We start from the raw sequence: 230686 nt of genomic DNA on the forward strand, positions 1-230686 counted from the left end.
AACCAGATCGCCCAGGGCTTTGTATCAGACGGCGTGGATCTGATCTGTGCCATCGCAACACCCAGTGCCCAGAGCGCATACAACGCAGCGATGAATGCTGATATCCCGGTGATCTACACCGCCATCACCGATCCGGTGGCAGCGGAGCTGGCCAAAGAGGATAAGACTTCCGTAGGAAATGTGACCGGAACCAGCGATAAGCTGCCGGTAGAGAAGCAGCTGGAAATGATCCGTGAGATTTTACCGGATGCCAAGACCATTGGCATCATGTATACCACCAGCGAGGCAAATTCCGAGTCCACCATCGCAGAGTACGAGGCAGCAGTGGAGAAATACGGCTTCACCCTGGAGACTGTTGGCATTTCCACCATCTCCGATGTACCCACCGCAGCAGACACCCTGATTTCCAAGGTTGACTGTCTGAATAACCTGACAGACAACACCGTCGTACAGGCACTGCCCACCATTCTGGAGAAAGCCAATGCCAAGGGCATCCCGGTATTTGGCAGTGAGATCGAGCAGGTAAAGATCGGTTGCCTGGCTGCAGAGGGTTTGGATTATGTAGAACTTGGAAAAACCACCGGTAAGATGGCAGCAAAGGTGTTAAAGGGCGAGGCAAAGGCATCTGATATCCCTTACGAGATGATCGAGGACAGCAGCCTGTACCTGAACACCAAAGTGGCAGAAAACCTGAATCTGGAAGTACCGCAGGCAGCTGTTGACCGTGCAGTAGAGACTTTCACAGAAATTTCCGCAGAATAAAGGGCGGACACTCTCTTCGGAGGGCGAAAGGAGAACAACATGACTTTGTTTATCGGCATATTGGAACAGGGCTTCATTTACGGCATTATGGCGCTGGGAGCCTACATTACCTACAAAATACTGGATTTTCCGGATCTGACGGTGGACGGCAGTTTCCCCCTGGGGGCAGCGGTGACCGTGGCACTCATCAGCCGTGGCGTGAATCCGTACCTTACATTCCCCATTGCGGCGCTCTGCGGCGCCCTGGCAGGGATGTGCACCGGTCTGATCCACGTAAAGGGCAAGGTGAGAGATCTTCTGTCCGGCATCATCATGATGACCGCCCTTTACACCATCAATTACCGGATCGCAGGCAAATCCAATGTGCCGATGTTCAGTATGAAAACGGCATTTGACAATGATTTCATCAACAGCCTTCCGGCAGGTCTGACGCCGGTACGCTCCCTACTCGTGATCCTCATCGTGTCCCTGGCATGTAAGTTCCTTCTGGACGCTTACCTGTGCACCCGCTCCGGATTTCTGCTGCGGGCCGTGGGTGACAACGATATGCTGGTCACCTCTCTGGCAAAAAATAACGGCACGGTGAAAATCATCGGTCTGGCCATCGCCAACGGTCTGGTGGCACTGGGCGGCAGCGTGATGTGCCAGCAGCAGCGGTTTTTTGATCTGTCCATGGGCACGGGTACTGTGGTCATCTGTCTGGCCAGTGTTATCATTGGCACCAGCGTTTTTAAAAATGTGACCTTTTTAAAACCTACTACAGCGGTGCTTCTGGGCTCCATTTTTTACAAAGCGTGCGTTGCCATCGCCATGAACGTGGGCTTCCAGGCAACGGATATGAAACTCATTATGGCAGTGCTGTTCCTGGTGATTTTGATCGTGAACAGAGACCGGAAAAGGAAGGTGAAGGGCCATGCTTGAACTGCAGCACATTGATAAATATTACAACCCGGGCACAGTCAATGAAATGTGCCTGTTCAAAGATTTCTCCCTGACGGTGCAGGACGGCGAGTTTGTCTCCATCGTGGGCAGCAATGGCTCCGGCAAAACCTCCCTGCTGAACATCATCTGCGGCAGCATTCCGGTGGATGCCGGGAAGATCATCATGCACGGCACGGACATCACCAACATGAGCGAGTACCGCCGTCATGAAAATATCGGCCGCGTGTTCCAGAACCCGTCCGCAGGCACCAGCCCGGGCATGACCATTCTGGAAAACATGTCCCTGGCGGACAACAAGGGCAAGAGCTATAACCTGGGCCGGGGCATCAACAAAAAACGTATTCCTTTTTATAAGGAAGAACTGGCGCAGCTGGGGCTGGGACTGGAAGATAAACTGGATGTGCAGGTGGGAGCGCTCTCCGGCGGACAGCGACAGGCCATCGCCCTGCTCATGGCGACCATGACACCCATCGAGTTTCTCATCCTGGATGAGCACACGGCGGCGCTGGACCCGAAAACTGCGGACATCATCATGCGTCTCACGGATAAAGTGGTGAAGGAAAAGAAGCTCACCACTATGATGGTTACCCACAATCTGCGCTATGCCGTGGAATACGGCAACCGGCTGGTGATGATGCATGAAGGGCATGCGGTCATCGACGCGGCAGGGGGAAGCGAAAGCAAAGCTTTCCGTGGACGATGTGCTGGATGAATTTAACCAGATCAGCATTGAATGTGGAAACTGATCCCAAACCGAAAAAAACAGCGGAAATATGATATAAAAAAGGGAACATGCGCCCGGCCGGGATGGAAAATTCTGTCCGGGCGTTTCTTTGGGTGCTTCTTTAATACAATAAAGTGCTATTTCGTTGACAATAAAGTATCATGTACGGTATAATTATAATTTATAAATGGTAAATTTCAGGAGGAATACAAGTTATGGTTCGTTATTTTGCAAAACGGCTGGGCATGATGTTCATCGCCCTGTTTTTGATACTCCTGCTTACTTTTACACTGATGCACTCCATTCCGGGCGGCCCCTTTACCAGCGACCGCAAGGTGAGTGAAGAGGTGGAAGCGGCGCTGAATGAGAAGTATCATCTGGATCGACCGCTGCCGGAACAGTTTCTGGAATATGTGAGCGGGATTCTGCACGGGGATCTGGGCCCCTCTTACCGGTATACCGGCAAGCAGGTCAATGATTTTATCGCCAACGGTTTCCCGGTGTCTGCCAAGCTGGGCTTTATCACCATCATTTTCGTGCTGCTAGCGGCCATTCCCATGGGCATCCTGGCCGCGGTGAAGAACGGCAAATGGCAGGACATGATCGTGATGGCGGTGGCCACCATCGGGGTGACGATCCCGTCCTTTGTCATTGCGTCCGGCCTCATTTACATATTTGCATTCAAGTTTAATTTTCTGCCCAGCTTCGGCGTGGAGAGCTGGAAGGGCTATATTCTGCCGGTGATCGCCCTGGGCGGCTACTCGGTGAGCTACATGGCAAGACTCATGCGCTCCAGCCTGCTGGAGGTCATGGGACAGGATTATATCCGGACAGCCCGGGCCAAGGGATTGAGTGAGACGAAGGTCATTCTCAAGCATGCTATGCGAAATGCCCTGATTCCGGTCATTACCGTGCTGGGCCCCACCATCGCCAACCTGCTGACGGGCAGTTTTGTGGTGGAGAAGATTTTCGCCATTCCGGGACTGGGTGTACATTTTGTCAACAGTGTTTCCCAGCGGGATTATACGACGATCATGGGCGTGACGATTTTCTATGCCAGCTTCCTGATGGCAATGATCTTCCTGGTAGATATTTTCTACTGCCTCATCGACCCGAGAATCAAATATGAATAGGACGGATAAGGATATGGATAATAAATGGGATATGCTCGAGTCCTCCAACGAGGATCGGGAGAAAATATGGGCGAAGAACCGAACCTTCGCCGGGGACGTGTGGTTCCGGTTCCGGCATAAGCCGACGGCCATCGCAGGTCTTGTCATCATCGTGGTGCTCATCCTGTTTGCACTGGTGGGTCCCATGTTTACCAGCTACAGCTATTCGGCGCAGAATCTGGACGTGGTCAACATTCCGCCGCGGATGAAGGTGTTCGAGACGCCGGACGGAGACGGCTACCTGTACATTACCCAGGCGCTGAAGATTCTGCATGTGAATGCGGACGGCACGCTGGGAGAGCAGCTTCGCAAGGTGAAGGACGACAAGAGCCAGTCCATGCTGATCTACGATTACAACGGCAAAGAGGTGGGCCTCTACTATGGCGTGAAGCCTTACGTGGTGGCTGACCCGCAGGCCAGAACGATCTATCCTTCCACAAAAGTGTGGAACAAGTCATATATTCTGGGCACGGATAATCTGGGAAGAGACATCCTCACCCGTCTGATGTACGGCACCCGGGTATCCTTGCTGGTGGCTTTCGTGGCCGCAGCGGTAAACATGGTCATCGGCATTCTGTTCGGCGGCATTTCCGGTTATGCGGGCGGCATGGTGGATACGGTGATGATGCGTATTGTGGACATCATCAGCACGATCCCGCTGACGCTGTACGTGATCCTCATCATGGTGGTGATGGGCTCCGGCCTGAAAAGCATCATCGTGGCGCTGGGTACGGTGTACTGGGTGGATATGGCCCGGGTGGTCCGCGGCCAGGTACTGAGCTTAAAAGGGCAGGAATTCGTCATGGCGGCCAAGACCATCGGTTCCTCCACGAAAACCATTTTGCTGGAGCATCTGATCCCCAACGCCATGGGTTCTATTCTCGTGACAGTGACCATGCTCATTCCTTCCGCCATTTTCATGGAGGCATTTCTGGGCTATGTGGGCATCGGCTTACAGCCGCCGCTGGCCAGCCTGGGAACCATGTGCAACGATGCCACAGAGAACTTAAGAAGCTGTCCGCATCAGCTGTTCCTTCCGGCCCTCGTCATCTGTCTGATCATGTTCGGATTCAATTTCGTCGGTGACGGCCTGCGGGATGCGCTGGATCCGAAGCTGAAGAAATAGGAGGGGCAGAATGGACGAAATATTAACAGTAGATAATCTGAAAACGTCATTTATGACGAGCAACGGGGAAGTGCAGGCCGTCCGCGGCGTCAGCTTTTCCGTGAAAAAAAGGAGAGATTCTGGGTATTGTAGGCGAGTCGGGAAGCGGCAAGAGCGTGACCTCCATGTCGATCCTGCGGCTGCTGGCAGACACGGCCCGGATCAAAGAGGGAAAAATTGTTTTTGACGGCACAGATCTTCTGGGCCTTTCGAAAAAAGAGCTGCGGCAGATCCGGGGCGAAAAGATCTCCATGATTTTCCAGGATCCCATGTCCTCCCTGAACCCGCTCATTCCGGTGGGCAAGCAGGTGGCGGAGATGATCCGGGAGCATCATCCCGGCCGGAGCAAGGAAGAGATTAGAAAAGAAGTGCTGGCGCTTTTTGAAAAAGTGCGGATCCCGGAGCCGGAGCGCCGGTATAAATGCTATCCCCATGAGTTTTCCGGCGGTATGCGGCAGCGTGTCATGATCGCCATGGCACTGGCCAACAAGCCGGAACTGCTGATCGCCGATGAGCCCACCACAGCGCTGGACGTGACGATCCAGGATCAGATCTTAAAACAGCTGCGGGAGCTGGAAAAAGAATACGGTACCAGCATCATTTTCATCACCCACGATCTGGGGGTAGTGGCGGAGCTGTGTGACCGGGTTATTGTCATGTACGGCGGTCTGGTCATGGAGGAAGCCTCTATTTTCGATATTTTTGAACAGCCGAAGCACCCGTACACCATGGGCCTTCTGGCATCCATTCCGGATCTGCATCAGGATAAAAGCGTGCGGCTCATGCCGATCCCGGGCTCCCCGCCGGATATGACCAATCCGCCCAAGGGATGTCCCTTCGCGCCCCGCTGTCCCTATGCGAGAAACATCTGTGCGGCGGAGCTTCCGGAATTTACCGAGGTGGGAGAGAACCATCACTCCCGGTGCTTCCTGCTCTATCCGGACGCACCGGCCGACGAGAATAACCCATTTCGCAGTAAGGAGTAAGTCATGAGTGAATATATTTTGGAGGTCAGAGACCTCACGAAGCATTTTAAAGCGGGGGGCAAGCAGATCGTCCACGCGGTGGACGGCGTCAGCTTTTCGCTGGAGAAGGGAAAAACGCTGGGCATCGTGGGAGAGTCCGGCTGCGGCAAATCCAGCTGCGCCAGAACCATTATCCGCATGTATGATCCCACGGCGGGCCAGATCATCCTGGACGGCGACGACATCACGAACCTGCATCAGAAGCAGTTAAAGCCCTACCGGCGGAAAATGCAGATGATCTTCCAGGATCCGTATGCGTCCCTCAATGCCAGAATGACTGTGCGGGACATCATCGCCGAGCCGCTCATCGCCCACGGCGTGGTCAGCAGCAAGGAACAGGCCAACGACATCGTCTATCCCATGCTGGAGCGGGTGGGCCTGACCAAGGAGCATGCCAACCGGTACGCCCATGAGTTTTCCGGCGGCCAGCGGCAGCGTGTCGGCATCGCCCGGGCACTGGTGCTGGAGCCCCAGCTGGTCATCTGTGACGAGCCCATTTCCGCACTGGATGTGTCCATCCAGGCCCAGGTCATCAACCTGCTGAAGGATTTCCAGGAGGAAAAGAAGGTTTCCTACCTGTTCATCGCCCATGATCTTTCCATGGTGCGCTATGTGTCAGACGATGTGGGCGTCATGTATCTGGGACAGATGGTGGAGCTGTGCGAGGCGGACGAGATCTATGCCCATCCGCTGCACCCGTACACCAAGGGACTGCTGGGCAGTATCCCCATCGCCAATCCCCGTCTGGCCAGACAGAAAGAGAAGAGCAGTATCGAGGGCGACATTCCCAGTCCCATCAACCCGCCTGCCGGGTGCCGGTTCCACACACGCTGTCCGTATGCGAAGCCGGAGTGTGCACAGGAAAAGCCCCAGATGAAGGATGTGGGCGGCGGCCATATGGTGGCGTGCCATTTGTTCTGATTAATACCATGAGCATAAAAGTGAAGCGTATGCTTCGTGATATGCGAATGTTGTGGATGGATTGTGGGAGCGCGAAGCACGGAGCAATCCATGTGATGTGTTTACGAGTTTGAGGGAATACAAGCGTTCCCTGAAACATAAATTTTCCAAAAGGAGGAGAAGTGTAGTTATGAAAAAGAAGTTAAGCCTGCTTCTGACAGCTGCTCTGGCAGCATCCGCAGTGATGACCGGCTGCGGCGGAAGCGACAACAGCGCAAGCGAGCCTCAGACCATCGATGATATCCAGTCTGAGGAAGCAGACGGCGAAGAGAGCACAGCAGCGGGGGAGCTGGCTGATGCACAGGAACTCACCTTCGTTCTGAACAATGAGCCAGATGGAATCGACCCGAACGTGACCAACAATTCCTTTGCGGTACCGTTCCTGGTGAACTGCTTCGAAGGTCTGGTGACCTACAACGAGAAGGGCGAGGTTGTGGCAGGTAATGCGGAGAGCTGGGAGTCCAACGATGACCTGACTGTATACACCTTCCACTTGAGAGATGGACTGAAGTGGAGCGATGGCAGCGATCTGACCGCCAATGACTATGTATATTCCGCACTGCGTGTCCTGACACCGGCAACTGCCGGCCAGTATGTGAACATGATTTCTGATTATGTGGTAAATGCAGAAGAATTTTACAACGGAACTGCAAAGGCAGAGGATGTGGGAATCAAGGCTGTGGATGAAAAAACACTGGAGTTCACCCTGAAATCTCCCTGCCCGTACTTCGTTGACCTGGTAAGCATGTGGGTATATTTCCCGGTACAGGAAGCAACCATCGAGGCAAACGGTGACAAATGGACCAACCAGGCTGACACCTACATCTGCAACGGCCCCTTCAAGATTACGGAGATGAAGATGGGTGAGAGTGTTGTCCTTGAGAAGAACGAGAACTACTGGGATGCAGCGAATGTAACGCTGGAGAAGCTGACTTACCGTTATATTCTGGATACTTCCACCGCACTGACGGCTTATGAAAACGGTGAGGTAGACGGTGTCCGCACCATTCCTGCCAGCGATGTTGCCCGTTTGCAGGCTGACAACGCCGGTGTGGTAACCGCACCCAGCTATGGTACGGTATACTATAACATCAACTGCAGCGCAGCACCGTATGACAATCCACTGGTAAGAAAAGCACTTTGCCTGGCTGTTGACCGGGATTCTCTCATCAACAACGTGGCGCAGCTGGATGCAGAGCCTGCTTACAGCTTCCTGGCACCGGGCTATGTGGTAGACGGCAAGGACATTACTGAAGGTCGTTCTGACTTCGGTCTTTCTGAAAAAGCAGATCCGGAAGCTGCCAAGGCAGCACTGGCCGAGGCCGGATATCCGGATGGAGAGGGCTTCCCGACAGTGAAGCTGACGTTCTATTCTGATGACAACGTAAAGAAGATTGCAGAAGCAATCAAGGAAATGTGGGAGCAGAATCTGGGTATTACGGTTGAAGTAAGCTCCGCTGACTGGGCAGTATATTATGATTCCATTCAGAGTGGAAACTATGAGATCGGAGCGATGGGATGGAGTGCAGACTATGTCAATCCCATGAGTTTCCTGCCGCTTCTGTATACAGATGATGTGACCAATAACGCATTCTACAGCAACCCGGACTACGATGCCATCGTAGATCAGATCAAGGTAGAGAAGGATCCCGCCAAGTTCGCAGAGCTGGTAAAACAGGCTGACGAGCTGGTATCCGCAACCTACCCGGTTGTTCCGCTGTACTACAAGTCTAACAACTACCTTTTAAAAGACTACGTACAGGGCGTTTACATGACATCCTCCTCCAACCTGTACTTCAAGAACGCATCCGTTCTTGCAAAGTAAGAGGCGAAAGGTGAAATGCACGATCACGACGGAAGGCTTCGGGGATATGGTCTTTGAACTGTACCCCGACCTTGCGCCGATCACGGTAAAAAACTTTGTGGACACGGCCAGAAGCGGTTTCTATGACGGCCTGGCCTGGTGCCGCATTGTGAAAGACTATGTGATCCAGGGCGGATCCCCCGACAATGACATCATGACAGACAGTGACTGGCATATTAAAGGGGAATTCGAGGAAAACGGCATCGCCAATCCCATCCCCCACAAGCGGGGCGCCATCTCCATGGCAAGGGATGACGGCTACGATACCGCCGGTACCCAGTTTTTTGTCGTCCATCAGGACGCCCATAAGCTGGACGGCCGCTATGCCGCCTTCGGGGAAATGATCTCCGGCTTCGAAGTGCTGGATCAGATCGCCGCACTGCCCACCTCCGGGTCTGAGACCTGGAACAAGCCGGATGTCATGCCGGTCATGAGCAGGGTCAGGATAGAGGAATAAAAGAAAATAAAAGGACTGCAAAGCGCAGCGTGGGACAGGATATCGTGAGAGCGGTATCCTGTTTTTCTGTTTGCACCAGGTAAACTTTTCGGGTATACTGGAAACAGATGGAGATAGATGGGACGGAATGAAAATGTCAAAGAAGAATGAAAAAGATTATCTTTACCTGATCTGGAAAGCAGAAAAAAACGGTAAGCGATATATTGTGGGACAGCTGGCAAAAAATGGCGAATATGAGTTTCGATATTATGAGAAAGAAATCAGAGAGGCAATAAAGGAAGGATTTGAACCGTTTTTTTGCTTTAGAGAGCTGGACAAAGTATATACAGATACGGTGCTTTTTCCTGTTTTTGCAAGTCGCCTGCCGGATCGAAAACGAAAAGACATTGATAAAATTCTGCAAAAATACGGGTTGAAAGAATTTGACGAATATGAGTTGTTGAAAAAGAGTGGGGCCAGATTGCCAATAGATAATCTGGAATTTATTGTTCCGCACATGGCAAAGGAACCTGCTTTTGCTTTGGGAGGGGAAAACAGAGATGAATGAAGCTTTTGTAGAATTTATGGAAGATATGAAATTATGGTGTATAGCAGAGCAGCGAGACGGTACGAAGACAATGGATTTCGAAGATTTTGTAAAACAGGAAGGTTTTTCTATGGAGGAACTGAAAAAATTAGCTGAAAGCATAGAACTTGAATAAAGATGGAAAAGGAAATCCGCCTCAGGATCGAACGGGTGATGATATCACCGGGGATTCTGGTGCGGATTTTTGTATAAATTTTTATTTAATGCAGAGCAATACAATAAAAGCGACGACAAAAATAATGATTGTTGGAAGCCAGATAAAAAAGCGTTTCCGTGATTGACCGACAAGATTCTTCTCTGCCAGATCGTCTAAAATGGTGGTGCGAAGCAGTGTGAGAAGAAAACTGATGCCACCGACGGTGATCAGATTGTATCCTACAAAACTGCGCAGAGTAGATTCGTTTTCCAACAACTTTACATTAGTAGAAATCAAGCTGAAGATTGCTACGAAAACAGCAAGAATAGCCAGTACATTTGCATAGATAGATTTCTCAATTCCTTTGATATCATCTGCTTTTTCTTCTAACTGTCGAATCTGTTTTTCATAACTTTTCTTGTAGCCACTTAAACCTGTATACGTTCCAATCTCATCCTTGAACGTACCGTTGTAGGGATGATCAGCAGAACTGCTTAACTGTTCAAAAATAATCATAGCATGGCTTTCGCCGGATGTAAGGCTGATCTCATTGGAAGAAATATTGGTCAGGCGAAAAAATACCCGTGTAACATGCCCCGGCTGATAGACAGGTGCTGTCACGGAAAGTCCCTGACGAATCCGGCTATTTCGTCCCTGTACGATAGCTGCCATATTATCAGGCATGTGAATGATCTCCTCGGCGGAAACCATGACGGATTCTCCGGGTGTTAAAATCTTTGTATGCTGTTCGCCGTTCTCATCAAAAAATGCTTTTGATCTTAAATCATATCCAATATTTGTCACGCAGTCTGGATCATAGGTATCATTCTGAATCAGATCATGATTTGCAATCAAATCTGAAAGATCGTGGTCTGTTAAAATCATAGGTCTGCCTCCGTTCTTTCTTTGCTTAAATTATAACGCAGGTCTGAAAATTTGCAATACTTAAAACATCAATCTGTCAGATTTTTGAGGAATGATAAAAGTAAAAATGACGAGGATTTAGCTTACATATCAGAATGCGCTGTTTTACAGACAGTCTCTTCTTTCCGGGCGACGAGCCCTTCCGCAATGACAGTCAGTGACTCAAGCTGTCTGTCATCCAAATGTTTCAGATACTGGATCAGGGTGTGAAGCTTCTCTGGATTAGTGGTTTCTGTATCAAAGAAATCCTGAGGCGTAATAGAGAGAAATTCACAGATATAGAAAAAATTCGTCATAGTAGGGAATGCTTTGCCATTTTCAATGGTGTTGATATATCCGGGGTTTTGGCCGATAGACAGACTCATGTCTCTGGCTGAAACTCCTTTTTTTATGCGAAGCTGGGTGAGACGTCGGGCGAAATCTTCTTCATACATGTGCAATCACCGTCCTTTCGTCATATTGTATCGAATAAAGTTGTCAAAAGTGATGGGATATATCTGTTATTATCGTTGAAATATCGTATTATATGTGATACAATCAGAAATAACGAGTGAAAGAATACAATATTTTACAGAAAATGTAAAAAAAAGAAAAAATGTTGAAGTTTGTTAAGAAGACTCTGTTTTGAGAAAAGATAGGATGCAGTGATGGAATTAACAAATGAGATGATGTTTTATGGAGGGATGATTCTTGCGGCAGTGAGTGCAGTGGGAATCGTTGTATATGCACTGATCGCGCGTATGCGGAAGATGCGTCTGGATATGCAGTTTGATCAGGAATATGGGGAGATAAAGAAGGATCATTCATGACACAGGTAATCGCCGGAACATATGAGATTATCGGCAAGATTGGTTCTGGAGGCGGCGGTGATGTTTATCTGGCACATCATCTTCGCCTGAATAAGAAGGTGGTCTTGAAAGCCGATAAGAGAAAAATATCCACACCGCCGGAACTTTTGCGGGTAGAGGTAGATGTGCTGAAGCATCTGAGCCACACGTATATTCCACAAGTGTATGATTTCTTCACGGAAAACGACACTGTCTATACGGCGATGGATTATATCGAGGGAGAGAGTTTTGATAAAGCTTTAAAGGAAGGGAAGACTTTCACGCAGGCGCAGGTGATCCGATGGGGGAGACAGCTGCTGGAGGCTCTTTCCTATTTGCACAGGCCGATTCACGGGGATCCGCCCCACGGTTACACCCACAGTGATATCAAACCGGCAAACCTGATGCTGACACCGCAGGGGGATATCCGGCTGATTGATTTCAATATTTCTCTTGCACTTGGCGAAGAGACGATCATCGGGCGAAGCGAAGGCTATGCATCGCCGGAGCACTATGGTCTGGATTTTTCCAACGATGAAGCGTATTCGGGAAAAGGAAGCACTGCGACTGCCCGTTCTGACAGGAATCGAGGCACTTCGGCGCTTCGAAGAGCAGTTTCCACCGTTTCCGGCAGAAGCTCTTCCGGGGCGTACCGTGGAACAACAGGTTCCCATTATCAGCTGATCCGGCCGGATGTGCGTTCGGACATTTACAGTACAGGGGCGACCCTTTATCACCTGCTCAGTGGAAGACGCCCTGCTTCCCATGCGAAAAAGGTGATCCCGCTGTCTGAAAAAGAATTCAGCCCGCAGCTGGTGCACATCATCAGTAAAGCGATGGAGCCCAATCCCAACCTGCGCTACCAGACGGCGGATGAGATGCTGGAAGCCTTTAATCGGATCCGGGAAGATGATATCCGGGCAGTACATATGCGACTTCAGAACCGGATCGTCTATGCATTGCTGACAACATGCTGTGTTCTGGGAGCAGGGGTTTCCTTCCTGGGACTGAAAAAGATGGAGACGATAGAGAGCTGGAAAAAGCTGTCCGAGTATTCCAGAACTGCATTGCAGGAAGGCGATTCGATAATAGCTCTACAGGATGCGCTGGATGCATTGCCCCAGGATTCCTCTGTTTTGCACCCGGGATATATCGCGGAAGCGCAGAAGGCTTTGACGGACGCACTGGGGATTTATGATCTGTCGGACGGGTATCGCCCGCAGGGAACATTGGAGTTGCCCTCGGCTCCTTTTTTCATGGAGATATCGCCGGATGGCAGAACAGCAGCGTTTGTCTGTGCCGTCGGTGTGCAGGTGTATAATCTTGCTTCCAGGTCTTTGCTGGAGGAGCTGCCTGCTGCGGATTCAGCACTGGCAGAGGTTGCTTATCTGGATACGGATACTCTCATATATGCGGGGCAGCAGGGACTGACCCGGTATGGCATTTCAGAGGAAAAGACAGTATGGACAGGACAGAAGGCCACAGCAATCGGCATTTCACAGGATGGAAAAACCGTTGCTTCTATATATAAGGATGACACGCAGGTCAATATCACGGATGCGGACAGCGGGAAAGTCCGGGCGGTGATCAATCTGCAGGGCAGACATCCATCGGTGACAGCCAATGATGTGTTTGCAAATCCCAACGACAATCTGCTGGCGCTGAACCAGGACGGCACTTTAGCTGCCGTCAGTATGTCAGACGGTTCGCTGGAAATCTTTGATCTCAGAAATGGAGAGAAAGATGTCGTTATTTATGAGTCTGGCTCTGGTTACACCCATTTTGAGGGTGGTTTTTACGATCATTACTTTGCATGCGCAGCGTCCAACACAGACAGCTCTGTGTTTCTGGTGGTGGACATGAACACCCTGCGGCAGACAGGCGGCTTTGCTTCCGACAGCCGTTTCAGTGTGCAGACCGATGCCAGCGGTATCTATGTGCAGACAGACAATCTGCTGGTGCAGATCGATCCGGCCACAGGAGAGCAGCGACCTCTTGTGACGACAACAGAGAATATCCTTGCCTATGCCACAGGCGGGGAGCATACGCTGATCGCTTCCCAAGACCGGTTGTCTTTCTATGATAAAAATGCACTGGAGATCGATGCCTGTGCGCAGACGGAAGAGGCCGATTTTGTGGGGCTGTCCAATGGTACGGCGGTGATTGGCAGCAGGAGCACGCCGACCATTCGCCTGATGGCCTATGAAAATCATCAGGAGGCGGAGATTTTTTCCTATGATCCGTCTTATCAGCACAGCGAGGCAAGGGTCAGCGCAGACGGAGAGAGGATCATGCTTTTCTCCTGGAAAAATTTTCGGATTTATGACAGAAACGGCAATCTGATCCATGAGGCAGACATCCCGGACGCAGATCAGATTTTCGATCAGCAGTTTCGAAGACAGGGAGAGGATTCCTGGCTGGAAGTGATTTATAACGACGGCAGGTCGCTGTTATACCGGGTGTCGGACGGCACGCTGGAAAAAGAGACCAGAAGCACAGCGCCGGATCGCAGTCTGTATGAAGAGTTCACGGTCAATGGCCTGAAAATCACTTCGCCGTTGCACGGTGCACCGACGGCCTATGATGCCAAAACCGGCAAACGGGTGGGTGTCCTTTCCGAGGAAGATTATCTTACCTATGTGACGTCGGTGGGAGAAAACTTTGTGGCACAGTTTACGACGGCAGACGGATATTTTTATGGCCAGCTGCTGAATGCGGACTGCGAGGTGCTGGCGGAATTTCCGTATCTGTGTGATGTGATCAATAATGTGTTGATTTTCGATTATCCGACGGGTGATTTGCGACAATCACGCATTTATGATACAGAGCAGCTGATCTCGGCTGCCCATACTGTTCTTGGAAAGGAACAATAAAAACTATTACTTTATGACAGGAGGACGAGAAAGTGAGATTCATGAAGAAGGTAGTGGCATTCACCATGGCTGTGATGCTGCTCATTCCGTCTGTGGCAGTCAATGCAGAAGAACCTCAGGTTCTTGGTGTGCAGGCTGCAGAACAGCTAGGCCAGGAGCCGACGGCTGCCGATACGAATACTGGCACAGATGAGAAAAAAGACAATGAGACACCTGCTGTCGGTGATACCGCGGATGAAAATGCGGCACAGCCGGAGGAAAAGCAGGGAAATGCTTCTGAAGAGGGAAAAGATGCGCCGGAAGCAGAAGCACAGGAAGAAGAGAAGCTTCCTGAGGAAGAGCAAGTGCAGAAAGAGGAAGAAGCGCTTCCTAAAAACGGAGCTTCCGAGGAAGGAAAGCCGCAGGATATTGAGAATGTTCAGTTCAACACAGGGGATTATGTGTGGACGATTGTAAATGAGGACGATTTCAACACCTACGAGTACGGCGACGGATATTTCGAGGAAGATGGCAGCTATACCATCAATATCCCTGAGCTGAATCCGTTCTTCCCCTATGAGGTACAGTTCACCAGCAACGGAAAGACGGAAAACAAGTGGTTCCAGTCCCCGGACGACACCGTGGAAGTGGGCGGACATATTTTCAAGGTAGCTGCAAACTTTGACGGAACCGGCATCACACAGATGAGCATGGAAGTGGCCGGGGATACCGTTGTGGTATATCCGGAGGAGAAAACCTTCACCAATGATGGAGACGGGGTACAGGAGATGTCACTGATTCCGTTGGAAAAGAGAAATCTGCGTGTTGACCTGCAGGGGTATACACCCGTTGAGTTGACGAAGGTTAAGGTAAAGACGATTGTAGAAAGCCTGAATTTGTCAGATGATGTAAAAATTGCCTGGAAAAATGAGCGGTACAATGAATATAGTCTGAAAAATCTTGAAGATGAAGTGGATTTAAGCTACAGCGCATTGAGTGGTGGAAAAATCTGGGAGATGATTGTTGGTGACGGTGACCAGTTAAACAGCAATAATGTTCGGTACAAGCTGAATGTTTTGGCAACAAACAGTTCTCAATGGTTAGGCGCAACAGTCTATGTGGAAGATGCGAATCATGTTAGAAAAGAAAAAAGTATACATCAGATTACGAGCAGTGGAAGTTTTGCATCTTATTGGTCTTCAAGCAAGGGAAATGAACAATATACAGAAAATTATTTGAGAATCAATCTTGATGAAGATTGCGCTGGGGAAGATACATTTTTTAACATTACTTTAAGCAAGGACGCTTATAGTAAAACTCAAATTGATCATGTAAGTATATTAGAAGGAAATTTTACTACTCAAAACGAAGAATTTATAAAAAATTATGGTAAAGATGATGATATCACATCTCAAATCATGGGTGTAGATATGTCTCAAAGTATGGCCGGATATAAAAAGAATAACAGCAGTTATTTTACGATAGTTGCTTATGATGGAACCGGAAAGATCATAGGAATTTTACCGGTAGAGTTCTATATAAGTGGGCCTAATATTAAACAGAGGTTTCTCGTGCGGGGATATTTACCAGACTCATCTTTAGATGCTTCGTATGTTGCAGGTGGAAACTGGTATGGAGAAACGAGAATGTGGATTTCACTTGATCGTGAATATCCACTTGATACAAAACTTGCAATGGTCATGCAGAGTGATTATTTCGATGCGATTGCTGTCTATGTTGGAAGATATAGTAGTATAGAGGAAGCAAAGCAGGCAGGAGCAGAAGAAATTAAAGATAGAATTTGGGGAAAATGGAAGGATAATATAGGGGGCTATTTGGCGGATTATAGTAAAGGCGTATGGCTTACTGTATTCAGCAAAAGTGATAAAGATCCCAATCGTATAATAGGAACTAGCATTGTATTGCAGACAAGACATCCGAATCAATATAGTGATACTGAGATTGCATTTACAGGATTGAAAAATGCTGATGGACAGGATATTCCTTCTTACGTTATAAACAAATCGGACGATTCTTATGGAGAAAATAATTATGTTACGATTTTAGTGGCCGAGGATACAGATCTGAGCAAACAATATGCTCCTGTTTTTTATGAGGGCAGTTATGCAAGCGTGTATACAGGCGGTGGAACTTCAAAAGAAGAAAGTGGAAAAACATTGCATTCCTTTGCCAATGGTCCAGTTCAGTATACGGTATATGCAGAGGATGAACAGCATTCAAAAAATTATTGGGTACAGGTAAAGAAAGCTGACAGTTCACTGGGACAGCTGTACATCAGCAGTCTTGCAGACAAGGATGCCAATACCCATGTGGAAAATGGCGTTACTTATTCCACGAGAGAAGTAATGCTGGATAGCTATCATGATCATTACCATGATATTTGCCTGGCAAATATTGGAAAGGAAGCATTTCCAAATCTGTCCGTAGAGTTGACATCGGATGTTGTGGAATTGGATGATTACTGGACTTTAACGGGCAATCAGCCGTTGGCCGGTATGCTGACAGTGGAAACTCCTTCCTGGAGTTCAGGAAAAGAAGGAGAATTGCCGAACCTGGCAAAGCTTCGTCTGAAAGCAAAAAACGGCGTCAAAGATGGTACAGATGTGTCTGGCACGTTGACGATTAAATCTGGCAACAAAGTATTGATGGTACTTACTTTAACTGGCGTGGTGGGTGATCCCTGTATTACGACAGAGAGCATTCCAGATGCAGTAAAGTATGTCCCCTATGGAACGCCGATCCAGAACAGCAATAAGTACAGTTGGATTCAGGTTACCTACAAAGTAGACGCGGGTGAATTGCCAGAAGGCATGGTATTAAAAGAAAACGGTGAACTGTATGGCACACCGCAAAATGCAGGAACATACAATTTTACAGTAAGAGCAAGTTTTACAAGTACGAAAGAGAATTATTCTTTTTGGGATAGTACAGTTCCCTTCACCTTAACCGTCAAGGACAACACAAACGACAACGTATACAACGAGTCTGATATCGCAGACGGTTACATCCTGGAGACTTCCATCGGTAATGAGACCTCCGCGGGAAGTCACGACTTCTATCTGCCGGAGATTACGGATTCTCTGTTTGTATCCAAGGGTATTTATCCGAATTTCGTGGATCTGTGGTTAAATGGTGAGAAGCTGGTGAGAGGCGTGGATTATGATGCTGCTTCCGGCAGTACGAGAATCACCATCAGCGCCCAGACACTGCAGAACAAGGCATTGAAGACCGGCGTGAATACCATCGCAGCAGAGTTCCGTGACGGCGGTGCTGCTAACTTTGCGAAAGACAATGACCCGAAGAATGCACTGAAGAGAACAGCCCAGAATTTCCGTCTGGACAAGACAGATGCAGACGGCGGAAACGGAGGCGGCGGACATTCCCATGGCTCTTCGGATGACGGGGATGATGCAGGAAGCGGCGCAGGCAAGGGCGTTACCATCAGCGGTTATCTGGTAGATGGCAGTGGCAATCCGATCTCCGGCATGACTGTGGAGCTGCATTCCACACCGAGAACGACTGTGACCGCACAGAACGGTTTCTTCCAGTTCACCAACGTGGAGTTCGGACAGCATGAGCTGTTTGCCAAGGATAGTGATGGAAATATTCTTGCTTCAAAGAAATTTGAGCTTCGCAGCGGAAAGACAGTCGGTTTCTCCGGAAATGTTCTGTCTGCACCGGCGGGCTCTGCTGTGGTGATGACTGTAAAGGTTGCAAATGGCAATATGACATTTTCCAATGTCCGCCGGGGAAACCCGCAGACAGGGGATCATGCGAATACAGCAATGTGGCTGCTTCTGATGGCAGGCTCCTGTGCCGTTCTGGCAGGGCTTGCAGCTTACCGGAAGAGACGCAGTGCGAGATAAAAGACAGACAGGAGGAGCAGAAATGAAAATCAGAAAGAAAATTGCCGGACTGATGGCAATGATGCTCCTGGCTGTGGCGACCGTGATGCCTGTACAGGCATCACAGGTCAGCACGGCCGGAAGTGAAGCAGTCAATGATGCCAGAAATGGCGTTCTGCAGGTAAACCTGGCGTATGTGGATCAGAATTCCCAGAGCCATGTGCTGCAGGGAGGAACCGGTTTTCTGATCGGAGACGAGACCGGCGCCGAGTACATGATCACCAATGCCCATGTGGTAAACCTGCGGGATGATGTGCGTTCCGCTGCCGGAGAGGCATTTGGGGTTGATTTCAGCAATGCCAATAATGTGAACTTACAGATTCAGGTCGTGGTAAAGCGTGATGTGTTTATCAATGCTTCTATCGTGAACCAGAGTGAGGATATGGATTTTGCCATCCTGAAGCTGGAACAGACAATTTATGACCGTTCCCCGCTGAGCATTGATGACAACGACGCAGATCTGGTGGAGACCATGCCGGTATATGCACTGGGCTTCCCGTCCGCTATTGAACTGGTGGAGGATACGCCGTTTTATGTGAGCTCTGATGTCAACATCATCAACGGTATTGTTTCTACCAAGACAAGTATTGACGGTATCAAATACATCCGCCACAGTGCAACGATGACGGAAGGCAATTCCGGCGGCCCGCTGCTGAACAGTGACGGTGCGGTTGTGGGTGTGAATACCCTTGGTGTGGATGACACTTACTTTTATTCTTTACAGATTTCTGAGGTGACTGCAATCCTGAATGCTCTGGGCATCAATTATACTTCCGCAGAAGAGGGCAGTGCCCCGGCAGAACAGCCTGCCGCAGAAGCTACACCGGGTGCAGCAGAGACAGTATTGCCGGAACCCGCGCAGACAGAACAGCTTGACAAGACCGCATTATCCTCTCTTATTTCTGAGGTGGGGGCAATGGATTTGAGCAAGTATGACAAGACTTCTTCCGATGCACTGAACAGCGCACTGGCAGATGGACAGCTGGCGCTGAACAATGCGTCCGCCTCCCAGGAGGATATTGATGCGGCTGTGGCTGCCATCAATACGGCGAAGGATGGACTGGTAGAGAAGAGTGGCATATCCATGCCGCTGATCCTTGCAATTGCTGCAGTGATCGTGATCATTGTGATCGTTGTGATCGTAGCTTCTTCCAAAAAGAAGGGCAAAACCGCAGCCAGAGAGTCTGCACCGGCTATGAGCGGCAATCCGGGATATGCTGCCGGTCAGCCGTCCAGAAGTACCGCGCCCATGTCTCATTCGGCAAGCCAGCCGTTGTCTCACAGCGCATCCGGCATGGCCGGAAGCGGGCAGACTAGTGTCCTGAATGAGGGAAGCGGAGAAACCTCTATTCTCGGAAGCGGGGAGACGAGCATTCTCGGCGCAGAGGCACCGGCAGTTGCGGCAACTCTTGTTCGCACAAAGAATGGTGAGCAGATTCAGATCAGAAAACAGATCTTCAAAGTGGGAAAGGAGCGCGTGAAGGTGGATTACTGTATTTCAGACAATAACACCATCAGCAGAACCCATGCGCAGATTACCTATAAGAACGGCGAGTACTATATCACCGATCTGAAATCGACGAACTATACATATGTCAACGGCAATAAGGTTGCCGCAGATCAGGAAATGAAACTGAGAAATGGTGACAAGATCAAGCTGTCTGATGAAGAATTTGAATTCAGATGCTGATAAAAAAGTGTGAGGGGAAGCGGCATGAAAATGCCGCTTCTCTGAAATTCTCAAAAATTTGCGGGGGAAAGATTTCATGAATTTTTTGACAGCGGCACATACCGATGTGGGAATCCGAAAGAAAACCAACCAGGATTCGCTCATGGTACGGGTGGCGGATACGGAATACGGGCAGGTGTGCATGGCAGTGATGTGTGACGGCATGGGCGGCCTGTCTAAGGGAGAACTGGCCAGTGCAACGCTGATCCGCCTGTTTTCCAGCTGGTTTGATCAGGAATTTCCGGAAATCCTGTACAGGGGGATTTCACCGGAATATCTGAGAAGAAACTGGGAGCAGCTGCTGTATGAGACCAATTACCGACTGGGTTCTTACAGCAATCAGCATCAGGTAGTTATGGGTACGACGGTGGCGGCGCTGCTGATCTGTGCCAATATGTATTATATCATCAATGTGGGAGATTCCAGAGTATACGAAATCACAGACCGGGTCTGCTGTCTGACCAAGGATCAGACGGTGGTACAGCGGGAAATTGACCTGGGGAACCTGACACCGGAGCAGGCCGAGCGGGATCCCAGAAGGAACGTGCTGCTGCAGTGTATCGGTGCGTCCAGTGTGATCGACCCGGAGTTTGTATTTGGTGAAGTGAGAAGGAACAGTCATTTTCTTCTGTGCAGTGACGGTTTTCGGCATGTGATCAGCAATGAGGAGATTGGTCAGGCGCTGGGGCCGACGGCGGTCGTTTCCGAACAGCAGATGGAAGAAAATTTGAAATATATGGTTGAGTTGGACAAGTATCGCCGGGAAGAGGATAACATTTCGGGCATCCTCATCCGGGTGCTGTAGGAGGAACTCTATGCTTGGAACAGGAGAACTGGTAAACGGACGATATAGGATTTTACATAAAATAGGACAGGGCGGCATGAGCGTGGTCTATCTGGCCGAGGATGAACGGGACAAAAGCAGATGGGCGATCAAGGAAGTCCGTAGAGAGGGCGTGCAGGATTTTCGTGTGGTGGAGCAGGGCCTGATTACAGAGACCAATATGCTCAAAAGGCTGAACCATCCCCATCTGCCGCGGATCGTGGATGTCATCGAGGACGAAGACTGTTTTCTCATTGTAATGGATTATATCGATGGGATTTCACTGGAAAAACGGCTGAAGCAGAACGGCCCGTTCCCGGAGGCGGATGTGATTCGCTGGGGAAAGCAGCTGTGCGATGTGCTGGGTTATCTGCACCGGCAGCAGCCGCCCATCATTTACCGGGATATGAAGCCATCCAATGTGATGCTACAGCCCGATGGAAATGTGATGCTCATTGATTTTGGAACTGCCCGGGAATATAAGACGGGCAACCAGGAGGATACGATCAACATCGGAACGATCGGGTATGCAGCCCCGGAGCAGTATGGCGGTATGGGGCAGTCAGATGCGAGAACGGATATTTTCTGTCTCGGCGTGACGCTGTACCAGCTGGTGACGGGGCAGAATCCCTGCGAACCGCCATATCTGCTTTCTCCGATCCGGTACTGGAATGAATCTCTTTCCCCGGAACTGGAGGAGATTATCATGAAGTGTACGCAGCCGGATGCGGAGGATCGCTATCAGAGCTGTGAGGAGCTTCTGGATGCGCTTTCCTTTGGCGAGCGGCATGGGTACCCGGAGCGAAGACGGAAGAAGCCGGGGCTTCTGGAGAAGCTTTTTCGCAGGAAGACTTCACCGAAGGGAAGCAGACAGAGGCCGGGAAATGACAGATGAGCAGGCTGCTTTTTCACAGGAGATGGCAGCGTCGGAGCTGGCATATGTGCCGGAGGACGGGGCAGACACGGAACTGCTGGCACCGCTGGCGTCTGCGGGCGTGGGTCGATTTGTCATTGTGAAAAGCATTACAGAAATTCATACGGAAGAAATGATATAAGCAAAGCAGGTGGCGGCAGGAATGATAAAAGTAGGCGGTGTGCTGGACGGCAGATACCGGGTGCTGCGGGAGCTGGGACAGGGCGGCGGCGGTATTATTTTTCAGGCCTATCATATGACGCTTCAAAAGTATGTGGTCATTAAGAAAATAAAAGATGAAAAAGTGAAGGCACTGGATGTTCGGAAAGAAGCGGATATTCTGAAAAAGCTTCACCATCCGTATCTGCCGCAGGTGTATGATTTTCTGATCGTAGACAGGGAAGTGTTTACGGTCATGGATTTCATAGACGGACATGATCTGCGCTGGTATATGGACAGCGGCATCCTTTTCTCTGAACAGCAGCTGCTTCGGATGCTGCTGGAGCTGTGCGATGTGCTGGAATATCTGCACGGGCAGCGGCCGCCCATCATCCATCGGGATATCAAGCCCGGGAATATCATGATTCGGGAAAATGGAGAGATCTGTCTCATTGATTTTAATATTTCTTTTTCGGAAAATGGCGGCCGGGTAGGGGGATACAGCTATTACTTCGCACCGCCGGAGCAGCTGTCAGGCAGTGGTTATGTCCCGGATGTGCGGGGCGATGTCTACAGTCTGGGTGCCACTTTTTTCTATGTGATGACCGGCGTTCGGCCCCGGGAGAGCAGTCTGAAGAGCACGGTGGTAGAAAATGCCTATTCTAAGGGGCTGTTTCGCATCATTCGAAAAGCGATGGAGAAGCAGCCGGAAAAACGATACCAGAACATCGGACAGATGAGACGGGCGCTGGAGCGGCAGGCGGAAGGAGCCTATCGGCTGGTGAAGCCGCTGGCGGGAGCTGCAGGGCTGCTGGTGGTACTGCTTCTTGGCATGGCGCTGGTGCTTTGGCGGCGTGAAAAGCAGGAAGCATTGTTTGCCCAGCAGTACAGTGCCTATGTGCTGGCAGCGTCATCGGAAGATGGCGCAGAACGGGTGACAGACGGGCTTGAAATTCTCAACACGGAAGGTTTCGCGAGGATTCTGAAGCAGCGGCCGAAGCAAAAAGCCGTGATACTGGAAGAAATTGCAGATGGATATTTTGCAGAGGAAAATTACAGCTCTGCGGCATCTTATTATGCGGAAGCAGCGCAGATCCAGCCCGACAGTATCGGTCAGATGGCAGACGTAAGAGATCAGATTCTGGCACTGATCCGCAGTGGCAATCTGGAGGAGGCAGGGCACTGTGTGGAGGAAGATGGCCGAGGGCTGTCGAATGAGACATTGCAATATATAGAAGCGGAATTTCTTGTGGCAGAGGATGAGAAAGAGGCTGCCTTAAAGCAGATGGATCAGCTGCTGGAGAGCGGGCAGGAACGGGATCTTTTGCTGCGGTGCTGTCTGTACGGTGCCCAGTATAGCCGGGAAACAGAAGGCTACGACAGGGAACTGGTCTATTTGAAACGGGCAGAGGCATATGCGGACACCCTGGAATATCACCGGAAGATCGGGGATCTGTTTCTGGATATCTGGCAGAGCGATAACAAAAAGGAACGAAAAAAGGAAGCGCTTGCCGGGGCAGAGCGGTGTTATCAGAAGGTATGCCGGGATCAGAATGCCGGGTATGTGGACAGGCTGAATCTGGCAATGATTTTGGAGATAAAGGGAAGCTACAGGGATGCGCTGGAACTGCTGAAAGCTCTGGTGCAGACAGCCCCGGAGGATTACCGGGCATACCGGGAGGCGGCGTTTGTCCTATATGGACAGGAACAGCAGAAGCCTTTGAAGAACCGGGCGAAAGAGCCAATTTTATATTATGGCAGGCTGGCACAGCAGTATTACGGAGATCGTACAGATGATGAACAGATGGAGCAGCTGAAGGCGATGCTGGAGCGGCTGCAGGGAAAATAGGGGAGAACAGGATGAGCACACAGAACCGTTATCAGGACAATCTGGAAAAGGAAAGAGAACAAAACAGAAGAAAGAAGCGCCGCTTGGCCCTTGGACTTGGCGCGGGAATGCTTGTGCTGGCCGCAGCAGGCTGGTTCCTTTTATCCGGGACGATCTCTGAGAAGCGCTACGCCCAGCGGATGCGGGAGGGCAATCAGTATCTGATCGCTATGGATTATGACGCTGCGGAGATCGCCTATCAGCGGGCACTGGAAGAACAGCCGGAGGAACCGGAAGCCTATGAGAAGCTTGCCAGTATCTATATTGCTCAGAACCGCTATGAAGAGGCCGGGGAGCTGCTGGTATCCGGTATCCGCAAAACCAATGCGCAGTCTCTGATCAAAACCTACGAGCGGGTTTCTCTTGTGTTGGATACGATGGGAGAAGAGGATCTGGCAGCGGGCAGCCTGTCTGCAGATGATCTGCTTCGGATTTCTCAGAATCTGACGGCAGACGCAGCAGTGTATGATGTGGTTGCTTCTTATACATATCAGGATTATGTGCGGGCTTATGGAAAGCCTGTGACGGCAGAGGCCAATGCCTACCGGGGAAAGGATGTAAGGTTTGACGGATTCCCAGGAACTGTGTGTTTTCGGCATGCCTCGTACGGGTATGACCGGGCAGATGCGGTGACCTTTGAAAATCTGTCGGATGTGATCGGCAATTACAGAGGCGCTGCCAGCGGCGCCAGCCTGGAAGTTCTGTTCGGATGCAGCCGTCAGATCACGGCAGCTGATCGAAATGGGGAAAAACAGTATTATGTATCTTTTGTTTACCATGGCTGTACGCTGACTGTAGAAAGTGATGCCAATGGGGATATTTATGGCAATGCGGCCAATGTGCTCTATCCCAATGCTACAGATGAGGACGAGAAAGACACGAAAGCGCAGCGGACGGCAGCAGGATATATCATCAATGCGGTAGATGGCGGTGGTGTGCAGGCATCCCTCCGTTTTATCAGCGGAGGACGCTATGGAAAGACGGCAGCCGAAGGCTCTGCCAGCGGAGATGGCAGTTTTTCCATACAGGTGGCGCCGGGACAGTACACGGTGGAAATCCGGGCGGCAGGATTTATCACTGCTTATGAAGAAATCAGTGTGCCTGAGGGGACAGATGCAAGAGGGTTTAATTTTACCATCTCCCCGGAACTGGAGGAAGGAGAGATCCGTATCGTCTTGACCTGGAGCGCAAGGCCGGTGGATCTGGATGCCCATCTGGAGGGAACCGGCTCCGGCGGACAGAGTGTGGACATATCTTTTGCACATATGAGTGCGACGAATGTGGCAGATCTGGATATTGATGACCGGTCAGGATATGGACCGGAAACGGTGACGATCCATGATGTGGGCGGCAATTATACGTTTCGGGTTCATAACTATTCGTCTGATTATGACAGTGTGCCCATGTCTCAGTCCGGTGCAGTGGTGAAGATATACCGCTCTGACGACAGCACACCGGTGACTTATACGCTTCCTGCCGGTGACGGAATCTGGTGGAATGTATGCCGGATCAGCGGCGGCACCATCACGCCGGTGAATACACTGCAATAGGTTTGCTTGCATAGGGGGAATCAATGAAAACTGTAATTATCGCATGGGCCAAATATGGCATGCAGGAATTCTTTTTGCCGGGAATCCACAATGCTGACCATCGGATCCATTTTGAAAAAGAGATGTTTCGGCTGGAGGAAGATCTGGATGTAAAGCTGGAAATTTATGACGAGGAATGGCGCATTTTCCCGGATGAGACATATGTGGTAAAAAATGAGCGGGAACCGCAGAGCAATCGACTGGAGGACGGGAGCCTGTATACACTGGCGCCTGTGCGGGGACATGTGAAGCTGTCCCTGCTCGTAGTCCAGAAGGAGAATCTGCAGGTGGGTTGCCGGAAATACGATGTCTTCAGGCTGAGCCGTTTTCGTGTGGGGAGCAGTGAAAATAACCAGCTCCGGTATATTTTCCAGAACTACATATCACGGGAGCACGCCCTGTTCGTCAGACAGAACGATTCCTGGACCATCTATGACCAAAGCGGCAACGGGACGTTCGTCAATGGGCGTCGGGTGAAGGAGAGCCAGCGGCTGCGGTTTGGTGACAGCGTGGTGCTTTTCGGCCTGAAGCTCATCTGCCTGGGGGATCTGTTTGCCTGTTCGGTGGTAGGCGGTTCCCTGGAAGCAGAACTGCTGCCGGTTGTGGAAATACCGCAGGAGAGAGGGATCGGAGAACCGGAAAAAGAGAAAAAGAAGCGATATTACAAGAGCGCGCCCCGGACGATAGAACCGCTGTTTACGGATGCCATCGAGATTGAAGGGCCGCCCGCGAAAAAACAGAGGAAGCGAAAGCCGCTGCTTCTGACCATCGGGCCTTCTTTTACCATGGTGATTCCCATGGCACTTGGCAGCGTGCTGGCGATTGTCGCTTCCCGTTCAGGGAGTGCTGGCAGCAGCGCGTTTATGTATACAGGACTTGTGACGGCCATGGGCTCTGCCGGGTTTGGGGTTCTGTGGGCAGTGAAAAATATGCGGTATGCGGCGGAGGAAGCAAAAGAGGAGGAGGCACTTCGCTGCGAAACGTATGGGCAGTATATTGCCGGTAAGACAGAAGAGATCCGACGGGTATATGAGGAAAATCGGAGGGGCATGTTTTTCAATCATCCATCTGGCGAGGAGTGCTGTCAGGTGTCTGATGCGGAAGGTTTGCTCTGGAACCGCAACCCGCTGCAGGAGGATTTCCTGACAGTCCGTCTGGGGCAGGGAACGGTGCCTTTTCAGGGAAAAATCGAGGTTCCGAAACCGAAGTTTGAAATGTTTTATGACGAGCTGACAGAGAAACCGGCCATGGTGAAAGATCATTTTACCATGCTGTATCAGGTGCCGATCTGTTTGAATCTTCTGCAGTATCCCATGGTGGGGGTGATCGGGGGAAGCCGGAAGATCGGGGCCTATATTGTCATCAGAAATATCATCGCGCAGCTTGCCGCAAATACTTCCTATACGGATGTCAAAATGATCTTTATTTATGATGGTAGCCGCGGGGTGGAGAGAAAGCGCTGGGAATTTGTGAAATGGCTGCCGCATGTCTGGTCGGAGGATATGAAGACCCGGTATATCGCCCAGACGAAGGCAGATGTGGGCGATATCAGCTTTTCCCTGGGAACGGTGCTCAGAAGCCGGGCGGAGGAAGCTGTGCAGACGGTGGAGAAACAGAATATCCCCAGGCCCTGGTATGTGTTGTTTCTGATCAGCCCGGAAATGTTGGAAGGAGAACTGATCAGCCGTTATGTGACAAAGCCCCGGTCTGCATACGGACTGACCACCTTCTGGCTGGGGGAACGGTATGAAGATCTGCCCAACAACTGTGAGGAGATCATTCAGCGGGACGGCGCCGGAACGGGGATGTTCCATGTCTATGAGGGCCGGGATCGTTTCACGCAGATCAGCTTTGATACGGTGAGCAGCGATTCTCTGCGGACGCTGGCACAGCGTGTGTGCGGCCTGCGGGTGGCAGAGGAAGACCGCAGCGGCGGCATCCCTACAGACATTGACTTTCTGGAAATGTACCATGTGTCCTCTGTGGAGGAGCTGCACATCCTGCAGCGCTGGAAGAAGAACAAAGTGTATGAGAGCATGCGGGTGCTGGTGGGACAGAAGAACGGTGCCCAGGGCTGTTATCTGGATATCCACGAGAAATATCATGGCCCCCATGGACTGGTGGCGGGCACCACCGGTTCCGGTAAAAGTGAATCGCTGCAGACGTATATCCTTTCCCTGGCTGTGAATTTCAGCCCGGACGACGTGGCCTTTTTCATCATTGATTTCAAGGGCGGCGGTATGGCGAACCTGTTTACGGATCTGCCGCATCTGGCAGGGCAGATTTCCAATCTGTCGGGCAATCAGGTGCATCGTGCCATGGTATCTATCAAAAGTGAAAACCGGAGGCGGCAGAAGATTTTCAATGACCACAGTGTGAACAACATCAACAGCTATACCCGGCTGTATAAAAACGGAGAAGCGGCAGTGCCCATTCCCCATCTGCTCATCATCATTGATGAGTTTGCGGAGCTGAAACGGGAAGAGCCGGATTTCATGAAAGAGCTGATCAGTGTGGCGCAGGTGGGACGAAGCCTTGGGGTACATCTGATCCTGGCGACACAGAAACCGGAGGGAACTGTGGATGATAACATCTGGAGCAACACAAAATTCAGATGGTGTCTGCGGGTACAGGATAAAAAGGACAGTATGGGCATGCTGCACCGGCCGGATGCGGCATATATCACCCAGGCGGGCCGTGGGTATCTGCAGGTGGGCAATGATGAAATTTTTGAATTGTTCCAGTCGGGCTACAGCGGCGCGGTATATGAGAAAGGAACCGGTGCCGGGGAGAACATCGCGGAGATGATCACCATTACCGGTAAGAAGGTCATGACAGGAAGCCGCACGAAGCGGGAACACAGAGAAGCACAGAAAAGAAAATGGTATGAGGATCTGGGAAGGATTCTGGAAGAGACGGCAGGAAAATACCAGGTGCAGCTAGAGCAGCTGGCAGAAATCATGGGAGAGGACAGTCAGTGCCTGGAAGATATCTATGAGAGCATTGCAAAAGCCGGATATGTTTATGAGAAGAAGCCTTACAATACAGCGAATCTGAAATCTTTTGTGAAATATATGCATGTGGGAACAGATGCGCTTCTGCTGCTGACTGCGGGAGCCGGTGTCAGGCTGCCGGAGTGTGAGGAGATCACGCAGCTGCAGGCGGTCATCGACCATGTGACGGAGGTCGCCGCGCACAACCATTATCATAGCCCACAGAAATTATGGCTTCCGGTATTGCCGCGGGTGGAATATCTGCAGCTTCCCGGCCAGTATCAGGACTGGCATACGGTTTTTGAATTAAAGGCGCCGGTGGGTACCTATGATGATCCGGCCAATCAGGAGCAGGGGATACTGGAGATTAATTTCGGGGAGAACGGACATCAGGTGGTATACGGCAGTGTCGCTTCCGGTAAGAGTACCTTTTTGCAGACGGCAGTCTGCTCTCTCATGAGAAAATATGCACCGGATCAGCTGCAGTTCTATTTTGTGGATTATGGAAGCAAGCTGCTGACCTGTTTTGCGGATGCCCCGCATACCGGCGGTATTGTGACGGATGGAGAGCCGGACCGGCTGCGGATCTTATGTGCTATGTTGTCCAGAATGCTGGATGAGCGAAAAGCCATGCTGGAGGGCGGCAGCTACAGCCAGTATGTCAGGATCAGAGGGCCTGTGCTGCCAGCTGTGGTGGTGGTTCTGGACAATTACGGGAATTTTCGGGAGAAGACTCAGGATGCATACGAGCCTGTGTTGCTTCGGCTGCTGAAAGAGGGAATCAGCTGTGGCATCTACTGCCTGTTCAGCGCTGCAGGTGTGGGGATGCATGAATTGCCTTTAAAGCTGGCGGAAAATATGCAGCATATATTTGCACTGGAAATGGGAGATTCCTATAAGTATGGAGAGGTGCTTCGGGTATTGCGGCCGGAGGTGCTTCCGGAGGCTGGTATCAAGGGAAGAGGTCTTTCCAGTGTGAACGGGGAAATCCTGGAATTTCAGACGGCATTGGCGATAGACGCGGCTGACGATTTTGAACGGGGACGAAAGCTGGCAGACATGTGTCAGCAAATGAAGCTGCAATGGCGCGGCTGTGCTGCCATGCGAATACCGGAAATCCCGACAGAACCGGAATTTTCCAGATTTCTGGAAGAACCAGGAGTGAAAAAGGCGCTGACAGATGACCGGTCGCTTCCCGTTGGGTATCGAAAGGCAGATGCCTCTATTTACTGCCTGGATCTTGGCAAAATTTATACATATGTCATTTCCGGAAAAGGAGATACCGGAAAGAAAAATCTGCTGAAGCTTCTGATGCTGATGGGAACGAGAAAATCTGCACAGATCGTGGTGATCGAAGAAGGCACAGAAGAATTAAAGGAAATCGCCGGGCGATGTAAAGGTACCTATGTCCATACCCAGGAAGAGGTTTTCTGGTATTTTCAGAATCTGCTGCCGGAATTTATCCGCAGAAACAAGATCAAACGGCAGTGTCTGGAACAGGGAATGGAGGACGCACAGATTTTCGAAAGGATGCAGAAGGAGCCGCCGATTTTCATTTGCATTGCGGATCTGAATCTGTTTCTGGAGGATGTATACCGCAAGCTGCCAAATGGCGCGGATATGTATCGCTTTGTGGAAAATATCGCGGAAAGGGGAAAAAATCATCATATTTACCTTTTTGGCTGTATGCGGTCGGAGGACGAGGCTTCTCTGGCGGGCAGGAAGATTTATCAGTGTTTTGCAGATAACCGGACAGGGATCCACCTGGGCGGCAATCTGGCAGCGCAGAGAATATTTAACTTTACAAATGTTTCTTTTGTCCAGCAAAATAAGGCGCAAAATCCTGGAAGCGGCATGGTGCCTTCCAGAGAGGACAGTGCCCTGGCAGAGACGGTGATCCTGCCGCTGGTGCGGGGAAATGACGGATGATTCATATGTTGATTGTGGACGGGCAGGCAGATGAGCTTTGGCTGATCCAGCGGGAAGCGCATGAGCAGGCGGCGCTGCTGACGGATGAACGATGGGAAATTCGCGGCATGTTGCACCTGGAGGTGCAGGAAATCAGCGAAAGTGAGGTGCTGGATATTGTATATCTGGATGTGACGGATGCGCAGGGGCTGGCAGCTGCCATGACTGTCCGAAAATGGTGGAAAAATGTATATATGGTGCTGATCGTATCGGAGAGTCTGTCGCCGGTGCAATATCTGCGGCCGTCGATCATGGCGGCTTCCGTGCTGCTGCGCCCGGTGGAACAGATGCAGGCGGCAGAGAGTATCCGGGAGGCGATTCACTGGCTTCCAGGAAAAGCAGATGACGAGGATGTGTTTGTATTCGCTGACCGGGATGGAAAACTGAGGATTCCTTATGGACAGATTTTATATTTTGAGGCGCGGGCCAAGAAGATTTATATTGCTCTGCAAAATGAGGAATACGGGTTTTATGATTCCATGGATCACCTGGTACAGAATCTGCCAGACTATTTTTTTCGATGTCACAGAAGTTATATTGTGAATATGCATCACCTGCGGCGGTACCAGGCTTCTCAGGCGCTCTGTATTCTGACGGACGACGTGGAGATTCCGGTGTCCCGCAGCTATCGACCACTGATGAAGGAGAAGTTTTCAGTATGGAAAACGGAATGATCATAAAAAAACAGGAATTGTGTTTTCTTCTTTTCTGCAAAGGCGTGAAAAAATGCCCGGGGATATTTGCGGTGGATGGGAAGCAGGATGCGGCACAGATTCTGAAGGCGCTTTTTCAAAAAGGGTGGCTGGAAAACACCGGTGAACATTTCCGGGTCAGGGAGCCGCTGGCGAAGCTGCTGGGGCAGATGGCGAAGGCAGAAACTCTGGTGGCGCTTTATCCGGGAAATCCAGCGAGAGAGTGGACTTATCTGTATCCGGGGGAAGAAATCGTCGCGGTGCAGGAGGTACAGCAGCGAAAAGAGGCCGTTCGTCTTTTTTTCATAGAAAAAGACCAGTTTCAGGATTTCCTGCGGGAGCAGGGGCTGACGGGAGAAGACGACAGCTGGGAGGCACTGCCCTATCGGGATATGGAAGAAATACTGCCGCAAACGCTGGATAACAGAAAGGAACTGCAGGCGTATCCGTGGATTTCCCTGCTGGCGGTACAGATGGATGCAAAAAACCGGGAAAAAGCAGGGCAAACAGGGGTTGCGCGCCTGGGTATTCACAGAATGCTGGTGGAAGAGGATGCCATGGATGAGACGAGAAAGACTGGGCCGTACCGGGAAAGCTTCCTTGTGTCCTGGCTGGAAGAGGCTTTAAGCGGTGGAAGATAAGAGGTGACAAACTATAAACAGTCAAGTGTTTTTTTGGAATTTTATGGTTTATAAAAAAGGGTAACCTTAATAAACCATCTGAAAATAGCGTATTTCAGATGGAGGGTGTTAACTTATGAACATGAGCTCATCGAAGTTTCTTTGGGTCAAAGTCGATATCTTGACTCTCCAATGCATAGATGACTCTGACAAGCTTCTTAGCTACATGAGTGATAGCAACCCGGTGAGGCTTGTTCTCTGAACGTTTTCTGGCATAGTATGTAGCAAATGTCACATCAAACCGTATCAACGGCAGACAGCAGTTGATAAGCACATATCGTAGCTGTGAGGAACCGTGTTTTACCATCTTGCCATTATATGCTTCAGTTCCTGACTCATGTACGCTGGGTTCTATTCCGGCAAAAGCAAGCATCTGGTTAGGACTGGAGAAGTTTGAAATATCACCATATTCAGCGTAAATGATAGCAGCGGATATAGGACCGATACCTGGAATGGACATATAGTGTGGATGCACTTCATCTACCAGTCTGTTGATTTCGCTTTCTAATGTTTTGATTTCATCTACAAGGGACTTGTATAAGGTCAGCAGACTATTAAGTTCTACATCGAAGATAGAGTTGTTTACACCGACTGTATTAGCGGCAAGTTCTTTCAAGCGAATAAACTGCTGGGGGAGAAAATTTTCCTCTGGAAATGGATCGAAGTTTCTCATAGGATGCGGAATTCATTCTTGCTATCTTTTCAGCGGAGCCGTAGTTTTCAAGGAGGTATAAGGCAGTTTTAGATAAACGCTCATGGAAGAACGGTTTGAACTCTGGAAAGGTGTGGTCAAGAACGTTTGTAATTTTAACAAGATAAAAAGAACGCTGGCGAACCAGCCTGTCCCGTAAACGAGTTAATGACTTTAAGGAATAAGCGTGGTAAAATCCTTTTGAATGGGGTTTGTATTCAACAGTCATTAACCAACGGGCTATTAACTCGCAGTCGATAGAATCGGTTTTGGTGCGTCGGAGAGTCTGAGACTTCTTGAAATCCTTGATTAAAACTGGATTAATTTCCATGAAGCTGTGGTTGGCATTTTCAAGGAAGAGTTCAAGATTGAGGGCATAATGGGCAGTTGATTCAAACCCTATTTTTATATCCTCAGGAGTGGAGAGTGAATTTAAGATAAGATTTAGTTGTTCAAAACCGGACTTATCATTTTTGAAAGTAAACTTTGAAACAACTTTCTGGTTGGCTGCTGATATGATGCAACAGTCGTGCTTGTACTTGGAAATATCGATTCCAACAAAGTACATGGTCATAGAAATAAGCCTCCTTATAAGATATTTAGCACTGCTGTCTTCCACAGAGAATTCGGCTGCGTAATCACGTAAATACAAACGTCATGCGTTAACAAACTAATTACCAGTAGTAGACGAAAAGCTGTGGTCTGAGTCACCTCGGAACAGTCAAAGCCGTAATGAAATAGGTACAGATCCACAGTGCTGTAATTATTATAATGGAGTATTCAATAAAGCCCAAGAGATTGGGAGAAAGGGGAATAATCCATTACCCTCAAAAGAGGATAATTGGATTATACGTGGCAGAAATGATTCTGGTGAACGTATATGTGCCTGCGGTGGAGCATACGTATGATTTTCGATTGAATGAAAGCTTTGCACCGGGGGTGATCGTCAATGAATTGTGTGAAATGGTGGAACAGAAGGAACAGCTGTCCCCGGGAAACGGCAGGGAGAGGCTGATGCTGTTTGATGCGTCTCTGCAAAGAATGCTGCCATTTGACCGGTCGCTCCGGGAAAGTGGCGTAGTGGATGGACATTTGCTGATTCTGGTTTGAAAAATCAGCTATTCGTCAGATAAAAGCGGTTGTCTGTCAGCTTTTTTCTTATCCGGCAGCAGGGCTGTGGTAATCTACAGATACAGGGAGGACATACTGATGCTTCAGGTTTCGTTGGGACAAATGCATCTTTGCGGTGAGGAACTTTCCGCTTTCCGGGAAAAGCTGGGATCTTTGGAAGGCTGCCTGGGGGATTTGATTTCGAAGTTAAAAACCATGGAATCCTTTGCAGACGTTTCCCAGTGGCTGGAAAGAGAAGAAGAAAATCTGGATATGCAGAGGCGAAAGGCAGCGGAACTGGAGGAAGCGCTGACGATGATCTGCCGTTTTTATGAAAAAAGCGAGACGGAAATTGTGGACTGTCTGGAAAACGGGAAGCCCCAGACCATGGATACCCCACTGACATTCACATCCACGGGAAGTGACGAAAAGTGGGCATCACTGATCACGTTTTAGAGGAGAAATCAAATGGAAAACAGGTACATGGAAGTGCAGTCTGACAGACTCACACAGGACACGGAAGTCCTTCGCGGAGACATTGAGAAAGCCAGACAGGAGATGGAAGCGCTGACAGAGCTTGTGGCATCGCTGCACGTACACTGGGAGGGCGCCGCTGCAGGGGTGTTTGGCCAGCGATTCGCAGAAGGAATGACTGCTTTTGGTGACAGTCTGAAGGAACTGGCATCCTTTGCAGAAAGTCTCGGCTTTGCATCAGAGAAATATGTGGAATGTGAAAATTCCGTGGCGGACATTATTGCTGCCGTCAGAATGTGAGGTGACAACTGTGGCAGAGGAACTGCACGTCAGCATTGCTACAGAGCAGCTGCGGGAGACTGCGCGGGATATTGCAGTAAAGGTATCCGCTCTGAAAGCGGTGTTTGAGGATATGGATATGGCCGTGAAACGGACAGAAGGATACTGGATCGGCGAAGCAGCGGAAGCGCATCGGGAAGCCTATCGCCGGATGTCGCCGGAGCGGGGAAGCAATTCTCGCCTATCTTTTCGGACAGGCGGACGATCTGGCCGCCATTGCGGGGATCTGGGAAGGAAAGGAAGAAGAGGTAAAGGAGCTGGCGCAAAGCCTTCCTGGCGATGTGATTGTATAGGAGGAACGAAAGAATGGGCAATGACAGGATAGAGATTGATTTTCATGCTGCTATGGAAAGTGCGGATGCTCTGGATCAGATCGCAGCAGATCTGGAAAATGCACTGAACAACAGCTACGGAGAGGCGATGATGCGTCTGTCAGAGAGCTGGAAGGGGACAAATGCCAGCTTCTATCAGGAAAAAGCGGCAGCGCTCAAGGAACAGATCCAGAGCTCTGTCAAACAGATTCGTTCGGGGGCGGAGGAAGTGAGAAGAACCGCAAACCGGATCCACAAGGCGGAATTGCTGGCGAGAACGCTGGCTGAGGCAAGAAATTATTGAAAAACAGGAGGAATGAAAGATGGCACAGATCACAGTAACCATGTCACAGTTAAAGACACAGGCGGAACAGCTGGAGAGTTTGAATGAGCAGTTCAAATCACAGGTGGCGGAGCTGGAAGCACTGGAACAGCAGCTTGGCACCATGTGGGAGGGCGAGGCACACACAGCTTTTCACAATGCATTTTCCAGTGATAAGGTACAGATGGATAATTTTTACAATACCATTCGCGTCTATGTGCAGGCGCTTCTGGCAAATGCGGATAAGTACAGTCAGGCAGAGATCGCAAGTTATAATCTGGCAGCAGAGAGAACATATCGGTAGAGCGGGAAAGGAGCAGCGTTATGGATGGATTATTAAGAGTAGTACCGGAAGAGTTAGTTGCAGCGTCAAATGAATTTTCAACAAAGGCAGGAACCGTGGGAAATTTAACTTCTGAGATGATGAATCTGGTTGTCAGCTTGTCGGGCGGCTGGGAAGGCGAGGGTTCTACCGCCTATATTGGGAAGTTCAAAAATCTGGAAGAGGATATTCAGAAAATTGTGCGGATGATCCAGGAGCATTCTTCTGATCTGAATGAAATGGCAAACCGCTATAAGGGTGGCGAGGCAGAAGTGGTGGAGCTGGCCCAGTCTTTACCCGGGGATGTGATTGTCTAATAGGGAGCGTGTATGAGCAGAGAAGATGGTGTGATCTGCTATATGGAAAAACGATATGGGAAAACTTTCACCTGTGAGGGCGAAGTCCATGGGATGTTTGGCTCTAAGTCGATTACTGTCCGTCTGAACTGTCAAGATCATCCAGAAATGCCGGTGCTGGCATCTTATCTGGAAAAGGACGGAGCAGTGTATTACGGGGATAACTTTCCGGCGGTATATTTTCATAAGGAAGCCTGTGGACAGCTTCAGCAGGCAGTAGATGCAGTATTTGCAAATGTCCGGCTGTACTTTAAAGTACCGGATGTGGTGCTGCCGGTGGAGGATCCGAAACGATATACGCTCAGAGACTATATGGCAGATCCGCTGGCTTTCAAATCCGTCCGTATTCTCGCGAAAGAAGCATTGGATGAAAACAGCTTTCAGGCGCTGATGGAGACTTTTGGCCGTGCCGGGATCGCGGTAAAAGGAATCGCGGCGGTTCCGGCGGACTGGAATGCAGTATCTGCCCTTACGGAAAAAACAGTGGATGATTTTCTGGCAAATGCAGATAACGTGCAGACACAGGTCATTTTCAAATATGAAAAAGGAACCATCGTCACGGAAAGATGGAGGAAGTCATAATGGGAAGTGCGGCAGATTCCAGAAAAACACAGATCGCAGCGATGCTGAACATGTTTGAGTATCTGGATTATCATATGGGCGAACCGGGAACAGATCTGCGGACGCTGGTCAGTGAGGCCGAGCAGTATTTTGCCAGCAATCCATCCCAGGCGGACGGGAGCAAGGAAACCATGCTTCGGATCTTGAAAGATGCCATTGATCATGTGGATGGTCTGGGGGATCTTCGACTGGCGATGTCAGACCATGGTGGCGCGATCGAGGCGGATGCCTTTTTCAGTGACAGCAAAAATCAGGAGGCCTATGTGGTGTACCGGGGAACTGGCGATGGAAAGTGGCTGGATAATGGAAGAGGCATGACAGAGGAACTGACAAAGTCTCAGCAGGCGGCCAGCACATTCTGCGACCGGTTTGTTCAGAACTGTGGGATCGACGAAGATGCAGATCTCACGGTCACAGGACATTCCAAAGGGGGAAACAATGCCCAGGCTGCGACGCTGAATGCGGACAACCGAAGATATATTGACCGATGTATTTCCTTTGACGGACAGGGCATGTCCAATGCGGCGGTGGAACGGTATCAAAGAATGCCGGGGTATGAAGAGCAGCGGCAGAAAATGTATGCGGTCAACGGGGAAAATGATGTGGTCAATGAATTGGGAAATGAGGTCATTCCAAAAGAAAATACGACTTACATAGAAACGAATACCGGGATTTCGGATATACTGGAAACCCATATGCTGGAATATCTTTTTCACAGAGAGGACGGAAGCTACGGGTATACGCTGAATGAGGAGACCGATCAGAAAAGCCTGGGAGAATATGCACACCGTCTGTCGGCACTTCTGATGAATATGCCGGAGGAAATACGGGCACACTGTGCCATGACGCTGATGCAGCTTCTGGAGCTGAGCGAGGAAATGAAAATAGGATATGACGGCGACCATGCTTCCTATGCAGATATTTCCGGCTTTATCAAAATCGGGATTCCAACGATTATTTACAGTCTGGTGGACACCCCGGAAGGGAGAGAGGCCATGGCAGATATTCTGCGGGATATGCTGGTTTCCTACGAGGCTGAAAACTGTGCAGTGAAAACCGTGGCGCTGGTAACCGCTTCTGTTTTGTTAATTCCGGTGATTTTTCCGGTAACCGTGACAATCACGGCGGTTGCTTTGGCGGGTGTTGCCTTTGTTATGGATATCTGTGCTTCATTGGAGGCATTGAGAGCAAAGATGGAAGAGCTTCGGGGATATGTGCAGCAGTGTATGGAGATGCTTCAGCAATACTGGAATCATGCCGGTGATCTGATCCAGCATGTGGTTTCCGGCCGTCCCATCATCAAAAACGTAGACTTTTCTGTGGATACAGGAAGTCTGTATGCTAGCGCTTCCGGGCTGTACGATATGCAGCAATCCATGCAGCATGCGGTGGACAGACTTGGTCAGATCCGGCGGACGCTGCCCATGCAGGGTGTCTCAGCAAGTGCGCTGAAAGTATACCTTGCTTTTTCAATGAGCAGTGTCAATCAGACTTCAGGAGCGGTCAGTCGTCTGGGGCAGGCGCTGGAGCAGACGGCCAGGGCTTATGCACGGTATGAAAAAGAGATTGCAGCACATGCTGCATTATATGAATAAAATCGTGGTACAAGCGTTGTCATACGTTCAGGGGGGAAGGTGTTGTCATGATTCCTTTTCCCTGTTATCATTATATGTTTTTAGGCGTTCCACTTCTACAGCATAACTGGATCTCAGTTCAAGCAAAGATCTCACAAGGTTATGCATATCAATATCTTTGAAAAGGTCGGAAGAATCATCCCGGTTAATATCCTCCTGGAGAAAACGGAACCAGTGGCTGTCATCACTGTTGTCAACTGTCATTACCCCATTTTTGGTCTGGAGAGACAATTCAGCTATGAGCTGCATGGAATTTGTGTTAAAAGGTTTTTTGTCTGTTTCTGAATTGGTGATATGTTCCAGGCCCATTTTGAAAGCTGCAATATCTCTGCCGCGGCGACCGTCATTGGTATCTACAACCAGTGCGGATCCACCGATATAGGATTCCCGTTTTATTTCATTTACAATGCGAATATTCCAGAACATGGTACAGCGGCATGGATCGTCTTCTATGGATGTAAAATGGATACGGATACAATTATTGGTGAAAAGGATATCCTCATGCTCAGCGATATATAAATTGAGAGATTCCAGTTTTTTATTGCTGATAAAGCTTGTGTGTTCATGTGCGAAAGCTTTTTTCAAATTTTCGGGTGTGTCGAAGTTATTCAGAATGGCTTTTACTTGTGGCAGTTCAAAGTCCTTGATGCCGAGAATCATGCATGCATAGTACTTGCCTTTGGTTTCGAATAATTTGAAATACCCTGTGTATGCGTGGTAAGCCGAGTGGGATACCATATAATAGCAGCGAAAAAGCTGGTTGGTAAATAAAGTGATATTATCAAAAGAATGGTACGTGTATGTTTGTGTAAAGTATTCTTTTGGAAACTTACGTTTGAAATCACTTGTCGGCAAATACAGATCTTCTGCTGCGAGGCTGTTTTTTGTTGAATCAGATAAATAGTGGCAAAAGCTGTCAGCAATCTGTCGTGCTGTTTTTACAGACAAATTTTCTCCATAGAGTGCTTTTTTCAATGTGGAAAGACTGATATTTAAGTTGTAGAATGTCTGTTTTGGAACATATTTTGACAAAGTAAATGCAGGGCTGACGCAATCAATCAAGTATTTGATATTGTTTCCGTATGTTTCTGAATTCTTTTTAGGCATAAAATAATACCATCCCTTCTGTAAAATATAATAAGATATATATCTTATTATAACATATCATACAGAAAAGTAAATATGATAAATATCTTGAATTGGCTATTATAGGAGGATAAAATAAAAGAAAATAAATTGATAGTAATGAAGGGAGAATGAAAAATGATTCATGAAACAAAGAAACCCGTAATTGTAATTTCCGGCCCGTCTGGGGTGGGAAAGTCAACAGTCATTCATCATTTTGTTGCCCTGCACCCGGAGTTTGCGCTTGTTCGTTCGGTGACGACAAGAAAGAAAAGAAATGACGATGACTGTTACCTTTATGTAGACGAAAGTACGTTTGATAGCATGGAACTGGCTGGCGAATTCCTGGAGACAGACCGGTATCTGGGGTATCCTATGGGACACCTCGCCAGGAATTAGACCGGCTCTATGAAGAAAACAAGATTCCCATCTTGGATATCATTTATTCTGGCATGAAAAATCTGAAAGCAAATAAGGAATTTGACATGAAAACCATCTTCCTCTGGGCATCCCCGCATGTATTGTTAAAGCGTATTCGTGAGCGTGAGGGAGAAGACAAAAATAGGTACAAGCATGCTTCCAAACTTTCATCTGCTATTGCCGCTATCGAGGTAAGTAGTGAGTACGATTTTTTGGTAAATACAGAAAATGACATCGATGATACGACAGACAAATTAGAAAAAATCATACTGGGAGATGGTACTACATATAGCAGTGCTCGCAAAAAAATTGATATAGCTGAGTATATTTACAAAACAAAGCTGGCAATAGCCATTTATTTCGAGAGGGAGAAACGGAAAAAATGAAAAGAAGAATAGTGAGTGCAGGACTTCTTGTGGTGGTTATGATGTGTGCCCTTTGGTGGGCACTGCATCTGTACCACCCTAGGAGGAAAGAGGTTGTAAATGTTTTGAAAGCTTCAGAGGATGAGACCATGAGGGCAAATGAAAATGAAATACAATCCGATTTGCCTATGAAATATATGGTAATGTTAGACAGCTGTTGTGAGATGAAATCATCCTTCAAAGGATACGGAAGCGGTGCGTATTTGAGAGAAGCCTTTCTTCTTTTTGGAAGCATTCTTGCAGAAGAAGATGAGATCCAGATATTTCCAGGTACTACAGCATCCGAAACAAAGTCATCTTATGGCATATCTGGTGGTATGGATCTGCAAGAGATAAAAGCTGTCGTGGATCAGATACCTTATATAACAGAAAATCCGTCTTCCTCTTTGGTTGACGAATGGGAAAGAAAAGTGATGGACGCGGCGGAAGCGGCAAAAGGAAAGGCAAATGTCAGGATTCTGACCATTTGCTGCCATAACCATAAAAAACAGCTGAGTCAAAACGATTTTTCTGCATTTCCCATGGAGCTTATTTCAGATGCACTGGAATTTTCGGAAGAGTATGCGGCTGATGATTGCATCATCGAAGCGAAAGACTTTCCGCAGGCTATGTTTCGGGCAACCCCGTATCTGATGCTGCAGGAGAGTGATTTGATGACAGATCACTTCACCCTGTCCTTTCCGACACCTACGGATCAGTTTTCTATTGTCCTGCAATCGACGTTTCCGGAGGTGATTTTTACTGATCAGGAGTATACATACAAGGGATTGATTTTGTCAAGCGGGAGAATATTATATCAGGTGCATATGGACAGCCCAACGGGAAGCGTGGAGATATTTCTGAACAAGAAAGAGAATCAACAGATCCAGATCATATATCCGATGAATGATGCTGCCTCGGACAAATGGCTTATTTTAAGGGAGGAATGATGGAAATGAAAGAATGGAAAGGGTTTTGTGATCTACATGTACACACCACAAATTCAGACGGGAAGTACACACCGTATGAATTAGCAAGACTATGCATGGATAAGGGGATTCAGACTATTGCTTTTACGGATCACAACGTGATGTTGACGAAGAAGGAAATGAATGCGTTGCGAGAAAAATTCCCCGAGATGCATTTGATTGATGGTTCCGAAATTTCTGCAGCACACCAGTTGCTTTCAGGAAAAATGAAAGAAATCCATATCCTTGGATTATTTTTTAAAACCAACGGATAGATTGGAGAAGTTTCTCCTACAGAATAAAAACCGTGTAGAAGGCGAAACAAAGACACAGATTAAGGAAATGATTGCATTGCTCAATGGGCTGGGAATGAATTTTACATATGAAAACGTCGCAGAGATGTTTCCTGAAAAAATAATTGGTCGTATGGAACTTGCCCGGTTCCTGACAGAAAAAGGAATGGTACGAACAGAAGAAGAGGCATTTGACACGTATATTGGAGATTCGGGAGAAAAACGCGCTTATGTTGAAAGAAGCGTACACTGTGCCAGTATGAAAAAAGTCATTGCCGAGATTCTGGAGGCAGATGGAGTCCCTGTGCTTGCGCATGTTTTTAATTATAGTTTTCCACCGCATGAGAGAAACTATGAGAGAAATTATTTGATAAAAACCTTTGTGCAGGAAGGTGGTCTGGCGATAGAAGCCTTTTATAGTCCTTACATGGAGGCGTTACAGCAATATCTTTATCTTTTTTGTGCAAGGAAAAGAGGGCTGGGAGTCAGCGCCGGATCCGATTTTCATGGTTTTTTTGAACATGATTCACTGGAATGCAGATATCCTGCAGCAATCGCCTGTCTGTTGGGGCAGATGGCCAGGGAGAAAAGAGGGATCGTGTGGGATGATGAGCGTGGGGGAGAGTGAGTATGAAACAGGAGTATATTGAGGTTCTGGAAGAAAGGTTAAAAACGAAAGGATATGTTTTTGATAAGAGATGCAAAGAAGGAAAGGTGACGTTTGTGATCTATATGCAGACGGTAAGCCAGAGTGCCTTGTGCATGGAACTGGAACTGAACGAGAATGGTGTTGGACGACTGTTTTGCACTGTCATCCCTACTTTTCCGGGGAAAAATCGTGACGCTGTGGAAAAGGAGCTGAATCGACTCTTTTTCCTTTCTGAGATGGTTAAATTCGATATCGAAGAAGAGAGCATTGTGGCTGTTTCAGAGTTTGATATGAGAAAAGTTGAAAGAGCAGATGATACTATGCTAATACTATTTTCAAGGCTGCATACGTTTAAAAACCAAATTGAAGCAGCGCTTCCAGGGATTCAGTACGCAATATACAGAAGTGATATTGAAAATATGAGGAGTTCAATATGATAAATATGCGACTTATTTTTGTATGCTTGTTCTATTTCCTGTTTTCACTGTTGCCAGCATGGTTGTTTCTGCTTTTTATTTTTTGCATAACGAAAAAGAGAGGAAAGTTCCCTAAGAAGCGAACATTTTATAAGGCGTTCGTGTGTGCGCTGTCGGCTGCGCTGGTGATTCCATCTCTATATATAGCTGGAGTGATTATTTTTCACGTACCGAAGAAACAGGAGAAAACAACAGAAGAAAGTACGTCTGTTTTTGATGACTATACACTCCTGCAATATGATGAAGATGCAGCCTACAAAGAGTATGAAAATCAAAATCTATTTGGGAGGCTCAGGCAGTCGCACTGGGAGTTATGTGATACAGAACGAAAAATAGAGCTTCTTCAGGAGCTGGCTGACTTCGAGACACGGGAAAATTTACATATTCCAGAAGTGAAAGTGTATGGAGAAACATTACCGGAAACGATAGGTGGGCGCTACCGCGATGGAAAAAATGAGATCCAGATCAATGAACAATATTTGGAAAATGCATCTGAAGCTATCAGAATTTTGCTGCACGAGCTGTTTCATAGAGAACAGGATTATTTGCTGACACACTTGAACATTGATGTAGATACAGCGAGAAATTATTATTTTAAACATATTAGACAGTGGAAGAAGGAAACGCTCAATTATATTGGTTCTAACGGAGAATATGAACGTTACAGCGAGCAAACCCTGGAAAGAGACGCTGAATCATTCGCAGAGGAAGAATGGGAGAAGATTGAACCGTATATAAAATAGCGGCACATTCTTAATTTTATTTGCGTGCGAGTCATTTTTCCGCTATACTGAGATGATAGACTTATGTATACCATATGGCGCGCGGCTGGCTGGTGAACCGACTGGCTGTTGAAAATCAGCTGGGTGTATATGCAAAAGCAGAAGAAGAAATTGAATTTGAATGATGAGGAGAGACAACATGAAACAGACCATCAGGATAAAATATTTCACCGACAAGATTGACAAGCTTGCCTATATCGGCGGAAAATCCGACTGGATCGACCTGCGTGCGGCAGAGCGGGTGGAATTGAAAAAAGGCGAATTCAAGCTGATCCCCCTTGGTGTGGCGCTGGCGCTGCCCAAGGGCTATGAGGCCCATGTGGTGCCTCGAAGCAGTACCTTCAAGACTTACGGTGTGATCCAGGCCAATTCCATGGGGATTATAGATAACTCCTACTGTGGCCCCAATGATCAGTGGAAGTTCCCGGCGCTGGCAGTACGGGATACGGTGATCGAGGTAAATGACCGGATCTGCCAGTTCCGCATTATGGAGAATCAGCCGGAACTGGTCTTTGAGGAGGACAGCCTGGAAGGAAATGCAGACCGGGGCGGCTACGGCACCACCGGGCGGCAGTAAACTGGATTGGGAGAGGCAGAGACATTCGTGGCTGACGGAAGTGATATCCGGTAAGAGATGTGAATACGTGACACCCATGGGCGATGTGGAAAAGCTGCATGGATAATACGGAAAGGGAGGAGTAAATAATGAAAGAACCAAAGCTTCATGAGAGTGTTTTTATCGCGGACGGCGCGAAAGTGCTGGGCGATGTGGTGATGGGGGAGGATTCCTCGGTGTGGTACAATGCGGTGATCCGGGCGGATAATGCGCGGGTGACCATTGGAAAACAGACGAATATCCAGGACGGGGCGATCATTCATGTGGATCCGGACAGTCCGGTGAACATCGGAGATGGCGTGGTGGTGGGCCATGGAGCCATCATCCATGCATGCACGGTGGGAGATCATTCCCCTAGTGGGCATGGGAGCCATCATCCTCAATGATGCTGTGATCGGAAAAGACTGCCTCATCGGCGCCGGGGCGCTGGTGACCGGCGGTACGGTGATCCCGGATGGCATGCTGGTGCTGGGAAGCCCGGCAAAGGCGATCCGACCGGTAACGGAGGCGGAAAAAGCAGATATCCGGGAAAGTGCCGAAGGGTATGCCGCAGAGGCAAGACAGATGAAAGCGGAGCAGAAGAACTGAAAATAGATTCTATTGAAAAGAAAATGCCCGAAAAAATAAAACAAATACAAAAAAGAACAGCGACATCGGACAAACTGATGAAAATATGCCAGATGATATTGCTGTTCTTTTTTGTTGCAATCTATTTCGAAGAAATTATTCACAGAGGCTTTACGCTTCAGCAGTTTCCTCCGCCTGGCAGGGACAGACCTTCCCGGCAGCCTCTTCTCTTGGCAGCAGTTGATCGAAGAATTCATAGGCCTGGAATGCGGAGCGGATGTCCAGACATTTCTGTTCCAGGGCAGCAGCTTCCGGTGCGCGGTTGGGCAGGATGACATCCACCAGCTCTTCATAAGTGACCTTAATGCCGCTGGCCCGCAGAGCTTCTGTGGCAGGAATACTTATGATTTCTGCAAAGAGTTCCCGGATACCTCCGTAACAAAGAAGCAGTGCGTCGGCGCGGCCGATGCGGTGGGCGGCTGCAACGGTGCCGGACAGGCTGTTTTTGTCTTCGCGCAGCTTGTTCAGCAGCAGGCCGGTGTGGTAATCGGCTTCTTCCCAGGTGGAATTCACCCCCATGGCGACGAAGGTCAGTTCTTTGGTTTTGAGCTCATTTTTTGCATTTTCGATGGTGTTCATAGTCATAGCCCCTCTCTTGGTGAAAATAGAATAGATAAGATTAATAATTTTTTAACGAAATTGCTTTCCACATTTTATATCTTGCGTTTGCGAATAAATTCGTGTAAAATGTGTTTAAAACAAATCCTTATGTAATATATTAAACCACCTTTTAAAAGTAAAATCAATACCTTTCAGGTGGAAAAATGTTAAAATATTAACATTGGCGTGAGTGAACGGAAATTGTACCACTGACCAGACAGACATCCAAGGAGAACAAAGAATCATATGATAAGCAATGACGCGACAATTTTGAATATCAAACATGAAGTGCTGTATGAGGTGGCGAAGCTGGCCTTTGCCGGGACGCTGGAGGAGCGAAAGGAGGAGCTTCCTTTTGAGATGATCCCGGGGCCGAAGGCGCGGTTTCGCTGCTGTGTGTATAAGGAGCGGGAGGTGATCCGGCAGCGGATCGCGCTGGCGGAAGGAAAGCCGCCGCTGGGTAAGCAGTCGGACAATATTGTACAGGTCATTGACGCGGCCTGCGAGGACTGTCCGATCTCCCGGTTTGTGGTGACGGATAACTGCCAGAAATGTATGGGAAAGGCCTGCCAGCAGTCGTGCCGCTTTGATGCCATCGAGATGGGGCGGGAGCGGGCGCACATCGATCCAGCCAAATGTAAGGAGTGTGGCAAATGTGCCCAGGCGTGCCCGTATAATGCCATTGCCGATCTGATCCGGCCCTGCCGCAGGAGCTGTCCGGTGGATGCCATCAAGATCCACCCGGAGACGGGGCTGGCGACCATCGACGAGAGCCGTTGCATCAACTGCGGGGCCTGCATCCACCGGTGCCCCTTTGGCGCCATCAGTTCCCGGTCGTTTATCGTGGACGTGATCCGAGCAATCACCGGCGGTAAGCGGGTGATCGCACTGGTGGCACCTGCCACGGAAGGGCAGTTCGGCCCGGGGATCACGATGCAGAGCTGGCGCACGGCCCTGCAAAAGGCAGGTTTTACGGATATGGTAGAGGTGGCCCTGGGGGCGGATCTGACGGCGGCGTCGGAGGCGGAAGAGTGGGCGGAGGCCTATGCGAAAGGGGGAGGAAGAAGACCACCTCCTGCTGTCCGGCCTTTGTGAGCATGGTGCGCAAGCTTTACCCGCAGCTGGCGGGGCATTTGTCGGAGACTGTTTCTCCCATGTGTGCGGTTTCCCGACTGGTGAAGGCCAAGGATCCGGAGGCGGTGACGGTGTTTATCGGCCCCTGTGTGGCCAAGAAGCAGGAAGCGGCAGAGGGAAAAGAGGGAACGGCGGATTTCGCCCTGACTTACGGGGAGATCCGGGTGATTTTGAAAGCCAAGAATGTGGAGCTGCAGCCGGAGGAAAATCAGGAGCAGCAGGCCAGCGTTTACGGCAAACGGTTTGCCAATGCAGGCGGCGTGACAAAAGCGGTGCTGCGATGCATGGAAGAGATGGGACAGCCCACGGACAAGCTGCAGGTGATGGAGTGCAACGGCGCGGCGGACTGCAAGAAAGCGCTGATGCTGTTGAAGATGGGACGGCTCCCGGCAGATTTCATCGAGGGTATGGCCTGCGAGGGCGGCTGTGTGGGCGGCCCCAGCAGTCATATGGCCATTGCCGGATTCCAGAAGGAGCGCAACGCCCAGATCGCCCAGGCGGATGACCGGGGCATTCATGAAAATCTGGCACACTACGATTCTGTTGTGATGCATTGAGGATGGAATATACAAAATGCAGGAACATGCGACGTCGGATCTGGCAGAAGAAACAGAAGATCAGGACACACAAAAAACCTCTCGGAGACTCTTTTCACAGAATCCCCGGGAGGTTTTTTGCTCATACAGAGCGGGTTCCAGCGCCTTTCTTCTACGGATGAGCAAGCCCATGTGGAGACAGATGCCGGAACCCTGATATATTTGTTTTTTCAGGAAGGATTTATTTCTCTTTGTTAGCCTCTGCGACAGCGGCCATTTTCATGGCACGAACCTTTAACGGCAGGCCGAACAGGTTGATGAAGCCTTCTGCGTCGTGGTGGTCGTACAGATCGCCGGTGGTGAAGCTTGCCAGGCTCTCATTGTACAGGGAGTACGGAGAGGTGGTGCCAGCTTTGATGATGTTGCCTTTGTAGAGCTTGAATTTTACTTCGCCGGTGACATACTGCTGGGTGGACTCTACGAAAGCCTGTACAGCCTCGCGGAGCGGTGTGAACCATTTTCCTTCATATACGATGCTGGCAAATTTGCTGCCCATGTCTTTCTTTACGGCGTAGGTGTCGCGGTCAAGGATAAGCTCTTCCAGCTGCTGATGCGCCTCCATGAGGATGGTTCCGCCAGGGGTCTCATAGACACCGCGGGATTTCATGCCGACCACACGGTTTTCTACGATATCTACGATGCCGATGCCGTGCTTACCGCCCAGCTCGTTTAATTTCCTGATGATATCGGAAAGCTTCATTTTTTCGCCGTTGATGGCGGTAGCCACACCTTTTTCAAAGGAAAGGGTCACATATTCGCCCTCATCGGGTGCTTTTTCCGGGGTCACACCCAGAACTAACAGGTGATCGTAGTTGGGCTCGTTGGCCGGATCCTCCAGCTCCAGACCCTCATGGCTGATGTGCCACAGGTTGCGGTCACGGCTGTAGCTGGAATCTGCGGAGAACGGAAGATGAATGCCGTGCTGGTGGCAGTACTCGATCTCATCTTCACGGGACTGCATTTTCCATGTCTCGTTGCAGCGCCAGGGAGCGATGATCTTCAGATCGGGAGCCAGTGCCTTGATGCCCAGCTCGAAACGTACCTGGTCGTTTCCTTTACCGGTAGCGCCGTGGCAGATGGCAACAGCACCTTCTTTGCGGGCGATCTCCACCAGCTTCTTGGCGATCAGCGGACGTGCCATGGAAGTACCCAGCAGGTATTTGTTTTCGTAGATGGCGTTGGCCTGTACGCAGGGAGCGATGTACTCGTCAGCGAACTCGTCGATGACATCTAAGATGTAGCATTTGCAGGCACCTGTGGAGAGCGCACGCTCTTCCAGGCCTTCGGTCTCTTTGCCCTGTCCCACGTCGATACAGCAGCAAACCACATCATAGTCATAATTTTCTTTTAACCACGGGATGATGGCGGTGGTGTCCAGTCCGCCGGAATATGCGAGAATAACTTTTTCTTTCATAATAATGAGCCTCCTGAAATATATTTTTTTCTTTTGTTTTTGGATTTGTTTTTCAAGCGATGTCATTACTATACACCCTGATTAATAAATATGCAAGTATAAATTTGCATAAAATACAAATTATTTTTCAGCTATACTTAAGAAAATAAAATTAATGGTTGCATATTATTCTGATTAATTGTATAATTATGCAAACGAACAACGAGAAAGATGTATAAAGAGAAGAAAGGAGTATTCATGATGATAAAAGCAGGCATCATCGGTGCCACCGGTTATGCGGGCGGCGAGATCGTACGGATTCTGGCAAACCATCCGGATGTGGAGGTTGTCTGGTACGGTTCCAGAAGCTATATAGATAAGAAATATGCGGATGTATTTTCCAATATGTTCCAGATCGTGGAGGGCAAGTGCCTGGATGATAACATGGAAGAGCTGGCAGAGCAGGCGGATGTGATCTTCACCGCCACACCCCAGGGACTGTGCGCTTCCTTATTAACAGAGGATATTTTGAAAAAAACGAAGGTCATCGACCTGAGCGCGGATTTCCGTATCAAGGACGTGGCTACCTATGAAAAATGGTACAAGATCCAGCACGCCAGCCCCCAGTTTATCGGTGAAGCGGTTTACGGGCTGTGCGAGATCAACCGGGAGCAGGTAAAACAGGCGCGCCTTGTGGCGAACCCGGGCTGTTATCCCACCTGTTCCACCCTTTCTATTTATCCTTTATTAAAGGAAGGGATGATCGATCCGTCTACCATCATCATTGATGCAAAGTCGGGGACATCCGGCGCGGGAAGAGGCGCCAAGGTGGATAACCTGTTCTGCGAGGTGAACGAGAACATCAAGGCTTACGGCGTGGCGGGACACCGGCACACCCCGGAGATCGAGGAGCAGCTGTCCTATGCGGCGGGAAAACCGGTGCTGATCAATTTTACGCCGCATCTGGTGCCCATGAACCGTGGCATCCTCATCACGGCTTACGCTTCCCTGACTGGCGATTTTTCCTATGAAGAGGTAAAAGCAGCCTATGACAAATATTATCAGGATGAGTTTTTTGTCCGGGTGCTGGATAAGGACGTGTGCCCCCAGACGAAATGGGTGGAGGGCAGCAACTATGTGGATGTGAATTTTAAAATCGATCCGCGGACTCATCGGGTGATCATGATGGGTGCCATGGATAATCTGGTAAAAGGAGCGGCCGGGCAGGCGGTGCAGAATATGAATCTGATGTTTGGGCTGGAGGAGACGAAGGGACTGAAACTGGTTCCCATGTTCCCGTAGCAGCCGGAAAAAAGAGGTGACCGAAATGATACGACCAATGACAATGGAGGATTTTGAGGAAGTACATGCCCTGTGGATGGGCATTCACGGATTTGGTATCCGCAGCATCGACGATGCCAGAGAGGGTGTGGAGCGTTTTTTGCGAAGAAATCCTGACACCAGCGTGGTGGCGGTGGAGGACGGCAAAATCGTGGGAAGCATTTTGTGCGGTCATGACGGTCGAAGAGGATGTTTTTACCACGTGTGTGTGGCGGAACAGTACCGGAAACAGGGCATCGGAAAGGCCATGGCCATCGCCGCCATGGAAGCGCTCCGCCGGGAAAAAATCAGCAGCGTGACGCTCATCGCCTTCAAGGACAACGAGGTGGGCAATTCCTTCTGGAAGGGCGTGGGCTGGACATTCCGGGATGATCTGAACTATTATGATTTTATCTTAAATGAAGAAAACATTACGGCGTTTAATAAGTAGAATGGATTACAGAGTCAAAAGATCAGAACCTATTGTGCTTGTACCATTGTGGGGGAAAGATTTTGAGACAAGTTTCGACATGAGCATAAAATGATTTGGATTGCTCTGTATCCGAAAGAAACTGCCAGTGGCAGATTCTGCAGGTAATTCATGAAAAGAGTAGGAGGAGAAAATAATGAAAAAAATCGAAGGCAGTGTGACCGCAGCAAAAGGCTTTCTGGCAGCAGGAACCGAGGCCGGTATCAAATATCAGAACCGCAAGGATATGGCAATGATCTACAGTGAGGTGCCTTGTATTCTGGCAGGCACGTTTACCACCAATCTGGTGAAGGCAGCGCCGGTGCTGTGGGATAAAAAGATCGTAAAGGAGTCCCCTTACGGACAGGCAGTGGTGATCAATTCCGGCATTGCCAATGCCTGCACGGGCAAGGAGGGATTTGCTTACTGTGAAAAAACGGCCCAGGTGGCTTCGGAGGTGTTGCATATTCCCGAATCTTCCGTTCTCTGTGCTTCCACCGGCGTCATCGGTATGCAGATTCCCTTTGATAAATTAGAGGCAGGCATCCGTGATCTGTCCACCAAGCTGGGCGGCGGCCAGGAGAAGGCCCACGATGCGGCCTGCGCCATCATGACCACGGACACCATGGCAAAAGAGGTAGCGCTGCAGGTGGAGATCGGCGGCAAGACCGTGACCATCGGCGGCATGAGCAAGGGCTCCGGCATGATCCATCCGAATATGTGCACCATGCTGGCCTTTGTCACCACGGATGTGGATATTTCCAAGGAGCTGCTGCAGGAGGCAGTCAGCGACAGCGTGAAAGATTCCTTCAATATGATTTCCGTGGACGGCGACACCTCCACCAACGACACCCTGCTGGTGATGGCCAACGGCCAGGCAGGCAACCCGAAAATCAATAAAAAGGGCGCGGACTATGACACCTTCAAGGAAGCACTGGATTATGTGAATATGACGCTGGCGAAGATGATGGCCGGAGACGGAGAGGGCGCCACCGCCCTGTTTGAGGTAAAAGTTGTGCACGCGGACACGAAGGAACATGCGGCAGTCATCGCCAAATCCGTCATCACCTCTTCTCTGACGAAGGCGGCCATTTTTTGGACATGACGCCAACTGGGGCAGGATTCTGTGCGCTATGGGGTATTCCGGTGCCCAGTTCGATCCCGAGGCCGTGGAACTCTGGTTTGAGAGCAAGGCTGGCAAGATCCTCATTTACAAGGATGGTGTGGCTGCGGATTACAGCGAGGAGGAAGCAACAAAGATTCTCTCCGAGCCTGAGGTGACGGTCATCGCAGACCTGAAAATGGGCGAGGCAGAGGCGACGGCCTGGGGCTGTGACCTGACCTACGATTACGTGAAGATCAATGCGGATTATCGTTCTTAAGAGGAGGATGAAAAAATGGAAAACGGCATGCACGAATGGATGCAGAAAGCGGAGGTGCTCATCGAGGCGCTCCCCTATATTCAGCGGTTTAACCGGAAGATCATTGTGGTAAAATACGGCGGCAGCGCCATGGTGGATGAAAATATCAAGAAAAACGTCATCAAGGATGTAACCCTGTTGAAACTGGTTGGATTTAAGCCCATCATTGTCCACGGCGGCGGCAAGGAGATCAGCCGGTGGGTGGGCAAGGTAGGCATGGAAGCCCAGTTTGTCAACGGCCTGCGGGTGACGGATGCGGACACCATGGAAATCGCGGAGATGGTGCTGAACAAGGTAAACAAAGGTCTGGTACAGATGGTGGAAGAGCTGGGTGTCCGGGCAGTCGGCATCAGCGGAAAGGACGGCGGCCTTCTGCATGTACAGAAGCGCTATTCTGACGGCAAAGACATCGGCTATGTGGGCGAGATCACCCAGGTGCACCCGGAGGTGCTCTATGACCTGCTGGAAAAAGATTTCCTGCCCATCGTGTGCCCCATCGGTATGGACGACAACTACGATACATACAACATCAATGCGGACGACGCAGCCTGCGCCATTGCCCGGGCGGTGAAAGCCGAGAAGCTGGCTTTCCTCACCGATATCGAGGGCGTTTACAAGGATCCGGCGGACAAGAGCACGCTGATCTCCGAGCTGCATGTGTCGGAGGCCAAGGAGCTCATCGGTCAGGGCTACATTGGTGGCGGCATGCTGCCCAAGCTGAACAACTGCATTGATGCCATCGAAAACGGTGTTTCCCGGGTACATATCCTGGACGGACGGATTTTACACTGTCTGCTTCTGGAAATCTTCACAAACAAAGGAATCGGCACCGCCATTTTAGGCGAAGGGGAGGGAAAATACTATCATGAAGAGCAGTGAATATCAAAGCCGGGCGGAGCAGGTGGTGCTCCACACGTATAATCGTTTCCCTGTGGTGCTGGATCACGGCAAGGGCGTGCGGCTGTATGATGTAGACGGCAACGAATATCTGGATTTCGGCGCAGGCATTGCGGTGTGTGCGCTGGGGTACGGCGATCTGGATTATGAGGAAGCACTGAAAAATCAGATCGGCAAACTGCTGCATACGTCCAATCTCTATTACAATGTGCCTGCCATGGAAGCCGGGGAAAAGCTGGTGAAGGCCAGCGGCCTGAGCAAGGTATTTTTCACCAACAGCGGCACGGAAGCCATTGAGGGCGCCATCAAGGCAGCCCGGAAATATGCCTACAACAAGGACGGCTGCACCGATCATGAGATCATTGCCATGAACCAGTCCTTCCACGGAAGAACCATGGGCGCCCTGTCTGTCACCGGCAATCCCCATTATCAGGAGCCTTTCAAGCCTCTCATCGGTGGCATCAAATTCGCAGATTTCAACGATTTTGACAGTGTGAAGGCCCAGGTGACGGACAAAACCTGCGCCATCCTGCTGGAAACCGTCCAGGGCGAGGGCGGCATTTACCCGGCAGAACCGGCATTTTTAAAGGCGGTGGGCGACCTCTGCGCAGAAAAAGATATCCTGCTGATCCTGGACGAGATCCAGTGCGGCATGGGCAGAATCGGCGCCATGTTTGCCTGGCAGGACTACGGCGTGAAGCCGGACATCATGACCTGCGCTAAGGCGCTGGGCTGCGGCGTGCCGGTGGGGGCGTTTGTGCTGGGAGAAAAGGCGGCGGCTTCCTCTCTGGAGCCCGGCGATCACGGCACCACCTACGGCGGCAACCCTTTTGTGTGCGCAGCCGTCAGCAAGGTGTTTGATTTATTCGAAGAGAAAAAACTGGTGGATCATGTGAAAGCGCTGACTCCGTATCTGGAGCAGAAGCTGGACGAGCTGGTGACATCCCACGATTGTCTTGCCGCCCGTCGGGGCAAGGGCTTCATGCAGGGCCTGGTGGTGACCGGCAAACCGGTGGGCCAGGTGGTGAAAAAAGCACTGGACAATGGTCTCATCGTCATGTCTGCCGGGGCAGATGTGATCCGGCTGGTGCCGCCGCTTGTCATTGAAAAGAGCGATATCGACGAGATGGCGGAAAAATTAGGGAAAGCGCTGGAAGACTAACCCAAAGGCGAGGGCTTGTCATTCCCTGTTTTATATGGTAAAATTGCTTGTAATATTTTTGTAATAATTTGGAAATGTTTACAGGAGAATACCATATGAAACGAGGAGTGACAGGTCTTTTTTTGCTATTGGCGACTGCCTGTGTGGTGGGCGGCTGCGGCGCAAAGAAGGATGCCCAGATAGATGCGTCTGCCCAGGCGGCAGAAGGTGACGCCGCAGAGGAAACGGCGGATACGCAGACAGATACAGAAAGTACGGACGGTGAGGGCACAGACAGTGCCGGGAGCGGCCAGGATGCCCAGACCGGAAATGCCGGAGACGGGGCAGGCGGCAGCTCTGCGGACGGAACGACGGGGGAAGAGGCCCAGCCGGTGTCGCTGACGCTTTGGTACACCCAGCCGGAGCTGGAGGCGTATTTTACCCAGGCGGCAGCAGACTACGAGGCCCAGACCGGCAATTCGGTGACGGCGGTGCAGGTGCCTGCTTTGGATTACATTGAGGCCATCAACGATGCCAGCGTGAAAGACGGGGATTACCCGGATCTTTTTGTGGCAACGCCGGATCTTCTGGAGAAGGCCAAGCTGGCCGGGCTGACCCAGCGGGCCAACGGGGACATCTGTTCGGCAGACAATTTCAGTGAGAAAGCGCTGACGGCAGTCACCTATAAGGATGAAAAAATCGCCTATCCTTTTTATGCGGACACCAGTGTGCTCGTCTACAATGAGAATTATGTGAGCGAGGCGCCGGGCAGCATCGAGGATATCCAGAATTTCTCGGAGAATTTCGAGGGAGACGGCCAGATCCAGGATATTTTTGTGTGGAACGTCAATGATATTTTCGTGGACTTTTTCACCATTGGCAATTATGTGAATCTGGGCGGTACCGCCGGTGACCGGGTGCAGGAAATGACGCTGAACAGCGAGGAGATCCGCAACTGTCTGACGGTTTATCAGGAGCTGAGCCAGTTCTTTGCCATCGACCGGTCGGCGGTGAGCGAAAATCAGATCGTACAGGATTTTGCAGACGGCAAGATCGTGTATGCCATCGTCCGGGACGACTCCATTCAGAAGCTGGACGAGTTGCTGGCGGACGGCCAGTTTTCCTACGGGGTGGCGCCGGTGCCGGATCTGAATAGCGAGCTTGTGGTGCGGCCGCTGTCTATCACCCATTCTTTGGTGGTAAACGGTTATACGAAGCATCCGGCGGCAGCAGATGCCCTGGCAGGGTATCTTACCGTCACGGCAGCGGACAGTCTGTACGAGCAGACAGGGAACATTCCGGTGAAAAATAATGTGACCTTTGCCAACGAAAAGCTGCCTGTGGTGCGTGCCCAGTATGAGGAGGCCGTGGAGGTGCCGAAGATCATGCAGATGAGCAGCTACTGGCTGCTGATGGAGTCAGTATTTTCTGACATCTGGACCGGTGCGGACGTAACAGAGCGCATGGCTGAGGCGGAGAGCTCCATGCTGACGGCACTGGGGCAGTAATAGAGAGAATAAGAAAGCGCCTATTGGAAATACTAAGTACTATAGTAAAATCCAGGAGGCGGCTTTATGTGGGGCATTGTGACAGCACTGATTTCCGGTGCACTGATGAGCATTCAGGGCGTATTTAATACAGAAGTGACAGATCATACAAGCATATGGGTATCCAGCAGCTGGGTACAGGCTACGGCGCTGATCGTCTGTCTTGCGGCATGGTGTTTTACCGGTCGGCAGTCCTTTGGAGGGCTGTGGACGGTAAGACCCTGGTATATGCTGCTGGGCGGCGCGATCGGCGCTTTTATCACGTATACGGTCATCCGCAGCATGGACACCCTGGGGCCTGCCCGGGCGGTGATGCTCATTGTCATTGCCCAGCTTCTTGTGGCGTATGTCATCGAGCTTCTGGGGCTTTTCGGTGTGGAAAAACAGCCGCTGGAATGGCGGAAGGTCATCGGCATGGGCATGGCCATCGTTGGCGTGATTATTTTCAAATGGAACTAAAATCGCTATTGTAAACAGGGCGGATATCCGATACAATAGAAGACAGCATAACAGAGGAATCCGGCGGTCTGCCGCGGGAGATTATGCGGGAAAAGAAAAACAACAGAAAAACGAGCCGGAGAGGGCAAAGAAAAGCTGCATGGACGTATTTTTGTGTGATAGCCATGCTGCTTTTGTGCGCCTGCGGGAAAAAGAGCGAGGTCTGGGAGACGGACGGTGCCGGGCTGTTGCAGATGGAAACGCCGGAGGACGGTGAGAAAATCGTGGAAAAAGGCAGGGAAGTTGTGGCAAACGGTGAAAAAGTCACGAAGGACAGCGGAGCATCTGCGGAAGTATCCGAAAGAGATTCGGAAGGCCTAGAGGCGGATCAGACTACGGAAAGTGATAAAGAATATTCGACGGTGATTGCAGATAGTGAGAATGATCAGCAGTCAACAAGAAATGCCGATGGTGCAAAGCACTCAGAGCAGGTGGACAGTTCATCTTCTGAAATAGAAAATTCCGTGTCGATTTCACAGATTTACGTCTATATCTGCGGTGCGGTCGTTACCCCGGATGTCTATGCCCTGCCGGAGGGCAGCCGGGTGTACGAGGCGGTGCAGCTGGCCGGAGGGCTCGCAGACGATGCGGACGCCGACCAGGTGAATCTGGCGGTGGTGTTATCCGATGGGCAGAAGGTGCGCATCCCCCGAAAAGGGGAGAAGCTTTCCGCAGCGCAGATGCTGTCGGATGGAAGTGCTGGGATCTATGGCGGTTCCTATGGAGCAGAATCTTGGGACACAGGGGTGTCTGATGGCGGATCTGACGGAATGGGAAGCACAGTCAGAGGCGCTGGAAGCGGTGTGGCCGGAAGCGGCGGCCTGGTGAACATCAATACCGCCGGAAAGGAAGCGCTGATGACGTTGAGTGGTATCGGCAGTACCCGGGCGGAGGCGATCATTCGGTACCGGGAAATCCACGGGGCGTTTCAGAGTCCCCGGGATCTTTTGAAAGTAAGTGGCATTAAAGAGAAGACCTATGAGAAGATCAAAGGTCAGATTTCGATAGAATAATGAGGTGGAGATATGGCAAAGAAAGTGCTGGTTGTCGATGATGAGAAGCTGATCGTAAAAGGACTGCGGTTCAGCCTGGAACAGGAAGGAATGGAAGTGGACTGCGCTTACGACGGAGAGGAAGCGCTGGACAAAGCGAAAGAGAAGGAGTACGACATCATCCTTCTGGATGTGATGCTGCCGAAGCAGGACGGTTTTGCCGTGTGCCAGCAGATCCGGGAGTTTTCTTCCGTGCCCATCATTATGCTGACCGCCCGGGGAGAGGATATGGATAAGATCCTGGGACTGGAATACGGCGCCGACGACTACATAACGAAGCCATTCAACATTCTGGAAGTGAAAGCCCGGATCAAGGCGATCATGCGCCGGATGGCAGTGAAACAGCAGAAGGAAGAGCACAACAGCAAGGTGCTGGTGACCGGCGATCTGAAGCTGGATCTGGAGAGCCGCCGGGTTTACATTGCGGGCAAAGAGATCAATCTCACCGCCAAGGAATTCGATGTGCTGGAGCTGCTGCTGACCAACCCCAACAAGGTGTACAGCCGGGAAAATCTGCTGAATCTTGTGTGGGGCTACGAGTATCCCGGCGATGTGCGTACGGTAGATGTTCATATCCGAAGACTGCGGGAGAAGATCGAGAGCAATCCCAGCGAACCGAAGTACGTGCATACCAAGTGGGGAGTAGGGTACTATTTCCAGGTTTAAGGGCGGCAGGGGCCTTCTCGCCAGAAACTATCTGAAGAACAGCTATTTTCAGAGTCTTCGGTTCCGGCTGCTTCTCTGTTTTCTGGTGATCGGCATTGTACCGCTCATTCTTTTAAAAACAATCATGCTGAATGTGTATGAATCCCGGGCAGTGGAGCTGCGCCAGATGGAGCTCCAGGAGCAGTGCCGGATCATCAACAATCAGCTGACGGCCTGTGGCTATATGGACAATCCGGGTTCGGAAGTGATGGACGCGGAGCTTTTGCAGTTCTCCAATATTTATGATGGCCGGGTGCTGATCATCGACAGCAGTCTGCAGATCATCAAGGACACCTATCTGCTGGAAGAGGGGAAAACCGTCGTTTCCGCTGAGGTGATCCGTGGTTTTCAGGGGATGGGCACCACCAATTATTCCAGACGGCATAAATACGTGGAGGTGACGGCACCGGTGAAGGAAGCGGACGGCACCATTTCCGGCGTGATCCTCGTGAGTGCGTCAGTGGACAGCCTGCTGCGCATCCGGGACACCCTGCAGACCAAGGGCATGCTCATCCAGCTGGCGCTGGCGGCGGTGATCGTCGTGCTGTCGGTGGCGGCTTCTGTGGTTCTCGTGAAACCGCTGGGAAAAATCACCCATTCCATGGAAGATCTGTCGAAAGGGGATGTGGAGGAGATCGTTTCGGTTTCCGATTACACGGAGACCAAGGCCATTTCCGATGCCTATAACAATATGATCCGCCGGATCCGCAAGCAGGAGGACAGCCGTCAGGAATTTGTTTCCAACGTGTCCCATGAGCTGAAAACGCCGCTGACATCCATGAAGGTGCTGGCGGATTCCCTCACCATGCAGGGCGACCAGGTGCCGGTGGAGCTGTACCGGGAGTTTATGGAGGACATTGCGGCGGAGATCGACCGGGAAAATAAGATCATCAACGATCTGCTTTCTCTGGTAAAAATGGACAAGAAAAATGCGGACCTGAATATTCAGTCTATCAACATCAATGATTTGCTGGAGCTGATCCTGAAACGGCTGCGGCCCATCGCGGCAAAATCCGATATCGAGCTGGTGTTTGAGAGCTTCCGGCCGGTGGTGGCGGAGGTGGACGAAGTGAAACTGACGCTGGCGCTGAGCAATCTGATTGAAAATGCCATCAAATACAATGTGGAGAGCGGATGGGTGCATGTGTCGCTGAACGCGGATCACAAGTTTTTCTATGTGAAGGTGGCGGACTCCGGCATCGGTATCCCGGAGGAAGACCAGGAGCGGATCTTCGAGCGTTTTTATCGGGTGGACAAATCCCATTCCCGGGAGATCGGCGGCACAGGCCTGGGGCTTGCCATCACGAGAAATGCTATCCTCATGCACCGGGGCGCCATCAAGGTGTACAGTAAGCCCGGCGAGGGGACGACTTTCACCGTGCGGGTGCCGCTGGCGTATATCCGTTAAAACAGGCACACCCCGGATTTGAAGGGAAGGCATGATGGGAAGATGTGTTACAGTTGGTTTTGAAAGGAAAAAAATGAGACGATATTTGGCATTGTTGCTGGCGGCGCTGTTGCTTCTGGTTTCCTGCGGGAAAACGGAAGAAGCAGACCAGGGCGGCTATCAGATTTATTATGTGAATAAAGAGGGCACGGCGCTGGCCCATGAGGGGTACGAACCCCAGGCGACGGACACGGATGCCCTCATCGGGGAACTGCTGGAGCAGATGAACACGGCGCCGAAGGATGCGTCCATGAGGATCGCCAAGCCGGACGGGGTGACCATCAACGGCTACAGCGTGGAGGCGGAATTCATTTATATGGATTTCGGGCCGGAGTATCTCACCATGAACGTGGTGACGGAGGTGCTTTACCGCGCCGCGGTTGTGAAGACGCTGACCCAGATCGCGGGCATTGAGGGGGTGTCCTTCCAGGTGGCGGGCACACCGCTTTCTGACCAGAAGGGCAATGCGGTGGGCGTTATGACCGATGACAGCTTTGTGGAAAATACCGGTGAGACCATCAACGCCTACAGCCGGGATACGCTGACGCTGTATTTTGCATCGGAGGATGGCACCCATCTGCGGCAGGAGCGGGTGAACGTGGTGTACAACAGCAACATGTCCATGGAGAAGCTGATCATGGAGCAGCTCATCGCAGGCCCCCAGGCGGAAGGTTATCGGGCTGTGCTGCCCGCGGATGTGACGGTGCTGAGCATCAGCGTAACGGATGGCACCTGCTACGTGAATTTCGACGGAAAACTGCAGAACATCGAGGCCGACATCACAGAGGATGTGGCACTGTATGCCATTGTGGATTCCCTGACCGAACTGACTTCCATTCAGCGGGTGCAGATCGCCGTCAACGGGGAGACCCAGACGGCGCTGCGGGAAAGCAGAAGACTGGATCAGTCCTATGTGCGGAATCTGGATCTGGTAGAAGAGTGAGGAGGAAAAATAGAATAGGAAGAGAGAACAATACCCGCTGGCGGTGCAGGCGGCCGCTGTGGGGGTGCAGTATCTTTCTGCTGGGCGTCTGCTTTCTTTTCCTGCTGTGGCAGGATCAAAGGGAGCGCGCGCCCGGCTGGGAGGAACGCCTGATCCCATTTACCGGCAGACAGACTGCCGTGGGAGAAATCTATTACCGGGAAACCGGATCGGAACATACCATTCTTTATGTGAAAAATGTGCATCTTGCAGATGCACCCGCAGAGGGCGGACCAAAACGGCTGCTGATCTATGCGGACAACGATTCTGTCATTTCTTATCCTGCCTTTGAAAAAGGCAGTTCTGACCAATCATCCGGTCAGCTATCCATTGGTTCTGTCGTACGGACAGAGGGGAAAATCAAATATATGGAGCACGAGACAAATCCGGGGCAGTTTGATGAGCGGACTTTTTATCGTGCCCGAGGAATTTTGTGGAAGCAGTATGCCGACGATGTACGGATCGTGGGACACACCGGCAGCTTTGATGCCTGGTTCGGAGAAGGGCTGGCTCTTTTTCGGGAAAATGCCTGCGGGCGGTTGGAAAAGCTCTTTGATTCTGACACCGCCGGGCTTTTTGCAAGCCATGCTTTTTGGTGTGAAAAATAATCTGCCTGTGGAACTGGCGGATGGTTTTTCACGGATGGGCACGGGACATCTGCTCAGTATCTCCGGTCTGCATTTTACCCTGCTCATGGGGACGCTGCACCAGGTGCTGCGAAAGCTGGCGGTGCCCATCGGGCCGGAGTTGGTGAGCGGAGAACGGAAGCTGTGCCGTAAGGAACCAGACAGAGGGCAAAGAGAGATATGTCGGAAAGTGCCGGTCAGATGTCAAAAGAGGATGCGTTGGAAGGTGTTAGTCAGAAGTCAAAGGAAGATGCACCGCGAAAAGTCGATGAGAAAGGGGTTACGCAGGTGGGCTTGCTTGTTGTTGGTATTTGGGGCAATTTTCGCGTACATACAGATGCTGGGCGTGCGGGTATCCAGTCTGCGTGCCGGGATCATGCTTGTTCTGTTGCTGCTGGCGGAAGGACTGGGCCGCAGTTGTGACCGGGTGACAGCCTGGGGCTTCGCCGGTCTGGTGGTGCTGGTGGCGCAGCCCTGGGCGCTGCTCACCAGTGGTTTCTGGCTGTCTTTTGGCGCCACCGGTGCGGTGATCATGGCGCTGGAATGGCAGGAGGAGCAGAAACGGCGGGAAAAAGAGGCGGAACTGCTGGAACGGCGAAGACCACTGCCGAAGGAAGGAGAAATCCTGGGTTCGAAAGATCCGTTACCAAAAGAAAGTGGGATAGCAGAGCGGAGAAAGCTGTTGCGTTCGATGAAGAAGGTGTTGGGAGAACGACAAGCGGCTCTGGTAAAAGATCGGATGTGGGTAGGAAACCCGGACGTAAAGCCAGATAAGACAAGAAAGGCCTGGCGCAGCAGTCTGGGCATTCCCCTTTTCATTCAACTTGCCCTTTTGCCGCTGCAGCTGTGGTTTTTCTATGAAGTGCCTGTGTATGCGCTTGTTTGGAATGTGCTGCTGGTGCCAATGGCAGGAATTTTGCTGGGCGCAGGGGTGCTGGCATTGCTTGTCAGTGGACTTCTGGATCTGGCAGGACATTTCATCGTGACTTTCAGTGTGTTTTGTCTGGGACGGTTGTTTGGAATCAGAGTGCCTGGTTTTCTGCGCATGGTTGATTTGACGTTTCAGGAATTTGGAAAAATCATGGGTGTTTTTCTCGGCGGCCCGGCAGCGACGGTGAGTGAAGTTTATCAGCTGTCCTGCAAGGTACAGCGGCTGCTTCCTGGCAGTGTATACGTGTGCGGGAAGCCGGCGCTGTGGCAGGTATTGTTCTATTATGGTGTTTTTCTGGGGGTGCTGTTGGCTGGAAGTGCGGAAAACGAAGAAGCCTTCGGAAATATGGAAAATGCGACATGGGGACAAGGCGGTTTCAGGCGTAAAAGATTGTTGAAAATATGCCTGCCCTTGTATATGGCAGCTTTTCTGTGCCTGCTTTTCTACCGGAACCGTCCGCCCTGGCAGGTGGCTTTCCTTGATGTGGGCCAGGGGGATTGTGCCGTTCTGCAGGAAGAGAGCGGCAGAACCGTGGTGATCGATTGCGGCAGCAGCGACGAGAAAGGCGTGGGGACGTATCGACTGCTGCCTTATCTGAAATATATGGGGGTGCAAAAGGTGGACGCTGTGTTTGTGTCTCATGCGGATGAAGACCATATTTCCGGTATCCGGGAACTGCTGGAGCAGACAGAGCTCCCGGTAGAACATCTGGTCTGCTATGCGGAGGCGGGAGAGAAAATGGAGCCGCTTTTGTGCCTGGCAGAAGAAAGAGAAGTGCCGGTGCTGGGGATGGCAGCGGGCAATTCCCTGCACATCGGTCAGATGCAAATGACCTGTCTGGCACCGAGTATGGGGGATATTTCATCCGATGAAAACAACCGTTCCCTGGTGCTTCTGGAAGAGCAGGAGAGCGTGCGGATGCTGTTTACCGGTGATATGGGAGAGGAGGAAGAAGGACGGCTGTTGGAGCAAATTTATCCTCTTACTGCGCAGATATTAAAGGTGGGCCATCACGGCTCTGCCACTTCCACATCGGTGCCTTTTTTGCAGGAAGTCTCTCCGGGGCTGGCGGTGATTTCCTGCGGGGAAAACAACCGTTACGGCCATCCGGCACCCGAGACAGTGGAGCGCCTTATGGAGGCAGATGTCCGCATTTATAAGACGCCGGAAAACGGGGCGGTGATCCTGCAAATAAAGCGAGGAAAGATCCGCGTGAATTGTTGGAGAAAATAAAAATTTATTGACAATATAGGATATATCCTATATTATGGAGAGGAGGAAGTATAATGCCAGTTATTGCGAGATTTTGTGGAATTGTAATCAAGATGTATTTGCGGCAAAAGGAGCATAATCCACCGCATATCCATGCCATAGCAGGAGAGTATGTGGGGATGTTTTCCTTGAAAGATGCAGAAATGTTTGAGGGAGATCTGCCGCTTCGATATCAGGTGTATGTCAGACAGTTTATTGCAGAATATAGAGATGCGTTGTACAGAATGTGGGAGAACCAGGAGTTCAGAAAGTTGCCGTTTATGGAATAATCAGATCAGGAGGGACTTGTGTATGTCGAACAGAATAGAATGTGTACAGGCGATGGAAAATATGACGTTACGGGTGATTTTTCGGGATGGAACGGAAAAAAGCTATGATGTTCGGCAGATGTATGCGTCTTTTCCGCAGTTCCGGCAACTAGAGGATGATTTTTCGTTATACCAGTCTGTTCAGGTGGATACCGGAGGCTATGGTGTGTCCTGGAATGATGATTTGGATCTGGATGCGGAGGAACTATGGGACAATGGAGTGTGTACAGGCAGACGGTATGAGCTGGATCTGGAGCACAGACTTGCCGCTGCACTGGTAAAAGCAAGAGAGGCAGCCGGTATTACCCAGAAGGAGCTGGCAAGACTCACAGGCATTGCCCAGGGGGATATCAGCAAGATTGAGAATGCCACTGCAAATCCCTCCCTTCGTACACTGAAACGTTTGGCGGCGGGCATGGGAATGCGGGTACAGCTTACGTTTGACAGCCGTGCGGCCACCCCGTATAATGAAGGGCGGAGGAATGAGCATGCAGACCATCAATGAAGATATCAAAAACGGCACGTTTCGCCGGGTATATCTCCTATACGGAGACGAGGATTATCTGAAATTACAATATAAGAACAAGCTGCTCCGGGCGCTGGTGACGGAGGGTGACACCATGAATTTTTCCAGATTTGAGGGGAAGGAGGCCCAGGTGCCCGCCCTCATCGATCTGGCGGAGACCATGCCCTTTTTTGCTGAGCATCGGGTGATTCTGGTGGAGGATTCCGGCTTTTTCAAAAATGCAGCGCCCCAGCTGGCGGAATATCTGCCGGATATGCCGGAGACCACCTGCATGATTTTTATAGAAAAAGAGGTTGACAAGAGAAGCAAGACGTACAAATCTCTGAAGGATATCGGGCGGATGGTGGAATTTAAGACGCCGGATGAGAAAATGCTGACCCGCTGGGTGCTGACAGTGCTGCAGAAGAATGGCAAGAAACTGACCCAGCCCACCATGCAGCTGTTTCTGGAAAAGGCCGGGAATTCCATGGGAAACATTGACCGGGAGCTGGAAAAACTCATCTGCTACGTGGGCGATCGGGAGATCATCCAGATGGACGATGTGGAGGAGATCTGCACCGGCCAGACGGAAAACCGGATTTTCGACATGATCCATATGATGGCGGAGAAGCGGCAGAAGGAAGCGCTGGAGCTGTACTATGATCTGCTGGCATTGAAAGAGCCGCCCATGCGGATCCTGTTTTTGCTGGTGCGCCAGTTCAACATCCTGCTGCAGGTGAAGACCATGGTGGCAGCAGGGATGGAGCAGAACCAGATCGCTGACCGGGCGGGGCTTCGCAGCTTTACCATTCGAAGATACCGCTCCGAGGCAGGGCATTTTTCCGTACAGAAGCTGAAAGAAGCGCTGCGGGACTGTGCCCGGGCGGAAGAGGATGTGAAGACCGGACGGCTGGACGACCGGCTGAGCGTGGAGCTGATCCTTGTAAAATACAGTGCGTAAAATAAAAAGAAGCATCCGGCTGACGGGACCGAATGCTTCTCTTTTATGTTACTCTTTATATCATTCCGAACAACTTATGCGATAGCGTTTACAGCTTTGGTTAAGCGGGAAACCTTTCTGGAAGCTGTGTTCTTGTGATAAACGCCCTTTGTGCAGGCCTTATCGATCTCGGAAATGCAAGCAAGTAAAGCTGCATTAGCTGCCTCTTTATCCTTTGCTGCAACACAAGCCTCAACCTTCTTCACATAGGTCTTCACCTTGGATCTGATTGCTTTATTTCTTGCTGCTTTTGTTTCGTTAACTAAAATTCTCTTCTTCGCGGATTTAATGTTAGCCAATCCTGACACCTCCAAATATTCTTGTAAAAAGTATTTCAATCTCCCTGTTCCATTAAACGAGACACGAAAAAGTCTAATGTAAACATACTCATATAGTATATCGGATGCCCCCGGGAATGTCAATACATATTTGCCGGTATTTTTGAGAAAAATAAAGTTACAGTTCACTCGTATATTCTTGCGGATAGATTCCATGCTTGCATGAAAATCTGTTTGCGAAACTGAGTAGTATACAGGAGGAATTAGGAGGGATCAGCGATGGAAAAATTTCAGGTGCGGACGGATCTGGCGCTGGAAGCCAGGGAACGGTTTGAGGAAGATCATGTGGAGGTGCCGGGGGTGAAGATTGAGGAGCGCTACCGGCAGGAGACGGATATCCGGATCACCCGGGTGGTCATTGAAACGGAAAATGGTTCCAAAATCATGGGAAAACCGAGGGGCGTCTATGTGACGCTGGAAGCGCCGGGCATGTCGGTGCCGGATGAGGGCTATCACCGGGAAATTTCCGAGGAGCTGGCCCGCCAGCTAAAGCAGCTTCTGGATGACGGGCAGGAGCAGCTGTCGGTGCTGGTGGTGGGGCTTGGCAACCGGGAGGTGACGCCGGACGCGCTGGGCCCGGAGGTGGCGGGAAACCTGTGCATTACCAGGCATATCATCAACGAGTACGGGGAGGCTGCCTTTGACGGAGAGCAGGTGAACCGGATCAGCGCCATCGTGCCGGGGGTCATGGCCCAGACTGGCATGGAGACGCTGGAGATCATCCGGGGCATTGTGGAGCAGACCCATCCCACGGCTCTTGTGGTGGTGGATGCCCTGGCGGCCCGGAATACGAAGCGGCTGAACCGGACGATCCAGATTTCGGATGCGGGCATTCATCCGGGTTCCGGGGTAGGCAACCACCGGCAGGCACTGACGAAGGAAACGCTGGGTGTGCCGGTCATCGCCATTGGTGTGCCCACGGTGGTGGATGCGGCCACCATTGCAGCTGATACGATGGAAACGCTGGTGGAGGCCATGAGCCAGGCGGAAAGTCTGAAAAATCTGGGTTATACGTTAAGCCAGCTGGATTCCGCGGAAAAATATCAGCTGATTCGGGAGCTGATCTCGCCCCAGCTTAACGGTATGTTTGTGACGCCCAAGGATATCGACGAGACGGTCAAACGGATCAGTTTTACCATTTCAGAGGGCATCAACCTGGCGCTGAAAGCAGGATGAGATCATAAAATCTGACGCGGTAGTTTGTCAGGAAGCATCGGCAGAAAAAAGAATAAAAATAGAACAGGCATCATATATATACAACACCCGGGAGCAGGGAAAAGCTGTGCCCGGATATAAAGGTGGTGCCTGTGGATGAGACCCGGTTTTTATAAGGGATTGCATAGAGTGCTGCGGCTGGCCTGCGGGGCGGCCGGGGTTTATCTGGTATTGAAAAGTTATGCGGTGCTGGGAAAAGGGGAAAATGCCAGCCATGTGAATGCGTTTTTGCAGCAGTTAGAATATGAGGCCCAGACGGCGGCGGTGCGGCAGGTGCTGCCGGGACTTTTATACCCGGCACAAGCCGGAAAAACCAGTGAGAGCCTGACGGAGGGCATTGTGCGGGAGGCGTTCCGGCTTATGCCCCTGTACCGGTATGCGGAGCAGGCGCTACTGTATGAGGACGGACAGGAGGAAGAATTTTCCCTAGCCGGGGCAGAAGCGCTGGGGACGGATGGAAGTCCGCCATCACATAACAGCCAGTCAGGTGCAGATGGTAACGGCCAATCCGACCAGGTGACAGACAACATAGAGAGTGAAGGACAGATCATGAACAGAAGCAGTGAAGAGTCTGACAATCTGGAAACAAATGGAAGTGATGACGCAATGAATGGACAGTCAACCAACAGTGACGGAACAAGAAGCGCCGGTACAGGAGAAAACGGGCAGCTGCCCCAGACCCGGGTGGAGCTGGCGGACAGTGGCCTGCCTTCCACAGATGCCGGAACAGACGGGGAAGCGGCGGTGGAGACTTCCGTGCAGCCTGCGCCCGGCGGCATCGTGTACAGCGCCGCACAGCTGGCGGATTTTGATTTTCTGCTGGATCATTTTTATACGGTGGATGCTTCCACCGCCATCAGCGGTGCCCTGCTGGACGGTGAGGATCTGCTTTCCAGGGATATGACGGTGGATCATTCCGTGGATGGCCCGGAGATTCTGATCTATCATTCCCATTCCCAGGAGGGCTTTGTGGATTCTGAGGAGGGCAATCTGGACACGACCATTGTGGGAGTGGGGGATTATCTGACGGAGCTTCTGGAAAAAAGGTACGGCTACCGGGTGCTGCACAACCGGGAGGTGTTCGATCTGGTGGACGGGGAGGAAGACCGGAACCGGGCATTTACGCTGTCGGGCAACCGGGTGAAGGAGCTGATGGAACAATATCCCTCCATTCAGGTCATTCTGGATCTGCACCGGGACGGTTTAAGCGAGGACACCCATCTGGTGACGGACATCAATGGAAAGCCCACGGCCCGGTTCATGTTTTTCAACGGGTTGTCTTATTCCCGGAAAAACGGGGAGATTTCCTATCTGCCAAATCCCTATATTGCGGATAATCTGGCGCTGACCCTGCAGCTGCAGTTAAAAGCCCAGGAATATTACCCGGGGGTGACGCGGAAGATTTATCTGAAAACGTACCGCTACAACCTGCACCTGTGCCCGAAGGCCATGCTGGTGGAGTGCGGCGCCCAGACGAACACGCTGGAGGAGGAGAAAAATGCCTGTGAGCCGCTGGCGTCGATTTTACATATGGTATTGCAATAGTATGAAAATCATCCTTGAAGCGAGTTGGCTCCTTTGTTATATTTGAAGTAAGAGCCGGATATCGAATGGCATGGTGCGCCCTGCTTTTTTGAGCAGCTACGGGGAGGTGAAGATTTTGGGGGGCGGAAATAGATATCCGGGACAAAGGAGGAAAACGGTATGGGGTCTATTTTATACTATGAAGAAAGCGGATCGGGATTTCCACTGATTCTGCTGCACGGCAACGGGGAGAGCTGTGAATATTTCGTGCATCAGGTGGCACATTATGAGAAATTTTTTCATGTGATTGCCCTGGATACACGGGGACAGGGAAAATCACCCCGGGGAATGACGGAATATACCATCAACCAGTTTGCGGAGGATGTGCACGAGTTTATGGAAGAGCATCAGATTGCAAAAGCGCATGTGCTGGGATTTTCTGATGGCGGCAACATTGCGGTGACCTTTGCGCTGAAATATCCGCAGATGGTGGAAAAGCTGATCCTGGACGGGGCGAACATTTTCCCAGAGGGCGTGGAGCAGGATTTCCTGGATCGGGTGGAATTTGCCTATGCCAGAGAGTGTCGGAAAGCGAAGGAAGGGCCGGACGAGGAGAGCCGGGCGAGGGCAAAAGCTTATGCGGAGCGGCTGCGGCTCATGATCCGGGAGCCACAGATCCAGCCGGAGGAGCTTGCCGTGCTCACCATGCCGGTGCTGGTCATTGCCGGAACCGAGGACATCATTCTGGAGGATCACACGAAGCTCATCGCGGACAGCCTGCCGGATGGGAAGCTGGTGTGGATCAAGGGGGATCATTTCATCGCCCGGGACAACCCGGATGATTTCAATGCGGCGGTAGACGAATTTTTAGGTATAAAAAAATGATGCTCTATCTGTTGTTTTTACTATGCGTCATCCTTTATTTTGGAAAAATGATGTATAGAAATTATCAAAAAGAAGTCACCACGGCAAAGCGGTGTATATGCATAGGCACAGGCGTTGTTGCAGTTGCTTTCTTTTTGGTCAGTGAACTGTAACGGACAGATGCTGGACATTCCGTGGACAATTATGCTATACTTTAACGTGCATTATCATGCATGGCGGCGGGAGCCGCAGCATAGTTCAGGAGGAATGTGAAATGGCAGAGTACGATCAGAGCAAAATTCGTAATTTCTGTATCATCGCCCATATTGACCACGGCAAATCCACGCTGGCAGACCGGATCATTGAGATGACGGGAACACTTACCAGCCGGGAGATGCAGGCACAGGTGCTGGACAATATGGAACTGGAGCGGGAGCGGGGAATTACCATTAAAGCGCAGACCGTGCGTAACATATATAAAGCAAAAGACGGGGAGGAGTACGTGTTCAACCTCATCGATACGCCCGGGCATGTGGACTTCAACTACGAGGTGTCCAGAAGCTTGGCAGCCTGTGACGGCGCGGTGCTGGTGGTGGATGCGGCCCAGGGCATTGAGGCCCAGACGCTGGCCAATGTGTATCTGGCGCTGGATCACGATCTGGACATCATTCCGGTGATCAACAAGATCGACCTTCCCAGTGCAGAGCCTCAGCGGGTCATTGACGAGATCGAGGACGTGATCGGACTGGAAGCCCAGGATGCACCGCTGATTTCCGCGAAAAACGGCATCAACATCGAGGCGGTGCTGGAAGCCATTGTGGAAAAGATCCCGGCGCCTACCGGAGACCCGGACGCGCCGCTGCAGGCGCTGATCTTCGACTCCCTGTATGATTCCTACAAGGGCGTCATCATTTTCTGCCGGATCAAAGAGGGCCGTGTGCGAAAAGGTACCCGGATCCGGATGATGGCCACCGGCGCGGTGGAGGAAGTGGTGGAAGTCGGCTATTTCGGCGCAGGGCAGTTTATCCCCTGCGAGGAGCTGGCGGCAGGCATGGTTGGTTACATCACTGCCAGCCTGAAAAATGTAAAACAGACCCGGGTGGGCGATACGGTGACGGATGAGGACCGTCCCTGTGCAGAGCCACTGCCGGGCTATAAGAAGGTACAGCCCATGGTGTACTGCGGCCTGTATCCGGCGGACGGCGCCAAGTACCCGGATCTGCGGGATGCGCTGGAGAAGCTGCAGCTCAACGATGCTTCTTTGCAGTTCGAGCCGGAGACATCCATTGCGCTGGGCTTTGGTTTCCGTTGCGGTTTTCTGGGCCTGCTGCATCTGGAGATCATCCAGGAGCGGCTGGAGCGGGAGTACAACCTGGATCTGGTGACGACGGCGCCGGGCGTTGTGTACCGGGTATACAAGACCAACGGCGACATGATCGAGCTGACGAACCCGTCCAACCTGCCGGATCCGTCGGAGATCGACCACATGGAGGAGCCCATGGTGGATGCGGAGATCATGGTGACCAAGGAATTCATCGGTTCCATCATGGATCTTTGTCAGGAGCGCCGCGGCACCTACGTGAGCATGGAATATATGGAAGAAAACCGTGCGCTGTTAAAATACGAGCTGCCGCTGAACGAGATCATCTATGATTTCTTTGATGCGCTGAAATCCCGTTCCCGGGGCTATGCGTCCTTCGACTATGAGATCAAGGGCTACAAGACGTCCCAGCTGGTGAAGCTGGACATCCTCATCAACAAGGAAGAGGTGGATGCCCTGTCCTTCATCGTGTTTGAGGGCACGGCCTACGAGCGGGCGAGAAAAATGTGCGAGAAGCTGAAGGAGGAGATTCCCCGTCAGCTGTTTGAAATTCCGATCCAGGCAGCCGTGGGCAGCAAGATCATTGCCCGTGAAACAGTAAAAGCCATGCGCAAAGATGTGCTGGCCAAGTGCTATGGCGGTGATATCAGCCGTAAGAGAAAGCTTCTGGAAAAACAGAAGGAAGGCAAGAAGCGGATGCGCCAGGTGGGCAATGTGGAGATCCCGCAGAAGGCGTTCATGGCAGTGCTGAAGCTGGATGACGAGTAAATAGAAGAATTGTGAGAGTGCGAAGCACGGAACAATGCGTTGGTATCATAAATAATGACAGATGCGATACAGATACAATAGAGAAAATCAGAGAGAAGGAAGCAATATGCAGCAGGAGAGAATCAACAGAGTTTGCGAGGAAATGAAAAAGGACGGGATCAGTCAGCTGCTTGTGACAGATCCGATGGCTATTTTTTATCTGACAGATAAGTGGCTGGTGCCGGGAGAGCGGATGTACGGCCTGTACCTTAACGTGGAGGGCGGCCGCTGCCTGATCATCAATGAGCTGTTCCCGGTGCACGAGGATCTGGGCATGGATATCCTCTGCTATAAAGATACGGATGATTCCATGGCACTGCTGGCGAAGCGTCTGCTGCCCGGTACCCTGGGCGTGGACAAGAATATGGCTGCCCATTTTCTGCTGGAGCTGATGGCTCAGTGGAAGGGCCAGGTGGTCAACGGTTCTCTCATTGTTGACCGGGTGCGCCGGTGCAAGGATGCGGAGGAAATCCGCCGGATGCGCCAGGTGTCTCTCATCAACGATGCGGTGATGGAAGACCTGTGGGGCCATGTGGACGAGCATACCTCCGAGGCAGAACTGGCAAAAATCTGTGAGCAGCTGCAGATCGCCCACGGCTGCGAGACGGTTTCCTTTGAGGCCATCACGGCATTTGGTGCCAACTGCGCAGACCCACATCATGCCAACGACGGCACACTGGGGAAACCGGGAGACAGTGTGGTGCTGGACATTGGCGGCCGGAAGGATTCCTACTGCTCCGACATGACACGTACCGTTTTCCTGGGGGAGGCAAGTCCCAAGGCCAGAGAGGTGTATGAGATCGTAAAGGAGGCCAATCTGCGGGGCATCCAGGCGGCAAAGCCGGGGGCCAGATTCTGTGATGTGGATGCGGCAGCCAGAGATTATATCACCTCCAGGGGCTATGGTCCGTATTTCACCCACCGGACCGGCCACTGCATTGGCTTGGACTGCCACGAGGCCGGGGACGTATCCGGGGCCAACGAGGAAGTGTTAAAGCCGGGCATGTGCTTTTCTGTGGAGCCGGGCATCTATCTGCCGGGCGAGTTTGGCGTGCGCATCGAGGATCTGGTGCTCATCACCGAGGATGGCTGCGAGGTGTTAAACCACCTGAGCAAGGATCTGAAAATCATTCCGTTGAAAAGATAAGGATGCATGGTACAGTCCTGAAAAGTGGAAGAAGGAATATGTGATGGAATCTGGGAAAAAGATGCAGGAAAACAGAAAACCGGGAGAAGCAGGCGAAACGAAAGCCGAGCTTGGCATCTACATCCATATTCCGTTTTGTGTCAGAAAATGTGCTTACTGTGATTTCCTGTCGGCTCCTGCATCGGAAGCGGTGCGGGAGCAGTATGTCCAGGCGCTGCTTTCGGAGATCGAAAGCAAAAATGCCGGCAAAAAAGACCGGATCGTGACGAGTATCTTTTTTGGCGGCGGCACCCCTTCCCTGCTGGATGTTACCCAGACAGAACGGATCCTTTCTGCCCTGCGGCGGGAATTTGTCCTGTCGCCGGAGGCGGAGATCACCACAGAGGCCAATCCGGGCACGCTGGATCTGGAAAAACTCGCCGCCTATCGCCGGATGGGCTTCAACCGTTTAAGCATCGGGGCTCAGAGCTTTGACGATGAGCTTCTGCGTACCCTGGGCCGGATCCACACAGCGGCGGATTTCCGGGCATGTTATGCCTGGGCCAGACAGGCCGGATTTAAGAATATTAATATAGATCTGATGGCAGCCCTGCCGGGACAGACCCGGGAGGGCTTTTGTGCTGCGCTGAAAGAAGCGGTGGCGCTGGCCCCGGAGCATCTGTCGGTGTACAGCCTGATTGTGGAGGAAGGGACGCCTTTTTACGACCGGTATGAGGACGATGTACTGCTGCGGGAGCAGGGAAAGTTGCCGGTGTATCTGCCGGACGAGGAAGCTGAGCGGGGCATGTACGCGGATGCGGAAGCGCTGCTTGGGGCTGCCGGGTATGGGCACTATGAGATTTCCAACTATGCGAAGCCGGGCTTTGTGTGCCGCCACAACGACAACTGCTGGCTGAGGAAGGAGTATGTGGGCTTTGGCATCGGCGCAGCCTCCCTTTATGAGGAATGTCGGTTCACCAATCACCGAAATCTGGAACGGTATGTGCAGGGAGATTTCACACCGGAGAGCCGGGAAGTGTTGTCCCTGCGGGAGCAGATGGAGGAAACCATGTTTCTGGGGCTGCGGCGGACAACTGGCGTGTCGGCGGCAGATTTTGCCCGGACGTTCGGTGTGGATATGCGGGAAATTTATGGACGGCAGCTGGAAAAGTACGAGACAGAAGGGCTGCTGATGATCTGCGACGGGCAGATTTTTTCTCACAGAACGGGGCCGGGATCTGGCCAATTACGTGATGGAGGGATTCCTGGAAGAATAACGATCATAAATGGATCAGGGATGTGCAATGCATGACGATATACAAGATGAAAGATGTGATCGGTGGCAGGTAATGCTTTCGGGCTGGCAGTGTTATTGCGATGAATCACAATGACAGAGCTTATAGTAATGGCAGATACAGATTGTGGCATCGAGATAGGAAATGCTTCGGGATAGGCGAGGGCAAGGAAGTGGCAATGGGGAAAATGTGTAGAACAGGAGTGGGGAGAATACAATGAATTATATAGAAGAAATCCGAAATTTTGTTCCGGGCTGTGAACAGGAGGAGAAGGACCGGGCGCTGATGCTGGCGGCCTGGAAAACTTATGGGGATGCGATCCTGGAGCGCTCCTGTGAGCTGTTTCATCTTACCGCGTCGTCCATGATCTTCAACCGGGAGCGGACGAAGGTGCTCATGGCGTACCACAATATTTTTCAGTCCTGGGCCTGGACCGGCGGACATGCCGACGGAGAGCCGGACGGGCTGGTGACTGCGCTGAAAGAGGCAAGGGAAGAGACGGGCATCCAGACCATCCGTCCGTTGCAGAAGGAATTGGCTGCGGTGGACATCCTGGAGGTGCGGCGGCATATCAAGCGGGGCAAATTTGTCAACGCTCATCTGCATTTCAATCTGACATATCTGTGCGAAGCGGACGAGACGGAAGCCCTGCAGGTGTGCGAAGGGGAGAACAGTCAGGTGGGCTGGCTGCCCATAGAGCAGTTAAGGCAGCAGGTGAGTGAGGCCCACATGCTGCCTGTGTATGAGAAGCTAATCAGGCGCGGACTGACACTTTGATCATTCAGCCCCTAACTTTACAAAGATCGGCTCATGATGCACAGCCGGGAGAAATTTTTCCAGAATATCGTTGGTTTTCATTTTCAGGCTGGATGTGTTGATGCACGGGTGACAGCCGAAACACTCGTCCTTCACTACATCCTCGTCGATGAGCAGCTGCACGCGATTGTCCGTGTCATTCATAAGCCCCAGGACAGTGACGGAGCCGGGGGTCAGGTCAAGAAACTGCTCCATGTATTCTTCTGAGGCGAAGGAAAGTCTGGCGGAACCGATCTGGGCGGACAGCTCTTTCGTGCGGAAGGGCTTGCTGCCGGGCATGAGCAGCAGGTAGAACTGGGTCTTTTGCCGGTTGCACAGGAATAGATTTTTACAGATCTCCATGCCCAGGAGCGCATCGACGCCCTGGCAGGCTTCGATGGTCATGGCCGCCTCGTGGTCTACCCGGACGAACGGAATGGAAAGCCTGTCCAGCAGGTCATAGGTGTGGATTTCTTTTGGCAGGCGTCCGGTCTCGTCGGCGGGACGTCCCTCATAAACGGTGGTATCTATGTGTAAGTCACTCATGGTTCAAACCTCCTGAATTTTTAAATGATATACGAAAAAACTTCCGATGATCTTTTTGTTAAGAATAGCAAACTCCCACGTTGGATGCAAGAAAATTTTCAGGCGGCTTAAGAATTCAGTAAGGATTTCTCCTTCTGTTTTGTGTTAGAATTAGAATGAGTACAGATAAAAGGAAAAAATGAAAGATAAGAGATTCCCATACACTGGCCGTATCCTGTGTGATTTGTTGATAGATTGGTTGTGTTATGGGATATTGTGGAATGATATAGTTAAGAGAGGCAGGAAAATGATATGCAGGAAACGAAGATTCTTGTGGTAGATGATGAGAAGGAGATCGCGGATCTGATCGAGATTTATCTGGTCAGTGACGGCTACAAAGTATATAAGGCGTACAACGCGGCGGACGGCTTGGATATTCTGGCAAAAGAGGACATCAAGCTGGTGCTGCTGGACATCATGATGCCGGGGATGGACGGGCTTGCCATGTGCCGGAAGATCCGGGAGACGAGCAACATACCCATTATTATTTTAAGTGCCAAGTCCACCGACCTGGACAAGATCCTGGGGCTGGGCACAGGTGCCGACGATTATGTGACGAAGCCCTTCAACCCGCTGGAACTGACCGCCCGGGTGAAATCCCAGCTGCGTCGGTTTACCCAGCTGAATCCCGGCAGTGACAAGGGAAAGCCGGAGACGGAGATCCAGATCCGGGGGCTGGTGATCAACAAGGAGAATCACAAGGTGGTCGTGTACGGCGAAGAAGTGAAGCTGACACCCATCGAGTTCAACATTCTGTACCTGCTGGCGTCCAACCCGGGGCGGGTGTTCAGCACCGATGAGATTTTTGAGCGGGTGTGGAACGAGAAGGTCTATGAAGCAAACAACACGGTGATGGTGCACATCCGGCGACTGCGCGGCAAGATGAAGGAGGATACCAGAACCGAGAAGATTATCACGACGGTATGGGGAGTGGGATACAAAATTGAGCGATGAATTGTTCAAATCCTTTCGGAGACGGATTTTTTTCAGTGCCCTGGCCAGCATTCTCATCACCTGCGGCGCGGAGCTGATCGTTATTTTCAATCTGCAGGTGATCGTGGAATTCCTGCGCCGGAACGGGTATCGCAATGCCATTCTTGGAAGAGACGGCCTGAATCCCACCGTGCAGATGATTATTCTCTTTGCGGTGGGCGGTGCGGTGTTTCTCATAAGCTTTGCCATGTGTATGGACGGTGTGGTGCGTTATGTCCGGGAGATTTCCAATGGCATCACCCGGATTGCCTGCGGTGACCTGAATACGGAGATCAGTGTCCGGGGACAGGATGAGTTTGCATCCATTGCCCGGAGCCTGAACAAGATGACCGGGGAGGTTCGGGTACTCATGGACAAGGAGCGGGAAGCGGAGCGATCGAAGAATGATCTGATCACCAACGTGGCCCACGATCTGCGCACGCCGCTGACGTCGGTCATCGGATATCTGGAGCTTCTGAAGACACGGCCTGATCTGGAACCGGAAGTGCGTCAGAACTTTGTGGACATTGCCTATAAGAAATCCAAGCGGCTGGAGAAGCTGATCGAGGATCTGTTTGGCTTTACGAAACTGAATTATGGAAAAATTACGATGAAGCCGGGGATGTTGGACATTGTCAAGCTGCTGGAACAGATGCTGGATGAGTTTTATCCGAATTTTCAGGAGGCGGGGCTTACCTATGAGTTTACCAGCTCCCAGAACAGTCTCCAGATCGAGGCGGACGGCAACCTGCTGGCGCGGCTGTTTGACAACCTGATCAACAACGCCATCAAGTACGGCGCGGACGGGAAGAAGATCGTGGTCAGCGTGGAGCGGGAGGATCCCATGGTGGTCATCCGTGTGCTGAACTATGGGAAGATCATCCCGCCGGAGGAGCTGGATCATATTTTTGAAAAATTCTACCGTGTGGAGCATTCCCGTTCCATGAATACCGGGGGCACCGGACTGGGGCTGGCCATTGCGAAGGGTGTGGTGGAGCTTCACGGCGGAACGATCCATGCAACCAGCAATATCCGGGGAACGGTTTTTGAGGTGCGCCTGTATCAGTCGCTGAAGGACCGGCCGGAGCATTTTGATTCTTGCGGTTAGATATATGAGGAGAGGGTATATGCAAACATACAGAAAACAAAGAGTCTGGCGTGTGGCCGGCGTCTGTCTTCTGGCAGTGCTTCTGCTGCTTGGTGCAGGGCGGAGGACAGAAGCGGCAGCGCCTGTGGCGGATACCTTTGATATTTCGCTGACCTATGGGTATGATAATTCGGTAAAATATAACCGGGATGCCGCTTTTCATGTACAGGTAACGAGTAAGGACGCAGATTTTTCCGGAAAGGTGCATCTTCTGACTTCTGCTTACAGACAGGATGTATACTATGGCTCCGGTTCGTTGATGAGCCTGCCTTTTGGCCACAGGGCCTATGCACTCAGCTATGACAATTATGGGGTTTCCAAAGTGCTGGAGCTGGAACCGGGACAGAGCAAGACAGTGACATTTACACTGCCCATGACCGGATGTTCCCCTTTTGTAAAAATTCAGCTCATCGGGGCGGACGGACAGATACAGGCGGAGAAGGACTTTTCCCTGTCAGTGCGCACCTCCTCCGGAGAGTTTCTGGCGGGGGTGCTGACAGATGATCCGACAGGCATGCAGTATCTGGACGGCCTGCGCACGTCGGCCTATTCTTCTGTCAGTCTGGCAGCGGTGCTGTTGGATGAGACCACACTGGAGGATACCCGGGCCGGGCTGGATATGCTGGATCTGCTCCTGGTGCAGGATTTTGATACAGACAGGCTGCGCACGGAACAGAAGGAAGCCATCAAGCGCTGGGTGAGAGACGGCGGTGTGCTGGTGCAGGGCGGCGGACAGAAGGCTGCAGACATGGCAGACCTGACACCGGAGATCGAACCTTACGGAGAGGGACGGATCGTGACCTACCCCCAGCGGCTGACCATGGGAGAGGACGAGGTAGCCGGTACCGATCTGATGGGACAGATGCTTTTGGAGGACTGCTTTTCCAGGCAGCAGCTGGAGGAAGCGGATCCCACGGTAACGCACACCGGGGACGATTACTGGGTCGTTTCCAGTGAGCTGGAGGGCGTCAGCATGGAACATATCCCGAAGACCGGCAGATATGCGGTAGTGCTGGCCGTCTATGTGATCCTGGCAGGGCCGGTGGTTTACCTTGTATTGAAAAAATTTCACGGAAGAAAATATATCTGGGGCTGTGTGGGTGTTCTGGCGATCCTGTTTTCCGGGATCGTGTTTGTCATGGGCAGCCGCACCCGGTTTAATGCGCCCTTTGTCAATTATGTGCGGAAGATCAATCTGATGCCGGGCGTGAAGGATGAGAAGGTAGATTTTTCTGTCCGGGCGCCTTATAACACGGCGTACAGCATTTATGTGAATCAGGACTATGATCTCATGCCGGTGTGCGATACGGCTTATTATGGCGCCGCCTATATGGATGCGGTGCCTGATTTTTCCAGAGAAAGCATGCAGATCGCCTATGGGGAGACGGAAAATGTGCTGTCCATGGAGAGTGACCGGGCGTTTACGGCCAAATATGTGCAGGCCTCCCGGACGGAAAAGACGGATGCGGATTTTGGCGTGCAGGGAGAGCTTTGCTATTTTGATGGCGCACTGACCGGGACGCTGGTCAACCGGACATCTTACAATCTGACGGATGTGTTCCTGATATTTCAGAATCATCTGGTGTATGTGGAACAGTTCCCGGCCGGTGGATCCCTGGATGTGGGAACATGCAGTCTGTATTCCTTTGTTCCGGGAGAGGGATATGAGATTGTGCAAAAATGCCTGGATTATGAAGCGGGATATCACAGGGAAGTGAATGCGGATTTTCTGGATGCCTGCTGGAAGACATCGATCCTTTCCAATCAGTTGGAGGAGGGCTATGAGAAGGAGCCGAAGGGCTGTCGTCTGGTGGGGTTTGTGGACGGTGTGCCACTGGATTTGCTGAAGGACAGTGCCTATCAGACGGAAGGGCAGACACTTGTGAATACAGACATTTCACTTTCTTATGAGAAAGAAGAAAATGGGAAAATCTGGAAATATTTCCCGTTTATCACCAGTACGGTGCGGGTGGTGTCCGGCGATTACGTTACCTATAATAATACCGCTTACGGCAATGATGTGGTGCTGGAATACCAGGTGCCGGAGGATGTGCAGGATCTGTCCCTGATGTTTGGCCGTGAGGATTACTATGATGCGGATGCTTACCAGGAATTTGCCGGGACGATAGAAATTTATAATTACAGGGCCGGTCGGTATGAGAAGGTGTCTGAGGAGGACGAGCTGACGGGTGACCGGCTGGAGCAGTGCATTTCGCTGGATCACCGGCTGCTGTTGCGTTATCGGGATACGACCGTGGGATCAGACAAATCAGACAAGCTGCCGATTTTGATCATGAAGGGGAGGATCTGACCATGCTGAAAATCAGAAATCTGACGAAACGTTATGGCAGATATACAGCGCTGGACAGTCTGGATCTGCAGATTGACAGAGGGGAGATCTTCGGTTTCGTAGGACCAAACGGTGCGGGAAAGACCACAACCATGAAAATCATGGCAGGCCTTCTCAAGGCAGATGCGGGAGAGATTTACATTGATGATATCAAGCTTTTTGAGGATTATAACCGGCTGAAAGAGGTTATCGGTTATATGCCGGATTTTTTTGGCGTTTATAACAATCTGCAGGTAATGGAATATCTGGAATTTTATGCCAGTGCTTATGGCATGGAGACGAGGCAGGCCCGCAGGCTGGGTGGACATCTTCTGGAAATGGTGCATCTGGAGGGCAAGGAAGAGTGCTATGTGGATGAACTTTCCCGGGGAATGAAGCAGCGGCTCTGCCTGGCCCGGGCGCTGATCCATGATCCTCAGTTTCTTATTCTGGATGAGCCGGCATCAGGTCTGGATCCCAGAAGCCGGTTTGAATTTAAGGAGATCCTGAAAGAACTCCGGGATGACGGCAAGACGATCATCATCAGTTCCCACATTCTTATGGAGCTGGCAGAGATGTGTACAAGCATTGGTGTCATCGAGCGGGGTAAGATGATCCTCCAGGGAAGTATCGAAGACATTCTGGAGACAGTGGATACGTCTAATCCGCTGATCATCCGGGTGTATGACCAGGTGGATACAGCAGTGCTGCTGTTGAAGAAGGAGGAGAAGATTGAGAGCCTTACCATCCAGGGCAACAGTATTTTCGCTTCTTTTTCCGGAAACCGGGAGGAGGAAGCAAGACTGTTGAAAACGCTCATCGATAATGGTGTTCTTGTCCAGTCCTATTCCAGAGAGCAGGGCAGCCTGGAATCCCTGTTCCTGAAGATTACAGAACACAGTGAGGAGGCAGGATAAGTGAAGCTGAATCCGGTATTTAAAAATGAGATCAAATTAAGCAGCCGAACGATGAAAAGCAGTTGGATGGTATTTGGCTATAATGCCGTGCTTATCGTGGTGAGCATGATGGTGCTGTACAGTATGATGAATTCGGTACATTATGGATACAGCATGGATTATTCTGAGACGGTGAGCCTGTATGTGGTCATGGCTTATATAGAATTTGGTATGATCCTGCTCATCATCCCGGCCATTACGGCGGGCAGCATCGCCGGGGAGCGGGAACGGCAGACGCTGGACATGCTGCTGGCGACGAAGATGAAGCCCTGGTCTATCGTGCTGGGCAAGCTGGAATCGTCCCTGAGTTCGGTGCTCATGCTGGCCGTCTCCAGTCTGCCGGTGCTGTCCATTGTGTTCATCTTTGGCGGTGTGGGCATTCTGGAGCTGGTGGGATTTGTGGTGATCCTGGGCGTATCGGCAATTTTTGTCGGCAGTGTGGGTATTTTCTTTTCGGCCTACACAAGAAGGGTGACCACTGCCACGGTGCTGACCTATCTGGCGGTGCTGTTCCTGCTGGGCGGCACACTGGTCATCGAAAGCGGCGTTTACAGTCTGGTACAGATGCAGATGTCGGCAGTGGGACAGACGGAGGGCATCACCGTGGGCAACGTCATCGGCCTTCTTCTGGTCAATCCGGCGGTGACCTTCTATGGCATGGTCAGCAGCCAGGTGGGAGACCCGGGAGCCATCGTAGCGCTCTGTACCCGGTTCGGGCTGAACGGGGCGGAAGGCATCCTCACCCACTGGATCGCCGTCAGCGAGGTGGTGCAGCTGCTGCTGTCCGGCGTGCTGCTGTATCTGGCGGGGAGAAAGATCAATCCATTAAAATAGAGGGAAAATCGTGGAAACAGCACAGAACGGTGTAAACATGGAAGCCGGGAAAATAGCTGGAATATGAGAAAAATATGGCGATGAAAAAAGAAAGTTCTGTCAAGATCTTCGATAACAGAAGACCATGACAGAACTTTTTTGTTGCAAACTTTGTGTCAGGCGTAACCTATGGTTTATGCCTGCTTTTTATTTACCGAATGCTGATGCAGCACCACCAGAGCCACCACCAGACACACAATGGCGGAGGCCAGCGTCAGCACCACATTGCCGCCGCTGAACCCGGCCACCACATAGCCGACAAAACAGCAGGAGGCTACGGTGAGTGCGTAGGGCAGCTGGGTAGATACGTGTTCAATATGCTGGCATCCCGCACCGGTGGAGGACAGGATGGTGGTATCAGAAATCGGGGAGCAGTGATCGCCGAATACACTGCCTGCCAGAGTGGCGGACAGAGAGACGATGATCAGCTGCGGCGCGATGGCAGAGCATACCGGTACGATGATGGGAATCAGGATACCGAAGGTGCCCCAGGCTGTGCCCATGGAGAAGGACAAAAATGCCGCAATGACAAAGATCAGGGCCGGAATGATGGCCGGGGGAAGGCTGGAGCTCTCCACAATGCCGCGGACATATTCGCCGGTCATGAGAAGGTCACGGCACACGCCGCTGATGGTCCACGCCATGATCAGGATCAGGTAAGCGGGCACCATGTTTTTCACGCCGCTCTCAATACCGGACATGAAATCATGGAAGGTTACCAGTTTGCGCGGAATGAACAGAATAAAAGCTACGATCAGGGCACCGAAGCCGCCCAGCACCAGCGCATCAGAGGCGCTGCAGTTACCGAAGGCTGCCATAATGGTGTGATAAGCCGGATCGTCTCCCCAGAGGCCGCCGTTCTGCAGCATGGCCAGAATGGAGAAAATGATCAGGGCGATGACCGGGATGAGCATGTCCGATACCCGGCCACGCTCGGAAATGTGCACGGATTCTTCGATGGGCGCATCAAAATCACCCAGGTCGCCTGCCTGTGCAGCCTCTTCCTTTTCTTCCATGGGGCCGAAGTCCAGATCCTTCAGACAGAGAAGCAGTACCATTAATATAGAAAGAATGGCATATAAGTTGTAAGGGATCGTTGCCATAAAGGCTGCGATATCACTGGTAAATTCACCGGTGGCTGCCAGAGAAGAGCCGACAGCGGCTGCCCAGCTGGAAACCGGGGCAATGATACATACCGGGGCAGCGGTGGCATCGATGATGTAAGCCAGCTTGGCCCGGGGAATGTTATGCTTGTCTGTCAGCGGTTTCATAACGGTGCCGACGGTCAGGCAGTTGAAATAGTCGTCAATAAAGATCAGGATGCCCAGGGCGGCGGTTGCCAGCTGTGCCATGTGGCGGTTTTTGATCTTATCGGATACCCAGCGGCCGTAAGCCCGGGAACCGCCTGCCATGGTTACGACAACGACCAGAGCGCCTAAAAGACCCAGGAATATCAGAATCTTCATATCTACCCGGGATGCCATCAGGTCAAAGGTGGTGGTCAGGGTACCCATAAACGGGTTCAGGCCGGAGGCACAGGCATAGATCAGAGATCCTGACAGAATACCGATGAGCAGGGAGGACATAACCTCCTTGGTGATCAGCGCAAGTGAAATTGCAAGAAGCGGAGGCAGTAAAGACAGCCAGCCGACAAAAATTGGTTCCATATCGTTTTCCCCTCTCAAATTCAAGAAATTTTTAATTCTATCTTATTGTAATCGGTGAATCCGGTTCCGTCAATGAGACTTTACATAAACTTTACATTTGCTTCGTACAGACTTTACAGGAATTTCATATTGTTGAGAAGTAGGTAGATGAATATTCAGAAAAGAAGCAATAACGAGGAGAGAGTAGGAGGACAAAAGAGATGGAGCATATGAAAATGCTGTTTATGTTTATCGGGGGCCTGGGGATGTTCCTGTATGGCATGAACGTCATGGCGGACGGCCTGCAGAAATCTGCAGGAAACCGGATGCGCAAATTATTACAGTTTTTAACGAGCAACCGGCTCATGGGTGTACTGGTAGGACTGGGAGTTACCGCCATCATCCAGAGCTCATCCGCCACAACCGTTATGGTGGTCGGTTTTGTGAATGCAGGCATTCTGAACCTGACCCAGGCTGTGGGCGTGATCATGGGTGCCAATATCGGAACAACAGTGACTGCATGGATCGTGTCCATGAGCGAGTGGGGCAGTATGTTAAAGCCGGAGACGTTTGCACCGCTGCTCATCGGCATTGGCGCTTTTATGCTGTTATTCTGCAAAAAAGAACGGCAGAAGGAAATTGCCCAGATTCTGGTGGGATTTGGTGTACTGTTCGTGGGCTTAAGTTACATGTCCGGTTCCATTGCACCGTATAAGAGTGCGCCGATTTTTTCCACAGCCTTTTCCGTGCTGGGGAACAACCCCATCCTTGGCATCCTGACCGGTGCGGTGGTGACGGGCGTCATCCAGAGCTCTTCCGCTTCTGTAGGTATTCTGCAGACGCTGGCCATGAACGGGATCGTGACATGGAATTCTGCCGTGTTCATCACTCTTGGCCAGAATATCGGTACCTGTGTAACGGCGCTGCTGTCCAGTATCGGCGCTCAGAAAAATGCCAAGCGGGCAGCGGTGATCCACCTTTTATTTAATGTGATCGGTGCGGTAGTCTTTGGTATTGTCATGGTTATCGTGTTTGGCCTGCGCCCGGCTTTCGGCACATCGACCATCAGCAGCGTACAGATTTCCATTTTCCACACGGTATTCAATGTGACCAATACAATCCTGCTGTTCCCCTTTGCCAGAGTACTGGTGAAATTATCGGAAAAAATTGTCCGGGATGAAAAAGAGACCGGCGAGGCAGAGGAGATGGCAGACATCGCTCTGCCGCAGCTGGATGCCCGTGTGCTGGAAACCCCTGCTTTCGCTGTGGAAAATACGATCCAGGAGCTGCTTCGGATGAGTGAGATCACGGTCTGTCATCTGCGCACTGCCATGGATGCAGTGCTGACAGGCAGCCACCGGAAAATCGAGAAGGGGCGGAAACTGGAAGAAACCGTGAATGAATTCGAAAAACTGATCATGGAATATCTGGCGAAGCTGGACCACACTTCCCTGACAGACAAACAGCGGGAGATCGTGGGTGATCTCATGTATACCGTAAAGGATGTGGAGCGGATTTCCGACCACTGTGACAATATCGTAGATCTGGCTGAGGAAATGTCGGATACTTCCATGGAGTTTTCTATGGATGCCAAGGAAGGGTTGCGGGAAATGACGGAGCTGTCTGTGGAGACCATTGAGGGCGCCATTGCGGCCAGAAGAAGCGAGAAGCCGGAGCAGTGCCGGGAAAATGTGCAGAAGGTCAAAGATTTGGAGGACGAGATTGACGGACTGAGAAAGGAACTGCGGAAATCCCATATGGAGCGGATCGCCCGGAACGAGTGCTCTGCCTCCAAGGGCATCATCTTCCTGGATATCATCAGTAATATGGAGCGGGTTTCTGACCATGCCAGAAACATTGTGGAGTATATTTCTTCGGAAATGGCCCACTGATGCTTTTACAAAGACTTAACAAAAAGCAAATATTTCTTTTATACACCGGGTATAGGATGGTTTCAACAGATGAGGAAAACAATCTGAAAGATAAGTTTTAGGAGGAGTATGAGAGAAATGAAAAAAGCAATCGTAATTGGCATGATCGCAGCAATGACAGTAGGCATGACTGCCTGCGGTAACAGCAGCAGTGACAGCGCACCGGCAACAACAGCACCGGCAGCGACAGAGAATACACAGCAGGAGAAGACAGCAGATGCCACAGCAGCAGATACTGCAGCTTCAGACCTTTCCGGTACCGTCGTGATCACAGGTTCTACTTCCGTTGAGAAGATCCTGAATGACATGAAGGATGAGTTCACCGCACAGAACCCCAACGTGACCATCGAGTACACCGGCAGCGGTTCTTCCGCAGGCATCAAGGACACCAAGGCAAAGACCAACAACATCGGCGCTTCTTCCAGAGAGATCAAGGATGATGAAAAGGATGCTGATCTGAAGCAGGAAGTATTTGCTTATGACGGAATCGCAGTCATCGTAAACCCGGCAAATGAGGCAGTGAAAAATATCACCACCGAGCAGCTGGCAGATATTTATTCCGGTAAGATCACAAACTGGAAAGAGGTTGGCGGTGATGATGCAGAGATTTTTGTGGTGTCCCGTGAGGAGAGCTCCGGGACCAGAAGCGCTTTTGAAGAGCTGATTGCCTTAGAGGATGCAGGCGGACTGACCGGTGCAGCTTCTGTATCGGAAGGAAATGGTCCGGTACAGGCAGCAGTGGCAGAGAATGCCAACGCTATCGGCTATGTATCCTTCTCCTTCATCGATGACACGGTAAAAGCGCTGACCGTCAATGATGTGGAGCCTACGGCTGAGCTTGCAAAGACCGGCGAGTATCCGCTGTCCAGACCGTTCATCTTCGTATACTACGATGACACCGTAACAGATGCAGGAAAAGCATTTCTTGACTTTGCCCTGACAGAAGACGGACAGGCGTGCGTAGATAACCACGGCGGAATCCGTGTGAAATAAATTTTCCGGAGAACGAAAAAGAAAAAGAAAGCTGCCCCAAAACAAAGACTGGATATCCGGAGCCTGTTTTGGGGCATTTTTAAAGGGGAAAATATGAACAGAGAAAAATTAGGAGAAAAAAGCATAGAGACATTGTTTCTGCTCTGTGCGCTGGTGGGTGTGGTGTCGGTAACGGCCATCATCGTCTTTGTATTCTACAAAGGGCTACACCCGTTTTTCGGCCCGGATGCTTACAGCTTTCTCGATTTTATCACGGGAACCCGGTGGGCGCCCGGAGAAAACATATATGGTATTTTCTATATGATCGTGGCTTCCGTGCTGGCTACTGTGGGTGCCATTGTCATCGGCGTGCCGGTGGGACTTTTGACTGCAGTCTTTATCTCGGAGCTGGCGCCTGACCGGTTCGTCAGGATCATCAAACCGGCGGTGGAGCTGCTGGCCGGGATCCCGTCGGTGCTGTATGGTGCCTTTGGCCTTGGCATCATCGTACCGCTGATCAAAAAGGTATCGCCCATGGTACAGGGCCAGTCGCTGCTGGCGGTGATCATCGTGCTTACCATTATGATCCTGCCCACCATCGTATCCCTGTCAGAGACATCCCTGCGGGCCGTACCGAAATCTTACCGGGAGGCATCCTATGGGCTGGGGGCTTCCGAGATCCAGACGATTTTTAAAGTGACGATCCCGGCAGCCAAATCCGGTATCCTCTCCGCAGCAGTGCTGGGCATTGGCCGGGCCATCGGAGAAACCATGGCGGTGATGATGATCGCGGGAAATCCCACCTCAGGCCTTCCTAAGAGTATCTGGTCCATGGTACGTCCGCTGACGACGAACATTGCCATGGAAATGAGCTATGCCTCCGGCAGACAGTCAGAAATGCTGTTTGCCACTGGTGTGATCCTTTTTATTTTTATCATGATCGTCAATACGACACTGATCGTACTGACCCATAAGGCAGGTGAGTCGAAGAAATGAGCAGAAAACAGAAAGATGGCATCCTTCGGGGATGTATTTACGGGTGTGCGGGGGTTACCGTGTTGATCCTGGTGGTGATCATCGGTTTTATCCTGATCAAGGGTATGCCTGGTATCACACCGGCATTCCTGACCCACGCCTATGAAGATAAGACCACCTATGTGACCTGTGGCCGGTACGTGGATCCCCAGCCGGACAGCGGCGACTATTATGTGAACACGGTGGGTATCCACCTGGGAATCCGGGACGGCCAGGTAGTGGTGACTGATATGGACAGTTATTCTCCGGTGCGCAGTGCCGTGGATGGCACAGGAGCTACTTATGCGGTGAAAAAAGGGGATATCCTGACCAAGTTCGGCGCCTATGATGTGGAGGCCGCTTATAAAGAAGAGGTAACCGGCGGAAAACTTTCCGAGGAAGCCTTCCTGGCGGAAGCGGTACAGCAGATGGAAGCCCAGACGGACGCGGCCCTTCGGCTGAAGGTGGTGCGGCCCGGTGGTGGTATCGTACCTATGGTGGTGACGACGATTTACATGATTCTTCTTTCTATCGGCATTGCGGCGCCCATTGGTATCCTGGCAGCAGTGTATCTGATCGAATATGCCAAACCGGGCAAGCTGCTGACGATGATCCATTTTGCCATTGAGAATCTGGCCGGTATCCCGTCCATCATATATGGCCTGTTTGGTTCCCTGTTCTTCGTGCAGATTATGCGTTTACAGTATTCCATCCTGGCCGGTGCCCTGACAGTGAGTATCATTTTGCTGCCCACCATCATCACCACTACGGAGGAAGCACTGAAGGCCATTCCAAAAGGTTACCGGGAATCCTCCCTGGGCCTGGGAGCCACCAAGCTGCAGACCATCGGCCATGTGGTGCTGCCCAACGCCATCCCCGGCATTCTGACTGCTGTGCTTTTAAGCATCGGCCGTGTGGTGGGAGAGTCGGCGGCCCTGCTTCTGACAGCGGGAACGGTGGCCCAGATCCCGAAAGCGCTGTTCGGCAATTCTGCCAGCGGCGCCACCCTGACCATCAAGGCCTATACGCTCATGAAGGAAGAGAACGACCTGACGACGGCCTGCGCCATCGGTATCATTTTGCTTATGATTATCATCGGCATCAACGCCCTGTCCAAATGGATCACCAGACGGATGCTGCGTCGGCAGGGAAGATAAAGGAGAATACATATGGAACAGACAAAATCCAAGTTTTCCGTAAAAGACTTAAGCCTGTATTACGGGGACTTTAAAGCATTGAAAAATATCAATATGGAGATTCAGGAAAACGAGATCACCGCGTTCATCGGGCCTTCCGGTTGTGGCAAATCCACCTTCCTGAAAACCGTCAACCGGATGAATGATCTGGTTGACGGCGTGCGGATCGAAGGCAATATCTATCTGGACGGCGTGGATATTTACAGGGATATCGATGTCATCGACCTGCGCCGCCGCGTAGGCATGGTATTCCAGCAGCCCAATCCTTTCCCCATGACCATTTATGACAATGTGGCTTACGGTCCCCGGATTCATGGCATCAAGAAAAAAAGCCAGCTGGATGACATTGTAGAGCGAAGCCTGAGACAGGCGGCCATCTGGGATGAGGTCAAAGATCGGTTAAAGAAAAATGCGCTGGGCGTGTCCGGCGGACAGCAGCAGAGAATCTGTATTGCCCGGGCGCTGGCAGTGGAGCCGGAGGTGCTGCTCATGGATGAACCCACCTCCGCCCTGGATCCCATTTCCACCATGAAGATCGAGGATCTGGCGCTGGAATTAAAGAAAAATTATACGATCATCATTGTGACCCATAACATGCAGCAGGCCAGCCGTATTTCTGATAAGACCGCTTTCTTCCTCACCGGAGAAGTGGTGGAGTACGGCCCGACCCTGCAGATCTTCAATAACCCTGTGGAAAAGAAGACAGAGGAATACATTACCGGCCGGTTTGGCTGATGGAGGAGGAAAACATGACAAGACAGGTATATCTGGATGAATTGGATAAACTTCACAAAAAAGTGGTGGAGATGGGGACGCTGATCGAGGAATCCCTGGATCAGGTGGAGGAAGCCCTCTATAAAATGAACCGGGAAAAGGCCCGGGAAATCATCGCCGGGGACGACCGGGTGGACGCCATGGAGCGGGAGATCGAGCGGGCCTGCATCGACATGATCGCCACCCAGCAGCCGGTGGCCACCGACCTTCGCCGGGTGACCTCCATCATGCGCATCATTTCTGATCTGGAGCGGATCGCGGACCACTGCAGCGACATTTCCGAATACATTCTCCTGCTCTCCGACGAGAAGGAAATTCCCATGCCCGACTGCGTGCCGGACATGATCCGCAGCGTCAAAGACATGATCCACCGCACCGTAGAAGCTTTCGTCAGCGACGACAAGGCAGAGGCAGAGCAGGTGGAAGCCTCCGACGACATCGTGGATGATTACTTTGTAAAAATCAGGGACGAGATTGCCATCGCCATGAAACATAATCCTGACCGGATCAAACAGTATATTGACTATTTGATGATAATCAAGTATCTTGAACGTATGGCAGACCATTCCACCAACATCGCCGGGTGGATCACCTTCGTGGTGACCGGGGAGTTAGACAACCTAAAATAAATAACAGTTCAGTCAAGGGTTTATGGAGCCAGACGTCATGCTTGCATGTAAGGCGGGCTTCGTGAAGCCTTGGACGGAGCGCCCGCTTATGAGCAAAAAATAGCTGCGTAGCAGCGGAGAGCGTGGTACACGCGGTTTTGCGAATGGGTGCGTCTGAACTGTTATAGGGCAGCTGGACGCGAATGGCGCATCTGAACTGTTATGGTGAAGTCAGCAGAAAGGAGAATGCAGGAGCGATGCGGAAGCGACTGTTATTTACATATATAGCACTTGTATTTGTGACGCTGATGGCTTCCCAGATCTCCTTCTGGAGCAGCGGCCAGCGTTTTTTGCAGCAACAAAGTGAGGCGCAGTATACAGATCAGGCAGAACTGATCCGGGATGTGTTTGAGCAGACGGACTTTGCCGGAACGGCAGATTATGATGCCTTTGCAAAAAAATATGCTAGACGGCAGGAAGTCCGTATCACCATTATCGACATGGATGGCACCGTGCTGGGGGAATCTGAGGAAAGCCCGTCTGACATGGAAAATCATAAGGACCGGGAGGAAGTAAAAAAAGCCATGACAGGGGAATCTGCCAGCATTGTCCGGCGTTCCAGCACCCTTGGCATGGATTATTGTTATTGCGCCGTTCCTGTTCGGACAGACAGCTTTGAGGGGGTACTGCGGGTGTCGGTGCCGCTGGAAGAGCTGCACGCCCTGCGGCTGGAATATATGAGATCCACTATTTTTATGCTGGCCATCGGTGTTTTGCTGATCGCCGGGCTGGTGATCGCTTTTACCAGGTTCATTGCAGACCCCATTGATGAGGTCATCGAGGCGGCCGGGAAGATTGCCGAGGGCAGTTACGGAATCCGGCTGAAAACCAGACAGAACAGTCAGATCGGTAAGCTGGCGGACTCTTTCAACTGGATGTCCGGTCGGCTGGAAGCGGCTGTGAAAGAGCTGAAGGACCGTAACAACGAGCTGGAAGCCATTCTGCGCAGTATGCGGAACGGCGTGCTGGCCATCAACGGCAGGGACGAGATTTTGTTTTACAATGATGCTCTTATGAATCTCATCGGCCACCGGGGAGATTTCCTTGGGGAATCCGTATACCATCTGGTACGCAGCTCCCTGATCTTCGATGTCATTGAAAAAGTGCGGGAGTCCCGGGATGTGATCTGCGAGGAGGGGCAGTCCCGGATCATGGGTGAGCAATATCTGCGGATTACAGGCACGGTGCTGAACCGGGAAAAAGAACAGTCCCGCAGCGTCCTTCTCATCATTGAGGACATCACCGATGTGAAAAAACTGGAAAACATGCGGTCAGATTTCGTGTCCAACGTCACCCATGAGCTGAAAACGCCCCTGACATCCATTCGGGGCTTCGTGGATACGCTAAAGCAGGGCGCCATCAAGGATGAGCAGTATGCCCGCAAATTCCTGGACATCATCGACATTGAGGCAGAGCGGCTGTATACCCTCATTCAGGACATTCTGCTGCTATCCGAGATCGAGTCCGGCAGCGACTACAACATCCAGGACTGCGATGTGAACGGTATCATCGATGAGACGTTGAACCTTCTGCAGCCCAAGATCGAGCAGAAACCGGAGGTGGATGTGATCTTCCAGCCGGAGCCCTACATCCGTCCCTTCCCCTGTAACCCGGACCGGATGAAGCAGCTGTTCATCAATCTCATAGATAATGCGGTAAAAAATACAGAAAAAGGCAGCGTCACCGTGACCTGCCGGGTGCATAACGATCACCTGATGATTTCCGTCAAAGACACCGGCATCGGCATTCCCAAGGAACATTTAAGCCGCATTTTCGAACGGTTCTATCGGGTGGACAAGGGACGTTCCCGGAAAATGGGCGGCACAGGCCTTGGCTTATCCATTGTCAAACACATTGTGGAAATGTACGAGGGAGACATTTTTGTGTCCAGCGAAGTGGGCGAGGGCACGGAATTTATCATAAAGCTGCCCTATGACAGAAAACATACAGGCACCAACGTGGTGCGCGTACAGGGCAGAAAGAGAGGAATCGGGCAGGTATGAAAAAAGTAATCTTAACCGTAGACGATGAGGAACACATTCTGGAACTCATCAGTTACAATCTGGAACGCAACGGCTACGAGGTATTAAAGGCGCTGACCGGCGAGGAAGCGCTGGAAATCCTCGATCAGCACCAGGTGGATCTGGTACTTCTGGACCGGATGCTGCCGGGCATCGATGGGATTGAGGTGCTGAAGCAGATCCGTGGGGACAAAAACAAAAAAGATCTGCCGGTCATTCTGCTGACTGCCAAATCCGAGGAATTTGACAAGGTTGTGGGACTGGAGATTGGTGCAGACGATTACATTTGCAAACCCTTTGGGGTCCATGAACTCATTGCCCGGATCAAGGCCGTACTGCGCCGCTCCGGAGACGGCGGCCTTGCGGCGGAAGAGGATGGCGAAGAAGACAAAGACCGGATCTGCATCGATAATCTGGTCATCAACTACACCACCCGGGTTGTTACTGTGGACGGCAGGGAAGTCGATCTCTCTCTGAAAGAATTCGAGCTTCTTTATCTGTTGGCCTCCAACCGCAACCGTGTCTACTCCCGGGACACCCTCCTGGAGAAAATCTGGGGCTACGACTACATGGGCGAGACGCGCACCATCGATGTCCATATCCGGAACCTCCGCAAAAAAATCGAGCAGGATCCCGACCACCCCGAGCATGTCAAGACCGTGAGAGGCGTTGGGTATAAGTTTGTCTGAAAAATGAACATTGTTATAGAAAAAGTTTTATAAGAATCTAGTCATTTAGATTCATTCTATTCAGAGCTTTGAGTTGATCACGCTTTGCATAGATCACATTTAGAATATATACCTTACCTGATGAATCATCTGGTCGATAATAGATATAAAAATTCTTTGCAATAATCTTTCGCACACCTCTGGAATGCCAGGGTTCCTGTTTTACGGGAACAATACTTGAAGCCATATATGTCAGCTTTTGTATTTCGCTGCGAATTGCTCGAATGTAATTTAGTGCCACGTCCGGGACTGACAAAGTGTATGCAATGTAGTCACGGATTTCAAAGAGATCAGCTTCTGCATCCGGTGTGATGATGATTTCATAGGCGTCCATTTATTTAAGACCCCTTTCCAGATCGTCAAACACTGCATCCATTGATCGTCCTTCACCGGCAAGTGACTGTGCATAGCTACGTTGAAGTTTGGCGTCGAGTTCAGCATCAGACATTGCATCGCTGGTTTGTGGTTCAGAAGGAATTGTTAATGAGAATGGAACCCCATGATGATAAATGATCTGACGATAGAGGGAATTGATTACAACAGAGACAGGAATTCCCAGCTTCTGAAGAATATCTTCTGCTTCAAGCTTTATATTATTTTCGACGCGAGCGCTTACAGTTGAATCTTTCATTATAAACACCTCCTGTTGCTTTTATTGTAATTTACTGTCTTGCAGATTGCAAGACATATTGTGCGAAACATTTTAAGAAAAATGGACATTGAGACTGAAAAGTGGACATTCAACGTCAAAAAGTGGATATTCACAACCAAAAGTGGACATGGAAAGGCATGCCAGAATATTTTCATTCTGGCCTGCCTTTTTTTCGTCATAATGAAACTTGTTTTCCCGGGAATTCGATGATAGAATAGATGATGGGTAAATTTTTATAAAATAACAGACAATAATCAATAAACGCAAACCAAAGGAGCAGACTAACTATGAGAAAAACAAAAATCGTATGTACACTGGGACCTGCAAGTGAGAGCGAGGAGATGATCCGTCAGCTGATGCTGGAGGGCATGAACGTTGCCCGCTTTAATTTTTCCCACGGCGATCATGAAGAGCAGCTGCGAAGGCTGCAGATCGTGAAAAAGGTGCGGGAAGAGCTGAATCTCCCGGTGGCAGCCATGCTGGATACCAAGGGACCGGAGATCCGCCTGCGAAATTTCAAGGATCACAAGAAGGTGCTTCTGAAAGAGGGCCAGACGTTTACACTGACTACAGATGAGATCGAGGGAGACGAAACCAGGGTTTCCATTTCCTATAAAGAACTGGTGCATGATATCAAGCCGGGCGGCCGGGTACTGATCGATGATGGCCTGGTGGAGCTGACGGTGCTGAGCGTTACCGATACAGACATTGTATGCCGGGTGCTCAACGAGGGCACGGTGTCCGACCACAAGGGTGTGAATGTGCCGGGGACAGAGCTTTCCATGCCGTTCATCAGTGAACAGGACTACAGCGATATCTGCTTTGGTATCGAACAGGGCTTTGATTTTATCGCCGCATCCTTCGTGCGTAATGCAGAGGATGTACTGGAGATCCGCCGGATCTTCCAGGAGAAAGGCTGCAATTCCATCAATATCATTTCCAAGATTGAGAATATGCAGGGTGTGAAAAATATTGACGAGATCATCCGGGTATCGGACGGCATCATGGTAGCCAGAGGCGACATGGGCGTGGAGGTACCGCTGGAGGATGTGCCGATCATCCAGAAGATGATCATTCATAAAGTATACAATGCGGGCAAGCAGGTCATCACGGCGACCCAGATGCTGGATTCCATGATCCGCAATCCCCGTCCCACCAGAGCAGAGGCTGCTGACGTGGCCAACGCCATTTACGACGGCACCAGCGCTATCATGCTGTCCGGCGAGACCGCTGCGGGCGAGTACCCCATCGAGGCTGTCCGCACCATGGTGAAGATTGCCGAGCGCACAGAGGAAGATATTGACTATACCGATATTTTGAGAAAACGCGTGATCCCGGATAATCCGGATGTGACCAACGCCATTTCTCATGCCACCTGTACCACAGCCAGTGACCTGAAGGCTGCCGCAGTCATTACGGTGACCAAGAGCGGCAAGACGGCAAGAATGCTGTCCAAGTACCGCCCGGCATGCCCCATTGTGGGCTGTACGCCTTATGAAAATGTATGCCGACAGATGAACCTTTCCTGGGGTGTTTATCCGTTCCTGGTACCGGAGAAGACGACCACAGACGAGCTGTTTGAGTGTGCGGTGGAGGCTGCAGAGAAGGGCGGCATTGTAAAAGCAGGCGAGCTGACGGTTATCACCGCCGGGATCCCGCTGGGCATTTCCGGCACCACCAATATGATCAAGGTGCATGTGGTGGGCCACATTCTGGTGACCGGCAAGGGCCTGTCCCACAAGAAAGCATGCGCAGGCCTGTGTGTATGCGAGACGGCAGAGGAGCTGGCCGCACATTATAAGACAGGAGATATCATCGTGGTTCCGGCCACCAACAACTGCATGCTTCCGCAGATCCGTACCTGTTCCGGCCTGATCGTGGAGGAGGGAGGCATCAACTCCCACGCAGCCATTGTGGGCCTGAGCCTGGACATTCCTGTCATCCTGGAAGCAAAGCATGCAACAAAGATTCTGAAATCCGGCGCGATCGTGACGATCGACGGCGAGAAGGGAATTGTCAGCTGCAACTAGCAGTTTGCAATAGATAAGCAGCTGCCTGTTTTTCGGGCAGATAAAAAGAGGAGGAGCATCATGGAATTGTTATCCATCGAGAAGGAACTGAAAAAAAATGCATACCCGGGAAGAGGAATCATCATCGGGCGTTCGAAAGACGGAACGAAGGCAGTCACTGCCTACTTCATCATGGGAAGAAGCGAGAACAGCCGCAACCGTGTATTTGTGGAAGACGGAGACGGCATCCGCACCCAGGCATTTGACCCATCCAAGCTTACCGATCCCAGTCTGATCATTTACGCACCTGTGCGTGTGTTGGGCAACAAGACGATCGTCACCAACGGAGACCAGACAGATACGATCTATGAGCTGATGGATCGTCAGCATACCTTTGAGCAGGCTCTTCGGACGAGAGAGTTCGAGCCGGATGCTCCCAACTATACCCCCCGTATTTCCGGTATCCTGCATATCGAGAACGGAACCTACAATTTTGCCATGTCTATTCTGAAGAGCGACAACGGCAATCCGGCATCCTGTAACCGCTACACTTTTGCCTACAACAACTGTCCTGCAGGCGAGGGCCGTTTCATCCATACCTACCGCTGTGACGGCAACCCGCTGCCCAGCTTTGAGGGTGAGCCGAAGCGGATCGCTATTCCCGATGACTGTGATGCCTTTGCAGACCTGCTCTGGGAGAGCTTAAATGCAGACAACAAGGTGTCCCTGTTTGTGCGGTACATTGACATTGCCACCGGCGCGGTACAGTCGAAGATCATCAACAAGAATAAATAGGAGGAGTACGCAAGATGAAGGAACTGGAATTAAAATACGGATGTAACCCTAACCAGAAGCCGTCCCGGATTTTCATGGAGGAGGGTGAGCTGCCCATTCAGGTGCTGTGCGGCAGACCGGGATATATTAACTTTCTGGACGCTTTCAACGGCTGGCAGCTGGTCAAGGAATTAAAGGAGGCCACCGGTCTTCCGGCAGCTACCTCTTTCAAACACGTTTCTCCGGCAGGGGCAGCAGTAGGCCTGCCCTTAAGCCCGGTGGAGGCGAAGATTTACTGGGTGGATGATCTGGGAGAGCTTTCGCCCCTGGCAAGCGCCTATGCCAGAGCCAGAGGTGCAGACCGCATGTCCTCCTTCGGAGATTTCATTTCTCTGTCGGATGTCTGTGACGTGTCCACCGCGAAGCTGATCAAGAGAGAGGTGTCCGACGGTGTCATCGCACCGGGCTATGAGCCGGAGGCACTGGAGATTTTAAAGGGCAAGAAAAAGGGCAATTACAACATCATCCAGATCGACCCGGACTATGTACCGGCACCGCTGGAGCGCAAGCAGGTATACGGCATCACCTTTGAGCAGGGCAGAAACGAACTGCATATCGGCAAGGATTTCTTTGACAATATCGTCACCGAGAACAAGGAGCTGCCGGATACGGCAAAGATCGACCTGACCATTGCCATGATCACCCTGAAATACACCCAGTCCAACTCCGTCTGCTATGTAAAGGATGGACAGGCCATCGGTATCGGGGCAGGACAGCAGTCCCGGATCCACTGTACCCGTCTGGCCGGCAGCAAGGCAGACAACTGGTTCCTGCGGCAGTCTCCTCAGGTGCTGAACCTGCAGTTTGCAGATAAGATTGGCAGGGCAGACCGGGACAACGCCATCGATCTGTACATCGGAGAGGACTATATGGATGTGCTGGCAGAGGGTGCATGGCAGAAGATTTTCAAAGAGAAGCCGCCGGTATTTACCCGGGAGGAGAAGCGGGCATGGCTGGATCAGATGCAAAACGTGGCGCTGGGTTCCGATGCATTCTTCCCCTTCGGCGACAATATCGAGCGTGCCCACAAGAGCGGCGTGAAATATGTGGCACAGCCGGGCGGCTCCATCCGTGACGACAATGTCATTGAGACCTGCAACAAATACGGCATGGTCATGAGCTTCACAGGCATCCGTCTGTTCCATCACTAAGAAGAAGGGACGGCAGGAGGAGAAAACATGGACGCAGAGGAAAGACGCGGACAGATCATTACGCTTCTGAAGGACAGCAGCAAGCCGATTTCCGGTACGGAGCTGGCAAAAAGGCTGTCTGTGAGCAGGCAGGTGATCGTGCAGGACATTGCCCTGCTTCGGGCAGGTAACAAGAATATCCTTTCCACCAACAAGGGGTATCTGCTGTATGACGATCATGCGCCGGAGAAAACTTACCGGAGAACGGTGCGGGTGCGGCACACTAACGACCAGATCCTGGACGAGCTGTATACCATCGTGGATTACGGCGGCCGCGTGCGGGATGTGGTGGTAGAGCATGATATTTACGGGCAGATCACGGTAGATCTGATCATCAACAACCGGCAGGATGCGGATGAGTTCGTCCGCCGTCTGCAGGCCAATCAGACCCGCCCGCTGAATGAACTGACCTACGGCTATCATTACCATACCATTGAGGCCGAAAAGGAAGCGTATCTGGATCGGATCGAAGAAAAATTAAATGAAAAAGGGTACTTGATAAAATAGATCATTTGTGGTATCTTCTTTCTAGTGACAAGACAGTGGGCTATACAGCTGATAATCACGGTTGTATAGTCCACTTTTGTAAAAAGGAGATATCAGGTTATGGAAAAAGTAAAGAAAGCGTTGAATCACGTATTTATCGACGGTTTGAGCGGCATGGCGCTGGGATTGTTCGCCACACTGATCATCGGAACGATCATTCAGCAGATCGGCAACCTCATCGGTGGCACGGTGGGAGACACCCTTTATCTGTTTGGAAAGGCAGCCTCTGTCATGACCAGTGCGGGCATCGGTGTGGGCGTGGCCTATAAGTTTAAGGAGCCGGTGTATGTGACCCTGTCGGCAGCCACCGCAGGCATGATCGGCGGCTATGCTTCCAAGATCCTGGCAGGCACCCTCATCGGAGAGGGCGGCGTGGTGGTGCTGGCAGGTCCGGGAGAGCCGCTGGGAGCCTTTATTGCAGCAATTGTCGGTATTGAACTGGGTCACCTGGTGGCGGGCAAGACGAAGATCGACCTGCTGGTGACACCGTTTGTTACCATTGTCACCGGTTCCACAGTGGGACTGCTGGTAGGGCCGCCCATTACCCGGTTTATGACCGGGCTTGGCGCCATCATCAACTGGGGTACTGAGCAGCAGCCCTTCCTTATGGGTATTGTAGTATCGGTACTCATGGGCATGATCCTGACGCTGCCCATCAGCTCTGCAGCGCTGGGCATCATCCTGAACCTGTCCGGTCTGGCAGCCGGCGCTGCTGTAGTGGGCTGCTGCTGCAACATGGTTGGTTTTGCGGTGGCCAGCTATCGGGAAAATAAGATCGGTGGTCTGCTGGCTCAGGGCGTGGGAACGTCCATGCTCCAGGTGCCCAACATTGTGCGAAAACCGGTGATCTGGCTGCCTGCTATTATTTCCAGTGCGATTCTGGGACCGGTGAGTACCCTGGTGTTCCATATGACCAGCAATGCCACGGGTTCCGGTATGGGAACAGCAGGTCTGGTGGGACAGATCATGACCTATCAGGTAATGACAGAGACACTGCCGGCGGTTGTCGTGCTGGCAGAAATCGCTCTCATGCATTTCCTTCTGCCGGCTGCTATTTCTCTTGCTGTTTCTGAGGTGATGAGAAAGAAAGCCTGGATCAAGTTCGGGGATATGAAGCTGGATGTAGCATAGACAGATAGACAGAAACGGAGGCCTGTATCAGGAAAATACAGACCTCCGTTTTTTATGGTTATGTGCCGGGTTTTATTCCAGGTTCAGGTGTTTGCTGATGAGCCAGGTGCAGCCGAAGAAGTACAGGCCGCCAAGTACCAGATCCTGGATCAGCTCCACCAGAAAACTGGTGTGCAGGAACTGGCCGCGCAGTACCGTGGTCAGTGCGCCGTTGTTGCTGGGCAGATAGTCCATGGCGCCCATGATGCTTGTGGCCGCCAGGGACAGCACGCTGGTCAGGATGACATAGGCGATGAAAGCGGCCAGCACCCGGTGCTTGTTGAACCGCTGTCCCACACAGATGCAGAAGAACGCAGCCAGCCCTCTGCGCAGCAGCTGTACCGCAAAGGTGACGATAAAGATCACGATCAGGCTACCCTGGTTGACCCGCAGATCTGTTGCCAGGGAAGTGGTGAACACGCTGACATAATAGGGGATATCCCGGACAAAGGTGGCATCCACCGTGGACAGGATGAACATGCACAGCAGGATAATGGCGCCGTCGATGACCTGCCAGAAAAACAGGCCGGTCAGCTTGGAAGCCACCAGCTGCCAGGGCTTCACCGGCAGCGTATGCATCAGGTATCCCTCATCCGTAAACAGATTTTTATAAAACCAGTAAATGAAATAGAAGGAGCTGATGACGCCAACGACAATGACCATCATAACGTAAAAGATGACAAGCAGGGCGAAGATTTCATCCGGCATCTGCATCAGAAAATCCGACCCTAGCGTGATCCGCCCGAGAATGGTGAAGATCAGCAGCGCAATGTGCAGCGGCACCAGCAGCCTGGCGGAATTTTTCAGATCAAAAGCAATCAAATTGGTCAGCATCGGAACACCTCCCTGAATAAAGCATCGACAGATTTCCCCTCCGAAGCACGCACCTCTTCCACGGTGGTGTGCATGCGGACTTCGCCGTTCTGGAGGAAGATCACCTCGTCCAGGATGTTCTCAATGTCCGAGATCAGATGGGTGGCAATGAGAACGGAGGCGTTGGGATTGTAGTTGGTAAGGATCGTGCGCAGGATATAATCCCGGGCCGCCGGGTCTACGCCGCCAATGGGCTCATCCAGAACGTACAGCTTTGCATCCCGGCTCATGACCAGAATGAGCTGTACCTTTTCCTTGGTGCCCTTGGACATGGTTTTCAGCCGGTCATTTACAGAAATGTGCAGCGCTTCCAGCATTTCCAGAGCGCGTTTGCGGTTGAAATTCCGGTAAAAAGAAGAAAAGAAATCCAACAGATCCTTTACCTTCATCCAGCTGTTCAGATAAGTCCGCTCCGGCAGATAGGCAACTTCCGCCTTGGTCTGTACGCCCGGGGCGATGCCCTCGATGAGCACTTCCCCTTCTGTGGGCACCAGAAGGCCGTTGATCAGCTTGATCAGTGTGGATTTGCCGCTTCCGTTGGGCCCCAGAAGGCCGATGATGCGGCCGGATGAAATGGTCAGATTCACGTCTGTCAGCGCATACTTGGAATCGTATCGTTTGCACAGATTCCGGCATGTCAGCAGTTCACTCATAAGGTTCCCTCCTCGATGATTTTCTGGGCCAGTGCCAGCGCCTGCTCCCTCTCGTAGCCAAGGCGGCGGATATTGGAAAGATAGCTCTGGGTGCATTCCCGGGCCAGTTCCTCCCGCACTCGGGAGATGCGTTCCTGATCCTCGGTAATGTACCGTCCGTTCGTCCGTTGGGTGTACACAAGCCCGCTTCGCTCCAGTTCTGTAAAAGCTTTCTGCATGGTATTGGGATTCACGGCAGCGTCCGCCGCCAGCTCCCGCACAGAGGGGAGCTTGTCCCCGGCATGATATACGCCGGATACGATATCCATCTGGATCCGCTCCACGAGCTGAAGATAGATGGGTCTGTTGTTATCCAGGTTCCATGGCATACAGGCATCCACTTCCTTTCTGTATTGCTGTACTAGTCTATTAATACAATAACAAAACCTGTAAAATTTGTCAACTAAATTATTTATTCGCAGTGTTGACTCTGTGCTGTGGATTAGCGGTCAATCAGATATGCACCTGCAATGACTACGGCGACAGCAGGAGGACAAATATTTATCCGAGCGATGTGCAGGAGATCATACGCCTGCTATGATGCTTTACTGTCCACTGCAGATTTTATCAAGTAATTCCGAATCAAATTTCCCTTCCCGCAGCATGGCGATCTCATACTGATAGGGCGGGTATTTTTTCTTGTCCTCCCCCGGCGCGGCCACGTAGGGTGTCTCCAGAATTTTCGGGATCGCCGCAAAATCGGGATGGTGGGCGATGGCGTTCAGCGTGTCAAAACCGATCTGGCCGAAGCCGATGTTTTCGTGGCGGTCTTTTCCGGCGCCCCGCCCGTTTTTGCTGTCATTGAGATGGAAAACTGCGATCTGGTCTTTACCCAGAATGCGGTCAAACTGGTCGATCACCCCGTCGAAATCCTGCACGATGTCATAACCGGCATCGTGGACGTGGCAGGTGTCAAAGCAGACCCGCAGCTTGTCGTTGCAGACAACGCCGTCGTAGATGGCAGCCAGTTCCTCAAAGCTGCGGCCCAGCTCGGAGCCTTTTCCGGCCATGGTTTCCAGCGCCACACAGACAGGTGTCTCCGGGGTCAGCACCTCGTTGAGTCCTTTGACGATCTGCGCGATGCCGGCCTCCACACCGGCGCCCACGTGAGATCCGGGATGCAGCACCAGCACCGGGCTTCCCATAGCTGCCGTCCGGGTCAGCTCCAGCGCCAGAAATTCCACCGCAAGCTCAAAGGTGCGGGGTGTGGTGGTGTTGGCCAGATTGATGATGTAGGGCGCGTGGACAACGAACGTTTCAATGCCGTGTTCCTTCATATATGCCTGCCCGGCGGGAATGTTCAGCTCCGGGATTTCCTTCCGGCGCGTGTTCTGGGGCGCACCGGTATATACCATAAACGTATTCGCACCATAAGATACGGCTTCCTTTACGGAATTCAAAAACATATCCTTGCCGCTCATACTCACATGAGAACCAATGATCATAGGAAAAATCCTCCGTTTTTTATTTCATTATAGGGATAAAAGATCAATTTTTCAATTCCTCTTTCCCAAACTGTTTCAGGATGTTATAATAAACTTTACAGTTCACTCCATGAATAGACGAATGGCGCGCCTCGTTATGAGCAAAAGGGAGCTGCGCTCGTGAACTGTAACGAATACCATAAGGAGCGAATCAGATAAATGAAGAAGATACTGGATTTGATTTCGGAACAGGTGACGGCGGCGTTTGTGCAGGCCGGATACGAAGAAAAATATGGAAAGGTGACGGTGTCCAACCGCCCCGATCTGTGTGAATATCAGTGCAACGGCGCATTGGCGGCTGCCAAGCAGTACCACAAAGCGCCCATCATGATCGCCAGGGACGTGGCTGCCATCCTGGAGACAGAGGACATGTTTTCTCAGGTGGATGCAGTGGCACCGGGATTCCTGAACCTGAAAGTGAAGGAGGCTTTTGTCGGCGATTACTTAAATGAGATGCGTGGCAGTGAGAAGTTCGGCCTGGAACCGGTGGCACATCCCAAGACCATCATGATCGACTACGGCGGCCCCAACGTGGCAAAACCGCTGCATGTGGGACATCTGCGTTCTGCCATCATCGGCGAGAGCATCAAGCGGATGGGCCGTTATGTGGGCCATACGATGATCGGCGACGTGCATCTGGGCGACTGGGGCCTGCAGATGGGCCTCATCATCACCGAGCTGCACAAGAGAAAACCGGAGCTGGTTTATTTTGATGAGGCATATGAAGGAGAATACCCGGAAGAGGCGCCTTTTACCATCTCCGAGCTGGAAGAAATTTACCCGGCGGCCAGTGCTTATTCCAAGGAGCATGCGGACTACAAGGAAGCTGCCATGCAGGCTACCTATGAGCTGCAGCACGGCAGACGGGGCTATCGGGCGCTGCTGGCACATATTTTAAACGTGTCTGTCACCGACCTGAAGAAGAATTATAAGAACTTAAATGTGGATTTTGACCTGTGGAAGGGTGAATCTGATGCCCAGCCCTATATCCCGCAGATGGTGCAGGATATGAAGGATAAGGGCTTTGCCCATATGAGTGACGGCGCACTGGTGGTGGATGTAAAAGAGGATACGGACACCAAAGAGATTCCACCGTGCATGATCCTCAAATCCGACGGAGCTTCCCTGTACAATACCACGGATTTGGCAACCATCGTGTGGAGAATGCAGGATTATCATCCGGATCAGCTGATCTACGTGGTGGACAAGCGGCAGGAGCTGTATTTCACCCAGGTGTTCCGCTGCGCCAGAAAGACCGGGCTGGTAAAACCGGAGACAGAGCTGACGTTCTTAGGGTTCGGCACCATGAATGGCAAGGACGGCAAGCCCTTCAAGACGAGAGAGGGCGGCGTTATGCGTCTGGAGAAGCTGATTTCCGGCATCAATGAGGAAATGTACCGGAAGATTATGGATAATCATGAGGCAGACCCGGAGGAGGCAAAGGAGACGGCAAAGATCGTGGGCCTTTCCGCCATCAAATACGGTGATCTGTCCAACCAGGCGTCCAAGGATTATATTTTTGATATTGACAGATTTACCTCCTTTGAGGGGAATACCGGCCCGTATATCCTGTATACCATTGTCCGGATCAAGTCTATTTTGAATAAATACAGGGACAACGGCGGTACCCTGGAAGGGCTGTCCATCCGTCCGGCCGGCAGTGCCAGCGAGAAAGCACTCATGCTGGAATTGGCAAGATTCAACAGCGTGATGGAGAATGCCTTTGAGGAGATCGCGCCCCACAAGATCTGTTCCTACATTTATGATCTGGCCAACGAGTTCAACCATTTCTACCATGAGACGAAGATCCTGGCTGAGACGGATGCGGAGAAGCAGAAGGGCTACATCGCGCTGCTGCTGCTGACCAGAGGCATTCTGGAGGACTGCATCGACGTACTTGGCTTCTCCGCACCGGAGCGTATGTAAAAAAGCGGGCAGCAGGAACAAAGGAGTAGAAAACATTGACGGAAAAATTATATAACACGGACAGCCATATGCACACCTTCACGGCTCAGGTGCTTTCCTGCGGCATGGAAGGGGAGCACTTTGGCCTGGTACTGGATCGTACCGCCTTCTTCCCGGAGGGTGGCGGCCAGTGCGCGGACACGGGTGTGCTCATCTGTCCGGACGGCGCCCAGGTACAGGTGCTGGACGTGCAGGAAAAAGACGGCCGCATTGTTCATGTGACCGATCAGGCCGTGGAGTCCGGTACGGCTGTGGAAGGACAGCCGGACTGGGCACAGCGGTTTTCCAATATGCAGCAGCACACAGGAGAGCATATCGTCTCCGGTCTGGTGCATGCCGCCTACGGCTATGACAATGTGGGCTTTCATCTGGGAAGAGAGATCGTTACCATGGATTTTAACGGCGCGATCCCGGCAGAGGATGTGCCGGAGCTGGAACGCCGGGCCAATGCAGTGGTGTTTGCCAACCTGCCGGTGCAGGTGACATATCCTTCTCCGGAGGAGTTGAAAACACTGGAATACCGGAGCAAGCTGGAACTGAAAGACAATGTGCGCATTGTGACCATTCCCGGTGTAGATGTGTGTGCCTGCTGCGCACCCCATGTGTCGTACACCGGAGAGATTGGCCTCATCAAGATCGTGCATCTGCAGAAGTATAAGGGCGGCGTGCGCATGACGATCCGGTGCGGCAATCGTGCACTGGCAGATTACCAGACGAAACAGGACAATATTGCGGCGATTTCCAAGGCACTTTCTGCCAGGCAGGAGGAAACTGCGGCTGCGGTGGAGCGGCAGAAGGCAGAGCTGGCAGCCATGGAAGGAAAAATGTGCGGCCATTCAGGGAGAACTGACCATGCTGCGGGCAGAGACAATCCCGGCTACAGAGAGCAGCATCTGTCTGGTGGAGGCGGATATGGATGCCAAAGCCATGCGCACCCTGGTCAATCTGCTGACGGAGAAGGCCGGCCGGGTGGCCGCCGTGTTTGCAGGCAATGACCGGGACGGTTACCGCTATATCATTGGCAGCAAACAAGTAGATCTGCGGGCTCTTTCCAAAGAACTGAATGTGGTGCTGAACGGCCGGGGCGGCGGATCTGCTGCCATGATCCAGGGCAGCGCACAGACAGACGAGACAACGATCAGGGAGTATATCAATGGCATTTAAGACGATTTTATTTGATTTGGACGGTACGCTGACAGATCCGAAGGTAGGCATCACCACCTGCTGTCAGTACGGCCTGCGGGCAGTGGGTGTGGATGTGCCGGACTTAAAAGAACTGGAGCAGTTTATCGGCCCGCCGCTGATTCCTGCTTTTCAGGAGGTATATGGCATCACGGAAGATCAGGCCAGAATGGCGCTGGAAAAATACCGGGAGCGTTTTACGGATATCGGCATTTATGAGAATGAGCTGCTGCCCGGTGTACCGCAGATGCTGGAAGCGCTGAAAGCAGCAGGAAAAGTGGTGGCGACTGCTTCTTCCAAACCGGAGCCTTTTGTAAAACGGATCCTGGAGCATTTTTCCATCGACCGTTACTTTGACGAAATTGCCGGCAGTACCATGGATGAGAAGCATGCGGGAAAGGCAGAGGTGGTGGCAGATGTGCTGCGCCGTCTCCACATCCCGGAGGAAGAGAAGGATTCTGTTATCATGGTGGGAGACCGGAAGCATGATGTGGAAGGGGCAGCAGCCCATGGCATCCGCACCATTGCGGTGACTTTTGGATATGGCAGTGTGGAGGAGCTGACTACCGTCGGCGCCTGGAAGCTTGCCCATACAATGGAAGAGCTGACGGCCCTTCTTCTGGAGGCGTAGGATGAGAAAACATTTGGATATCCGGGGATTTTTCCAGATTGTCATTCCGCCCGTTATTTATGTGATCATTCAGCGGATCGCCGGGTATGTGGTGGTGTTTGGCATGACCCTGATGAGTTTTGGAGCCATGACAGGTATTCTCCGGGGACGTTCCTTTTCTGTCAATCTGGACTGGAATGAGATGGGCTTTGTGGCTATGGCGCTGGCAGCGCTGGTGAGCATCCCGCTTTTCCTGTCCATGAAAAACCGGGATGAGCTGCAGTACCCGTCGGATTATCGCTATGAGCCGGTGGCCCGGTGGCGGTATGTGTATGTGCCGGCGGTGGGATTTCTCATGGCGGTGGGCACCAACCAGCTCATCAGCCTTTTGAACATTGACCGTTTTTTCCCGGGGTATGAGGAAACATCCCAGACCTTGTACGCCATGAATGTGTGGGCGGAGCTGGTAGTGCTGGGAATCCTGGTGCCCATCGTGGAGGAGCTGATCTTCCGGGCGGTGGTATATGAGCGGATCCGCCGGTACTGTTCGGTGACGGCGGCAGCGCTGTGGACCAGCTTTTTCTTCGGCGTATACCATGGCAATATGTCCCAGGGCATTTATGCTTTTCTGTTAAGTCTTCTGATGGTGTACGTGAAAGAGAAGTACCACACCATGACTGCACCCATCTTATTTCACATGAGTGCCAATATCTATTCGGTGCTGGCTACGGAGACCGCCTTGGTGGACTGGGTGACGGAGTCTCTGGAGCTGTATCTGGCGGTAATGGTGCTGTCATTTGCAATTTCTTTGCTGGCAATCTGGCGGATACAGGAGGAAGTTGCACCGGAACGGGTGAAAAAGAACCGGGAATGGCATAATGATTCTGAAAATTATAATACAAACTTATAATTTACAAATAATCTGATAATTTAACAAAAATTTCCTATTTACAAGTCAGCTAATGTGTAGTATAGTGTGTCCATACGAAATGCCGCAGTTCACACGCGCCATTCGCAAAATCGCATCTTTGATGCTTTCCGCTGCTTCACAGCTCATTTTTGCTCATTACATGGCGCTCCCTTCGTATGTTCATGCAGTCAGATTTTCATGCAAGCATGAAATCTGTCTACAAGAGCATACGAGTGAACTGTAACTAAAAAAGAAAGGATAAAGTATGGTGAACAAGGAAAACCGCACGAACCGGTTGACTGGACTGTACGATCCGAGTTTTGAGCATGATAACTGCGGAATCGGAGCGGTCGTCAACATTAAGGGTATCAAGTCGCACGAGACAGTCGTGAACGCACTGAAGATTGTAGAACATTTAGAACATAGAGCTGGCAAAGACGCCGAGGGCAAAACAGGTGACGGAGTTGGAATTCTCTTACAGATTTCCCACAAATTTTTCTCCAAAGCCTGTGAGCCACTCGGCATTTTTTTGGGCTCAGAACGGGATTACGGCGTGGGTATGTTCTTCTTCCCCCAGGAGGAAATGAAGCGCAACCAGGCAAAGAAGATGTTTGAGATCATCGTTGCCAAGGAAGGGCTGGAGTTCTTGGGCTGGAGAGAAGTGCCCATTGATGAGGATATCCTGGGACACAAGGCCAGAGAATGTATGCCTTTTATCATGCAGGCATTCATCCGCAGACCTGCGGACATTCCCCAGGGACTGGATTTTGACCGCCGCCTGTACGTGGTGCGCCGGGTATTCGAACAGAGTAACGATAACACCTATGTGGTATCTCTTTCCAGCAGAACCATCGTGTACAAGGGTATGTTCCTGGTACATCAGCTTCGGAAATTCTTCGGTGATCTGCAGCATCCCGATTATGAATCGGCCATTGCCATCGTGCATTCCCGGTTCAGCACCAACACGAACCCCAGCTGGGAGCGGGCACATCCCAATCGGCTCATTGTTCATAACGGTGAGATCAACACCATTCGCGGAAATGCGGACAACATGCTGGCCAGAGAAGAGACAATGGAATGCGGATGTCTCAAGAGCGAGATGCACAAGGTACTGCCGGTCATCAACGTGGCAGGTTCTGATTCCGCCATGCTGGATAACACGCTGGAGTTCCTGTACATGAACGGTATGGAGCTGCCGCTGGCAGTGATGATCACCATCCCGGAGCCCTGGGCCAACAATCGGATCATGTCCCAGAAGAAGAAAGATTTCTATCAGTATTTTGCAACCATGATGGAGCCCTGGGACGGCCCGGCAGCCATTGTGTTCTCTGACGGCGATGTGATGGGGGCTGTGCTGGACCGCAACGGCCTGCGTCCTTCCCGGTATTATATCACCGACGATGATTACCTGATCCTTTCCTCCGAGGTAGGCGTCATGGATCTGGCACCGGGCCGGATCGTGGCAAAAGAACGCCTCCGTCCGGGCAAAATGCTGCTGGTGGATACGGTAAAAGGCAAGGTTATTGACGATGATGAACTGAAAGAGGGCTATGCGGCAAGACAGCCTTACGGTGAATGGCTGGATCACTATCTGGTAGAACTGAAGGATCTGAAGATCCCAAACCAGAAGATTCCCACCTACAGCAAGGAAGAATGCGTACTTATGCAGAAGGCCTTCGGTTACACCTACGAGGATCTGACCACCGCCATCCTTCCCATGGCAAAGAATGGGGCAGAGAGCATTGCCGCCATGGGTGTGGATACGCCGCTGGCCGTATTGTCCAAGAAGCATCAGCCGCTGTTCAATTATTTCAAGCAGCTGTTTGCCCAGGTAACCAATCCGCCGATAGACGCTATTCGAGAGGAAATCGTCACATCCACCACCGTTTACATCGGCGAGGACGGCAACCTGTTGCAGGAGCGGGCGGAAAACTGCCAGGTGCTGAAGGTGAATAACCCGATCCTGACCAATACCGATATCCTGAAAATTAAAAATATGAAGGTAGAGGGCTTTAAGGTAGCTGAGATTCCCATTACCTATTATAATAACACCAACCTGGAACGGGCACTGGATCGTTTGTATGTGGAGATCGACCGTGCCCACAGAGACGGGGCCAACATCCTGATCCTGACAGACCGGGGGGTGGATGAGTACCATGAAGCCATTCCGTCCCTGCTGGCAGTGGCTGCGGTGCATCAGCATCTGGTCATTACGAAGAAGCGTACCTCCGTGGCAATCATCCTGGAGAGCGGCGAACCGAGAGATGTGCACCATTTTGCAACACTGCTGGGCTATGGCGCCTGTGCCATCAACCCGTATCTGGCCCAGGAGAGCATCCGGCATATGATCGAGGATGGAACGCTGGACAAAGATTACTATGCTGCTGTGGATGATTACAACGCTGCTATTTTACACGGCATTGTCAAGATTGCATCCAAGATGGGAATTTCTACCATCCAGTCCTACCAGGGTGCCAAGATTTTTGAGGCCATTGGTATCGACCGCAGCGTCATTGACAAATACTTTACGAACACCATCAGCCGGATCGGCGGCATTACCCTGGAGGATATCCAAAAGGATGTGGATTACCTGCATTCCAGAGCTTTCGATCCGCTGGGACTGGGGACAGATTCCACCCTGGACAGCATTGGAAACCACAAAATGCGCAGCGGCCAGGAGGAGCATCTGTACAATCCCCAGACCATCCATTTGCTGCAGATGGCAGCCAGAACCGGCGACTACAGCCTGTTCAAGCAGTACACGGCCCTGATCAATTCCGAGACCAATACCGGTAACTTACGCGGCCTGATGGATTTCAAATTCCCGGAAAAAGGCGTGCCCATCGATGAGGTGGAGAGCGTGGACTCCATTGTGCAACGGTTTAAGACCGGCGCCATGTCTTACGGCTCCATTTCCCAGGAGGCCCATGAGACACTGGCCATTGCCATGAACCGGCTGAAAGGAAAGTCCAACAGCGGTGAGGGCGGTGAGAGCCTGGAGCGTCTGACCATCGGGCCGGACGGCGTGAACCGGTGTTCTGCCATCAAGCAGGTGGCATCGGGCCGGTTCGGCGTGACCAGCCGGTATCTGGTCAGCGCCAAAGAGATCCAGATCAAGATGGCCCAGGGCGCAAAGCCCGGCGAGGGCGGCCATCTGCCTGCTGCCAAGGTATATCCGTGGGTGGCAAAGACGAGACATTCCACCCCTGGCGTGGGCCTGATCTCCCCGCCGCCGCATCACGATATTTATTCCATTGAGGATCTGGCCGAGCTGATCTACGACCTGAAAAATGCCAACAAGGATGCGCGGATTTCTGTCAAACTGGTATCTGAGGCCGGTGTGGGAACAGTAGCTGCCGGTGTGGCAAAGGCTGGTGCTCAGGTCATCCTGGTATCCGGTTATGACGGCGGTACCGGTGCGGCACCCAAGAGTTCCATCCACAATGCAGGGCTGCCCTGGGAGCTGGGACTGGCGGAGACCCATCAGACGCTGATCATGAACGGCCTGCGGAACAAGGTTCGCATCGAAACGGATGGAAAACTCATGAGCGGCCGGGATGTGGCCATCGCAGCTCTTCTCGGTGCTGAGGAATTCGGTTTCGCCACCGCACCGCTGGTAACCATGGGCTGTGTCATGATGCGCGTATGTAATCTGGACACCTGCCCGGTAGGCGTGGCAACCCAGAATCCGGAGCTGCGCAAACGGTTTGCAGGTAAGCCGGAATATGTCATGAACTTTATGAAATTTGTTGCCCAGGAGCTGCGGGAATATATGGCCAGGCTGGGTGTGCGCACCGTGGATGAACTGGTGGGCCGTACCGACCTTCTGAAGATGAAAGAGCATCCGGATGCACCCCGGGCAAAACGGGTAGATTTGAGTGCCATCCTGAATAATCCTTTTGCAAAAGAGGGGGAGAAGGTGACCTTTGATCCGAAGCAGATATATGACTTCCAGCTGGAGAAGACGGCAGATGAGCGGATCCTCATGAAAAAGCTGAAAAGTGCCCTGGAATCCGGTCAGAAGAAGAGCATCGAGGTGGATGTAAGCAACACCGACCGTGCCTTCGGAACCATTTTCGGTTCTGAGATCACCAAACGCTACGGCGATGATCTGGAAGAAGACAGCTATGTGATCAAATGTAAGGGTGCAGGCGGACAGAGCTTTGGTGCCTTTATCCCCAGGGGCCTGACCTTGGAGCTTACCGGTGATTCCAATGATTACTTCGGCAAGGGCCTGTCCGGCGGCAAGCTGATCGTCTATCCGCCCAAGGGCGTGCGCTTCAAGCAGGATGAGAACATCATCATCGGTAACGTGGCCCTCTACGGCGCCACCAGCGGCAAAGCCTATATCGGTGGTGTGGCAGGTGAGCGGTTCTGTGTCCGCAACTCCGGCGCCATCGCCGTTGTGGAAGGTGTGGGTGACCACGGCTGTGAGTACATGACCGGCGGCCGCGTGGTCGTGCTGGGTAGCACCGGCAAGAACTTCGCCGCAGGTATGAGCGGCGGTATCGCTTATGTGCTGGATGAAAACAGCGATCTGTATACAAGAATCAATAAAGAAATGGTTTCCATCCGGGAACTGACGAATAAATACGACGTGCTGGAGCTGAAGGATATGATCAAGGAACATGTGGCCTACACCAATTCGGAGAAGGGCAAGATGATCCTGGAAAACTTCGGAGAGTACCTGCCGAAATTCAAAAAGATCATTCCGCACGACTATGAGCGGATGCTCAACGCCATCGTCCAGATGGAGGAAAAAGGTTTAAGCAGCGAGCAGGCACAGATCGAAGCATTTTATGCAAATACGAGAGGTTAGGAGGGGAGTATCATGGGAAAACCAACAGGATTTTTAGAGTTTGCAAGAGAGACAAGTACGGCGATTTCGCCCAAAGACAGAATTAAAAATTTTGACGAGTTCCATATTCCGCTCCCGCTGGAAAAACAACGGCAGCAGGGCGGCCGCTGCATGGACTGCGGCGTTCCCTTCTGTCAGTCCGGTATGATGCTGTTTGGCATGACCAGCGGATGTCCGCTGCATAACCTGGTTCCCGAGTGGAATGACTGTGTGTATACCGGCAATCTGGAGGAGGCCTATGAGCGGCTGCACAAGACCAACAACTTCCCGGAGTTTACCTCCCGGGTGTGCCCGGCTCTGTGCGAAGCAGCCTGCACCTGCGGCCTTAACGGAGACCCGGTGTCCACCAAGGAAAACGAGTATACCATCATTGAGAATGCTTACGAAAAAGGTTATGCGGCACCAAAGCCACCCAAAGCGAGAACCGGTAAGAAGATTGCAGTCATCGGTTCCGGCCCTTCCGGGCTGGCGGCGGCAGATCAGCTGAACCGCAGAGGCCACAGCGTCACTGTTTTCGAACGAAATGACCGGATCGGCGGACTGCTCATGTATGGCATTCCCAATATGAAGCTGGATAAGCGGATCGTGGAACGGAAAGTGGAAGTGATGAAAGCGGAAGGCGTGGAATTTGTCACCGGTGTCAACGTGGGTGTGGACAAAAAAGCCGCAGAGCTTTTGAAAGAGTACGACCGGGTGATTCTGGCCTGCGGTGCTTCCAATCCGAGAGACATCAAGGTACCGGGAAGAGAAGGAAAAGGTATCTACTTTGCGGTGGATTTTCTCACAGCTACCACAAAGAGCCTGCTCAATTCCTCTTTCCGAGACAAACAGTTCATCCCGGCCAAAGGAAAGAAAGTGCTGGTCATCGGCGGCGGTGACACCGGTAATGACTGTGTGGGCACATCCATCCGTCTGGGAGCGGCTTCTGTCATCCAGCTGGAAATGATGCCAAAGCTTCCTTCCAAACGGACAGAGCAGAATCCCTGGCCCCAGTGGCCCAGGGTGCTGAAAACCGATTACGGACAGGAAGAGGCCATTGTGGTGTTCGGCAAAGACCCGCGGGTGTACCAGACCACGGTAAAGGAATTCCTGCTGGATAAAGGCGGCAATGTCACCAGGGCCAAGCTGGTGAAGCTGGAACCGAAGAAAGACGAGAAAACCGGACGTACCGTCATGGAAGAAGTGCCCGGCAGCGAGAACATCATCGATGTGGATCTGGTGCTCATTGCCGCAGGCTTCCTGGGAAGCCAGGACTATGTGACCAGGGCCTTCGGTGTCAAGACCGATGCCAGAACCAATGTGGCCACGGAGGGTGACAGCTACCGTACCAGTCAGCCCGCCGTGTTTGCGGCAGGAGATGTGAGAAGAGGACAGTCCCTGGTTGTGTGGGCCATTGCAGAGGGCAGAAATGTAGCCCGGGCAGTAGACGAGAGCCTCATGGGATACACGAACTTGTAATACCAAGGTAGTAAGTCAGAAAACCACGATACGCTTGCGTATGAGTGGTTGAATGACTTAACGATAGTATTACAAAACATATATAATAGGAAAGGCTTGCTTTATTTACACATACAAATGTGTAGAAAAGGCAGGTCTTTTCTTATTCGAATTTTAGCAGATACAAATACAGGAGAGATACAAGTTCGAAGTGACGATAGCGAGGCTTTCGAAATGACGAGTACGCGAACAGCGACAGTGAGCGCATGTTTGAACCTCGAAGAGGTGAGTTTGCGCAGCAGCTGGAGCGAAAAAGTGCGTACGAGGAGTAGAAAACGAAGCGTGTCACGAGAACTGTATCTGTAATGTCTTAATTCAGAAGGTCTTTGTTTTCCATACTGGACAATTCTTGCTACTTTTAGTATAGTTAAAGAATAGGCGCAAAGATAAGCCCTGAAAGGTGGTGGTTTTTATGGTAAAAAATACAGAGGGACAGGCTTCTGATGTTCCAGGTCGAATGTGTATGAAAAATATCATAAAAATTTCATCTGGAGGAAGCTTATCATGGATATGGACATTGTCATGGATTTAGACAAAATCAAGGAACTGATCGAGACCAAGCAATATTCCCTTCTGCGGGAAATGCTGTCGGAGATGAACGAGGCGGATATTGCGGCAATGATGGAGGAGCTGACCGGCGACGACATGCTGACGGTATTCCGTTTTCTGCCGAAGGATATGGCGGCGGATGTATTTTCCTATCTGCCCATCGAGTATCAGCAGGATATCATCACCGATCTGTCAGATAAAGAGGCGGCCAATGTCATCGACAGCCTGATGGCGGATGATGCGGCGGACCTGATGGAGGAAATGCCGGCCAACGTGGTGAAGAAGCTGCTGGCCAACGCAAGCCCGGAGACACGGCGGGATATCAACCTGCTGCTGCGCTACCCGGAGGATTCCGCCGGAAGCATCATGACGGTGGAGTTTGTGGATCTGAAGGAGACGCTGACGGTGGAGCAGGCGATCCTGCGTATCCGCCGAACCGGTGTGGACAAAGAAACCATTGATGTTTGTTATGTGTTGGATAACCGGAGAAAGCTCATTGGCTCCGTGACGCTGCGGCGTCTGTTGCTGAGTTCCTCTGACGAACTCATTGAAAATATCATGAACGAGCATGTGATCTCCGTTCACACGCTCATGGACCAGGAGGAAGTATCCCGGCAGTTCCAGAAATACGACTTTACTTCCATGCCGGTTGTGGACAACGAGAACCGGCTGGTGGGCATTATCACCGTCGATGATATCGTGGATATCCTGCAGGAAGAGACCACGGAGGATATCGAGAAGATGGCTGCTATCGTGCCGAACGACAAGCCGTACATGCGAACCGGCATCATCGATACGTGGAAAAAACGTATCCCCTGGCTGTTGTTCCTCATGGTGTCGGCCACCTTTACCGGCGCCATCATTTCTTCCTTTGAGGATGCCCTGAGCAGCTATGTGGTGCTGACAGCCTTCATTCCCATGCTCATGGATACCGGCGGAAATGCCGGTGGTCAGGCTTCGGCGACGATCATCCGTGGACTGTCCTTGGAAGAGATCGAGTTCGGGGATATTCTGCGCGTCATGTGGAAGGAAATGCGGGTCGGCGTGTTCTGCGGCGTGACGCTGGCGGGCGCCAATTTTATAAAAATGCTGGTATTCGACCGGACAGGAGTTCCGGTGGCCTGTGTCGTCTGCCTGACCCTGATCGTGGCAGTTACTGTGGCCAAGCTGATCGGCTGCTCCCTGCCGATGATCGCCCGCAGGATCGGTTTTGACCCTGCCGTCATGGCCAGCCCTTTTATTACAACGATAGTGGATGCATTGTCTCTGCTGGTATATTTCCGGTTTGCGACGTTGATCCTTCACATCGGATAAAAAAATAAAAAGAGAGAGAAAGAGAAAATGGAAAGAGAAACATTTCAATCAAGACTTGGTTTCCTGCTGTTGTCTGCAGGCTGCGCCATCGGCATCGGAAACGTATGGAGATTTCCCTATATCACGGGAAAATACGGCGGCGGCGTATTTGTGCTGCTGTACATATTTTTCCTGGTGCTGGTGGGCGTGCCTGTGATGACCATGGAGTTTGCCATCGGCAGAGCCAGTCAGAAGAGCACGGTGCGTGCCTATCATGTACTGGAAAAACCGGGACAGAAATGGCATGTACACGGCTATATCGCCCTTGCCGGCAACTTTGTTCTGATGATGTTCTACACCTCCGTAGCCGGATGGATGATCCACTATTTTTACCGGTATGTCACCGGTTCCATGGAGGGCATCCACGGCGATGCCACAGCAGCGGCTTTCGGTGAGATGCTGGCTTCCCCGGGAACGGTCACCATCTGGATGGTGCTCATCGTTGCGGCAGGATTTTTTATCTGCTCCAGAGGCCTGCAGAAGGGGGTGGAAAACGTTTCCAAATGGATGATGGTATCTCTGCTCATCCTCATGCTTGTGCTGGCGGTGCACAGCTTTACCCTGGAGGGCGGCGGAGAGGGCCTGAAGTTCTATCTGATGCCCGATTTCCAGAGAACGCTGGACAGCGGCCTGTTTGAAACCGTCACCGCAGCCATGAACCAGGCATTTTTCACCCTGAGCCTTGGCATCGGCGCCATGCTGATCTTCGGCAGCTACCTGAAAAAAGACAAAACCCTGCTGGGTGAGTCCATCAGCATTGCCTGCCTGGACACCTTTGTGGCATTCGTATCCGGCCTCATCATTTTCCCGGCCTGCTTTGCCTACAACGTCAGCCCGGACAGCGGCCCGTCCCTGATCTTTATCACCCTGCCCAACATTTTCAATTCCATGGCGGGCGGCAGGATCTGGGGCAGCCTGTTCTTCTTGTTTATGTTTTTTGCATCCTTCTCCACGATCATCGCCGTGTTTGAGAACATTATGGCGTGTACAAGAGATCTGTTCCATATTGGAAGAGGAAAAGCGGCCGTGATCAACGGCATCCTCATGGTGATCCTGTCCATGCCGTGCGTGCTGGGCTACAATGTATGGTCGGCCTTCCAGCCCTTGGGCGCAGGCTCCACCGTTCTGGATCTGGAGGACTTCATCGTCAGCAACTTCCTGCTGCCGCTGGGCTCCCTCGTATATCTGCTCTTCTGTGTCAGCCGCGTGGGCTGGGGCTTTGAAAACTACCGGGCAGAGGCCAATGCGGGCGAGGGTGTGAAGATTCCCAAAGGCATCCGGTTCTATGTGACCTGGATCCTGCCGATCTTCGTCATCATCGTATTTTTACAGGGCCTGATCGCAAAGTTTTCGTAAACAGTTCAGATTATGCCGAACGAGAACAGCGATCGTGCTTGCACGAATAGCTGAGCGAGGAAAGGCATAAGAAGAGCGCCAGAAAATGAGCAGAAAGTAGATGCGAAGCAGTGGAGAGTGCGGAAGCACGATTCTGCGAATGGCGCGGCTGAACTGTTTAGACAATGTTGTAAACAACGTGAAAAAATATCTTGAAATAGTATAGCCTCTGTGCTATACTATTTTAGTCTATGAGAAAACACGCGGGTGGATTCTGGAGATGGTGCCGTTTCGACGGTCTATCCGGAAAGTGGATATCCGCGGAAGAATTTAACCAAATGGAGGAAAGAAACATGAGCGTTATTTCAATGAAGCAGTTACTCGAAGCCGGTGTGCATTTCGGACACCAGACCAGAAGATGGAACCCTAAGATGGCTCCTTACATCTACACAGAGAGAAATGGTATCTACATCATCGACCTGCAGAAGTCCGTTGGCAAAGTGGACGAGGCTTACAAGGCAATCTTCGATATCGCAGCAGACGGCGGCAGCATTCTGTTCGTAGGAACCAAGAAGCAGGCACAGGACGCTATCCGTGTAGAGGCTGAGAGATGCGGCATGTATTTTGTAAATGAGAGATGGCTCGGCGGTATGCTGACTAACTTCAAGACCATCCAGAGCAGAATCGCAAGACTGAAAGCAATCGAGACCATGTCCGAGGACGGCACCTTCGACGTACTTCCGAAGAAAGAAGTTATCGCTCTGAAGAAAGAGTGGGAGAAGCTGGAGAAGAACCTTGGCGGTATCAAGAACATGAAGAAGCTTCCGGATGCCATCTTCATCGTTGACCCGAAGAAGGAGAGAATCTGCGTACAGGAAGCTCACACACTGGGTATTCCGCTGATCGGTATCGCTGATACCAACTGCGATCCGGAAGAGCTGGATTACGTGATCCCGGGTAACGACGATGCCATCCGTGCAGTAAAACTCATCGTTTCCAAGATGGCAGACGCTGTCATCGAGGCAAACCAGGGCGCTGCTGAGGAAGTTGCAGAGGCAGCTGCAGAAGAGGCAGAGGCTACAGAAGAGTAATCATAACCGAGATTCTACACGCTAATTGGAGGAAGATAACATGGCTATTACAGCAGCAATGGTAAAAGAGTTAAGAGAGATGAGCGGCGCCGGCATGATGGACTGCAAGAAAGCTCTTACCGCTACAGACGGTGATATGGACAAGGCAGTAGAGTTCTTAAGAGAGAAAGGCCTTGCAACCGCACAGAAGAAGGCAGGAAGAATCGCAGCAGAGGGTATCGTTATGCTGAAGGTTTCCGATGATTCCAAGAAGGCAGTCGCTGTAGAAGTAAACGCAGAGACAGACTTCGTTGCAAAGAACGAGAAGTTTCAGGGATACGTTGCACAGGTTGCTGAGCAGGCTCTGGACACCACAGCAGCAGATATCGACGCTTTCCTGGCTGAGCCCTGGAAATTCGATACAACCAAGACTGTAAACGAGGCACTTGCAGGACAGATCGCTGTCATCGGTGAGAACATGAAGATCCGTCGTTTCCAGCAGGTTGAGGAGGCAGACGGTTTCGTAGCTTCCTACACCCATATGGGCGGCAAGATCGGCGTTCTCGTTGACGTTGTCACAGATGTTGTCAACGATGCTGTCAAAGAGATGGCTAAGAACGTAGCAATGCAGGTTGCAGCTCTGAAACCGCAGTACACAAGCCGTGCAGAGGTAAGCGCTGACTACATCGAGCATGAGAAAGGCATCCTTCTTGCACAGATCAAGAACGACCCGAAGGAGTCCCAGAAGCCGGAGAAGGTTATCGAGGGCATGATCACAGGCCGTATCAACAAAGAGCTCAAAGAGATCTGCCTGCTTGACCAGGTATACGTAAAGGCTGAGGACGGCAAGCAGTCCGTTGGCAAGTACGTTGAGGAAGTTGCCAAGACAAACGGCGCAAAGATCACCATCAAAGGCTTCGTTCGTTTCGAGACCGGTGAGGGCCTGGAGAAGAAGGAAGAGGATTTTGCAGCAGAAGTTGCAAAGCAGATGAACGCATAATCTTACAGTTCGCATAAGAATTTGAACCGTAATTTTATCATGTAAATCACCGAAAAACCTTGAATTTCCTATGAAAATGGGATAATTCAAGGTTTTTTTTGCGCGTTGGGGAATAAATTTTGACTTATCGTAAATTATCGCTAGGGCATGTAATTTGTGCTTCAAAATTTTATGTGACAAACGTAATAACCTATGGTATTATAAAAACGATATAAGAGAAAATGACTTTTGCGAAAACGAAAGTATCTTTATGTTTTTTGCGCGTATACTTCCTTTTGTGGAAATAAATACTTGAAAAAATATATACAGCATTGGGCGTAACATTATCGCAGTTTTTTCAGGAAGGTAATTCGGAGAATCTGACAGAAAAACGGAAAGAAGTTTTAAGGATATGGAACGATCTGAGTACAAATGAGCAGGAAACAGTAATGTCAATGCTGCGTGGACTTCAGAAGTAGGCGAACAGTTCGAATATATATCGGCTGTTCTCTTTCTGTTTTAAGCGTTAAAACGGTAATGTTTTACTTGTGTACAATGGGGTGCGGGAATGTAAGTACATCAATATTTTTGCATAAGTTTAAAAGCTATAATAAGGAAACCGGCAAAACAGATGAAAGTCTGAGACGCAAAGCTACAGGGCCTGTAAAATGGCAGCCAGTTGCATGAAATGAGGTGCACTGTCTGGCGGACAGTGTTTTTTTCGGTGTTATTTCATAGACGTAACCATAATGATTTTATTAGGAAAGAGAAAAAATATGAACATCAAAAAAGTACAAAGTGCAAGCCTTTTTCTGGCATGTATAGCAGCAACAGGACTTATGGGATGTGGGAAAACAGATGAAACATCAAAGAAACACGAAGCAATTACTTTTATGGCTCCTTATATGGATGTGGACAGCTTTATAGAAGAAGTGCATAAAACATATCCGGAGATTGCGCTTGAAGTAATCCCGTACAGCGGAGCAAATACAACGGTGTATCTGAATACGATACTGAAGGAAAATGATCTGCCGGATATCTGCACACTTTCCCTTTATGATCCGGAGCTGTTGGATCTCAGTGACAGGATGCTTGATCTTTCGGGTTATGCTTTCACAGATAATTATGTAGAATCCCGTCTGAAGGAGGTATCAGATGAAGGGGCGATCTATATGCTTCCATCTGCGTATAACTGTTTTGGTATTACCCATAACAAAACATTATTAGAAAAACATGGATGGACAGTTCCGCAGTCGTTCCGGGAACTCGAACAGCTTGCCAAAGAAGCAGAGGAATCCGGGGTTCAGTTATGTTTGTCCCAGATCCAGTATCCGGGATATGGTTTCCAGTATTTATGCAATATTGCAGATACCGGATTTTTAAGCTCTCTGGATGGAAGACAGTGGCAGAAGGATTATCTGTCAGGGAAAGCAAATGTCAGTGATACAAAGGGTATGATGGACAGCATGGAATATATCCGGAAATGGAAAGACCTTGGTATGCTTGACGGTAGCAACAGCGATCCGATCGATGATGCAGTAACAAGAGATGATTTTATTAAGGGAAATACGCTGTTTATGCTTGGATCACAGAATGGTATCACGGATTCAGATGCTACAACAGATGAATTTGGACTGATGCCGTATCTGTCAGAAGATGGAAGTAAGAATGTCTACATATTGTCAGTGGGACGTTATTATGGGTTGAATAAAAAGTTAGAGGATGATCCGCAGAAACTGGAAGATGCGTTAAAGGTAATGGAAGTGCTGTCTACTGTTGAGGGAACATCTTCCCTTTACCCAGAGGCATCACTAAAAGCCAGTCTCCTTCCATTTAAGGATGCAAAGGCAGACGATACCTATTATGGTGATATCGTAGATGCGATCAATGCAGGAAATACGGCGCCGCTTATTTACTCTGGCTGGGAAAATACACTTGTCACTACAGGAACAAAAATGCTGGAGTATATGCAGGATAAAGCAACGATAGAAGATGTGGTAAAGCAGCTTGAGCATGATCAGGAAAGCGTGGTAAACAATAAGCCGGAAGTCATTACCACAACAACGGAAGTTATTTCTCAGGAGAATTGTGCAAAGCTGGTAGGCAGATGTTTTGCACAGGCAACTGACAGTGATCTGGCACTTGTTTCCCTGGGAACATGGATCAGTGGTAACGGGTTGAATCAGAACAATGACTGCGTAAGTTCAAAGATGTATGCAAAAGAACTTACAGTGGATGATCTCAGTGCGATCATTCCGACAGGCTGGTCGAGGACAATTCAGACGGTCAGTTTAACAGGAAAACAGATAAGAGACCTATATAAAGAGGGATATGATGCAGTCGGTACAGGAAACAATTATCCTTATGTGCTGGTAAGTCCGGTGGAACTGGAAGGTGAGAAGCCTTATCAGGTGGCTGTTTCCGGAATCAGCGAAAAACTTGCTTCGGAAGTGGAAGTGACAGACAGTGGTATTGTAGGCCTGGATGCGGCAAAAGAGTTTTTTGGGCAATTTAAGACTTTAAGTGAAGCAGACGCTGAATGGAAATAAGCGGAGGGGAAGGATGCAGAAGGCAAAGAGTTACCGAAATTTAATATTGGGCTGCTGTATGGCTGGTATAGCGATGCTTCTTGCATTCTTTTTCCTGTATCATACTTATATCCGGGATATTATCTATGAAGAACGGTTAAACCAGATGGAAGAGATTACCCGTCAGATGTTTCAAAATCTGGAGGATGTGATCGATTCCCACTGGGATCGGGTAACGGAAGAGTGCAATTACCTGAAAGATGCAAATATACAGACTACAGATGAACTCTGTAAATATATGAAAAAGAAATATGACTTATCAGCATATGCAGATCATAAGATCACGTTGATGGCAGTGGATTCAGAGGGCGGATATTACACAGAAGCTGGAAACAGAGGACTTTTCCGGGATCTGGATTATTTTGAAGATAATCCCGAACAGATCAGCTTTGTTTTTGATTCTATGACGGATAATCAGTCAGAGATGGTATTTGTGGATCGTCTGCCGGAACCAATACATCTTCAGAATGGAGAAAAGAAAACTTCAATCCTCTATTTTGGAATTGCCCAGGACATGGAACAGCTGAATCCTTATTTTAACTGCGATGCATATAATGGGAACAACAGTGTGTATGTTCTGGATGATAATGGCCTTAAACTGTTCAACAGCAATCAGGTGGAACTGATCAAGGGGCATAATGTTTTTTCTGTTTTACAGAATATGAAGTATCTTCACAGTTCTTCTTTTGACAAAATAAAGGCGGAACTGGAAGAAAAAGGCTGTAGTTATTCTAATGCGGTGTTGGATGGAACAGAATATTTTTACGGATTAAGAAGAATGGACAATGCCGAATGGACACTTATCTTTCTGGTTCCGGCAGAGTATGTTGCTACGAATACATTAAGACTTGTGAATTTTGTAACACTATTTATCGTTATCTTTACGGTTATCGCATCTGTCTGCGTTATGCTGGGAATTTCTTTTGTTATGCGTAGAAACCAGCAGGAAGCGATCCGCGTGGAGCGGGAAAATAATGCGAAGCTGGAAACAGTGAATACAGAACTGCGGCAGGCAAAAAAGGCGGCAGAGGAAGCTTTTCAGGTAGCGCAGGAAGCGAGCAGATCCAAGAGCAGTTTTCTTGCAAATATGTCTCACGATATACGTACCCCTATGAATGCGATCATTGGTATTACATCATTGATCAGACATGATGCCGGTGATAAAAGCAAGGTAATAGAGTATGCGGATAAAATTGACACTTCCTCAAAGCATCTGTTAGGGATCATTAATGATGTTCTGGACATGAGTAAGATTGAAGCCGGAAAAACTGTTTTCAAATATTCTGACTTTTCTATTGTGGATCTTATACAGGAACTTGACACGATATTTTATTCTCAAATATATGAAAAGAAGCAGATTTTTACAATTACAAAAGAAAATATTTGGCATGAGTGGGTGAATGGGGATCGCGTCCATTTGATGCAGATTTTCAGCAACCTGCTGTCTAATGCAATAAAATATACACAGGAAGGTGGAGAAATTCAGCTTCTGGCGGAAGAATGTGAATCAAATTCATCTGTTTACGCAAAATACCGCTTTTTAGTCAGCGATAACGGTATGGGAATGTCGGCAGCTTTCAAGGATACGATCTTTGATGCGTTTACGCGTGCGGAAAGTTCCCTTACAAACAAAATACAGGGAACCGGACTTGGAATGGCGATTACCAGGAACCTGGTTGAGGCAATGGGAGGTACCATTGATGTGGAGAGTGAACCGGGACAGGGAAGCTGTTTTGAGGTTCTCATAGATCTGAAAATTGCAGAGGATAGAACAGCTGCTCTGGCGGCACAAGAAGAAACAGACGAGCAGGATGGTAATATCCTGCAGGGAATGAGGTTCCTGTGTGCAGAGGATAATGAGCTGAATGCGGAGATCCTGACGGAACTGTTAAAGATTGAGGGTGCGAAGTGCACCATCTGTGAAAATGGTGAAGAGCTTTTGAAGTCATTTGAAAAGTCTGCTCCGGGGGATTATGACATGATCCTGATGGATGTGCAGATGCCTGTTATGAATGGTTATGAGGCAACAAAAGCAATCCGCAGAAGTTCCCATGAACTGGCAAAGAAGATTCCGGTCATTGCCATGACCGCCAATGCATTCTCGGAGGATATTCAGCATTCTCTGGCAGCCGGTATGAATGCACATGTTTCAAAACCGGTTGAGATGAGGGTACTGGAAAAGACGATCAGAAGCATAAAATCCTGCGGGGGGGTACCGAACCGCAGGTCATTGAATAGTAACAAATGGCAGGGAATCAGATATGAAAAGGATAGTTAGGGATAGACAGAAAATGAAAGGAAAAAGAGTGATCGCAGGCATTATGCTTGTAGGAATCTTAGCAGTCACCCTGGCAGGGTGCAAAAATACAGATGACAGTAAAAAAGAAACGGAAAAACCCGTCATTACGCTCGGCAGTGACAATTATCCACCATACAATTATCTGAATGAGGATGGGGTACCGACAGGCATCGATGTAGAACTGGCTACAGAAGCCTTCAAAAGAATGGGCTATCAGGTGGAGGTTGTCCAGATCAACTGGGAGAAGAAAAAAGAACTGGTGGAGAGCGGAGAGATTGACTGTATCATGGGCTGCTTTTCCATGGAAGGACGCCTTGACGATTACCGCTGGGCAGGGCCGTACATAGCAAGCCGTCAGGTGGTCGCTGTAAATAAGAACAGTGATATCTATAAACTGACTGACCTGGAGGGAAAGAACCTGGCTGTCCAGTCCACAACCAAACCGGAAAGCATCTTTCTGAACCGGACAGATGAAAGAATCCCAAAACTGGGAAATCTGATCAGTCTTGGACATCGGGAACTGATCTATACGTTTCTGGGGAAAGGATATGTAGATGCAGCTGCAGCACACGAGGAATCTATCGTTCAGTATATGAAGGATTATGATGCAAGCTTTCGTATCCTGGAAGAGCCTCTGATGATCACCGGAATAGGTGTCGCTTTTGCAAAAGAGGATGACAGAGGAATCTGTGAGCAGATGGACCAGACGCTGGAAGAAATGCGTCTGGATGGCACATCCCTGAAAATCATTGAAAAATATCTGGATGATCCGGAAAAGTATCTGGAGGTGGATGATCTTGGATATTAAGAAAAAGAAAAAAGAAAAACGAATCCAGCTGCTCGGAGGCCTGCTCGGAATCTGTGTGGCTGTAGTCTCCCTGTTTTATTTCTTCCACGCAGAAAAGGCGGAAGCAGAGAAAAGAATGGTGGAGATTGTAAACTATGTGAAAGTGCAGTGTTCCACCTACACCCATTATAATGAATCTTCGGAATCCAAAAGCCTCCTCCGTGCCATTGAAAGTGCCAGACAGATGAGTACAAATATTTACATGGAAACAGAAAACGGCGGGCAGCTAAGCGAGGATTTCCTGAGAGAAAACCTGCAGACGCTCTGGGTGGATGGTATCATTGTGCTGGATACAGAAGGAAAGACGGACTGTGAATACAGCACAGATGAATTTCTGGCAAACGAAATTACGGAGTATTTGCAAAAAGACATTATCATGGATTTTGCCGGATATGAAGAAAGAACTTATTCGGAACGATTTGACAGGAAAGAGGGATCACATATCGACATTGCAGCCTGTGCCAGAAAAGATGTGCCGGGTATGGTTGCAATTTACTATTACACCTCTCCCGAATTTGCCAGAAACTATACCCTGACGCTACAAGGGCTTTTAAATGGTTATAGCGTTCAGAAGGATGGAACGATTCTTGTAGCAGACGACGGGATCGTTGTTGCCAGTAATGATGAGAGTCTGTTAGGGCAGAATACAGCCGACAACGGAGTTGTTCAGGCAATGAAAAAGCATACAGACAGTCAGCACATTTATCATTTGAAGAATGAAGGATCCGGATGTTACGGAATCATGCTGAAGCAGCGGGATTATTATATTTATGCGTATCTCCCGGATACGGAAGTCTTTCATAATCTTCCATTAAGTGTAGCAGGTGTTATTTTTCTTTATCTCCTGATATTCAGTATATTCTGGTTCTGGTCATACAGAACCGATCAGGCACATCAGAAACAGGAACAGGAAAAAGATGAAAAATATAAAGCAGAACTTCTGATAGCAGCAAAAAAGGCAGAAGCTGCCAATGAGGCAAAAACCGAGTTTCTCCAGCGGATGAGCCATGATATCCGGACTCCGATCAATGGGATCTGCGGTTTGGTCAATATGGCAGACTATTACGCAGACGATATGGAGAAGCAGACGGAATACAGGGAAAAGGTGAAAGCGGCCTCCAATCTGTTGCTGGAACTGGTAAATGATGTCCTGGACATGAGTAAGCTTGAGGCAGGTGAAATCGTTCTGGAAGAGGTTCCATTTAATCTGAGCAGTATTTTCAGGGAAGTATTTGTTGTGATCGAGCAGATGGCTGCAGAACAGAATATCCGGATCTTGTGGGAGAAAAAAAGAAATCACACACCGGGATTTTATTGGAAGTCCGGAGTATGTGAAACGGGTGATGATGAATATCCTGTCGAATGCGATAAAATATAACAGAGAAAACGGACAGATCTATATCAGCTGCATGGAAATTCCATCCGAACAGCCGGAAATGACGATAATGGAATTTGTCTGCCGGGATACAGGAATCGGAATGACTGAGGAGTTCCAGAAATATGTGTTTGAACCATTTGCACAGGAACACACAGGAAGCCGCACAAAATTTGCAGGAACAGGCCTGGGAATGTCGATTGCAAAGAATCTGGTCGAGAAAATGGGCGGAAGCATTACCTTTGAAAGTGAACAAGGTACGGGAACTACATTTGTGATCCGGGTTCCGTTCCGCATTGATACAGAAAGGGATGGCAGAGTTGAAACTGGAGAAAAAACAGAAGCTTCCATCCGCGGGCTGCACATTCTTCTGGCAGAAGATAATGAGCTGAACATGGAAATCGCTGAATTTATGCTTCAGAATGAAGGCGCCGATGTGACAAAAGCATGGAATGGTCAGGAAGCTGTTGAACTATTCAGAAATAGTGAACCTGGTGAATTTGATGTCATTCTCATGGACATTATGATGCCGGTCATGAATGGTTATGAAGCCACAAAGATGATCAGGTCTCTGGACAGAGAGGATGCAAAGGCAATACCGATCATTGCAATGACAGCAAATGCGTTCACGGAGGACAGAATAAGAGCAAAAGAAGCAGGAATGGATGAACATATTGCGAAGCCTGTTGATGTGGAATTACTGATAAAAGTAATTCATAATTATAAAAACCACACGGATAAAGGGAATAAAATAATATGGATAAAAAACAAAAAATCCTGATTGTAGATATTTCTTTAAATCAAAGAGCGGCATGCATTCGATTGATTACAATGCAATTTCAGGTCAATTAATGATCCTGAACGGAAAACAGCAGATATTATGTCAGAGGTATAATCCGAAATTTGATCTGTTCAAAGAATTCGGAGTAAATGAAGAAGACGTTCAATATATTCGGGTTTTGTTACATCAGACATCTGTACAAAATAAAGAAATCTCTGTACAGATAAAAGCAAAGGTGGAAAATGACAGTCAGATGTACAAGTTGAAATTGCATACGTTGTGGCCGCCTTTAAAGAAGGATGGATACATTGGAATCGTTGGATATTTTGACGCTGTAAAATAGAAGAATGCAAAGGAAGCTCAGAGGGGGATTTGTAATGGAAAAGAAAAAATGGAAAAAGGTTTTGTCTGTATCTTTCGTGATGGTGACAGCGATATCACTTCTGTCAGGCTGCGGCGGGAAGAGTGCAGAAAAAGAAGCTGCAGAAACGATCACGGTGTATTTATGGAGCACAAACCTGTATGAAAAATATGCACCATACATTCAGGAACAGCTCCCGGATATCAATGTTGAATTTGTAGTCGGGAATAATGATCTGGATTTCTATAAGTTTCTGAATGAAAACGGTGGTTTGCCGGATATTATAACCTGCTGTCGGTTTTCCCTGCATGACGCAAGTCCCCTGAAAGACAGTCTGATGGATCTTTCCACAACCAATGTTGCCGGTGCTGTCTATGATACATACCTCAACAATTTTATGAATGAGGATGGAAGCGTAAACTGGCTTCCCGTGTGTGCGGATGCCCATGGTTTTGTAGTCAACAAAGATCTTTTTGAAAAGTATGATATCCCGTTGCCAACAGATTATGAAAGCTTTGTCTCTGCCTGCCAGGCATTTGACCAGGTGGGAATCCGTGGCTTTACTGCAGACTATTATTATGATTATACCTGCATGGAGACATTGCAGGGTCTGTCAGTATCAGACCTGTCTTCTGTGGACGGACGCAAGTGGCGTACCACCTACAGTGACCCGGATAATACAAAGAGAGAAGGTCTGGACAGCACAGTCTGGCCGCAGGCGTTTGAACGTATGGAGCAGTTCATCCGAGATACCGGCCTGAGTCAGGAGGATCTGAATCTGAATTATGATGATATCGTTGAGATGTATCAAAGTGGCAGGCTTGCCATGTACTTTGGCAGTTCTGCCGGTGTAAAAATGTTTCAGGATCAGGGCATCAACACAACCTTTCTTCCATTCTTTCAGGAGAACGGTGAAAAGTGGATTATGACTACGCCATATTTCCAGGTGGCTTTAAACCGTGACCTGACAAAGGATGAGACACGTAGAAAGAAAGCAATGCAGGTACTGAACACAATGCTTTCAGAGAATGCACAGAACCGGGTCGTTAGTGAGGGGCAGGATCTGTTAAGCTATAGTCAGGATGTGGATATCCATCTTACGGAATATATGAAAGATGTAAAATCCGTGATCGAGGAAAATCACATGTATATCCGCATTGCATCAAATGACTTTTTCTCTGTGTCAAAGGACGTGGTTTCGAAGATGATCTCAGGCGAATACGATGCAGGGCAGGCTTACCAGTCATTTGCTTCTCAGCTTCTTGAGGAAGAAGCTGCTTCTGAGGATATCGTGCTGGATTCACAGAAGTCTTATTCCAACCGCTTTCACAGCAGTGGCGGGAACGCGGCATATTCGGTTATGGCAAACACTCTGCGCGGCATGTATGGGGCGGATGTGCTGATCGCAACCGGAAACAGTTTTACGGGAAATGTGCTGAAAGCCGGTTACACAGAAAAAATGGCAGGTGATATGATCATGCCAAATGGTCTTTCGGCTTACAGCAGCAAGATGAGCGGTGCCGAACTGAAAGAGACAGTCAGAAACTTTGTAGAAGGCTATGAGGGAGGCTTTATTCCGTTTAACCGTGGCTCTCTGCCAGTGGTCAGTGGTATTTCTGTGGAAGTCAAAGAAACAGATGATGGCTACACATTGAGCAAAGTTACAAAAGACGGAAAAAAAGTTCAGGACAATGATACTTTCACGGTAACCTGTCTTGCAATACCAAAACACATGGAAGCTTATCCGGCAGATGAGAATATTGTGTTTGCTGGAGGAGATACCACTGTGAGAGACACCTGGACAGGATATATTTCAGATGGTGATGCTATTCTTGCAGAGCCTGAAGATTACATGACTTTGAGGTGAGAAAAATGGACAGTAAGAATCATAATACAAAAAGAGAGAAACATGTCATAAGAAAACGGTTAAAGATAGCTGTCTTTATTGCTGTTTCTCTTGGAATTGTTTTGATGGTTTTCCGATATTTTAGATATGTGTCGAAAACTGTTTATGACGAAAGTGTTTCTCATCTGACGGAAGTGTTTCATCAGTCTGATAACATGCTGCGGGAACTGACAGATAAGAATCTGACCTATCTTCATATGTGGAGTGAGAACCTGCAGAATATTTCCGGCGAAGATGAAATTCGTGATTATATAAAGAAAGCGCAGGAAAATGCCGGATTTTTGGAATTCTTTTTTCTGTCGGACGGCGGAAACTATAAGATGGCAACAGGGGAAACCGGGTACCTTGGATTACAGGAAAATATTGAAGAGGAGATCCGGCAGGGAAATGATGTGATTGCGAATGCGGCAGTTCCCGGAAAATCTCAGCTGCTTGTTTTTGCCACTCCTAAGGCTCACGGAACTTATCAGGGATTTGAATATGATGCCATTGCCATTGCCTATGAAAATTCTGATATCGTAGATGTACTGGATATTTCTGCTTTCGATGGAAATGCCCGGAGTTTTGTTGTTCGTCCGGATGGCCGTGTTGTGGTTGATCATTCTTCTGAGGCATGGGGAAATGTGTATAATTTCCTCGGTGTTCTGAGAGAACATTCGGATATGTCTGAAAAAGAGATCGATGAACTTTCAGAGAAGTTTAAAGCGGGACGTACCGATGCGATGCTGCTAAATCTGGATGGAAGGAACTACTATCTGGTCTATGAAAAATCGGATATCCAGGACTGGATGTTTTTGGGACTTGTCCAGGCGGATATTGTCAATGCCAGTATGAACAGTTTGCAGTTTCATACAATGCTTCTCGTGGGAGCGGTCGTGCTCTGTATTGCGGCTTTTTTTATCAGTTTTATTATTCAAAAAGGCAGAACGGACCTCAGGAGGAAGGATACGGAGATTCTGTATCGGGATGAGCTGTTTCAAAAGCTTTCAATGAAAGTGGATGACGTTTTCCTGATGCTGGACGCAAAAACATATCAGGCAGAGTACGTCAGTCCGAATGCGGAAAGGCTGCTGGGCATTACGGTAGAACAGATTCGTAAAGATATTTGTGTCCTGGGAAAACTGCATCTGGCAGAACAGGAAGATCCAGAAAAAAATTATCTGGAGGAAATCCGGGTTCATGAACAGAGGGAATGGGATTTTGAATATGTTCATCTGAAGACAGGAGAAAGACGCTGGTTCCATAATATTGCAATGGGCAGTGAGGTAAACGGGAAAAAGAAATATATCCTGGTTATGTCAGACCGTACCTCTGACTGGAAAATGAACCAGGCACTTTCCGAGGCAGTACGTGCGGCGGAGACAGCAAACAGGGCAAAGAGTACTTTTCTTTCCAATATGTCTCACGATATCCGGACGCCAATGAATGCGATCATCGGTTTTACCACACTGGCTGTAAGTAATATTGATGACAAGAAAAAGGTTCGGGATTATCTGGGTAAGATTCTTTCATCCGGCAATCATCTGCTTTCACTGCTCAACGATATACTGGATATGAGCCGGATTGAGAGTGGAAAGATCCATCTGGAAGAAACGGAGGTCAGTCTGTCGGATGTGCTTCATGATCTGAAGACAATCATCAGTGGGCAGATCCATGCGAAGCAGCTGGAGCTTTATATGGATGCCATGGATGTGACGAATGAGGATGTCTATTGTGATAAGACGCGGCTAAACCAGGTGCTGCTGAATCTTTTGTCAAATGCAGTTAAGTTTACACCTGCAGGAGGAACCGTTTCTGTCCGGATCAGACAGTGTCCCGGAACACAGAAGGGCAGTGAGCTGTACGAGATCCGGGTAAAGGATAATGGAATCGGCATGAGCCGGGAATTCGTACAGAAGATTTTTTTCTCCATTTGAGAGGGAGCGGACTTCCACCGTCAGCAGGACCCAGGGTACAGGGCTTGGCATGGCCATTACCAAGAACATTGTGGATATGATGGGCGGAAGCATTGAGGTTCAGACAGAACAGGGCAAAGGTACCGAATTTATTGTCCGTCTGCCATTCCGGATCCAGACTGAGCACCAACGGATAGAGAAGATCGCAGAGCTGGAAGGCCTTAAGGCGCTGGTTGTGGATGATGACTTCAATACCTGTGACAGCGTGACAAAAATGCTCGTGAGGGTTGGAATGCGTTCGGAATGGACACTTTCCGGCAGGGAAGCTGTTCTCCGCGCACGACAGTCTATGGAACTGGGAGATGCGTTCCACGCTTATATCATCGACTGGTGTCTGCCGGACATGAATGGCATTGAAGTTACCCGCCAGATCCGCAGTCTTGGGGATGATACACCGATCATTATCCTGACTGCATATGACTGGTCAGATATCGAAGTGGAAGCAAGAGCGGCCGGGGTAACTGCTTTCTGCGCAAAACCAATGTTCATGTCAGATATCAGAGATACCCTGATGACTGCTATCGGCCAGAAGCAGGCAGAGGCAGAGGATACAATCCTTCCGGCAGCAGATTCGGATTTCAGGGGCAGATGTATACTGCTTGTAGAAGACAATGAACTGAACAGCGAAATTGCGGTGGAGATCCTTAATGAATATGGCTTCCTGGTTGATACCGCAGAAAATGGTGCAGAAGCAGTGGAGAAAGTTAAGAATTCAGCGCCAGGTAATTATGATCTGGTGCTGATGGATATACAGATGCCGGTAATGAATGGATATGAGGCTACCAGACAGATCCGTGCGCTGGATGATCCGGCCCGGGCGGGAATTACCATTCTTGCCATGACTGCCAATGCCTTTGATGAGGACAGAAAGAAAGCCCTGGAATGTGGTATGGATGGGTTCTTATCCAAGCCTGTCGTTGTTGAGGAACTGCTTGCCGTATTACAGAAGAATCTGGATTAAGTGTTTGTAACTTCAGGAAAAATAGCAAAGCCGATGGTAGAGTTGGATGAGGAACGGAAGGCGGCATTATTTAAAAGACCTGTTCCCGGAAACTTCTGAAAAGATGATGAAGAAGTGTTTCCGGTACAGGTCTTTTTTATAGTATCACAGGATGCGTATGTTTTACGTATTGGAAAACTTACTCCGCCGCCTGCTTTTTCAGATTCTTATTGGCGGTGGACAGCATGAGCTTGATCCGGTTCAGCTGGTTGACTTCGCTGGCACCGGGGTCATAGTCGATGGCCACGATATTTGCCAGCGGGTACTGGTGCCGCAGCTCTTTGATGACGCCTTTTCCTACCACATGGTTGGGCAGACAGCCGAAGGGCTGGGTACACACGATGTTCGGTGTGCCGCTGTGGATCAGCTCCAGCATTTCTCCTGTCAGGAACCATCCCTCACCGGTCTGGTTACCCAGGGAAACGATGTCTTTTGCCATGGCAGCGGTGTCCTCGATCCGTGCCGGCGGTGTGAAGTGACGGCTCTTCTCAAATTCTTTCCGGGCCGTGTTCCGCACCTTTTCCAGGAACCAGATACCTAAGTTGCACAGCCGGGCGGTCTTCTTGCTCATGCCCAGCTTCTCAGCCTTGAAGTTGGCGTTGTAGAAGCAGTAGAAAAAGAAGTCCAGCAGGTCGGGAACGACAGCCTCAGCGCCCTCACTTTCCAGAAGATCCACCAGATAGTTGTTGGCAGCGGGCAGGAATTTGACGAGGATCTCGCCGACAATGCCCACCCGGGGCTTCTGCTCATCGGTGATGGGCAGGCTGTCAAAGTCTTCGATGATCTCCCGGCAGAGCTTCTTGAACCTGCTGTAGGAAACCTTGGGTGCTGTCAGGAATCTGATGCAGGCAGCTACCCATTTCTCATGCATGGCGTTGGCGCTTCCGGGCTCTTTTTCATAAGGGCGCATCCGGTACAGGCAGCGCATGAAAATGTCACCGAACACAATCGCGTACACGGCTTTCATTGCCAGGGGGAGGGTCAGCTTGAAGCCCGGGTTGGATTCCAGACCGCTTAGGTTGATGGAAATCACCGGAATCTGCTCATAACCGGCTTTTTTCAGTGCCCGGCGGATGAAGCCGATGTAGTTGGAAGCCCGGCAGCCACCGCCTGTCTGGGAAATAATGACAGCTGTTTTACGCAGGTCATATTCTCCGGACAGCAGGGCATCCATGATCTGGCCCACCACCATCAGGGATGGATAGCAGGCATCGTTGTTGACATATTTCAGGCCGGTATTGACGGCGTTCTTATTGTCGTTGGGCAGTACCACCAGATGGTAACCGCAGGAATTTAAGGCCGGTTCCAGAAGCTCGAAATGGATCGGGGACATCTGAGGGCACAGGATTGTATAATTCTTGCGCATTTCCTCGGTGAATACCACGCGCTCGATGTTGGCCGGATGGATGGTGCGCTCCTCCGGATATTTTTTCCCGCACGCGCACGGCGGACAGCAGGGAACGGATGCGGATGCGGGCGGCGCCCAGGTTGTTCACCTCGTCGATCTTCAGGCAGGTGTAGATCTTGCCGGAATTGCTCAGAATATCGTTGACTGCATCGGTGGTCACGGCGTCCAGCCCACAGCCGAAGGAGTTCAGCTGGATGAGATCCAGATCCTCCCGCAGCTTCACATAGTTGGCTGCTGCATACAGACGGGAGTGGTACATCCACTGATCCATGACGATCAGCGGCCGCTCCACCGGATTCAGGTGGGCCACAGATTCTTCGGTCAGCACGGCAATGCCGTAGGAGGTGATGAGCTCCGGGATACCGTGGTTGATCTCGGGATCCAGATGATAGGGACGGCCTGCCAGAACGATGCCACGGCGCTTGTGTTCTTCCATCCAGCGTAGTACTTCCTCTCCCTTTTTCTGCATATCTTTGTGAAGCTGCTGCATTTCTGCCCAGGCAGCGTGTACGGCCTCGGTGATTTCGCCCTTGGAAATGTGGAAATCGTTGCCCAGCTCCTCATACAGCCGGGGGATGAGAACCTCTTCGCTCTGGAAGGAGAGGAAAGGATTGCGGAAATCAATGTCCGGATTGCGCAGCTCTTCAATATTATTTTTGATGTTCTCCGCGTAGGAGGTGACAATGGGGCAGTTGTAGTGGTTGTTGGCATCCGCATACTCGATGCGCTCGTAGGGGATGCACGGGTAGAAGATGAATTTCAGCCCCTGTTTCAGCAGCCATTCCACATGTCCGTGGGCCAGCTTGGCCGGGTAGCACTCGGATTCACTGGGGATGGACTCGATGCCCATCTCGTAGATCTTCCGGTTGGATTCCGGGGAAAGGATCACGCGGAAGCCCAGTTTGGTAAAGAACGTATACCAGAACGGGTAGTTCTCGTACATGTTCAGTACCCGGGGGATACCCACCGTGCCACGGGGCGCTTCCTCCTCCGGAAGAGGATCATAGGAAAACAGCCGCTCGTTCTTGTATGTAAACAGGTTCGGTACATCCTTGCCGGTCTTTTCCTTACCCACACCTTTTTCACAGCGGTTGCCGGTGATGAACCGCCGGCCGTTGCTGAATTTGTTGATGGTCATGAGACAGTTGTTCGTACAGCCGTGGCAGCGGGCCATGGAGGTGGAGAAGGTCAGATTCTCGATCTCCTCAATGGAAAGCATGGAGCTGACCGTGCCCGCCTCGTAGCGCTCCCGGGCGATGAGGGCAGCGCCGAAGGCGCCCATGATACCGGCGATATCCGGGCGGATGGCCTCGCAGTCGGCGATCTTCTCAAAGCTGCGGAGAACGGCATTATTATAGAAGGTACCGCCCTGGACGACAATATTTTTGCCCAGCTCTGCGGCGGAAGACACCTTGATGACCTTGAACAGGGCGTTTTTGATGACGGAGTAAGCCAGCCCTGCGGAGATGTCCGCCACGGAAGCGCCCTCCTTCTGCGCCTGTTTTACCTTGGAGTTCATGAAAACGGTGCAGCGGGTACCCAGATCGATGGGGTGCTTGGCAAACAGTGCCTCCCTGGCGAAATCCTGCACCGAGTAGTTCAACGACTGGGCAAAGGTCTCGATGAAGGAGCCGCAGCCCGAGGAACAGGCCTCGTTGAGCTGTACGCTGTCAACCGTATGATTTTTGATCTTGATGCATTTCATGTCCTGGCCGCCGATGTCCAGAATGCAGTCTACGTTTTTGTCAAAGAACGCGGCAGCATAGTAGTGGGCGACAGTCTCCACCTCACCCTCATCCAGCATCAGGGCAGCTTTGATCAGCGCTTCCCCGTAACCGGTGGAGCAGGAGTAGACGATATGGGCGTCTTCGGGAAGCAGCCGGTGGATCTCCCTGATGGACTCGATGGTGGTAGCCAGCGGACTTCCGTTGTTGCTGTGATAAAAGGAGTACAGAAGGGAGCCGTCCTCGCCCACCAGCGCCGTCTTGGTGGTGGTGGAACCGGCGTCAATGCCCAGATAGCAGTTGCCCTTGTAGGTGGAAAGATCGCCCTTCTTTACTTTATACTGGTTCTGGCGCTCCAGGAAACGGTCAAAATCCGCCTCATCGGTGAACAGCGGATCCAGACGTTCCACCTCGAACTCCATCTTGATCTTGCCGGAAAGCTTTTTCACCATGTCAGAGAGGGTCAGGGACACCTCCTCCTTGTGGTTCATGGCCGAACCGATAGCCGCAAACAGGTGAGAATGGTTCGGGATGATGGTGTGCTCCTCGTCCAGCTTCAGCGTGCGGATGAATGCGTTGCGAAGCTCCGGCAGGAAATGTAAGGGGCCGCCCAGGAAAGCGATATGGCCGCGGATCGGTTTGCCGCAGGCCAGGCCGCTGATGGTCTGGTTCACCACTGCCTGGAAAATGGAGGCGGACAGGTCTTCCTTTGTTGCGCCCTCGTTGATCAGCGGCTGGATATCTGTCTTGGCGAAAACGCCGCAGCGGGCTGCGATGGGATAAATGGCCTTGTAATCTCTGGCATATTCGTTCAGTCCCACAGCGTCTGTCTGCAGCAGTGCGGCCATCTGGTCGATGAAGGAGCCGGTACCGCCTGCGCAGATGCCGTTCATCCGCTGTTCCACGTTGCCGCCCTCAAAATAAATGATCTTGGCGTCCTCGCCGCCCAGCTCGATGGCCACGTCCGTCTTCGGGGCATAGTAGGTCAGCGCGGTGGATACGGCGATCACCTCCTGGACGAAGGGAACGCCCAGATGTTTGGCCAGCGTCAGGCCGCCGGAACCGGTGATCATGGGGGAAACCTGCAGGTCGCCCAGCTCCGCGTGCGCGTCGGAAAGCAGGGAGCTCAGCGTCTCCTGGATGTTGGCGTAGTGTCGTTTGTATGCGGAAAAAAGAATCTTCTGATCAGGGTCAAGAATAGAAATCTTTACTGTGGTGGAACCGATATCTATTCCGAGACTGTTCATCTTAGACTGTTCCATATGTAATCTTTACCTTACCTTTCTGAAAAAATATCTGTTTCATATGAAAAATTGCTTCTATATTAAATGGATAACCGCTAAAGGTCACGCATGATTCTCCATTATACGACAGATACCGATAAATGACAAATAAAATCTTTGTTTAAAAAATAAACAAAATATGGCAGGAGAGGAACCAGGAGACTGCCCGGCGAATAGAATAAGGTAACAATGCAAACCAGAGGATGCGCTGTTATGGAAGATCGAAACACAAATTTTGACCGCTGTTATGGGTTCACCCATGTGATCCAGAAGGGGGATACCCTTTATAAACTGAGCAAACAATACCATGTGAAGGTGTCAGCCCTCATTCTTGCCAACCCTTTTGTCAATATTTACAATCTGCAGGTGGGGGATGAGATCTGCATTCCCCGGATCCGTCCGGTGGTCATCCCGGTGACACCCTATCCCCAGCCGCCCTACACCCGCCCCGGCGTGATCCAGCCCCGAAGTGCGGAAGAGGACAATGGCAGAAGCGTGGACAGTGGAGAACAGATGGACAGTGGGGAAATGGAGGATGCCATGCATGCGTATGATAACGGGATGCGGCAGAGAACCACGGATGACCCTATGCGAAGAGAGCAGGAGCGCACAACTGTGGTGCCGGAAAACCAGAAAATGTCCACTCCGGTTGGGGATGGCAGCTCGTGGGACAGGGAAGATGTTCCTGCAGAATCGGAAATGGAGCTGTCAGAGCTGCCGCCTGCGGGAACAGACAGAAAAATGCCGGAAACGGGAGCAGACAGTGCCTCCGTGGAAACCGCTTCCTGCCCCTGCGAGGAGGAGCGGATCCGGGCCATGACCGTGGACGCCCTGCTGGAGGAATGGGATCTCTCCTATGCGGCTTTCGCCTCCTGCCTGGAACTTCTGAAAAAAATGTGAAAAAAGTATGATAAAAGGCTAATCTGTGGGGCTTTCGTTGACAAACGTTTCACCTGTATTTATAATGGGTCATAGAACTTTTGAAGGACGAAGGAGAAGATATCCATGAATTTTTTAAATAAAATGGAACGGAAATTCGGGAAATACGCCATTCACAATCTGATGTTTTACATCATTGTGCTGTACGGCTGCGGTTTCCTCATCATGAACTTTGCACCGGCGATGTACTGGTCGTACCTGAGCCTGGATGTGCGGGCGATCCTGCACGGGCAGATCTGGCGGCTGGTGACCTTCCTCATGTATCCGCCCAGCAGTGATTTCCTGTTCATCGTATTTTCCCTGTATCTGTATTATATGATCGGGAGACAGCTGGAATACCAGTGGGGCGCGTTCCGGTTCAACGTGTATTTCTTTGTGGGCGTCATCGGCCACATTCTGGCGGCGTTTATCGCGTATTTTGCGCTGGGGCTGACGGGCATCACCTTCCCCATGACGACCTATTACCTGAACTTGTCCCTGTTCATGGCCTTTGCGGCCCAGTACCCGGATATGGAATTCCTGCTGTTTTTCATCATCCCGGTGAAAGCCAAGTGGCTTGGTATGCTGGATGGGGTGCTGTTCGCCTGGGATATTTTCCGTTCGGTGAAAAACGGCATCCTCATCAGTCCGTCCTACTTTGCGACGGCGGTGTGTGCACTGATGGCCGTCATGAACTTCATCATTTTCTTTGCCATGACAAGAAACATGAAGAAATACAGCTACAAGGAAGTGCACCGCAAGAAGGTCTATCGCCAGGAGGTGCACCGTGCGGCATCCGGCCCGCGGCACAAGTGCGCCATCTGCGGACGGACAGAGGCGGACGGCGACCATCTGGAATTCCGTTACTGCTCCAAATGCAACGGCAATTACGAGTACTGCCAGGATCATCTGTTCACACACGAGCATATAAAATGATTGACACAAATGTGAGAATCTGGTATCATATTTAAGTCAATCCGAGTTGCCGGTGTGGCGGAATTGGCAGACGCACATGACTCAAAATCATGCGGAGCGATCCGTGCCGGTTCGAGTCCGGCCACCGGCATGATAAGGAAGTCCATTTTATGGGCTTCCTTTTTTATGTGTTGTATTTCGTGTTATAATTTTATTTTTGCTGTACTTTCTGGAGCAAAGCTTCCTGCAGAACCTGTGAAAAATTAAGTCCCATGGAAGCGGCTGCTTCGTTGAGCCATTCCGGAATGGTCAGCGTCTTTTTGACAGCCTTGTTGTTGTACATTTTTCTATAGCGCAAAGTATCGCAGGCAATATAATTAACGAAAGCATTTCCTGAAAGTGGGATAGCGGCAGGTGCAGACGGAGCCGGAATTTCACGTCCATCTTTTTCATATCCATATAAAACTAAGGCGAGAGCATCCGCAGCCATTTCGATGCCATCTTCCAGACTGTCCCCGCAGGTGTAGCAGCCTTCCAGATCAGGAAAGTTGATAGAATAAGAACCGTCTTCTTCCGGTGTAAAAATTGCAGGGTAAGCATATTTGGCCATTTTGAGTCCTCCTTTAATCAGAATAAAATATGAAGAATGAGAATTATTTGATTCCAGCATCCCTCAATATGTTGTTCAATGTTCCAAATGGAATTTCGGCTTTATGCCGGTTTTCATGATTCCTCCCTTATGATAATACGTGCAGATACGTGTGCCAACGAAAAATAAGTATAAGCACGTACAAAATGAGTTGTTTTTTCTGTGAAAACAGAGAAATTTAGACTTTGTGTGTGATGGACCTGTTCCATGATGTGTCTAAAGATTTGTTTTAGAATTTTATATGAATGATAATAGAAAGTATAGATGAAGTCTTCTGAAATGGCAATAGGAAATATATCCGTTGGAATTGTTGTAAAACCTTCCCCGGTGTGATAAATTGTAAAGTAGATATGCAAAATTTTGCGAAATCAGTTGTTTTTTGCAGGATGAGGGGGAACTGCATTGAAAAATACGGAAAAAGGGCTGACGCGTCACCTGATCGCCAATGTGATCCTGCTGCTTGTGGCAGTGTCGGCGATTCTGATGCTGTCGGGGCGGGAAAATTATGCAAGGCAGATGCAGCAGATGGAGGCGTACATCCAGGGGCTGAGCGGGCGGACTGCTCAGCATGCCAGCGATGTTTTTTGCGGATAAGCAGGCGGCCATCACGTCCATTGCCTATCTTTACGGGGAGGCGGCGCGTACCTCGCAGCTGGGGCAGGAGTGCCTGGCTGCGTTGGAGGAGAATTCAGGTTTCGACCGGATCAGGTTTGTGAATCTGGAAGGGGAGAGTTTTGCCAGCGACGGGAAGATTGCCGATGTGGCAGACCGGGATTATTTTACCCGCGGCGTGCAGGGAGAAAGCGGCGCGGCAGTGATCATGCAGTCCCATTTTGACGGGACAAAGCTCATCGGTTTTTATGCGCCGGTGCGGATGAACGGGGAGATCTGCGGCGTGATGATCGGTTTCCTGGAGGAGGAGACAGTGTCGGATATACTGGAAACCGATGTGTACGGCTATCCGGCGTTTACGATGATCGTGGATCAGGATGGTGCCTCACTGGGCCAGTATCTGGCAGAAGGATATGAGAAAGCGACAGGATTTTCGTCTCTTTTGCCTTACATTCAGGAAGAGGAGCGGAAAACGACCCGGGAGGCGCTGGAAGCGCAGACAGCTGTCAGCTTTTCTTTCACTGGCTCTCATGGCCTTTCTGCCGGAAACATTCAGCCCATTGCCGGGACGGACTGGTCACTGGTACAGCTTTTTTCTTCCAAAATCACGAAACAGTTTGTGGATGAGGTGAACCGGGATGAGTGGTTTGCCATGCTGTTGTTTGCACTGGTGCTGGTGGCTTCCGGTGTGCAGTTTATTTATTTTTCCAGAAAGAAAGCGGCGCTGGAGCATCATAAGGAAGAGCGGGAACGGATGATTGGCCTGCTGCAGAGCGTGGCGGATGAGTATATCTGTCTGATCAGGGTGAACCTGCGGACGGGAAAGGAGGAACAGTTCCGGCTGTCCCGCGGAGGGGAACTGAAGGACTGGGCAGAGGGCAACTATACATACGACCACTGCATCGAAAGCTATGCGGATCATATTGTATGTGAGCAGGATCGCTCCCGGTTCCGCCATGCGACGCAGCTGGTCTTTTTGCGGGAAATACTGGAAAACAGAAGGATTTTATCATAGAATATGACGGTATGCTGGACGGAGAAAAACGCAGACTCCAGAGCCGGTGTACCATCAGCCGGGAGGAGCCGGATGGGCCGTACATGCTTGTGGGCATCCGGGACATCACGGCGCTGACAAGGGAACGGATCCGCACCCGGACGAGTATGGAGCTGATTGTGTCGGCGGCCAGCACGGTGTATCCGTTTATTCTGGAGGAAAATCTGACGAAAAACCGGGTGTTTACGATCTATAACCACGGCATTGTCCATGCGGGCAGAATGGATCATTTTACCATGGAAGAGATGCTGGAGAGCCTGAAGGACACGGTGGAGATTCCGGAGGATTACCAGACCCTTTACGACTGTATGAACCGGGAAGCGCAGCTGGATGCTTATGCAAGAGGAGAACGTATCCTGCATCTGCAGGTGCGCCAGCGCGGGGATGATGGCCGGATACATTGGATGGAGACACGGAACATTCTGATGAAAAATGAGGCCGATGATATCTGCTGTATTTCCATGACCCGCTGCATTGACGAGGATATGCAGCGCACTGCGGAGCTGGAGCAGGCGAAGGATGCGGCGGAGAGCGCCAACCGGGCCAAGAGTACCTTCCTTTTTAATATGTCACACGATATCCGGACCCCCATGAATGCCATCATCGGATTTTCTGATCTGGCGCAGAAGCATGTGGATGATCCGGCACGGGTGAAGGACTGCCTGCAGAAGATCCAGGTGTCAGGTTCTTATCTGCTGAAGCTGATCAACAATGTGCTGGATCTGGCGCGGATCGAGAACGGCAAGCTGGAGCTCCATGTGGAGGCCCATGATCTGGAGGCGGCTGTCAATCATGCCAGATATATTTTTTGAAGCGGATCTGAAGAAAAAACAGCTGGAAATGACCGTTTCCTGTGAACTGGAGGATCGGATCGTTTTCTGCGATCTGCTGAAATTAAAACAGATCGAACTGAATCTCATCGGGAATGGCATCAAATACACGCCGGCTGGCGGCAGGATTTTCTGTCAGGTGCGCCAGCTGGGCCGGGAGGGTGCCTATGGCCAGTATCAGTGTGTTGTGCGGGATACAGGCATCGGCATGAGTGAGCAGTTCCAGCAGCATCTGTTTGCCGCCTTTGAGCGGGAAAGCAGCGGCGTGACTACGGGGATCGAGGGATCCGGCCTGGGTCTTGCCATCACCAAGCGGCTGGTGGAGGCGATGGGAGGAACCATTTCCTGCGAAAGCACCAGGGGAAAGGGCACTGTTTTTACATGTACATTTTCTTTTGCCATTGGCACGGAGGCGGATCTCGCCGGTGAGGCCCAGGAGGAGTCCCACAGAGATATGCGGGGCAAACGGGTACTGCTGGTGGAGGACAATGCGCTGAACCGGGAGATTTCCAGGGAGCTGCTGGAAGGAGAAGGATTCGCGGTGGAGGAAGCCGCGGACGGCGACGAGGCGGTGGAAAAGCTCTGGCAGGAGGGACCGGGCCGGTACGACCTGGTTCTCATGGACATTCAGATGCCGCGGATGGACGGATTTACAGCGACGAGACAGATCCGAAAGCTTCCGGATCCATACTTTTCTTCGGTACCGATTGTGGCGCTGACGGCCAATGCGTTTGAGGAGGACCGGAAAGCGGCGCTGGAGGCAGGCATGAACGGCCATGTGGCCAAGCCCATTGATATGCGGGAACTGCGCAGACAGCTGGATCAATGCTTTTAAAATTATTTGAAAAAAATCTGAGAAACAGTGTTGACAAATACAAAACAGAGTGTTATAACACAAGTATAGCAGATAGAGCTAATAGAACTTGATCCGCTAAATCAGATTTTTGGAGGAAAAGATAAATGAATACTTTAAAAGCTGAAAAAAGAGATCTGGCCGTGAAGGCAAAACGACTGAGAAGAGAAGGTTACGTGACCGGTAACATATTTGGAAGGGAAGTGAAAGGCTCCATTCCGATCAAGATAGAGCGCAAGGACGTGGATCGGCTTCTGAAAACGGACAATAAGGGAAGTCAGATCATGCTGGATGTGGAAGGAACCATGTATGATGTCCTGATCAAGGATGTTGAGTTCAATCCGCTGGCCGGCAAGGTAGACGAGATTGACTTCCAGGCGCTGGTAAGCAATGAGGAAGTACATTCCACCGCAGAGGTCATTCTGCTGAACCATGAGAAGATCGTGGAAGGCGTCTTGCAGCTGGAGATGGAAGAGGTTGCCTATAAGGCACTGCCCGCAGCCTTGGTAGATAAGGTGAAGATTGATGTGGCCGAGATGAAGATCGGCGACGCTGTGAAGGTAAAGGATCTGCCGCTGGCTTCGGCAGCCGGTATTACACTGATTTCCGATCCGGAAGCCGTTGTTGTACGGGTAACACCGGTTCGCGGCGGTGAGGTTCCGGAGGAAGCAGAAGAGGAAGCTGCAGAATAATATTTTAAATAAAGAAGTCCCGGATGGTTTCAGATACGCCTGAAGAAGGAGAAAAGAAGCCGTCCGGGGCTTTTTTGCATGATCGGAAATTACGTCGTCGATGGCGCCTGTTATACCCTGCCCGAAGGGAAACGGAGACGCACGCGGTACTTTCCCTGTTGTCCTTACAGCACAGGTATGTTAAAATGAAGACAACAGGAAAGCGTGACAAAAGTATAAAAAAATCAAATAAAAGAAAACTATATATGATTCCCGGGAATCATAAGATCTACGAAAGGAGAAGGATCACTATGGAAATGAAGATCAGAATTGCAACTGTACAGGATGCTGCGATGTTTGTGACGAAGATGGAGAATGTTGCCGGTGATGCGGATCTGAAGTTGGGGAGCCGTACCGTGGATGCCAAGTCGCTGATCGGTGTGCTGCAGCTCGGCGTGGGTCAGGAGACCGTTCTGGATATTCACAGTGATCAGGAAGGCGAGCGGATGAAGGATGTGCTGAAAGCGTACATTGTCTGAGACAGAGGCACAGCAAAAGAAAAGCAATGATCACGGCGGATCGTTTCAAATGGGCGATCCATACAGCAGGAGACAGAAGATGAACACAAATCTGGAGCATTACCGGATCTTTTATTATGCAGGAAAATATGGTTCCATTACCCAGGCTGCGGAGGAGCTGTCCATTTCTCAGCCTGCGGTAAGCCAGGCGCTGAAGCAGCTGGAGCATACACTGGGGACAGCACTTTTTATCCGCACGGTCAAGGGCGTGCGTTTCACGGCGGAGGGAGAGATGCTCTATTCCTACGTGGCCCGGGGGTATGAGTACATACAGAACGGGGAAGAGAAGCTGATGCAGATGCTGAACCTGTCCACTGGTGAGATCCGGATCGGCGCCAGTGACATGTCCCTGCAGTATTACCTGCTGCCTTATCTGGAACAGTTTCATGAAAAATATCCGAAGATCAAGATCACGGTGTCCAATGCCACCACGCCGGAGACGTTGGTGAATTTGCAGGAGGGTAAGATCGATTTTGGTCTGGTGACAGCGCCGTTTCATATGAGGAAGGATCTGCGCAGCCAGGAGGTGCGGAAGCTCCAGGATATCTTTGTGGCGGGCAGCCGTTTCGCCCATCTGCAGGGGAAAAAGCTTTCCTATGAGGAGCTGCTGTCCCTGCCGCTGATCCTGCTGGAGGATAATACGAGCACGAGAAGATACACCGATGAATTTCTGCGAGAGCAGGGCGTGGTCATCCGACCGGAGTTCGAGCTGGCCACCAGTGACATGCTTGTCCAGTTTGCCCGGAAAAATCTGGGGATCGCCTGTGTGGTATCGGACTTCGCGCAGGAGTATATGGACAGCGGGGAACTGTTTGAGCTGGAATTTGACCGGCGCATTCCCCAGCGCAGCATGTATATGATCGTGGACCGGCACAATCCCGTGTCGCTGGCGGCGAAGAACCTTCTGCAGATGCTGCACGTGAAGTTGATATGAAGGAGCAAAAGAAAAATAAGCGACGCGTCAGCGGCATTTATTTTTCTTGCGACTTCATCGAACGAACCGCCTGCGGGGCAGGCGAATGAGCGCGTCAGCGCGGGTTCGTGAGATGGACCTTTGAAACGATATAAACAATAGTTATGGAAAATATAATAAATATTGATTTTACTTATGCAGACTCCTGTAGTATACTTGTGAAGTAAAAGGGCTTGTATCTTTTACAAAATTACATGATACGAAAAAAGGTATCCATTTAGGAGGAATTTGTAATGGTAAAAGCAGTTGTTGGAGCAAACTGGGGCGATGAGGGCAAAGGTAAGATCACAGATATGCTGGCAGAGACCGCTGACATTATCGTTCGTTTTCAGGGCGGTGCCAATGCGGGACATACGATCGTAAATAACTACGGTAAATTTGCACTGCATACCCTGCCGTCTGGTGTATTTTACAACCACACCACCAGCGTGATCGGCAACGGCGTTGCGCTGAATATCCCTGTATTCTGCAAGGAGCTGGAGTCTGTTGTATCCAGAGGAGTTCCCATGCCGAAGATCCTCGTTTCTGACCGGGCACAGATGGTGATGTCCTATCACATTCTGTTTGACCAGTGTGAGGAAGAGCGCCTGGGCAAGCACTCCTTTGGTTCCACCAAATCAGGAATTGCACCATTTTATTCAGATAAATATGCGAAGATCGGTTTCCAGATCAGCGAGCTGTACGATGAGGAATCTCTGATGGAGCGCGTGAAGAGCGTATGCGAGCAGAAGAGCGTGATCCTGGAGCATCTGTATCACAAACCGGCACTGAAACCGGAGGACGTTTTCGCAGAACTGATGGAATATAAGAAAATGATCTCTCCTTATGTATGCGATACATCCGCTTTCTTATATCAGGCCATCCAGGAAGGCAAGACCATCCTGCTGGAGGGTCAGCTGGGAACCCTGAAGGATCCTGATCACGGCATTTACCCGATGGTTACTTCCTCTTCCACACTGGCTGCTTACGGCGCCATCGGCGCAGGCATCCCGCCTTACGAGATCAAGCAGGTGGTAACGGTGTGCAAGGCATATTCCAGTGCTGTAGGCGCAGGCGCATTCGTCAGCGAGATCTTTGGCGATGAGGCACAGGAGCTGCGTGACCGTGGCGGCGACGGCGGAGAGTACGGCGCTACTACAGGCCGTCCGAGAAGAGTGGGCTGGTTTGACTGTGTGGCTTCCAAATATGGCTGCCGCCTGCAGGGAACCACAGATGTAGCCTTCACCGTACTGGATGTACTGGGCTATCTGGACGAGATTCCGGTTTGCGTCGCTTACGACATCGACGGCAAGATCACCACCGAGTTCCCGACTACCGCAATGCTGGAGAAGGCAAAACCGGTGATCGAGAAGCTGCCTGGCTGGAAGTGCGACATCCGCGGCATCAAGAAGTACGAGGATCTTCCGGAGAACTGCCGGAACTATATTGAATTTATTGAAAAGAAGATCGGCTTCCCGATCCGCATGATTTCCAACGGACCGGAGAGACACGACATCATTTATCGTTAAGATTGCTTGCGTGAAAACTGGCAGAAAAACGGGCTTGGACGGCGGCTGCCGGAGAGCCCGTTTTTCGTATGCATGGGGAAAAACTGCTGATGACAGGGAAGATATGTCTGTATAGGCAGCGCTGAGAATCTGCACGGGCGAATCGGAAAGGAAGAAAAAGGGGAGGACTTTACGGATGGTAAAAAATATTGTGTTTGATATTGGCCGTGTGCTGGTAGACTATGACTGGGAAAGCTATCTGGATTCGTTCGGATTTTCGCCGGAGGTGCGCGCCCGGGTGGCAGCAGCGGTATTTCGGAACAAGGACTGGGGAGAGCTGGATCGGGGCGCGATCCCCGAGGAAGAGGTGCTGGCCCGTTTTATCGCGAAAGCACCGGAGGTGGAGACAGAGATCCGTAAGGTCTGGGGCCATGTGTTTGAGACGATTCATGAACGACCCTATCCGCCCCGGTGGATACAGACCTTGAAAAAGAGAGGCTTCGGCGTCTATTATCTGTCCAACTATTCCTGGCGGGGCTGTAAGGATACGAAAGAGATTCTGGACACCTTCGTGCCGCTGATGGATGGCGGTATTTTCTCCTGTGAGGTGGAGCTGATCAAGCCTGATCCGGCCATTTACCGGACATTTGTGGAGAAATTCGGTCTGCGGCCGGAGGAATGCCTGTTCGTGGACGACATCCCGGCCAATGTGGAGGGAGCCAGATCCATTGGTATGCGGGCAGAGGTGTTCACCACAGCGGAAGAGGTGTGGAAGCTGCTGGAGGCACTGCCGGATCCCCAATAAAGATTTCTGTGGCTGCAGCATGAAATTTTATTTGTCGTCGGACTTTTTTTCGTGATCTCTGGTCACGACTTTATAGATCCACAGATAGATGTACAGCAGCGCTGGGAACAGGAAGGTGCACGCCAGGGAGGCGATGAACCACCGGCCGGCGGCTTCTGATCTGGAGAATGCCAGGATCAGGGTGACCACATACATGGCAGCGATGAGGATGAGTGCGATCACTGCCAGAATTCGTTTTATGGATTTCATGGAAAATGCTCCTTTCGGATAAATTGCTATCTGTTATTATACATGAATAAAAGGGATGAAACAATCATGGATATACAAAATCACCCCATCGGGGTGCTGGATTCCGGCCTTGGTGGCATCAGTGTCCTGCGGGAGCTGGTGCGGCTCATGCCGGAGGAGGATTATCTTTATTTTGGGGACTCGAAAAACGCCCCCTACGGGACGAAGACCGCAGAGGAAGTGCTGCGGCTGACACGAAATACCGTTTCCTTCCTGCTGGAGCAGGGGGCCAAGGCCATTGTGGTCGCCTGCAATACCGCCACCAGTGTGGCGATCCGGGAGCTGCGGCAGGAATACCCTTCGATTCCCATGATCGGCATTGAACCGGCGCTGAAACCGGCGGTGGAGGCCAAGGCCCATTCCACGGTACTGGTGATGGCCACGCCCATGACGCTGAAAAAAGAGAAATTTTCGGATCTGATGCATCGCTACGAATCCGACGCGAAGATCATCAAGGTGCCCTGCCCGGGGCTGGTGGAGCTTATTGAGGGAGGCGTTCTGGAAGGCCCGCAGATGGAAGCTTATCTGCAAAAGGTGTTTGCCGGGGTTGGCAAAGAGCACATGGACGCGGTGGTGCTGGGCTGCACCCATTTTCCGCTGGTGAAGGAGGAGATCCGCAAAGCACTGCCCGCGGAGGTAAAGATCTATGACGGCGGCGCCGGAACGGCCCGGGAGACGAGACGGCGGCTGGTGGCAGCCGGGCTTCGCCGGGAACGGAAGGAAAAGGGCCGGGTGATCTTTTACAACAGCAGCGAGGATGAAAAAATGCTGGAGCTGAGCAGATATCTGCTGGATAAAGCCGGAGAGGAAGAGAGAAAATCATGAGCAGAGTAGAAAAGTTTAAAATGGAGCGGGAGGGATTGGTAAAGCCCGGGGACGAAGTGCATATTTCCGAGCACAAATCCGGTCTGTATGCCTATATCATCGAACCGGCCGTGGCCATGTCCGGCTGCTATGCGTTCCGCGACCGGATCTTAAGCCGCACCGGAACGGTGGTGCAGGTGGAGACGCTGGAGAGCGGCTTCATGGTGTACGTGGAATTCGAAAATTAGACAATCAATAAAAAGAATATTCGATATTGACAATGCGTGTCTAATAGTGTTAGACTAAAGAAAGAGATAAGTCTAACACTATTAGACACGCATTTTTTATGGATACACCAGGGAACATGCTTTATCACAGAAGGAGAAAGTGGGAGTGGAACAGTATCAGTTGGGAGAAATGGAAGAACGGCTGGCGGATCTGATCTGGGAAAAGGAGCCGCTGACCTCCGCAGAGCTGGTGAAGGCCTGCGGGGAGGCTTTTGACTGGAAAAGAACCACCACCTACACGATGCTGAAACGGCTGATCGTGCGGGGGATTTTTGTCAATGAAAAAGGTGTGGTGAAAGCCTGCATGACAAAGGAGGAATTTCTGGCGGCCCAGGGAGAACAGTTCCTGGAGGAACGGTTTGAGGGGTCGCTCCCGAAGTTTCTGGCGGCCTTTTCCAAGCGAAAGAAGCTCAGCGACGCGGATGTGGCGGAGCTTCGGAAGCTCATTGACGAATACGAGGAGGAGTAGCGGATGGTCGGATGGGAGGGTGCTTTGACAGGGGCGTTTATCGGTGTGCTGAATATGAGCCTCACGGCCTGTGTGATGGTGCTGGCTGTCCTGGTGATCCGGGCGTTGCTGTGCCGGAGGGCGCGAATCTTTTCCTATCTGCTCTGGGCGGTGGTACTGTTCCGGCTGCTGTGTCCGGTGTCCATACCGGGGCCGGGTTCGCTGCTGGGGATGCTCCAGAGTGGCACAAATGTACATGGACGGATGGAATATGTGACGGAGGAGCTGGGCTTTCAGGCGCAGCCGGAGGTGAAGCTTTCCGAGCTTGGCGGCGGAGACGGGATCCGCGTGAAGCTGCCGGAGGCGACACCGGAAACTTCAGTGCATCCGGTGCAGGTGGGGCTGTTTGCGGGAAGCGTGATCTGGGTGCTGGGAATGGCAGGGATGGGGTGCTATACGGCTGTGTCCTGGGGAAAGCTTCACAGACGGCTGCGAAATGGCAGGCGGGAACGGGGACGAATCTACCGGCTCCCGGGCGCGGGAACGCCCTTTGTATATGGTGTTTTTCGAACGAAAATTTTTCTGCCAGAGGAACTGGAGGCAGAGGAGGAAGCCTTTGTTCTGCGCCATGAGGAGATTCATGTCCAAAGACGGGATCCTCTCTGGCGGATGCTGGCCTGGCTGGCGCTTTGTATCCACTGGTTCAATCCGCTGGTGTGGCTGGCCTACGGGCTCAGTGAAAAGGATATGGAAATGTCCTGTGATGAGGCTGTGATCCGTGAGCTGGGGCCGGGCGTGAAAAAGGCGTATACCACCTCTCTGCTGTCCATGGCAGCAGGGCGGAGCCGGCTGGCCAGGACGCCTATCGCTTTTGGCGAGCAGGATACGGGCAGCCGGATCAGGCATGTGCTCCGGTATAAAAAGCCCGGGAAGTGGATGACGGTTCTGCTGACGTTCCTTTGCGCGGTGCTGGCGGGCTGGATGCTGGTGAATCCGGGCAGCAGCGCGGCAGGCGAGGATACGGCCTCCGGGACGATGGATGACGGGCAGGGCAATTCCGGCGCAGTGGACGGGCAGGGAGATTCCGGTGTGTCAGACGGCGTTGCGGCGACGGAAGCTGTTGCCATGGATACGGGGAGCTATGCGGAAATGGCAGAGGTCACACTGAAAGACGGCCAGGTGCCGGATGGAAATTACGCTGTGCGTGCCCTTTCGATAGACTGGACGGAAAAAGCCGTTGACCGGTATCTGATAGAGGACATAGAAGCGGCGGATCATTATCCGGCCCTGCCATTTTCCGAAGACTGTACCTATAAAGGAAATAGTTCCATGAACCGGGTGGAGATCCGGGAGTTCAGTTACGATGCGTTTGAGCGCATGATCAGGGAAAATGGGATCGACAATTATGTGGTTTTGTACTGTGTGATCAAAGACGGCCAGATTCGGCAGGTGTATATGCCCGGCAGTTATTATGGCTACGGGATCGCCTATGCCGCGCCGTCGGATTGGGATGAATTTACATGGCAGCAGGAGGCGGTGAGAATGGATGGGGAAGAACTGTTGGAGACCTATTATTCCCTGGACAACACAGAAACGGCCGATGTCAGTGATGCGCCGGGCACGGAACAGATCCAGGTCTATACCGGCAATGTGGATGACGGCCAGAGCGGCTACGTCCTGATCCGGGATGCCGAAGGGAGTCTCCTGCACGCCGAATGGGCCCATGAAAGCCGGGCAGGCTGGAACAATATCTATCTGGGCGAACAGGACGGAGTCTCCTATCTCATGACCCTCCACGTGGAGAACCGGGAGGAGTACGGCTCCTACGGTTATCAGGTCTACCGGCTGGCTGCAGACGGGGCAGTACGCCAGATCGCGGGCAGTACACTGGACTGGAACGCGGGCGTTACCCGCTACAGGGAAGACCTTTTCCGGCAATGGGCCGACCAGATGAGCGCCTATCTGGAAAACAGCCACCTCCTCCTCAGTACCCAGGATGGCATCTTGCGGACAGAGAAGGTGAACGAGGCAGATCGGTATGATTTTGATGCCTGGAAAGGCTATGGGAACGATTGCAGACAATAAAAACAGAAAAGAAGAGGGATATGCCTGAAAAACAGACATATCCCTTTTGAATAACGATAAAATAAGGATTATCTTCCGCAGCACTTCTTGTACTTCTTTCCGCTGCCGCAGGGACAGGGATCGTTACGGCCAATCTTGGCGCCCTTGACGATGGTGCCGGACTTCTTCTGCTCCAGGTAGAGCTCTTTCTGACGCTCCTTTGTGAAGATCTCATCCCACTGAGGAAGCTGATACAGCCAGTCTGCCTTGGCATCCACCATGTTCTTGTATAATTTCTCTTTGTCGTAGATCAGGTTGACCTCGGTGTCCTCCTCCATCTCCTCGATGGGGTTCGGAGTTACCAGGCTGTCGTTGATGCCGTCCAGGAAGCCGGTCATGGTAAATACATCCAGACCCAGGCGTTCAGCCAGCTCCTTTACTGTGCCCTTGTATTCTTCCTCGGGATTGGACAGAAGACGGATATAAATGTTCTTCTCAGTCTCAAAATAATTTGCCCAGAATCTCTGCAGATCCCCTTTATTTGCTTTCTCGTTGTAGGCAACGTCTCTCCATTCCTTTAATAATGCCATGCTTTCTACCATCCTTTGTTCTTGAAACTTTCTGCGGTTCCATCCGCAGGACAGATATAGTATATACCATTTTGTCCGAATAGGCAAAATATTTTTTCACGGCGGTGTATAAGCCGGGCAAAAGGGGACATACTGATAATATCTTATCGGACAGGCCGATGAAAAAAGCCTGCCGGGTAAGAAAAACAGCGTATGCTTTTGGCAGTCTGGAATCCCCCTTTCCGACTGCAGGGACAAAAGAAAAAAGTAATACTTATCCTCCCCTTTTTGGAAATCCTCCGGACATGTCAAAGGTGATGTGCCCGGGGATTTTTTCGTTGACAAAACCTGACAGGACTGCTACGATTATGGATAGAAAAGGAGAGAGAAAAATGTCTGAATTGATGGATATAATCAAAGATCCGACAATGGATTATCAGCAGCGCTGCATCGCCCTGGCAAAATATGCAGAGAATCTGGAGGATCACATTGTCCTGAGTGATCGTACAAAATATTTTCAGGAAAAACAGGTGGTAACGGCGATGGGAGAAGGGGCATCCCCTTATCGTCCCCGCTATGTGACCATGGATTTTGAGAAGTTTTTTGCTCAGGGAAGCAAATTTCTGGAGCTGGAACCGCCGAAGGACATCTGGGAGGCGGTATCCGATCTGATGATCATTTACCACCATATCCCCGGCGTGACCATGCAGCCGGTGTATATCGGTCATTTGGATCGCCTGCTGGAGCCCTTTTATACGACCTATGAGGAAACGAAACGTGCGGTGAAGATGCTGCTCATGCATCTGGACCGCACAATCCCGGACTCCTTCTGCCACTGTGATATCGGGCCGAAGGATACGAGGGTGGGAAGGATCATTCTGGAACTGTCTGCAGAGATGCAGCGGCCGGTACCGAATATGTCCTTGGTTTATAATGAAGAGACACCGGATGATTTTGCACTGGAGGCCATCAAAACCGGCCTGATCACGGCAAAACCCAGCTTTGTCAATGATGCCATGTACCGGAAGGACTGGGGAAGCAATTACTGTATTGCCAGTTGCTATAATGTGTTGCCGGTGGGTGGCGGCGGCTATACGCTGGGCAGAATGAATCTGCGGTATCTGGAGGAGATTACCCACAGCCGGGAAGAACTGATGGGAGGCCTTTTGAAAGAGGCGGTGCTGTGCGAGTGTGAGATCATTGATAAGCGGATCCGGTTCATTGTGGATGACTGTCATTTCTTTGAAAATTCCTTCCTGGCAGAGGAAGGACTGATCTCCCGGGATAAATTTGTGGGTATGTTTGGCATCGTGGGGCTGGCAGAGCTGGTGAACGGTGTGCTGCATGCAGAGAAACAGGAGGATCGGTATGGCACCGGTGAGGAGGCCAATACCTTCGGGGAGCAGATCCTGGATGTGATCCATGAGACTGTGGCTTCTTACCAGCCGAAATACGGCAAGATTTTCATGCATGGTCAGGTGGGTATTTCTACAGATGTCGGTACTACACCCAACGTGCGGGTGCCTGTGGGTGAGGAGCCGGAGTTTTATCAGCATCTGGCAGTGACGGCAAGAATGCAGAAGAATTTTGAGACGGGTGTGGGGGATCTGTTCCCTTTTGATGCCACAGCCAAGAAAAATCCCCAGGCGGTGCTGGATGTGATCAAGGGTGCCTTTGCCATGAACATGCGGTATTTTTCCTTCTATTCCAAGGATACGGATGTGATCCGCGTCACCGGGTATCTGGTGAAGCTGTCCGAGATCGAGGAGTACAACAAGGGAAAAGCTGTTCTGGACAACACCACCAACTTTGGCAGCGGTGCCAAGGAGGGGTTGAAGATCATGCAGCGTAAAGTGAGAGGTTTTGAGTATGCATAGACAACAGGAGAGGGGAGCGCTGACGGCGCCGGTCAATAAGATCATCCCTTTCAGTGTTGTGGACGGACCGGGCAGCCGGTCCGCCGTTTTTTTTCAGGGATGTGATTTTCACTGTGCCTACTGCCACAACCCGGAGACCATTGGCCTGTGTGCGCACTGTGGGGCCTGCGTATCGGTCTGTCCGGCGGGGGCGCTGGAAAACAGAGAGGGGAAGATTGCCTGGGATCCGGCAAAGTGCTGCGGCTGTGATGCCTGTATCCATGTCTGTCCCCACAGCAGCTCTCCCCGCATCCGCCAGATGACAACAGACGAGGTGCTGGCAGAGCTGAAAACTGCCCTGCCCTTTATCCGGGGGATCACGGTGTCCGGCGGCGAGTGCACCCTGCAGGAGGCATTTATTACGGAGCTTTTCGAAAAGGTAAAAGCACTGGGCAAAACGGCCTTTGCGGACACCAACGGTCAGAAAGATTTCCGGCAGATGGAGGCGCTGACGGCGGTCATGGACAAGGCCATGCTGGACGTGAAAGCCTGGGACGAAGAGACCCACATCCGGCTCACGGGCAGCAGCAACCGGCTTGTGCGCGCCAATCTGGAATACCTGGGAAGCATCGGCAAACTGTACGAGGTGCGCACGGTCATCGTACCGGATTTTCTGCCCAACGAGCAGACGGTGGAGGAGGTCAGCCGCCGGATCGCCCGTTTTTCGGGGGTACGCTATAAGCTGATCAAATTCCGTACCTTCGGTGTCAGAGGAGAATTAAAGGAACATGCCTCCCCGGACGACGCCTATATGCAGAAGCTGGAAAAAATGGCGAGAGATCTGGGCGTGCAGGATATCGTAGTGACGTAGAGAAAAATATGAAAATCAAAGATTTTTTGTTCCTGCATGGGAGTGAAAGAACAAAAAATGGGCATAGTAATCCTGAAGCTGCCGGACAGATGCGGCAGCGGGAAAGGAGATTACAAATATGCCTGATTTAAGTTGTGCGGTAACCAGCTGTTTTTACAACAAGACCGATCGATGCTGTAAGGAAAACATCCAGGTGGAGGGCGCCGATGCCCGGGTGATGAATGAGACGAGCTGCGGAAGCTTCCGTCCCAGAAGAGGGGATTCCTTCGTAAACATGGAGGCGGGAACCCCGGAGGCCAAAACCAGCGTCCACTGTGAGGCACACGAGTGCGTGCACAATGACAACTGTAACTGTGTGGCTGACCGTATCGGCATTGCCGGTGCCCATGCCTGTGATTGCAAGGAGACCGAATGTTCCACCTTCTCCTGCGGATGTCGATAGGGGAGAATACTTCCCCGGGGTGATGCTCCCCATCGTGCAGCGGGATTTTCCTGCGAGAGCGTGATGCACTGCTGGTGTAAACTGGCAGCGGCGTATCCGTCAGGGAAAACGCAGAACGACGGTGAGCTTTGAGACTGAAAAGGCTGGTTTTCTGTAAAAATGCGGGAGGCCAGCCTTCTTTGTTGCTGGTTTACAAAGACTTTCGTTGCGGCAGCCCGGGTTTCATGCTATAATAGCATACGCAAAATAAAATAAAGGGGACGTACATATGGATATATGGAATATTTTAAAAGCAGTGTTGTTTGGTATCGTGGAGGGCATCACCGAGTGGCTCCCCATCAGCAGTACCGGACATATGATCCTGCTGGATGAGTTTATCAAGATGAACGTCAGCGAAGCCTTTCTGGATATGTTCCTGGTGGTGATCCAGCTGGGCGCGATCCTGGCAGTGGTGGTGCTGTACTGGGATAAACTGTGGCCTTTTCGTTTCGGAGGCGGCCCGATCATCAAGAAGAAAACCTTCAGCATGTGGTTCAAGATCGTGGTGGCCTGCATCCCGGCAGCCATCGTGGGTGTGCTGTTCGACGACGTGCTGACAGCGCTTTTCTACAATTATATTACGGTAGCGATCATGCTGATCCTGTTTGGTATTCTTTTCATTATCATTGAGAATACGAACAAATACAGAAGACCGCATATCCGCAAGATCAGCCAGATCACGTACCCGACAGCCATCATCATCGGTATTTTCCAGCTGATCGCGGCTGTATTCCCGGGCACCTCCCGTTCCGGTGCCACCATCGTGGGCGGTCTGCTGTGCGGTGTTTCCAGAACCGTTGCCGCTGAGTTTACGTTTTTCATGGCTGTGCCGGTGATGCTGGGCGCCAGCCTTCTGAAAATTGTGAAATTCGGTTTCGCGTTTACCGCCGGGGAACTGGTGGTGCTGGTGGTAGGCATGGTTGTGGCTTTTGTGGTATCTATCCTGACCATTCAGTTCCTGATGGGATATATCAAAAAGCATGATTTCAAGGTGTTCGGCTGGTACCGGATCGTCCTCGGTATCCTGGTGCTGGTGTACTTCCTGATTTTCAACTAATACGTGTAGACCCTTGAATCGTGGAAAGATACTTGAACTTTCAGCGATGATATGTGCGATATAAGATTTTGATGATTGTTATATCGTGGAAAACGGCCGAAAGAGGGGGGAGAGCAATGGAATATTTTGGAACGATCGGTCCGGCCTGTGACCGGGAGGATATCCTCCGACAGATGTTCGTGGCCGGCATGACGGGCATCCGCATGAATATGTCCCACGGCAGTCTGGCAGAGCATCAGGACTGGGTGGAGTTGCTTCATCGGGCGGCGGCAGAGGCGGGACGGCCATTGAAGCTGCTCATCGATCTGCAGGGGCCGGAGCTTCGCATCGGCAAACTGCCCGGGCCGGTGGAACTCACCGATGGCAGTGAGGTACTTCTGGGCAAAGGCGTCATTTCCATTCCGGAGACGATCTATGATTATGTACAGCGGGGCAGCAGTCTGTTGCTGGATGACGGCAAGATCCTGCTGGAGGTGCTGGAAAATTTCGGCGACTGCCTCAACTGCGAGGTGAAGCGGGGCGGCACCCCTGCTGTCAGAAAAGAGCATTGCCGTGCCGGACAGCACCCTTCGTCCCCCCACACTGACAGAATCCGATTTGGAAAATCTGTCGCTGGCTGCAGCCTGCGGGGTATCCGGTGTGATGCTGCCCTTCGTGCGGGATGTGCAGGATCTGGTGGCTCTGCGGCAGGCGTTGACGGATGCCGGGGCAGAGCATGTGCGCATCTATGCCAAGCTGGAGAACCGACAGGGCATCGCTTCTCTGCCGGAGCTTCTGGACTATGCGGATGTGTTTGTCATTGCCAGGGGCGATCTGGGCAATGATGTGCCGCTGTGGGAGCTTCCTGCGGTGCAGAAGCGGACGGCAGCATTTTTGCGGGCGGCAGGAAAGCCATTCGTCATCGTGACCCAGATGCTGGATTCCATGGAGCGTCGGCCGGTGCCCACCCGGGCAGAGGTGTGCGATATTTTCAATGCCGTGCTGGACGGGGCGGATGCGGTGATGCTCACGGGCGAGACGGCTGCGGGAAAATATCCGGTACAGGCCATGGAGTATCTGGTGAAAACGGGAGAAGCAGCAGTAAAATACCTGAAAGAACCGGTATGATAACTTTGTATCCTGCGTTTTTTACTGCTGTGCAGCTGCATCTGGCGCATGATCGGGAGTTTCATGCATATCTGTGAAATTTTCCTTGACAATGTGTATAGAGTATGGTAATTTATTAATGTTGCGAGAGCATAAAACAAAGCAGAGTATCCACTCTCACCCTGGCACGAGACAGTGACCCGGCGTTTATAGAGCTTTTGTACGGCGCAGCCGTATGTATGAGATTTCTTGTGGATAGTCTGACTATCCACTTTTTTTATATTCAATATTTATTTTGGAGGTGTACTGTTATTAGCGAATTAATGATTAACGAGCAGATCAGAGACAGAGAAGTACGTCTGATCGGGGAAGATGGCGAACAGCTTGGCATTATGTCAGCGAAGGATGCAATGAAGCTTGCCAGAGAAGCAGAGCTGGATCTGGTGAAGATTGCCCCGACTGCTAAGCCGCCGGTGTGTAAGATTATCGACTATGGCAAATATCGTTATGAGATGGCCCGTAAAGAGAAGGAAGCACGCAAGAAGCAGAAGATTATTGACATCAAGGAAGTGCGGCTTTCACCGAACATTGATTCCAACGACCTGAATACCAAGGTCAGCGCTGCCAAAAAATTTATTGAAAAAGGGGATAGAGTAAAAGTGACCCTGCGTTTCCGCGGCCGTGAGATGGCGCATATGCAGAGCAGCAAGCAGATCCTGGATGTGTTTGCAGAGAAGCTTGCCGACATCGCGGTGGTTGAGAAAGCCCCGAAGCTGGAAGGCAGAAGTATGACGATGTTCTTAACCGAAAAACGTTAGGAATATTATAAGATTTATATTTAAGGAGGAAATCATAAAATGCCAAAAATTAAGACAAACAGAGCTGCTGCAAAGAGATTTAAAAAGACAGCATCCGGACAGTTAAAGAGAAATAAAGCTTACAAGAGCCATATTCTTACAAAGAAGAGCACCAAGAGAAAGAGAAACCTCAGAAAAGCTACGATTACGGATGCAACAAATGTTAAGAATATGAAGAAGATTTTACCGTATCTGTAAGAGAAAGTAGTTAAGGAGGAATATTGAGAAATGGCAAGAATTAAAGGCGGTTTAAACGCAAAGAAAAGACATAACAGAACATTAAAGCTGGCTAAGGGTTACAGAGGAGCCAGATCCAAACAGTATAGAGTAGCAAAACAGTCTGTCATGAGAGCACTGACCTCTTCCTACGCTGGAAGAAAAGAGAGAAAGCGTCAGTTCAGACAGCTGTGGATCGCACGTATCAACGCTGCTGCAAGAATCAACGGCCTTTCCTACAGCAAGTTCATGTTCGGCCTGAAGCAGGCTGGCGTTGAGCTGAACCGTAAGGTTCTGGCTGACATGGCTGTGAACGATGCAGAAGGCTTTGCAACACTGGCAGAGCTTGCAAAGAGCAAGATCGCTTAATCGATACAGACAATGCCCCAGAGGCGAAGAGCAGAGAAGCTTTTCGCTTCCAGGGCATTTTTTATACCCGAAAGAATACGAAAGACAGAGAGGGAATGTATGCGGATCAGTGTAAATGACATCATTATGTGGATCATGGCCATCGGCTTTGTGATCGGCGGTCTGGACTATATGGCGGGAGACCGGATGGGCCTGGGGAAGAAGTTCAAAGAGGGCATTGATTTTCTGGGAGCAGCTACGTTGAGCATGGCGGGCCTCATGTGCCTGGTGCCGGAATTTTCCGAGGGCATCAAGGCGATCCTGCACCGGACAGGAACCGGAGCCATTGATCCGGCCATGGCGGCCAGCGTTATCGGCATCAATATGGGTGGCCATGCCCTGGCCATGGAGCTGATGGAAAGCCGCCAGATCGGTGTATTCTGCGGCATCGTCGTCTGTTCCATGCTGGGTGCCACCATCACCTTTACTATTCCCACGGGGTTATCTATCATTGAGAAAAAAGACCGTTCCTATTTTGCCAAAGGGCTCATGCTTGGGCTGATCACCGTGCCGGTGGGCTGCTTTGCGGGTGCTCAGGTCATGGGCATTTCGGTGCGGGAGACACTCATCAACGAGATTCCGGTGCTGGTGCTGGCGGCGGTGCTCATCCTGGGGCTGTATTTCATCCCGGAACGGCTGACCGTGGGATTTGTCGGCGTGGGGCATCTCATTCAGCTGGCTTCCCTGGCAGGGCTGGTACTGGGCGGATTTTCCTATATCAGCGGCTGGAAAGTGCTGGGCGGCATGAAAGATCTGATGCCGGTGATGGAGGTGGTCAGCGGTATGTGCGTGGTCATGGCGGGCAGCTTCGTCATCATGGAGCTGGTCATGCGTGGGGCGGGCAGCCATCTGGAAAGGCTGGGCCAGAAGGTGGGCATCAACGGCACGGCAGTCAGCGGCATGCTGTTTTCCTTTATCAGCCTGTTCCCGGCGTTTTACATGATGAAAGACATGAATCCCCGGGGAAAAGTGGTGTGTACAGCCTTTTTCGTGGGAAGCACCTGTGCGGTGGGCGGCCATCTGTCCTATGCGGCAGCGGAAGAGCCGGATTTCATTGTCGCCATGCTTGTCGGGAAAATGACGGCGGCGGTGCTGGGAGCGGTGCTGGCCCTCGTCCTGGAAAAACCGGATAAAATCATTTCAGAAAAGATGGAAAAAACCTCTTGACAGAATGAAAGTCTGTACTATAATAAGTTTATAAAAATTCCTCGATAGCTCAATGGTAGAGCATTCGGCTGTTAACCGAAGGGTTGTTGGTTCGAGCCCAACTCGGGGAGCTGAAGAAGTCCTGCAGATGACAGAGTCTGCAGGGCTTTTTTGTCTGCGAATGGCGCGGGTGAACTGGTGAAATTTCAAGACAGACAGTTGCGGCCATGCAAAATTTTCTGTATAATAAAGACATAGAAACAGATACAGCAAAGGAGAAATGACATGACGAATCAGACACCGACTGCGGCAGATCAGCAGCCTTTGGTACAGAAGCTGACAGGTGCGCAGGAATTGTATACATTGCTTTCTCTCTGCTCCAAGGCACCGTATGTGATGTGCGACGCAGAGACATTTGATGACGAGATTTTCCTTTTTTTTAATGAGGCGGATGCGAAGGCCGAGATGGAACAGCGCAAGGCACACAATGAGCCCACAGGCCCGGTAAAACTGGATCAGAAGCAGCTGCTGGGCTTCCTGGGAAGTCTTTACACGTTAGGCATCAACGCCCTTGTGCTGGTGGACGGGGCGCGCAGGGAACAGGTACAGCTGGATGCGGTGGTGAAGCGGAACATCAAGAAGGATGAGAAGAACACCTGGATCGAGAATTCGGCCCTGCATCTGACGGCCCTGACCTTTGCCCAGGAGCTTCGAAGACCCAAGGAGAGCCGGGATGCGCAGAAGCTGGCAGAACTGCAGGAGGAATTGCAGGCAGATTTCCTGCGGGGTACCTTTATCGCAGCCGTACAGAAGGATACACCAGGGATTCCGCTGGTGAAGATGCCGGATGGCTCCCTGAACCAGCCACTGTTTACCGATATCATTGAATTTCAGAAATTCAACCGGGAGCAGAAGTTTAAGGCAGTGCCGGTACCGGCTGGGAAATTGCCGGATGTGATGGCCAAGGAGGCCAAAGGCGTGGTGTTAAATCCGCTGGAGGTGAGCCTTTCCCTGACGGTGACAAAGAACCAGCCCAAGCCCAGGACGGCGGAGGAAGCTGTGAACAGAGCGCTGGCGGAGATGGAATAACCGACAAAAGCAGCAGATGATTTTTCCATGACATACACAAAGGGGGACTGTATATGGCAAGACACTATATCATCACGATTGGAAGAAGTTTTGGAAGCTGTGGCCGTGAGATCGGAGAGAAGCTGTCGAAGGAGCTGGGGGTATCCTTCTATGACCGGAATCTGATCCTGATGGCTGCCAAGAAGAGCGGCATGAAGATGGAACTGCTGGAGAGCGCCGATGAGAAGCTGCTGAACCGGTTTCTGGATCCGTATGCATCCATGAATTCCACCATGGGCACCACCAATGACCGTCTGTTCCGGGTGCAGTCTGAGATCATCCGGGAGATCGCGGGCCGGGAATCCTGTGTCATTGTGGGACGTCAGGCGGACAAGGTGCTGGCCGGATACGATAACTGCACGAAGATCTTTATCTATGCGCCGCTGGAGCGCCGGGTGGATACGATCATGAAGCGCCATGACCTGAATGAGCAGGAGGCGCGCCGTCTGATCCGTCGGATGGACAAGAGCCGGAAAAACTACTATTCCTATTTCTCAGACGGAGAGTGGGATTCCAAGGACGGCAAAGACCTGATGATCGACAGCAGTTACCTAGGCGTGGACGGCACGGTGAAATACCTGGCAGAACTGATCCGCTGGAAATATCAGCTCCAGGCATAAGCGGCAGAATGGGACAAAGGTGCAGCTTTGTGAATGCGGGTGAGAACCATAATAAAGTGTGCACAAAAACGTGTGCAAAAAAATGTAAGAAATTGCGAAAAAGGGATTGACATTTAGATAAACATCCCTTATAATAATTATCGTTGAGCAGTTGTGGCGGAATTGGCATACGCGCATGATTCAGGTTCATGTCCATGTAGGTGGGTGCGGGTTCAAGTCCCGCCAACTGCATACGATGAAGATCGGAGATTCGAGAGAGAATCTCCGATTTTTTCATCTCGTTTTCTTTTTGGAGAATACGGTCCTGTTACCGGCAGACGGAAAAAGGAAATTGACCGGAAAAAATATATTGTATAAAAAAATGAAAAAAGTGTTGACAATTATATTGGAGAGTGTTATTATAATACTCGCATCAGGTAATACCGATGCAGGCAACACACCGAATGAGCAGTTGTGGCGGAATTGGCATACGCGCATGATTCAGGTTCATGTCCATGTAGGTGGGTGCGGGTTCAAGTCCCGCCAACTGCATATCGAAGAAGATCGGAGGTTCGAAAGGATCTCCGATTTTTCTATTCTGTTCTTTCTTTCGATTTCGCAGAATTTGGCACCGGCAGTTTCCGCAGGCATTCTGCATAAAGCAAAAGACAGGATGGGGCGGTGGTCAGTCTGTATTTTTGGTATTGTAAAAATAGTTCAAAAAATTTGTGAAATTATTTTTCAAAAAGTGTTGACATTCCACGGACACCGTGGTATTATAATATTCGCGTCAGGGAGTTACAGAAAAGCTTCCCAAGCGCATGAAACGCAGTTGTGGCGGAATTGGCATACGCGCTAGACTAAGGATCTAGTGAGCATTGCGCTCGTGCGGGTTCAAGTCCCGCCAACTGCATAGGATACTCTGCAGATGTTGTGTCTGCAGAGTATTTTTTATTTTTCATTCTGAAATTCTATTGTATCTGATACTCGAAGCTGTCTTTTCTGTTGCATCCCCTTTGTTTCTGATGTAAAATAACGTCGAAAACCCTACGGGGAAAAATGGATTTTTACAGCAGGAGGAACAGACAATGCGTTTGGTAGTCAAGGTCGGGACATCTTCTCTGACACATAAAACAGGACTTTTAAATATCAGAAAGGTACAGAAGCTGTGTGTGACACTGTCGGACATTCAGAATGCGGGACATCAGGTGATCCTTGTGTCATCGGGTGCCATCGGTATGGGTGTGGGCAAGTTGCATCTGGACCGGAAGCCGACAGATATGGCGACGAAGCAGGCAGCGGCGGCTGTGGGCCAGTGCGAGCTGATGTACGTGTACGACAAGCTGTTTGGGGAATACAATCATACAGTGGCGCAGATTCTGCTGACGGGCAATGATGTGGACAATGAGATCCACCGGGAAAATATCCGCAGCACCATCAGTCGTCTGCTGGAGCTGGGTGTCATTCCCATCATCAATGAGAATGACTCGGTGGCAACGGCGGAGATTGACGAGATCAATGCCCTGGGCGACAATGATACACTGGCAGCCATCGTTTCTGTGTGCATCGGCGCGGATCTGCTGGTGCTGATGAGTGATATCGATGGGCTGTATACCGAGGATCCCCGGAAGAATCCGGATGCGAAGCTGATCCATGAGGTGGAAAATCTGACGGAAGAAATGATGGAAAGCGCCGGAGGCGCAGGCTCCTCCCAGGGAACCGGCGGCATGCGCACGAAGTTAAAGGCAGCGAAGCTGGTGTGTGAGAACGGTATCGACATGGTGATCACCAACGGGGATACGCCGGAGAACCTGTACGGCATTGTGGACGGCGATCCCATTGGCACCCGTTTTTTAAAGAAAAAATAAGCTACATATTCTTTTCTAAATATGCATCCGTCTGCGCACTTCTTCTCGGAGACGGGCACGGGTGAGGATGGTGCCCAGAGCAGCGGCGATGACAGCGCAGCAGGTGAGTACCACGGCGGACCAGGAAAGCTCCAGGGGCGCGTGGGCGAAATGTCTTGTCAGAAGTTCTACCAGCACGGTGAAAGCGGCGATCTCCAGCACGATGACCACGGCCATGGACAGGATGGAACGGCTGACTTTCCGGTAAATGAGGGCGAACAGCAGAACCAGCACGGTGAGGGCGCCGATGATGGGCAGGGCCACCTGGGTAAACCAGGGGGAACCCGGGAATTCATAGGCCACGATACCGGCGTACAGCGCCACCGCGGCTCCGTCAAAGAGGATGGTCAGGTAGACGGACAGGCGGCTGTAAATGAGCATGGGCGTGCAGAAGATCCACAGCAGGATGCAGGCGCCGATGACATAGAAGGACCAGTGATTGGAACGAAAGACTAGGAGATTTAAGAGGCCGCAGGCGATGGCGGTCCCTGCCAGAACGACAGAGATCAGGATCGCCAGATCTGTGCGCTTCACCGGATCTACCTGGCCTTTTTTGCGTGGATAAGGGTAGGGCGGAACCGGCTCCTGGGGGTTCATCAGGTTCGGGTTGATTACCGGCGTGTTGCATAAAGGGCATCGTTTTAACGACGGATCCAGTTTCACGCCGCAGTTGACACAGTAGGACATGGTTTATACCTCCATAGACCGGTTGGACCGGATGGTGACGGGTACCTGATCTTCCACGAGCTTGCAGAAAAACAGGCGTTCGATATCGGTTTCGACAATGCTGCTGGCGAAATTGATGACCAGCGCATCCTGAAAGCTTGCAATAGCGCAGTTTGTGCGGGCAGAAAAAGGCTGTCCCATGATCGCTTCGAAATGATCGACGAAGGGGGCCATTTCCGGCGGCACATCAATGACGCCCAAGTTGGTCAGCCCCGCCGAGGACTGTTTGTCCTGAATCCGGATGTAAAACTGCCGGACGAACAGATCCTTGATGAACAGCGGGACAGTACGGATCACCGGGTGCCGCTGGGTGGCGGCGTTGGTGGTGATGTCTGCATTTAAAAATTTATTGTTCAGGTAATACCGCATATAATGATGTACCTGCGTGATAATATCCTCAAAGGTGTAATCGCCCATGCGGGGATCGATGGACGGATAAACCATGGAAATGAAGTTCCGCATGGTTTTGGACGGGAAAAACCGCCGCAGGTTCACCGGCATGGCCAGCTTCAGTGGGCGTTCACGGACCGGATGCTGCGCTTTTTGCTCTTCCATAAGGGCGTATAGAAGAACTGCATTGAGATATTCCGTCACGGATGCCTGATAGCGGGCGGCAGTTTTCTTCAGAGCTTCTACGGAAATCGTGCCGCTGATGATGTTCAGCGTGTAGAAGGGTTCCTTCGTTCCCCGGAAGCGGTAAGCCTGTTCCTGGCTCCGTTTGGAACGGAAGCGGGAGCGGGCGTAACGCATGTAGGAATCCTCCAGCTCCTCCGGGTCCGGCTCCTGGTGGATATCCAGTACGCCGTGGCCGTTTGGAATATCGTGTCCCAAAAGACGCAGATAGACAGCGGTCAGTGTGCGCAGAAAATACATGCCGCCGGTACCGTCTGTCAGAGAGTGAAAGGCCTCCAGTGAGATGGTATTTTCAAAATAATACAGCCGGATGAGATACCGATTGTTACTCTTGAAAGGCATGGGCATGCACGGATTGCAGATATCTTCCCGCACCGGCGGCAGTGGCCGGGGATTGGGCTCCAGATAGCGCCAGAACAGGCCTGTGCGGATGGCTGAGGCAAAGGTGGGAAAACGGGGGATGGTAAGCCGGAAAGCCTGTTCCAGCAGGACAGGATCCACCGGTTCCGTCAGGGTGACGCTTAAGCGGAACACGGAAGAAAAATCTTTTCGCTGCAGCGTTGGATAGACATTGGCTGACAGATCCAGCTTATACCATTTTACAGGATGTTTTTTTGTGTTTTTTTCCGGATTTGTTCATGGGTATTTGCCTCTCGTTTTTAAACAGTTTTGTCGGACTGTTTTGCTTCATTTAGTATATCCCTATCAGATAAAAGGTGCAACTAAAAATAAGAAAAGCAACTGTGCGTGAACTGTGCGGAAACACCGTTAGAGTGATCCGGAAGAAGAAGCTTGCGAAAGGGCAGGGGTTTTGGTAGAATCTGTACATAACAGGCAAAAGGAGGCGTAAAATGGAGAGAGAAAAACGCAATGCGCAGCTGATGAAACTGATCCGTGCCGTGCACAGCGTGGTGGGCAGTGAGGATATTGGGAAAAACCGGATTTCTCAGGAGCAGATGGCCCGAAAGCTGGGGCATTCCCGGGATATTACCTATACAGAATTTGAGATCAATGGTATTCCGGCCCAGTGGAGTTGTGTGAACCGCAGACATATGAAGAAATATGTGATCCTGTACTGCCATGGCGGAGGTTATTTCACCGGCAGTATGCATTACGCCAGGATGATCACCAACCGGCTGGCGGAGAGCACATCCATGGACGTCCTCTGTTTTGAGTACCGTCTGGCGCCGGAACACCCGTACCCGGCAGCAGTGGACGATGCGCTGGCTGTGTGGGACCACCTTATGTATCTGGGCTATGGCAGCCGGGATATCATTGTTGCGGGGGATTCTGCAGGCGGCAATCTGGCACTGGAGCTGGGGCTGACGCTGAAAAAGCAGGGCCGCCTTCTGCCCAGGGGATTCGTGCTGTTTTCTCCCTGGACGGATATGACCTTCACCGGCAAGAGCCATGAGGTGAAGCAGAACGTGGATCCGGTGCTGACGCCGGACTATCTGGAACGGGCCAGAAGCGCCTATGTGGGAAATTGCGGGCTGCCTTATGCGGATGACCGGCTGTCCCCGCTGTTCGGCGATTTTGCAGGCTTTCCGCCGGTATATATCCAGGCCGGGGGCAACGAAATGCTGCTCAGCGATTCCGTGAATCTGGCAAAAAAGCTTGTCAAGTCCAATGTTTCCTGCAAAATCGACGTGTACAGGGGCATGTGGCATGTGTTCCAGATGTCGCCCTTCAAGACGGCCTATGACGCCATGGACAAGATCGCGGAGTTTATTTTTGATATCTGCCGGTAAACGAACATTGACCGGCAATGAATTTTCTGCAAATTTTTTTGAAATAAAAAAAGGATTTTGCAGGTTTGTGTAGAAAATATAATGTGAGAGATATTGATAAAGCAGCCCGAAGAAAGGGTGACGGATATGACGATCAGGGAGAAACAGGAACTGTGGGAGCGGAAGTACTTAAGTCCGTATGCATCTCTGAGTGAGAGATCCAGAGGAAGGGACCGGGAGGAGGAGCCGTGCGACATTCGCCCGGTGTACCAGCGGGACCGGGACCGGATCCTGCATTCCAAGGCATTTCGCCGGATGAAGCATAAGACCCAGGTGTTTCTGACGCCCATGGGAGATCACTACCGCACGCGGCTGACCCATACGCTGGAGGTTTCCCAGAATGCCCGGACGATCGCCCGGGCGCTCCGGATGAACGAATCTCTGGTGGAAGCCATTGCGCTGGGCCATGACCTGGGGCATACGCCTTTTGGACACGCGGGAGAGCGGGTGCTCAACGAGCTGTGCGAGGGCGGCTTCGCCCACTATGAGCAGAGTGTCCGCGTGGTGGAGGTGCTGGAGAAGAAGGGCCAGGGGCTGAACCTGACCTGGGAGACGAGAGACGGCATCCGCAACCATGGAACGGCGGGCCATCCCCATACGCTGGAGGGCAAGATCGTCCGTTTTTCCGATAAGATCGCCTATATCAACCACGATATCGACGATGCGATCCGGGCCGGGATCCTGCGGGAGGAGGACATTCCTGCCGAGTACCGGGAGATTCTGGGCAATTCCACCAAGGAACGCCTGAACACGCTGATCCACGATATGATCTGGAACAGTGAGGGGAAGGATGATATCTGCATGTCCGCCCATGTGGAGGGCGCCATGCGGGATTTGCGCAGTTTTATGTTCGAGCATGTGTATACCAATCCGGTGGCGAAATCGGAGGAAGCCAAGGCGGCGAACCTTCTCACGGGTCTGTTTGAGTATTATATGAAGCATCCCGATGAGTTGCCGGCGGAATATCTCGATATGATGAAGGAAAGAGAGCAGGCGATGGACCGGACGATCTGCGATTATATCGCGGGGATGACGGATCAGTACGCCATTGCCAAATTCCAGGAATTCTATGTACCGAAGGCCTGGAGTGTATAGAGCAGGAGGGATTCCATGCGTTATTCGGAGGATCTGATCGAGGAAGTAAGATCCAGGAATGATATTGTGGATGTGGTTTCGGGTTATGTGAAGCTGACGCGCAAGGGAAGCAATTATTTCGGGCTCTGTCCGTTTCACAATGAAAAGTCCCCTTCCTTCTCGGTGTCCAGAGGCAAGCAGATGTATTACTGCTTTGGCTGCGGCGCCGGAGGAAATGTCTTTACCTTCCTGATGGAGTATGAGAATTATTCTTTTCAGGAGGCGTTGAAGGAACTGGCGGAACGGGCGGGGATCGAGCTGCCCGACCAGGAATACTCGGAGAGTGAGAAGCGGGACGCGGATCTGAAAAGTCAGATTCTGGAGGCCAACAAGCTGGCCGCCAAATATTATTATTATCAGCTGCGCACCGAGGGCGGGCACAGCGCCTGGAAATATCTGACAGACCGGAAGCTTTCGGAGGAGACGATCCGGCATTTCGGCCTGGGATATTCGACGAAATACAGGGATGACCTGTACCAGTATCTGAAAAAACAGGGATTTACGGATGAACTGCTCCGGCAGTCGGGGCTCATCACCATGGATGAGAAGAACGGCGTGTATGATAAGTTCTGGAACCGGGTCATGTTCCCCATCATGGATGCGGGCAGCCGGGTCATCGGTTTCGGCGGCCGGGTCATGGGGGATGCCAAGCCCAAGTACCTGAATTCGCCGGAGACGAAGGCCTTTGACAAGAGCCGGAACCTGTACGGCATGAATTTTGCCAGGACATCGCGGAAACCGCAGCTCATCATCTGTGAGGGCTACATGGATGTGATCGCCCTGCATCAGGCAGGGTTCAACCAGGCGGTGGCTTCTCTGGGAACGGCGCTGACGACCCAGCAGGCCATGCTCATGAAGCGTTACACCGACAAGGTGCTGCTCACCTACGACAGCGACGGCGCCGGTGTGAAAGCGGCCATGCGGGCCATTCCGATCCTGAAGGATGCCGGGATTTCCGCCAAGGTCATCAATATGCGCCCTTACAAAGACCCGGATGAGTTTATCAAGAATCTGGGTGCGGAGGAATTTGAGAAGCGCATGGAGGAGGCCCAGAACAGCTTCCTATATGAGCTGGCAATCCTGGAACGGGATTATGACCTGAAGGATCCGGAAGGCAAGACCAATTTTCAGAATGAGATCGCCGCAAGGCTTCTCCAGTTTTCGGAGGAGATGGAGCGGGAGAATTATATCGAGGCCGTGGCTGACCAGTACCATATCAGCTATGAGGGTCTGAAAAAACGGGTGAACGACCTGGGCAACCGGGGCGTGACGGCACCGGGGCTTCGAAGAGAAGACAGCCCGTCCGGCGCCGACCGGAAGCCGGCTGGAAAGCGGGAGAAGGAGACGGGAGCGGATGTTTCCCAGAAGCTGCTTCTCACCTGGCTCATTGAAGTACCGGCCCTGTACGGGCAGTTAAAAGATTACTTAAGCCCGGAGGATTTCACCGGGGATCCGTACAGCACCATTGCGCAGATGCTGTTTGCACAGCTGGAAAAGGGAGAACTGAATCCGGCCCGGATCATCAGCAGCTTTGAAGATTCGGAGGATCAGAATAAGGCGGCGTCCCTGTTCAATGCCAGACTTAAAAGGCTGGAGACAAAGGAAGAACAGGAGAAGGCGGTGTCGGAGACCCTTCGCAAGGTGAAGAAATACAGCCTGGATGAACGGGCGAGACAATTAGATGTCACCGATATGGAAGGATTCCAGAAACTGATTCTGGAACGCAGTAATTTACAGAAACTGGAAAAACTGCATATTTCGATCGATTAAGGACAAACTATAAAGAGCGTAAGGAAGGATGGAACTTACATGGAAGAAAATGTGGCAAAATTCGGAGAACGGCTGAAAGAGCTTCTGGCGATGGCCAAGAAGAAAAAGAACGTACTCGAATATCAGGAGATCAGCGACTTTTTCGCAGATATGGAACTGGATGCGGACAAGTTTGAACGCATTCTGGATTTTCTGGAAGCCAACAATGTGGATGTGCTTCGGATCACGGACAATGATGATGACATTATCCTGGATGATGATGACGATGTGGATATGGAGCAGATTGACCTGTCTGTGCCCGACGGCGTCAGCATCGAGGATCCTGTCCGCATGTACTTAAAGGAGATCGGCAAGGTGCCGCTCTTAAGTGCGGAGGAAGAGATCGAGCTGGCAAAACGGATGGAGCTGGGCGACGAGGACGCCAAGAACCGTCTGGCAGAGGCGAACCTCCGTCTTGTTGTCAGCATTGCCAAGCGGTATGTGGGCCGCGGCATGCTGTTCCTTGACCTGATCCAGGAGGGGAACTTAGGGTTGATCAAGGCCGTGGAGAAGTTTGATTACCGCAAGGGTTACAAGTTTTCCACCTATGCGACCTGGTGGATCCGTCAGGCCATCACGAGAGCCATCGCGGATCAGGCGAGAACGATCCGTATCCCGGTACACATGGTAGAGACCATCAACAAGCTGATCCGTGTGTCCAGACAGTTATTGCAGGAGCTGGGACGTGAACCTACCCCGGAGGAGATCGCCGAGGAGATGAAGATGCCGGTGGAGCGTGTCCGCGAGATCCTGAAGATCTCCCAGGAGCCGGTTTCCCTGGAGACCCCCATCGGTGAGGAGGAGGACAGCCATCTGGGCGACTTTATCCAGGATGACAATGTACCGGTGCCTGCGGATGCGGCAGCCTTTACCCTGTTAAAGGAGCAACTGGTAGAGGTGCTTTCCACGCTGACAGAGAGAGAGCAGAAGGTGCTCTGTCTTCGGTTCGGCCTGGAGGACGGCAGAGCCCGCACCCTGGAAGAGGTGGGCAAGGAGTTCAACGTCACCCGTGAGCGGATCCGTCAGATCGAGGCCAAGGCACTGCGCAAGCTCCGTCATCCCAGCAGAAGCCGGAAGCTGCGGGATTATCTGGATTAAGGAGAAAACCATGCAGCAGTTGTCAAAACGGCTGACGGCAGTGGCTGCGATGGTGAGCAGCGGCAGCCGCCTGGCAGATATCGGAACCGACCATGCTTATGTGCCGATCCGGCTGGTGCAGGAGGGACGGATCCCCGGCGCGCTGGCCATGGATGTGAAGGATGGCCCTCTTGCCAGAGCGAGAGAGCATATCCGGGAACAGGGGCTGGAGCAATACATACAGACAAGAAAGAGTGACGGCCTTGTCGCACTGGAGCCGGGAGAAGCGGATACGGTGCTCATGGCCGGCATGGGCGGCCTTCTCATGATTCGCATTCTGGAGGCCGGACACTGCCACTGGCAGCAGGTGCCGGAGTGGATCTTGCAGCCCCAGTCCAAGGTGGGCGAGGTGCGAAGATTTGTACGGGAAGCGGGCTTTACCATCGAGGATGAGGATTTCGTGGAGGAAGACGGGAAATACTATCCCATGATGCGGCTCATCGGGCCGGGAGCCGAACAGAAAACGGGTTCCTGCGATGCGGGGAGTTCTGGAAATGCCGGGATCAATGTCGGAACGGCAGAGTCCTGGAGTCAGGTGGAATACGCGTTTGGAAAACTTCTTCTGCAGCGCCATGATCCGGTACTGCGGGAGTTCCTTCTGAAAGAAAAGGCCCAGTATGCGCAGGTGCGCCGGACGGTTTCTGACAAAATGGCAGAGGACGGCCGGGGCCGCGTGCAGGAGATTGATGCATATCTGGCACTGATCGGGGAGGCGTTGGCATATGATGGAATGTAAAGAGGTCATGCGCAGACTGGAAGGGCTGATCCCTCCGGCCTGCGCTTCGGACTGGGATAACGTGGGTCTCCTGGTGGGAGATCCGAAGAAAAAAGTGGATAAGATACTGGTGGCGCTGGATGCGTCAGATCAGGTACTGGATCAGGCGGAAGCAGTGGGGGCGGATATGCTGCTCACGCATCATCCCCTGATTTTTTCGCCTGTGAAAAATGTGCGGGAGGATGATTTCATCGGCTGGCGGATCCGCCGGATGATCCGCATGGATCTTTCCTATTATGCGATGCACACCAACTATGATGTGTGCCGGATGGGAGAGCAGGCGGCTGCACGGATGGGGCTTGACCTTTCGACGGTGACATTTCTGGCGCAGGAAAAGCCGTTTATTTATGAGGGAAAACCGGCAGGCTTTGGTGCTGTCGGTGATCTGGAAACACCCATGTCTCTTGGTGACTATGCAGCATTTTTAAAACAGCGATTTGGGCTGCCGGGGGTGATCGTCTATGGGGATGCCTCCCAGATGGTTTACCGGGCGGCCACCTGTCCTGGTTCCGGCAAAAGCTTTGGCAGGGAAGCACTTGCCGCCGGAGCGGATGTGTATGTGACCGGAGATGTGGATTATCATTTCGGCACCGATATGGCAGCCCAGGGGATGGCGGTCATCGACGCAGGACATTATGGCATCGAGCATATTTTTATCGCGGATATGCGCCAGCAGGCCGAATGGCTGCTGGAAGGCGAGGTGCAGGTGGAGGCTATGCCTGTGCAGCATCCGTACATGGTTATTTAAGTGAAAAATCAGGAGTTTTTGACGTAGAATGGATAGGCGGCAGAGAAAGCGTATCCTTTTGCAAAGCGGGTAGATAGAAAAACGGGGAAAAACAGGATGTAGAAGGAGGTGCTTCTGTATGGAAATGCAGAAAGTAACGATTAACGGGGAAACCAGGGAATACCCCAGAGGAACAAAGCTGAAAACCATCGCGGCAGACTATCAGCAGGGATTTGCACAGGACATTTTGCTTGTGTCTCTGAACGGCCGCCTGCGGGAACTGAACAAGGAGCTGAAAGAGGACGGCACCATCGAATTTCTGACCGCGGACACGGAGGCCGGGATCAACACGTACCGGAGAAGTGCCATGCTGCTCATGATCAAGGCGCTCTATGACATTTCCGATAAGGAGACGGTGGATCGGCTGTTCGTACATTTTTCCTTAAGCAGGGGCTTATATTGCACGATTGGAAATACGAAGGGCGTGGACGAAGCATTTTTGCAGAAGCTGGAGGCACAGATGCGCCTGCTGGCAGAGAAAGCCATTCCCATTGAGAAATTTTCCGTGGATACGAGAGACGCCGTGCGCAGATTCCGGTTTCACGGCATGGAGGACAAAGTAGAGCTGTTCCGCTATCGTCGGGTATCCCGGGTAAATATTTACCGGCTGGATAATCTGGAGGATTATTACTACGGCTACATGGTGCCGGATTCCTCCTATATCAAATACTTTGCGCTGTATCCGTACGACGAGGGTTTTGTTTTGCAGATGCCCCAGAAGGAAGCGCCTAAAGTGGTGCCGTCCTTTGTGCCGCAGCATAAGCTGTTCCATGTGCTCAAGGAGTCCTGCCAGTGGGGAGAGATGCTGGGCATTCCCACCGTCGGTGCGCTGAACGATCAGATCACCGCCGGCAAGGTGAGCCAGATGATCCTTGTGCAGGAAGCGCTGCAGGAGAAAAAGATCGCGGAGATCGCCCAGACCATCAGCAGCCGGCCCGACGTGAAGCTGGTCATGATCGCAGGGCCGTCCTCCTCCGGCAAAACGACCTTCTCCCATCGGCTGTCCGTCCAGCTTATGGTGCACGGCATGAAGCCCCACCCGGTGGCAGTGGACAATTATTTCAAAAACCGGGAGGATACGCCGGTGGATGAGTTCGGTCAGAAGAATTATGAGTGCCTGGAGGCCATCGACGTGGAGGGCTTCAACCGGGATATGACCCGCCTGCTGGCAGGGGAGACGGTGGAGATGCCCACCTTCAACTTCAAGACCGGTGTCCGGGAATACAAGGGCGATACGCTGACGCTGGGCAAGGACGATGTGCTGGTGCTGGAGGGCATCCACTGCCTGAATGACGCCCTGTCCTATGCGCTGCCCAAGGAAAATAAATTCAAGATCTATATCAGTGCGCTGACCCAGATCAACATTGATGAGCATAACCGGATCCCCACCACAGACGGCCGTTTGATCCGCCGGATCGTCCGGGATGCCAGAACAAGGGGCACCTCTGCGAAAAATACCATCGCCATGTGGCCTTCCGTGCGCCGGGGCGAGGAGCAGAACATTTTCCCGTATCAGGAAGAGGCGGACGTGATGTTCAATTCGGCGCTGATCTATGAACTGGCGGCGCTGAAATGCTACGTGGAACCGGCACTGTTCGGCATCCGGCCGGAGGAACCGGAGTATATGGAGGCCAAGCGCCTGCTGAAATTCCTGGATTATTTTGTGGGAATCCCCAGCGAAGAAATACCGAAAAATTCGCTGCTGCGGGAATTTGTGGGCGGCGGATGCTTTAAGATCTAAAAGGAGAGAAACAGGATGGAAAAATTGGAACAGGTTCGCCGGCAGATCGTTGTCGTGTTCTTTGCGGCAGTCTTTCTGCTGGGCATGTTCCTGGCAAAGGACTATGGGATGCCCTGGGATGAGACAACGGAATTTGGCATTTTTGCCGCCAATATCAAGGAGTATGCCCGGGTGCTGGAGGGCGAGGACAGCACTTTTGTGCGCTGGGCAGATGAAAAGGATTACCCGTATATTTCCGAATATATCGAAAAAGACCACGGGCAGTCCGCCTATTATCCGTGTACGCCCTGGTTTATCAAATACGGTTACGCGGATGACATGCGCTCTTTAAGCCATGCGTGGCACCGGTATACGTTCTTTGTCACCTTCCTGGGTCTTTTGTCCCTGTATGCCATCATCAAGCTGCTGTTAAAGGACTGGAAATATGGCATTGTGGGCGTGCTCATGTACTGGCTCAGTCCCCGGATGTTTGCGGATGGTTTTTACAACAACAAGGATATGGTGTTTGCCTCCCTGCTGCTGATGGTGGCTGCGCTGGGCATTTACTTTATCGAAACGCGGAAGATCCGTTACGCGGTGCTGTTGGGTATTGCGGCCGGTTTTGCGGCCAACACCCGGGTCATCGGCTTCTGGGTGCTGGGGCTGGTGGGCCTTCTTTACCTGGTGGTGCTGACGGCGCAGAAGCAGTGGAACCGGAGCAATTTTCTGAAAGGCGTCCTGATCGTGGTTGTCTTTGCCGTCACCTTTTTCCTGATCACACCGGCCTGCTGGCCGTCCATCGTGGGATACTTCCAGTACGTCATTTCCCAGTCCATGGACTTCGTGCGCTGGGAAGGCTCCCTGCTCTATCAGGGCCAGATGTTCGGCAACAGCTTCCGGACACTGCCCTGGCATTACGTGCCGGTACTCATTTTCCTCACCAGCCCGCTGATCTTTCTTATGCTGATGGTGGCGGGCCATGTGCTCACTGCAGGAAAATTCCTGCGTTTCCGGGAAATTTTAAACGGCTGTGAAAAATATTATCTGCTGCTGATGGCCATTGTCTGGCCGGTGCTCATCTACACCATGATCGGCGATCCGGTCATTTACAACGGCTGGCGGCATCTGTATTTCGTGTACGGCCCCTTCGTGGTGTTCGGTGCCCGGGCGCTGCAGGTGCTCATGCATGCGGACAGCAAATGGATCCGGCGGACGGCAGCCTGCGCCGTGGGCGGCCAGATGCTCTACCTGGTGGTCATCATGGCCATCTGGCATCCGAACCAGTTCGGGTATTACAACCTGCTGGCCGGCGGCAATGTGGAAAAACGTTATGAGCTGGACTACTGGGACACGGCGGCTGCCAGCTGCATCAGACATCTGGTGGACAAGGTCAACCCCACAGAGCCTATTGTCATCGGCGCCTACGATGGTTACAGCTATGCGGGACTTCCCTGGGGCGCCATGGTACTGCCCAAGGAATACCAGGACAAGCTCATCATTCTGCCGGAGGATACATACCTGACTGCAGACTATCTGTTTGTGGATACCACCTACCGGGAGATCACCGAGAAGCGCTATGAAATGCAGCTGGGCGGCTATGAGCCCTTTGACTATGACAGTTGGGGCGATGAATACTACAGTGAGGATTTCCTGGATAACCGGCTGTGGGTCGTGTATAAGAGAAAGGGACTGGAGTAAAATATTGTTTGCATTTACCATGCAAATATGCTAGAATTCCAGAGGTGAAGCAGAATAAATGATCGCGGGCGGCAGGCCGAAAGGTGCCGTCTGAGGAAAGTCCGGGCTTCATAGGGCAGGATGCCGGATAACGTCCGGTGGAGGTGACTCCAAGGATAGTGCAACAGAAATGTACCGCCGGGAGCATTCCCGGTAAGGTTGGAAGGGCAGTGTAAGAGACTACCGCCCGCCTGGTAACAGGCGGGGCATATGTAAACCCCATCCGAAGCAAGACCGAACAGAAAGCGATACGGCGGCCCGTCGTGCTTTCAGGTAGGTCGCTAGAGACCGGTGGCAACATCGGTACCAGATAGATGATCATTCACGACATAACCCGGCTTATCGTTCCGCTTTATTTCAAAAAGAAAAGAACCGATAGCATAACCGATTTTCGCAGTCGGCTGTGCTGCCGGTTCTTTTTTAATGGAAAATTTGATTTACGGGTGCCGGTGGTATTTTTCTTCGCAGTAGCGGCAGCGGTATACCTGCCGGTCGGGATCTGTCAGGAGGAATTCCTGTGGAAGGCCACGCTCAATGGAAGTGATGCACCGGGGATTGGTGCATCGGATCACGTTGGTGAGGCGGGCGGGGAGCTTTAGTTTCTTTTTTCTCCACGATAACAGCATTTTCGATGATGTTGACGGTGATGTTGTGGTCGATGAAGCCCAAAATATCCAGAATGTTCATATCCAGACTGTCGATGGGGCACTCCGCTTTCAGAATGTCCTTGCGTCCCATTTTGCTGCTGGTGGCATTGCGGATGATGGCAACGCCGCAGTCCAGCTTATCCAGACCGAGCATCCGGTAGATTTCCATGCCTTCTCCGGCCGGGATGTGATCCAGCACGAAGCCTTCGTTGATTGCGCCTACATTTAACATACGTGCACCTCCAGTAATGTGAGAATCAGCGCCATGCGGACATAAACGCCGTACTGTACCTGTTTGAAATAAGCGGCCCGGGGATCGTCATCCACCTCCGCGGCGATCTCGTTGACCCGGGGCAGGGGATGGAGGACGATCATATCCTGCGGCGCCAGCTTCATTTTCTCCCGGTCAAGGATGTAGAAATCTTTCATGCGCACGTAGTCCTCTTCGTTGAAAAAACGTTCCTTCTGGACTCTGGTCATGTACAGCACATCCAGATCGGGCAGGGCGTCCTCCAGCCGGATGACCTCCTGATAGGGAATGTGGTCTTTCTCCAGAATATCCTGGCGGACGTAATCGGGAATGCGCAGCTCTTCCGGGGAAATGAGCACGAAGCGGATGCCGGCGTACCGGGACAGGGCGCCGATGAGAGAGTGCACCGTCCGTCCGAATTTCAGGTCGCCGCACAGCCCCACCGTCAGATGATCCAGGTGACCTTTTAAGGAACGGATGGTGAGCAGGTCGGTGGCTGTCTGGGTGGGGTGCTGATGGCCGCCGTCCCCCGCATTGATGATGGGGATGGAGGAATACATGGAGGCAACCGTGGCGGCGCCTTCCTTGGGATGGCGCATGGCGCAGATGTCCGCAAAGCAGGAAACCACGCGAATGGTGTCTGCCACCGTTTCGCCTTTGGCGGCGGAGCTGGAATCGGCAGAGGAAAAGCCCAGGACGCTGCCGCCCAAATTGAGCATGGCAGCTTCGTGGCTTAAACGGGTGCGGGTGCTGGGCTCATAGAACAGGGTGGCCAGCTTTTTCCCGGTGCAGGCATGGGCGTATGCGTCCGGGTGATGCCGGATATCATCGGCCAGATCCATCAGCGTGTCGAACTCTTCGGTGGAAAAATCCAGGGGGATTTAAAAAATGTCTCATAAAAACTCCTTTCAAAGAGATATTTGTCTGCGTAAAAAAAGAGGCTGTCAATACAGCCTCTCAAAATCAACAAAAAGTAAGAAGATCAGAAACAGCCTTCCGTCTCGGTGCGGCAGGCTCTTCATCGGGATATCCAAATGCGATCAGTGCGGTAACAACTTCATTCTCGGGAATGTGAAGAAGCTCAGCCACCTTGTCAGCATCAAAGATGCCCATGATCACGGTACCTACGCCGTAATCGTAAGCGGCAAGACAAAATGTCTGGGCGGCAATGCCGGAATCGAACATAAGCCAGCTCTCACCTTTGGATGTGGTGCAGGAGCCATCCTTCTCCATGCCGCTGCGGCCCTTCACTGCGGTGAGAGCAACAACCTGGGGCGCATGCTCCAGAGTACCGGTATTATAAGCAAAACCGAGAGTATATTTGTTGGCAATGTCAGACTTGATCTGCGGGTCGTCAAATACATGGTAGCGGACAACCTGGGTGTTCTTCCAGGACGGTGCGTAGGAAGCGGCAGCCACGATCTTCTCGATGGTCTCCCGGTCAACCTTCTGCTCCTTGAATTTGCGGATGCTTCGTCTGCCATTGATAGCCTGTAAAGTTTCCATAGCGGTTCAACCTCCTTTGTAATCTGATTTATTATAGCGTACCTTCTTTTCAAATTCAATGAAATATTTATGAAAATTTGTATCATCAGTCTTTGCAGACCCAGGGAAGTATTATATAATAGACGAAAAAGAAAGCAATGTCGAAGACATTGATAACCAACAGGAGGGAATACATATGGGTCGTACAGAGAAGAAGCGCCTGATTCTGTTCGGGCTGCCCTGGACATTTACCAGCTATCACATAGAAGAAGATATTTTGACCATTGACGAGGGATTTTTGAGAAAAACAGAGAATGACTGTTATATGTACCGGATCCAGGACGTGGTGCTGAAACGAAGCCTGCCTGAGCGTCTGTTCGGTCTGGGAACGGTGTCGTGCCTGACATCTGATAAAACACATCCCCGGTTGGAACTGGTACATATTAAGAATTCCAGGGAATGGAAGGAGTTCATTCTGCGCAAGTCCGAGGAAGCACGGATGAAGCGCAGAACGGTGGGCATGCAGAATCTGGATGGCGGACCGGAAGATCCGGAGCTGGCGGAGGATATGGATTCTTACGACTGACGGGGATGAGTCAGTATTTTTTCATAAAGAAGGCCCACGAAAAACCAGAGGAAAAAGTAATCCGGGCGGATGAGTCCCTTATAATGGAACCGCGCCCGGCTGTAGTCCCAGGGACACAGGCCATGCCGGGACAGAAGCGAGCCGGACAGAAATTCGCCTGCCAGGATGAGAAAAGAATAGATGCTGCCGCGTAAGATCGCGGGAAAACGCCGGATCAGACGGCTTACCGGGGACAGAAGCGCCGCGCAGCCATAGATAGGGAACATCCAGGCGGATGTGGTTCCCATGAGTTTCATTTGTCGTTTGCGAAGGGCACCAAGGGAGGTCCAGAAGATTTCCAGACACCAGCCCATGACGCCGCAGGTCAGAAATTTTTTCATACAATGCTCTCCACAGGGACAGTATGCGCCAAAATGGCAGATGTGATACGGGTAAATTTTGGAAAAGAGGAAGAAAGATGAGTTATGCAGTTGCACGAATCAAAAGAGGAGAGGCCAGAGCCCTGAAAGCAGGGGGCCTGTGGATCTATGACAACGAGATCGCAGGGGTGGACGGTTCCTTTGAAAATGGAGACATTGTAGCCGTGGAAGATTTTGACGGCTATTTTCTTGGTTATGGGTTCATCAATATGAATTCCAAGATCCGCATCCGGGTGCTTTCCCGGAAAAAGGAGCACGAGATCACGGAAAGCTTTATGGAGCAGCGGGTGCGGGACTGCTGGGAATACCGCAAGGCCGTGGTGGACACCGACAGCTGCCGTCTGATCTTCGGGGAGGCGGATTTCCTGCCCGGTTTCGTGGCGGACAAGTTTTCGGATGTGATCGTGGTACAGTCGCTGGCGCTTGGTATTGACCGGTGGAAAGAGTTCCTTGTGCATACTCTGATCAGGGTGCTGGAGGAGGATGGTATCAGGATTCGGGGTGTGTATGAGCGCAGTGACGCCAAGGTGCGCACCCAGGAGGGAATGGAGCGGGTGAAAGGATTCATCGGCCCAGAATTTGATACGAAGGTAGAGATTCGGGAAAATGGCGTCCGCTATTATGTGGATGTAAAGGAAGGACAGAAGACCGGATTTTTTCTGGATCAGAAATATAACCGCCGGGCGGCGGCGGCGCTCTGTAAAGATAAGACAGTGCTGGACTGCTTTACCCATACTGGTTCCTTCGCCTTAAATGCGGGACTGGCCGGGGCTAAAAGTGTGTTGGGTGTGGATGCTTCTCAGCTGGGCGTGGATCAGGCCACAGAAAATGCCGCGCTTAACGGGCTGTCTGACCGGGTCACATTCACCTGCGCAGATGTGTTTGAACTGCTGCCTCAGCTTGAGCGGGAAGAAAAGAAATTTGATGTGGTGATCCTGGATCCACCGGCTTTTACAAAATCCCGGAATTCTGTGAAAAATGCCACCAAGGGGTACAAGGAGATCAACCGGCGGGGAATGGAGCTTGTAAAGAACGGTGGATATCTGTGTACCTGCTCCTGTTCTCACTTCATGACACCGGAACTGTTTTTACAGGCGATCAGGGATGCGGCCAGGGATGCGCACAAGAGGCTTCGTCAGGTGGAATATCGAACCCAGGCGCCTGATCACCCGATTCTTATGAGTGCGGACGAATCTTATTATCTTAAGTTTATCATTTTCCAGGTTGTGGACGAAAAATAAGATAAAGACATTTCCGGGAAAACAGTGTAGTAAGGGGCAGGAAAATTTGATACAGAAAGGGAACGGTACAATGGCGATTGATTTACTGCAATTAAGAGATCAGCTGGACGACATCGACGAGCAGATCGTGCATTTATATGAGAAACGGATGGATATCTGCCGGGAGGTGGCAGAGTACAAGATCGAGAACGGCAAGCAGGTGCTGGACAAAGAGCGGGAGAAATCCAAGCTGCAGACATTGAAAGCCATGGCTTCCAATGATTTTTACCGGCACGGCGTGGAGGAGCTGTTTGAGCAGATCATGTCCATGAGCCGGAAGCTGCAGTACCAGCTGCTTTCCAAACGGGGCGTGATCGGCCGTCTGCCCTTTATGGAGGTGGACAGCCTGAAGCAGGCATCTGCCCGGGTCGTTTTTCAGGGCGTAGAGGGTGCCAACAGTGAGGCGGCCATGCGTGCCTATTTTGGCGATCAGGTGAACAGCTTCCATGTGGAATCCTTCCGGGATGCCATGGAGGCTATTGAGGAGGGGATGGCAGATTTTGCCGTGCTTCCCATTGAAAATTCTTCTGCAGGCATTGTCAGCAGTATCTATGATCTGCTGGTGGAATTTGAGAATTACATTGTAGGCGAACAGGTGATGAAGATTGAAAATTGCCTCATGAGCGTAAAGGGAGCAAAGCTTTCTGATATCCGCACCGTCTATTCTCATCCTCAGGCGCTTATGCAGTCTGCCAAATATCTGGAGGAGCACCGGGAGTGGCAGCAGATCAGTATGCTGAATACCGCGGAGGCGGCCAGGATGGTTGCCAGAGAGCAGGATCCTTCCAAGGCAGCTATTGCCAACAGCCTGGCGGCAAAGCTTTATGATCTGGATATCCTGGAACCGCAGATGTGCAGCAATGCGGCCAATTCCACCCGGTTTATCATTGTTACCAATCAGAAAATCTACCGGAAGGATGCCGGAAAGATCAGCATCTGCTTTGAGATCCCTCATGAGAGCGGATCTTTGTATCATGCCATGTCCCATTTTATTTATAATGGTCTGAATATGTGTAAGATTGAATCCCGTCCGATAGAAGGGAGAAACTGGGAATATCGTTTTTTTATTGATTTTGAAGGAAATCTCAATGACAGTGCAGTGAAGAATGCCCTGCGGGGGCTCCGGGATGAGACGCGCAATATGCGGATCCTCGGTAATTATTAAATTGAAAACGGACAGAAAGAAGAGAAAAACATGAGTAAAGTAAACCAGCTGATTTTGTTTAAGCATTTTGAGGACGGCCAGATTCTGGACGATATGACGTGGATTATGGACAATTATGACAGCGATTATTATAACAAGGAGGATATCACGGCACTTTTGTATGACTGTATCAACGGCATGGTGGAGTTGGCCGGGAGTCATGGATTTGAGGGAAATCTTTGGCACAATTATCTGACATATCTGCTGGTCAATAATGAAAATGCGTTCAGTATGGCCTGCGAGATCGTGGGCCCGGTGGAGGGAAGCATCAATCCGGTGGCGCTGAATGATTTTTCAATCTTCAAGGAATTGTTTGACTATAATCTGGAGAAAATAGATGAAGCGCTGAGCGTCAACGGTCTGGCATTGCTGAAAGATTATAAAAATGTAAACGAGCACAGCAAGATGTTCAACAAGCGGATCCGTGACAGGATCTGTGAGACGAGCCGTCGGCTGGCAGCGGCTGTCGATGAGCATGCATTCATGGACATCATGACCGCGTTTTACAAGGATTTCGGTGTGGGTAAGCTGGGTCTGCATAAGGCATTCCGGGTGGAGCACACCGGGGAGGGGGGCCGAGATCGTGCCCATCACCAACATTGCGCATGTCAGTCTGGATGATCTGGTGGGATATGATATTCCGAAGAAAAAGTTGACGGACAACACAGAGGCCTTTGTGGAAGGACGGCCTGCTAACAACTGTCTGTTGTTCGGCGATGCAGGAACCGGTAAATCTACCAGCATTAAGGCTATTTTGAATAAATACTACGATCAGGGGCTGCGGATGATCGAGATTTACAAGCATCAGTTCCAGGATCTCAATGATGTTATTGCCCAGATCAAAAACCGGAATTACAAATTTATCATTTACATGGATGATCTGTCCTTTGAGGAATTTGAGATCGAGTATAAATATCTGAAAGCCGTCATCGAGGGCGGCCTGGAGAAGAAACCGGACAACGTGCTGATCTACGCAACGTCCAACCGTCGTCACCTGATCAAGGAGGAGTACGGGGACAAGGATGGCCGCAGAGAGGATATGCACACCTCTGACACCGTTCAGGAGAAGCTGTCTCTGGTGGCAAGATTTGGTGTGTCTATTTTCTTCGTGGGCCCGAGCAAAAAGGAATTCATGGAGATCGTAAAGACACTGGCTGAAAGATACGAATTGCATATCCCGGAAGAGGAGCTGTTGCTGCAGGCCAACCAGTGGGAACTGAGCCATGGAGGGCTTTCCGGACGTACCGCCCAACAGTTTATCGATTATCTGCGGGGGCAGATGAAAGAATCGTCCCCGGTTTCATAATGTGGGAGTGCGTCGGACGGGGGTATCGTCCGGCGCAATTCTATATGGAAATCACTGTTTTCCAGGGTCAAGAACCGTTGCCTCATATCTGAGCACCCCACAGTGAGGAACGCCGCGGGGCGGCAGGCGAAGAGATAACGAATAAAAGGGTTTTAGGGTTTTACTGTATGCTGCGTTAAAAATTCTACTGCGATCGTGGAACCGTTTTCTGAGCTTTCATCCACCCAAACGGAGCCGTTGTGGAGATCGGCGATCTCCCAGACCAGGGAGAGTCCGAGCCCTGCGCCTCCGTATTCCCGGCTGCGGGACTTATCCACCCGGAAGAAGGGATGGAAGATGCTTCGCTGATATTCTTCCGGGATGCCGCAGCCGGTGTCAGAAACACGGATCAGGAGCTTTTCCGGCTTCTGCAAAACTGAAACCCGCACGGAGCCATTCGGACGGTTGTACTTGACGGCATTTTCTGTAAGATTAAAGAGCAGTCGGTAGATCAGCGCATCGCTTCCGGTCATGACGCCATCTCCATCTACTTCCAGGGTGATGTTGCGCTTCTCCGCCAGCGGCGCAAGATCCGTAAAAATCTCTTCGACCATGGGCGCCAGCTGGATCTGTTCGTTCCGGGCCACCTGTTGCAGATTACTCATTTCCAGCAGGGTTTTTGTCATTTGGGTCAGTCGCTCTGTCTGCTCCCGCAGCAGGAAGAGAAAATTGGCCGTTTCTGGCAGTACGTCGGGATGCTCTGCGGAAAACAGTTCCAGTTGTGCCTGCATCAGTGCCAGCGGTGTTCGCAGCTCATGGGCAGCGTTGCCGGTGAACTGCCGCTGGGCGGCAAAGGCATTGTTCAGCCGTTCCAGCATCTTGTTGAAGGAGTGGCTCAGTTGCCGGAATTCCGGCAGGGCGTCCTCGTTCATTTGCATGTCTGCAAGCGTGCTCAGCTGCACCTTTTCCACCTGAGAGGTAAAGTTGTGCAGAGGCTTCAGGGCGTGTCCACTGACGAAATAGGCCAGGATGCCGCCCAATACCGTCACTGCCGCAGTGATGTACCAGTTGGTCATACAGAAATCCTCCTGTGCCCCATGGATAACGATGGTGACATCCTGCCCGGGCTCTGTCGTCTGCGGATCAAAGAAAGCGGGCTCGCCACCGATTGGGTAGTCCTGAAGGGATTCTCCGATGGAATCCATGTAGTGGACACCGGAGGAGCAGAGCAGCAGCTTCATGGTAACGCAGGTGATACCGATGAGCAGGATGGTCATTAAGGTGATGCGCCACTGTAAGGAAAGTTTTCTCATGTTTCCTCGCCTCCTATCAGGTAGCCCTCGCCAATGCGATTGCGGATGGGGTCATAGCCCAGTGCGGCGCGAAGCTTCTTGCGCAGGGCAGAGATGTGGACCCGGATGGAGTTGCTGAAACTGTCCACGCTGTTGTCCCAGACATGGTCCATCAGCTCCTCCTGACTTACCGGCCGTCCCTGATGTACCATCAGGTATTCCAGGATCCCTGTCTCCTTGCGGGTCAGTGTCAGGGCTTGCCCATTGACGGCAGCAGTGCGGGAACGGGTATCGAAGTTCAGACATCCACAGCTCAACAGCACATCCCGTTGGGTGAACTGCCGCAGGGTCAGGCTGCGGATGCGGGCTTCCAGCTCGGCCAGGTGAAAAGGTTTTGCCAGATAGTCGTTGGCTCCAGCGTCCAGCCCCTCCACCTTGTCCTCTACCTCACCGCGGGCGGATAGGATGAGCACCCTGGTTTCCCGGTCAGTATGACGCAGGGTGCGCAGCACCGTCATGCCGTCTTTCTCCGGCAGGTTCAGATCCAGCAGGATAAGATCGTATTTTTCGACAGCGATGAGCTCCAACGCTTTTTCACCGTCATAGCAGCAGTCCACGCTGTAGGCCAGGCGCCGCAGGCTGCGGACGATGGTCTCACACAGGGCACGCTCGTCTTCAATGACCAAAAGGTGCATAACACTCCTCCTTTACTTTTACTTTACAAGCTTTTTTAGTTGCCTTCAGTATAGCAGAAACGGATAAGATTTGCGTTAAGATTTCGTTCTTAACAGAGACTTTAACTTTCCTGCGTTATGATAATAGCATAAAAAAGGAGGAATGAACATGAATACAAAGAAACTTTTGTCCCTGGTATTGGCACTGGTGCTGGTATGCAGTCTGGCTGCCTGCGGTGTGAAGGGAGATAACAAGACGGCGAATATGAATAGTAATGATGCTTCCATGACCGATGAGCCGAAAAACGCTGAGGAGGCACTCACTTTACACAAGAAGCTGCTGGAGCAGGAGAACATACTTCTTTCAGAAAATACGGGGCTCTGGGAAAAGGTTTTCATGGAAGCTGACAAGGGCATGGTCATGGTGGAGGATGGAAAAAACTACGGTGATTTCCTGCTGGACACCATTGAGGCCATTAAGGATCAGTTCACTGCTGAGGAGTACGAGATGCTGAAGGCGTCTGCCACTAAGATCAGTGATATTGAAAAGAAGCTGACCGCGCTGGAGGAAGAATATCCGGAGGTGGCACAGCTATCTATGGACAGCGATATGAGTATGTCCGCGGACAGCGACATGAGCATGGCTTCTGATGACGGCAGCACACAGAGGTTCCCTGCCTTTGAGGGAAAGGATCTGGATGGGAACACGGTGAAGAGCGACGAACTGTTCTCAGGCAATGCTGTCACCGTGGTGAACTTCTGGTTTACCACCTGCAACCCCTGCGTAGGCGAGCTTGCCGAGTTGGACGGGCTGAATCGCGAGCTTGCAGAGAGGGACGGCGCACTCATTGGTGTTAATGCCTTCACGTTGGACGGTGACGAAACGGCGATTTCTGATGCAAAGGATGTACTGATGAAAAAGAACGCCACCTATCAGAACGTGTATTTTGATTCCACCGGAGAGGCCGGAAAGTTTACCACCAACATCTTTGCCTATCCGACCACCTATGTTGTGGATCGAAACGGCAACATCGTGGGTGAGCCCATCGTGGGTGCCATCACTGAAAAGAAGCAGGGGGAGGCACTGCAAAAACTCATCGATCAAGCTCTTGCCGACGATATGGACTGAGGAAAGAAGAGAGCGGAAAGGAGAATTCCATGGTACATAGAGATCTGGGGCTGTTGCTTATCGCGGTGCTGCTGAGTGGATGCGCTGTCTGGCAGAAAAATATACCACAGAAAACGGATGCAAAGGAAATAATCGGACAGTCCTCTGATATGTCCGGCGAGACGTGTACGTACAGGATGGATACCACAGAAAACGTCATCTATCTGGCTGGCGGTTGCTTCTGGGGCATGGAACAGCTGATGCAGTCCATTCCCGGTGTCCTTGATGCCGAGAGCGGCTACGCTAACGGTACCGATAAAGCAGACGCAAACTACCAGACCGTCTGCAAGGGAAACACCGGATTTCGGGAGACCGTGCGGGTGGAGTATGATCCTGAGCAGGTGAGTCTTGATGCCCTGCTTTTGGCTTACTTCTATGTTATTGATCCTACGGTAGAAAACAGGCAGGGCAACGACCGGGGCAGTCAGTATCAGACCGGTGTTTACTACACAAATGATAAAGCGAAGGAGACGGTGGAGCGCATCGCGCGGATTGAACAAGGACGCAGCGGGCAGTTCTTCGTGGAGATTGGCCCGCTGAAAACCTACTATCCGGCCGAGGAGTACCACCAGAACTATCTGGAGAAGAATCCGAATGGTTACTGCCATATCCCCAGAGCGGAGATGGAACTATTTTCCCGGCTGCGTATCGATCCGGGCGATTATAAAAAGCCTGCTGAGGAATTCATTCTTGACAAACTGACGGAGGAGCAGTACCGTGTTACTCAGGAGAACGGCACCGAACGCGCCTTTGCCGGCGAGTTCTGGAATCAGTTCGAGAAAGGCATCTATGTGGATGTGGTTACCGGCGAGCCACTTTTTTCCTCCATAGACAAATTTGAGAGTGGCTGCGGCTGGCCCGCCTTTACAAAGCCCATTGAGGAGCCTTCTGTGGTGGAACTTGAGGACTTAAGTCACGGGATGCGCCGCACAGAGGTCAGAAGCCGTGCGGGAGACTCTCACCTCGGCCATGTGTTTACTGATGACCCGGTATCTCCCAACGGTGTGCGCTACTGTATCAACAGTGCGTCTCTTCGTTTTGTGCCTTATGCAAAGATGGAAGCCGAGGGGTATGGGTATCTTCTGTATCTTTTTGAGGAATATATCTGTAAATAAAGCTTAAAAACCAGAAGATTTGCTTGTGTCCGTAATGAATTAAGTGAAGTAAATAAAAGTATAATAAACAGGTAGTATTTGAACTATCCTGACAAAACAGGAGGGAACGGATGTGGAAGAATTAAAAGAACTGTATGAGAGTAAAAAGTATGCAGCACTGGATCGGGCATGCAGGAAGGCAGAGGCCGGTGACAGTCAGGATTTTGAGGTATATTTGTACCATGCATGCGGACTGGCGGCCAGAAGTAATTTTTCTCATTTTACGATGGAGCAGGCGATTGATCTGTTTCGGAAGGCGGGAAAATACAGTAAAGGCAATCCGGAACAGCAGCAGCTTCTGTATCATTTATTTACGGTTGAGGTGATAAAAGCCGTACAGCGTTATGAGGATACGTTTTCCTCTGTGAGTATGACGAATGAGATTGTGGAATCTTACCGGAACAGCATGCGTCTGGCAGCAGATGCGCTGCAGGAAGCAGTTGTAGTTGGAGAGCGACTTACGCAGCTTCCTTTGGACGGGGAGAGCAGTGTGCTGTCAGCAAAAAAACTGGCAGTGCATTGTATGGTGGAACTATGCAAGGTACGTAAGTATGAGGTTGATATGGGGAAAGCTATTTCCAAGCGGACAAACAATGCACCTGAAGAGATTCGCAGCCGGTATGCAATTCTGTATGACAATTTGACAGAACAAATTCAGGCAGTAGATACAGAGTATGAACCGGAGCTGATCCAGCGGGATTTTGTAAAACCGGATGAGACCAATGCCTGCCAGCTGAAGATGCCATCAGCAGAACCCGGAGTGACAGGAGGAACCGGTGAAACAGTTGTGCAGACGGAAACTGAGAAAACAACAGAGCAAACAGAACCGGGAGAGCATTCCCGGGGACTGTTTGAATGGATGAAAGGGAAGTTTCGATGATTTATCTGGAAAGTCCGTCCACAGATCCGACTTTTAATCTGGCACTGGAAGAATATGCCTTTGGACATCTGGATCCGCAGGAGGAGTATTTTATGCTTTGGAGAAACCGTCCTTCTGTGATCATCGGAAAGCATCAGAATGCACAGCAGGAAGTCAATCTCCTCTACGCAGAACAGCATCACATTCCCGTTGTCCGCCGTCTTTCCGGCGGGGGAGCTGTTTATCATGATCTGAACAATCTGAACTTTACGTTTATTGTGCGTGGTGCGGTACCGGAATTGTCCATGGAACGGTTTGCAGCGCCGCTGCTGGCAGCATGCCGGAGATTTGGCATTCAGGCAAGAATAGAAGGACGTAATGATGTGACGGCCGATGGCAGAAAATTTTCCGGCAATGCCCGGTATGTGGAGCGTGGCAGAACCATGCATCATGGAACGATCCTGTTGCAGACAGACCGGGAAACGATGGAACAGGTGCTTACGGTTTCTTCAGACAAGATCGAATCCAAAGGAATTGCCTCAGTAAAAAGCAGGGTAACCAGTCTGTCCTTATGTGCGGGTTATGTGATTGAACCGGATGTTTTCAGCGCAGTTCTGAGGGAAGAGGTATTCGGAACAGATATGCCGCATCAGTATATGTGGACGGAAGAAGATTTGCGGCAGATAGAATTGCTGAAGCAGAACCGGTATGCGACATGGGCATGGAATGTGGGAACCTTCCCTGTGTATGAGGTTACCAGGAGAAGAAGGATAGAAGGCTGCGGGATAGTGGAAACCAGTTTCTCTGTATTGGGCGGACGGATCAGTGAAATCACCCTGCGCGGAGATTTCATGGAGTTTTTGCCAGTCTCTGAATTGGAAGAACAGCTGTTGGGATGCAGGATTGAGCCGGGGGAACTGGAAGCATTTCTGCAGACCTGCAGGCCTGAACAGTATATCTGCGGGCTTACAGCTCACATATTGGCGCGTATGCTGTGTGGGCTTCTTTGAATATTAAATAATTAAAAAGAACGTTAATTTGACTAAAATTTTAAAATATACAAACAATTAATAAAACATAATGAAAGGTTAAAAATATTTTTTAAAATATACAGAAATAGTATTGACAAAAGGAGCGGGCTGATATATAATCAAATCATCAAAAGGAAATACATAAAACAAACAGATATTTCCAAGAAGACAGAGGTGATTCCAATGGGTCAGGAAGCAGAGCTTAGCCTCATCAGTTACTTTGGAAGATATGAAGTAATTGATGAGATCGACAACAACCTTCACATGGCAGAGGATAAGAGCGCAGAAGAGATGTAAGAGCTTCATCTGTAAAGAAAGATGAAAGCAGGAAATGATCTTACAGAACAGGAGAAATGGAATCAGTAGTTGCCGCCATCCTCAGCAGACAGGCGAAGGAAAGACAACTGAATAAGTACATGTATTTGATATCAGTCATGGTATGCAGCTTGTACACAAACCTTCTTCCATCATAAAATAACAGAAAGGAAGGTACAGACCACCAGATAATTAGATTTTTTATTCATAATCTGACGAAAGGAAGGTACGGACCACCGGATATTTGATTGAATGGTAAGATGAAGGAACCGTGAGAAGAGGATTGATTACCGAAGTTTATCGGAAGACGAGCTGCTCACCCTCGAAGAAAGAGAAGTGTAACCGCCGCAGGCGGCAAACAACAGAAGCTCTGAGATGAAAACTGTACCGCGTGCCCCGAAGTGTCCGGGGAGATAGGACAGGCGGCAGGCAGGACAGAAGATTTTCAGAAGGGAACGTTGGAGAAGTTGCCGGGGAAAGGGAAAAGCTTTTCCAGGAGGGCAGAGGGAGTCCGAAGAAAACAGGTGTATGAGATAGACCGTCTCCACAGAACAGACAGTCATCTGTTTATAATCTGAGAAAAGGAAGGTATAGACCACCGAAATAGTAATGTTTTCAGACGGTTTGTGCATACAGGAAGCAACCAATGGAATAAATGAGCAAATTACATAATTGATGATAGGGGAGCGTCCATTCGGACGCTCCCTTTTTGCGAATGGTGCGACTGAACGTTGCCGATTTTCCACTTCGTAAACTCCTTGTAAATTCTTCCCCTTTTCTATGGAGTTTTTCCCCTGAAACGTGTAAAATAAAATCAAAACCTTCTGAAAGAGGTGTGTGTATGCAGATTACAACATTTGCAGGTGTTGATATTGGTTCCTACGAAGTGGGAATGAAGATTTTTGAATTATCATCCAAGTATGGCATGCGAGAGATTACCTATGTCCGTCATCGGATCGATCTGGGAAGAGACGCCTATACGACAGGCAGGATCAGTACAGAGGTAATGGATGAACTGTGTGTCATTCTTACGGATTTTATGCATATCATGAAAGAGTACCAGGTGCAGGCGTACCGGGCCTGCGTGACCAGTGCCATCCGGGAGTCGGACAATGCGCTGATCGTGCTGGATCACATCAAGGTGCGCAGCGGCATGACGGTGGAGGCACTGAGCAATTCCGAACAGCGGTTCCTGGGTTACAAATCCATTGCCTACCAGGGCAAATCTTTTGAAAAAATGATCCAGAAGGGCACGGCGATCTTCGATGTGGGCGGCGGAAGCATCCAGCTGTCCCTGTTTGACAAGGATCGGCTGGTGACGACGGAAAATATCCGCATGGGCATCATCCGTATCCGGGAGCGGCTGCAGCGTCTGGAAGACCGGCCATCTTACATGGTGCCGCTCATTGAAGAGCTGGTAAACAGTGAGATCGGTGCTTTTCAGCGGATGTATGTGAAGGACCGGGAGATCCGCAGCGTCATTCTCATCGGCGATTACATCAATTATGTGGTCAGGCGTTACCGGAAGAAGCCGGAAGGGGATACGCCCTTTGTGACGAAGGAAGAACTGATGGCGGATATGGAGCAGCTCATTGCCCTGTCTCCGGCGCAGATTGCCAAGCGGCTGGAGATCCCGGCGGAGAACGAGTCCATGATCCTGCCGGCGCTGGTAGTATACCGGAAGCTTCTGAAGGATACCCCGGCGGAACTGATCTGGGCGCCGGGCCTGAACTTAAGCGACGGCCTGGCATACGACTATGCGGAGCAGCATAAGATCATCCGGGGCAGCCATAATTTTGAAAATGATATCCTGGCGGCAGCAAAAAATATTGCCAAGCGTTACCAGGCAGACCGGCCCCATGTGGCCCATGTGGCGGATCTGGCGCTGACGATCTTTGACGCCATGCGAAAACCTGCGGGGCTCAAGGACAGAGACCGGCTGCTGCTGAATATTTCCGTGCAGCTCCATCACTGCGGAAAATTCATCACCATTTCCAAGGCGCCGGAGTGTAACTATAATATCATCATGTCCACGGAGATCATCGGTCTGTCTCACAAGGAGCGGAACCTGGTGGCCAACATTGTGCGCTACGTGATCACAGATTTCGCCGGGTTTGATGAACTGGCAGCCAAGGAAGACATCGAGGAGGAAAGCTATCTGAAGATCGCCAAGCTGGTGGCCATTCTCCGGGTAGCCAACGCCCTGGATCGCAGCCACAAGCAGAAGATCCGGGAAATGAAAGCCTCCCTGAAAGGAAGCCAGCTGGTGCTGACGGTGGATACGGACGAGGATATGACACTGGAGCGGGGACTGTTCCCGGATAAAGCGGAGTTTTTTGAAGAGGTATTCGGGATCCGCCCGGAGATCCGCATGAAAAAAAGACTGAACGGATGAGGATGAATGATGAAGCAGGAGAATAGAAAAATGAGCACGGATGATTTTTTGAAACCGGAATATTACAAAAACCGGGAACTGAGCTGGATCCAATTTGACGACCGGGTACTGGGGGAGGCCAGAGACAAGACGCTGCCCCTGTTTGAACGGCTGAAATTTCTGAGCATTTCCGCCTCCAACCTGGATGAATTTTTTATGATCCGGGTGGCTTCTCTGAAGGATATGGTCAATGCGGGTTACACGAAGAAGGATATGGCAGGTATGTCTGCCTCGGATCAGCTGGAGGCCATCAGCCAGGATGTGCATGAGCTGGTGAACGTACAGTATTCGACCTTCCTACGTTCCCTAGTTCCGGCGCTGCGCGGCGTGGGGCTGAACTTTATCAAGGAGCATGAGGATCTGCGGCCGGATCAGGCTGAGTATGCAGACCGTTATTTTAAAGAAAATGTGTACCCGGTGCTGACACCCATGGCGGTGGATTCTTCCCGGCCGTTTCCGCTGGTGCGCAACAAGACGCTGAACATCGGTGCGCTGGTGCGTAAGAAGGATCAGCCGGACAGCGAGGTGGAGTTTGCCACGGTACAGGTGCCGTCGGTGCTGCCAAGAATCGTGGAGCTCCCGGCTTCGGATGACGGGGTGCGCAGCGTGATCCTGCTGGAGGAGATCATTGAGCGGAATATTTCCCGGCTGTTTTTAAGCTACGATGTGATCTGCGCCCATCCGTACCGGGTCATGCGAAATGCCGACCTGACCATCGACGAGGATGAGGCCGCCGACCTTCTGAAGGAGATCCAGAAGCAGCTGAAACGGCGGCAGTGGGGCGAGGTCATCCGTCTGGAAGTGGAAGACCGGATGGAGAAACCGCTCTTTAAGATTTTGAAAAAAGAATTCCATGTCCATGAGTCGGAGGTCTACAAGATCAACGGGCCGCTGGATCTGACTTTTGCCATGAAGCTGTATGGTCTGAAGGGTTATGAGGAGCTGAAAGCGCCTGCCCATGAGCCTCAGCCGGTACCGGAGACCATGACAGAGGAGAGTATTTTTGATCAGATCCGTCATGGCGATATTCTGCTGCACCATCCGTATCAGAGCTTTGATCCGGTGGTGGGCTTTGTGAAGCAGGCGGCGCGGGATCCCCAGGTGCTGGCCATCAAGCAGACGCTGTACCGGGTCAGCGGCAATTCTCCGATTATCGCGGCACTGGCCCAGGCGGCAGAGAACGGTAAGCAGGTCAGCGTGCTGGTGGAGCTGAAAGCCCGTTTTGATGAGGAAAACAATATCGTGTGGGCGAAGATGCTGGAAAAAGCAGGCTGCCATGTGATCTATGGTCTGGTGGGGCTGAAAACCCACAGCAAGATCACCCTGGTGGTGCGCCGGGAGGAGGAGGGCATCCGCCGGTACGTCCATCTGGGTACCGGCAACTACAACGATGCCACCGCCAAGCTGTACACGGACTGCGGACTTCTGACGTGTTCCCCGGCCATCGGCGAGGATGCCACGGCCGTATTCAACATGCTTTCCGGTTATTCGGAGCCCATGTCCTGGAACAAGCTGACATTGGCGCCGCTCTGGCTGCGGGATAAGTTCCTGGAGCTCATCGGCAGAGAGCGGGACAATGCGAGAAACGGCCATCCGGCCCGGATCATTGCCAAGATGAATTCCCTCTGCGACCAGGAGATCATTGCGGCGCTCTATGAGGCATCGGCGGCCGGGGTACAGATCGACCTCATCGTCCGGGGCATCTGCACGCTGCGGGTGGGCATTCCCGGTGTTAGCGAAAATATCCGGGTGCGTTCCATCGTCGGCAATTTTCTGGAGCATGCCAGAATCTTTTATTTCCTGAACAACGGCCAGGAAGATGTGTATATGGGAAGTGCGGACTGGATGCCGCGAAACCTGGATAAACGGGTGGAGATCATGTTCCCCATTGAGGATCCTGACAAAAAGGCTGAGGCCATTCACATTCTGGAAATCCAGCTGGCGGATACGTGCAAGGCCCATCTGCTCATGCCGGACGGCAATTATGAGAAGGTGGACCGCCGGGGCAAGGCGGCGCTGATCGCCCAGGATTATTTTGTGGAAGAGGCAAAAGAAAAGGCGAAGAAAAAACAGGAACCGGATGAGACCCATGACCGGGTATTTGTTCCGGAGGAACCCGTCCCGGATGTGGAAGATTAACAGAAGAGGCAAACTGCCTGCTGAGATTATTTCAGCAGGCAGTTTTTAATGATCTCGGCAAAACCGTCATGATCGTTGTCGGCCATGGTCACATAGTCAGCAGCCTCTTTGACCGGTACCATGCTGTTGGCCATGGCAGCGCCGATGGCCGCTTCCCGGATCATGGACAGATCGTTCTCTGAATCTCCGGCAGCCACCGTGTTGGCCACGGGAATGTTCAGGTAATTGCACAGAAAATGCAGGGCATTTCCCTTGGATGTCCCGGCGGGAATGACCTCCAGATAGGTATTGCTGGAAAAAACAAACTGAATGCGGCCCTGGAACTTTGGCTCCACAGCGGCGCGGAAATCCTCCAGCTTCTGGTGATTGTGCAGGTCGATGAGCAGCAGTTTGTTGGGTTCCTTGGAAAGCTCGTCTGTTCCGGCAATGATCTGGCAGGGGGTGTGGGTATGCTCAAAGTAGGAGCGCCCTTCCTCATCGTCCCGCAGGTAGAGCACATGGTTCTCCTCATAGGACTGGCAGTGGATGCCGGCTTTTTCCGCCGCATCGAAAACGGAAAGCACATCGTCCAGGGAAATGGTGCGGTTCATGAGAAAACGCTGTTCCCCGCAGTCATACACAACGGAGCCGTTGAAGCCGATGATATAGCTGCCGGGGCCATCCAGCTGGAGGTCCTGAGCCAGCGGCAGAATGGAAGCCATGGGCCGCCCTGTGGTGAGGACGATGATATGTCCGGCTTCCCGGGCCAGACGGATAGCTTCCCGGTTGGCAGGGGAAATCTCCTTGTTGTTGTTCAGCAGCGTGCCGTCCAGATCGGTAAACAGGATCTTTGTAGGGCAGGCGAGATAGGCTGCCTTCTCCTTTTCCAGCAGCGCCTCCAGCGCCTCGTCACTCTGGCTGATCCACACATCCTCTTCTTCACCGTTCAGGCCAAGGTAAGCGGCCAGAGTGCACGTCTCATCGCTGAAATTCCAGCGGCTCGTATATCGGTCAATGTCCTCGAAGGGGATCTCTCCGAGGAAAAAACGTTCTTTAAAAGTCATAGGATTCTCCTTTTTCATTGCCTGCATACACAGGCCGTTCGTTCGATATTCACCGTTCGTCATTTATGCGAGCATAATGACTCACTTGCGTTCATATTATAGCATGTTTTCTTGACAAAAGGGAAGATATTTCGTATACTGACGATAGATACTTTGACAATCAAAATAAAAAGAGGAATCGAAAATGGGATTGAAAATACTGGGAACGGGCAGCGCCCTTCCTTCCAATATGGTAACCAATGAGCAGCTGACGAAGATGGTGGACACTTCGGACGAGTGGATTGCATCCCGGACAGGCATCCGGCAGCGGCATATTTCCACAGGGGAGACGACGACGGAGCTGTGTGTGCGCGCGGCCAGGCGGGCGCTGGAAAATGCCGGGATGCAGGCGGAGGAGCTGGAGCTGATCGTGGTGGCGACGCTTTCCGGTGACCGGGCACTGCCTAACACCGGGTGCGAGGTGCAGCGAGAATTGAACGCTGTTCATGCGACCGCCTTTGAGATCAATGCGGCCTGCTCCGGTTTTCTGTTCGCGTTGAACACAGTTCAGGCGTATATGGCTGCGGGGCTGTACCGGAAGGCACTGGTCATCGGCGGAGAGGTGCTGTCCAAGCTGGTGGACTGGCAGGATCGGAACACCTGTGTGCTGTTTGGGGACGGCGCCGGTGCCGCAGTGGTGGAGGCAGATCCGGCGCGGATGTATTATTTCGACCAGGGAAGTGACGGCAGCCGGGGAGAGGCGCTGTCCTGTCCGGGAAGACCGTTACGAAGTCCGTTTGTTGCGACAGATCAAGGTTTTGCTCCCTATATCTTCATGGACGGCCAGGAGGTTTTCCGGTTCGCAGTAAAAAAAGTGCCGGAGACGGTGGCGCTGGTTTTACAGAAGGCCGGTCTGACGGCAGAAGACGTGGATCTTTTCCTGCTGCACCAGGCCAACGAGCGCATTTTGCAGGCGGCGGCCAGAAGGATCGGGGCGCCGGTCAGCAAGTTTCCCATGAATATGCAAGCCTGCGGCAATACATCCGCAGCCAGCATTCCGATCCTGCTGGATGAGGCGAACCGCAAAGGACTGCTGAAACGGGGACAGACCGTCGTTCTGTCCGGTTTTGGCGCCGGGCTGACCTGGGGAACCGCTTTGTTTCAGTGGTGATCCTATGAATAAAAATCCTACATTCACAGACAATAGGAAGGACGATTGCGAAAGGAATGTGGGATTTTTTATGGAAAAAAACAGACCGGAAAAGATTTCGAAAAATCTGGAAGAGAATATGAAAATATGTGAGCAGATGCTTGCCATCAGCAAAAGTTTTGACCTGCTGGAACGGAAAATGACAGTGGGCGGTCGGGCGTGCTGCTTTTATTTTGTGGACGGGTTTACGAAGGATGAGGCCATGCTGAAAATCATGGATTCTCTGTATGGCATTGCAGAGGCGGATATGCCGGCCACCGCCAGGCAGCTGGTGGAAGACCATTTGCCCTATGTGGAGGTGGAGCTTCTTGCGCGGTATGAGGATCTGGGGAAAAATCTGTTTGCCGGCGTGCTCTGTCTGTTTGTGGACGGATATGACTGCTGCATTGCCATCGACTGTCGGACGTACCCGGCCAGGGGAGTGGAGGAGCCCCAGAAGGACAAGGTGCTGCGGGGCTCCCGGGATGGCTTTGTGGAGACGCTGATCTTTAATACGGCACTGATCCGCCGCCGGATCCGGGATGCAGATTTCCGGGTGGAGATTCAAAATGTGGGGCGGGCATCCAAGACCGATGTGGTACTGTGCTACATGGATGGGCGGGTGGATCAGCAGCTGCTGGGAGAGATCCGAAAGCGCCTGCAGACCGTGGATGTGGATGCGCTGACCATGAACCAGGAAAGCCTGGCGGAGTGCCTGTACAAACGGCGATGGTACAATCCGTTTCCAAAATTCAAGTACACCGAGCGGCCGGATACGGTGTCGGCCTGTATTCTGGAGGGAAATATTGTTGTTCTGGTGGACAATTCCCCGTCGGCCATGGTCATTCCCACATCCATTTTTGACATTGTGGAGGAGGCGGACGACTATTATTTTCCGCCTATTACGGGCACCTACCTGCGGCTGTCCCGTTTTCTCATTGCCATTGTGACGCTGATCATCACGCCGCTGTTTCTGCTGATGATGCAAAATCCGGAGGTGGTGCCGGACTGGCTGTCCTTTGTCATGGTAAAAGAGGAGATCCATGTGGGGCTGCTGTGGCAGTTTCTCATCCTGGAGCTGGCTGTGGACGGTCTGAAGCTGGCGGCACTGAACACGCCCTCTGTGCTGACAACGCCGCTGAGCATCATCGCGGCGCTGGTGCTGGGAGAATTTTCGGTGAAATCCGGCTGGTTCAATTCCGAGGTGTTGGTCTATATGGCCTTTGTGGCGCTGGCCAACTATACCCAGGCCAGTCTGGAACTGGGGTATGCGCTGAAATTTATGCGGATCATGCTGCTGTTCACCACCCGGCTCTTCGATGTCTGGGGATTCGTGGGCGGCCTCATCGTGGTGATTTTATTTATCTGCTTCAACAAAACCGTGGCCGGGAAGAGCTATATTTATCCGCTGATCCCCTTTGATCCCAAGGAATGTGCACGACGTTTTCTGCGGGTGCGGGTGCCGCACACCTATGAGGAAAAGAAAGGAGAGGGTGGAGGAAAATAATGAACAAATAATGGGATGACTGTTTGAAAAACGGCAGACAAGAAGCGGAATATGCAGTTCAGTATTTACTTGCAGGTGAAGGAAATGGTATAATGATACAGATGAACGAACAGCCTGCGCAGCAAGCAATAAAAGCGCGGTAGCGCGTGTTCGTGAGATGATGAAGAAGAATTTTCGGAATAAAAATAAAGGAGTACGCTGCATATGAGAGAATTCAAAATTTTAACGGATAATACCGCAGATCTGCCGGAAAGCTATATCCAGGCGCATGATCTGACGCTGGCCTGGCTGCCCTATCTGCTGGACGGAGAGACGTACACAAGAGAAAATACGCTGGATTACCCGACTTTTTATGCCAGGATGCGTGCGGGCAGCATGCCCACCACCTCTCAGGTGAATCCGCAGCAGGCAAGAGAGGTACTGGAGGCAGTGCTCCGGCAGGGATACGATGTTCTGTACATCGCTTTTTCCTCCGGGTTAAGCGGCACCTACAACAGCGTGCGTATGGCGGTGGAGGAGTTGTCCGGGGAATATCCCGAGGCGACCATTGCGGTGGTGGATTCTCTCTGTGCATCCCTGGGCGAGGGACTGCTGGTGCACAAGGCTGTGCAGATGAAGGAGGCAGGCAAAAGCCTTGGGGAAATCCGGGAATGGCTGGAGGCCAACAAGCTGCACCTGTGCCATGTGTTTACCGTGGATGACCTGAATCATCTGTACCGCGGCGGCAGAGTATCCCGGACGGCGGCATTTTTAGGGACACTGGCCAACATCAAGCCCATGCTCCATGTGGATGATGAGGGACATCTCATCGCCCTGTCCAAAGTCAGAGGCCGGAAAAAATCCATTTCCAAGCTGGTGGATATGATGGAGGAGCGGCTGGGAGACTGGAAGGACAAAAATGATATCATCTTTATCAGTCATGGGGACTGTATCGAGGATGCCAACCGGCTGAAAGAGCTGGTGGAAGAGCGTACCGGCATCCAGGCGTACCTCATTGATTATGTAGGGCCCACCATCGGCGCACATTCCGGCCCTGGTACCCTGGCATTGTTTTTTATGGGGGAGAAGCGATAATTTATGGCAAAAAAACGCCTTCTTTTTATCGGGGACAGCATCACCGACTGCGGCCATCTGTGGGATTTTCATGAAAAAGCCCTGGGTGACGGGTATGTGCGGCTCATCTCTGAATACATGGAGCGGCTGGATCCGGACTATGAGGTGATCAACTGCGGCTTCAACGGCTTTACCGCCGGAGATCTTTTGCATTACTGGCAGAAAAACGGCAAAGCACTGCGCCCGGATGTGGTGACAGTGCTTGTTGGCGTGAATGACATTGCGGAATATTTTGACATGGATTACACCGGCGGCATGTGGCGGTTTTCCAACGATTACCAGCGGCTGCTGGCAGATATCCGCCGGGAGACGGAAGCAAAGCTGATCCTCATGGAGCCCTTCGTCTTCTTTCACCCGCCCTATCTGCAGCAGTGGCATGTGTATGTCCGGGAGGAGATACGCCTCATCCAGACCATGCAGAAAAAGTATGGGGCGGGCTATGTGCCCCTCTATGATGGCATGATGAAAGCCTGCCGGGAATTCGGGGAAAATGCCCTGACGGTGGACGGCATGCATCTGACCCGGAAGGGCAATGAGCTGCTGGCGGCGCTGTGGACGCAGTCCGTGGTGAAAAAGAGAGGAAGATGGCCGGTGGCGCGTGATGGGCGTATAGAAGTATTTCCACGGCCAGAATGCTGCGGAGGTGCAGAATGTTATTTGGAACGGAGAGGAATGCGGTATGATATTTGAAACGTTTGGCAATAAACAAAATCCGGCGATCCTGTTTTTTCATGCCATGGGCGTTACCGGGGCGAGCAGCGAACCGGTGGTGCGGTATTTGCAGGATCGCTATTTCTGTATCCTTCCTACCTCTACGGTTTACTGTGCCGGGCAGAAATACAGGGGCAAGACCGATGAGGTGCGGCAGGTAGAGGTATTCCTGCGGGCGCAGGGCGTGGAACGTCTGGCGCTGGTCGTTGCCTCGTCCATCGGTGCAGACCTTGCCAGTGCGTTTCTGGCGCAGACCGGGTTATCCGTGGAGCATGTGTTTTTCGATGGCGGACAGTTTGCGCAGATCGGCAAAGGAACCCGCCGTATCATGATGCCCTTTTTGTACCTTGCCATCAAGAGCCTGTACTGGTCCAGGGGCGGTACCCTCAAAAAAATCCTCTGGTGTGAGGATGCGGCCATCAAGCCCTATTTCATTGCGGCTGGCAAAGCGCTGACCTATGGCAATCTGCGCCGGCAGTTATCAGACAGCCTGGAGGAGGGGGCTTTTCTCATGCTTCCGGAAGAACTGCAAAGACATACCTATTTTGCATTTGGAAGCATTGAGGAGCATTTCAAGTATCGGGATGCTGTGATAAAGGCATATCCGTATGGCAATTTCCCGGTGTTCGAGGAACATCAGCATATGCAGTACCAGATCAGAGATCCGAAGGGATTTGCAGATATGCTGTGCTGTATCATAGAGGAGGATCGTTTGCCGGAGCTTCCGTTCATTAGAAAGTGAGAAATGGATATTTTATAAAATAAAGAAAACCCCGGAAATACGGCACATCTCGTATCTTTCGGGGTTTTCGTGATAGTGGAAGTAATGGGGCTCGAACCCATGACCTCTCGCGTGTGAGGCGAACGCTCATCCCAGCTGAGCTATACTTCCATTTCTTTTCTTATTGTATACCTTTTTTGAAAAAAATCAATACCTGACTGAAAAAATATTGCCAGAAAAAACGGCAGCCGGAAAACGCCGTGGACGGTTTCCAGCTGCCGCTTTGCTGTGCAGGCTATCGGGTATTCCTGCCACAGGGATTGTCGCAGGCGCTGCCAGCATGATTTCCGCCTCCGTTTGCGGCGGAGGAGATGGAGCAGTCGAAGGACGGATTGAAGGCATAGAAGTTCCGGGCGTTCAGATCATCCTGGAGCATCCGAAGCGCTTCCTCGAACCGGGCAGGATGGTGTATCACGGAAACAGCAGGAGGTTAATGGCTGTCTGGGACACCGTGGATTCTGGCAGGCCAGCCAGAGATCGGCAGGGACAATCCCTTCATGCGGGGCAAGCACCAGAAAACCTTTCCGGGCGTTTTTCTGCCCGGGGGCGAGGGCAGAGGCGGAGGAACGCGCTTCCTGTTTATCCCGGTAGAAGTAGCAGCCGTTGGTGCCGATGAAGTCCTCCGGCGGATTACAGATAACGGTACCCTGATTTTGGAAAAAGTGAAGGACAGAAGGATCAGCTTTCACGTAAATGGGGTTGCGCAGCAGCTCGCTGAGGCGGGCGGTATTCCAGGGGTGTCCCCGGTGCTTGGCGATGTGATGATTTTCCAGATAGCGGACCACATCGGCAAGGGAGCGGTCGGGATCTGCGTACAGGCGATAGACCAGCAGGATCTGCTGTGCCTCTTCGGGGACAGGCACGTAGCAGGAGGTATGGATGCCCTGAAGCACCGTGTCTGCCAGCTGAAAACCGTAGGGGATCCGGCCGCCCATGTACAGACCCAGGCGGCAGCGGGCATAATAGGCGTCGGACACCCGTTTCTGGATGGTTTCCCGTTCCAGCTGGGCAAACACGATGCAGATGTGGAGCATGGCCCGGCCGATGGGGGTGGAGGTATCGAATTTTTCCGTGGAGGAGACGAATTCCACATGAAAGGTCTGAAACTGTTCCATCATGTTGGCAAAATCGAGAATGGAGCGGCTGATCCGATCCAGTTTGTAGACGATGACCCGGCGGATTTTTCCGGCCTGCACATCGTTCATCATCTGCGTAAATCCCGGACGGTGGGTGTCTTTTCCGGAAAACCCCCGATCGGCGTATGTAAGAAAGGGCGCTCCGTGGGTTTCGTACTGGCAGTAGGCCAGCTGGCTTTCCACGGAAATGCTGTCCTGTTTTTCTATGGACTGGCGGGCGTACAACGCATCATATAACATGGGCAAGGGAAGCCGCCTTTCAATGTTTTCTCTATACCATATGCGGACGGTTTGATAAAAAATGCGGTTGAGGGAAGCGCGATGGCAGAGTATAATAGCTGGAGAATATGCGGAGAAAGGATGGAGAAAACTTTTATGGATATGATCATGCTGGGAACCGGAAATGCTATGGTGACAAACTGCTATAACACCTGTTTTGTGCTGCGGGACGAGAAGGGATATTTTATGGTGGATGCGGGCGGCGGCAACACGGTGCTGCATCAGCTGGAGCAGGCCGGGATTGACTGGCAGGACATTCATACGATGTTCGTCACCCACAAGCATATCGACCATCTGCTGGGTGTGATCTGGATGATGCGCCGGATCTGTCAGGGGATGAATCAGGGAAAATATGCGGGCGAGGCTGTGATCTACGCCCATGAAGAGGTCATCGGCCTTTTGCGGGGTATGGCCGGTGCGCTGCTGCAGAAAAAACAGGCCGCCTGCATTGACAACCGGCTGTATCTTGTTGCAGTGGAAAACGGGGAGAGCCGGGAAATCCTTGGAAAGCAGGTGACATTTTTTGATATCCAGTCCACCAAGGCGAAGCAGTTTGGGTTTTGTATGGAGCTGGGCAATGGAGAAAAGCTCACCTGCTGCGGGGATGAGCCGTACAACGAATGTGAACGGAAATACGCGGAAAACAGCACCTGGCTGCTGCATGAGGCGTTCTGCCTGTACAAAGAGGCAGATATTTTTTCACCCTATGAAAAACACCATTCTACGGTGAAGGATGCCTGCCAGCTGGCGGAGCAGCTGCATGTGAAAAATCTGGTGCTGTACCACACGGAGGATAAAAATATAGCGAACCGGAAAGCGTTATATATGGAAGAAGGACGGCAGTATTATACCGGCCATCTGTACGTACCGGACGACCTGGAGGTGCTGCATCTGTAGGGATCTTCCCGTTTTGCTTCCCCGAAGCGTTGGAAGTGTACGATTTCCCGTTCCCGCAGGAACCGGATGGGGTCTGCCACCTCGGGATCCTTCACCAGTCGGAGGATATTATCGTAGGTGGAGCGGGCTTTCTGCTCCGCAGCCATGTCTTCCATCAGATCGGTGATGGGATCGCCCTTGGACTGGAATTCGCAGGCATTGAAGGGAACGCCGCCGGCGGCCTGGGGCCACAGAGCTGTGGTATGATCCACATAATATTTCTCAAAGCCCGAGGACATGACCTCCTCCGGTGTGATGCCTTTGGTCAGCTGGTAGACGATGGCGCCGATCATCTCGAGATGGCCCAGTTCTTCCGTGCCGATATCGTTTAATACTCCGGCAATTTTTCGGGTAGGAGCTGTATATTTCTGGGACAGATATCGCATGGAAGCAGCCAGTTCTCCGTCAGGACCGCCGAACTGGCTGAGGATCACCTGTGCGATCTTTGGATTGGGCTTTGTGATTTTTACCGGGTATTGCAGTCGTTTTTCATAATTAAACATTTAACATCCTCCTTCCCAGGGAAGCGGGGATGTGGCCCATTCCCAGCTTCTGGCGCAGGCGGGTACCGTGTCGATGGTCAGCGGATAGTATGCCTGCGCAAAGTCCTCCAGTGCCTGTCTGCGAAGCTCGGAATAAGTGTTGAAATATTCCAGCGCCGCCGGATCCTGGGGGTGCGTATCGAGAAACAGTTTGATATCGTCAACGGCAAAGCTTACCATGTTGATCCAGGAGAGCAGGGAAGCTCTGGAGCGTCCAGTTCCATTTCTGTCAGGGATTCCATTCACATCTGACACCCCCGTTTCCCAAGGAAAGGCATATTCAATTCCGGAAAAATCGTTCCGATCTGCAATGCCTTTTCCAGATCATAGACAGAACCGAAATGCTGCCAGGGAACGTATGCCATGGCAATCGGTGTATATTTTTGCATAAAAATGGCTCCTTCCTCACATAAAAAACTCGAAATTCAATAATATATTATGTTGGGGCTCCGCAAATGTGCTATAATGGGGAGCATAAACAGTTGGAAAGACAGGAAACAGGATGAAAGAATATTTTCAGATTCTGAAAAAACTTCGCACAAATTTGATCAATTTGCTCTGCTTTGAGCTTTTATACCGGGCGGCATTGTTTGCTGCTGTGCTCCAGGGGGCGCGGATCTGGTTTAACTATGCGCTGAAACGGATGGGGTACAGCTATCTGACGGCAGAGAATTATCCGGTGTTTATCCGAAACGGCTGGACGCTTGCGGGACTGGCCGTTTTTCTTGTGGTGATCCTTGCGGCACTTTTTCTGGAAATCTGTGTGATCTCCAAGAGCTGGTTTTACGGTTTCGCGGGGCAGAGCCGGGGCATCCGGGAGACGTTTTTCTCGGGCTTTCATCTGTTTTTGTCTCTTTTACGGAAAAATTTTCCGGGCTGTCTGGTGATCTCGGCCATGACCGGTGTTTTTGCCTGTACGCATTTTATGATCCGGGAAGTCATGGATATCAAGATCCTGAATTATGCCCTGCTGCGGATTTATAAATGGGGCAATGACAAATATATTCTGATCGGTGCGCTGGTGCTGTTTCTGATCCTCAGTGTGGCCTCTTTATTTACCGTTCCGGTGATGATCTGCGAGGGAAAAGGGTGCCTGGCGGCGTTTCGAAGGAGCCTGTCGATTTTCCGGGCGCATGTGTGGGAGTGCCTGCGGACGGTGATCCTGTGCAATGCGGCCATCACGGTGGGGATTCTGGCTATTTATTATGTGCTCATGTTCGGCGCGTCGCTGTTTGTGTCCACGTTCTGGGATTCCCATGTGGCTATGGGCGTGCTGTTTTCCTTAAGTGACGGCATCGGCGTGGTGACGGGATTCCTGTCCGGGGTCATCGGCATTACGCTGAATCTGCAGAATATCGTCTGCCTGTATGTGAAGCTGGAGCAGTCCGCAGGAGATCCGCTCTGCATCGGAAGAGCGGAGGAATGTGCTGCTTCCGGGAAGCCCTTTTTTGAAAAACAGCAGAGAAAAGGGGTATTTGCTTTCCTGCTTGTGATCCTGCTGGAAGTTTTTTATGTATATTCGGTGATTTCCAACGGCACCCAGATTTTCCGGGATCTGTATGCAGGCACGCTGGTGACTGCCCATCGGGGCGGAGCCAAGACGGCGCCGGAAAATACGTTGGCATCGCTGGAGGCTGCCATCAATAATTTATCCGATTATGCGGAGATCGATGTGCAGGAGACGAAGGACGGGGAGCTGGTGCTGCTCCATGACAACAATCTGAAGCGTACCACCGGCGTGAACTGGAAGATCTGGGAGACGACGCTGGAGGAAGTGAAGACACTGGATGCGGGCAGCAGTTTCAGTGCGGATTTTGCCGGAGAGCAGGTTCCCACGCTGCGGGAGGCGCTGGAGCTGTGCCGGGGCCGTCTGGAATTGAATATTGAGGTGAAGAACAACCATCACAATGCGGATGTGGCGGTGAAAACTGCTGAGATGATCACGGAGATGGGCATGGAAGATCAGTGCGCCATTTCTTCCATGAGCTATGATTTCCTGAAAGATGTGAAGGAAGTGAATCCTCAGATCCGCACCGGCTATATCATGAGCGTGGCCTACGGAAGAGTGGAGCTGCTGGAATACGCCGATTTCCTGAGCGTGCACTATGACTGCGTCAATGAGCGATTTATGGAGCGTGCCCATGAAGCCGGTAAGGAAGTCCATGTGTGGACGGTGAATTCCCGAAAACTTATGCGGCGCATGAAGGCGCTGGGGGTGGACAATATCATCACCGACCGGCCCGGCGTGGTGCGGGAGATCCTGCTGGAAGACAAGACCCGGGCGGGCTTTTTGGAACTCATGAGATTTGCCATGGAGTGAAAACAGCTGCGCCATGGAGCCTGGTGGGCGGATGCGGTGCTTGCACAGAAATCCGACCGACAGGCTCCATGGGCGGAGCGTCACGTATGAGCAGAAATGAGCTGCAACGCAGCGGAGAGCGCGTAAGCGCGGTTCTGCGAAGAGTGACGAGCCGATAAGCAGAGTGACGATACGTAGCTGTTGGTTTTTCACAGAAATCATGATATAATGAGCGCAAGCGAGGCATCATGCTGGCATGAATGACGAGCGGCGAATTGGATCATGATAGCTGCAAAGCAGCGTCAAGCACAGAATGTGCGAATCATGATATAATGAGTGCAAAAGAAAAGAAAGATAGGAAATGCAGGGAAGGAGGCCGCCTCATGTCCGAGAGAAATCGGAGGAGACGTACAGAAGATCTGCAGATGTCCGACAGGAGCCGGAGAAGACGGGATGCATATGCGCCGGAGACTTACGGGAACCGGGAGCAGCGGGCACGCCGTCCGCGCCCATCCGGCGGAAAGCGGCGCCGGACATCGAAAGGAAGAATTCCGCGTCCGAAGGGCGCGATGGATTATAACCTGCTGACGGTGATCATTTTCCTTGTCTGTTTTGGACTTGTGATGCTGTACAGCACAAGCTATTATCAGGCACAGCTGAAATTCAATGACGGATTTCATTATTTTAAGAGGCAGGCAATATTCAGCATCCTCAGTATGGGTGCAATGATTTTTGTTTCCAAATTTCACTACAATTTGTGGAAGCGTTTTGCAGCGCTGGCATATCTGGCGGCAGTTTTTTCCGTACTGCTGTTAAAGACGCCGCTGGGCCAGACCAGAGGCGGTGCGACCCGGTGGATCGGGATTACGGAATCCATATCCTTTCAGCCGGCGGAGCTTTGCAAGATCGCGATGATCATTTTTATTCCGTTTATGATCGAGAAGATGGATCGGAAAGCGCAGACGCTGAAAGGCGCCTTGCTGCTCATTGCGCTGGGCGGCCTGGTCAGCTTTCTAATCTGGAAAATCTCCGATAATATGAGTTCCGCCATCATCATTGGCGGTATTGCCGTTGCGGTTGTCTTTATCGTATCCCGGCGGGTATGGCCCTACCTGCTGATGGGCGGCCTGGGCGCTGTTGGTATTGCGGCATTTGTCCATTTTGTCATCAGCGGGATGGAGAACAGTGAGAACTTCCGTTTTCGTCGGGTCATCGCCTGGCTGAATCCGGAAAAATATGCCTCTGACCTGGCGTATCAGACCATGCAGGCGCTGTATGCCATCGGAAGCGGCGGGCTTTTCGGCAAGGGACTGGGCAATAGTACCCAGAAAATGGTGCTTCCCGAGGCACAGAACGATATGATCTTCTCGATCATCTGCGAGGAACTGGGGATTTTCGGCGTGTGTATCGTGATGGTACTGTTTGTCATGCTGCTGTACCGGCTGCTGGTCATTGCGGAAAACGCGCCGGATCTGTACAGCTCCCTCATGGTGACGGGTATTTTTGCTCATATCGCGATCCAGGTGGTTCTCAACATTGCGGTTGTCACCAACACGATCCCCAATACAGGGGTGACGCTGCCGTTTATCAGCTATGGAGGTACCTCCATTCTGTTCCTGATGGCGGAGATGGGACTGGCACTGGGCGTGTCCCGGCGGATTGAGTGGGAATAGGCATCTACATAAAACAGAATAGGAAAATACAGATCCCGGACGGTGGGCAAGAATATGTTTGCCGCCCGGGATTTTGCTGTCCTGTGCGGGCTTTTGTTGACAAGAAAGCGGGAAGCCTTTATCATATAAATGATAAACGATAATCAATATCATAAAATACAGTCAAAAACGGGAGACAAAAGATGAGCATTGATGATGGTGCAGTGAATGCTTTGTATGAAGTGACAGAGCTTCACGTAAAGGATGAGATCATGCGGCGGCTGGAAGCACTGGGGATCACGGAAGGCACAAAGATCCGGATTCTGAACCGGAAGAGAAATGGTGCCTGTATCATCCAGGTGCGGGGAACCCGATGGGCCGTGGGACGGCAGATCGCCCGCGGCATATGGATCAGAGAACAGGAGAGCTTGGGATAAATGGAAAAAGAACTGACAGTGGCGTTTGTGGGCAATCCAAACTGTGGAAAAACGACGCTTTTTAATGCTTTTACAGGTGCGAATCTGAAGGTGGCCAACTGGCCCGGCGTTACGGTGGAGAAGAAGGAGGGAGAGACCTCCTACAAGGGGCATCGCATTCGCCTCATCGATCTTCCAGGCATTTACAGCCTGACCTCCTATTCCATTGAAGAGCGGGTGACGAGAAAATGTGTCATGGAGGACGAGGTGGATGTGGTCATCAATGTGGTGGATGCCTCCTCCCTGGAGCGGAACCTCTATCTGACGATGCAGCTTCTGGAGCTGGGAAAACCGGTGATCCTGGCGCTGAATATGATGGATATTGTAAAAGAACGTGGCATGGAGATCGACATGCACCGTTTGCCGGAGATGCTGGGCGGCATCCCGGTGGTGCCGGTATCTGCCAGAAAACGGACCGGACTGGATGTGCTGATGCATGCGGTGCGTCACCACTATGAGGAAGGCCCCTCCGGGTCCGTGATCTCTTACGGGGAGGCGCTGGAGGAGAAGATCGGGAAGCTGGAAACGGCGTTGGAGGCAGCATCCCCCGGCATCGCCAATCCACGGTGGCATGCCATTAAGTGGCTGGAGCATGATGAGGAAGTGATGCGCAATCATCCGATAGATGTGACGGGCATTGCGGAGCACAGCTATGAAAAAGAGATCATCAACCGGAAATATGCGTACATAGAAGAAATCCTGGAGGAAACGATGTTTTACCGGGATGAGAAAGCGGCGGCCACTGACCGGATCGACCGGTGGATGACCCATCCGGTGTGGGGCGTGCCGATTTTTCTCTGTATCATGGCTTGTGTCTTTTTCCTGACCTTCACGGTGGGAGATCTGTTAAAAGGCGGATTTGAGGCGGCCCTGGCGGTGCTTTCCCATGCTGTTGCCGGTTTTCTGACTTCCGTGGGTGCGGCAGGATGGCTGAATTCTCTCATTGTGGATGGCATTCTTGCCGGTGTGGGCGGGATCCTGACCTTTTTGCCGAATATTTTTATCCTTTTCCTGGCGCTGGCGTTTCTGGAGGACAGCGGCTATATGGCCAGAGTGGCTTATGTCATGGACGGCATCATGGGAAAAGCGGGGCTGTCGGGAAAGGCATTTCTGCCCATGGTGCTGGGCTTTGGCTGTACCGTGCCGGCCATTATGGCAACCCGGGCGCTGGAGACGGAGAAGGACCGGCTGAAAACCATGCTGGTGACACCGTTTATGTCCTGCTCGGCCAGACTGCCGATTTATGTCTTATTTTCGGATATCTTTTTTGAAAAACATGCAGCGCTGGCAGCGTTTTCCATGTATGTCATCGGACTGGCGGCAGCCATTCTCATTGCGCTGACCGTGAACAGACTGGACAAAGGCCAGTCGGAGAACACACTGCTGATCGAACTGCCGGAGTATAAAAGGCCCAATGCCAGAACTATCGCCATCTATGTGTGGGAGAAGGTGAAGGATTACCTGACCAAAGCGGGAACCACGATTTTTCTGGCATCCATCGTGATCTGGTTTTTGCTGAATTTTGGAAGCTCCGGCATGGTTACCGATGTGTCCCAGAGCTTCGGGGCTGTCATCGGACGCTGGATGGAACCTATTATGGCTCCGGCGGGACTGGGACACTGGCAGCTGGGCGTGGCGCTGATCTCCGGTATTTCGGCCAAGGAAGTGGTGGTGTCCAGCTTCTGCGTGCTGTTTGGCATCAACAATGTAAATTCGGCCCAGGGGATGCAGACGCTGGCTGCCAATCTGGCAGCCATGGGATTTGGCGCAAGAAATGCGTATGCCATGATGCTGTTCTGTCTGCTGTACACACCCTGTGCGGCAACCATTGCAACGATCCGAAAGGAGACCTATTCCACCAGATGGACGGTTGGCGTTGTGATCTTTCAGTTGGTATTTGCCTGGATCGCAGCCACGCTGTTTTTCCAGATCAGTGGACTTTTTATCGGATAACGGGTATAATGAGTGTTGAGAAACGCTGGTAATCAGGAGGAAATGATGGCAACCGTGATCATTGGCGGATTGATTATTTTATATGCGGTGTGGGTACTGGTGCGCAGGCACCGGGACCGCAAAGCCGGAAAAATGTGCAGCTGCGGATGCGGCGGCTGTGCGTCCGGCTGTCAGGAGCGCCGCAGCCAGGGAGGCCAGGAAGATGGGGCAGGGAAATAACTGCGAGAGCTGTGCGTATTATCTGTACGATGAAGATTATGAGTGTTATGTGTGTGACATGGATCTGGACGAGGATGAGATGGCCCATTTCATGATGGGAAATTTTTCCCACTGTCCGTATTTCCAGCTGTATGATGAGTATAAGATTGTCAGGAAACAGATGTAGCACCAGTTCAGTTATCCCTCAGGCAGACAGCGTTCATGCTTGCATGAAAAGATGGCTGTTGAGGGACAAGCTGAGCGCAAGAACATGAGCAAAAATTATTTTACCACTTGACATTTCTTTTTTTTTATCTATATACTTTGAATATCAAAATATTAGAAATACAAAACAATAACCAATAAAGGAGAATCATCATGTTAGAGAAAATCAGAGAGATCATTGCAGACCAGTTAAACATTGAGGCGGACACCATCACTGAGGAAACCGCCTTCAAAGAGGATCTGGGTGTGGATTCCCTGGATCTGTTTGAGATCGTCATGGCGTTTGAGGAGGCTTACGGTATCGAGATCCCGTCCGAAGATCTGGAGGGACTGACAACGGTGGGCAGCGTTATGAATTACCTGAAAGAAAAAGGCGCAGAGTAAGCAAAACGGAGGACGAGAACGATGGATACACAGATCACAGAGCTTTTGGGCATCCGTTATCCGATCCTGCAGGGCGGTATGGCCTGGGTGGCGGAGCATCATCTGGCGGCGGCTGTTTCCGCCGCAGGCGGTTTTGGCATTCTGGGGGCGGCAGCGGCTCCGGCGGAGGTTGTCCGGGAGGAAATCCACAGGGTGCGGGAGCTGACAGATCAGCCCTTCGGCGTCAATGTGATGCTCATGAGTCCCCATGCAGCGGAGGTGGCCCAGGTAACGGTGGAGGAAAAGGTGGCAGCAGTCACCACGGGAGCCGGTAACCCGGAAAAATATATGACAGCCTGGAAGGCAGCCGGGGTGAAGGTGATCCCGGTGGTGGCATCGGTGGCGCTGGCCCGGCGGATGGAGCGCTGCGGCGCGGACGCGGTCATTGCGGAGGGCATGGAGTCCGGCGGTCATATCGGCAGTCAGACGACCATGACGCTGGTGCCCCAGGTGGTGGACGCCGTCCACATTCCGGTCGTTGCCGCAGGCGGCATCGGCGACGGAAGAGGTTTTGCGGCAGCTATGATGCTGGGGGCAAAAGGGGTACAGATGGGCACCCGGTTTGTGATCGCCAGGGAATCCATCGTTCATGACAATTACAAGCAGCGTATTTTGAAGGCAAAGGATATTGATTCCGAGGTGACGGGGCTGTCCGGCGGGCATCCCATTCGCAGTCTGCGAAACCAGATGACAAGAGAATACCTGCGTCTGGAAAAAGAAGGGGCATCGATGGAGGAGCTGGAGCTTCTGACGCTGGGATCCCTTCGAAAAGCGGTGCAGGAGGGGGACGTGAAAAACGGAACCGTCATGGCAGGGCAGATCGCGGGTCTGCTGAAAAAAGAGCAGACCTGCCGGGAGATCATAGAAGAAGTGATGGCAGAAGCCGGGACGCTTCTGGGAGGAACAGCAATATGGGAAAAATAGCATTTATCTTTCCGGGACAGGGCGCCCAGTACCCGGGAATGGCAGAAGATTTCTGCGCACAGCGGCAGGAAAGTCGTCTGGTGTTGGATCTGGCGGAGCAGGTGTCCGGGCTGGATATGAAAAAGCTGTTGTTTGACCGGGAGGATCAACGGCTGAACGAGACGGCATACACCCAGATCGCACTGTTGACGGCAGAGCTTGCCATTGCGGAGGCGGTGAAAGCCTGTGGCGTCCGGCCGGATATGACGGCGGGACTGAGCCTGGGAGAATATGCGGCGCTGGTGACAGCAGGGGTATTTTCCATGGCGGATGCCCTGCGCATCGTGCGGAAACGGGGGATTTTCATGCAGGAGGCAGTGCCCACAGGCGGTGCCATGGCTGCGGTACTGGGCCTGGATGGCGCGGTCATTGCAGATATCTGCGAAAAGACACCGGGCATCGTTTCCATCGCCAATGATAACTGCCCGGGGCAGATCGTTATTACCGGAGAAGCGGCGGCGGTGGAGGCAGCCTGTGAGGCGCTGAAAGCTGCCGGAGCCAAACGGTGCATCCCCTTAAAAGTCAGCGGCCCCTTCCACGGCAAACTCATGGAACCGGCGGGAGAACAGCTGGAGCAGGAGCTTTTGCAGGCACAGGTGGGAGAGATACAGCTCCCCTTTGTCAGCAATGTGACGGCAGACTTTGTCACGGACAAAGACGAAATCAGAGGGCTTTTGAAGCGGCAGATTTCTTCTTCCGTGCGCTGGCGGCAGAGCATGGAGCGGATAATCGCAGACGGCGCCGACCTGTTTCTCGAACTGGGGCCCGGCAAAACGCTGAGCGGGTTTTTACGAAAAATCGACCGTAATGTGAAGGTGCTCAACGTAGAAACGATACAGGATCTGGAAAAACTGACGGAGGTGCGGGAATGGAACAGAAAGTAGCGCTGGTGACAGGTGCCAGCAGGGGCATTGGCCGGGCCATCGCCTTGAAACTGGCGGCCCAGGACATGTATGTCATTGTAAATTATGCAAGTTCTGCCGAAAAAGCCCAGGCCGTGCTGGGAGAAATCCGCGCAGCCGGAGGGGATGGCTGCTGTATGGGCTGGGATGTCAGTGATTTTACAGCCACAGAAAATGCCATGAAAGAGATCATCCGCACATGCGGCCATCTGGATGTGGTGGTGAACAATGCGGGCATTACCCGGGACGGCCTGCTGATGAGCATGAAGGAAGAGGATTACGACCGGGTGCTGGATGTGAACCTGAAGGGCGCTTTTTTCGTTATCCGGTTTGCAGCCCGGCAGATGTTAAAACAGAGAAGCGGCCGGATCATCAACATTTCTTCGGTGAGCGGCCGCCTGGGAAATGCCGGACAGGCCAACTACTGTGCCGCCAAAGCGGGACTTCTGGGACTGACGAAATCCGCTGCCCGGGAGCTGGGCAGCCGGGGCATCACAGTCAATGCCATTGCGCCGGGATTTATTGAAACGGAAATGACGGAAGGACTGTCAGAGGAGCTGCGGGCAAAGATGCAGGAGCGCATTCCGCTGGGACACATGGGAACTGCAGAGAATGTGGCGGATGCGGCGGCATTTCTGGCGTCCGATCAGGCGTCCTACATCACCGGGCAGGTGCTGTCCGTGGACGGCGGTATGTATATGTAGACAGAAAGGCAGAAAATATGAGACGAGTGGTAATCACCGGCATGGGCGCCATCACGCCGCTGGGCAACAGTGTGGAGGCGTTCTGGAACGGCATAAAGGAGAAAAAAACAGGCTTCGGGCCTATCACAAAATTTGACACATCGGCGTATAAATGCAGACTGGCGGCGGAAGTGAAGGACTTTGATCCGGCCCTTTCCATGGACAAAAAGGATGCCAGAAGAATGGAGCTTTTCTGTCAGTATGCGGTGGCTGCGGCGAAAGAGGCGTACGGGCAGGCCGGGCTTTCCATGGAAAAGGAGGATGCTTACCGGGTGGGCTGTGCCATCGGCTCCGGTATCGGCAGCCTGCAGACCATGGAGCGGGAACACAGCCGTCTGCTGGAAAAAGGGCCGGGACGGATCCATCCGCTGATGGTGCCCATGATGATTTCCAACATGGCTGCGGGCAATGTTTCCATTCAGCTGGGGCTGAAAGGGAAAAGCATCAATGTGGTGACGGCCTGTGCCACAGGAACGAACAACATCGGGGAAGCGTTTCGGACGATCCAATATGGAGATGCGGATGTGATGCTGGCGGGCGGTACGGAGAGCTGCATTACCCCGGTGGGCATCGGCGGCTTTCAGGCGCTGACGGCGCTGAGTACCAGCGAGGATCCCACACGGTGTTCCCTGCCCTTTGATAAAAACCGCAGCGGGTTTGTCATGGGAGAAGGGGCGGCGGTGCTGGTACTGGAGGAACTGTCCCATGCCCGGGCGCGGGGGGCCCGCATTCTGGCGGAGATCGTGGGCTACGGCAACAGCAGCGATGCCTACCACATCACTTCCCCGGCGGAGGACGGCGCGGGTGCGGCTTATGCCATGTGCCAGGCCATCCGGGACGCCGGGATCACACCGGAGGATGTGACGTACATCAACGCCCACGGAACGGGCACCCACCACAATGACCTGTTTGAGACCCGGGCCATCAAAAAAGCTTTCGGGGCTCATGCAAAGGCATTAAAGATCAATTCCACCAAATCCATGATCGGCCATCTCCTGGGGGCGGCAGGGGCGGCAGAATGCATTGCCTGTGTGAAAGAACTGGAAGAGGGATGGCTGCACCCCACGGTGGGACTGACGGAAACGGAAGAAGAGATGGATCTGGACTATCTGCCGGGCGACGGCGTCCATGCGGATGTCACCTATGCCCTCAGCAATTCTCTGGGGTTTGGCGGACACAATTCCAGTATTTTACTGAAAAAATATGATGCGAAGCAGGAAGGTGGGATGTGAGGATGGATATGCAGCATATTCTGACACTCATTCAGGCGGTGTCGGATTCATCCTTAAGCGGATTTGCCTTGGAAGAAGGGGATTTCCGTCTGTCCCTTTCCCGGGGCGGGCAGCCGTTGACAGGAGCCATTGGAGCCACAGGTCAGTTGGTGCCGGGAAGCCAGGATTATTCGACGGGACAGCATTTGTCCAGTCAGGTGAGCAGTGGAAGTCCTGACCGTTTGGCGGGGCAGCAGGCAGTTGCAAATGGGCAGTCAGCGCCCGGTATGGTCGATTTGGCTGGAACAAAAGCAGAGATAGCTTCCGCTTCCGGCACCTGTGTGAAATCCCCTCTGGTGGGAACTTTTTATGCGTCTGCGGGCCCGGAGGAAGCGCCTTTTGTGTCTGTAGGGGATACGGTGAAAAAAGGCCAGGTGCTGGGCATCGTGGAGGCCATGAAGCTGATGAATGAGATCGAGAGCGAGGCGGATGGCGTGGTGAAAGCCATTTATGTGGAAAATGAGCAGATGGTGGAATACGGTCAGTCCCTGTTTCTCATCGGATAGAAGGAGAAGAAAATGGCAGTACTGCGAATCAAAGAAATTATGGAGCTTCTTCCCCACCGGCAGCCGTTTTTGCTGCTGGATACGGTGGAGGAGCTGGAACCGGGCAAACGGGCAGTGGCGCGAAAATGCGTGACCTACAATGAACCGTTTTTCAACGGGCATTTTCCCCAGGAGCCGGTGATGCCTGGGGTTCTCATCATAGAGGCCATGGCACAGACCGGCGCGGTGGCTGTGCTGTCGCTGCCGGAATATCAGGGAAAAACAGGGTATCTGGGGGGCATCCGTTCTGCCAGATTCCGGGGAAAAGTGGTGCCGGGCGATGTGCTGGTGCTGGAAGTGGAAATGATCCGGCAGAAGGGCCCAGTGGGCATCGGTGCGGCAAAAGCCATGGTAGACGGGAAGATCGTTGCAGAGGCAGAGCTGACTTTCGCCATTGGATAGCGTGTATTACAGGCGTGCAGGCAGGCGGAGAAACGACGGATGCAGAAGCCGGACAGAGAAGGAAGGATATATGAGAAAATGTTTCAGAAAATTTTGATTGCCAACCGGGGAGAAATCGCGGTGCGGATCATCCGCGCCTGCCGGGAAATGGATATCCGCACGGTAGCCGTATATTCGGAGGCGGACCGGGAGGCGCTGCATACCCAGCTGGCGGATGAGGCCATCTGCATTGGCCCGGCACCGGCGAAGGACAGCTATCTGCATATGGAACGCATCTTAAGTGCGGCGGTGGTCAGCGGCGCCCAGGCCATCCACCCGGGCTTTGGCTTTCTGTCAGAGAACAGCAAATTTACCCGGATGTGCGAGGAATGCGGCATCACCTTCATCGGGCCGGATTCCCGGATGATGCTGGAAATGGGGGATAAGTCCCGGGCCAGAGCCACCATGGAAAAGGCCGGGATTCCGGTGATTCCCGGGGGAAAAGCGCCGGTACAGGATGTGGAGGCCGGGAAAATTGAGGCTGCGCACATCGGTTACCCGGTGATGATCAAGGCTGCGCTGGGCGGCGGCGGAAAAGGCATGCGGGTGGCAGAAAACGAGGAGGAATTTACAGAGCGTTTTCAGACGGCCCAGAAGGAGGCACAGGCGGCTTTTGGCGACGGCACCATGTATCTGGAACGGTATATCCGTCACCCACGGCACATCGAGGTGCAGATTCTGGCGGACAGCTTCGGGAATACCGTATATCTGGGCAACCGGGACTGCTCTGTGCAGCGGCGGCATCAGAAGGTGCTGGAGGAAGCACCCTCCCCGGCGTTGAATGACGTTCAGGCAAAAGAAATCGGAGAGACGGCGGTGCGGGCGGCGAAAGCCGTGGGTTATGTGAATGCCGGAACGCTGGAATTTCTGCTGGACGCTTCCGGAGCCTTTTTTTTCATGGAAATGAACACCCGTATCCAGGTGGAGCACCCGGTGACAGAGATGATCACGGGGCTGGATCTCATTCAGGAGCAGATCCGGATTGCGGCCGGGCTGCCGTTGTCGGTACGGCAGGAAGACATTGTCTGCCGGGGGCACGCCATCGAGTGTCGGATCAACGCGGAAGATCCGCAGCATCATTTCCGGCCGTCTCCGGGAACCATTTCCTATCTTTATCTGCCCGGCGGCAGAAATGTGCGCATTGACAGTGCGGTGTATCCGGGCTGTGTGGTGCAGCCCTTCTATGATTCCATGCTGGTGAAAATCATTGTGCACGGGGAAAACCGGCAGGAAGCCATCCGGCGGATGAAGCGGGCACTGGGCGAGGTGGTGCTGGAGGGCATCACGACGAATGTGGATTTTCTTTATGAAATCCTGGAAAACCAGGTGTTTGAGAAAGGCGAGGCAGACACCGGATTTCTGGAAGAGCAGATGGGCATCAAAGGATAACGCAACAGATAAAAGGAAGCAGAAACAATGGCAATACTGAAATTTCGAAAAGGCAATTATATTTCGCTGAAAGGGAGCCGGGCGCAGGAGACGGCGGTAAATGTACCGGACGATCTGTTTATGAAATGCCCGGCCTGCGGAGAAACCTTGTACCGGCCGGACGTGGTGGAGCATGCGTATTGCTGCGGCAAATGCGGCAAATATTTTCGGCTGGGAGCCAGAAACCGTCTGCGGATGGTGCTGGATAAGGGAAGCTTTCAGGCGTGGGATGAGGGCATCCGGGAGCGCAATCCTTTGCAGGATGCGGCATACGGGGAAAAACTGGACAGCCTGAAAGGAAACAGTGGTCTGGATGAAGCGGTGATCACCGGTGTGGGTACCATCGGCGGTATCCGGTGCGCCATTGCCGTGTGGGACACCCGGTTTCTCATGGGAAGCATGGGCACGGTGGCGGGTGAAAAGCTGACCCGGGCCTTTGAGCGGGCCCAGCGGGAGCGGCTGCCCATTGTTGTGTTTGCCTGCTCCGGCGGAGCACGCATGCAGGAAGGGCTGGCCTCCCTCATGCAGATGGCCAAAACATCCGCAGCAGTAAAGCGGCACAGCGAGGCCGGCCTTTTGTACATTTCCGTGCTCACCGATCCCACCACCGGCGGCGTGACGGCCAGCTTTGCCATGCTGGGGGACATTATTCTGGCGGAGCCCGGCGCCCTCATCGGTTTTGCGGGCCCCCGGGTCATCGAACAGACCACCGGACAGAAGCTGCCGGAGGGCTTTCAGCGGGCGGAATTCCTGCTGGAACACGGGTTCGTGGATAACATTGTGGAGCGCCCCCAGCTGAAAGCGACACTGCATCAGCTGCTGCAGATGCATGGATATCCGGAAAACAGCGAATCTGCAAATAATCCGACGGCTGACAAGGCTGCCACTCATGCTGACAGGAAAGTAGATGTGGAAGGAATGGCGTTCGGACAGAAAAAGACAGAGCAAAGAGAGGCCGTATCCTGGGAACGAGCGGAAGCAGAAGGAAAGCGTGATTTCAAAAGAAGACAGGAGAAATGGGAAGCGTGCCAGCGAGAGACAGAACAAAGAATCCAGTGGGAAAAGGCAGCCGCAGATGAAGTTTGGGAAAGCAGTAACGACTTCTTCCCAGAGAAAAAAAGTGCCTGGGAGCGGGTGAAGCTGTCCCGCCGCAAAGACCGGCTGACGGCGTTAGACTATATCAACGGTATTTTTGCGGATTTCACAGAACTGCACGGCGACCGGGGATGCCGGGATGACGCGGCCATTGTGGGCGGCATCGGATTTTTCAACGGCCGTCCGGTGACGGTGATCGGTGTGCAAAAGGGAAAAAATACGAAGGAAAACCTTTGCCGGAATTTTGGCATGCCGTCCCCGGAAGGCTACCGGAAAGCACTGCGGCTTATGCAGCAGGCGGAAAAATTTGGCCGTCCCATTGTTACGTTTGTGGATACGCCGGGTGCTGCCTGCGGCATGGAGGCGGAAGAGCGGGGACAGGGAGAAGCCATCGCCAGAAATCTCCTGGAAATGTCAGCGCTGCGGGTACCGGTGCTTGCCATCATGATCGGGGAAGGCGGCAGCGGCGGCGCCCTGGCGCTGGCTGTGGCCAATGAAGTGTGGATGCTGGAAAATGCTACTTATTCCGTGCTCTCCCCCGAGGGCTTTGCTTCCATCCTGTGGAAGGACAGCCGCCGCAGTGCGGAAGCGGCCGAGCAGATGCGCATGGGAGCCGCCGAATTAAAAGAAATGGGTTTTGTAGAGAAAATCATCCCGGAATACGGCCAGGCCCAGGAAAAGACCCGGGAGCCCATCTGCGCATTCCTGAAAAAAGAGCTGGAACTTTTCTGCCAGCGGTATGAACAGCTGTCACCTGCCATGCTGCCTGTTCAGCGCTATGAACGTTTTCGAAAAATGTAATTGGGAAATGGGCGAGAATGTGGTATACTGTAAAATGCAAAAGAAAAATGAGCGACGTCGAAGACGACATTCATTTTTCTTGCATCAACAGCGAACGAGCAGCCTGCGTCAGCAGGCAGTAAAGCACGTCAGTGCGGGTTCGTGAGATTGATATATAGGGACACGCCTCGATATGAGCATAAAAGGGAAGCGCTAGCTTCACGATATGTGAATGGATAGATATAAAAAACAGGCAGGTGACAGCCGTGTGGATATGGGACAAAAAGCTGATCTACAGCGGGCCGGATAAGGGCCGTTTCTTTCGAATCCGAAAGGCGCTGGAGAAGGATGGCATCAAATATGAAGTGGCAATACAGAATCTGGAATATACGAAGCTTTTGACGCTGCGTCTCCTCGTTGGCAATCTGGGAAAAGAGGAGCCGGATTATAAATACTGGTTTTATATCCACGTCCACAAGAAGGATCAGGAGCGTGCCGAATACTGGGTGAGAAGAACACCGTGAGAATCAGAGAGAGAAATCTTCCTGTTCTCACGGTGTTTTTTTGTATGATAGGAAATTGCGTCTTATCACACAAAAAGCGCTCCGCGAGATCGCACTGCGGCGGTACTGAATTATGTTGCAAATGCGACCCACCGCAAGCGGAGAATCCGGCAGTGTAGGATTCTTTTTTATAATGTTGATATTCAACTGCTCTTAACTCAAATATTGCATCTTAACTTAAAAAGAGTTATAATACAGAAAAAAGAGTTAAGATTGCAGGTGATGATATGGAATATCTCAATAAAGTTCTTGGAATCAAGGTTATCTATGAGGATGTGGACTTTAAGCACTTACCCAATTTTATAGCCACAAGGTATCGCTTACAGATGGTTTCTATGAATGAGCAGAAGATGATTTTTCTTTATCCCAAGACAGAACTGGAGCAGATTGAAGTGTTGAAAAAGCATATTGCCCGGATACAGAAAAAATGAGAATTTTCCCATTGTGCTGGTGCTAAAACAACTTAGCTATCGCCAGAAAGAATATTTGATTCGTGAGAAGATTCCTTTTATTGTAGATGGAAAGCAAATTTATTTGCCCTTTATGGCGGTGTATTTGCAGGAACGGTGCAGCGCAGAAAAAAAGCCACGGGAAGAAATGCTTCCATCGGCGCAGATGCTTCTACTGCATTTCATTTATGGAGGCGCACAAGAACTATCCACAAGTCAAGCTGCGAAGGACTTGGAACTGACACCTACTTCTATATCAAGGGCATCGAGACAACTTGAAGAAATGGGATTGCTGCATATCAGGAAAGCAGGTGTGCAGCGGATTTTTGCTCTCTGAGGATTCTCCGAAAACACTGTTCCAAAAAGCAGGAGATAAGTTGCTGAATCCAATAAAACGAACGGTTTATATTCCGGAAGAATTGGTGGGAACAGAGCTATTGGAAAGTGGATATTCGGCATTGGCAGAGTGTTCCATGCTGAACGCACCAAACGTCAAATACTATGCAACAGAAAGAATCTCTCAATGGAAAGATGTTATGACAAATAGCTTGCAAGATTCGCAGGTGCAAGTGGCCGTAGAGATGTGGAGATACAATCCCCGAAAATTGTCTATGCGAAATGTTGTAGACGAACTTTCGTTGGCATTGGCATTGAGAGAAGATGCAGATGAACGAGTGGAAGAAGCAGTGGAAGAAATGCTGAATGAACTGTGGAGGAAGATAGATGGTTACAGGAATTGACAGCTTTAAGGAATGGTTCAAGGGCAGTGAAGAACAATACACCATCATTGGAGGAACGGCGTGTGACATTCTAATGACGGAAGAAGGACTGGACTTCCGAGCAACAAAGGACATTGACCTTGTTCTGATTATAGAAGCAGTTGACGCGAATTTTGGAAAGAAATTCTGGGAATATGTAAAACAGGCTGGATATGAACATTGCGATAAAAGTTCGGGTGTGCCGCAGTTTTATCGTTTCAGTCACCCAATCTCGAATCAGTATCCTGCGATGATTGAACTTTTCACGCGAAAGCTGGATGCCATCCAACTTCCAGAAGATGCAGTGCTAACACCGTTACCGATGGACGAAGATATTTCAAGTCTGTCTGCGATTCTTTTGGACGATGATTACTACGGATTTTTGAAGCAGGGAAAAGTCACTGTTGATGGAGTGACTGTTTTGGATGCGGCATATTTGATTCCATTTAAAGCAAAAGCGTGGATGGATTTGATAGATCGTAAGGCCGCAGGAGAACATGTTGATAGCAAAAATATCAAGAAACATAAGAATGATGTTTTCCGTCTGACGGAATTGATTGATCCCACCGCCAAGATAGTGGCTCCCAAAGGAGTTTATGCCGATATTCAAGAGTTTGTCCAGCGTATGAAAAATGAAAACGTGGATATTAAGCAGTTGGGGTTGGTTGGCAGAACAAAGGAGAAGATTCTGGAAGAATTGAAAGCAATGTATGAGGAACTTTCGGAATAATATATGAGTGAGGATATTAGAAACTTGGATATAAACGCGATTGTAGAGAGAATTCAAGATGCAAGTGAGCTGTCATATAATTACTATAAGCCGCTTGTAGATAGAATTATCGCAGAGAAGGCATCTGAAAAAGAAGTGGAACATTTGCTGGATTATATGCTTGATGTATGCCATGATGATAGAATGCAGAATCTGTTCAAGAAGGTTTGCAGACGATATTATAGTCTTTATCCAGAGATGATTGCATCTGAGATACTGGCCTATAAAGAATGGTATGAGGATTGAATGATTTTTTCTTTTGAATTTGTGAAAAGGCAAGCGAAGAAAAATTAACGATAGAATCGAGATGATATATGGATATCTCGCGCAGAATGACGAGGGAAAAACCAGTGATTTATAAACTAAAAATTTACTTAAGAGATGACACGACAAGAATTATTTACATGGATACGCCAGCAGTACGGCACAGAGCCGGAATATCCCTGGCATGACTGGAATGCTGTGCTGCGGCACAAAGACAATAATAAATGGTATGGTGTGATGTGGGAAGAAGTCGGCATTAATCCGGGACTACCGTTCGAGGAAAAAGTGAGGCTTTATCACATGCAGATGTTAGGCTGATAATTGTGCAGACGGTATCTGCACAATTTGCATCAAAAAAGAGGAGCCTATTTTTTAATAAATTTTCATTTTCAGTGAAAGGATTTTTCGTTTGATGCCTTTTAGTAAGTAGGAAAAGAGCAAACCGCACATTGGATGCGGAGGAAAGCGAGGAATGAAGAAGATGAAAAAACGACTGTTCAGCATCCTGTTTATGTGCTGCATGATGCTGACACTGCTGCCAGCCACGGCCTTTGCCGAGGATGACACGGAAGAACTGTCTGTATGCATCTGTGAAACAGCCTGCACGGCGGAAAGTATGAACACTGACTGCCCCGTCTGCGGCTTGGAGGGCGCATTGCCCGAGGCCTGTGGGAAAGCAGTCCCGGCGGCTGAGGGGGGTGACTGAGGAGCATGATAACGCCCAGGTCGTGACCAGTGCGGATGCGCAGACACTGATCAACGCGCTGCCTGAGGCGGAAGCAATCACAGAGGATCATGCGGCGGACATGGAAACACAGTCAGAAGCAATCATCAAGGATCATGCGGTTGACGTGGAAACACAGTCAGAAGTCATTGACGAGGCGAAGGTACAGCTTTCTGATGAAGCGCATCTTCATTGCATCTGTGGCGGTAGCGTCAGTGCAGGGGATCATACCAGCCATTCCGATGTGACCTATACGGCGTGGAACGGCACGGACGGTATTACTTATAACAACAATACCGCCTATGTTTACCTGACAGACAATGCCACCATCAACAGCAATCTTGTGGTGGATGGCACGACGCTTTACCTGTGCCTGAACGGCAAGACTTACGCCAGCAATGGTACAAATAAGATTCAGGTCAAAAACGGCGGCCGGCTTGTCCTCTGTGACTGTCGGGGCAGCGGCACCATCAAGGGCGCTACCTCCGGCTGGGGCGGTATGTGCATTTACCTCTATACCAGCACGCTGGACATGTTCGGCGGCAAGCTCACCGGCGGTAAAGTTACCGGCAGTGGCGGCGGTGGTGCCATCGCTCTGGATGACAAGAATTGCGTGTTCAATATGTACAGTGGTGAAATCTCCGGCAACGATGGCAGGAACTACGGCGGCGCTGTTTTTCAGAACTTTGCGAAAAATAAGCCGAACGCCACCGGCGGCCGTTTCAATATGTACGGCGGCGTTATCAAGAACAACACAGCCAAGAATGGCGGCGCGTTCTTCTCCACTACCGGCGGCACTATTGATATGACCGGCGGCACAATCTCCGGCAATACAGCGACCATGAGCAGCAACGATGCCGGCGGCGGCGCTATTTATATGCGCGGCAGTGGCACCATCAATATTACCGGCAATGCGGAGATCACCGGTAATTCCTCCAGTCTGGACGGCGGCGCCATTCTGATGGGCTGGGGCACGATCAATATGAACGGCAGCGCAAAGATCAACAATAACACCGCAAGCCGATGGGGCGGCGCCATCTGCCTGCGCAGAGATTCCAATCAGGTGACGCAGATTATCATGCGGGGTGGCGAGATTTCCGGCAACAAGGCCATGAAAGAGGGCGGCGCGGTGCATGCAGTTGACAAGGACTGTATCTTCTACCTCTATGACGGTAAGATCACCGGAAACACCAGCGTGGACGGAGGCGCCATCTATCTGAATCAGGAGCCGTCGACGCTGTCTATGCATGGCGGAGAGATCTCCGGCAATACGGCCACCGGCAATGGCGGCGGCATATATATTTACCGTACCGGCTCGGTCTGTGAACTTTATGGAGGCAAGATTGAGAATAACAAAGCCAGTGGCAGTGGCGGCGGCATTTATATCAATCCCAGCAACAGCGGAAAGTTGAGGGTCGGAAACACCGCCGTTGTGCAGAGTAACACGGTTTCCGGCAAGTCCAATAATGTGTATCTACCCTCCGGCAAGACGTTGAGCATCGGCATTGGCATGACTCCTCCTTACGCCTCTATCGGCATTACCACTGCAAACACCAGCTACCCAGTGGCGTTTTCTGATGCTTACGGCAAGAATTACGCGGAGTGTTTCTTTGCAGACGATGTCAATGCCCATGTGGAGTATAAGGATGACCAGAAACTGTATCTCGTCTCCGGTGTGGTCGCACGGCCTCTCACTGTGACTTTTGATCCTAATGGCGGTACACTGGACGAAGCGGACAAAACTAGGTCTGTGAATACCGGCGAACGCTATGGTACACTTCCGGTTCCCAGCTATGCGGGATACGATTTTGCCGGTTGGTACACAGAAAAGAACGGCGGTACAGAGATCAAAGAAGACACCACCGTAACAGTGGCTGGCACACAGACGCTCTATGCGCATTGGACACTGATCCATGTGCATGCATACACACAGCAGATGCAGAAGCCAGAAGCGCTGAAAACGCCTGCGGACTGCGCCCATAACGCAGTGTATTATCTGTCCTGTGCGTGTGGTGAAGTAAGCACCAACAACGCCGATACGTTTACCGCAGAGAATACCGCTCTTGACCACGATTGGGGCGAGTGGGCGCAGAACAGTGACGGCAAAACCCATACCCGTGTCTGCAAGCGCGACGGCAACCATACCGAGACAGGGAATTGCACGGGCGGCACGGCTACTTGTGACAAAAAGGCCGTCTGCGCGACCTGTGGGAAAGAGTACGGCAGTTTTGATCCCGCCAACCACAGCGGCACGCTGAGCGACTGGCAGACGAACGATATCGAACACTGGAAAGAATATACCTGCTGCCATGCCAAGAGGCAGCGTGCTGCGCACGATGGCGGCACGGCGACCTGCCAGGGGAAAGCTGTCTGCCTTGTATGCGGCCAGGAGTACGGCAGCTTTGATCCCGCCAACCACACCGGCACGTTGAGCGGCTGGAAGACGAACGGCACTGAACACTGGAAGGAATACAACTGCTGCCATGCCGAGGTACAGCGCGCACGGCACAGCTTCACAGCAGAAGCTGAACAGGAAGCCTACCTGAAATCCGCCGCGACCTGCACGGAGCGGGCGGAATATTACAAGTCCTGTGAAGTCTGCGGTCTCAGCTCCATTGGTACAGCAGATGAGGCGACATTTTTCTCCGGCAATGTGTTGGGGCACGACTGGGGCGAATGGACGCAGAACAGCGACGGTAAAACCCATACCCGTGTTTGTAAGCGCGACAGCAGCCATACCGAGACCGGGAACTGCACAGGCGGCACGGCGACCTGCACGGCAAAGGCGGTCTGCGAGGTATGCAAGGCTGCGTATGGTGAAAAGAATCCGGACAATCATACTGCCGGATGCACGCCAGAATGGACGATTACCGAAACAGAGCATGAGCAGAAGTATTCCCTCTGCGGCAAGGTGACCACTAAAAAATCAGCGCATTCCTTCAGCGATTGGGCAATCATCCAGGAACCGACGTCGAGCCAGGATGGTGAAAAAGAGCATATTTGTGAAATTTGCAAGTACAAGGAGACAAAAACAATCCCCGCTGCTGGTGACAGCGGCAGCAACACCAACAACACCAACAATACCAACAATACCAACAATACTATTAGGGCGACTGCCGGTTCTGCCAGTGCGCCCCAGACAGGCGACAGCAATCAGATGCTGCTTTGGCTCTCTCTGCTGTTTGCTTCCGGCTTCGGCGTAACCGGTGCTACCCTGTATGGCAGAAGGAAAAAACACTCCCGCCAGAGATAAAAGCAGATCGAAATCCATAAACAGTTATCACAAAAAGAGCCGATCGTCCGCATACAAGATATACGGGTGACCGGCTCTTTGCTGTGAGTTCACATTTACGGATTGAGCTCCGCGATCCGGGAAATGCCCACGTAGATTTCCGATATTTTATACCAGGTGGGATAATCCACGATACCGGTGGCGCCCAGGCCAAAGATGGACTGGAATTGCCGGACTGCCGCGGCGGTGTCGCTACCGAAAATGCCGTCCTCTGCGATTTTGGGGATGCTGGTGTATACGTTGGCGATGGCATTGAGCTGTTCCTGCATCTGCAGCACCTTGGCCCCGGTGGAGCCCACGGTCAGGTCGCTGCCGGGCCAGGAGGCCGGGATGCCCGCGATCTCCTCTGCGGTGTTGATGTACATGGAATCGCCGTAATAGTAGCGCAGAATGTCAATGGTGGAATAGCCGTCGTCGGCCAGGGATTTGCTGCCCCACTGCGACATCCATTTTGCAAAAACGTATGAAGTTCGAAAAACGCTGTAAATACGCAGGTTTCAGAGATTGATAAAATGTTAATTGTAGTAATAAAACACCTGAATCCGGTTTTCTGCCTTGAAAAAAACAATTTTTTCTATGATGGTTTTTATGGCAGCATTCTTTTCCTGCATAGAATACTCGTTAGAATCCAAGATATCACGCACATCTTTTATTCGCTCAAGCATCTTTTTCGGTGAAACTGTTTCACCAGGTGTTTTCTGTATGGCTGCAAGCTTTTCTGATAGCCGCACTCGTTCATTATCAAGCATCTGCCGATTTACTTTGTATTCTTCTAATGTATCAATTCCATCCAGATAGGCAGCGCGTAAACGTTCTGAACGTTGATCAAGTTTGCTGATCTGTAATTCTAATAGGGTTCTTTGATTCATGTCCGAATCTTTCACATTTTTCTTTTGCTCGAATACGATGATTCCAGACTGTAAAGCAGCTTCCATCGATTCCAGAACGATAGGAGTTATTTTTTTCTCCGATATGTTATGTGAAACGGAGCATTTACCTTTCAGGTATCCATAGCATTGAAAATAAATATATCGGGTTCCCGACTTCGGATCCGCATGGGAGGATACCGACAGTGTACGACCGCAGGCGGAACATTTTAACAGACCGCTAAGCCAGTGACGACAGGTAGATGCAGGACGTGCACCTTTGGGGCGATATTCTTTCTGGCGACGCTCCTGGGCTGCCTGGAATATGTCCTGTGCAATAATTGGTTCCTGTGGTCCATCGGATACGATCCATTCATCCTCATCCTTTATCCGTTTGGATCCGCTTTCGGTGCGGTTCCACCGGTTTTTTCCTATATAGGCAGGATTATCAAGGATATATTCGATAGATCTCTTTTCAAAAGGCTTTTGTTTGCCTGTGACAAGACCCAGGGCATTCAGGTGCCTGGCAATATCAAAGGGGGAGAGCAGGTCATCTACATAAAGCCGGAAAATAGTACGGACGATTTCAGCTTCTTCCGGGACCACAACGGGACATTCGTTTTTATGTAAGATTCGATACCCCAGAGGTGGCCGTGCCTGAAAACCGCCGCGTCGCGCTTTTTCAGACATCCCACGGAATACTTCCCCGGATAAGCGGATAGAATAATACTCATCCATCCATTCAATGATTCGCTCGATCAGGCTGCCGAAAGGGCCTTCAACCAGAGGTTCCGATACACTGATAACATCAACGTGATGTTTCTTTTTCAGCAGTGATTTATACACAATAGATTCTTCCTGGTTTCTGGCAAAACGGCTGAATTTCCAGACAAGGATGGCATCAACAGGATGTTCCTGGGATTTTGCCATGCCGATCATTCGTTGGAATTCTGGCCGTTTATCTGCATGTCGGCCGGAGACGCCTAATTCACGGAATATCTCCAACAGAACAATGCCGTTTTTGACAGCGTAGTCCTGCAGAAGTTTCTTCTGTGAATCAGGAGAGAGCTCCTCCTGTTTATCGGTGCTTACTCGGACATATCCGTAAGCATATTTTAGAGTGTCCATTGCATCAGCTCCTCGGTAAATATATGAAAAATGGGTATAAAAAATACAGCCAGCCGGAACACGCGTTCCGCTTGCGGTGGCTGCCCGAAGATGATACAATGTGTTTGGTTTTAGTTTGGGCATCATCTTCGGTGGTGTCTGCCGGTCCGGTGTTGGCGCATCGGGCCGGTTTTTATGTGTTTAGCAGAAATATCTTATTTCACCAAAATAATCAGACCACATCTGAATAATACTTTCACTTCGGGCTTCGATCATACGCATGATATTTCGAAGGATATGCGGAGCAATGTGGGAATTATTGTTGGCCAGCAGGCACTTGCCGGATCCTGTGATCCAGATCTTGCTGGCATTGGCGCTGGGGACACCTTTGGATACATGGACATGGATCGGTTCAAGCGGTTCATTCTCATTTGCCCAAAAGTAGATCCAGTATGGCCCCATTCTAAAGATTTGCGGCATTCTCGAATCCTCCCTCTTGCGAAAATTCCATGATAAGGTGTGCAGTGGAACGTATGATTTCCTCGAATCCATTGATTTGCTCATCGGAGTAGTGGGAGATATCTTCCCATTTGTATTCCGGAAGCCAGCAGGTTGCATGGAGGAATCCGTACTTCTCATCAGGGGTTTCGATGTAGACTTTTACTTTGCCGTCTGGTTTCATCTCAGAATGTGTGATTTCTGTGTTATCGTTCAAGGTCATAAATGGATACATCATTGTGGCATCCTCCTTTCTTATTTCAGCTTCATCACCGCCAGGCGCGGCTCATTTCAATCCACGCCCCCACGGAGGGCAATTTAAATGTTATACGGAACAAGCTATTCGTACGGTTTAAAGAAAATCACGTAGTTACCTATATTGTTTCTGCAAATTCAGCATGGTTTTTCCGCCACTAATAGCATCATAAACAAACCATTCTTTGGAATCTTGCGTTTTGCTTGCAGGAGCGATGCCAACAAGTGCGTTGTAGTGTTCGTAAAGTCCGCCGTAGAAATCTTTATTTCCTAAGGCAATAGAAGAATCCTGCATATTTGCGTATAAATTTAACTGTCGCACTAAAGTGTCAGCAAAATCTAAAGCTTTTTCTGGATCGGTTGCATCATCCACGACAGCGGTTATTGTTATTGTATCGTCTTTTACATCTATATAATAATCGCGTACAAAAGAATAATCAGGTTCCAAGGGAAGCCCCTCTTTTAAATCTTCAATACACTTATCCATATCAACGTTTATCGAATCTGCTTCTTCAGGGGTATCCTCTTGAAGGTTCTCCTGCTCAGCTTCAGTTTCTTCTTGCGCTGTTATGTTGTTTTGTTTACTAGAATCGGAAGAATTAGAGCCTCCACAGGCAGTGATAGACAGTGCCATAGTTGTAGTCAAAATTAGTGTTACAAGTTTCTTTTTCATCCCTTATCCCTCATTTCTTTTTATTCTATTGCTGCATAAGCAGAAATAACGATTATAAAGTGCGTTGTACCTTCATTTCTAAGATTGCTTCTGAATATCCCAGTAAGCGTGATAACTGCTGAAGCGTCAAACACTGGTTTTCTGCAATCATTTGATCGGAAATCAGCAGCTCCGCAGCGAAGAGGTTGGCTTCAACCTCTATTTTGGCAGCGGAAAGCAATGTTTTGCTCCGAATGAAATAGCAGTTCTGCCGTGGGTGTAAGATAGCGTGGCCAAGTTCATGAGCCATAACAAAACGTATTTCGCTCTCTTCCAAATTTTCATTCAGGAAAATGCATTTATGCTTTTTTAGATACATGTAACATCCGGCTCTGGAACCGATATCCCCAATGGCAAGTTCAATATGTAGTTCTTTGGCAATCTGAAAAGGATCAGATGTCTCAAATTTTCTCCTGTAGTAAGCGGCAATTTTCTTTATGTCTTTTCGCAAGGCAATTCACCTACTTCTTTTTGTGCGGATTATATTTTTCCTTATTGATGGCTTTCAGGCGGCGGAGCATGAGTTCCAGCTGACCTGCAAATAGTTCTTGATCGGCTTCTGGGATAGCCTCTCCTTCAAAACTGGCCGGGCCGTCTTCTCCGCTCTTTAGCTTCTCCATAATGGAGTTCAAATCACTGGTGATATCCCGCTCATCTCTGGACGTAAACTGGGACTTATCGTTTGTGTTATCTTCCTTTAAAGATACGTCGCCATCAATCATGCTAAAAAGAGTATTAAAATCCATATTCATGCCATCAGCTGCCTGCTTTATACATTGAATGGAAGGCGCAATGGCTTTTCCTGTTTTAGGATGTTTATTTTTTTCAAGTAAAGAAATGTAGGCTTTGCTGATACCGCTTTTTTCAGAAAATGCATCCATGCTCAAATGTTGGTTTTTTCTATATTCTTTTATGATATCTCCTAAAGTCATATATACACCTCACTTTGTTTAGTATATTATACAAGCAAAAAATAAAATTGTCAAATATTTTGAACAAAATGGTTGACAAATGATGTATAACATGTTAGATTTTAAATGTACAACAGATTAAACAAAAGGAGGGAGATAAAGTTGCAGTACAGAATTAAAGAGTACAGGGAAGAATTGAAGATGTCTCAGGCAGAACTTTCAGAAAGAGCTAAGGTATCGCGTACAATTATTTCCGGATTAGAAAGCGGAGCTATTACAGTAACGACAACTGAAACCTTGTTAAAAATCGCAAAAGCATTGGGGAAAAATGTAAGCGATATTTTTTTTGAAGCTGATGTCTAACATGTTACACAAACGGTTTTTCACAACAAAATGGAAGGGGAGAGGATTCAAAGAAAACGCGGACTGCATTGGAGCTGGATTGATAGTTACGAACTACTTATTTGCCATGATATTGATAAAAACGAATTTTCGTTTTTATACAGCGGGTCACGTTGGAGCGTGGTTGATAGTTATGGAAAATTTAAAGTCTCTTTTCCAGGTGGTAAGTCATCGGATTATCGCCAAAGCAACCCCAATAAGATAATGCGACTATCTTATACCCAAGTTTTTGCCATTTTTGGGCAAGGCGAAAATCTGACACAAGTCTTTTAATAGTATCACCTCCTTCCAAGAGGCGATTCGTGACCCGCATTTTCATTATAGACAAGGATTATTATTTGATCCAGAGTGTGCTTTGAGACAGAAGAAAACAGGAGGTGAGAGGGATGAAAGTATGTGATGTATGTAAAACGGAGATTTCAGGGCCAGATCGGGGATATTCAGTAACTATGAGCCACTATGATGTTTTTGCTAAGTACGATTGCTGCACTAAAAAGTGTTGTGCCGAGGCTCTCAATCAGTTGGCCAAGGAATGGGGGCTAGAGAAATGAAGAAGATCATGGGAAAAGCAAAGAAGTGGAAGAAATGGGAATTCCTTGGCGAAGTGCTTGATTGGATCATTGATCTGCCTGAACACCGTTGGTTTCAGGCGTTGGTGGCAATTGTGCTTGCAATAGTAAGTTCTCTGGTGGGTTTGGCGCTTTGGATTTGGCTTTTTGTTCAAATATTTTCCATGCTCCACATGTAACCAATGGAAGTCATAATCAAGAAAGCGATGACAGGTGCTGAAAAGGGAAAGAGGACGGAATGTGGGAAACAAGTACAAACAGCCTTTCATAAAATGTAAAGAAGAAAGCAGGTGGTAAGCAGTATGACGTTTGAAAATTTTATCAAGGTTAATGGCGAGTATCGCAGGCAAAGTGATATCCCCGAAAAACAAATGGAGGAGTTGGCTGTGAACCTTAAGCGGCGCTTTATGGAATCGTTGGGGTATGTACCTGTGAAGGAGAAAACCGCCTGAGGGCGGAAAGGAGGACAGGCATGAGAAAGAAAAGGAAGCACATGTCCATCCAGCGCCGCATCGGTGTGGCGCTGATGCTGGCGGCCGTGATGCTGCTGGTGTTGTCGGAAGAACCCTATCTGTATGGAGTGATCACCACCGGGAGCCTGCTGGCGCGGTTTGGCTGGGCTATTATTTTATGGTTCTCCGGAATGAACCTGTACCGATGGGAGAGGAGATGATGAAGTGGGAAAGTTTGCTGTAAGGATCCCCATTGTGGCCTCAGCCATCACCAAGGATCAGCAGTACACCATCTGTGACCTGCTCTGCCGGGCCGGGTACAAGACCTGGGTCAGCAAGGGGAAGATCAGGAACGGCCGGGGAACTACCTATATCCATGTGGAAGAGGTGGAAAACGGAGAAAATGAAAGTGAGGATGAGTATGACGTTTGAGAAATGATAGAAAAAGCCCTAAGAGAATGGCGGTTCTCAAAGGGCAAACACAAATGTTCAAGGCAAGTATACCACATCTCGGGTGTGTTTGCCAGTGGAAAAGGAGCACAAAAGCATGGTTGAAATGATACAGCTTGCGAGCCGGGAAGAATGGCTGAAGAACCGGCAACGGATCGGCGGCAGTGATGCATCGGCCATTGTGGGGATGAACCCCTACCGGAGCAATGTTGACCTTTGGAAGATCAAGACCGGCCATCTGGCTGCGGAGGATATTTCTGAAAAGCCGTATGTAAAGTACGGCACACAGTCGGAGCTGCATCTGCGGAATCTGTTTGCACTGGATTTCCCGGAATATCAGGTTTTTTATGTGGAAAACAACATGTGGCTGAATGATAAATATCCATTCGCTCATGCATCCTTAGATGGCTGGCTGGTAGATCAGAAAGGGCGCAAGGGAATTCTGGAAATCAAAACCACGGAAATTCTGCAATCCATGCAGAAAGAGAAATGGAACCACCGGATCCCGGACAATTACTATATCCAGCTGTTGCACTACCTGCTGGTAACGGAATTTGAATTCGCGGATCTGAAAGCCCAGCTGAAATATGATTTCGGCGGCGAGGTATTTTTGCAGACCAGACACTACCACATCGAGCGGAATGAGGTGGAGGAAGACATCAAGTATCTGGAAGCTGCGGAGCGAAAGTTCTGGCAGCAGGTACAAAGAAAAGAGCAACCGGCGCTGATCTTGCCGGAAATATAAAGTTGCATTTTGGCAATGAAAAGGAGGAAGAAGTAAATGGAGTTAAGAGTGGAAGAGTATCAGCTCCCACAGAAAATCAGTTTTAACTTTGAAGAGCTGAAAGCGGAGCTGCAGGAAAAGACCCAGCACTATGAGACGATGGTTTACACGGACGACCAGATCAAGGAGGCAAAGGCCGACCGGGCGAACCTGAACCGGCTGAAAAAAGCCCTGAATGATGAGCGTATCCGCCGGGAAAAGGAATATCTGGCACCCCTTTGATGCTTTCAAGAAGCAGGTCAATGAGGTGATTGCCATCGTGGACAAGCCCATCAATGCCATTGACCGGCAGGTGAAGGAGTACGAGGAAAAGAAGAAAGAGGACAAGCTGGAGGCGATTCATGAATTTTTCGATTCCTGCGAAGATATCCCGGAATGGCTGCATCTGGAAAAGTTTTTTGATTCCCGCTGGCTGAATGCATCCGTCTCCATGAAATCCATTCAGGAGACCATCACCGACAAGGTGGCGCAGATCAAAACAGACCTTGCCACGCTTGCTAATCTGCCGGAATTCGGCTATGAGGCGCAGCAGGTATATATTTCTACCCTGGACATCAACAAGGCCCTTGCAGAGGGACAGAGAATGTCACAGATACAGAAGCAGAAAGCGGCATACGAGGCGGAGCAGGCCAGAAAGCGGGAAGAGGAAGCTCGGCTGAAGCAGGAGGCGGAATTTGCAAAGCACATGAACCCGCCTGCGGAGGAACCGGCGGCAGCAGAGCCGGAGAAGGAAGCTGTTGCAGCTGCTGAACCGGCAAAGACCTGGGTAAGCTTCCGGGCGCACATGACCACAGAGGACGCGCTGGCCCTTCGGGATTTCTTCCAGAACCGGGGCATTGAGT

Annotated in this window: 211 protein-coding genes, 6 tRNA genes, 1 other RNA gene, 14 pseudogenes and 1 riboswitch (2 of these 233 running past the window's edge); of the genes and pseudogenes, 190 read left to right on the plus strand and 42 right to left on the minus strand. The window is 51.2% G+C overall.

The genetic code is table 11. The features are described 5' to 3' along the window. The 11 genes and pseudogenes from RJD28_07085 to RJD28_07135 all read left to right on the plus strand — a co-directional run. On the plus strand, positions 1-762 hold the 3' portion of the coding sequence (locus RJD28_07085; protein WNV59237.1) for an ABC transporter substrate-binding protein. 324 nt of this gene lie to the left of the window's left edge; the window shows 762 of its 1086 coding nt (coding positions 325-1086); the start codon falls outside the window, past its left edge; its stop codon occupies positions 760-762. A 39-nt stretch (positions 763-801) separates the two neighbouring features. Beyond that, complete coding sequence (locus tag RJD28_07090; GenBank protein WNV59238.1) at positions 802-1683, plus strand: ABC transporter permease; 882 nt, start codon at positions 802-804, stop codon at positions 1681-1683. After that, positions 1676-2450: pseudogene (locus RJD28_07095) on the plus strand (ATP-binding cassette domain-containing protein). Before RJD28_07090 ends, RJD28_07095 begins: the two are co-directional and overlap by 8 nt. A gap of 193 nt (positions 2451-2643) precedes the next feature. Next, on the plus strand, positions 2644-3561 hold the full coding sequence (locus RJD28_07100; GenBank protein ID WNV59239.1) for an ABC transporter permease: 918 nt from the start codon (positions 2644-2646) through the stop codon (positions 3559-3561). A gap of 13 nt (positions 3562-3574) precedes the next feature. Beyond that, positions 3575-4726, plus strand: coding sequence for an ABC transporter permease (locus RJD28_07105; GenBank protein WNV59240.1), 1152 nt, complete (start codon positions 3575-3577; stop codon positions 4724-4726). A gap of 10 nt (positions 4727-4736) precedes the next feature. Then, a pseudogene (locus tag RJD28_07110) lies at positions 4737-5751 on the plus strand (ABC transporter ATP-binding protein). A 3-nt stretch (positions 5752-5754) separates the two neighbouring features. Next, complete coding sequence (locus RJD28_07115) at positions 5755-6711, plus strand: ATP-binding cassette domain-containing protein (protein ID WNV59241.1); 957 nt, start codon at positions 5755-5757, stop codon at positions 6709-6711. Between the two features lie 169 nt (positions 6712-6880). Further along, positions 6881-8575, plus strand: coding sequence for a peptide ABC transporter substrate-binding protein (locus RJD28_07120; GenBank protein WNV59242.1), 1695 nt, complete (start codon positions 6881-6883; stop codon positions 8573-8575). Between the two features lie 10 nt (positions 8576-8585). After that, entirely contained in the window at positions 8586-9071 is a 486-nt protein-coding gene (locus tag RJD28_07125) for a peptidylprolyl isomerase (protein WNV59243.1), read from the plus strand. A gap of 205 nt (positions 9072-9276) precedes the next feature. After that, positions 9277-9618 (plus strand): HipA N-terminal domain-containing protein, encoded by a 342-nt coding sequence (locus RJD28_07130; GenBank protein WNV59244.1) that lies wholly within the window; start codon positions 9277-9279, stop codon positions 9616-9618. Beyond that, on the plus strand, positions 9611-9772 hold the full coding sequence (locus RJD28_07135) for a hypothetical protein (GenBank protein WNV59245.1): 162 nt from the start codon (positions 9611-9613) through the stop codon (positions 9770-9772). Before RJD28_07130 ends, RJD28_07135 begins: the two co-directional genes overlap by 8 nt. A gap of 81 nt (positions 9773-9853) precedes the next feature. Here the strand turns inward: RJD28_07135 and RJD28_07140 are convergent, their stop codons facing one another. Next, positions 9854-10678 (minus strand): hypothetical protein, encoded by an 825-nt coding sequence (locus tag RJD28_07140; GenBank protein ID WNV59246.1) that lies wholly within the window; start codon positions 10676-10678, stop codon positions 9854-9856. A gap of 122 nt (positions 10679-10800) precedes the next feature. Next, positions 10801-11151: a helix-turn-helix transcriptional regulator gene (locus tag RJD28_07145; GenBank protein WNV59247.1), complete on the minus strand. Its 351-nt coding sequence runs from the start codon at positions 11149-11151 to the stop codon at positions 10801-10803. A gap of 213 nt (positions 11152-11364) precedes the next feature. Between RJD28_07145 and RJD28_07150 the strand changes: the two genes are divergently transcribed. From RJD28_07150 to RJD28_07205, 12 genes and pseudogenes are all read left to right on the plus strand, one after another. Continuing rightward, a complete protein-coding gene (locus RJD28_07150; GenBank protein WNV59248.1) occupies positions 11365-11526 on the plus strand; it encodes a hypothetical protein in 162 nt (53 codons plus the stop codon). Then, on the plus strand, positions 11523-14417 hold the full coding sequence (locus tag RJD28_07155; protein ID WNV59249.1) for a WD40 repeat domain-containing serine/threonine protein kinase: 2895 nt from the start codon (positions 11523-11525) through the stop codon (positions 14415-14417). Before RJD28_07150 ends, RJD28_07155 begins: the two co-directional genes overlap by 4 nt. 41 nt (positions 14418-14458) lie before the next feature. After that, positions 14459-18283 (plus strand): carboxypeptidase regulatory-like domain-containing protein, encoded by a 3825-nt coding sequence (locus tag RJD28_07160; GenBank protein ID WNV59572.1) that lies wholly within the window; start codon positions 14459-14461, stop codon positions 18281-18283. Positions 18284-18305: 22 nt separating this feature from the next. Beyond that, positions 18306-20012 carry a trypsin-like peptidase domain-containing protein gene (locus RJD28_07165; protein WNV59250.1) on the plus strand — a complete coding sequence of 569 codons (1707 nt, stop codon included), beginning with the start codon at positions 18306-18308 and terminating at the stop codon, positions 20010-20012. Positions 20013-20088: 76 nt separating this feature from the next. Continuing rightward, entirely contained in the window at positions 20089-20856 is a 768-nt protein-coding gene (locus RJD28_07170) for a PP2C family serine/threonine-protein phosphatase (GenBank protein ID WNV59251.1), read from the plus strand. A 10-nt stretch (positions 20857-20866) separates the two neighbouring features. Continuing rightward, positions 20867-21646: pseudogene (locus RJD28_07175) on the plus strand (serine/threonine-protein kinase). Positions 21647-21758: 112 nt separating this feature from the next. Continuing rightward, on the plus strand, positions 21759-21929 hold the full coding sequence (locus tag RJD28_07180; protein ID WNV59252.1) for a hypothetical protein: 171 nt from the start codon (positions 21759-21761) through the stop codon (positions 21927-21929). A 21-nt stretch (positions 21930-21950) separates the two neighbouring features. Then, the gene (locus RJD28_07185; protein ID WNV59253.1) at positions 21951-23795 is read left to right on the plus strand and encodes a serine/threonine-protein kinase; all 1845 of its coding nucleotides are present in this window, start codon (positions 21951-21953) and stop codon (positions 23793-23795) included. 11 nt (positions 23796-23806) lie between these two features. After that, a complete protein-coding gene (locus tag RJD28_07190; GenBank protein ID WNV59254.1) occupies positions 23807-25384 on the plus strand; it encodes a tetratricopeptide repeat protein in 1578 nt (525 codons plus the stop codon). A 23-nt stretch (positions 25385-25407) separates the two neighbouring features. Further along, complete coding sequence (locus RJD28_07195; protein WNV59255.1) at positions 25408-30345, plus strand: FtsK/SpoIIIE domain-containing protein; 4938 nt, start codon at positions 25408-25410, stop codon at positions 30343-30345. Next, the gene (locus RJD28_07200) at positions 30342-31058 is read left to right on the plus strand and encodes a LytTR family DNA-binding domain-containing protein (protein ID WNV59256.1); all 717 of its coding nucleotides are present in this window, start codon (positions 30342-30344) and stop codon (positions 31056-31058) included. Before RJD28_07195 ends, RJD28_07200 begins: the two co-directional genes overlap by 4 nt. After that, positions 31043-31717 (plus strand): hypothetical protein, encoded by a 675-nt coding sequence (locus RJD28_07205; protein ID WNV59257.1) that lies wholly within the window; start codon positions 31043-31045, stop codon positions 31715-31717. Before RJD28_07200 ends, RJD28_07205 begins: the two co-directional genes overlap by 16 nt. Positions 31718-31844: 127 nt before the next feature. Here the strand turns inward: RJD28_07205 and RJD28_07210 are convergent, their stop codons facing one another. After that, positions 31845-32372, minus strand: coding sequence for a transposase (locus RJD28_07210; protein WNV59258.1), 528 nt, complete (start codon positions 32370-32372; stop codon positions 31845-31847). After that, on the minus strand, positions 32353-33021 hold the full coding sequence (locus RJD28_07215; protein ID WNV59259.1) for an IS110 family transposase: 669 nt from the start codon (positions 33019-33021) through the stop codon (positions 32353-32355). The genes RJD28_07210 and RJD28_07215 overlap by 20 nt, the downstream gene beginning before the upstream one ends. A 287-nt stretch (positions 33022-33308) precedes the next feature. Here RJD28_07215 and RJD28_07220 point away from each other — a divergent pair, with 287 nt between their 5' ends. The 9 genes from RJD28_07220 to RJD28_07260 all read left to right on the plus strand — a co-directional run bounded on the left by RJD28_07220 (position 33309) and on the right by RJD28_07260 (position 37897). Beyond that, positions 33309-33557 carry an EsaB/YukD family protein gene (locus RJD28_07220; GenBank protein ID WNV59573.1) on the plus strand — a complete coding sequence of 83 codons (249 nt, stop codon included), beginning with the start codon at positions 33309-33311 and terminating at the stop codon, positions 33555-33557. 99 nt (positions 33558-33656) lie between these two features. Then, positions 33657-34013, plus strand: a complete 357-nt coding sequence (locus RJD28_07225) for a hypothetical protein (GenBank protein ID WNV59260.1) — start codon at positions 33657-33659, stop codon at positions 34011-34013. A 12-nt stretch (positions 34014-34025) separates the two neighbouring features. Beyond that, positions 34026-34331 carry a hypothetical protein gene (locus RJD28_07230; GenBank protein ID WNV59261.1) on the plus strand — a complete coding sequence of 102 codons (306 nt, stop codon included), beginning with the start codon at positions 34026-34028 and terminating at the stop codon, positions 34329-34331. Between the two features lie 10 nt (positions 34332-34341). Further along, positions 34342-34695: a hypothetical protein gene (locus RJD28_07235; protein WNV59262.1), complete on the plus strand. Its 354-nt coding sequence runs from the start codon at positions 34342-34344 to the stop codon at positions 34693-34695. After that, the gene (locus RJD28_07240) at positions 34677-34985 is read left to right on the plus strand and encodes a hypothetical protein (GenBank protein WNV59263.1); all 309 of its coding nucleotides are present in this window, start codon (positions 34677-34679) and stop codon (positions 34983-34985) included. Before RJD28_07235 ends, RJD28_07240 begins: the two co-directional genes overlap by 19 nt. A 19-nt stretch (positions 34986-35004) precedes the next feature. Continuing rightward, entirely contained in the window at positions 35005-35307 is a 303-nt protein-coding gene (locus RJD28_07245; GenBank protein ID WNV59264.1) for a WXG100 family type VII secretion target, read from the plus strand. 20 nt (positions 35308-35327) lie between these two features. Next, a complete protein-coding gene (locus tag RJD28_07250; GenBank protein WNV59265.1) occupies positions 35328-35642 on the plus strand; it encodes a WXG100 family type VII secretion target in 315 nt (104 codons plus the stop codon). A gap of 12 nt (positions 35643-35654) precedes the next feature. Next, positions 35655-36263: a hypothetical protein gene (locus RJD28_07255; protein ID WNV59266.1), complete on the plus strand. Its 609-nt coding sequence runs from the start codon at positions 35655-35657 to the stop codon at positions 36261-36263. Further along, on the plus strand, positions 36263-37897 hold the full coding sequence (locus RJD28_07260; protein WNV59267.1) for an Mbeg1-like protein: 1635 nt from the start codon (positions 36263-36265) through the stop codon (positions 37895-37897). The genes RJD28_07255 and RJD28_07260 overlap by 1 nt, the downstream gene beginning before the upstream one ends. Positions 37898-37942: 45 nt before the next feature. Here the strand turns inward: RJD28_07260 and RJD28_07265 are convergent, their stop codons facing one another. Continuing rightward, on the minus strand, positions 37943-39043 hold the full coding sequence (locus RJD28_07265) for a hypothetical protein (GenBank protein WNV59268.1): 1101 nt from the start codon (positions 39041-39043) through the stop codon (positions 37943-37945). Positions 39044-39199: 156 nt separating this feature from the next. Between RJD28_07265 and RJD28_07270 the strand changes: the two are divergent. The 9 genes and pseudogenes from RJD28_07270 to RJD28_07310 all read left to right on the plus strand — a co-directional run bounded on the left by RJD28_07270 (position 39200) and on the right by RJD28_07310 (position 44257). Further along, positions 39200-39867 (plus strand): annotated as a pseudogene (locus tag RJD28_07270) (AAA family ATPase). Continuing rightward, on the plus strand, positions 39864-40835 hold the full coding sequence (locus RJD28_07275; GenBank protein ID WNV59269.1) for a hypothetical protein: 972 nt from the start codon (positions 39864-39866) through the stop codon (positions 40833-40835). The pseudogene RJD28_07270 and the gene RJD28_07275 overlap by 4 nt, the downstream one beginning before the upstream one ends. A gap of 5 nt (positions 40836-40840) precedes the next feature. Next, the gene (locus RJD28_07280; GenBank protein WNV59270.1) at positions 40841-41128 is read left to right on the plus strand and encodes a PHP domain-containing protein; all 288 of its coding nucleotides are present in this window, start codon (positions 40841-40843) and stop codon (positions 41126-41128) included. Beyond that, on the plus strand, positions 41100-41774 hold the full coding sequence (locus tag RJD28_07285) for a hypothetical protein (protein WNV59271.1): 675 nt from the start codon (positions 41100-41102) through the stop codon (positions 41772-41774). The genes RJD28_07280 and RJD28_07285 overlap by 29 nt, the downstream gene beginning before the upstream one ends. A gap of 2 nt (positions 41775-41776) precedes the next feature. After that, a complete protein-coding gene (locus tag RJD28_07290) occupies positions 41777-42232 on the plus strand; it encodes a hypothetical protein (GenBank protein WNV59272.1) in 456 nt (151 codons plus the stop codon). Positions 42233-42237: 5 nt separating this feature from the next. Further along, positions 42238-43014 carry a hypothetical protein gene (locus tag RJD28_07295; protein WNV59273.1) on the plus strand — a complete coding sequence of 259 codons (777 nt, stop codon included), beginning with the start codon at positions 42238-42240 and terminating at the stop codon, positions 43012-43014. Between the two features lie 178 nt (positions 43015-43192). Further along, the gene (locus tag RJD28_07300) at positions 43193-43630 is read left to right on the plus strand and encodes a deoxyuridine 5'-triphosphate nucleotidohydrolase (protein ID WNV59274.1); all 438 of its coding nucleotides are present in this window, start codon (positions 43193-43195) and stop codon (positions 43628-43630) included. Positions 43631-43758: 128 nt separating this feature from the next. Beyond that, positions 43759-44055: a gamma carbonic anhydrase family protein gene (locus RJD28_07305; GenBank protein WNV59275.1), complete on the plus strand. Its 297-nt coding sequence runs from the start codon at positions 43759-43761 to the stop codon at positions 44053-44055. Beyond that, on the plus strand, positions 44033-44257 hold the full coding sequence (locus RJD28_07310; GenBank protein ID WNV59574.1) for a hypothetical protein: 225 nt from the start codon (positions 44033-44035) through the stop codon (positions 44255-44257). Before RJD28_07305 ends, RJD28_07310 begins: the two co-directional genes overlap by 23 nt. Positions 44258-44407: 150 nt before the next feature. Here the strand turns inward: RJD28_07310 and RJD28_07315 are convergent, their stop codons facing one another. After that, positions 44408-44875, minus strand: a complete 468-nt coding sequence (locus RJD28_07315; protein ID WNV59276.1) for a DUF1893 domain-containing protein — start codon at positions 44873-44875, stop codon at positions 44408-44410. Between the two features lie 267 nt (positions 44876-45142). On the opposite strand from RJD28_07315, the pseudogene RJD28_07320 reads away from it, so the two are divergent. Next, a pseudogene (locus RJD28_07320) lies at positions 45143-46587 on the plus strand (4Fe-4S dicluster domain-containing protein). Between the two features lie 220 nt (positions 46588-46807). Here RJD28_07320 and RJD28_07325 read toward each other — a convergent pair. After that, entirely contained in the window at positions 46808-48040 is a 1233-nt protein-coding gene (locus tag RJD28_07325; protein ID WNV59277.1) for an argininosuccinate synthase, read from the minus strand. A 240-nt stretch (positions 48041-48280) separates the two neighbouring features. On the opposite strand from RJD28_07325, the gene argC reads away from it, so the two are divergent. The 16 genes and pseudogenes from argC (at position 48281) to holA (ending at position 64101) form a co-directional block, all read left to right on the plus strand. Continuing rightward, entirely contained in the window at positions 48281-49321 is a 1041-nt protein-coding gene (gene argC, locus RJD28_07330) for an N-acetyl-gamma-glutamyl-phosphate reductase (protein WNV59575.1), read from the plus strand. Positions 49322-49346: 25 nt separating this feature from the next. After that, positions 49347-49790 (plus strand): GNAT family N-acetyltransferase, encoded by a 444-nt coding sequence (locus tag RJD28_07335; GenBank protein ID WNV59278.1) that lies wholly within the window; start codon positions 49347-49349, stop codon positions 49788-49790. 175 nt (positions 49791-49965) lie between these two features. Continuing rightward, positions 49966-51190 (plus strand): annotated as a pseudogene (argJ, locus tag RJD28_07340) (bifunctional glutamate N-acetyltransferase/amino-acid acetyltransferase ArgJ). Positions 51191-51205: 15 nt separating this feature from the next. Beyond that, entirely contained in the window at positions 51206-52108 is a 903-nt protein-coding gene (gene argB, locus RJD28_07345) for an acetylglutamate kinase (protein ID WNV59279.1), read from the plus strand. Continuing rightward, positions 52095-53288, plus strand: a complete 1194-nt coding sequence (locus RJD28_07350; GenBank protein ID WNV59280.1) for an aspartate aminotransferase family protein — start codon at positions 52095-52097, stop codon at positions 53286-53288. The genes argB and RJD28_07350 overlap by 14 nt, the downstream gene beginning before the upstream one ends. Before the next feature lie 95 nt (positions 53289-53383). Further along, complete coding sequence (locus tag RJD28_07355) at positions 53384-54775, plus strand: extracellular solute-binding protein (protein WNV59281.1); 1392 nt, start codon at positions 53384-53386, stop codon at positions 54773-54775. 66 nt (positions 54776-54841) lie between these two features. Next, a complete protein-coding gene (locus tag RJD28_07360) occupies positions 54842-55273 on the plus strand; it encodes a DMT family transporter (protein WNV59282.1) in 432 nt (143 codons plus the stop codon). A gap of 164 nt (positions 55274-55437) precedes the next feature. Further along, a complete protein-coding gene (locus tag RJD28_07365; protein WNV59576.1) occupies positions 55438-56325 on the plus strand; it encodes a helix-hairpin-helix domain-containing protein in 888 nt (295 codons plus the stop codon). Between the two features lie 12 nt (positions 56326-56337). Further along, a complete protein-coding gene (locus RJD28_07370) occupies positions 56338-57030 on the plus strand; it encodes a response regulator transcription factor (GenBank protein ID WNV59283.1) in 693 nt (230 codons plus the stop codon). 124 nt (positions 57031-57154) lie between these two features. Then, the gene (locus RJD28_07375; GenBank protein WNV59284.1) at positions 57155-58477 is read left to right on the plus strand and encodes a HAMP domain-containing sensor histidine kinase; all 1323 of its coding nucleotides are present in this window, start codon (positions 57155-57157) and stop codon (positions 58475-58477) included. Positions 58478-58550: 73 nt separating this feature from the next. Further along, a complete protein-coding gene (locus tag RJD28_07380; protein WNV59285.1) occupies positions 58551-59459 on the plus strand; it encodes a GerMN domain-containing protein in 909 nt (302 codons plus the stop codon). Continuing rightward, positions 59456-60106, plus strand: a complete 651-nt coding sequence (locus RJD28_07385) for a DUF4131 domain-containing protein (GenBank protein WNV59286.1) — start codon at positions 59456-59458, stop codon at positions 60104-60106. The genes RJD28_07380 and RJD28_07385 overlap by 4 nt, the downstream gene beginning before the upstream one ends. Next, positions 60051-62288, plus strand: coding sequence for a ComEC/Rec2 family competence protein (locus RJD28_07390; protein ID WNV59287.1), 2238 nt, complete (start codon positions 60051-60053; stop codon positions 62286-62288). Before RJD28_07385 ends, RJD28_07390 begins: the two co-directional genes overlap by 56 nt. 53 nt (positions 62289-62341) lie before the next feature. Next, a complete protein-coding gene (locus tag RJD28_07395) occupies positions 62342-62596 on the plus strand; it encodes a DUF4160 domain-containing protein (protein WNV59288.1) in 255 nt (84 codons plus the stop codon). A gap of 22 nt (positions 62597-62618) precedes the next feature. Next, positions 62619-63140, plus strand: a complete 522-nt coding sequence (locus RJD28_07400) for a helix-turn-helix domain-containing protein (GenBank protein ID WNV59289.1) — start codon at positions 62619-62621, stop codon at positions 63138-63140. Next, positions 63124-64101: a DNA polymerase III subunit delta gene (gene holA / locus RJD28_07405; GenBank protein ID WNV59290.1), complete on the plus strand. Its 978-nt coding sequence runs from the start codon at positions 63124-63126 to the stop codon at positions 64099-64101. Before RJD28_07400 ends, holA begins: the two co-directional genes overlap by 17 nt. Positions 64102-64175: 74 nt before the next feature. Here holA and rpsT read toward each other — a convergent pair whose 3' ends face one another. Beyond that, positions 64176-64439, minus strand: a complete 264-nt coding sequence (rpsT, locus tag RJD28_07410; GenBank protein ID WNV59291.1) for a 30S ribosomal protein S20 — start codon at positions 64437-64439, stop codon at positions 64176-64178. A 258-nt stretch (positions 64440-64697) separates the two neighbouring features. Here rpsT and gpr point away from each other — a divergent pair, with 258 nt between their 5' ends. The 7 genes from gpr (at position 64698) to RJD28_07445 (ending at position 73407) form a co-directional block, all read left to right on the plus strand. Next, positions 64698-65654, plus strand: coding sequence for a GPR endopeptidase (gene gpr / locus RJD28_07415; protein ID WNV59292.1), 957 nt, complete (start codon positions 64698-64700; stop codon positions 65652-65654). Positions 65655-65789: 135 nt separating this feature from the next. After that, positions 65790-67238, plus strand: coding sequence for a stage II sporulation protein P (locus RJD28_07420; GenBank protein ID WNV59293.1), 1449 nt, complete (start codon positions 65790-65792; stop codon positions 67236-67238). 159 nt (positions 67239-67397) lie between these two features. Further along, a complete protein-coding gene (locus RJD28_07425; GenBank protein ID WNV59294.1) occupies positions 67398-68102 on the plus strand; it encodes an alpha/beta hydrolase in 705 nt (234 codons plus the stop codon). A gap of 253 nt (positions 68103-68355) precedes the next feature. Beyond that, a complete protein-coding gene (gene lepA / locus RJD28_07430; protein WNV59295.1) occupies positions 68356-70170 on the plus strand; it encodes a translation elongation factor 4 in 1815 nt (604 codons plus the stop codon). Between the two features lie 106 nt (positions 70171-70276). Further along, entirely contained in the window at positions 70277-71356 is a 1080-nt protein-coding gene (locus tag RJD28_07435; GenBank protein ID WNV59296.1) for a Xaa-Pro peptidase family protein, read from the plus strand. A 43-nt stretch (positions 71357-71399) separates the two neighbouring features. Beyond that, complete coding sequence (hemW, locus tag RJD28_07440; GenBank protein WNV59297.1) at positions 71400-72647, plus strand: radical SAM family heme chaperone HemW; 1248 nt, start codon at positions 71400-71402, stop codon at positions 72645-72647. Positions 72648-72846: 199 nt separating this feature from the next. Next, complete coding sequence (locus tag RJD28_07445; protein WNV59298.1) at positions 72847-73407, plus strand: NUDIX domain-containing protein; 561 nt, start codon at positions 72847-72849, stop codon at positions 73405-73407. Here the strand turns inward: RJD28_07445 and RJD28_07450 are convergent, their stop codons facing one another. Continuing rightward, entirely contained in the window at positions 73408-73971 is a 564-nt protein-coding gene (locus RJD28_07450; GenBank protein ID WNV59299.1) for a prolyl-tRNA synthetase associated domain-containing protein, read from the minus strand. Positions 73972-74262: 291 nt separating this feature from the next. On the opposite strand from RJD28_07450, the gene RJD28_07455 reads away from it, so the two are divergent. From RJD28_07455 to RJD28_07475, 5 genes are read left to right on the plus strand one after another with little or no spacing between them, the layout of a single operon-like run. Continuing rightward, entirely contained in the window at positions 74263-74964 is a 702-nt protein-coding gene (locus tag RJD28_07455) for a response regulator transcription factor (protein WNV59300.1), read from the plus strand. Continuing rightward, positions 74954-76090 (plus strand): HAMP domain-containing sensor histidine kinase, encoded by a 1137-nt coding sequence (locus RJD28_07460; GenBank protein ID WNV59301.1) that lies wholly within the window; start codon positions 74954-74956, stop codon positions 76088-76090. The genes RJD28_07455 and RJD28_07460 overlap by 11 nt, the downstream gene beginning before the upstream one ends. Before the next feature lie 19 nt (positions 76091-76109). After that, a complete protein-coding gene (locus RJD28_07465) occupies positions 76110-78440 on the plus strand; it encodes a hypothetical protein (GenBank protein WNV59302.1) in 2331 nt (776 codons plus the stop codon). Between the two features lie 2 nt (positions 78441-78442). Beyond that, entirely contained in the window at positions 78443-79375 is a 933-nt protein-coding gene (locus RJD28_07470) for an ABC transporter ATP-binding protein (GenBank protein ID WNV59303.1), read from the plus strand. After that, entirely contained in the window at positions 79376-80248 is an 873-nt protein-coding gene (locus RJD28_07475; GenBank protein ID WNV59304.1) for an ABC transporter permease, read from the plus strand. A gap of 173 nt (positions 80249-80421) precedes the next feature. On the opposite strand, the gene RJD28_07480 is transcribed toward RJD28_07475, so the two are convergent. After that, positions 80422-81954: a Na+/H+ antiporter NhaC family protein gene (locus RJD28_07480; GenBank protein ID WNV59305.1), complete on the minus strand. Its 1533-nt coding sequence runs from the start codon at positions 81952-81954 to the stop codon at positions 80422-80424. 200 nt (positions 81955-82154) lie between these two features. On the opposite strand from RJD28_07480, the gene RJD28_07485 reads away from it, so the two are divergent. The 8 genes from RJD28_07485 to RJD28_07520 all read left to right on the plus strand — a co-directional run bounded on the left by RJD28_07485 (position 82155) and on the right by RJD28_07520 (position 91198). Beyond that, a complete protein-coding gene (locus tag RJD28_07485; GenBank protein ID WNV59306.1) occupies positions 82155-83825 on the plus strand; it encodes a Na/Pi cotransporter family protein in 1671 nt (556 codons plus the stop codon). Positions 83826-83942: 117 nt separating this feature from the next. After that, positions 83943-84857 carry a phosphate ABC transporter substrate-binding protein gene (locus RJD28_07490; protein ID WNV59307.1) on the plus strand — a complete coding sequence of 305 codons (915 nt, stop codon included), beginning with the start codon at positions 83943-83945 and terminating at the stop codon, positions 84855-84857. A 93-nt stretch (positions 84858-84950) separates the two neighbouring features. Further along, on the plus strand, positions 84951-85832 hold the full coding sequence (pstC, locus tag RJD28_07495; GenBank protein WNV59308.1) for a phosphate ABC transporter permease subunit PstC: 882 nt from the start codon (positions 84951-84953) through the stop codon (positions 85830-85832). Then, positions 85829-87007, plus strand: coding sequence for a phosphate ABC transporter permease PstA (pstA, locus tag RJD28_07500; protein WNV59309.1), 1179 nt, complete (start codon positions 85829-85831; stop codon positions 87005-87007). Before pstC ends, pstA begins: the two co-directional genes overlap by 4 nt. A 12-nt stretch (positions 87008-87019) precedes the next feature. Next, the gene (gene pstB, locus RJD28_07505; GenBank protein ID WNV59310.1) at positions 87020-87781 is read left to right on the plus strand and encodes a phosphate ABC transporter ATP-binding protein PstB; all 762 of its coding nucleotides are present in this window, start codon (positions 87020-87022) and stop codon (positions 87779-87781) included. Between the two features lie 14 nt (positions 87782-87795). Continuing rightward, complete coding sequence (gene phoU, locus RJD28_07510) at positions 87796-88449, plus strand: phosphate signaling complex protein PhoU (GenBank protein WNV59311.1); 654 nt, start codon at positions 87796-87798, stop codon at positions 88447-88449. Between the two features lie 236 nt (positions 88450-88685). Beyond that, on the plus strand, positions 88686-90491 hold the full coding sequence (locus RJD28_07515) for an ATP-binding protein (GenBank protein ID WNV59312.1): 1806 nt from the start codon (positions 88686-88688) through the stop codon (positions 90489-90491). Then, on the plus strand, positions 90488-91198 hold the full coding sequence (locus RJD28_07520; GenBank protein WNV59313.1) for a response regulator transcription factor: 711 nt from the start codon (positions 90488-90490) through the stop codon (positions 91196-91198). Before RJD28_07515 ends, RJD28_07520 begins: the two co-directional genes overlap by 4 nt. 37 nt (positions 91199-91235) lie before the next feature. Here RJD28_07520 and RJD28_07525 read toward each other — a convergent pair whose 3' ends face one another. Beyond that, positions 91236-91571 (minus strand): type II toxin-antitoxin system RelE/ParE family toxin, encoded by a 336-nt coding sequence (locus RJD28_07525; protein WNV59314.1) that lies wholly within the window; start codon positions 91569-91571, stop codon positions 91236-91238. Further along, positions 91572-91868: a type II toxin-antitoxin system RelB/DinJ family antitoxin gene (locus RJD28_07530; protein WNV59315.1), complete on the minus strand. Its 297-nt coding sequence runs from the start codon at positions 91866-91868 to the stop codon at positions 91572-91574. A gap of 308 nt (positions 91869-92176) precedes the next feature. Between RJD28_07530 and pyk the strand changes: the two genes are divergently transcribed. The 5 genes from pyk to RJD28_07555 all read left to right on the plus strand — a co-directional run bounded on the left by pyk (position 92177) and on the right by RJD28_07555 (position 97599). After that, entirely contained in the window at positions 92177-93919 is a 1743-nt protein-coding gene (gene pyk, locus RJD28_07535) for a pyruvate kinase (GenBank protein WNV59316.1), read from the plus strand. A gap of 60 nt (positions 93920-93979) precedes the next feature. Beyond that, positions 93980-94693 carry an IMP cyclohydrolase gene (locus tag RJD28_07540; protein WNV59317.1) on the plus strand — a complete coding sequence of 238 codons (714 nt, stop codon included), beginning with the start codon at positions 93980-93982 and terminating at the stop codon, positions 94691-94693. A 14-nt stretch (positions 94694-94707) separates the two neighbouring features. Beyond that, a complete protein-coding gene (locus RJD28_07545; GenBank protein ID WNV59318.1) occupies positions 94708-95883 on the plus strand; it encodes a phosphoribosylaminoimidazolecarboxamide formyltransferase in 1176 nt (391 codons plus the stop codon). A gap of 27 nt (positions 95884-95910) precedes the next feature. Then, the gene (locus tag RJD28_07550) at positions 95911-96429 is read left to right on the plus strand and encodes a transcription repressor NadR (GenBank protein ID WNV59319.1); all 519 of its coding nucleotides are present in this window, start codon (positions 95911-95913) and stop codon (positions 96427-96429) included. A 99-nt stretch (positions 96430-96528) separates the two neighbouring features. Beyond that, entirely contained in the window at positions 96529-97599 is a 1071-nt protein-coding gene (locus RJD28_07555; protein WNV59320.1) for a PTS sugar transporter subunit IIC, read from the plus strand. Between the two features lie 72 nt (positions 97600-97671). On the opposite strand, the gene RJD28_07560 is transcribed toward RJD28_07555, so the two are convergent. The 4 genes from RJD28_07560 to RJD28_07575 all read right to left on the minus strand — a co-directional run bounded on the left by RJD28_07560 (position 97672) and on the right by RJD28_07575 (position 100648). Beyond that, positions 97672-98472, minus strand: a complete 801-nt coding sequence (locus tag RJD28_07560; protein WNV59321.1) for a hypothetical protein — start codon at positions 98470-98472, stop codon at positions 97672-97674. Continuing rightward, positions 98466-99164, minus strand: coding sequence for an ABC transporter ATP-binding protein (locus RJD28_07565; GenBank protein ID WNV59322.1), 699 nt, complete (start codon positions 99162-99164; stop codon positions 98466-98468). Before RJD28_07565 ends, RJD28_07560 begins: the two co-directional genes overlap by 7 nt. Continuing rightward, on the minus strand, positions 99161-99532 hold the full coding sequence (locus RJD28_07570) for a GntR family transcriptional regulator (protein WNV59323.1): 372 nt from the start codon (positions 99530-99532) through the stop codon (positions 99161-99163). Before RJD28_07570 ends, RJD28_07565 begins: the two co-directional genes overlap by 4 nt. 216 nt (positions 99533-99748) lie before the next feature. Next, positions 99749-100648: a deoxyribonuclease IV gene (locus RJD28_07575; GenBank protein WNV59324.1), complete on the minus strand. Its 900-nt coding sequence runs from the start codon at positions 100646-100648 to the stop codon at positions 99749-99751. Positions 100649-100846: 198 nt separating this feature from the next. Between RJD28_07575 and argS the strand changes: the two genes are divergently transcribed. The 17 genes and pseudogenes from argS to RJD28_07660 all read left to right on the plus strand — a co-directional run bounded on the left by argS (position 100847) and on the right by RJD28_07660 (position 130068). After that, positions 100847-102613, plus strand: coding sequence for an arginine--tRNA ligase (argS, locus tag RJD28_07580; protein WNV59325.1), 1767 nt, complete (start codon positions 100847-100849; stop codon positions 102611-102613). A gap of 104 nt (positions 102614-102717) precedes the next feature. Further along, a pseudogene (locus RJD28_07585) lies at positions 102718-103257 on the plus strand (alanyl-tRNA editing protein). Between the two features lie 247 nt (positions 103258-103504). Continuing rightward, positions 103505-103816 (plus strand): DHHA1 domain-containing protein, encoded by a 312-nt coding sequence (locus RJD28_07590; GenBank protein ID WNV59326.1) that lies wholly within the window; start codon positions 103505-103507, stop codon positions 103814-103816. Further along, positions 103806-104465, plus strand: coding sequence for an HAD hydrolase-like protein (locus RJD28_07595; protein WNV59327.1), 660 nt, complete (start codon positions 103806-103808; stop codon positions 104463-104465). The genes RJD28_07590 and RJD28_07595 overlap by 11 nt, the downstream gene beginning before the upstream one ends. 1 nt (position 104466) lies before the next feature. Beyond that, the gene (locus RJD28_07600; GenBank protein ID WNV59328.1) at positions 104467-105354 is read left to right on the plus strand and encodes a type II CAAX endopeptidase family protein; all 888 of its coding nucleotides are present in this window, start codon (positions 104467-104469) and stop codon (positions 105352-105354) included. 265 nt (positions 105355-105619) lie between these two features. Further along, positions 105620-110173 (plus strand): glutamate synthase large subunit, encoded by a 4554-nt coding sequence (gltB, locus tag RJD28_07605; GenBank protein ID WNV59329.1) that lies wholly within the window; start codon positions 105620-105622, stop codon positions 110171-110173. Between the two features lie 12 nt (positions 110174-110185). Beyond that, positions 110186-111670 carry a glutamate synthase subunit beta gene (locus RJD28_07610; GenBank protein WNV59330.1) on the plus strand — a complete coding sequence of 495 codons (1485 nt, stop codon included), beginning with the start codon at positions 110186-110188 and terminating at the stop codon, positions 111668-111670. A 549-nt stretch (positions 111671-112219) separates the two neighbouring features. Next, positions 112220-113572 (plus strand): magnesium transporter, encoded by a 1353-nt coding sequence (gene mgtE, locus RJD28_07615; protein ID WNV59577.1) that lies wholly within the window; start codon positions 112220-112222, stop codon positions 113570-113572. Positions 113573-113599: 27 nt separating this feature from the next. Continuing rightward, positions 113600-114967: a sodium-dependent transporter gene (locus RJD28_07620; GenBank protein WNV59331.1), complete on the plus strand. Its 1368-nt coding sequence runs from the start codon at positions 113600-113602 to the stop codon at positions 114965-114967. Between the two features lie 332 nt (positions 114968-115299). Continuing rightward, positions 115300-116037 carry a 30S ribosomal protein S2 gene (rpsB, locus tag RJD28_07625; GenBank protein WNV59332.1) on the plus strand — a complete coding sequence of 246 codons (738 nt, stop codon included), beginning with the start codon at positions 115300-115302 and terminating at the stop codon, positions 116035-116037. A gap of 40 nt (positions 116038-116077) precedes the next feature. Next, a complete protein-coding gene (gene tsf, locus RJD28_07630; protein ID WNV59333.1) occupies positions 116078-117016 on the plus strand; it encodes a translation elongation factor Ts in 939 nt (312 codons plus the stop codon). A gap of 590 nt (positions 117017-117606) precedes the next feature. Beyond that, a riboswitch (cyclic di-GMP riboswitch) is annotated at positions 117607-117682 on the plus strand. An 89-nt stretch (positions 117683-117771) separates the two neighbouring features. Beyond that, on the plus strand, positions 117772-119544 hold the full coding sequence (locus RJD28_07635) for an ABC transporter substrate-binding protein (protein WNV59334.1): 1773 nt from the start codon (positions 117772-117774) through the stop codon (positions 119542-119544). Between the two features lie 13 nt (positions 119545-119557). Further along, positions 119558-121861, plus strand: a complete 2304-nt coding sequence (locus tag RJD28_07640) for an ATP-binding protein (protein WNV59335.1) — start codon at positions 119558-119560, stop codon at positions 121859-121861. 13 nt (positions 121862-121874) lie between these two features. Beyond that, complete coding sequence (locus tag RJD28_07645) at positions 121875-122690, plus strand: ABC transporter substrate-binding protein (GenBank protein ID WNV59336.1); 816 nt, start codon at positions 121875-121877, stop codon at positions 122688-122690. Further along, positions 122674-124885, plus strand: a pseudogene (locus RJD28_07650) (response regulator). The gene RJD28_07645 and the pseudogene RJD28_07650 overlap by 17 nt, the downstream one beginning before the upstream one ends. 377 nt (positions 124886-125262) lie before the next feature. Beyond that, the gene (locus RJD28_07655) at positions 125263-127113 is read left to right on the plus strand and encodes an extracellular solute-binding protein (GenBank protein WNV59337.1); all 1851 of its coding nucleotides are present in this window, start codon (positions 125263-125265) and stop codon (positions 127111-127113) included. Positions 127114-127118: 5 nt separating this feature from the next. After that, positions 127119-130068, plus strand: a pseudogene (locus RJD28_07660) (response regulator). A 178-nt stretch (positions 130069-130246) separates the two neighbouring features. Here RJD28_07660 and RJD28_07665 read toward each other — a convergent pair. After that, positions 130247-134501: pseudogene (locus RJD28_07665) on the minus strand (acyl-CoA dehydratase activase-related protein). Between the two features lie 234 nt (positions 134502-134735). Here RJD28_07665 and RJD28_07670 point away from each other — a divergent pair. From RJD28_07670 to RJD28_07680, 3 genes are all read left to right on the plus strand, one after another. Continuing rightward, entirely contained in the window at positions 134736-135422 is a 687-nt protein-coding gene (locus tag RJD28_07670) for a LysM domain-containing protein (protein ID WNV59338.1), read from the plus strand. A 105-nt stretch (positions 135423-135527) separates the two neighbouring features. Then, positions 135528-136376 (plus strand): hypothetical protein, encoded by an 849-nt coding sequence (locus RJD28_07675; GenBank protein WNV59339.1) that lies wholly within the window; start codon positions 135528-135530, stop codon positions 136374-136376. A gap of 48 nt (positions 136377-136424) precedes the next feature. Further along, positions 136425-136506: transfer RNA gene (locus tag RJD28_07680), tRNA-Leu, on the plus strand. Positions 136507-136566: 60 nt separating this feature from the next. Here RJD28_07680 and RJD28_07685 read toward each other — a convergent pair. Next, positions 136567-136965 carry a type II toxin-antitoxin system HicB family antitoxin gene (locus RJD28_07685; GenBank protein ID WNV59340.1) on the minus strand — a complete coding sequence of 133 codons (399 nt, stop codon included), beginning with the start codon at positions 136963-136965 and terminating at the stop codon, positions 136567-136569. Positions 136966-137406: 441 nt separating this feature from the next. On the opposite strand from RJD28_07685, the gene RJD28_07690 reads away from it, so the two are divergent. The 9 genes from RJD28_07690 (at position 137407) to RJD28_07730 (ending at position 144867) form a co-directional block, all read left to right on the plus strand. Further along, a complete protein-coding gene (locus RJD28_07690) occupies positions 137407-137598 on the plus strand; it encodes a hypothetical protein (GenBank protein WNV59341.1) in 192 nt (63 codons plus the stop codon). Further along, positions 137573-138631: a cache domain-containing protein gene (locus tag RJD28_07695; GenBank protein WNV59342.1), complete on the plus strand. Its 1059-nt coding sequence runs from the start codon at positions 137573-137575 to the stop codon at positions 138629-138631. Before RJD28_07690 ends, RJD28_07695 begins: the two co-directional genes overlap by 26 nt. Positions 138632-138642: 11 nt before the next feature. Continuing rightward, positions 138643-139482 carry a histidine kinase dimerization/phospho-acceptor domain-containing protein gene (locus tag RJD28_07700; GenBank protein ID WNV59343.1) on the plus strand — a complete coding sequence of 280 codons (840 nt, stop codon included), beginning with the start codon at positions 138643-138645 and terminating at the stop codon, positions 139480-139482. After that, entirely contained in the window at positions 139463-140335 is an 873-nt protein-coding gene (locus RJD28_07705; GenBank protein WNV59344.1) for a response regulator, read from the plus strand. The genes RJD28_07700 and RJD28_07705 overlap by 20 nt, the downstream gene beginning before the upstream one ends. Positions 140336-140460: 125 nt before the next feature. Further along, the gene (locus tag RJD28_07710; protein WNV59345.1) at positions 140461-141045 is read left to right on the plus strand and encodes a 50S ribosomal protein L25; all 585 of its coding nucleotides are present in this window, start codon (positions 140461-140463) and stop codon (positions 141043-141045) included. Positions 141046-141335: 290 nt separating this feature from the next. Further along, positions 141336-141563, plus strand: a complete 228-nt coding sequence (locus tag RJD28_07715; GenBank protein WNV59346.1) for an HPr family phosphocarrier protein — start codon at positions 141336-141338, stop codon at positions 141561-141563. A gap of 79 nt (positions 141564-141642) precedes the next feature. Next, a complete protein-coding gene (locus RJD28_07720; GenBank protein ID WNV59347.1) occupies positions 141643-142536 on the plus strand; it encodes a LysR family transcriptional regulator in 894 nt (297 codons plus the stop codon). A gap of 272 nt (positions 142537-142808) precedes the next feature. Then, positions 142809-144083 (plus strand): adenylosuccinate synthase, encoded by a 1275-nt coding sequence (locus RJD28_07725; GenBank protein ID WNV59348.1) that lies wholly within the window; start codon positions 142809-142811, stop codon positions 144081-144083. 175 nt (positions 144084-144258) lie between these two features. Continuing rightward, positions 144259-144867: an HAD family phosphatase gene (locus tag RJD28_07730; GenBank protein WNV59349.1), complete on the plus strand. Its 609-nt coding sequence runs from the start codon at positions 144259-144261 to the stop codon at positions 144865-144867. Between the two features lie 27 nt (positions 144868-144894). Here the strand turns inward: RJD28_07730 and RJD28_07735 are convergent, their stop codons facing one another. After that, positions 144895-145116 (minus strand): hypothetical protein, encoded by a 222-nt coding sequence (locus RJD28_07735; GenBank protein ID WNV59350.1) that lies wholly within the window; start codon positions 145114-145116, stop codon positions 144895-144897. A gap of 66 nt (positions 145117-145182) precedes the next feature. Here RJD28_07735 and murI point away from each other — a divergent pair, with 66 nt between their 5' ends. From murI to RJD28_07755, 4 genes are all read left to right on the plus strand, one after another. Next, complete coding sequence (murI, locus tag RJD28_07740; protein ID WNV59351.1) at positions 145183-145980, plus strand: glutamate racemase; 798 nt, start codon at positions 145183-145185, stop codon at positions 145978-145980. Next, positions 145977-146207: a hypothetical protein gene (locus tag RJD28_07745; GenBank protein WNV59352.1), complete on the plus strand. Its 231-nt coding sequence runs from the start codon at positions 145977-145979 to the stop codon at positions 146205-146207. The genes murI and RJD28_07745 overlap by 4 nt, the downstream gene beginning before the upstream one ends. A 145-nt stretch (positions 146208-146352) precedes the next feature. Continuing rightward, positions 146353-146715, plus strand: coding sequence for a BlaI/MecI/CopY family transcriptional regulator (locus tag RJD28_07750; protein WNV59353.1), 363 nt, complete (start codon positions 146353-146355; stop codon positions 146713-146715). A 3-nt stretch (positions 146716-146718) separates the two neighbouring features. After that, positions 146719-148779, plus strand: a complete 2061-nt coding sequence (locus RJD28_07755) for a M56 family metallopeptidase (GenBank protein ID WNV59354.1) — start codon at positions 146719-146721, stop codon at positions 148777-148779. A gap of 68 nt (positions 148780-148847) precedes the next feature. Here RJD28_07755 and RJD28_07760 read toward each other — a convergent pair whose 3' ends face one another. Then, positions 148848-149348 carry an SEC-C metal-binding domain-containing protein gene (locus RJD28_07760; protein ID WNV59355.1) on the minus strand — a complete coding sequence of 167 codons (501 nt, stop codon included), beginning with the start codon at positions 149346-149348 and terminating at the stop codon, positions 148848-148850. Between the two features lie 371 nt (positions 149349-149719). Between RJD28_07760 and RJD28_07765 the strand changes: the two genes are divergently transcribed. The 17 genes and pseudogenes from RJD28_07765 (at position 149720) to proB (ending at position 160900) form a co-directional block, all read left to right on the plus strand. Next, the gene (locus RJD28_07765) at positions 149720-151204 is read left to right on the plus strand and encodes a YjjI family glycine radical enzyme (protein WNV59356.1); all 1485 of its coding nucleotides are present in this window, start codon (positions 149720-149722) and stop codon (positions 151202-151204) included. Further along, positions 151197-152054 (plus strand): YjjW family glycine radical enzyme activase, encoded by an 858-nt coding sequence (locus RJD28_07770; protein ID WNV59357.1) that lies wholly within the window; start codon positions 151197-151199, stop codon positions 152052-152054. Before RJD28_07765 ends, RJD28_07770 begins: the two co-directional genes overlap by 8 nt. Before the next feature lie 118 nt (positions 152055-152172). Beyond that, positions 152173-152496 carry a DUF1540 domain-containing protein gene (locus RJD28_07775; protein ID WNV59358.1) on the plus strand — a complete coding sequence of 108 codons (324 nt, stop codon included), beginning with the start codon at positions 152173-152175 and terminating at the stop codon, positions 152494-152496. 268 nt (positions 152497-152764) lie between these two features. Continuing rightward, complete coding sequence (locus RJD28_07780; protein ID WNV59359.1) at positions 152765-153592, plus strand: undecaprenyl-diphosphate phosphatase; 828 nt, start codon at positions 152765-152767, stop codon at positions 153590-153592. 173 nt (positions 153593-153765) lie between these two features. Next, positions 153766-154053, plus strand: a pseudogene (locus RJD28_07785) (pyruvate kinase). Positions 154054-154144: 91 nt separating this feature from the next. After that, a complete protein-coding gene (locus RJD28_07790) occupies positions 154145-154699 on the plus strand; it encodes a pyruvate kinase (protein ID WNV59360.1) in 555 nt (184 codons plus the stop codon). Between the two features lie 302 nt (positions 154700-155001). After that, positions 155002-155496, plus strand: a complete 495-nt coding sequence (gene infC / locus RJD28_07795; GenBank protein ID WNV59361.1) for a translation initiation factor IF-3 — start codon at positions 155002-155004, stop codon at positions 155494-155496. A 39-nt stretch (positions 155497-155535) separates the two neighbouring features. Beyond that, positions 155536-155733 carry a 50S ribosomal protein L35 gene (rpmI, locus tag RJD28_07800; protein ID WNV59362.1) on the plus strand — a complete coding sequence of 66 codons (198 nt, stop codon included), beginning with the start codon at positions 155536-155538 and terminating at the stop codon, positions 155731-155733. 30 nt (positions 155734-155763) lie between these two features. Then, entirely contained in the window at positions 155764-156120 is a 357-nt protein-coding gene (gene rplT, locus RJD28_07805) for a 50S ribosomal protein L20 (GenBank protein WNV59363.1), read from the plus strand. Between the two features lie 99 nt (positions 156121-156219). After that, positions 156220-157326: an ethanolamine utilization protein EutH gene (gene eutH / locus RJD28_07810; GenBank protein WNV59364.1), complete on the plus strand. Its 1107-nt coding sequence runs from the start codon at positions 156220-156222 to the stop codon at positions 157324-157326. A gap of 38 nt (positions 157327-157364) precedes the next feature. Continuing rightward, positions 157365-157436, plus strand: a tRNA-Asn gene (locus RJD28_07815). Between the two features lie 154 nt (positions 157437-157590). Beyond that, positions 157591-158394: an SseB family protein gene (locus RJD28_07820; protein ID WNV59365.1), complete on the plus strand. Its 804-nt coding sequence runs from the start codon at positions 157591-157593 to the stop codon at positions 158392-158394. 53 nt (positions 158395-158447) lie between these two features. After that, positions 158448-159053 carry a cytidylate kinase-like family protein gene (locus RJD28_07825; GenBank protein WNV59366.1) on the plus strand — a complete coding sequence of 202 codons (606 nt, stop codon included), beginning with the start codon at positions 158448-158450 and terminating at the stop codon, positions 159051-159053. Positions 159054-159200: 147 nt separating this feature from the next. Beyond that, positions 159201-159284 (plus strand) — tRNA-Leu (locus tag RJD28_07830). Positions 159285-159500: 216 nt separating this feature from the next. Continuing rightward, positions 159501-159584: transfer RNA gene (locus RJD28_07835), tRNA-Leu, on the plus strand. A gap of 276 nt (positions 159585-159860) precedes the next feature. Continuing rightward, positions 159861-159945, plus strand: a tRNA-Leu gene (locus RJD28_07840). 175 nt (positions 159946-160120) lie between these two features. Next, complete coding sequence (gene proB / locus RJD28_07845) at positions 160121-160900, plus strand: glutamate 5-kinase (GenBank protein WNV59367.1); 780 nt, start codon at positions 160121-160123, stop codon at positions 160898-160900. A gap of 15 nt (positions 160901-160915) precedes the next feature. Here proB and RJD28_07850 read toward each other — a convergent pair whose 3' ends face one another. Together RJD28_07850 and RJD28_07855 are read right to left on the minus strand one after the other, a co-directional pair. Beyond that, positions 160916-161626, minus strand: a complete 711-nt coding sequence (locus tag RJD28_07850; protein WNV59368.1) for a DUF6320 domain-containing protein — start codon at positions 161624-161626, stop codon at positions 160916-160918. Positions 161627-161629: 3 nt separating this feature from the next. Further along, entirely contained in the window at positions 161630-162832 is a 1203-nt protein-coding gene (locus tag RJD28_07855; GenBank protein WNV59369.1) for an alcohol acetyltransferase, read from the minus strand. A 317-nt stretch (positions 162833-163149) separates the two neighbouring features. On the opposite strand from RJD28_07855, the gene RJD28_07860 reads away from it, so the two are divergent. The 9 genes from RJD28_07860 to rnpB all read left to right on the plus strand — a co-directional run bounded on the left by RJD28_07860 (position 163150) and on the right by rnpB (position 173545). Then, the gene (locus RJD28_07860) at positions 163150-164049 is read left to right on the plus strand and encodes an alpha/beta hydrolase (GenBank protein ID WNV59370.1); all 900 of its coding nucleotides are present in this window, start codon (positions 163150-163152) and stop codon (positions 164047-164049) included. A gap of 126 nt (positions 164050-164175) precedes the next feature. Continuing rightward, positions 164176-165183: a deoxyguanosinetriphosphate triphosphohydrolase gene (locus RJD28_07865; protein ID WNV59371.1), complete on the plus strand. Its 1008-nt coding sequence runs from the start codon at positions 164176-164178 to the stop codon at positions 165181-165183. Between the two features lie 15 nt (positions 165184-165198). Then, the gene (gene dnaG, locus RJD28_07870; protein WNV59372.1) at positions 165199-166992 is read left to right on the plus strand and encodes a DNA primase; all 1794 of its coding nucleotides are present in this window, start codon (positions 165199-165201) and stop codon (positions 166990-166992) included. A 39-nt stretch (positions 166993-167031) separates the two neighbouring features. Continuing rightward, the gene (gene rpoD, locus RJD28_07875) at positions 167032-168129 is read left to right on the plus strand and encodes an RNA polymerase sigma factor RpoD (GenBank protein ID WNV59373.1); all 1098 of its coding nucleotides are present in this window, start codon (positions 167032-167034) and stop codon (positions 168127-168129) included. A 10-nt stretch (positions 168130-168139) separates the two neighbouring features. Further along, a complete protein-coding gene (locus RJD28_07880; GenBank protein ID WNV59374.1) occupies positions 168140-168904 on the plus strand; it encodes a class I SAM-dependent methyltransferase in 765 nt (254 codons plus the stop codon). Next, entirely contained in the window at positions 168891-169691 is an 801-nt protein-coding gene (locus RJD28_07885; protein ID WNV59375.1) for a Nif3-like dinuclear metal center hexameric protein, read from the plus strand. The genes RJD28_07880 and RJD28_07885 overlap by 14 nt, the downstream gene beginning before the upstream one ends. Positions 169692-169809: 118 nt before the next feature. Next, complete coding sequence (locus tag RJD28_07890) at positions 169810-171471, plus strand: nucleoside kinase (protein ID WNV59376.1); 1662 nt, start codon at positions 169810-169812, stop codon at positions 171469-171471. 15 nt (positions 171472-171486) lie between these two features. After that, positions 171487-173148 (plus strand): glycosyltransferase family 39 protein, encoded by a 1662-nt coding sequence (locus tag RJD28_07895; protein ID WNV59377.1) that lies wholly within the window; start codon positions 171487-171489, stop codon positions 173146-173148. 46 nt (positions 173149-173194) lie between these two features. Beyond that, an RNA gene (gene rnpB / locus RJD28_07900) (RNase P RNA component class A) lies at positions 173195-173545 on the plus strand. Between the two features lie 79 nt (positions 173546-173624). Here the strand turns inward: rnpB and RJD28_07905 are convergent. The 3 genes and pseudogenes from RJD28_07905 to RJD28_07915 form a co-directional block, all read right to left on the minus strand. Continuing rightward, positions 173625-174066, minus strand: a pseudogene (locus RJD28_07905) (aspartate carbamoyltransferase regulatory subunit). Further along, complete coding sequence (gene pyrB, locus RJD28_07910; GenBank protein WNV59378.1) at positions 174060-174926, minus strand: aspartate carbamoyltransferase; 867 nt, start codon at positions 174924-174926, stop codon at positions 174060-174062. Before pyrB ends, RJD28_07905 begins: the two are co-directional and overlap by 7 nt. A gap of 121 nt (positions 174927-175047) precedes the next feature. Continuing rightward, the gene (locus RJD28_07915; protein ID WNV59379.1) at positions 175048-175590 is read right to left on the minus strand and encodes a nitroreductase family protein; all 543 of its coding nucleotides are present in this window, start codon (positions 175588-175590) and stop codon (positions 175048-175050) included. Positions 175591-175765: 175 nt separating this feature from the next. On the opposite strand from RJD28_07915, the gene RJD28_07920 reads away from it, so the two are divergent. Next, positions 175766-176155, plus strand: a complete 390-nt coding sequence (locus RJD28_07920; GenBank protein WNV59380.1) for a PH domain-containing protein — start codon at positions 175766-175768, stop codon at positions 176153-176155. On the opposite strand, the gene RJD28_07925 is transcribed toward RJD28_07920, so the two are convergent. Then, entirely contained in the window at positions 176146-176535 is a 390-nt protein-coding gene (locus RJD28_07925) for a hypothetical protein (protein WNV59381.1), read from the minus strand. The genes RJD28_07920 and RJD28_07925 overlap by 10 nt on opposite strands. Before the next feature lie 77 nt (positions 176536-176612). Here RJD28_07925 and RJD28_07930 point away from each other — a divergent pair, with 77 nt between their 5' ends. The 3 genes and pseudogenes from RJD28_07930 to RJD28_07940 all read left to right on the plus strand — a co-directional run bounded on the left by RJD28_07930 (position 176613) and on the right by RJD28_07940 (position 180364). Next, a complete protein-coding gene (locus tag RJD28_07930) occupies positions 176613-177815 on the plus strand; it encodes a class I SAM-dependent rRNA methyltransferase (protein ID WNV59382.1) in 1203 nt (400 codons plus the stop codon). Positions 177816-177885: 70 nt separating this feature from the next. Beyond that, a complete protein-coding gene (pheA, locus tag RJD28_07935) occupies positions 177886-179019 on the plus strand; it encodes a prephenate dehydratase (protein WNV59383.1) in 1134 nt (377 codons plus the stop codon). A 30-nt stretch (positions 179020-179049) separates the two neighbouring features. Beyond that, positions 179050-180364: pseudogene (locus RJD28_07940) on the plus strand (ATP-binding protein). Between the two features lie 152 nt (positions 180365-180516). Here RJD28_07940 and RJD28_07945 read toward each other — a convergent pair. After that, positions 180517-181656 (minus strand): ATP-binding protein, encoded by a 1140-nt coding sequence (locus RJD28_07945; protein WNV59384.1) that lies wholly within the window; start codon positions 181654-181656, stop codon positions 180517-180519. Continuing rightward, entirely contained in the window at positions 181653-182330 is a 678-nt protein-coding gene (locus tag RJD28_07950) for a response regulator transcription factor (GenBank protein ID WNV59385.1), read from the minus strand. Before RJD28_07950 ends, RJD28_07945 begins: the two co-directional genes overlap by 4 nt. A gap of 148 nt (positions 182331-182478) precedes the next feature. Between RJD28_07950 and RJD28_07955 the strand changes: the two genes are divergently transcribed. From RJD28_07955 to RJD28_07980, 6 genes are all read left to right on the plus strand, one after another. Then, positions 182479-183438, plus strand: a complete 960-nt coding sequence (locus tag RJD28_07955; protein WNV59386.1) for a TlpA disulfide reductase family protein — start codon at positions 182479-182481, stop codon at positions 183436-183438. A gap of 29 nt (positions 183439-183467) precedes the next feature. After that, the gene (gene msrB / locus RJD28_07960; protein ID WNV59387.1) at positions 183468-184592 is read left to right on the plus strand and encodes a peptide-methionine (R)-S-oxide reductase MsrB; all 1125 of its coding nucleotides are present in this window, start codon (positions 183468-183470) and stop codon (positions 184590-184592) included. 112 nt (positions 184593-184704) lie between these two features. Beyond that, the gene (locus tag RJD28_07965) at positions 184705-185511 is read left to right on the plus strand and encodes a hypothetical protein (GenBank protein WNV59388.1); all 807 of its coding nucleotides are present in this window, start codon (positions 184705-184707) and stop codon (positions 185509-185511) included. Continuing rightward, a complete protein-coding gene (locus tag RJD28_07970; protein ID WNV59389.1) occupies positions 185487-186500 on the plus strand; it encodes a lipoate--protein ligase in 1014 nt (337 codons plus the stop codon). The genes RJD28_07965 and RJD28_07970 overlap by 25 nt, the downstream gene beginning before the upstream one ends. A 1177-nt stretch (positions 186501-187677) precedes the next feature. After that, positions 187678-189231, plus strand: a complete 1554-nt coding sequence (locus RJD28_07975; GenBank protein WNV59390.1) for an exopolyphosphatase — start codon at positions 187678-187680, stop codon at positions 189229-189231. Positions 189232-189261: 30 nt separating this feature from the next. Beyond that, positions 189262-191409: an RNA degradosome polyphosphate kinase gene (locus RJD28_07980; protein ID WNV59391.1), complete on the plus strand. Its 2148-nt coding sequence runs from the start codon at positions 189262-189264 to the stop codon at positions 191407-191409. A gap of 26 nt (positions 191410-191435) precedes the next feature. Here the strand turns inward: RJD28_07980 and RJD28_07985 are convergent, their stop codons facing one another. Continuing rightward, complete coding sequence (locus tag RJD28_07985) at positions 191436-192452, minus strand: Cof-type HAD-IIB family hydrolase (protein WNV59392.1); 1017 nt, start codon at positions 192450-192452, stop codon at positions 191436-191438. A gap of 184 nt (positions 192453-192636) precedes the next feature. Between RJD28_07985 and RJD28_07990 the strand changes: the two genes are divergently transcribed. The 5 genes from RJD28_07990 to RJD28_08010 all read left to right on the plus strand — a co-directional run bounded on the left by RJD28_07990 (position 192637) and on the right by RJD28_08010 (position 197693). Continuing rightward, on the plus strand, positions 192637-193602 hold the full coding sequence (locus RJD28_07990) for a beta-ketoacyl-ACP synthase III (protein WNV59393.1): 966 nt from the start codon (positions 192637-192639) through the stop codon (positions 193600-193602). A gap of 70 nt (positions 193603-193672) precedes the next feature. Further along, positions 193673-195127, plus strand: a complete 1455-nt coding sequence (locus tag RJD28_07995; protein ID WNV59394.1) for a spore germination protein — start codon at positions 193673-193675, stop codon at positions 195125-195127. Between the two features lie 204 nt (positions 195128-195331). Continuing rightward, positions 195332-196201, plus strand: a complete 870-nt coding sequence (locus tag RJD28_08000) for a DegV family protein (GenBank protein WNV59395.1) — start codon at positions 195332-195334, stop codon at positions 196199-196201. A gap of 3 nt (positions 196202-196204) precedes the next feature. Then, a complete protein-coding gene (locus RJD28_08005; protein ID WNV59396.1) occupies positions 196205-196930 on the plus strand; it encodes an SGNH/GDSL hydrolase family protein in 726 nt (241 codons plus the stop codon). Further along, the gene (locus tag RJD28_08010; GenBank protein ID WNV59397.1) at positions 196920-197693 is read left to right on the plus strand and encodes a hypothetical protein; all 774 of its coding nucleotides are present in this window, start codon (positions 196920-196922) and stop codon (positions 197691-197693) included. The genes RJD28_08005 and RJD28_08010 overlap by 11 nt, the downstream gene beginning before the upstream one ends. 76 nt (positions 197694-197769) lie before the next feature. Here the strand turns inward: RJD28_08010 and RJD28_08015 are convergent. The 3 genes from RJD28_08015 to RJD28_08025 all read right to left on the minus strand — a co-directional run bounded on the left by RJD28_08015 (position 197770) and on the right by RJD28_08025 (position 199108). After that, positions 197770-197843: transfer RNA gene (locus RJD28_08015), tRNA-Val, on the minus strand. 124 nt (positions 197844-197967) lie between these two features. Next, positions 197968-198108, minus strand: a complete 141-nt coding sequence (locus RJD28_08020) for a hypothetical protein (GenBank protein WNV59398.1) — start codon at positions 198106-198108, stop codon at positions 197968-197970. Further along, complete coding sequence (locus RJD28_08025) at positions 198095-199108, minus strand: recombinase family protein (GenBank protein ID WNV59578.1); 1014 nt, start codon at positions 199106-199108, stop codon at positions 198095-198097. The genes RJD28_08020 and RJD28_08025 overlap by 14 nt, the downstream gene beginning before the upstream one ends. Before the next feature lie 135 nt (positions 199109-199243). Between RJD28_08025 and RJD28_08030 the strand changes: the two genes are divergently transcribed. After that, positions 199244-200044 carry an MBL fold metallo-hydrolase gene (locus tag RJD28_08030; GenBank protein WNV59399.1) on the plus strand — a complete coding sequence of 267 codons (801 nt, stop codon included), beginning with the start codon at positions 199244-199246 and terminating at the stop codon, positions 200042-200044. Here RJD28_08030 and RJD28_08035 read toward each other — a convergent pair. The 3 genes from RJD28_08035 to RJD28_08045 all read right to left on the minus strand — a co-directional run bounded on the left by RJD28_08035 (position 199993) and on the right by RJD28_08045 (position 201014). Next, entirely contained in the window at positions 199993-200586 is a 594-nt protein-coding gene (locus RJD28_08035) for a manganese catalase family protein (protein ID WNV59400.1), read from the minus strand. The genes RJD28_08030 and RJD28_08035 overlap by 52 nt on opposite strands. Next, positions 200587-200805: a spore coat protein CotJB gene (locus RJD28_08040; GenBank protein WNV59579.1), complete on the minus strand. Its 219-nt coding sequence runs from the start codon at positions 200803-200805 to the stop codon at positions 200587-200589. A 62-nt stretch (positions 200806-200867) separates the two neighbouring features. Then, positions 200868-201014 (minus strand): spore coat associated protein CotJA, encoded by a 147-nt coding sequence (locus tag RJD28_08045; protein WNV59401.1) that lies wholly within the window; start codon positions 201012-201014, stop codon positions 200868-200870. Between the two features lie 113 nt (positions 201015-201127). Between RJD28_08045 and RJD28_08050 the strand changes: the two genes are divergently transcribed. The 23 genes from RJD28_08050 (at position 201128) to RJD28_08160 (ending at position 222799) form a co-directional block, all read left to right on the plus strand. Then, positions 201128-202945, plus strand: coding sequence for a glycerophosphodiester phosphodiesterase (locus RJD28_08050; protein ID WNV59402.1), 1818 nt, complete (start codon positions 201128-201130; stop codon positions 202943-202945). A gap of 362 nt (positions 202946-203307) precedes the next feature. After that, complete coding sequence (locus tag RJD28_08055) at positions 203308-204597, plus strand: putative peptidoglycan glycosyltransferase FtsW (protein WNV59403.1); 1290 nt, start codon at positions 203308-203310, stop codon at positions 204595-204597. A 182-nt stretch (positions 204598-204779) separates the two neighbouring features. Beyond that, positions 204780-205013 (plus strand): FeoA family protein, encoded by a 234-nt coding sequence (locus RJD28_08060; GenBank protein ID WNV59404.1) that lies wholly within the window; start codon positions 204780-204782, stop codon positions 205011-205013. After that, positions 205014-207005, plus strand: coding sequence for a ferrous iron transport protein B (feoB, locus tag RJD28_08065; GenBank protein WNV59405.1), 1992 nt, complete (start codon positions 205014-205016; stop codon positions 207003-207005). A 42-nt stretch (positions 207006-207047) separates the two neighbouring features. Beyond that, complete coding sequence (locus RJD28_08070) at positions 207048-207224, plus strand: FeoB-associated Cys-rich membrane protein (protein WNV59406.1); 177 nt, start codon at positions 207048-207050, stop codon at positions 207222-207224. Then, positions 207208-207390 carry a DUF6472 family protein gene (locus tag RJD28_08075; GenBank protein WNV59407.1) on the plus strand — a complete coding sequence of 61 codons (183 nt, stop codon included), beginning with the start codon at positions 207208-207210 and terminating at the stop codon, positions 207388-207390. The genes RJD28_08070 and RJD28_08075 overlap by 17 nt, the downstream gene beginning before the upstream one ends. A gap of 191 nt (positions 207391-207581) precedes the next feature. Continuing rightward, positions 207582-207812 carry an acyl carrier protein gene (gene acpP / locus RJD28_08080; protein WNV59408.1) on the plus strand — a complete coding sequence of 77 codons (231 nt, stop codon included), beginning with the start codon at positions 207582-207584 and terminating at the stop codon, positions 207810-207812. A 21-nt stretch (positions 207813-207833) separates the two neighbouring features. Next, the gene (fabK, locus tag RJD28_08085) at positions 207834-208775 is read left to right on the plus strand and encodes an enoyl-[acyl-carrier-protein] reductase FabK (protein ID WNV59409.1); all 942 of its coding nucleotides are present in this window, start codon (positions 207834-207836) and stop codon (positions 208773-208775) included. Further along, complete coding sequence (gene fabD / locus RJD28_08090) at positions 208763-209698, plus strand: ACP S-malonyltransferase (protein ID WNV59410.1); 936 nt, start codon at positions 208763-208765, stop codon at positions 209696-209698. The genes fabK and fabD overlap by 13 nt, the downstream gene beginning before the upstream one ends. Further along, entirely contained in the window at positions 209683-210420 is a 738-nt protein-coding gene (gene fabG / locus RJD28_08095) for a 3-oxoacyl-[acyl-carrier-protein] reductase (protein WNV59411.1), read from the plus strand. Before fabD ends, fabG begins: the two co-directional genes overlap by 16 nt. Positions 210421-210437: 17 nt before the next feature. Continuing rightward, on the plus strand, positions 210438-211691 hold the full coding sequence (gene fabF / locus RJD28_08100) for a beta-ketoacyl-ACP synthase II (protein ID WNV59412.1): 1254 nt from the start codon (positions 210438-210440) through the stop codon (positions 211689-211691). A 2-nt stretch (positions 211692-211693) separates the two neighbouring features. Further along, positions 211694-212236 carry an acetyl-CoA carboxylase biotin carboxyl carrier protein gene (gene accB / locus RJD28_08105; protein ID WNV59413.1) on the plus strand — a complete coding sequence of 181 codons (543 nt, stop codon included), beginning with the start codon at positions 211694-211696 and terminating at the stop codon, positions 212234-212236. Positions 212237-212248: 12 nt separating this feature from the next. Beyond that, positions 212249-212677 carry a 3-hydroxyacyl-ACP dehydratase FabZ gene (fabZ, locus tag RJD28_08110; GenBank protein WNV59414.1) on the plus strand — a complete coding sequence of 143 codons (429 nt, stop codon included), beginning with the start codon at positions 212249-212251 and terminating at the stop codon, positions 212675-212677. 78 nt (positions 212678-212755) lie between these two features. Then, entirely contained in the window at positions 212756-214105 is a 1350-nt protein-coding gene (locus RJD28_08115; GenBank protein ID WNV59415.1) for an acetyl-CoA carboxylase biotin carboxylase subunit, read from the plus strand. A gap of 27 nt (positions 214106-214132) precedes the next feature. After that, positions 214133-216040 (plus strand): acetyl-CoA carboxylase carboxyltransferase subunit alpha, encoded by a 1908-nt coding sequence (locus RJD28_08120; protein WNV59416.1) that lies wholly within the window; start codon positions 214133-214135, stop codon positions 216038-216040. A 245-nt stretch (positions 216041-216285) separates the two neighbouring features. Continuing rightward, entirely contained in the window at positions 216286-216543 is a 258-nt protein-coding gene (locus RJD28_08125; GenBank protein ID WNV59417.1) for a hypothetical protein, read from the plus strand. Positions 216544-216809: 266 nt separating this feature from the next. Then, entirely contained in the window at positions 216810-217013 is a 204-nt protein-coding gene (locus tag RJD28_08130) for a hypothetical protein (GenBank protein ID WNV59418.1), read from the plus strand. A 13-nt stretch (positions 217014-217026) separates the two neighbouring features. Then, positions 217027-217368, plus strand: a complete 342-nt coding sequence (locus RJD28_08135) for a hypothetical protein (protein ID WNV59419.1) — start codon at positions 217027-217029, stop codon at positions 217366-217368. Continuing rightward, entirely contained in the window at positions 217307-217771 is a 465-nt protein-coding gene (locus RJD28_08140) for a hypothetical protein (protein WNV59420.1), read from the plus strand. The genes RJD28_08135 and RJD28_08140 overlap by 62 nt, the downstream gene beginning before the upstream one ends. Next, on the plus strand, positions 217755-218519 hold the full coding sequence (locus tag RJD28_08145; protein WNV59421.1) for a hypothetical protein: 765 nt from the start codon (positions 217755-217757) through the stop codon (positions 218517-218519). Before RJD28_08140 ends, RJD28_08145 begins: the two co-directional genes overlap by 17 nt. Positions 218520-218522: 3 nt before the next feature. After that, a complete protein-coding gene (locus RJD28_08150) occupies positions 218523-218804 on the plus strand; it encodes a hypothetical protein (GenBank protein WNV59422.1) in 282 nt (93 codons plus the stop codon). Positions 218805-219294: 490 nt separating this feature from the next. Beyond that, entirely contained in the window at positions 219295-219528 is a 234-nt protein-coding gene (locus tag RJD28_08155) for a hypothetical protein (protein WNV59423.1), read from the plus strand. After that, positions 219521-222799 (plus strand): InlB B-repeat-containing protein, encoded by a 3279-nt coding sequence (locus RJD28_08160; protein WNV59424.1) that lies wholly within the window; start codon positions 219521-219523, stop codon positions 222797-222799. The genes RJD28_08155 and RJD28_08160 overlap by 8 nt, the downstream gene beginning before the upstream one ends. A gap of 95 nt (positions 222800-222894) precedes the next feature. Here the strand turns inward: RJD28_08160 and RJD28_08165 are convergent. The 7 genes and pseudogenes from RJD28_08165 to RJD28_08195 form a co-directional block, all read right to left on the minus strand. Further along, positions 222895-223287: pseudogene (locus RJD28_08165) on the minus strand (peptidoglycan-binding protein). Between the two features lie 66 nt (positions 223288-223353). Continuing rightward, positions 223354-224832, minus strand: a complete 1479-nt coding sequence (locus RJD28_08170; protein WNV59425.1) for a recombinase family protein — start codon at positions 224830-224832, stop codon at positions 223354-223356. 180 nt (positions 224833-225012) lie between these two features. Next, complete coding sequence (locus tag RJD28_08175) at positions 225013-225291, minus strand: DUF4160 domain-containing protein (protein WNV59426.1); 279 nt, start codon at positions 225289-225291, stop codon at positions 225013-225015. After that, entirely contained in the window at positions 225275-225547 is a 273-nt protein-coding gene (locus tag RJD28_08180) for a hypothetical protein (protein WNV59427.1), read from the minus strand. Before RJD28_08180 ends, RJD28_08175 begins: the two co-directional genes overlap by 17 nt. Positions 225548-225679: 132 nt before the next feature. After that, on the minus strand, positions 225680-226237 hold the full coding sequence (locus RJD28_08185; protein WNV59428.1) for a hypothetical protein: 558 nt from the start codon (positions 226235-226237) through the stop codon (positions 225680-225682). Positions 226238-226289: 52 nt separating this feature from the next. Next, the gene (locus tag RJD28_08190) at positions 226290-226727 is read right to left on the minus strand and encodes an ImmA/IrrE family metallo-endopeptidase (protein ID WNV59429.1); all 438 of its coding nucleotides are present in this window, start codon (positions 226725-226727) and stop codon (positions 226290-226292) included. Positions 226728-226737: 10 nt separating this feature from the next. Continuing rightward, a complete protein-coding gene (locus tag RJD28_08195) occupies positions 226738-227208 on the minus strand; it encodes a helix-turn-helix transcriptional regulator (GenBank protein ID WNV59430.1) in 471 nt (156 codons plus the stop codon). 141 nt (positions 227209-227349) lie between these two features. Between RJD28_08195 and RJD28_08200 the strand changes: the two genes are divergently transcribed. The 9 genes from RJD28_08200 to RJD28_08240 all read left to right on the plus strand — a co-directional run. Next, positions 227350-227550 (plus strand): helix-turn-helix transcriptional regulator, encoded by a 201-nt coding sequence (locus RJD28_08200; protein ID WNV59431.1) that lies wholly within the window; start codon positions 227350-227352, stop codon positions 227548-227550. Positions 227551-227975: 425 nt separating this feature from the next. Further along, complete coding sequence (locus tag RJD28_08205) at positions 227976-228140, plus strand: hypothetical protein (GenBank protein ID WNV59432.1); 165 nt, start codon at positions 227976-227978, stop codon at positions 228138-228140. After that, the gene (locus tag RJD28_08210) at positions 228137-228337 is read left to right on the plus strand and encodes a hypothetical protein (GenBank protein ID WNV59433.1); all 201 of its coding nucleotides are present in this window, start codon (positions 228137-228139) and stop codon (positions 228335-228337) included. The genes RJD28_08205 and RJD28_08210 overlap by 4 nt, the downstream gene beginning before the upstream one ends. Positions 228338-228460: 123 nt before the next feature. Further along, positions 228461-228610: a hypothetical protein gene (locus RJD28_08215; protein WNV59434.1), complete on the plus strand. Its 150-nt coding sequence runs from the start codon at positions 228461-228463 to the stop codon at positions 228608-228610. 20 nt (positions 228611-228630) lie between these two features. Continuing rightward, positions 228631-228831, plus strand: coding sequence for a hypothetical protein (locus RJD28_08220; protein ID WNV59435.1), 201 nt, complete (start codon positions 228631-228633; stop codon positions 228829-228831). A 4-nt stretch (positions 228832-228835) separates the two neighbouring features. After that, positions 228836-229042: a hypothetical protein gene (locus RJD28_08225; protein WNV59436.1), complete on the plus strand. Its 207-nt coding sequence runs from the start codon at positions 228836-228838 to the stop codon at positions 229040-229042. A gap of 115 nt (positions 229043-229157) precedes the next feature. Next, positions 229158-229805 carry a YqaJ viral recombinase family protein gene (locus tag RJD28_08230; GenBank protein WNV59437.1) on the plus strand — a complete coding sequence of 216 codons (648 nt, stop codon included), beginning with the start codon at positions 229158-229160 and terminating at the stop codon, positions 229803-229805. Between the two features lie 36 nt (positions 229806-229841). After that, the gene (locus RJD28_08235; GenBank protein WNV59438.1) at positions 229842-230066 is read left to right on the plus strand and encodes a DUF1351 domain-containing protein; all 225 of its coding nucleotides are present in this window, start codon (positions 229842-229844) and stop codon (positions 230064-230066) included. Continuing rightward, positions 230020-230686, plus strand: the 5' portion of a protein-coding gene (locus RJD28_08240) for a DUF1351 domain-containing protein (protein ID WNV59439.1). It continues 14 nt past the right edge of the window; only the first 667 of its 681 coding nucleotides appear in the window; its start codon is at positions 230020-230022; its stop codon lies off the right edge, out of view. The genes RJD28_08235 and RJD28_08240 overlap by 47 nt, the downstream gene beginning before the upstream one ends.

It is taken from the genome of Oscillospiraceae bacterium NTUH-002-81 (assembly GCA_032620915.1).
Lineage (GTDB): Bacteria > Bacillota > Clostridia > Lachnospirales > Lachnospiraceae > JAGTTR01.

Excerpts from the sequence above, each read along its gene's own strand:
- RJD28_07090 (WNV59238.1), top strand. The coding sequence starts at position 802 with ATGACTTTGTTTATCGGCATATTGGAACAGGGCTTCATTTACGGCATT.
- RJD28_07100 (WNV59239.1), top strand. The coding sequence starts at position 2,644 with ATGGTTCGTTATTTTGCAAAACGGCTGGGCATGATGTTCATCGCCCTG.
- RJD28_07105 (WNV59240.1), top strand. The coding sequence starts at position 3,575 with ATGGATAATAAATGGGATATGCTCGAGTCCTCCAACGAGGATCGGGAG.
- RJD28_07115 (WNV59241.1), top strand. The coding sequence starts at position 5,755 with ATGAGTGAATATATTTTGGAGGTCAGAGACCTCACGAAGCATTTTAAA.
- RJD28_07120 (WNV59242.1), top strand. The coding sequence starts at position 6,881 with ATGAAAAAGAAGTTAAGCCTGCTTCTGACAGCTGCTCTGGCAGCATCC.
- RJD28_07135 (WNV59245.1), top strand. The coding sequence starts at position 9,611 with ATGAATGAAGCTTTTGTAGAATTTATGGAAGATATGAAATTATGGTGT.
- RJD28_07140 (WNV59246.1), bottom strand. The coding sequence starts at position 10,678 with ATGATTTTAACAGACCACGATCTTTCAGATTTGATTGCAAATCATGAT.
- RJD28_07145 (WNV59247.1), bottom strand. The coding sequence starts at position 11,151 with ATGTATGAAGAAGATTTCGCCCGACGTCTCACCCAGCTTCGCATAAAA.
- RJD28_07150 (WNV59248.1), top strand. The coding sequence starts at position 11,365 with ATGGAATTAACAAATGAGATGATGTTTTATGGAGGGATGATTCTTGCG.
- RJD28_07155 (WNV59249.1), top strand. The coding sequence starts at position 11,523 with ATGACACAGGTAATCGCCGGAACATATGAGATTATCGGCAAGATTGGT.
- RJD28_07160 (WNV59572.1), top strand. The coding sequence starts at position 14,459 with ATGAAGAAGGTAGTGGCATTCACCATGGCTGTGATGCTGCTCATTCCG.
- RJD28_07165 (WNV59250.1), top strand. The coding sequence starts at position 18,306 with ATGAAAATCAGAAAGAAAATTGCCGGACTGATGGCAATGATGCTCCTG.
- RJD28_07170 (WNV59251.1), top strand. The coding sequence starts at position 20,089 with ATGAATTTTTTGACAGCGGCACATACCGATGTGGGAATCCGAAAGAAA.
- RJD28_07180 (WNV59252.1), top strand. The coding sequence starts at position 21,759 with ATGACAGATGAGCAGGCTGCTTTTTCACAGGAGATGGCAGCGTCGGAG.
- RJD28_07185 (WNV59253.1), top strand. The coding sequence starts at position 21,951 with ATGATAAAAGTAGGCGGTGTGCTGGACGGCAGATACCGGGTGCTGCGG.
- RJD28_07190 (WNV59254.1), top strand. The coding sequence starts at position 23,807 with ATGAGCACACAGAACCGTTATCAGGACAATCTGGAAAAGGAAAGAGAA.
- RJD28_07195 (WNV59255.1), top strand. The coding sequence starts at position 25,408 with ATGAAAACTGTAATTATCGCATGGGCCAAATATGGCATGCAGGAATTC.
- RJD28_07200 (WNV59256.1), top strand. The coding sequence starts at position 30,342 with ATGATTCATATGTTGATTGTGGACGGGCAGGCAGATGAGCTTTGGCTG.
- RJD28_07205 (WNV59257.1), top strand. The coding sequence starts at position 31,043 with ATGGAAAACGGAATGATCATAAAAAAACAGGAATTGTGTTTTCTTCTT.
- RJD28_07215 (WNV59259.1), bottom strand. The coding sequence starts at position 33,021 with ATGACCATGTACTTTGTTGGAATCGATATTTCCAAGTACAAGCACGAC.
- RJD28_07220 (WNV59573.1), top strand. The coding sequence starts at position 33,309 with ATGATTCTGGTGAACGTATATGTGCCTGCGGTGGAGCATACGTATGAT.
- RJD28_07225 (WNV59260.1), top strand. The coding sequence starts at position 33,657 with ATGCTTCAGGTTTCGTTGGGACAAATGCATCTTTGCGGTGAGGAACTT.
- RJD28_07230 (WNV59261.1), top strand. The coding sequence starts at position 34,026 with ATGGAAAACAGGTACATGGAAGTGCAGTCTGACAGACTCACACAGGAC.
- RJD28_07240 (WNV59263.1), top strand. The coding sequence starts at position 34,677 with ATGGGCAATGACAGGATAGAGATTGATTTTCATGCTGCTATGGAAAGT.
- RJD28_07245 (WNV59264.1), top strand. The coding sequence starts at position 35,005 with ATGGCACAGATCACAGTAACCATGTCACAGTTAAAGACACAGGCGGAA.
- RJD28_07250 (WNV59265.1), top strand. The coding sequence starts at position 35,328 with ATGGATGGATTATTAAGAGTAGTACCGGAAGAGTTAGTTGCAGCGTCA.
- RJD28_07255 (WNV59266.1), top strand. The coding sequence starts at position 35,655 with ATGAGCAGAGAAGATGGTGTGATCTGCTATATGGAAAAACGATATGGG.
- RJD28_07260 (WNV59267.1), top strand. The coding sequence starts at position 36,263 with ATGGGAAGTGCGGCAGATTCCAGAAAAACACAGATCGCAGCGATGCTG.
- RJD28_07265 (WNV59268.1), bottom strand. The coding sequence starts at position 39,043 with ATGCCTAAAAAGAATTCAGAAACATACGGAAACAATATCAAATACTTG.
- RJD28_07275 (WNV59269.1), top strand. The coding sequence starts at position 39,864 with ATGAAAAGAAGAATAGTGAGTGCAGGACTTCTTGTGGTGGTTATGATG.
- RJD28_07280 (WNV59270.1), top strand. The coding sequence starts at position 40,841 with ATGAAAGAATGGAAAGGGTTTTGTGATCTACATGTACACACCACAAAT.
- RJD28_07290 (WNV59272.1), top strand. The coding sequence starts at position 41,777 with ATGAAACAGGAGTATATTGAGGTTCTGGAAGAAAGGTTAAAAACGAAA.
- RJD28_07295 (WNV59273.1), top strand. The coding sequence starts at position 42,238 with ATGCGACTTATTTTTGTATGCTTGTTCTATTTCCTGTTTTCACTGTTG.
- RJD28_07300 (WNV59274.1), top strand. The coding sequence starts at position 43,193 with ATGAAACAGACCATCAGGATAAAATATTTCACCGACAAGATTGACAAG.
- RJD28_07305 (WNV59275.1), top strand. The coding sequence starts at position 43,759 with ATGAAAGAACCAAAGCTTCATGAGAGTGTTTTTATCGCGGACGGCGCG.
- RJD28_07310 (WNV59574.1), top strand. The coding sequence starts at position 44,033 with ATGGGAGCCATCATCCTCAATGATGCTGTGATCGGAAAAGACTGCCTC.
- RJD28_07315 (WNV59276.1), bottom strand. The coding sequence starts at position 44,875 with ATGAACACCATCGAAAATGCAAAAAATGAGCTCAAAACCAAAGAACTG.
- RJD28_07325 (WNV59277.1), bottom strand. The coding sequence starts at position 48,040 with ATGAAAGAAAAAGTTATTCTCGCATATTCCGGCGGACTGGACACCACC.
- argC (WNV59575.1), top strand. The coding sequence starts at position 48,281 with ATGATAAAAGCAGGCATCATCGGTGCCACCGGTTATGCGGGCGGCGAG.
- RJD28_07335 (WNV59278.1), top strand. The coding sequence starts at position 49,347 with ATGATACGACCAATGACAATGGAGGATTTTGAGGAAGTACATGCCCTG.
- argB (WNV59279.1), top strand. The coding sequence starts at position 51,206 with ATGGAAAACGGCATGCACGAATGGATGCAGAAAGCGGAGGTGCTCATC.
- RJD28_07350 (WNV59280.1), top strand. The coding sequence starts at position 52,095 with ATGAAGAGCAGTGAATATCAAAGCCGGGCGGAGCAGGTGGTGCTCCAC.
- RJD28_07355 (WNV59281.1), top strand. The coding sequence starts at position 53,384 with ATGAAACGAGGAGTGACAGGTCTTTTTTTGCTATTGGCGACTGCCTGT.
- RJD28_07360 (WNV59282.1), top strand. The coding sequence starts at position 54,842 with ATGTGGGGCATTGTGACAGCACTGATTTCCGGTGCACTGATGAGCATT.
- RJD28_07365 (WNV59576.1), top strand. The coding sequence starts at position 55,438 with ATGCTGCTTTTGTGCGCCTGCGGGAAAAAGAGCGAGGTCTGGGAGACG.
- RJD28_07370 (WNV59283.1), top strand. The coding sequence starts at position 56,338 with ATGGCAAAGAAAGTGCTGGTTGTCGATGATGAGAAGCTGATCGTAAAA.
- RJD28_07375 (WNV59284.1), top strand. The coding sequence starts at position 57,155 with ATGCTGAATGTGTATGAATCCCGGGCAGTGGAGCTGCGCCAGATGGAG.
- RJD28_07380 (WNV59285.1), top strand. The coding sequence starts at position 58,551 with ATGAGACGATATTTGGCATTGTTGCTGGCGGCGCTGTTGCTTCTGGTT.
- RJD28_07395 (WNV59288.1), top strand. The coding sequence starts at position 62,342 with ATGCCAGTTATTGCGAGATTTTGTGGAATTGTAATCAAGATGTATTTG.
- RJD28_07400 (WNV59289.1), top strand. The coding sequence starts at position 62,619 with ATGTCGAACAGAATAGAATGTGTACAGGCGATGGAAAATATGACGTTA.
- holA (WNV59290.1), top strand. The coding sequence starts at position 63,124 with ATGCAGACCATCAATGAAGATATCAAAAACGGCACGTTTCGCCGGGTA.
- gpr (WNV59292.1), top strand. The coding sequence starts at position 64,698 with ATGGAAAAATTTCAGGTGCGGACGGATCTGGCGCTGGAAGCCAGGGAA.
- RJD28_07420 (WNV59293.1), top strand. The coding sequence starts at position 65,790 with ATGAGACCCGGTTTTTATAAGGGATTGCATAGAGTGCTGCGGCTGGCC.
- RJD28_07425 (WNV59294.1), top strand. The coding sequence starts at position 67,398 with ATGGGGTCTATTTTATACTATGAAGAAAGCGGATCGGGATTTCCACTG.
- lepA (WNV59295.1), top strand. The coding sequence starts at position 68,356 with ATGGCAGAGTACGATCAGAGCAAAATTCGTAATTTCTGTATCATCGCC.
- RJD28_07435 (WNV59296.1), top strand. The coding sequence starts at position 70,277 with ATGCAGCAGGAGAGAATCAACAGAGTTTGCGAGGAAATGAAAAAGGAC.
- hemW (WNV59297.1), top strand. The coding sequence starts at position 71,400 with ATGGAATCTGGGAAAAAGATGCAGGAAAACAGAAAACCGGGAGAAGCA.
- RJD28_07445 (WNV59298.1), top strand. The coding sequence starts at position 72,847 with ATGAATTATATAGAAGAAATCCGAAATTTTGTTCCGGGCTGTGAACAG.
- RJD28_07450 (WNV59299.1), bottom strand. The coding sequence starts at position 73,971 with ATGAGTGACTTACACATAGATACCACCGTTTATGAGGGACGTCCCGCC.
- RJD28_07455 (WNV59300.1), top strand. The coding sequence starts at position 74,263 with ATGCAGGAAACGAAGATTCTTGTGGTAGATGATGAGAAGGAGATCGCG.
- RJD28_07465 (WNV59302.1), top strand. The coding sequence starts at position 76,110 with ATGCAAACATACAGAAAACAAAGAGTCTGGCGTGTGGCCGGCGTCTGT.
- RJD28_07470 (WNV59303.1), top strand. The coding sequence starts at position 78,443 with ATGCTGAAAATCAGAAATCTGACGAAACGTTATGGCAGATATACAGCG.
- RJD28_07480 (WNV59305.1), bottom strand. The coding sequence starts at position 81,954 with ATGGAACCAATTTTTGTCGGCTGGCTGTCTTTACTGCCTCCGCTTCTT.
- RJD28_07485 (WNV59306.1), top strand. The coding sequence starts at position 82,155 with ATGGAGCATATGAAAATGCTGTTTATGTTTATCGGGGGCCTGGGGATG.
- RJD28_07490 (WNV59307.1), top strand. The coding sequence starts at position 83,943 with ATGAAAAAAGCAATCGTAATTGGCATGATCGCAGCAATGACAGTAGGC.
- pstC (WNV59308.1), top strand. The coding sequence starts at position 84,951 with ATGAACAGAGAAAAATTAGGAGAAAAAAGCATAGAGACATTGTTTCTG.
- pstA (WNV59309.1), top strand. The coding sequence starts at position 85,829 with ATGAGCAGAAAACAGAAAGATGGCATCCTTCGGGGATGTATTTACGGG.
- pstB (WNV59310.1), top strand. The coding sequence starts at position 87,020 with ATGGAACAGACAAAATCCAAGTTTTCCGTAAAAGACTTAAGCCTGTAT.
- phoU (WNV59311.1), top strand. The coding sequence starts at position 87,796 with ATGACAAGACAGGTATATCTGGATGAATTGGATAAACTTCACAAAAAA.
- RJD28_07515 (WNV59312.1), top strand. The coding sequence starts at position 88,686 with ATGCGGAAGCGACTGTTATTTACATATATAGCACTTGTATTTGTGACG.
- RJD28_07520 (WNV59313.1), top strand. The coding sequence starts at position 90,488 with ATGAAAAAAGTAATCTTAACCGTAGACGATGAGGAACACATTCTGGAA.
- RJD28_07525 (WNV59314.1), bottom strand. The coding sequence starts at position 91,571 with ATGGACGCCTATGAAATCATCATCACACCGGATGCAGAAGCTGATCTC.
- RJD28_07530 (WNV59315.1), bottom strand. The coding sequence starts at position 91,868 with ATGAAAGATTCAACTGTAAGCGCTCGCGTCGAAAATAATATAAAGCTT.
- pyk (WNV59316.1), top strand. The coding sequence starts at position 92,177 with ATGAGAAAAACAAAAATCGTATGTACACTGGGACCTGCAAGTGAGAGC.
- RJD28_07540 (WNV59317.1), top strand. The coding sequence starts at position 93,980 with ATGGAATTGTTATCCATCGAGAAGGAACTGAAAAAAAATGCATACCCG.
- RJD28_07545 (WNV59318.1), top strand. The coding sequence starts at position 94,708 with ATGAAGGAACTGGAATTAAAATACGGATGTAACCCTAACCAGAAGCCG.
- RJD28_07550 (WNV59319.1), top strand. The coding sequence starts at position 95,911 with ATGGACGCAGAGGAAAGACGCGGACAGATCATTACGCTTCTGAAGGAC.
- RJD28_07555 (WNV59320.1), top strand. The coding sequence starts at position 96,529 with ATGGAAAAAGTAAAGAAAGCGTTGAATCACGTATTTATCGACGGTTTG.
- RJD28_07560 (WNV59321.1), bottom strand. The coding sequence starts at position 98,472 with ATGCTGACCAATTTGATTGCTTTTGATCTGAAAAATTCCGCCAGGCTG.
- RJD28_07565 (WNV59322.1), bottom strand. The coding sequence starts at position 99,164 with ATGAGTGAACTGCTGACATGCCGGAATCTGTGCAAACGATACGATTCC.
- RJD28_07570 (WNV59323.1), bottom strand. The coding sequence starts at position 99,532 with ATGCCATGGAACCTGGATAACAACAGACCCATCTATCTTCAGCTCGTG.
- RJD28_07575 (WNV59324.1), bottom strand. The coding sequence starts at position 100,648 with ATGATCATTGGTTCTCATGTGAGTATGAGCGGCAAGGATATGTTTTTG.
- argS (WNV59325.1), top strand. The coding sequence starts at position 100,847 with ATGAAGAAGATACTGGATTTGATTTCGGAACAGGTGACGGCGGCGTTT.
- RJD28_07590 (WNV59326.1), top strand. The coding sequence starts at position 103,505 with ATGCTGCGGGCAGAGACAATCCCGGCTACAGAGAGCAGCATCTGTCTG.
- RJD28_07595 (WNV59327.1), top strand. The coding sequence starts at position 103,806 with ATGGCATTTAAGACGATTTTATTTGATTTGGACGGTACGCTGACAGAT.
- RJD28_07600 (WNV59328.1), top strand. The coding sequence starts at position 104,467 with ATGAGAAAACATTTGGATATCCGGGGATTTTTCCAGATTGTCATTCCG.
- gltB (WNV59329.1), top strand. The coding sequence starts at position 105,620 with ATGGTGAACAAGGAAAACCGCACGAACCGGTTGACTGGACTGTACGAT.
- RJD28_07610 (WNV59330.1), top strand. The coding sequence starts at position 110,186 with ATGGGAAAACCAACAGGATTTTTAGAGTTTGCAAGAGAGACAAGTACG.
- mgtE (WNV59577.1), top strand. The coding sequence starts at position 112,220 with ATGGACATTGTCATGGATTTAGACAAAATCAAGGAACTGATCGAGACC.
- RJD28_07620 (WNV59331.1), top strand. The coding sequence starts at position 113,600 with ATGGAAAGAGAAACATTTCAATCAAGACTTGGTTTCCTGCTGTTGTCT.
- rpsB (WNV59332.1), top strand. The coding sequence starts at position 115,300 with ATGAGCGTTATTTCAATGAAGCAGTTACTCGAAGCCGGTGTGCATTTC.
- tsf (WNV59333.1), top strand. The coding sequence starts at position 116,078 with ATGGCTATTACAGCAGCAATGGTAAAAGAGTTAAGAGAGATGAGCGGC.
- RJD28_07635 (WNV59334.1), top strand. The coding sequence starts at position 117,772 with ATGAACATCAAAAAAGTACAAAGTGCAAGCCTTTTTCTGGCATGTATA.
- RJD28_07640 (WNV59335.1), top strand. The coding sequence starts at position 119,558 with ATGCAGAAGGCAAAGAGTTACCGAAATTTAATATTGGGCTGCTGTATG.
- RJD28_07645 (WNV59336.1), top strand. The coding sequence starts at position 121,875 with ATGAAAGGAAAAAGAGTGATCGCAGGCATTATGCTTGTAGGAATCTTA.
- RJD28_07655 (WNV59337.1), top strand. The coding sequence starts at position 125,263 with ATGGAAAAGAAAAAATGGAAAAAGGTTTTGTCTGTATCTTTCGTGATG.
- RJD28_07670 (WNV59338.1), top strand. The coding sequence starts at position 134,736 with ATGGAAGATCGAAACACAAATTTTGACCGCTGTTATGGGTTCACCCAT.
- RJD28_07675 (WNV59339.1), top strand. The coding sequence starts at position 135,528 with ATGAATTTTTTAAATAAAATGGAACGGAAATTCGGGAAATACGCCATT.
- RJD28_07685 (WNV59340.1), bottom strand. The coding sequence starts at position 136,965 with ATGGCCAAATATGCTTACCCTGCAATTTTTACACCGGAAGAAGACGGT.
- RJD28_07695 (WNV59342.1), top strand. The coding sequence starts at position 137,573 with ATGCCAGCGATGTTTTTTGCGGATAAGCAGGCGGCCATCACGTCCATT.
- RJD28_07700 (WNV59343.1), top strand. The coding sequence starts at position 138,643 with ATGCTGGACGGAGAAAAACGCAGACTCCAGAGCCGGTGTACCATCAGC.
- RJD28_07705 (WNV59344.1), top strand. The coding sequence starts at position 139,463 with ATGCCAGATATATTTTTTGAAGCGGATCTGAAGAAAAAACAGCTGGAA.
- RJD28_07710 (WNV59345.1), top strand. The coding sequence starts at position 140,461 with ATGAATACTTTAAAAGCTGAAAAAAGAGATCTGGCCGTGAAGGCAAAA.
- RJD28_07715 (WNV59346.1), top strand. The coding sequence starts at position 141,336 with ATGGAAATGAAGATCAGAATTGCAACTGTACAGGATGCTGCGATGTTT.
- RJD28_07720 (WNV59347.1), top strand. The coding sequence starts at position 141,643 with ATGAACACAAATCTGGAGCATTACCGGATCTTTTATTATGCAGGAAAA.
- RJD28_07725 (WNV59348.1), top strand. The coding sequence starts at position 142,809 with ATGGTAAAAGCAGTTGTTGGAGCAAACTGGGGCGATGAGGGCAAAGGT.
- RJD28_07730 (WNV59349.1), top strand. The coding sequence starts at position 144,259 with ATGGTAAAAAATATTGTGTTTGATATTGGCCGTGTGCTGGTAGACTAT.
- RJD28_07735 (WNV59350.1), bottom strand. The coding sequence starts at position 145,116 with ATGAAATCCATAAAACGAATTCTGGCAGTGATCGCACTCATCCTCATC.
- murI (WNV59351.1), top strand. The coding sequence starts at position 145,183 with ATGGATATACAAAATCACCCCATCGGGGTGCTGGATTCCGGCCTTGGT.
- RJD28_07745 (WNV59352.1), top strand. The coding sequence starts at position 145,977 with ATGAGCAGAGTAGAAAAGTTTAAAATGGAGCGGGAGGGATTGGTAAAG.
- RJD28_07755 (WNV59354.1), top strand. The coding sequence starts at position 146,719 with ATGGTCGGATGGGAGGGTGCTTTGACAGGGGCGTTTATCGGTGTGCTG.
- RJD28_07760 (WNV59355.1), bottom strand. The coding sequence starts at position 149,348 with ATGGCATTATTAAAGGAATGGAGAGACGTTGCCTACAACGAGAAAGCA.
- RJD28_07765 (WNV59356.1), top strand. The coding sequence starts at position 149,720 with ATGTCTGAATTGATGGATATAATCAAAGATCCGACAATGGATTATCAG.
- RJD28_07770 (WNV59357.1), top strand. The coding sequence starts at position 151,197 with ATGCATAGACAACAGGAGAGGGGAGCGCTGACGGCGCCGGTCAATAAG.
- RJD28_07775 (WNV59358.1), top strand. The coding sequence starts at position 152,173 with ATGCCTGATTTAAGTTGTGCGGTAACCAGCTGTTTTTACAACAAGACC.
- RJD28_07780 (WNV59359.1), top strand. The coding sequence starts at position 152,765 with ATGGATATATGGAATATTTTAAAAGCAGTGTTGTTTGGTATCGTGGAG.
- infC (WNV59361.1), top strand. The coding sequence starts at position 155,002 with ATGATTAACGAGCAGATCAGAGACAGAGAAGTACGTCTGATCGGGGAA.
- rpmI (WNV59362.1), top strand. The coding sequence starts at position 155,536 with ATGCCAAAAATTAAGACAAACAGAGCTGCTGCAAAGAGATTTAAAAAG.
- rplT (WNV59363.1), top strand. The coding sequence starts at position 155,764 with ATGGCAAGAATTAAAGGCGGTTTAAACGCAAAGAAAAGACATAACAGA.
- eutH (WNV59364.1), top strand. The coding sequence starts at position 156,220 with ATGCGGATCAGTGTAAATGACATCATTATGTGGATCATGGCCATCGGC.
- RJD28_07820 (WNV59365.1), top strand. The coding sequence starts at position 157,591 with ATGACGAATCAGACACCGACTGCGGCAGATCAGCAGCCTTTGGTACAG.
- RJD28_07825 (WNV59366.1), top strand. The coding sequence starts at position 158,448 with ATGGCAAGACACTATATCATCACGATTGGAAGAAGTTTTGGAAGCTGT.
- proB (WNV59367.1), top strand. The coding sequence starts at position 160,121 with ATGCGTTTGGTAGTCAAGGTCGGGACATCTTCTCTGACACATAAAACA.
- RJD28_07850 (WNV59368.1), bottom strand. The coding sequence starts at position 161,626 with ATGTCCTACTGTGTCAACTGCGGCGTGAAACTGGATCCGTCGTTAAAA.
- RJD28_07860 (WNV59370.1), top strand. The coding sequence starts at position 163,150 with ATGGAGAGAGAAAAACGCAATGCGCAGCTGATGAAACTGATCCGTGCC.
- RJD28_07865 (WNV59371.1), top strand. The coding sequence starts at position 164,176 with ATGACGATCAGGGAGAAACAGGAACTGTGGGAGCGGAAGTACTTAAGT.
- dnaG (WNV59372.1), top strand. The coding sequence starts at position 165,199 with ATGCGTTATTCGGAGGATCTGATCGAGGAAGTAAGATCCAGGAATGAT.
- rpoD (WNV59373.1), top strand. The coding sequence starts at position 167,032 with ATGGAAGAAAATGTGGCAAAATTCGGAGAACGGCTGAAAGAGCTTCTG.
- RJD28_07880 (WNV59374.1), top strand. The coding sequence starts at position 168,140 with ATGCAGCAGTTGTCAAAACGGCTGACGGCAGTGGCTGCGATGGTGAGC.
- RJD28_07885 (WNV59375.1), top strand. The coding sequence starts at position 168,891 with ATGATGGAATGTAAAGAGGTCATGCGCAGACTGGAAGGGCTGATCCCT.
- RJD28_07890 (WNV59376.1), top strand. The coding sequence starts at position 169,810 with ATGGAAATGCAGAAAGTAACGATTAACGGGGAAACCAGGGAATACCCC.
- RJD28_07895 (WNV59377.1), top strand. The coding sequence starts at position 171,487 with ATGGAAAAATTGGAACAGGTTCGCCGGCAGATCGTTGTCGTGTTCTTT.
- pyrB (WNV59378.1), bottom strand. The coding sequence starts at position 174,926 with ATGGATCTGGCCGATGATATCCGGCATCACCCGGACGCATACGCCCAT.
- RJD28_07915 (WNV59379.1), bottom strand. The coding sequence starts at position 175,590 with ATGGAAACTTTACAGGCTATCAATGGCAGACGAAGCATCCGCAAATTC.
- RJD28_07920 (WNV59380.1), top strand. The coding sequence starts at position 175,766 with ATGGGTCGTACAGAGAAGAAGCGCCTGATTCTGTTCGGGCTGCCCTGG.
- RJD28_07925 (WNV59381.1), bottom strand. The coding sequence starts at position 176,535 with ATGAAAAAATTTCTGACCTGCGGCGTCATGGGCTGGTGTCTGGAAATC.
- RJD28_07930 (WNV59382.1), top strand. The coding sequence starts at position 176,613 with ATGAGTTATGCAGTTGCACGAATCAAAAGAGGAGAGGCCAGAGCCCTG.
- pheA (WNV59383.1), top strand. The coding sequence starts at position 177,886 with ATGGCGATTGATTTACTGCAATTAAGAGATCAGCTGGACGACATCGAC.
- RJD28_07945 (WNV59384.1), bottom strand. The coding sequence starts at position 181,656 with ATGAGAAAACTTTCCTTACAGTGGCGCATCACCTTAATGACCATCCTG.
- RJD28_07950 (WNV59385.1), bottom strand. The coding sequence starts at position 182,330 with ATGCACCTTTTGGTCATTGAAGACGAGCGTGCCCTGTGTGAGACCATC.
- RJD28_07955 (WNV59386.1), top strand. The coding sequence starts at position 182,479 with ATGAATACAAAGAAACTTTTGTCCCTGGTATTGGCACTGGTGCTGGTA.
- msrB (WNV59387.1), top strand. The coding sequence starts at position 183,468 with ATGGTACATAGAGATCTGGGGCTGTTGCTTATCGCGGTGCTGCTGAGT.
- RJD28_07970 (WNV59389.1), top strand. The coding sequence starts at position 185,487 with ATGGATGAAAGGGAAGTTTCGATGATTTATCTGGAAAGTCCGTCCACA.
- RJD28_07975 (WNV59390.1), top strand. The coding sequence starts at position 187,678 with ATGCAGATTACAACATTTGCAGGTGTTGATATTGGTTCCTACGAAGTG.
- RJD28_07980 (WNV59391.1), top strand. The coding sequence starts at position 189,262 with ATGAGCACGGATGATTTTTTGAAACCGGAATATTACAAAAACCGGGAA.
- RJD28_07985 (WNV59392.1), bottom strand. The coding sequence starts at position 192,452 with ATGACTTTTAAAGAACGTTTTTTCCTCGGAGAGATCCCCTTCGAGGAC.
- RJD28_07990 (WNV59393.1), top strand. The coding sequence starts at position 192,637 with ATGGGATTGAAAATACTGGGAACGGGCAGCGCCCTTCCTTCCAATATG.
- RJD28_07995 (WNV59394.1), top strand. The coding sequence starts at position 193,673 with ATGGAAAAAAACAGACCGGAAAAGATTTCGAAAAATCTGGAAGAGAAT.
- RJD28_08000 (WNV59395.1), top strand. The coding sequence starts at position 195,332 with ATGAGAGAATTCAAAATTTTAACGGATAATACCGCAGATCTGCCGGAA.
- RJD28_08005 (WNV59396.1), top strand. The coding sequence starts at position 196,205 with ATGGCAAAAAAACGCCTTCTTTTTATCGGGGACAGCATCACCGACTGC.
- RJD28_08010 (WNV59397.1), top strand. The coding sequence starts at position 196,920 with ATGATATTTGAAACGTTTGGCAATAAACAAAATCCGGCGATCCTGTTT.
- RJD28_08020 (WNV59398.1), bottom strand. The coding sequence starts at position 198,108 with ATGCTCCAGGATGATCTGAACGCCCGGAACTTCTATGCCTTCAATCCG.
- RJD28_08025 (WNV59578.1), bottom strand. The coding sequence starts at position 199,108 with ATGTTATATGATGCGTTGTACGCCCGCCAGTCCATAGAAAAACAGGAC.
- RJD28_08030 (WNV59399.1), top strand. The coding sequence starts at position 199,244 with ATGGATATGATCATGCTGGGAACCGGAAATGCTATGGTGACAAACTGC.
- RJD28_08035 (WNV59400.1), bottom strand. The coding sequence starts at position 200,586 with ATGTTTAATTATGAAAAACGACTGCAATACCCGGTAAAAATCACAAAG.
- RJD28_08040 (WNV59579.1), bottom strand. The coding sequence starts at position 200,805 with ATGGTAAGCTTTGCCGTTGACGATATCAAACTGTTTCTCGATACGCAC.
- RJD28_08045 (WNV59401.1), bottom strand. The coding sequence starts at position 201,014 with ATGCAAAAATATACACCGATTGCCATGGCATACGTTCCCTGGCAGCAT.
- RJD28_08050 (WNV59402.1), top strand. The coding sequence starts at position 201,128 with ATGAAAGAATATTTTCAGATTCTGAAAAAACTTCGCACAAATTTGATC.
- RJD28_08055 (WNV59403.1), top strand. The coding sequence starts at position 203,308 with ATGTCCGAGAGAAATCGGAGGAGACGTACAGAAGATCTGCAGATGTCC.
- RJD28_08060 (WNV59404.1), top strand. The coding sequence starts at position 204,780 with ATGAGCATTGATGATGGTGCAGTGAATGCTTTGTATGAAGTGACAGAG.
- feoB (WNV59405.1), top strand. The coding sequence starts at position 205,014 with ATGGAAAAAGAACTGACAGTGGCGTTTGTGGGCAATCCAAACTGTGGA.
- RJD28_08070 (WNV59406.1), top strand. The coding sequence starts at position 207,048 with ATGATGGCAACCGTGATCATTGGCGGATTGATTATTTTATATGCGGTG.
- RJD28_08075 (WNV59407.1), top strand. The coding sequence starts at position 207,208 with ATGGGGCAGGGAAATAACTGCGAGAGCTGTGCGTATTATCTGTACGAT.
- acpP (WNV59408.1), top strand. The coding sequence starts at position 207,582 with ATGTTAGAGAAAATCAGAGAGATCATTGCAGACCAGTTAAACATTGAG.
- fabK (WNV59409.1), top strand. The coding sequence starts at position 207,834 with ATGGATACACAGATCACAGAGCTTTTGGGCATCCGTTATCCGATCCTG.
- fabD (WNV59410.1), top strand. The coding sequence starts at position 208,763 with ATGGGAAAAATAGCATTTATCTTTCCGGGACAGGGCGCCCAGTACCCG.
- fabG (WNV59411.1), top strand. The coding sequence starts at position 209,683 with ATGGAACAGAAAGTAGCGCTGGTGACAGGTGCCAGCAGGGGCATTGGC.
- fabF (WNV59412.1), top strand. The coding sequence starts at position 210,438 with ATGAGACGAGTGGTAATCACCGGCATGGGCGCCATCACGCCGCTGGGC.
- accB (WNV59413.1), top strand. The coding sequence starts at position 211,694 with ATGGATATGCAGCATATTCTGACACTCATTCAGGCGGTGTCGGATTCA.
- fabZ (WNV59414.1), top strand. The coding sequence starts at position 212,249 with ATGGCAGTACTGCGAATCAAAGAAATTATGGAGCTTCTTCCCCACCGG.
- RJD28_08115 (WNV59415.1), top strand. The coding sequence starts at position 212,756 with ATGTTTCAGAAAATTTTGATTGCCAACCGGGGAGAAATCGCGGTGCGG.
- RJD28_08120 (WNV59416.1), top strand. The coding sequence starts at position 214,133 with ATGGCAATACTGAAATTTCGAAAAGGCAATTATATTTCGCTGAAAGGG.
- RJD28_08130 (WNV59418.1), top strand. The coding sequence starts at position 216,810 with ATGGAATATCTCAATAAAGTTCTTGGAATCAAGGTTATCTATGAGGAT.
- RJD28_08145 (WNV59421.1), top strand. The coding sequence starts at position 217,755 with ATGGTTACAGGAATTGACAGCTTTAAGGAATGGTTCAAGGGCAGTGAA.
- RJD28_08150 (WNV59422.1), top strand. The coding sequence starts at position 218,523 with ATGAGTGAGGATATTAGAAACTTGGATATAAACGCGATTGTAGAGAGA.
- RJD28_08155 (WNV59423.1), top strand. The coding sequence starts at position 219,295 with ATGAAGAAGATGAAAAAACGACTGTTCAGCATCCTGTTTATGTGCTGC.
- RJD28_08170 (WNV59425.1), bottom strand. The coding sequence starts at position 224,832 with ATGGACACTCTAAAATATGCTTACGGATATGTCCGAGTAAGCACCGAT.
- RJD28_08175 (WNV59426.1), bottom strand. The coding sequence starts at position 225,291 with ATGCCGCAAATCTTTAGAATGGGGCCATACTGGATCTACTTTTGGGCA.
- RJD28_08180 (WNV59427.1), bottom strand. The coding sequence starts at position 225,547 with ATGATGTATCCATTTATGACCTTGAACGATAACACAGAAATCACACAT.
- RJD28_08185 (WNV59428.1), bottom strand. The coding sequence starts at position 226,237 with ATGAAAAAGAAACTTGTAACACTAATTTTGACTACAACTATGGCACTG.
- RJD28_08195 (WNV59430.1), bottom strand. The coding sequence starts at position 227,208 with ATGACTTTAGGAGATATCATAAAAGAATATAGAAAAAACCAACATTTG.
- RJD28_08205 (WNV59432.1), top strand. The coding sequence starts at position 227,976 with ATGAAAGTATGTGATGTATGTAAAACGGAGATTTCAGGGCCAGATCGG.
- RJD28_08210 (WNV59433.1), top strand. The coding sequence starts at position 228,137 with ATGAAGAAGATCATGGGAAAAGCAAAGAAGTGGAAGAAATGGGAATTC.
- RJD28_08215 (WNV59434.1), top strand. The coding sequence starts at position 228,461 with ATGACGTTTGAAAATTTTATCAAGGTTAATGGCGAGTATCGCAGGCAA.
- RJD28_08220 (WNV59435.1), top strand. The coding sequence starts at position 228,631 with ATGAGAAAGAAAAGGAAGCACATGTCCATCCAGCGCCGCATCGGTGTG.
- RJD28_08230 (WNV59437.1), top strand. The coding sequence starts at position 229,158 with ATGGTTGAAATGATACAGCTTGCGAGCCGGGAAGAATGGCTGAAGAAC.
- RJD28_08235 (WNV59438.1), top strand. The coding sequence starts at position 229,842 with ATGGAGTTAAGAGTGGAAGAGTATCAGCTCCCACAGAAAATCAGTTTT.